The 228,355-nt window shown below is 63.3% G+C and carries 213 protein-coding genes and 2 tRNA genes (2 of these 215 running past the window's edge); 101 read left to right on the top strand and 114 right to left on the bottom strand.

Features of this window, described 5'->3' with window-relative positions:
• The 9 genes from purB to J2D77_RS03310 form a co-directional block, all read left to right on the top strand.
• Positions 1-47, top strand: partial view of an adenylosuccinate lyase gene (purB, locus tag J2D77_RS03350; RefSeq protein WP_207844838.1) — the 3' end only. 1,303 nt of this gene lie to the left of the window's left edge; 47 of the gene's 1,350 nt are visible here — the last part of the coding sequence; its start codon lies beyond the left edge, outside the window; the stop codon is at positions 45-47.
• Positions 48-202: 155 nt separating this feature from the next.
• Positions 203-970 (top strand): phosphoribosylaminoimidazolesuccinocarboxamide synthase, encoded by a 768-nt coding sequence (gene purC, locus J2D77_RS03345; protein ID WP_207844837.1) that lies wholly within the window; start codon positions 203-205, stop codon positions 968-970.
• A gap of 29 nt (positions 971-999) precedes the next feature.
• A complete protein-coding gene (gene purS / locus J2D77_RS03340) occupies positions 1,000-1,242 on the top strand; it encodes a phosphoribosylformylglycinamidine synthase subunit PurS (protein WP_207844836.1) in 243 nt (80 codons plus the stop codon).
• A complete protein-coding gene (locus J2D77_RS03335) occupies positions 1,239-1,610 on the top strand; it encodes a Rap1a/Tai family immunity protein (protein ID WP_207844835.1) in 372 nt (123 codons plus the stop codon). The genes purS and J2D77_RS03335 overlap by 4 nt, the downstream gene beginning before the upstream one ends.
• The gene (purQ, locus tag J2D77_RS03330) at positions 1,607-2,308 is read left to right on the top strand and encodes a phosphoribosylformylglycinamidine synthase subunit PurQ (RefSeq protein ID WP_207844834.1); all 702 of its coding nucleotides are present in this window, start codon (positions 1,607-1,609) and stop codon (positions 2,306-2,308) included. Before J2D77_RS03335 ends, purQ begins: the two co-directional genes overlap by 4 nt.
• A complete protein-coding gene (gene purL, locus J2D77_RS03325) occupies positions 2,305-4,509 on the top strand; it encodes a phosphoribosylformylglycinamidine synthase subunit PurL (RefSeq protein ID WP_207844833.1) in 2,205 nt (734 codons plus the stop codon). The genes purQ and purL overlap by 4 nt, the downstream gene beginning before the upstream one ends.
• A 29-nt stretch (positions 4,510-4,538) precedes the next feature.
• Positions 4,539-4,769 carry a BolA family protein gene (locus J2D77_RS03320; RefSeq protein ID WP_207844832.1) on the top strand — a complete coding sequence of 77 codons (231 nt, stop codon included), beginning with the start codon at positions 4,539-4,541 and terminating at the stop codon, positions 4,767-4,769.
• Positions 4,770-4,831: 62 nt separating this feature from the next.
• Positions 4,832-5,170, top strand: a complete 339-nt coding sequence (grxD, locus tag J2D77_RS03315) for a Grx4 family monothiol glutaredoxin (protein WP_207844831.1) — start codon at positions 4,832-4,834, stop codon at positions 5,168-5,170.
• Positions 5,171-5,244: 74 nt separating this feature from the next.
• Positions 5,245-5,568: a hypothetical protein gene (locus tag J2D77_RS03310; protein WP_207844830.1), complete on the top strand. Its 324-nt coding sequence runs from the start codon at positions 5,245-5,247 to the stop codon at positions 5,566-5,568.
• A 26-nt stretch (positions 5,569-5,594) separates the two neighbouring features.
• On the opposite strand, the gene J2D77_RS03305 is transcribed toward J2D77_RS03310, so the two are convergent.
• Positions 5,595-6,059, bottom strand: a complete 465-nt coding sequence (locus J2D77_RS03305; RefSeq protein WP_230975423.1) for a YraN family protein — start codon at positions 6,057-6,059, stop codon at positions 5,595-5,597.
• On the opposite strand from J2D77_RS03305, the gene cls reads away from it, so the two are divergent.
• Complete coding sequence (cls, locus tag J2D77_RS03300) at positions 6,058-7,485, top strand: cardiolipin synthase (protein WP_207844829.1); 1,428 nt, start codon at positions 6,058-6,060, stop codon at positions 7,483-7,485. The genes J2D77_RS03305 and cls overlap by 2 nt on opposite strands.
• A gap of 9 nt (positions 7,486-7,494) precedes the next feature.
• Here cls and J2D77_RS03295 read toward each other — a convergent pair whose 3' ends face one another.
• Both J2D77_RS03295 and J2D77_RS03290 read right to left on the bottom strand, forming a co-directional pair.
• The gene (locus J2D77_RS03295; RefSeq protein ID WP_207844828.1) at positions 7,495-8,175 is read right to left on the bottom strand and encodes an endonuclease/exonuclease/phosphatase family protein; all 681 of its coding nucleotides are present in this window, start codon (positions 8,173-8,175) and stop codon (positions 7,495-7,497) included.
• Positions 8,172-9,263, bottom strand: a complete 1,092-nt coding sequence (locus J2D77_RS03290; protein ID WP_207844827.1) for an AI-2E family transporter — start codon at positions 9,261-9,263, stop codon at positions 8,172-8,174. Before J2D77_RS03290 ends, J2D77_RS03295 begins: the two co-directional genes overlap by 4 nt.
• Before the next feature lie 194 nt (positions 9,264-9,457).
• Between J2D77_RS03290 and J2D77_RS03285 the strand changes: the two genes are divergently transcribed.
• Together J2D77_RS03285 and metC are read left to right on the top strand one after the other, a co-directional pair.
• The gene (locus J2D77_RS03285; protein WP_207844826.1) at positions 9,458-10,306 is read left to right on the top strand and encodes a sulfurtransferase; all 849 of its coding nucleotides are present in this window, start codon (positions 9,458-9,460) and stop codon (positions 10,304-10,306) included.
• Positions 10,303-11,514, top strand: coding sequence for a cystathionine beta-lyase (gene metC / locus J2D77_RS03280; protein WP_207844825.1), 1,212 nt, complete (start codon positions 10,303-10,305; stop codon positions 11,512-11,514). Before J2D77_RS03285 ends, metC begins: the two co-directional genes overlap by 4 nt.
• Positions 11,515-11,736: 222 nt before the next feature.
• Here metC and J2D77_RS03275 read toward each other — a convergent pair whose 3' ends face one another.
• From J2D77_RS03275 to J2D77_RS03260, 4 genes are all read right to left on the bottom strand, one after another.
• Positions 11,737-13,251 (bottom strand): YifB family Mg chelatase-like AAA ATPase, encoded by a 1,515-nt coding sequence (locus J2D77_RS03275; RefSeq protein WP_207844824.1) that lies wholly within the window; start codon positions 13,249-13,251, stop codon positions 11,737-11,739.
• 4 nt (positions 13,252-13,255) lie between these two features.
• Positions 13,256-14,515: a phosphoglycerate dehydrogenase gene (serA, locus tag J2D77_RS03270; protein ID WP_207844823.1), complete on the bottom strand. Its 1,260-nt coding sequence runs from the start codon at positions 14,513-14,515 to the stop codon at positions 13,256-13,258.
• Between the two features lie 98 nt (positions 14,516-14,613).
• Positions 14,614-15,411, bottom strand: a complete 798-nt coding sequence (locus J2D77_RS03265) for an inositol monophosphatase family protein (RefSeq protein WP_207844822.1) — start codon at positions 15,409-15,411, stop codon at positions 14,614-14,616.
• A gap of 49 nt (positions 15,412-15,460) precedes the next feature.
• Positions 15,461-15,958 (bottom strand): c-type cytochrome, encoded by a 498-nt coding sequence (locus tag J2D77_RS03260; RefSeq protein ID WP_207844821.1) that lies wholly within the window; start codon positions 15,956-15,958, stop codon positions 15,461-15,463.
• 109 nt (positions 15,959-16,067) lie between these two features.
• On the opposite strand from J2D77_RS03260, the gene J2D77_RS03255 reads away from it, so the two are divergent.
• The 4 genes from J2D77_RS03255 to smpB are packed head-to-tail and all read left to right on the top strand — an operon-like array spanning position 16,068 to position 19,114.
• Complete coding sequence (locus J2D77_RS03255) at positions 16,068-16,811, top strand: 3-deoxy-manno-octulosonate cytidylyltransferase (protein ID WP_207844820.1); 744 nt, start codon at positions 16,068-16,070, stop codon at positions 16,809-16,811.
• Complete coding sequence (locus J2D77_RS03250; RefSeq protein ID WP_207844819.1) at positions 16,808-17,704, top strand: prephenate dehydratase; 897 nt, start codon at positions 16,808-16,810, stop codon at positions 17,702-17,704. The genes J2D77_RS03255 and J2D77_RS03250 overlap by 4 nt, the downstream gene beginning before the upstream one ends.
• A 10-nt stretch (positions 17,705-17,714) precedes the next feature.
• Positions 17,715-18,605, top strand: a complete 891-nt coding sequence (gene dapA, locus J2D77_RS03245) for a 4-hydroxy-tetrahydrodipicolinate synthase (RefSeq protein WP_207844818.1) — start codon at positions 17,715-17,717, stop codon at positions 18,603-18,605.
• A gap of 2 nt (positions 18,606-18,607) precedes the next feature.
• The gene (smpB, locus tag J2D77_RS03240) at positions 18,608-19,114 is read left to right on the top strand and encodes an SsrA-binding protein SmpB (protein WP_207844817.1); all 507 of its coding nucleotides are present in this window, start codon (positions 18,608-18,610) and stop codon (positions 19,112-19,114) included.
• Between the two features lie 101 nt (positions 19,115-19,215).
• On the opposite strand, the gene J2D77_RS17480 is transcribed toward smpB, so the two are convergent.
• On the bottom strand, positions 19,216-19,899 hold the full coding sequence (locus tag J2D77_RS17480; RefSeq protein ID WP_207844816.1) for a cold-shock protein: 684 nt from the start codon (positions 19,897-19,899) through the stop codon (positions 19,216-19,218).
• 433 nt (positions 19,900-20,332) lie between these two features.
• Between J2D77_RS17480 and J2D77_RS03230 the strand changes: the two genes are divergently transcribed.
• The 10 genes from J2D77_RS03230 (at position 20,333) to mltG (ending at position 29,531) form a co-directional block, all read left to right on the top strand.
• The gene (locus J2D77_RS03230; RefSeq protein ID WP_207845016.1) at positions 20,333-21,340 is read left to right on the top strand and encodes a lipid A deacylase LpxR family protein; all 1,008 of its coding nucleotides are present in this window, start codon (positions 20,333-20,335) and stop codon (positions 21,338-21,340) included.
• A 209-nt stretch (positions 21,341-21,549) separates the two neighbouring features.
• A complete protein-coding gene (locus J2D77_RS03225; protein ID WP_207844815.1) occupies positions 21,550-21,906 on the top strand; it encodes a hypothetical protein in 357 nt (118 codons plus the stop codon).
• 200 nt (positions 21,907-22,106) lie between these two features.
• Positions 22,107-22,859: a glycine betaine ABC transporter substrate-binding protein gene (locus J2D77_RS03220; RefSeq protein ID WP_230975422.1), complete on the top strand. Its 753-nt coding sequence runs from the start codon at positions 22,107-22,109 to the stop codon at positions 22,857-22,859.
• A gap of 13 nt (positions 22,860-22,872) precedes the next feature.
• On the top strand, positions 22,873-24,132 hold the full coding sequence (locus J2D77_RS03215; RefSeq protein WP_230975421.1) for a class I SAM-dependent methyltransferase: 1,260 nt from the start codon (positions 22,873-22,875) through the stop codon (positions 24,130-24,132).
• Complete coding sequence (locus J2D77_RS03210) at positions 24,129-24,740, top strand: YdcF family protein (protein WP_207844813.1); 612 nt, start codon at positions 24,129-24,131, stop codon at positions 24,738-24,740. The genes J2D77_RS03215 and J2D77_RS03210 overlap by 4 nt, the downstream gene beginning before the upstream one ends.
• A 162-nt stretch (positions 24,741-24,902) precedes the next feature.
• Positions 24,903-25,847: an ACP S-malonyltransferase gene (gene fabD, locus J2D77_RS03205; RefSeq protein ID WP_207844812.1), complete on the top strand. Its 945-nt coding sequence runs from the start codon at positions 24,903-24,905 to the stop codon at positions 25,845-25,847.
• Between the two features lie 22 nt (positions 25,848-25,869).
• Complete coding sequence (fabG, locus tag J2D77_RS03200) at positions 25,870-26,613, top strand: 3-oxoacyl-[acyl-carrier-protein] reductase (protein ID WP_207844811.1); 744 nt, start codon at positions 25,870-25,872, stop codon at positions 26,611-26,613.
• A 288-nt stretch (positions 26,614-26,901) separates the two neighbouring features.
• Positions 26,902-27,141 (top strand): acyl carrier protein, encoded by a 240-nt coding sequence (locus tag J2D77_RS03195; RefSeq protein WP_025825175.1) that lies wholly within the window; start codon positions 26,902-26,904, stop codon positions 27,139-27,141.
• 58 nt (positions 27,142-27,199) lie between these two features.
• Positions 27,200-28,510, top strand: a complete 1,311-nt coding sequence (gene fabF, locus J2D77_RS03190) for a beta-ketoacyl-ACP synthase II (protein WP_207844810.1) — start codon at positions 27,200-27,202, stop codon at positions 28,508-28,510.
• Complete coding sequence (mltG, locus tag J2D77_RS03185; RefSeq protein WP_207844809.1) at positions 28,500-29,531, top strand: endolytic transglycosylase MltG; 1,032 nt, start codon at positions 28,500-28,502, stop codon at positions 29,529-29,531. Before fabF ends, mltG begins: the two co-directional genes overlap by 11 nt.
• Before the next feature lie 209 nt (positions 29,532-29,740).
• On the opposite strand, the gene J2D77_RS03180 is transcribed toward mltG, so the two are convergent.
• The 15 genes from J2D77_RS03180 to J2D77_RS03110 form a co-directional block, all read right to left on the bottom strand.
• On the bottom strand, positions 29,741-30,592 hold the full coding sequence (locus J2D77_RS03180) for a lipid-binding SYLF domain-containing protein (RefSeq protein WP_207844808.1): 852 nt from the start codon (positions 30,590-30,592) through the stop codon (positions 29,741-29,743).
• A gap of 108 nt (positions 30,593-30,700) precedes the next feature.
• Positions 30,701-31,498: an inositol monophosphatase family protein gene (locus tag J2D77_RS03175; protein ID WP_207844807.1), complete on the bottom strand. Its 798-nt coding sequence runs from the start codon at positions 31,496-31,498 to the stop codon at positions 30,701-30,703.
• Between the two features lie 246 nt (positions 31,499-31,744).
• Positions 31,745-32,656, bottom strand: coding sequence for a lysophospholipid acyltransferase family protein (locus J2D77_RS03170; RefSeq protein ID WP_230975420.1), 912 nt, complete (start codon positions 32,654-32,656; stop codon positions 31,745-31,747).
• Complete coding sequence (gene lpxK, locus J2D77_RS03165; protein ID WP_207844806.1) at positions 32,653-33,681, bottom strand: tetraacyldisaccharide 4'-kinase; 1,029 nt, start codon at positions 33,679-33,681, stop codon at positions 32,653-32,655. The genes J2D77_RS03170 and lpxK overlap by 4 nt, the downstream gene beginning before the upstream one ends.
• On the bottom strand, positions 33,675-35,693 hold the full coding sequence (locus J2D77_RS03160) for a glycosyltransferase N-terminal domain-containing protein (protein WP_207844805.1): 2,019 nt from the start codon (positions 35,691-35,693) through the stop codon (positions 33,675-33,677). Before J2D77_RS03160 ends, lpxK begins: the two co-directional genes overlap by 7 nt.
• A 12-nt stretch (positions 35,694-35,705) precedes the next feature.
• Positions 35,706-36,197 carry a DUF934 domain-containing protein gene (locus J2D77_RS03155; RefSeq protein WP_207844804.1) on the bottom strand — a complete coding sequence of 164 codons (492 nt, stop codon included), beginning with the start codon at positions 36,195-36,197 and terminating at the stop codon, positions 35,706-35,708.
• The gene (locus J2D77_RS03150; RefSeq protein WP_207844803.1) at positions 36,184-37,890 is read right to left on the bottom strand and encodes a nitrite/sulfite reductase; all 1,707 of its coding nucleotides are present in this window, start codon (positions 37,888-37,890) and stop codon (positions 36,184-36,186) included. The genes J2D77_RS03155 and J2D77_RS03150 overlap by 14 nt, the downstream gene beginning before the upstream one ends.
• Positions 37,891-37,916: 26 nt before the next feature.
• A complete protein-coding gene (locus J2D77_RS03145; protein ID WP_207845013.1) occupies positions 37,917-38,276 on the bottom strand; it encodes a DUF2849 domain-containing protein in 360 nt (119 codons plus the stop codon).
• Between the two features lie 84 nt (positions 38,277-38,360).
• Positions 38,361-39,425 carry a sulfate/molybdate ABC transporter ATP-binding protein gene (locus J2D77_RS03140; RefSeq protein ID WP_207845012.1) on the bottom strand — a complete coding sequence of 355 codons (1,065 nt, stop codon included), beginning with the start codon at positions 39,423-39,425 and terminating at the stop codon, positions 38,361-38,363.
• Positions 39,422-40,225, bottom strand: coding sequence for a sulfate ABC transporter permease (locus J2D77_RS03135; RefSeq protein ID WP_207844802.1), 804 nt, complete (start codon positions 40,223-40,225; stop codon positions 39,422-39,424). The genes J2D77_RS03140 and J2D77_RS03135 overlap by 4 nt, the downstream gene beginning before the upstream one ends.
• Positions 40,222-41,073, bottom strand: a complete 852-nt coding sequence (gene cysT, locus J2D77_RS03130) for a sulfate ABC transporter permease subunit CysT (RefSeq protein ID WP_207844801.1) — start codon at positions 41,071-41,073, stop codon at positions 40,222-40,224. Before cysT ends, J2D77_RS03135 begins: the two co-directional genes overlap by 4 nt.
• A 119-nt stretch (positions 41,074-41,192) precedes the next feature.
• Positions 41,193-43,073, bottom strand: a complete 1,881-nt coding sequence (cysC, locus tag J2D77_RS03125; protein WP_207844800.1) for an adenylyl-sulfate kinase — start codon at positions 43,071-43,073, stop codon at positions 41,193-41,195.
• 26 nt (positions 43,074-43,099) lie between these two features.
• On the bottom strand, positions 43,100-43,894 hold the full coding sequence (cysD, locus tag J2D77_RS03120; protein WP_207844799.1) for a sulfate adenylyltransferase subunit CysD: 795 nt from the start codon (positions 43,892-43,894) through the stop codon (positions 43,100-43,102).
• A 72-nt stretch (positions 43,895-43,966) separates the two neighbouring features.
• Complete coding sequence (locus J2D77_RS03115; protein ID WP_230975418.1) at positions 43,967-44,674, bottom strand: phosphoadenylyl-sulfate reductase; 708 nt, start codon at positions 44,672-44,674, stop codon at positions 43,967-43,969.
• A gap of 513 nt (positions 44,675-45,187) precedes the next feature.
• On the bottom strand, positions 45,188-45,493 hold the full coding sequence (locus J2D77_RS03110; protein ID WP_207844798.1) for a putative hemolysin: 306 nt from the start codon (positions 45,491-45,493) through the stop codon (positions 45,188-45,190).
• Positions 45,494-45,749: 256 nt separating this feature from the next.
• Between J2D77_RS03110 and bioB the strand changes: the two genes are divergently transcribed.
• Genes bioB through J2D77_RS03090 form a run of 4 tightly spaced genes read left to right on the top strand, consistent with a single transcriptional unit; the run spans position 45,750 to position 48,736 of the window.
• A complete protein-coding gene (gene bioB, locus J2D77_RS03105; RefSeq protein WP_207844797.1) occupies positions 45,750-46,745 on the top strand; it encodes a biotin synthase BioB in 996 nt (331 codons plus the stop codon).
• Between the two features lie 20 nt (positions 46,746-46,765).
• Positions 46,766-47,476, top strand: a complete 711-nt coding sequence (gene queE / locus J2D77_RS03100; protein ID WP_207844796.1) for a 7-carboxy-7-deazaguanine synthase — start codon at positions 46,766-46,768, stop codon at positions 47,474-47,476.
• Positions 47,477-47,478: 2 nt separating this feature from the next.
• Positions 47,479-48,210 (top strand): 7-cyano-7-deazaguanine synthase QueC, encoded by a 732-nt coding sequence (queC, locus tag J2D77_RS03095; protein ID WP_207844795.1) that lies wholly within the window; start codon positions 47,479-47,481, stop codon positions 48,208-48,210.
• A complete protein-coding gene (locus J2D77_RS03090) occupies positions 48,203-48,736 on the top strand; it encodes a 6-pyruvoyl trahydropterin synthase family protein (RefSeq protein WP_207844794.1) in 534 nt (177 codons plus the stop codon). The genes queC and J2D77_RS03090 overlap by 8 nt, the downstream gene beginning before the upstream one ends.
• A 78-nt stretch (positions 48,737-48,814) precedes the next feature.
• Here the strand turns inward: J2D77_RS03090 and J2D77_RS03085 are convergent, their stop codons facing one another.
• A complete protein-coding gene (locus tag J2D77_RS03085) occupies positions 48,815-50,344 on the bottom strand; it encodes a malate:quinone oxidoreductase (RefSeq protein ID WP_207845010.1) in 1,530 nt (509 codons plus the stop codon).
• A 270-nt stretch (positions 50,345-50,614) separates the two neighbouring features.
• Between J2D77_RS03085 and J2D77_RS03080 the strand changes: the two genes are divergently transcribed.
• Positions 50,615-51,049 carry an OsmC family protein gene (locus tag J2D77_RS03080; protein WP_207844793.1) on the top strand — a complete coding sequence of 145 codons (435 nt, stop codon included), beginning with the start codon at positions 50,615-50,617 and terminating at the stop codon, positions 51,047-51,049.
• 3 nt (positions 51,050-51,052) lie between these two features.
• Here the strand turns inward: J2D77_RS03080 and aroC are convergent, their stop codons facing one another.
• Both aroC and fabI read right to left on the bottom strand, forming a co-directional pair.
• Positions 51,053-52,129 (bottom strand): chorismate synthase, encoded by a 1,077-nt coding sequence (aroC, locus tag J2D77_RS03075; protein WP_207844792.1) that lies wholly within the window; start codon positions 52,127-52,129, stop codon positions 51,053-51,055.
• Between the two features lie 8 nt (positions 52,130-52,137).
• Positions 52,138-52,977 carry an enoyl-ACP reductase FabI gene (gene fabI, locus J2D77_RS03070; RefSeq protein ID WP_207844791.1) on the bottom strand — a complete coding sequence of 280 codons (840 nt, stop codon included), beginning with the start codon at positions 52,975-52,977 and terminating at the stop codon, positions 52,138-52,140.
• Positions 52,978-53,159: 182 nt separating this feature from the next.
• On the opposite strand from fabI, the gene pdxH reads away from it, so the two are divergent.
• Positions 53,160-53,798, top strand: a complete 639-nt coding sequence (pdxH, locus tag J2D77_RS03065) for a pyridoxamine 5'-phosphate oxidase (RefSeq protein WP_207844790.1) — start codon at positions 53,160-53,162, stop codon at positions 53,796-53,798.
• A 78-nt stretch (positions 53,799-53,876) separates the two neighbouring features.
• A complete protein-coding gene (locus J2D77_RS03060; RefSeq protein ID WP_207844789.1) occupies positions 53,877-54,755 on the top strand; it encodes a universal stress protein in 879 nt (292 codons plus the stop codon).
• Positions 54,756-54,951: 196 nt separating this feature from the next.
• On the opposite strand, the gene J2D77_RS03055 is transcribed toward J2D77_RS03060, so the two are convergent.
• The 8 genes from J2D77_RS03055 to J2D77_RS03020 are packed head-to-tail and all read right to left on the bottom strand — an operon-like array spanning position 54,952 to position 62,822.
• The gene (locus J2D77_RS03055; RefSeq protein ID WP_207844788.1) at positions 54,952-55,755 is read right to left on the bottom strand and encodes an MBL fold metallo-hydrolase; all 804 of its coding nucleotides are present in this window, start codon (positions 55,753-55,755) and stop codon (positions 54,952-54,954) included.
• 34 nt (positions 55,756-55,789) lie between these two features.
• The gene (locus tag J2D77_RS03050; RefSeq protein ID WP_207844787.1) at positions 55,790-56,596 is read right to left on the bottom strand and encodes a TatD family hydrolase; all 807 of its coding nucleotides are present in this window, start codon (positions 56,594-56,596) and stop codon (positions 55,790-55,792) included.
• Positions 56,593-58,131, bottom strand: coding sequence for a methionine--tRNA ligase (gene metG / locus J2D77_RS03045; protein ID WP_207844786.1), 1,539 nt, complete (start codon positions 58,129-58,131; stop codon positions 56,593-56,595). The genes J2D77_RS03050 and metG overlap by 4 nt, the downstream gene beginning before the upstream one ends.
• Positions 58,128-59,087 carry a DNA polymerase III subunit delta' gene (locus tag J2D77_RS03040; protein ID WP_207844785.1) on the bottom strand — a complete coding sequence of 320 codons (960 nt, stop codon included), beginning with the start codon at positions 59,085-59,087 and terminating at the stop codon, positions 58,128-58,130. Before J2D77_RS03040 ends, metG begins: the two co-directional genes overlap by 4 nt.
• Positions 59,080-59,706: a dTMP kinase gene (gene tmk, locus J2D77_RS03035; protein WP_207844784.1), complete on the bottom strand. Its 627-nt coding sequence runs from the start codon at positions 59,704-59,706 to the stop codon at positions 59,080-59,082. Before tmk ends, J2D77_RS03040 begins: the two co-directional genes overlap by 8 nt.
• A gap of 15 nt (positions 59,707-59,721) precedes the next feature.
• A complete protein-coding gene (locus J2D77_RS03030; RefSeq protein WP_207844783.1) occupies positions 59,722-60,948 on the bottom strand; it encodes a D-alanyl-D-alanine carboxypeptidase family protein in 1,227 nt (408 codons plus the stop codon).
• Between the two features lie 9 nt (positions 60,949-60,957).
• Positions 60,958-61,815, bottom strand: a complete 858-nt coding sequence (locus tag J2D77_RS03025) for a septal ring lytic transglycosylase RlpA family protein (RefSeq protein ID WP_207844782.1) — start codon at positions 61,813-61,815, stop codon at positions 60,958-60,960.
• Positions 61,812-62,822 (bottom strand): lytic murein transglycosylase, encoded by a 1,011-nt coding sequence (locus tag J2D77_RS03020; protein ID WP_207844781.1) that lies wholly within the window; start codon positions 62,820-62,822, stop codon positions 61,812-61,814. The genes J2D77_RS03025 and J2D77_RS03020 overlap by 4 nt, the downstream gene beginning before the upstream one ends.
• 226 nt (positions 62,823-63,048) lie before the next feature.
• Between J2D77_RS03020 and J2D77_RS03015 the strand changes: the two genes are divergently transcribed.
• Positions 63,049-63,615 carry a DedA family protein gene (locus J2D77_RS03015; protein WP_207844780.1) on the top strand — a complete coding sequence of 189 codons (567 nt, stop codon included), beginning with the start codon at positions 63,049-63,051 and terminating at the stop codon, positions 63,613-63,615.
• Positions 63,612-64,715 (top strand): ATP-grasp domain-containing protein, encoded by a 1,104-nt coding sequence (locus tag J2D77_RS03010; RefSeq protein WP_230975417.1) that lies wholly within the window; start codon positions 63,612-63,614, stop codon positions 64,713-64,715. The genes J2D77_RS03015 and J2D77_RS03010 overlap by 4 nt, the downstream gene beginning before the upstream one ends.
• Here J2D77_RS03010 and J2D77_RS03005 read toward each other — a convergent pair.
• Complete coding sequence (locus J2D77_RS03005; protein ID WP_207844779.1) at positions 64,697-66,259, bottom strand: APC family permease; 1,563 nt, start codon at positions 66,257-66,259, stop codon at positions 64,697-64,699. The genes J2D77_RS03010 and J2D77_RS03005 overlap by 19 nt on opposite strands.
• A gap of 19 nt (positions 66,260-66,278) precedes the next feature.
• Positions 66,279-67,127, bottom strand: a complete 849-nt coding sequence (locus J2D77_RS03000) for an undecaprenyl-diphosphate phosphatase (protein ID WP_207844778.1) — start codon at positions 67,125-67,127, stop codon at positions 66,279-66,281.
• Positions 67,128-67,252: 125 nt separating this feature from the next.
• Between J2D77_RS03000 and J2D77_RS02995 the strand changes: the two genes are divergently transcribed.
• From J2D77_RS02995 to J2D77_RS17420, 3 genes are all read left to right on the top strand, one after another.
• On the top strand, positions 67,253-67,711 hold the full coding sequence (locus J2D77_RS02995; RefSeq protein ID WP_207844777.1) for an MlaD family protein: 459 nt from the start codon (positions 67,253-67,255) through the stop codon (positions 67,709-67,711).
• A gap of 98 nt (positions 67,712-67,809) precedes the next feature.
• Positions 67,810-67,884 (top strand) — tRNA-Met (locus J2D77_RS02990).
• A gap of 181 nt (positions 67,885-68,065) precedes the next feature.
• The gene (locus J2D77_RS17420) at positions 68,066-68,191 is read left to right on the top strand and encodes a hypothetical protein (RefSeq protein ID WP_269142509.1); all 126 of its coding nucleotides are present in this window, start codon (positions 68,066-68,068) and stop codon (positions 68,189-68,191) included.
• Between the two features lie 163 nt (positions 68,192-68,354).
• Here the strand turns inward: J2D77_RS17420 and J2D77_RS02985 are convergent, their stop codons facing one another.
• Positions 68,355-68,789 (bottom strand): DUF4167 domain-containing protein, encoded by a 435-nt coding sequence (locus J2D77_RS02985; protein WP_207844776.1) that lies wholly within the window; start codon positions 68,787-68,789, stop codon positions 68,355-68,357.
• 267 nt (positions 68,790-69,056) lie between these two features.
• Positions 69,057-69,935 carry a peptide chain release factor N(5)-glutamine methyltransferase gene (gene prmC, locus J2D77_RS02980; RefSeq protein WP_207844775.1) on the bottom strand — a complete coding sequence of 293 codons (879 nt, stop codon included), beginning with the start codon at positions 69,933-69,935 and terminating at the stop codon, positions 69,057-69,059.
• Between the two features lie 93 nt (positions 69,936-70,028).
• Between prmC and J2D77_RS02975 the strand changes: the two genes are divergently transcribed.
• On the top strand, positions 70,029-70,475 hold the full coding sequence (locus J2D77_RS02975; protein ID WP_207845008.1) for a hypothetical protein: 447 nt from the start codon (positions 70,029-70,031) through the stop codon (positions 70,473-70,475).
• A gap of 6 nt (positions 70,476-70,481) precedes the next feature.
• On the opposite strand, the gene prfA is transcribed toward J2D77_RS02975, so the two are convergent.
• The 6 genes from prfA to J2D77_RS02945 all read right to left on the bottom strand — a co-directional run bounded on the left by prfA (position 70,482) and on the right by J2D77_RS02945 (position 77,834).
• The gene (prfA, locus tag J2D77_RS02970) at positions 70,482-71,540 is read right to left on the bottom strand and encodes a peptide chain release factor 1 (RefSeq protein ID WP_207844774.1); all 1,059 of its coding nucleotides are present in this window, start codon (positions 71,538-71,540) and stop codon (positions 70,482-70,484) included.
• A complete protein-coding gene (gene hisS, locus J2D77_RS02965) occupies positions 71,537-72,787 on the bottom strand; it encodes a histidine--tRNA ligase (RefSeq protein WP_207844773.1) in 1,251 nt (416 codons plus the stop codon). The genes prfA and hisS overlap by 4 nt, the downstream gene beginning before the upstream one ends.
• Before the next feature lie 137 nt (positions 72,788-72,924).
• Positions 72,925-74,085, bottom strand: a complete 1,161-nt coding sequence (ispG, locus tag J2D77_RS02960; RefSeq protein ID WP_207844772.1) for a flavodoxin-dependent (E)-4-hydroxy-3-methylbut-2-enyl-diphosphate synthase — start codon at positions 74,083-74,085, stop codon at positions 72,925-72,927.
• A gap of 132 nt (positions 74,086-74,217) precedes the next feature.
• Entirely contained in the window at positions 74,218-75,516 is a 1,299-nt protein-coding gene (locus J2D77_RS02955) for a helix-turn-helix domain-containing protein (RefSeq protein WP_207844771.1), read from the bottom strand.
• Positions 75,509-76,588 (bottom strand): NAD(P)H-dependent flavin oxidoreductase, encoded by a 1,080-nt coding sequence (locus J2D77_RS02950; protein WP_207844770.1) that lies wholly within the window; start codon positions 76,586-76,588, stop codon positions 75,509-75,511. Before J2D77_RS02950 ends, J2D77_RS02955 begins: the two co-directional genes overlap by 8 nt.
• Positions 76,581-77,834 (bottom strand): aspartate kinase, encoded by a 1,254-nt coding sequence (locus J2D77_RS02945; protein ID WP_207844769.1) that lies wholly within the window; start codon positions 77,832-77,834, stop codon positions 76,581-76,583. Before J2D77_RS02945 ends, J2D77_RS02950 begins: the two co-directional genes overlap by 8 nt.
• A gap of 178 nt (positions 77,835-78,012) precedes the next feature.
• Between J2D77_RS02945 and ubiG the strand changes: the two genes are divergently transcribed.
• Positions 78,013-78,792: a bifunctional 2-polyprenyl-6-hydroxyphenol methylase/3-demethylubiquinol 3-O-methyltransferase UbiG gene (ubiG, locus tag J2D77_RS02940; RefSeq protein ID WP_207844768.1), complete on the top strand. Its 780-nt coding sequence runs from the start codon at positions 78,013-78,015 to the stop codon at positions 78,790-78,792.
• Between the two features lie 57 nt (positions 78,793-78,849).
• Here ubiG and J2D77_RS02935 read toward each other — a convergent pair whose 3' ends face one another.
• From J2D77_RS02935 to J2D77_RS02915, 5 genes are all read right to left on the bottom strand, one after another.
• Complete coding sequence (locus tag J2D77_RS02935) at positions 78,850-80,184, bottom strand: lactonase family protein (RefSeq protein WP_207844767.1); 1,335 nt, start codon at positions 80,182-80,184, stop codon at positions 78,850-78,852.
• Between the two features lie 63 nt (positions 80,185-80,247).
• Entirely contained in the window at positions 80,248-80,676 is a 429-nt protein-coding gene (locus J2D77_RS02930; RefSeq protein ID WP_331000061.1) for a DUF2147 domain-containing protein, read from the bottom strand.
• 192 nt (positions 80,677-80,868) lie between these two features.
• Positions 80,869-81,408: a DUF1178 family protein gene (locus J2D77_RS02925; RefSeq protein ID WP_207844765.1), complete on the bottom strand. Its 540-nt coding sequence runs from the start codon at positions 81,406-81,408 to the stop codon at positions 80,869-80,871.
• Positions 81,409-81,450: 42 nt separating this feature from the next.
• Positions 81,451-81,711 carry a glutaredoxin 3 gene (grxC, locus tag J2D77_RS02920; RefSeq protein ID WP_207844764.1) on the bottom strand — a complete coding sequence of 87 codons (261 nt, stop codon included), beginning with the start codon at positions 81,709-81,711 and terminating at the stop codon, positions 81,451-81,453.
• 59 nt (positions 81,712-81,770) lie between these two features.
• Entirely contained in the window at positions 81,771-82,559 is a 789-nt protein-coding gene (locus J2D77_RS02915) for a ComF family protein (protein ID WP_207844763.1), read from the bottom strand.
• Between the two features lie 69 nt (positions 82,560-82,628).
• On the opposite strand from J2D77_RS02915, the gene J2D77_RS02910 reads away from it, so the two are divergent.
• Complete coding sequence (locus J2D77_RS02910) at positions 82,629-83,486, top strand: class I SAM-dependent methyltransferase (protein ID WP_207844762.1); 858 nt, start codon at positions 82,629-82,631, stop codon at positions 83,484-83,486.
• A gap of 83 nt (positions 83,487-83,569) precedes the next feature.
• Here J2D77_RS02910 and moaA read toward each other — a convergent pair whose 3' ends face one another.
• The 4 genes from moaA to J2D77_RS02890 all read right to left on the bottom strand — a co-directional run bounded on the left by moaA (position 83,570) and on the right by J2D77_RS02890 (position 87,523).
• Positions 83,570-84,607, bottom strand: a complete 1,038-nt coding sequence (gene moaA / locus J2D77_RS02905) for a GTP 3',8-cyclase MoaA (RefSeq protein WP_207844761.1) — start codon at positions 84,605-84,607, stop codon at positions 83,570-83,572.
• 204 nt (positions 84,608-84,811) lie between these two features.
• Positions 84,812-86,221, bottom strand: a complete 1,410-nt coding sequence (gene pgmG / locus J2D77_RS02900; RefSeq protein WP_207844760.1) for a phosphoglucomutase/phosphomannomutase PgmG — start codon at positions 86,219-86,221, stop codon at positions 84,812-84,814.
• Positions 86,221-87,105 carry a UTP--glucose-1-phosphate uridylyltransferase GalU gene (gene galU / locus J2D77_RS02895; RefSeq protein WP_207844759.1) on the bottom strand — a complete coding sequence of 295 codons (885 nt, stop codon included), beginning with the start codon at positions 87,103-87,105 and terminating at the stop codon, positions 86,221-86,223. Before galU ends, pgmG begins: the two co-directional genes overlap by 1 nt.
• Before the next feature lie 332 nt (positions 87,106-87,437).
• Positions 87,438-87,523: transfer RNA gene (locus tag J2D77_RS02890), tRNA-Leu, on the bottom strand.
• A 72-nt stretch (positions 87,524-87,595) separates the two neighbouring features.
• Between J2D77_RS02890 and lipB the strand changes: the two genes are divergently transcribed.
• Positions 87,596-88,306: a lipoyl(octanoyl) transferase LipB gene (lipB, locus tag J2D77_RS02885; protein WP_207844758.1), complete on the top strand. Its 711-nt coding sequence runs from the start codon at positions 87,596-87,598 to the stop codon at positions 88,304-88,306.
• Here lipB and J2D77_RS02880 read toward each other — a convergent pair.
• Entirely contained in the window at positions 88,293-88,877 is a 585-nt protein-coding gene (locus J2D77_RS02880; RefSeq protein WP_331000048.1) for a LolA family protein, read from the bottom strand. The genes lipB and J2D77_RS02880 overlap by 14 nt on opposite strands.
• A complete protein-coding gene (locus tag J2D77_RS02875) occupies positions 88,874-89,212 on the bottom strand; it encodes a BolA family protein (RefSeq protein WP_207844757.1) in 339 nt (112 codons plus the stop codon). Before J2D77_RS02875 ends, J2D77_RS02880 begins: the two co-directional genes overlap by 4 nt.
• Before the next feature lie 51 nt (positions 89,213-89,263).
• Here J2D77_RS02875 and J2D77_RS02870 point away from each other — a divergent pair, with 51 nt between their 5' ends.
• The 3 genes from J2D77_RS02870 (at position 89,264) to J2D77_RS02860 (ending at position 92,908) form a co-directional block, all read left to right on the top strand.
• Positions 89,264-89,872, top strand: a complete 609-nt coding sequence (locus J2D77_RS02870) for a J domain-containing protein (protein WP_207844756.1) — start codon at positions 89,264-89,266, stop codon at positions 89,870-89,872.
• 72 nt (positions 89,873-89,944) lie between these two features.
• Positions 89,945-90,952, top strand: coding sequence for an AAA family ATPase (locus J2D77_RS02865; protein WP_207844755.1), 1,008 nt, complete (start codon positions 89,945-89,947; stop codon positions 90,950-90,952).
• Positions 90,953-90,979: 27 nt separating this feature from the next.
• Positions 90,980-92,908, top strand: coding sequence for a cobaltochelatase CobT-related protein (locus J2D77_RS02860; RefSeq protein ID WP_207844754.1), 1,929 nt, complete (start codon positions 90,980-90,982; stop codon positions 92,906-92,908).
• A gap of 144 nt (positions 92,909-93,052) precedes the next feature.
• Here the strand turns inward: J2D77_RS02860 and J2D77_RS02855 are convergent, their stop codons facing one another.
• Complete coding sequence (locus tag J2D77_RS02855) at positions 93,053-94,522, bottom strand: pyridoxal phosphate-dependent decarboxylase family protein (protein WP_207844753.1); 1,470 nt, start codon at positions 94,520-94,522, stop codon at positions 93,053-93,055.
• Positions 94,523-94,561: 39 nt separating this feature from the next.
• A complete protein-coding gene (locus J2D77_RS02850; protein ID WP_207844752.1) occupies positions 94,562-95,542 on the bottom strand; it encodes a bile acid:sodium symporter family protein in 981 nt (326 codons plus the stop codon).
• A gap of 63 nt (positions 95,543-95,605) precedes the next feature.
• Between J2D77_RS02850 and J2D77_RS02845 the strand changes: the two genes are divergently transcribed.
• Entirely contained in the window at positions 95,606-96,535 is a 930-nt protein-coding gene (locus J2D77_RS02845; RefSeq protein ID WP_207844751.1) for a hypothetical protein, read from the top strand.
• Between the two features lie 214 nt (positions 96,536-96,749).
• On the opposite strand, the gene mfd is transcribed toward J2D77_RS02845, so the two are convergent.
• On the bottom strand, positions 96,750-100,217 hold the full coding sequence (gene mfd / locus J2D77_RS02840; RefSeq protein WP_207844750.1) for a transcription-repair coupling factor: 3,468 nt from the start codon (positions 100,215-100,217) through the stop codon (positions 96,750-96,752).
• Between the two features lie 88 nt (positions 100,218-100,305).
• Positions 100,306-100,626 (bottom strand): FAD assembly factor SdhE, encoded by a 321-nt coding sequence (locus tag J2D77_RS02835; RefSeq protein ID WP_207844749.1) that lies wholly within the window; start codon positions 100,624-100,626, stop codon positions 100,306-100,308.
• 68 nt (positions 100,627-100,694) lie between these two features.
• On the opposite strand from J2D77_RS02835, the gene recG reads away from it, so the two are divergent.
• The gene (gene recG / locus J2D77_RS02830; protein ID WP_207844748.1) at positions 100,695-102,905 is read left to right on the top strand and encodes an ATP-dependent DNA helicase RecG; all 2,211 of its coding nucleotides are present in this window, start codon (positions 100,695-100,697) and stop codon (positions 102,903-102,905) included.
• Positions 102,906-102,959: 54 nt separating this feature from the next.
• On the opposite strand, the gene J2D77_RS02825 is transcribed toward recG, so the two are convergent.
• The 5 genes from J2D77_RS02825 to J2D77_RS02805 all read right to left on the bottom strand — a co-directional run bounded on the left by J2D77_RS02825 (position 102,960) and on the right by J2D77_RS02805 (position 106,225).
• The gene (locus J2D77_RS02825) at positions 102,960-103,616 is read right to left on the bottom strand and encodes a thiamine phosphate synthase (RefSeq protein WP_207844747.1); all 657 of its coding nucleotides are present in this window, start codon (positions 103,614-103,616) and stop codon (positions 102,960-102,962) included.
• A complete protein-coding gene (locus J2D77_RS02820; protein WP_207844746.1) occupies positions 103,613-104,389 on the bottom strand; it encodes a thiazole synthase in 777 nt (258 codons plus the stop codon). Before J2D77_RS02820 ends, J2D77_RS02825 begins: the two co-directional genes overlap by 4 nt.
• A gap of 3 nt (positions 104,390-104,392) precedes the next feature.
• Positions 104,393-104,590 (bottom strand): sulfur carrier protein ThiS, encoded by a 198-nt coding sequence (gene thiS, locus J2D77_RS02815; protein WP_207844745.1) that lies wholly within the window; start codon positions 104,588-104,590, stop codon positions 104,393-104,395.
• 13 nt (positions 104,591-104,603) lie between these two features.
• Complete coding sequence (thiO, locus tag J2D77_RS02810) at positions 104,604-105,575, bottom strand: glycine oxidase ThiO (RefSeq protein WP_207844744.1); 972 nt, start codon at positions 105,573-105,575, stop codon at positions 104,604-104,606.
• A gap of 173 nt (positions 105,576-105,748) precedes the next feature.
• Positions 105,749-106,225 (bottom strand): DUF3429 domain-containing protein, encoded by a 477-nt coding sequence (locus J2D77_RS02805; protein WP_207844743.1) that lies wholly within the window; start codon positions 106,223-106,225, stop codon positions 105,749-105,751.
• A gap of 179 nt (positions 106,226-106,404) precedes the next feature.
• Here J2D77_RS02805 and eno point away from each other — a divergent pair, with 179 nt between their 5' ends.
• Together eno and J2D77_RS02795 are read left to right on the top strand one after the other, a co-directional pair.
• On the top strand, positions 106,405-107,685 hold the full coding sequence (gene eno / locus J2D77_RS02800; RefSeq protein ID WP_207844742.1) for a phosphopyruvate hydratase: 1,281 nt from the start codon (positions 106,405-106,407) through the stop codon (positions 107,683-107,685).
• Between the two features lie 168 nt (positions 107,686-107,853).
• The gene (locus J2D77_RS02795) at positions 107,854-108,183 is read left to right on the top strand and encodes an FtsB family cell division protein (protein ID WP_207844741.1); all 330 of its coding nucleotides are present in this window, start codon (positions 107,854-107,856) and stop codon (positions 108,181-108,183) included.
• 304 nt (positions 108,184-108,487) lie between these two features.
• Here J2D77_RS02795 and rpmG read toward each other — a convergent pair whose 3' ends face one another.
• The gene (gene rpmG / locus J2D77_RS02790) at positions 108,488-108,655 is read right to left on the bottom strand and encodes a 50S ribosomal protein L33 (RefSeq protein WP_003623017.1); all 168 of its coding nucleotides are present in this window, start codon (positions 108,653-108,655) and stop codon (positions 108,488-108,490) included.
• A 68-nt stretch (positions 108,656-108,723) separates the two neighbouring features.
• Between rpmG and J2D77_RS02785 the strand changes: the two genes are divergently transcribed.
• Entirely contained in the window at positions 108,724-109,998 is a 1,275-nt protein-coding gene (locus J2D77_RS02785; protein ID WP_207844740.1) for a molybdopterin molybdotransferase MoeA, read from the top strand.
• Between the two features lie 101 nt (positions 109,999-110,099).
• On the top strand, positions 110,100-110,753 hold the full coding sequence (gene lexA / locus J2D77_RS02780; protein WP_207844739.1) for a transcriptional repressor LexA: 654 nt from the start codon (positions 110,100-110,102) through the stop codon (positions 110,751-110,753).
• A 111-nt stretch (positions 110,754-110,864) separates the two neighbouring features.
• Here the strand turns inward: lexA and bioD are convergent, their stop codons facing one another.
• From bioD to J2D77_RS02765, 3 genes are read right to left on the bottom strand one after another with little or no spacing between them, the layout of a single operon-like run.
• Complete coding sequence (bioD, locus tag J2D77_RS02775) at positions 110,865-112,343, bottom strand: dethiobiotin synthase (protein ID WP_207844738.1); 1,479 nt, start codon at positions 112,341-112,343, stop codon at positions 110,865-110,867.
• Entirely contained in the window at positions 112,340-113,026 is a 687-nt protein-coding gene (locus J2D77_RS02770; protein ID WP_230975415.1) for an alpha/beta fold hydrolase, read from the bottom strand. Before J2D77_RS02770 ends, bioD begins: the two co-directional genes overlap by 4 nt.
• Positions 113,026-114,207: an aminotransferase class I/II-fold pyridoxal phosphate-dependent enzyme gene (locus tag J2D77_RS02765; RefSeq protein ID WP_207844737.1), complete on the bottom strand. Its 1,182-nt coding sequence runs from the start codon at positions 114,205-114,207 to the stop codon at positions 113,026-113,028. Before J2D77_RS02765 ends, J2D77_RS02770 begins: the two co-directional genes overlap by 1 nt.
• 127 nt (positions 114,208-114,334) lie before the next feature.
• Here J2D77_RS02765 and J2D77_RS02760 point away from each other — a divergent pair, with 127 nt between their 5' ends.
• Entirely contained in the window at positions 114,335-115,603 is a 1,269-nt protein-coding gene (locus J2D77_RS02760; RefSeq protein WP_207844736.1) for an adenosylmethionine--8-amino-7-oxononanoate transaminase, read from the top strand.
• A 63-nt stretch (positions 115,604-115,666) separates the two neighbouring features.
• Here J2D77_RS02760 and J2D77_RS02755 read toward each other — a convergent pair whose 3' ends face one another.
• The 6 genes from J2D77_RS02755 to J2D77_RS02730 all read right to left on the bottom strand — a co-directional run bounded on the left by J2D77_RS02755 (position 115,667) and on the right by J2D77_RS02730 (position 121,211).
• Positions 115,667-116,167, bottom strand: a complete 501-nt coding sequence (locus tag J2D77_RS02755) for a molybdenum cofactor biosynthesis protein MoaE (RefSeq protein ID WP_207845005.1) — start codon at positions 116,165-116,167, stop codon at positions 115,667-115,669.
• A 50-nt stretch (positions 116,168-116,217) separates the two neighbouring features.
• Positions 116,218-116,544 (bottom strand): molybdopterin converting factor subunit 1, encoded by a 327-nt coding sequence (gene moaD, locus J2D77_RS02750; RefSeq protein ID WP_331000163.1) that lies wholly within the window; start codon positions 116,542-116,544, stop codon positions 116,218-116,220.
• Positions 116,545-116,593: 49 nt separating this feature from the next.
• Positions 116,594-117,112 carry a hypothetical protein gene (locus tag J2D77_RS02745; RefSeq protein WP_207844735.1) on the bottom strand — a complete coding sequence of 173 codons (519 nt, stop codon included), beginning with the start codon at positions 117,110-117,112 and terminating at the stop codon, positions 116,594-116,596.
• Positions 117,113-117,234: 122 nt separating this feature from the next.
• Positions 117,235-117,804: a CDP-diacylglycerol--glycerol-3-phosphate 3-phosphatidyltransferase gene (gene pgsA, locus J2D77_RS02740; RefSeq protein ID WP_207844734.1), complete on the bottom strand. Its 570-nt coding sequence runs from the start codon at positions 117,802-117,804 to the stop codon at positions 117,235-117,237.
• Between the two features lie 130 nt (positions 117,805-117,934).
• Positions 117,935-119,848: an excinuclease ABC subunit UvrC gene (gene uvrC, locus J2D77_RS02735; protein WP_207844733.1), complete on the bottom strand. Its 1,914-nt coding sequence runs from the start codon at positions 119,846-119,848 to the stop codon at positions 117,935-117,937.
• A gap of 277 nt (positions 119,849-120,125) precedes the next feature.
• A complete protein-coding gene (locus J2D77_RS02730; protein ID WP_207844732.1) occupies positions 120,126-121,211 on the bottom strand; it encodes a dipeptidase in 1,086 nt (361 codons plus the stop codon).
• 132 nt (positions 121,212-121,343) lie between these two features.
• Here J2D77_RS02730 and J2D77_RS02725 point away from each other — a divergent pair, with 132 nt between their 5' ends.
• Entirely contained in the window at positions 121,344-122,153 is an 810-nt protein-coding gene (locus J2D77_RS02725; protein ID WP_207844731.1) for an exodeoxyribonuclease III, read from the top strand.
• Positions 122,154-122,179: 26 nt separating this feature from the next.
• Here J2D77_RS02725 and J2D77_RS02720 read toward each other — a convergent pair whose 3' ends face one another.
• Together J2D77_RS02720 and J2D77_RS02715 are read right to left on the bottom strand one after the other, a co-directional pair.
• The gene (locus J2D77_RS02720) at positions 122,180-126,397 is read right to left on the bottom strand and encodes a translocation/assembly module TamB domain-containing protein (RefSeq protein ID WP_230975414.1); all 4,218 of its coding nucleotides are present in this window, start codon (positions 126,395-126,397) and stop codon (positions 122,180-122,182) included.
• Positions 126,397-128,304, bottom strand: a complete 1,908-nt coding sequence (locus J2D77_RS02715) for an autotransporter assembly complex protein TamA (protein WP_230975484.1) — start codon at positions 128,302-128,304, stop codon at positions 126,397-126,399. The genes J2D77_RS02720 and J2D77_RS02715 overlap by 1 nt, the downstream gene beginning before the upstream one ends.
• A gap of 549 nt (positions 128,305-128,853) precedes the next feature.
• On the opposite strand from J2D77_RS02715, the gene J2D77_RS02710 reads away from it, so the two are divergent.
• The 8 genes from J2D77_RS02710 to J2D77_RS02675 all read left to right on the top strand — a co-directional run bounded on the left by J2D77_RS02710 (position 128,854) and on the right by J2D77_RS02675 (position 140,174).
• Positions 128,854-129,873, top strand: coding sequence for a lysophospholipid acyltransferase family protein (locus J2D77_RS02710; RefSeq protein ID WP_407927074.1), 1,020 nt, complete (start codon positions 128,854-128,856; stop codon positions 129,871-129,873).
• 182 nt (positions 129,874-130,055) lie between these two features.
• The gene (gene miaB / locus J2D77_RS02705; RefSeq protein WP_207844728.1) at positions 130,056-131,477 is read left to right on the top strand and encodes a tRNA (N6-isopentenyl adenosine(37)-C2)-methylthiotransferase MiaB; all 1,422 of its coding nucleotides are present in this window, start codon (positions 130,056-130,058) and stop codon (positions 131,475-131,477) included.
• On the top strand, positions 131,474-132,559 hold the full coding sequence (locus J2D77_RS02700) for a PhoH family protein (RefSeq protein ID WP_230975413.1): 1,086 nt from the start codon (positions 131,474-131,476) through the stop codon (positions 132,557-132,559). The genes miaB and J2D77_RS02700 overlap by 4 nt, the downstream gene beginning before the upstream one ends.
• Complete coding sequence (gene ybeY, locus J2D77_RS02695; RefSeq protein ID WP_207844727.1) at positions 132,543-133,082, top strand: rRNA maturation RNase YbeY; 540 nt, start codon at positions 132,543-132,545, stop codon at positions 133,080-133,082. The genes J2D77_RS02700 and ybeY overlap by 17 nt, the downstream gene beginning before the upstream one ends.
• On the top strand, positions 133,079-134,020 hold the full coding sequence (locus J2D77_RS02690) for a hemolysin family protein (RefSeq protein WP_207844726.1): 942 nt from the start codon (positions 133,079-133,081) through the stop codon (positions 134,018-134,020). Before ybeY ends, J2D77_RS02690 begins: the two co-directional genes overlap by 4 nt.
• A gap of 186 nt (positions 134,021-134,206) precedes the next feature.
• On the top strand, positions 134,207-134,827 hold the full coding sequence (locus J2D77_RS02685) for a thioredoxin domain-containing protein (protein ID WP_207844725.1): 621 nt from the start codon (positions 134,207-134,209) through the stop codon (positions 134,825-134,827).
• A gap of 42 nt (positions 134,828-134,869) precedes the next feature.
• Positions 134,870-139,417: an AAA family ATPase gene (locus J2D77_RS02680; protein ID WP_207844724.1), complete on the top strand. Its 4,548-nt coding sequence runs from the start codon at positions 134,870-134,872 to the stop codon at positions 139,415-139,417.
• On the top strand, positions 139,404-140,174 hold the full coding sequence (locus J2D77_RS02675) for a PI-PLC domain-containing protein (protein WP_207844723.1): 771 nt from the start codon (positions 139,404-139,406) through the stop codon (positions 140,172-140,174). Before J2D77_RS02680 ends, J2D77_RS02675 begins: the two co-directional genes overlap by 14 nt.
• 456 nt (positions 140,175-140,630) lie before the next feature.
• Here the strand turns inward: J2D77_RS02675 and J2D77_RS02670 are convergent, their stop codons facing one another.
• On the bottom strand, positions 140,631-142,148 hold the full coding sequence (locus tag J2D77_RS02670; protein ID WP_207844722.1) for a succinate CoA transferase: 1,518 nt from the start codon (positions 142,146-142,148) through the stop codon (positions 140,631-140,633).
• Positions 142,149-142,448: 300 nt separating this feature from the next.
• On the opposite strand from J2D77_RS02670, the gene J2D77_RS02665 reads away from it, so the two are divergent.
• From J2D77_RS02665 to J2D77_RS02650, 4 genes are all read left to right on the top strand, one after another.
• Positions 142,449-143,192, top strand: coding sequence for a metallophosphoesterase (locus tag J2D77_RS02665; RefSeq protein WP_207844721.1), 744 nt, complete (start codon positions 142,449-142,451; stop codon positions 143,190-143,192).
• Between the two features lie 65 nt (positions 143,193-143,257).
• Positions 143,258-143,578, top strand: coding sequence for a chorismate mutase (locus J2D77_RS02660; RefSeq protein ID WP_207844720.1), 321 nt, complete (start codon positions 143,258-143,260; stop codon positions 143,576-143,578).
• Between the two features lie 5 nt (positions 143,579-143,583).
• Positions 143,584-144,111 carry a SixA phosphatase family protein gene (locus J2D77_RS02655; RefSeq protein WP_207844719.1) on the top strand — a complete coding sequence of 176 codons (528 nt, stop codon included), beginning with the start codon at positions 143,584-143,586 and terminating at the stop codon, positions 144,109-144,111.
• Positions 144,112-144,272: 161 nt separating this feature from the next.
• Positions 144,273-145,583 (top strand): citrate synthase, encoded by a 1,311-nt coding sequence (locus J2D77_RS02650; protein WP_207844718.1) that lies wholly within the window; start codon positions 144,273-144,275, stop codon positions 145,581-145,583.
• A 266-nt stretch (positions 145,584-145,849) separates the two neighbouring features.
• Here the strand turns inward: J2D77_RS02650 and J2D77_RS02645 are convergent, their stop codons facing one another.
• Positions 145,850-146,086, bottom strand: coding sequence for a hypothetical protein (locus J2D77_RS02645; protein ID WP_207844717.1), 237 nt, complete (start codon positions 146,084-146,086; stop codon positions 145,850-145,852).
• A 251-nt stretch (positions 146,087-146,337) separates the two neighbouring features.
• Here J2D77_RS02645 and J2D77_RS02640 point away from each other — a divergent pair, with 251 nt between their 5' ends.
• Positions 146,338-147,090 carry an orotate phosphoribosyltransferase gene (locus J2D77_RS02640; protein ID WP_207844716.1) on the top strand — a complete coding sequence of 251 codons (753 nt, stop codon included), beginning with the start codon at positions 146,338-146,340 and terminating at the stop codon, positions 147,088-147,090.
• 9 nt (positions 147,091-147,099) lie between these two features.
• Entirely contained in the window at positions 147,100-147,975 is an 876-nt protein-coding gene (locus J2D77_RS02635) for an aspartate/glutamate racemase family protein (RefSeq protein WP_207844715.1), read from the top strand.
• On the opposite strand, the gene J2D77_RS02630 is transcribed toward J2D77_RS02635, so the two are convergent.
• Positions 147,951-149,021 carry a polyprenyl synthetase family protein gene (locus J2D77_RS02630; protein ID WP_207844714.1) on the bottom strand — a complete coding sequence of 357 codons (1,071 nt, stop codon included), beginning with the start codon at positions 149,019-149,021 and terminating at the stop codon, positions 147,951-147,953. The genes J2D77_RS02635 and J2D77_RS02630 overlap by 25 nt on opposite strands.
• 101 nt (positions 149,022-149,122) lie before the next feature.
• Here J2D77_RS02630 and J2D77_RS02625 point away from each other — a divergent pair, with 101 nt between their 5' ends.
• On the top strand, positions 149,123-149,878 hold the full coding sequence (locus J2D77_RS02625; RefSeq protein WP_207844713.1) for a tRNA1(Val) (adenine(37)-N6)-methyltransferase: 756 nt from the start codon (positions 149,123-149,125) through the stop codon (positions 149,876-149,878).
• 49 nt (positions 149,879-149,927) lie between these two features.
• On the opposite strand, the gene J2D77_RS02620 is transcribed toward J2D77_RS02625, so the two are convergent.
• The 3 genes from J2D77_RS02620 to J2D77_RS02610 form a co-directional block, all read right to left on the bottom strand.
• A complete protein-coding gene (locus tag J2D77_RS02620) occupies positions 149,928-150,944 on the bottom strand; it encodes a ribonucleotide-diphosphate reductase subunit beta (protein ID WP_207844712.1) in 1,017 nt (338 codons plus the stop codon).
• A gap of 109 nt (positions 150,945-151,053) precedes the next feature.
• Complete coding sequence (locus J2D77_RS02615) at positions 151,054-152,976, bottom strand: ribonucleoside-diphosphate reductase subunit alpha (protein ID WP_207844711.1); 1,923 nt, start codon at positions 152,974-152,976, stop codon at positions 151,054-151,056.
• Between the two features lie 216 nt (positions 152,977-153,192).
• Positions 153,193-154,173, bottom strand: coding sequence for a Gfo/Idh/MocA family protein (locus tag J2D77_RS02610; protein ID WP_207844710.1), 981 nt, complete (start codon positions 154,171-154,173; stop codon positions 153,193-153,195).
• A gap of 321 nt (positions 154,174-154,494) precedes the next feature.
• On the opposite strand from J2D77_RS02610, the gene secD reads away from it, so the two are divergent.
• Both secD and secF read left to right on the top strand, forming a co-directional pair.
• Positions 154,495-156,054: a protein translocase subunit SecD gene (gene secD, locus J2D77_RS02605; protein WP_207844709.1), complete on the top strand. Its 1,560-nt coding sequence runs from the start codon at positions 154,495-154,497 to the stop codon at positions 156,052-156,054.
• Positions 156,055-156,066: 12 nt separating this feature from the next.
• Entirely contained in the window at positions 156,067-157,023 is a 957-nt protein-coding gene (gene secF / locus J2D77_RS02600; protein WP_207844708.1) for a protein translocase subunit SecF, read from the top strand.
• A 189-nt stretch (positions 157,024-157,212) separates the two neighbouring features.
• On the opposite strand, the gene J2D77_RS02595 is transcribed toward secF, so the two are convergent.
• Positions 157,213-157,614, bottom strand: coding sequence for a hypothetical protein (locus J2D77_RS02595; protein ID WP_207844707.1), 402 nt, complete (start codon positions 157,612-157,614; stop codon positions 157,213-157,215).
• Positions 157,615-157,743: 129 nt separating this feature from the next.
• Positions 157,744-158,232, bottom strand: coding sequence for a large-conductance mechanosensitive channel protein MscL (gene mscL / locus J2D77_RS02590; protein WP_207844706.1), 489 nt, complete (start codon positions 158,230-158,232; stop codon positions 157,744-157,746).
• A gap of 326 nt (positions 158,233-158,558) precedes the next feature.
• Between mscL and rpmE the strand changes: the two genes are divergently transcribed.
• The 3 genes from rpmE (at position 158,559) to J2D77_RS02575 (ending at position 160,270) form a co-directional block, all read left to right on the top strand.
• Complete coding sequence (rpmE, locus tag J2D77_RS02585; protein ID WP_207844705.1) at positions 158,559-158,789, top strand: 50S ribosomal protein L31; 231 nt, start codon at positions 158,559-158,561, stop codon at positions 158,787-158,789.
• 183 nt (positions 158,790-158,972) lie between these two features.
• Positions 158,973-159,485 carry an Hsp20 family protein gene (locus J2D77_RS02580; RefSeq protein ID WP_207844704.1) on the top strand — a complete coding sequence of 171 codons (513 nt, stop codon included), beginning with the start codon at positions 158,973-158,975 and terminating at the stop codon, positions 159,483-159,485.
• A gap of 194 nt (positions 159,486-159,679) precedes the next feature.
• Positions 159,680-160,270 carry a DUF1013 domain-containing protein gene (locus J2D77_RS02575; protein ID WP_207844703.1) on the top strand — a complete coding sequence of 197 codons (591 nt, stop codon included), beginning with the start codon at positions 159,680-159,682 and terminating at the stop codon, positions 160,268-160,270.
• Between the two features lie 59 nt (positions 160,271-160,329).
• Here J2D77_RS02575 and J2D77_RS02570 read toward each other — a convergent pair whose 3' ends face one another.
• A complete protein-coding gene (locus J2D77_RS02570) occupies positions 160,330-160,494 on the bottom strand; it encodes a YdcH family protein (RefSeq protein WP_207844702.1) in 165 nt (54 codons plus the stop codon).
• A 236-nt stretch (positions 160,495-160,730) separates the two neighbouring features.
• Between J2D77_RS02570 and J2D77_RS02565 the strand changes: the two genes are divergently transcribed.
• The 3 genes from J2D77_RS02565 to J2D77_RS02555 all read left to right on the top strand — a co-directional run bounded on the left by J2D77_RS02565 (position 160,731) and on the right by J2D77_RS02555 (position 162,732).
• Complete coding sequence (locus J2D77_RS02565) at positions 160,731-160,937, top strand: YdcH family protein (RefSeq protein ID WP_207844701.1); 207 nt, start codon at positions 160,731-160,733, stop codon at positions 160,935-160,937.
• 116 nt (positions 160,938-161,053) lie between these two features.
• Positions 161,054-161,557 carry a 5-(carboxyamino)imidazole ribonucleotide mutase gene (gene purE / locus J2D77_RS02560; protein WP_207845001.1) on the top strand — a complete coding sequence of 168 codons (504 nt, stop codon included), beginning with the start codon at positions 161,054-161,056 and terminating at the stop codon, positions 161,555-161,557.
• On the top strand, positions 161,554-162,732 hold the full coding sequence (locus J2D77_RS02555; RefSeq protein ID WP_207844700.1) for a 5-(carboxyamino)imidazole ribonucleotide synthase: 1,179 nt from the start codon (positions 161,554-161,556) through the stop codon (positions 162,730-162,732). The genes purE and J2D77_RS02555 overlap by 4 nt, the downstream gene beginning before the upstream one ends.
• 192 nt (positions 162,733-162,924) lie before the next feature.
• On the opposite strand, the gene J2D77_RS02550 is transcribed toward J2D77_RS02555, so the two are convergent.
• Both J2D77_RS02550 and J2D77_RS02545 read right to left on the bottom strand, forming a co-directional pair.
• Complete coding sequence (locus J2D77_RS02550) at positions 162,925-163,806, bottom strand: JAB domain-containing protein (protein ID WP_331000046.1); 882 nt, start codon at positions 163,804-163,806, stop codon at positions 162,925-162,927.
• Positions 163,803-164,576, bottom strand: a complete 774-nt coding sequence (locus J2D77_RS02545) for a JAB domain-containing protein (protein WP_220556009.1) — start codon at positions 164,574-164,576, stop codon at positions 163,803-163,805. Before J2D77_RS02545 ends, J2D77_RS02550 begins: the two co-directional genes overlap by 4 nt.
• Before the next feature lie 91 nt (positions 164,577-164,667).
• Between J2D77_RS02545 and J2D77_RS02540 the strand changes: the two genes are divergently transcribed.
• The 4 genes from J2D77_RS02540 to J2D77_RS02525 all read left to right on the top strand — a co-directional run bounded on the left by J2D77_RS02540 (position 164,668) and on the right by J2D77_RS02525 (position 170,756).
• On the top strand, positions 164,668-166,851 hold the full coding sequence (locus J2D77_RS02540) for an ATP-dependent helicase (RefSeq protein WP_230975478.1): 2,184 nt from the start codon (positions 164,668-164,670) through the stop codon (positions 166,849-166,851).
• A complete protein-coding gene (locus tag J2D77_RS02535; RefSeq protein ID WP_207844697.1) occupies positions 166,851-167,762 on the top strand; it encodes a 50S ribosomal protein L11 methyltransferase in 912 nt (303 codons plus the stop codon). The genes J2D77_RS02540 and J2D77_RS02535 overlap by 1 nt, the downstream gene beginning before the upstream one ends.
• A gap of 60 nt (positions 167,763-167,822) precedes the next feature.
• A complete protein-coding gene (locus tag J2D77_RS02530; RefSeq protein ID WP_207844696.1) occupies positions 167,823-169,628 on the top strand; it encodes an aminopeptidase P family protein in 1,806 nt (601 codons plus the stop codon).
• Between the two features lie 96 nt (positions 169,629-169,724).
• Positions 169,725-170,756, top strand: coding sequence for an isocitrate/isopropylmalate dehydrogenase family protein (locus tag J2D77_RS02525; RefSeq protein WP_207844695.1), 1,032 nt, complete (start codon positions 169,725-169,727; stop codon positions 170,754-170,756).
• 463 nt (positions 170,757-171,219) lie between these two features.
• On the opposite strand, the gene J2D77_RS02520 is transcribed toward J2D77_RS02525, so the two are convergent.
• From J2D77_RS02520 to rpsD, 9 genes are all read right to left on the bottom strand, one after another.
• The gene (locus J2D77_RS02520; RefSeq protein ID WP_207844694.1) at positions 171,220-172,638 is read right to left on the bottom strand and encodes a glucosyltransferase domain-containing protein; all 1,419 of its coding nucleotides are present in this window, start codon (positions 172,636-172,638) and stop codon (positions 171,220-171,222) included.
• A 93-nt stretch (positions 172,639-172,731) separates the two neighbouring features.
• Positions 172,732-173,136, bottom strand: a complete 405-nt coding sequence (locus J2D77_RS02515; RefSeq protein ID WP_207844693.1) for a GtrA family protein — start codon at positions 173,134-173,136, stop codon at positions 172,732-172,734.
• A gap of 323 nt (positions 173,137-173,459) precedes the next feature.
• A complete protein-coding gene (locus J2D77_RS02510; protein WP_207844692.1) occupies positions 173,460-174,737 on the bottom strand; it encodes an NAD(P)/FAD-dependent oxidoreductase in 1,278 nt (425 codons plus the stop codon).
• Positions 174,738-174,740: 3 nt separating this feature from the next.
• The gene (locus J2D77_RS02505) at positions 174,741-175,685 is read right to left on the bottom strand and encodes an NAD-dependent epimerase/dehydratase family protein (RefSeq protein WP_207844691.1); all 945 of its coding nucleotides are present in this window, start codon (positions 175,683-175,685) and stop codon (positions 174,741-174,743) included.
• A gap of 15 nt (positions 175,686-175,700) precedes the next feature.
• Positions 175,701-176,450, bottom strand: coding sequence for an SDR family NAD(P)-dependent oxidoreductase (locus J2D77_RS02500; RefSeq protein ID WP_207844690.1), 750 nt, complete (start codon positions 176,448-176,450; stop codon positions 175,701-175,703).
• Complete coding sequence (locus J2D77_RS02495) at positions 176,450-177,772, bottom strand: FAD-binding oxidoreductase (protein ID WP_207844689.1); 1,323 nt, start codon at positions 177,770-177,772, stop codon at positions 176,450-176,452. The genes J2D77_RS02500 and J2D77_RS02495 overlap by 1 nt, the downstream gene beginning before the upstream one ends.
• The gene (locus J2D77_RS02490; RefSeq protein ID WP_207844688.1) at positions 177,769-179,235 is read right to left on the bottom strand and encodes a UbiA family prenyltransferase; all 1,467 of its coding nucleotides are present in this window, start codon (positions 179,233-179,235) and stop codon (positions 177,769-177,771) included. Before J2D77_RS02490 ends, J2D77_RS02495 begins: the two co-directional genes overlap by 4 nt.
• 518 nt (positions 179,236-179,753) lie before the next feature.
• On the bottom strand, positions 179,754-181,310 hold the full coding sequence (locus J2D77_RS02485; protein WP_207844687.1) for a peptide chain release factor 3: 1,557 nt from the start codon (positions 181,308-181,310) through the stop codon (positions 179,754-179,756).
• Between the two features lie 143 nt (positions 181,311-181,453).
• Positions 181,454-182,071, bottom strand: a complete 618-nt coding sequence (rpsD, locus tag J2D77_RS02480; protein WP_207844686.1) for a 30S ribosomal protein S4 — start codon at positions 182,069-182,071, stop codon at positions 181,454-181,456.
• Between the two features lie 355 nt (positions 182,072-182,426).
• Between rpsD and J2D77_RS02475 the strand changes: the two genes are divergently transcribed.
• On the top strand, positions 182,427-182,975 hold the full coding sequence (locus J2D77_RS02475) for an HdeD family acid-resistance protein (RefSeq protein WP_207844685.1): 549 nt from the start codon (positions 182,427-182,429) through the stop codon (positions 182,973-182,975).
• Positions 182,976-183,117: 142 nt separating this feature from the next.
• On the opposite strand, the gene J2D77_RS02470 is transcribed toward J2D77_RS02475, so the two are convergent.
• Positions 183,118-185,733 (bottom strand): cation:proton antiporter, encoded by a 2,616-nt coding sequence (locus J2D77_RS02470; protein WP_207844684.1) that lies wholly within the window; start codon positions 185,731-185,733, stop codon positions 183,118-183,120.
• Between the two features lie 338 nt (positions 185,734-186,071).
• On the opposite strand from J2D77_RS02470, the gene fumC reads away from it, so the two are divergent.
• From fumC to J2D77_RS02450, 4 genes are read left to right on the top strand one after another with little or no spacing between them, the layout of a single operon-like run.
• Entirely contained in the window at positions 186,072-187,526 is a 1,455-nt protein-coding gene (gene fumC / locus J2D77_RS02465) for a class II fumarate hydratase (protein WP_207844683.1), read from the top strand.
• A gap of 45 nt (positions 187,527-187,571) precedes the next feature.
• Positions 187,572-187,820 carry a hypothetical protein gene (locus tag J2D77_RS02460; protein ID WP_207844682.1) on the top strand — a complete coding sequence of 83 codons (249 nt, stop codon included), beginning with the start codon at positions 187,572-187,574 and terminating at the stop codon, positions 187,818-187,820.
• On the top strand, positions 187,807-188,019 hold the full coding sequence (locus tag J2D77_RS02455) for a hypothetical protein (protein WP_207844681.1): 213 nt from the start codon (positions 187,807-187,809) through the stop codon (positions 188,017-188,019). Before J2D77_RS02460 ends, J2D77_RS02455 begins: the two co-directional genes overlap by 14 nt.
• Positions 188,020-188,056: 37 nt before the next feature.
• On the top strand, positions 188,057-189,814 hold the full coding sequence (locus J2D77_RS02450; RefSeq protein ID WP_207844680.1) for an ABC transporter substrate-binding protein: 1,758 nt from the start codon (positions 188,057-188,059) through the stop codon (positions 189,812-189,814).
• Between the two features lie 74 nt (positions 189,815-189,888).
• Here J2D77_RS02450 and pstS read toward each other — a convergent pair whose 3' ends face one another.
• The 5 genes from pstS to rpmI form a co-directional block, all read right to left on the bottom strand.
• A complete protein-coding gene (pstS, locus tag J2D77_RS02445; protein WP_230975411.1) occupies positions 189,889-190,962 on the bottom strand; it encodes a phosphate ABC transporter substrate-binding protein PstS in 1,074 nt (357 codons plus the stop codon).
• Between the two features lie 153 nt (positions 190,963-191,115).
• The gene (pheT, locus tag J2D77_RS02440) at positions 191,116-193,575 is read right to left on the bottom strand and encodes a phenylalanine--tRNA ligase subunit beta (protein WP_207844679.1); all 2,460 of its coding nucleotides are present in this window, start codon (positions 193,573-193,575) and stop codon (positions 191,116-191,118) included.
• Positions 193,576-193,578: 3 nt separating this feature from the next.
• On the bottom strand, positions 193,579-194,649 hold the full coding sequence (pheS, locus tag J2D77_RS02435; RefSeq protein WP_207844678.1) for a phenylalanine--tRNA ligase subunit alpha: 1,071 nt from the start codon (positions 194,647-194,649) through the stop codon (positions 193,579-193,581).
• Between the two features lie 285 nt (positions 194,650-194,934).
• Complete coding sequence (rplT, locus tag J2D77_RS02430; RefSeq protein ID WP_207844677.1) at positions 194,935-195,294, bottom strand: 50S ribosomal protein L20; 360 nt, start codon at positions 195,292-195,294, stop codon at positions 194,935-194,937.
• A 14-nt stretch (positions 195,295-195,308) separates the two neighbouring features.
• Positions 195,309-195,512 carry a 50S ribosomal protein L35 gene (gene rpmI, locus J2D77_RS02425; protein ID WP_207844676.1) on the bottom strand — a complete coding sequence of 68 codons (204 nt, stop codon included), beginning with the start codon at positions 195,510-195,512 and terminating at the stop codon, positions 195,309-195,311.
• Between the two features lie 659 nt (positions 195,513-196,171).
• Here rpmI and J2D77_RS02420 point away from each other — a divergent pair.
• From J2D77_RS02420 to J2D77_RS02410, 3 genes are read left to right on the top strand one after another with little or no spacing between them, the layout of a single operon-like run.
• Positions 196,172-197,500: a c-type cytochrome gene (locus J2D77_RS02420; RefSeq protein WP_207844675.1), complete on the top strand. Its 1,329-nt coding sequence runs from the start codon at positions 196,172-196,174 to the stop codon at positions 197,498-197,500.
• A 20-nt stretch (positions 197,501-197,520) separates the two neighbouring features.
• Positions 197,521-197,994, top strand: coding sequence for a (2Fe-2S)-binding protein (locus J2D77_RS02415; RefSeq protein ID WP_207844674.1), 474 nt, complete (start codon positions 197,521-197,523; stop codon positions 197,992-197,994).
• Complete coding sequence (locus J2D77_RS02410) at positions 197,987-200,320, top strand: xanthine dehydrogenase family protein molybdopterin-binding subunit (RefSeq protein WP_207844673.1); 2,334 nt, start codon at positions 197,987-197,989, stop codon at positions 200,318-200,320. Before J2D77_RS02415 ends, J2D77_RS02410 begins: the two co-directional genes overlap by 8 nt.
• A 217-nt stretch (positions 200,321-200,537) precedes the next feature.
• Here J2D77_RS02410 and J2D77_RS02405 read toward each other — a convergent pair whose 3' ends face one another.
• Genes J2D77_RS02405 through J2D77_RS02385 form a run of 5 tightly spaced genes read right to left on the bottom strand, consistent with a single transcriptional unit; the run spans position 200,538 to position 206,713 of the window.
• A complete protein-coding gene (locus J2D77_RS02405) occupies positions 200,538-200,975 on the bottom strand; it encodes a SufE family protein (protein ID WP_207844672.1) in 438 nt (145 codons plus the stop codon).
• Entirely contained in the window at positions 200,975-202,288 is a 1,314-nt protein-coding gene (hslU, locus tag J2D77_RS02400) for an ATP-dependent protease ATPase subunit HslU (RefSeq protein WP_207844671.1), read from the bottom strand. The genes J2D77_RS02405 and hslU overlap by 1 nt, the downstream gene beginning before the upstream one ends.
• Positions 202,288-202,881, bottom strand: coding sequence for an ATP-dependent protease subunit HslV (gene hslV / locus J2D77_RS02395; protein ID WP_207844670.1), 594 nt, complete (start codon positions 202,879-202,881; stop codon positions 202,288-202,290). The genes hslU and hslV overlap by 1 nt, the downstream gene beginning before the upstream one ends.
• Positions 202,882-202,929: 48 nt before the next feature.
• Entirely contained in the window at positions 202,930-204,924 is a 1,995-nt protein-coding gene (locus J2D77_RS02390) for a response regulator (RefSeq protein ID WP_207844669.1), read from the bottom strand.
• Positions 204,908-206,713, bottom strand: coding sequence for an ATP-binding protein (locus J2D77_RS02385; RefSeq protein WP_331000162.1), 1,806 nt, complete (start codon positions 206,711-206,713; stop codon positions 204,908-204,910). The genes J2D77_RS02390 and J2D77_RS02385 overlap by 17 nt, the downstream gene beginning before the upstream one ends.
• A gap of 320 nt (positions 206,714-207,033) precedes the next feature.
• On the opposite strand from J2D77_RS02385, the gene J2D77_RS02380 reads away from it, so the two are divergent.
• Complete coding sequence (locus J2D77_RS02380; RefSeq protein ID WP_407927065.1) at positions 207,034-207,438, top strand: hypothetical protein; 405 nt, start codon at positions 207,034-207,036, stop codon at positions 207,436-207,438.
• Between the two features lie 60 nt (positions 207,439-207,498).
• Here the strand turns inward: J2D77_RS02380 and J2D77_RS02375 are convergent, their stop codons facing one another.
• Positions 207,499-208,869 carry a zinc-ribbon domain-containing protein gene (locus tag J2D77_RS02375; RefSeq protein WP_207844667.1) on the bottom strand — a complete coding sequence of 457 codons (1,371 nt, stop codon included), beginning with the start codon at positions 208,867-208,869 and terminating at the stop codon, positions 207,499-207,501.
• A 333-nt stretch (positions 208,870-209,202) separates the two neighbouring features.
• On the opposite strand from J2D77_RS02375, the gene J2D77_RS02370 reads away from it, so the two are divergent.
• The 3 genes from J2D77_RS02370 to J2D77_RS02360 are packed head-to-tail and all read left to right on the top strand — an operon-like array spanning position 209,203 to position 211,573.
• Complete coding sequence (locus J2D77_RS02370) at positions 209,203-209,886, top strand: cell division ATP-binding protein FtsE (protein WP_207844666.1); 684 nt, start codon at positions 209,203-209,205, stop codon at positions 209,884-209,886.
• Complete coding sequence (locus J2D77_RS02365) at positions 209,883-210,986, top strand: cell division protein FtsX (RefSeq protein ID WP_207844665.1); 1,104 nt, start codon at positions 209,883-209,885, stop codon at positions 210,984-210,986. Before J2D77_RS02370 ends, J2D77_RS02365 begins: the two co-directional genes overlap by 4 nt.
• A 38-nt stretch (positions 210,987-211,024) precedes the next feature.
• Positions 211,025-211,573: a YdcF family protein gene (locus J2D77_RS02360; protein WP_331000060.1), complete on the top strand. Its 549-nt coding sequence runs from the start codon at positions 211,025-211,027 to the stop codon at positions 211,571-211,573.
• A gap of 10 nt (positions 211,574-211,583) precedes the next feature.
• On the opposite strand, the gene fghA is transcribed toward J2D77_RS02360, so the two are convergent.
• Entirely contained in the window at positions 211,584-212,450 is an 867-nt protein-coding gene (gene fghA / locus J2D77_RS02355) for an S-formylglutathione hydrolase (protein WP_207844663.1), read from the bottom strand.
• Between the two features lie 150 nt (positions 212,451-212,600).
• On the opposite strand from fghA, the gene J2D77_RS02350 reads away from it, so the two are divergent.
• From J2D77_RS02350 to J2D77_RS02340, 3 genes are all read left to right on the top strand, one after another.
• Positions 212,601-213,476, top strand: a complete 876-nt coding sequence (locus tag J2D77_RS02350) for a bestrophin family protein (RefSeq protein WP_207844662.1) — start codon at positions 212,601-212,603, stop codon at positions 213,474-213,476.
• A gap of 94 nt (positions 213,477-213,570) precedes the next feature.
• Positions 213,571-214,161 (top strand): CarD family transcriptional regulator, encoded by a 591-nt coding sequence (locus J2D77_RS02345; protein ID WP_207844661.1) that lies wholly within the window; start codon positions 213,571-213,573, stop codon positions 214,159-214,161.
• Between the two features lie 223 nt (positions 214,162-214,384).
• Positions 214,385-216,001, top strand: coding sequence for a tetratricopeptide repeat protein (locus tag J2D77_RS02340; RefSeq protein ID WP_331000161.1), 1,617 nt, complete (start codon positions 214,385-214,387; stop codon positions 215,999-216,001).
• A 108-nt stretch (positions 216,002-216,109) separates the two neighbouring features.
• Here the strand turns inward: J2D77_RS02340 and J2D77_RS02335 are convergent, their stop codons facing one another.
• A complete protein-coding gene (locus J2D77_RS02335) occupies positions 216,110-217,597 on the bottom strand; it encodes a penicillin-binding protein activator (protein ID WP_407927073.1) in 1,488 nt (495 codons plus the stop codon).
• Between J2D77_RS02335 and rsmI the strand changes: the two genes are divergently transcribed.
• Positions 217,585-218,556: a 16S rRNA (cytidine(1402)-2'-O)-methyltransferase gene (rsmI, locus tag J2D77_RS02330; RefSeq protein ID WP_207844658.1), complete on the top strand. Its 972-nt coding sequence runs from the start codon at positions 217,585-217,587 to the stop codon at positions 218,554-218,556. The genes J2D77_RS02335 and rsmI overlap by 13 nt on opposite strands.
• A gap of 102 nt (positions 218,557-218,658) precedes the next feature.
• On the opposite strand, the gene J2D77_RS02325 is transcribed toward rsmI, so the two are convergent.
• The gene (locus tag J2D77_RS02325; protein ID WP_207844997.1) at positions 218,659-219,858 is read right to left on the bottom strand and encodes a BaiN/RdsA family NAD(P)/FAD-dependent oxidoreductase; all 1,200 of its coding nucleotides are present in this window, start codon (positions 219,856-219,858) and stop codon (positions 218,659-218,661) included.
• Positions 219,859-219,868: 10 nt separating this feature from the next.
• Positions 219,869-220,537, bottom strand: a complete 669-nt coding sequence (locus J2D77_RS02320) for a glutathione S-transferase family protein (RefSeq protein WP_331000045.1) — start codon at positions 220,535-220,537, stop codon at positions 219,869-219,871.
• A 218-nt stretch (positions 220,538-220,755) separates the two neighbouring features.
• Between J2D77_RS02320 and minC the strand changes: the two genes are divergently transcribed.
• The 3 genes from minC (at position 220,756) to minE (ending at position 222,664) form a co-directional block, all read left to right on the top strand.
• Positions 220,756-221,424: a septum site-determining protein MinC gene (gene minC, locus J2D77_RS02315; protein WP_220556014.1), complete on the top strand. Its 669-nt coding sequence runs from the start codon at positions 220,756-220,758 to the stop codon at positions 221,422-221,424.
• Between the two features lie 143 nt (positions 221,425-221,567).
• On the top strand, positions 221,568-222,383 hold the full coding sequence (minD, locus tag J2D77_RS02310; protein WP_207844655.1) for a septum site-determining protein MinD: 816 nt from the start codon (positions 221,568-221,570) through the stop codon (positions 222,381-222,383).
• Complete coding sequence (minE, locus tag J2D77_RS02305) at positions 222,380-222,664, top strand: cell division topological specificity factor MinE (protein WP_207844654.1); 285 nt, start codon at positions 222,380-222,382, stop codon at positions 222,662-222,664. The genes minD and minE overlap by 4 nt, the downstream gene beginning before the upstream one ends.
• A gap of 308 nt (positions 222,665-222,972) precedes the next feature.
• On the opposite strand, the gene J2D77_RS02300 is transcribed toward minE, so the two are convergent.
• The gene (locus J2D77_RS02300) at positions 222,973-223,662 is read right to left on the bottom strand and encodes a GntR family transcriptional regulator (RefSeq protein WP_207844653.1); all 690 of its coding nucleotides are present in this window, start codon (positions 223,660-223,662) and stop codon (positions 222,973-222,975) included.
• Positions 223,662-225,485 (bottom strand): ABC transporter ATP-binding protein, encoded by a 1,824-nt coding sequence (locus tag J2D77_RS02295; RefSeq protein WP_331000059.1) that lies wholly within the window; start codon positions 225,483-225,485, stop codon positions 223,662-223,664. The genes J2D77_RS02300 and J2D77_RS02295 overlap by 1 nt, the downstream gene beginning before the upstream one ends.
• A gap of 657 nt (positions 225,486-226,142) precedes the next feature.
• Here J2D77_RS02295 and J2D77_RS02290 point away from each other — a divergent pair.
• Together J2D77_RS02290 and lptF are read left to right on the top strand one after the other, a co-directional pair.
• Positions 226,143-227,813, top strand: coding sequence for a porin family protein (locus J2D77_RS02290; RefSeq protein ID WP_207844651.1), 1,671 nt, complete (start codon positions 226,143-226,145; stop codon positions 227,811-227,813).
• Positions 227,814-227,894: 81 nt separating this feature from the next.
• On the top strand, positions 227,895-228,355 hold the 5' portion of the coding sequence (gene lptF, locus J2D77_RS02285) for an LPS export ABC transporter permease LptF (protein WP_207844650.1). It continues 688 nt past the right edge of the window; the window shows 461 of its 1,149 coding nt (coding positions 1-461); its start codon is at positions 227,895-227,897; its stop codon lies off the right edge, out of view.

The following is a 228,355-nucleotide window of genomic DNA, read 5'->3' as shown; positions in this document are numbered from 1 at the left end:
ACACCCAGTACGAAAAGATCTTCGGCGAAGCAGGCCCGCGCGACTGAGCGGATGCGGGCTTTCATAGCCGGCTGTATCGCCCCTGGCGGAAGCCTGCTATGAAGTGGCAGATCATCGTGGCCCGCCAGCATGTCGGGGTGGGCCCCTTTCTTCAGACCGGCCAGCCTGACTGGCTCACTTATTTCGACAGGTAAGGATCATCATGGCCCGTCGTCGCCAGCTTTACGAAGGTAAGGCAAAAATCCTCTTTGAAGGCCCCGAACCCGGCACGCTCGTGCAATACTTCAAGGACGACGCCACAGCGGGCAACGGTGCCAAAAGCGGCATTATCACGGGCAAGGGCGTGCTGAACAACCGTATCAGCGAACACCTGATGCTGCGCCTGCAGGAAATCGGCATTCCCACGCATTTCATCCGCCGCATCAACATGCGCGAGCAACTGGTGAAAGAGGTGGAAATCATCCCGCTGGAAGTGGTGGTGCGTAATATCGCCGCAGGCAGCATTTCCAAGCGCTTCGGCATTCCCGAAGGCCAGCGCCTGCCGCGCCCGATCGTCGAATTCTATTACAAGAACGACGAACTGGGTGACCCCCTGGTGTCCGAGGACCATATCATCGCCTTCGGCTGGGCCTGCCCCCACGACATGGAAGACATCACGGGCCTTGCCATGCGCGTGAACGATTTTCTGTGCGGTCTTTTCAGCGGTATCGGCATCCAGCTTGTAGACTTCAAACTGGAATTCGGCCGCTGCTGGGAAGGCGAGGAAATGCGCATTGTCCTGGCGGACGAGATTTCGCCCGACAATTGCCGCCTGTGGGACACGCAGACCAACGAAAAGCTGGACAAGGACCGCTTCCGCCGGGACCTGGGCAACGTGAAGGAAGCGTATCAGGAAGTGGCGCGCCGCATGGGCATCCTGCCCGAGAACGGCGCTGGCGGTGACATGAAAGGCCCGGAAACGGTGCAGTAAATGCCGCGTGCGGCAACGGGAGCTTGAGAATGAAGGTACGTGTAACCGTCATGCTGAAGGACGGCGTTCTGGACCCGCAGGGCAAGGCCATCGGTCATGCACTGCAAACGCTGGGTTTTGACGGCGTGCATGACGTGCGGGTCGGCAAGGTGATAGAACTGGACCTGCACGGCGCCGGGGAAGAAGAGACCCACAAGAAGGCCGAGGACATGGCCCGCAACCTGCTGGCCAATCTGGTTATCGAAGACTATTCGATCGAGGTGGTGTCATGAAGCGGCTTTTCCTGCTGGGTCTTGCGAGCCTACTGGCCGCGCCAACGCTGGCCCATGCGCAGCGTATTTCCCCCATGAAGGCCGGCACGTTCGGCCAGATCTGCACCCAGAAGGCCAAGGTCGGCGTGTGCGACGCCTATCTGAGCGGCATGATCGACGCGGGAACCCTGTCCAAGATCAACGACACCAACCTTGGCGACGCCAACGCCCCGGCCGGGTTCTGCGTTCCGGCGGCCGAGACGACCCCCGCCATCCGCGGCAAGGTTGTAAGCTGGCTGAAACAGCATTCCGATACGCTGGGCAAGCCCGTGGGGGAAAGCGTGTTCCTGGCCCTGCATGACGCCTATCCGTGTGGCGCGAAAAAATGAAAGCAGCAATTGTCGTATTCCCCGGCACCAACCGGGAGCGTGACATGGCCATCGCGCTCAAGCGCGTGACGGGGCATGCCCCGCGCATGGTGTGGCACCATGAAACGGACCTGACCGGCGTGGACCTGGTGGTACTGCCCGGCGGGTTCAGCTATGGCGATTACCTGCGCTGCGGCGCCATGGCGGCCCATTCCCCCATCATGCCCGCCGTGCGCGCGCATGCCGACAAGGGCGGTCATATTCTGGGTGTGTGCAACGGTTTCCAGATCCTGACGGAAACCGGGTTGCTGCCCGGTGCGCTGCTGCGCAACGCCAATCTGCGCTTTCTCTCCCAGGACTGCCACCTGCGGGTGGAGGCGGAGGCCACGCCTTTCACGCATCGGTGGAAGAAGGGGGATGTCTTCCGCGCCCCCCTGGCCCATGGAGACGGCAATTACACGGCTGACCCCGCCACACTGGAAGCGCTGGAAGGCGAGGGGCGTATCGCCTTCCGCTACGCTGACGCGAAAGGACGGGTTCAGGCTGACGATACAGGCTGCAACCCCAATGGCAGCGTGAACAGCATTGCTGGCATTGTCAGCAAGAACAATCGCATTTGCGGCATGATGCCCCACCCCGAGGATCTGGTCGATCCGCTGATGGGGGGAGAGGACGGTCTGCCGCTGTTTGAAGGTCTGGTGGAGGCTCTGGTCCGGTGAATAAGCCTGTAACCGTCGATTTGTCCCTCGCCCGTGAATTCGGCCTGACAGCCGAAGAATACGGGCGGGTTCTCTCCATCATGGGCCGCACACCCAGCCTGACGGAACTGGGCGTGTTTTCCGTCATGTGGTCGGAACACTGCTCCTACAAATCCTCGCGCAAGTGGCTGCGCGGCCTGCCGACAACCGCACCCTGGGTCATTCACGGCCCGGGCGAAAACGCGGGCGTTGTCGATATCGGGGAAGGGTATGCCGCCATCTTCAAGATGGAAAGCCATAACCACCCGTCGTTTATCGAACCGTATCAGGGTGCGGCCACCGGTGTTGGCGGCATCCTGCGTGACGTGTTCACGATGGGTGCCCGGCCCATCGCCAACCTGAACGCGCTGCGTTTCGGCAGCCCCGAAAACCCCAATACGCGCCGGATCGTCGATGGCGTGGTACGTGGTATCGGCGGTTACGGTAACTGCGTGGGCGTGCCCACCGTAGGCGGGGAAATCAACTTCCACCCCGCCTATGACGGCAATCCGCTGGTCAACGCCATGACCGTGGGCCTTGCCCGCAAGGACCGCATTTTCCTGTCTGCCGCGGCGGGTATCGGCAATCCGGTCATTTATGTCGGCTCCCGCACAGGGCGCGACGGCATTCATGGGGCCACCATGTCCTCCGCCGAGTTCGACGAGGATGCGCTATCGAAGCGGCCGACCGTGCAGGTCGGGGACCCGTTCATTGAAAAACTGCTGATCGAGGCATGTCTTGAACTGATGGAGACAGACGCCATTGTCGCCATCCAGGACATGGGGGCGGCCGGGCTGACATCTTCCTCCGTCGAAATGGCTGGCAAGGGCGGTGTTGGTATCGACCTGGACCTGGATGCGGTACCCCAGCGTGAGCCCAACATGACGGCTTACGAGATGATGCTGTCCGAAAGCCAGGAACGCATGCTGATGGTGCTGCGCCCCGACCGGACGGAGCTTGCGCGCAAGATCTTCGAAAAATGGGAACTGGATTTCGCCATTATCGGGCATCTGACCGAAACGGGCCATATCGTGGTGCGCCACAAGGGGCAGGTGGAAGCCGATATCCCGCTGGCCCCGCTGGCCGACCAGGCCCCCGTTTACGATCGCCCGGCCCAGAAACCTTCCATCCCCGCTCCGCTGGGGGCCGTGCATGCGCCGCTCTCGCTCGATGCGATGCTGCTTGAACTTGTGGCCTCGCCCGATCTGTGCTCGCGCGCCTGGGTATGGAACCAGTATGACAGCACGGTCGGTGGGCAGACAGTCCGCCGCCCCGGTGCGGCCGATGCCGCCATTGTCAAGATCGAGGACAGCACGCTTGGCCTGGCGCTGACGACCGACTGCACGCCACGCTACTGCCAGGCAGACCCTCGCACGGGTGGCGCGCAGGCTGTGGCGGAAGCGTGGCGCAACATTACGGCAACCGGGGCGCGCCCCCTGGCCGTGACGGACAACCTGAACTTCGGCAACCCCGAAAAGCCCGAGATCATGGGGCAGTTCGTCGCTGCGATCGAAGGCATGGCAGAAGCCTGCACGATGCTGGACTTCCCGGTCGTGAGCGGCAATGTCTCGCTCTACAATGAAACGCGTGCCCCGGACGGTTCCGTGCGCGCCATTCTGCCCACCCCGGCCATTGGCGGGCTGGGCGTGTTCGAGGATGTGCGCAAGGCCGTGGGCCTGGGCATGCAGGCGGACAAGGATGTGGTGCTGCTGGGCGCGACACGGGGCGAACTGGGCCAGTCCGTCTGGCTGCGTGAAATCCTGGGTCGGGAGGAAGGCGCACCACCCCCGGTCGACTTGGCGGTGGAAAGGCGCAATGGCGATTTCGTGCGCGGGGAAATTCTGGCTGGCGCGATTACCGCATGCCACGACGTTGCCGATGGCGGGATTCTGGTCGCCGCCGCCGAAATGGTCATGGCAAGCGGAATCGGCTGCGAACTGGAAAGCCCGGACTCGGGCATGCGGCCTGAAGCCTTCTGGTTCGGTGAGGACCAGGCGCGCTATCTGGCCTGCGTGGATGACGGCGCCGCCCTGTGCGCACGCGCGGCCAAGGCTGGTGTTCCTGCCCGAATAATCGCCCGCTCAGGCGGAAATGATTTGATACTGCCCAATGGCGTTACCATATCTGCGGCACGGATGAACGTGGCTCATGGCACGTTTTTTCCTGCATTGATGGACGCATAAGCTCAATCCAGCAAAAAGGGACTGCATTCATGGCCATGTCTGCCACAGAACTTGAAACTTATATCCGGCAGGCGTTTCCTGATGCGCAGGTCAAGATTGACGATCTGGCAGGGGATGGGGATCATTATTCCTGCACGGTTGTCAGCGAGGCTTTTCGTGGCCTTTCGCGGGTCAGGCAGCACCAGCTCGTCTACGATGCCCTTCAGGGGCATATGGGCGGCAAGCTGCATGCCCTGGCCCTTCGCACCTCCTCGCCCTGATACGCGGCCCCTTTTCCATACAGAGCCCCGGCAGAGCCTTTGCCGAACAAGGACCAGAACCGATGACAGACGCAGCCAAACAGAAAATCCAGCAGGATATCGACACCAACCCGGTCATGCTGTTCATGAAAGGTGACGCTGATTTTCCGCAATGCGGATTTTCAGCCCGCGTGGTGCAGGTTCTCCAGCACCTTGGCGTTCCGTTCAAGACCGAAAACGTGCTGGCCGACCCCGCCCTGCGCCAGGGGATCAAGGAATTTTCCAACTGGCCGACCATTCCCCAGCTTTACGTCAAGGGTGAGTTCGTGGGCGGCTGCGATATCGTGATGGAAATGTTCCAGACCGGCGAATTGCAGAAGCTTTTTCAGGACAATGATATCACCTGCAACGCCCCGGCCTGATTTTAGGGTTGTCAGCACCCTGACTGCCTGTATAGTTTGATACAGGCAGTCAGATCAGGGCAGGGTTACAGGTAATGCGGCAAGTCTTTTTTGTTCGGGGTGCTCTCGTACTGGGCACGTTATGCGCAACCCTTGTCGTATCGCAGCCTCAAGCTCATGCTGAACGGGTCATTTCCGACCTTGAAGCCACCAAGCTCACTTTCGCTTCGCTGACGGCGGCACCGCGCCCGCGCCCTGTCGTTCGCCACGTGGCCGCAAGCAGCCACACTGCACGGCAGCATGTTGTGCTTGCAAGCGCGCACACAACCCGTTCGAGCAACATGGTGCATTTCGTCAGCTACCATGCCCCCAGCCATCCGCTCCATGCCAAGAAGTCAGTGCACCATCACCGCACCTGAGCGGTCATTCCGTTCGACCGACCGCGTTAAAACTGCCTGATGATATCTTCCAGCCACTCCGTGCGCCCCTGATCGTCCTGAATAATCAGGTCGAAGCGTAGTTCCTGATAGCGCCAGTGTGGATTTTGTTGCAAAACGCATTCCGCCGCCCGAAAAAGCCGTTGCGATTGCGCGCTCGACAGGCTGAACGCCGCATCCTGCAATGACCGGCGCTTCTTGACTTCGACAAAACAGATCGCCGTGGCCTTGCGGGCCACAATGTCAATTTCGCCACGCCTTGTCCGCACCCGGCGCAGCAGAATGGTCCACCCCGCCTTGGCCAGCAGCGTGCAGGCGTTCTCTTCGGCGGCAAAACCGTCTTGATAAGCCGCGCGCCCCCGCGTTGTCTTGATAGTCGTGGTGCGCGACAGCGATGCTTTTGCCTGTCCCGCGGCCTGATTGTGCATTAAAGTTGGCACTTCACCAATTTTCGGGGGTCTTTTATCCATCATGTTGCCTGACCTCCATTTAACGCCTGTGCTTCTGTTTCTCACGATACTGCGTTTTATTCTGGTCTCAAGCGTTGTTCTTCACATTTTGTTGACAAAACGGAACACCGCCTCGGCTATCGGGTGGATGGGCATTTGCGTGATGATGCCCATTCTGGGCACGGTTCTCTACCTCATGTTCGGTATCAACCGCGTGACACGGCTGGCGAAGAAGCTGGTCAGCAGGCGCGCCACCGGGCGGCAGGAAATTTCAAAACTCTCCTCCTGGCACCATGACCTGGACGGGCAGTTTGCCCCTCTAGCGCGCATGGTCGGCAGGCTGACGGCTCGCCCGCTGGTTTCGGGCAACAGCATCACCATCCTGCACGATGGTGACGGCACCTATCCCCATATGCTGGACGCCATAGAAAGCGCACAAAAAAGTGTGCTGCTCTGCTCCTATATCTTCCGCCACGATACGATCGGTGAAGCCTTCGTTCAGAAACTGGCCCAGGCGCACCGGCGCGGGGTTGCGGTGCGCGTGCTGGTGGATGGGATCGGCAGCGGGTATTTTCTCTCGCCCCTGTACCACAGGCTCCAGCATGAAGGCGTGCCGTGCGGGCGCTTCATGCATTCGGTGTGGCCATGGCGCATGCCGTTCATCAATTTGCGCAATCACCGGAAAATTCTGGTGGTGGATGGCCGCATAGGCTTCCTGGGCGGGCTGAATATCGGCGATGAAAACATGGTGTCGCGCCATCCGCTGCACCCGGTTTCGGACACCCATTTCAAGGTGGAAGGCCCGGTAGTGCGCCAACTAGCCGAAGCCGCCGCATGGGACTGGTATTTCACCACCCACGAAACGCTGAGCGACGACCTGTTTTGCCATGAATACAAGGGCACGGGAGACTCCCTGGCCCGGATCGTGACTGCGGGCCCCGATACGGATCTGGAGAAAATCGAATACACGACCCTCCAGTCCGTGACATTGGCGCGCAACAATATCCGGATCATGACGCCCTATTTCCTGCCGGGTGCGCGTTTTTTAACCGAACTGGGGCTGGCCGCACTGCGCGGGGTGCAGGTCGATCTTGTCATTCCCCTGCGCAGCAACCACCGCGTGCTGGACTGGGCCTGCGCCGCCAATATCGCCCCGCTGCTGGATGCGGGGGCCCGCGTATGGCTGGCGGACCCGCCGTTCAATCATTCGAAGCTGATGGTCGTGGACAAGACATGGTCCTTTGTCGGCAGTTCCAACCTCGATATCCGCAGTCTGCGCCTGAATTTCGAAATCAATATGGAAACATACGACCCCGCAATCGCCCAGAGCCTGGACGATTTCATCTCGCGCCATAAAAACCACCGGCTGACCCATTACGACCTGGATAAGCGCAACAAGCTGGTACAGATACGCGATTCCTTCGCCCGCCTGTTCATGCCTTACCTGTAGCAGCCCCGTTTATGACGGAACGCCACCAAGGGTTACGGCTATGGGCTGATGATCGGAGGCAAAAACGGGCAGTACCCGCGCTTCGTGGCAGGTCATGCCTTCGACAAGGCAGCGATCGATCCTGATCGGCACCAGGTCCGCCATGCGGTGCGTGGGGGCCCGCGGCCCCACATCCTTGAAACCCGGCAACATGGCGGGGCCGACAAGGTTGAAATCCCCCAGAATGGCACAGGGCGAAGACATCAGGGCCGCAATACGCCGGAGTTGCCGCCGGTTGAGCATCTGCCCGTGCGAAAGATGCACATTGGCCAGCGAAAATTCATTGTAGTCGATGATCTGCGCATGGCGTTTGACAATCACCCCCGAAGGAATGGTGCAGGCGCGGGGTGTTCGCGCGAAGGGCAGGGTGCTCCAGCAGGCAAGGCCATGAATACGGCCGGGCAGGGGACACCGCGCATAATGACCACCCACCATATGCGGAAGAAGGTCGATTTCCGCCGTGGCTTCCTGCATCAGCAGGATATCGGGCTGTTCCGTATCGATCAGGGCGGCAACGTCCTGCACGCTCGCCCCCACCTTGCGCAGCAGGTTCCAACTGATGATCTTGAGCCCGGAGCTTTCGGCATGCGCGCCGTCCCGTATCCGTCTGCGACGCGCGAAATGAACAAGACCAGCCAGCCGACGCCTCATGGCGTGATATTCCTTTTATCATCAGCGGAAAGCACGCCCCCCGAAGGATGGGCTGCAAATTCCATGGTCAGCGAAAAGCCCACGGCCAGCAGGATGGGGCCCAGAAAGATCCCCACGCCGCCAAATGCCAGCAGGCCGCCAATAACGCCCAGAACCGTCAGCAGATAAGGCAGCTTGGAGCCCCGGACGATAAAGAGCGGACGAATGAGGTGATCGGCCCCGGATACGAAGACAAGGCCGTAAAGCAGCAGCAGCGTCCCCTTGACGGGATGCTGGGCCACAAAAAGCCAGATTGCGGCGGGAATCCACACCAGGGGCGCCCCCACGGGAAATACCGCCAGAAAGGCGGCAAGCACGCCCAGCATGACCGGTTCGCCCACGCCGGTCAGGCATAGCCCCACACCGGTCAGGATACCCTGGATTATGGCCGTGCCCAGAATACCGTAGACAGTCCCCCGCACTGTGCTGCCGATAATATAGAGATGCCGCCCGGCCTGCGGCCCCGCAATGCGCAGGACCACCGCCTGCAGCGTGTCCCACAGGGTGGGGCCGCTGACCCAGAAAAAGAAGGCGATGAACAACGCCATGACAAGGTGTAACGCCCCGTTGGCCACCTGCATCAGCACACCCAGCAGCGAATGCACGATACTGCCCGCATAGGGTTCAAGCTCCGCCGCGGCGGAACCGATATCCCGACTCCACAACATCCAGCGATGGTTGATCTTGGCACCGAAAACCGGAAGGGAGGTAAGCCATTGCGGCAGGGGCGGCAGCCGGTCGACCTGTTCAAACAGGTCGATCAGCCTTGCGGCCCATCTGGGGCCGGAGGACAGGCAGGCCGATGCCAGGAAAGCCAGGGGCAACACCACGCAGACCGCGCAAAGTGTGGTCATGGCCAGGCTTGCGGCATTGGCCCCCATACGCCTGCGCAAATGCAGGAAAAGCGGCCATGTTGCGTAAGTCAGAACACCGGCCCACAAAAAAGCCGAGGTAAAGGGGGCAAGAACGACAACGCAGCCATACGCTACCCCACCGAGGAGCAGCAACCGCAGGGCACGTTCCGCTGTCACGGTCTGATCATTCGCCATCGTGACAGTAAACCACGGAACGCGGTTTTTGTCTGTTCCCTAAATGCGCGCGCGCCATGTTGCAAAAGGCTGCATGGCACCCTGCACCTAGGACATGAGCAGGCCTATGCCCCACAAGAAAGGGCGTGCACATAATTCCCGCGGCGATATGATGGGTGCAACAAAAACCTGCAAAACCCGAACCAGGCTGAACGATGTCTCCCCTTATTTCTGTGGACAATTTTCTGGCACTCTGCGGACAGTCAAAACCCTTCCTGCTGGATGCAAGCGCCCTCCTGCCCGGCGAGACATCGAGCCCGGCCGAACTCTTTGCCCAAGGCCATATCATCGGCAGCCAGTATTTCGATATCGAGCTGTTCTCGGACCCGCAAAGCCTTTTGCCCCACACAGTGCCATCTGCCGGGCGTTTTGCCAGCCTGATGGGGCAGATGGGCATTTCAGACAAGGACTGCATCGTGTTCTACGATCAGGGCAACGTGGCCTCGGCCTGCCGGGCATGGTGGCTTGCAACGCTGTTCGGCCATGCCAACGCCCATATCCTGCATGGCGGCCTGCCCGAATGGCGGGCACGGAACCTGCCCGTGACCAATGCGCCAACCCCTGCCTTCGCCCCCGTATCCTACCTTTCGCACACGACCTATAAACGCGTGGTGGGGCTGGGGGACATGCAGGCTATCGTCGCCAGCGCAAGTCGGCCCATTCTGGACGCCCGCAGCGAGGCCCGCTTTTACGGGCAGGCGCCCGAACCCCGGCCGGGCGTGGCATCGGGCCATATGCCCGGCGCGCGCAACCTGCCTTACAAAAACGTGCTGGATACTAACGGCCTGTTCCTGCCTGCCGAGAAATTAAAAGCCATTTTCCAGGACCTGGGTGTGAGCGAACCCGATAGCGCCGTCACCACCTGCGGATCGGGCATGACCGCGGCGGTCCTGACCGTCGCGCTCCAGGCGGCAGGCCTGGGGGCGGGAGCGCTCTATGACGGGTCTTGGGCGGAATGGGGCAGCACGCCGGGCGTTCCCGTCACCACGGAGCGCGCGCCATGACGGATCCGCGCAAAGTGGCCGAAGGCTGGCAGCGGCTGGGCACGGTCCTGTCGAGTGCAGGACGCCCCGCCCCGTCCGAGGATGGCGTTTTCGTCAACATGCCCGCCACGCGTGGTTCCACCGTGCTGTTCCCGACCCTGGACGCCATGAACCGCAAGGGCCACCAACGGTACGACCATACCAGCGGCTATGGGGCGATGGGCTCCCCCATCCAGCACGAACTGGAAAAGGTGATCGCCACGGTGGAAGGCGGGACGGACTGCCAGCTTGTCGGCTCGGGGCTTGCGGCCTGCACGCTCCCGCTTCTGGCGTTTCTGGGGGCAGGCGATCACTGCCTGTTTTCCGACAATGTCTACGGCCCCACCCGCCGCTTTGCCGAGACCATGCTCAAGCGCTTCGGGGTCGAGATTTCCTACTTCCCGCCCATGGCCGACCGCGCAACCCTGGCCAGCTTCATGCGCCCCAATACCAAGGTGGTCTTTGCCGAAAGCCCAGGCAGCCATACGTTCGAGGTACAGGACGTTCCCATGCTGGCCGATGTCGCGCATGAGCATGGGGCCAGGCTGTTTTTGGACAATACCTGGGGTTTTGGCATTTTCGCCCCGTTCCGCCACGGGGTGGATGTTTCCATCCAGGCGCTGACAAAATACCCAGCAGGCCATTCCGACGTTATTGCGGGGGCCGTTACGGTCGCGGAAGCGCAGAGCTGGCACCTGCTGCGCGATGCCGCCATTCAGACCGGCCAGGTATGCGGGCCGGACGAATGCTGGCTGACCTTGCGCGGCCTGCGCACCATGGGGGTGCGGCTGGCGCAGCAGGCCCGTTCGGCCTTGCTTATTGCCCAGTGGCTGAAAGACCAGCCCCAGGTCATGCGCGTACTCCACCCGGCCCTGCCAGACTGCCCGGGCCATGCCCTGTGGCAGCGTGATTTCAGCGGAGCAGGCTGCCTGTTCGGCGTGGTGCTCAAACCCGGCTACACCCAGCAGGCGATGGAAACCATGATCGAAAGCCTGCACCATTTCGGCATCGGCGCATCCTGGGGCGGGTATGAAAGCCTTGTCCTGCCCAGTACGGGTTCCATCGCCCGCAGCTTTCCCGCGCCAGTCGGGCAGGGACCGGGTTTGCGCCTGCAAATCGGCCTGGAAAACACCGATGACCTGATCGCCGACCTGAAACAGGCACTCGCAAACCTGCCGGACGCCGCCTGATACGCGGTTTGCAAGGCCTGTTCCTACGGGTTGAAGGTGTCCTTCGGGCCCGAAGATAGGGCCGAACGCCTGCGCATCTGCGTGAACAGGGAATGATAAAAGTTTTTTGGCATCGCCTTTTTCAAAAAGGCGATATTCCCTGAAGCTTTTTGAAAAAAGCTTCACCAAAAAACTTTCAGGAGTTTGCAGACTATTTCGTAGGCCGGGCTTTGAAATACTCTTTTACTGGCCGCCCCCGCGTACGCGAAAAGTCGTGGCTTCGGCAATATGTTCGGGCTGGATTTCGGCACATCCCGCAAGGTCCGCAATGGTGCGTGCGACCCGGATCAGGCGGGTGTAGCCACGGGCGGAAAAACGAAACCGCGTGGCTACCGCCTGCGCCATGTCCTGCGCGGGATCGGATAGGCGCAAGACATCCAACGCAGCCTCGGCATTTTTATGCGCACCCTGGCGTTCGGCCTGCATCCTGCGCGCGGCTTCCACCCGCAATGCGACCGTTGCCGTATTTTCTCCCGCCGGGGCGGCCATATAAGACAAGGGTTCGTAAGGCTGCATGGACACATGCAGATCGATGCGGTCCAATAGGGGACCTGACAGGCGCGCCATGTAATCTTCCCCGCAGCGGGGGGCTTTGCGGCATTCGCGCGAGGCATCGCCCAGATAACCGCAACGGCACGGGTTCATGGCGGCGATCAACTGGAAACGGGCAGGGTAGGCCACATGGGCGGCTGCGCGCGCAATACTGATGCGCCCGGTTTCAAGCGGCTGGCGCAGGGATTCCAGAGCCGCGCGCGAAAATTCCGGCAGCTCGTCCAGGAACAGCACGCCGCAATCCGCCAGGCTGATTTCCCCCGGCCTGGCGCGCGAGCCACCCCCCACCAAAGCGGGCAGGCTGGCTGAATGATGGGGATCGCGATAAGGCGGGCGGCGCAGGGGGCGGCCGTCCTTGAGCAATCCGGCCGCACTGTAGATACGCGAGACTTCCAGGCTTTCCCGCGCAGTCAGGTCCGGCAGCAAACCCACCAGCCGGGCGGAGAGCATGGACTTGCCAGCCCCCGGTGGCCCCGACAGCAGGAGCGAATGCCCCCCGGCGGCTGCGATTTCCAGCGCCCGACGCCCGGTCTCCATGCCTTTGACATCGGCCAGGTCGGGCTCTGGCCGGTCGGGTGAGGGGGGCTGCGTGGAAAAAACAGGCGGTGTGAGCACCTGCAGGCCGCTGAAATGGTTGATAAGGGCCAGTAGATCCGGTGCGGCGAGAATGGATATATCACCCCCGCACAACGCTTCCTCCCCCTGGGGGGCGGGGCAGATCAGCCCCAGATCCATCGCGGCGGCTTCCAGGGCGGCTGAAAGCACGCCGGAGACCGGGTTGATGCGCCCGTCGAGCGAGAGTTCGCCCAATGCCGCGAAACGGCTGAGTTCCTCCCCCGGCACAACCCCCATGGCTGCCAGCAAGGCAAGGGCGATGGGCAGGTCGAAATGCGACCCTTCCTTGGGCAGGTCGGCGGGGACAAGATTGACCAGAATGCGACGCACCGGCAAAGCAAGGCCGATGGAAGTCAGTGCCGCGCGCACACGTTCACGCGCTTCGGCTACCGCCTTGTCGGGAAGGCCCACGACCAGAAAGGCCGGCAGGCCGGATGAAACCTGGACCTCCACCCAGACGGGGCGCGCCTCGATCCCCGAAAAGGCAAAACTGCGAACGCGGAAATTCATCATTCCCGCGTTCACGGTCATTGGCTTACTTGCCCTTGTAGATCAGGCGTGCACGCACCGTGCCGTCGAGTTCACGCAGGGCGGTCAGCAGGCGGTCGTCCAGTTCCGTATTGCCGCCGGTATCGGCCTCGATCACCACGTAGCCGATTTCCCCATCGGTCTGGAGGAACTGCGCCGTCACGTTGCAGGCTTCACGCAGGAAGATCTCGTTCAGCTTCATCATCATGCCCGGCACATTGTGGTGGACATGCATGAAACGCGTGCCGCGCGGGCTTTGGGGCAACTGCACGCCGGGGAAGTTCACCGCCCCCAGGGTCGAACCCACGTCGGAATATTCAACCAGCTTGCGCGCGACCTCAACACCGATCCGCTCCTGCGCTTCGGCCGTGGAGCCGCCGATATGCGGGGTAAGGATGACATTGTCCAGGCCCATGATCGGCGTGGACAGCTTGTCACCCGGGCCCTTGGGTTCCTTGGGGAACACGTCTATGGCAGCCCCCAGCAGGTGCCCGCTTTTGACAGATTCGGCCAGCGCGTCCAGATCCACCACATTGCCACGGGCATTGTTGATCAGGAAGGAGCCGGGCTTCATGGCCTTGATCTGCGCAGCACCCATGAGGTTGGCGGTGGTGGGAAGCTGGGGCACATGCAGGCTGACCACGTCGCTCTGGCCCAGCAGATCTTCGAGCGTGTCGATCGGGGTGGCGTTGCCGTGGCCCAGCTTGTCCACCACATCGTAGTAGATCACGCGCATGCCGAAGGCTTCCGCCAGCACGGACAACTGCGAACCGATGGAGCCATAGCCCACGATACCCAGCGTCTTGCCGCGCACTTCCCAGCTATTGGCGGCCGACTTGTTCCATATGCCCTGGTTGCATTCCACCGAACGGGGGAAAATCCGGCGCATGAGCATGACGATCTCGCCCATGACCAGTTCGGCGACCGAACGCGTATTGCTGTAAGGCGCGTTGAAAACCGGAATACCCTCCAGCCGGGCGGTGTCCAGATCGACCTGGTTGGTCCCGATGCAGAAACAGCCGATGGCCATCAGACGATCTGCCGCGTCGATCACCTCTTTTGTCAACTGCGTTCTGGAACGGATGCCGACAATATGCACGCCTTCAAGGGCTTCGCGCAGGGCGGCCCCCTCCAGCGCGCCTTTCTGCCGCACGACATTTTCGTATCCCGAGGCTTTCAAAAGAGCGACAGCACTGTCGTGAATGCCCTCCAGCAGAAGAATACGGATCTTGTCCTTGGAAAGAGACAGGTGCGTGCTCATGCTCATATGGAATGACCGTCCTTGTTGTGCCGAAGTGCTGCCCTATCGCAAAACAGCCCAAATGAACAGAGCGCTCTTGCATGGCGGGGGTCGAACACCTGCTTTCAACGCCCTTTGGCGCTCAGGACCCTGACTGCCTCCCGGTGCAGGGCAGGGGAGCCCGCGGCCAGGACTGTCCGGTCTCCATCCACTTTCAAGGATGCGCCATCCCAGGCACTTATGACCCCGCCCGCACCTTCGATAATGGGCACCAGTGCTGCCCAGTCCCACGGGTTCATGTCACATTCGGCTATCAGGTCGATCTGCCCTATGGCCAGAAGGCCATAGGCATAGCAGTCTCCCCCCCAGGTCATGCGCCGGGCCGCCGCCTTGAGTGCTTGCCACCCGTCATGGGGGGCACGTTCCAGCATTTCGGGCGATGTGCAGGACAGTTCCGCATCCCCCAAGGCGACGGACTGCCTTGTACCGACAGCTCCCCCCAACGTGGATGAAAACCGCGTGGGCTGGCCCGCCACACCCAGCCAGCGCTCGCCCAGAACCGGCTGGTCGAGCAGGCCCAGAACCGGCCTGCCGTCCTTGAGCAGGGCGATCAGCGTGCCAAAGAGCGGGCGGCCGGTCACGAAGGCACGCGTGCCGTCAATCGGGTCCAGCAGCCATTGATAACGCGCACCAGGGTTTTCGGGGCCGAATTCCTCGCCGAATATGCCGTGATCGGGCAGCCGCTCGGCCAGGATGGCGCGCATCACCCGTTCGGCACTGCGGTCGGCCACCGTGACGGGGCTTGCATCCGTCTTGCTTTCAACCGCCACCGCGCGGCGGAACCACGGCCGCACCACACAGGACGCGGTATCGGCCATCATGGTGGCGACTTCTGCAAAAACTTCGTGTTCGCTCTGGCTCATCCGGCAGTGCTTCCAAGAACTGGGTTCGTGCGACCCGCGCTGGGGCGGGTCAGGGTTGCGGTGTCTCCCGCAGGGTCTGCAAAAAGGCTATGATATCCGCCCTTTGCCCGGCATCCGCAATACCGGGGAAGGACATGCGCGTGCCCGGTGCAAAACGATCGGGCGCGCTCAGCCAGTCCGACAGGGCCTGCGCGGTCCAGGTCGTTCCGGCATGGCGCTTCAGCGCCGGGGAATACGCATAATCCGGAGCTGACGCCACGGGACGGCCGAACACCCCGTAAAGGAGGGGGCCAACGCTATCGCCCATGCCGGGCCTGAGCGCATGGCAGCCGCCGCAGACCTGCTCCACCACGGTTTCGCCCCGGCTGGCATCAGCCTGGGCGAGCAGTTGCTGGATGGGGGCGGCATGTGACCCCGATACGCTAAAAGCCGGGCGAGGGGGGGCCGTATCGGGCAGCAGGGCCCAGGCAACACCGTAGCACCCCGCCAAAACCGCCACGCTGAGCACGATCGCAACACCCAGCCTGTTCAGGTCCATGCCGTTCATGCCCAGCGCACCTCTTTCGCCCCGTTGCGTTTGCGGGGCAGCTTTCCTAGACTGCCGCGCGCTTTTCACCCCAATGGCTATAGGCCGCGCTGTATTCCGGAGCAAGCTGATGGTGTCGCCTCTCGTTGTCATACCTGCCCGGCTTGCCTCCACCCGCCTGCCCGGCAAGCCCCTGGCCGATATCGCGGGCCTGCCCATGATCGTGCATGTGCTCAATGCCGCCCTGGCCGCTGCCATCGGCCCGGTGGTGGTGGCCGCGGCCGATCAGGCGATCTGCGATGCCGTGACGCGGGCAGGGGGCATGGCGGTGCTGACCGACCCCGACCTGCCATCCGGTTCGGACCGTGTCTGGCAGGCGGCATGCCGGATCGACCCTGCCGGCACGCATGACCTGATCGTCAACCTCCAGGGTGACCTGCCGACTTTTCGCCCGCAGGACCTGCGTGCGGTGGTCGATATCATGCGGGAGGACAGGTTCGATATCGGCACGCTGGTCGCCCCCGTGACGTCCGAGGCAGAAAAAAACGCGGCCTCCGTCGTCAAGGTCGCGTGTGATTTTTCTGGCGCGCAGGCCCACGCACCGGCACTTTATTTTTCCCGCCAGAGCATTCCGTGGGGCGATGGCCCGCTCTGGCACCATGTAGGCGTTTACGGGTGGCGCAGGGCAGCCCTTGCGCAATTTGTCGGCATGGCGCCATCTGGGCTTGAAAAACGCGAGAACCTCGAACAGTTAAGAGCGCTGGAATCTGGTATGCGTATCGGATGCACCCGCATACAGGCAGCCCCGTTCGGCGTCGATACGCCCGACGACCTGGAACGGGCGCGCAGCATACTCGGAGCAGCGAATAGATGACACAACAGGTTATAGCCTTTCAGGGCACGCCGGGCGCCTATTCGGATCTGGCCTGCCGCGACGCCTGCCCGGGATGGAAAACCCTGCCGTGCCGGAGCTTTGCCGAAGCGATCGATGCCGTGCATGACGGTCGGGCGGACCTGGCCATGCTGGCATGCGAGAACAGCCTGGCCGGGCGCGTGCCCGATATCCACACATTGCTGCCCGCGGCGGGCCTGCATATCGTGGGGGAACACTTCCAGCGCGTGGAACACTGCCTGCTGGTGGTACCCGGCACGCGCATGGACCAGGTCAAGCGCGTGCATACCCACCCCGTCGCCATGGAGCAGATTCGCAAGCTCATCGCCACGTATCACCTGACCCCCGTGACGGAATTCGATACGGCGGGTGCGGCCGAACTGGTCGCCCTGTGGAACATGCCCGAGGAAGCGGCCGTGGCATCCTCCCTCGCGGCCGAACTGTACGGGCTGGAAATCCTCAAGCGCAATGTGGAGGATGCCAGCCATAATACGACGCGCTTCTATATTGCCTCCCGCACGCCCCAGCGCCCCCCGGCCGAAAGCCCGCATGTGATGACGACGCTGATCTTCAGCGTGGGCAATGTGCCGGGCTCGCTCTACAAGGTGCTGGGCGGTTTCGCCACGAACGGCGTGAACATGACGCGGCTTGAAAGCTACATGTCCGGCGAGACCTTTGCCGCCACCCGCTTCCTGATGGATGTGGAAGGCCACCCCGAGGACAAGCGGCTTGGCAAGGCCCTGGCCGAACTTGAATTTTTTGCCGAAAGTGCCAAAATTCTAGGTGTTTACAAACAATCGCCCTTTCGCCACCACATGCCTCACAAAGGGCAGGACACGCAGCGTTCCACGCCAGCGAACGCCATATCAGGATAAGCCACTGCCCATGTCTGACACTTTTTTTTCCGGCTCCATTACCGCCCTCATTACCCCCATGAACCGCGATGGCAGCCTGGATTACGCAGCATTTGAAAAATTCGTCGACTGGCAGATCGCCCAGGGCACGTCCGCCCTGTGCGCGGTGGGCACCACGGGCGAAAGCCCGACGCTAAGCCACGCCGAACACCACGGCGTTGTCGAACGCACGATCAAGGTCGCGGGCGGGCGCGTGCCGGTTATTGCCGGGGCCGGTTCGAACAGCACGGCCGAAGCGACCGACCTGGCCCTGCATGCCCAAAAAGCAGGGGCGGCAGCCGTGCTGGTGGTGGCGCCCTATTACAACAAGCCGACGCAGGAAGGGCTTTACCGCCATTTCATGGCGATTGCCGATGCGATCACCATTCCGGTCATTCTCTATAACATTCCCGGCCGCTCGGTGGTGGATATCAGTGTTGAAACCATGGCCCGCCTAGCGCGGCATGGGAACATCACAGGGGTAAAGGACGCCACGGCCAACCTGCTGCGACCCCTGCAAGTGCGCCAGGCGGTGGAAAAGCCCTTCAACCAGCTATCGGGCGAAGATGGCACCGCCGTCGCGTTCCTGGCCTCGGGCGGGGATGGCTGTATCAGCGTCACATCCAACGTCGCCCCGGCCTTGTGTGCGGCTGTGCAAAAAGCGTGGAAGGAAGGGCGCGTGGCCGATGCCATGGCCCTGCAGGACCGGCTTTTGCCCCTGCACGATGCCCTGTTCTGCGAAAGCAGCCCCGGCCCGGTCAAATACGCCGCCAGCCTGCTGGGCCTGACGGGTGAGACCTGCCGCCTGCCGCTGGCCCCCATGAGCGAACCCGCGCGTGAGAAAGTGCGCGCAGCGCTGGTCGCTGTCGGGCTGCTTGACTGATTATGGCACAAAAACCGGGTAAATCCGCCAAAAGTCCAATGATTTCGCACGGCATGGTGGCGCAGAATCGCAAGGCGCGATTCAACTATGCCATTCAGGAAACGGTCGAGGCCGGGCTGGTGCTCAAGGGGCCCGAGGTCAAAAGCCTGCGACTGGGGCGCGCTACCATCAGCGAAGCCTTCGCGGGAGAGCGCGATGGCGAGTTATGGCTTTTCAACAGCTATATCCCCGAATATCAGGGCGGCGTTCTTTCCCGCTTTGATTCGCGCGCCCCGCGTAAACTGCTGATGCACCGTAAACAGGTCAGCAAATACATGGGGGCGATCGCCAAGCAGGGGGCAACGCTTGTGCCGCTGGATATTCATTTCAACGATCGTGGCGTGGCCAAGGTCACTCTGGGCCTGGGTGTCGGCAAGAAAAACATCGACAAGCGGCAGACCGTGGCCGACCGCGACTGGCAGCGCGACAAAGCCCGCCTGATCCGCAACAAGGGGAAGGGGGACTACTGAACGGCTCTTTCCCCTGCCGCCATCAGCAAGACCACAAGATATTGGATAAAAAAAAGCCCCGGACCGAGCCGGGGCTTTTTCTTTCTAGATAGACCGACCGATCAGGACGATGTCACTTCAGCCGCTTCCGGACCTTTCTGGCCCTGCACGACCTTGACATTCACACCCTGGCCTTCGCTCAGGCTGTTCAGGCCGGAACGCTCCAGTGCGGATGCGTGGATGAAGATGTCCTTGCCGCCACCTTCAGGCGTGATGAAGCCAAAGCCCTTGACCGCGTTGTACCACTTGACGGTACCACGGGTATCTTCCGCGCTGCTCAGATCGGGGGCAGGGCGTGCGGGGCGCGCACCAAAACCGGGACGACCGCCGGGGGCAGCACTACGCGGGCGTTCGGGCTGGGCAGTGCTTTCATCGACGGAGATGACTTCGGCAACCTGGCGCCCCTTCGGACCCTGACCGATACGCACAACCAGGGTCGCACCCGGGTTCACACCCTGGACACCAGCCTGGGACAGCGCATTGGCGTGCAGGAAGACGTCGCCCGAACCATCAGCCAGTTCAACGAAGCCGAAGCCCTTTTCGCTGTTGAACCACTTGACGGTCGCACCAACTTCCGGACCGGAAGCCACGACCTGCGGACCGCCGGCCGATGGCCGACGCGGAGCGAAGCCCCCACGATCCCCGAAGGAGGGACGTTCGCCAAAGGAAGGCATCGGCATGTAATCGTCATCAAATCCGCCGCGGCGAGGTGATCTGGGGCTGCGGTCGGTCCTGTTACTTTTCAACGGTCTTGATCCTGGAGTGCGGAGAAGGCAGACGCTTCTCGGAATATTGAAAAATGGGCAGATCGCCGGAACAGGTTGACAGGTTCACCTGACTTGAACAAAAACCCACCGATCCCAGTCCTGGAATACTGCGATATACCCGCTGTTTTCGTAGCACAGCAAGCAGCGGGCCGCTACAGAAAAGCACGTAATCGCACATGGGTTCACCTATCTTTTCCGATCCTCACATTTTTGTGACTATCCGTGCACGCCCATCTCCCATGACATCGCACCCATTCAGCCCCATCCGGGGAAACGGGGTTCCGCGCCGTGGCGCAATCCTTTACAAAGATGCCCAATGCAAGACTGCCTGTCCTGAAGGCCATAGGAGAAGCCCGTGTCTGCCGACACCAAACCATTGCCCTGCGTCAGACGCATTACCCTGGCTTCCCTTATGCTGGCCGGTGGCGCCCTGCTTGCCCCCCACAGGGCCAATGCCACCCCCGCCGCGGATAACCAGGGCACATGGACCATCCAGGGTGAAAACGACGCGGCTTCCACGCTCAAGGGCACGTCGGACCAGTATTACACCAGTGGCGAGCGCATAAACTGGACATCGGGCACCGATACGCTGCCCACGCCGATTGCGGCCATCAGCAAGGCGATCTGGGGTGCGGGCGTGCAGCGAATCAGCATTGGCGTGCAGCAGTTGATCTTCACGCCGCGCAATACGCAGGTTTCAAGCCCGTGGGGTCCGGGGCAGCAGCAGAGCAGCCAGTTGCGCGACCGCCCTTACGCCAGCCTGCTTCTGGGGTCGGTCAACCTGATTACCGATACGGACACTACCCGCAGCGTGTTCGGGATCGAATTCGGGGTGATGGGTTCGGCAGGGCTGGGGCAGAAAGTGCAGAACGGCTTTCATAACCTGATCGGCGACACGCCCAACCAGGGCTGGTCCCACCAGTTGCAGAACCAGCCCATCTTCCAGGTGCAGGGCGGGCGAATCTGGCGCATGCCGCTGGGCCAGATCGGCGGGGTCGAATTCGATACGCTGCCTTCGGGCTCCGCCGCCATCGGCGATTACCAGATTTACGGCCGAATCGGTGACATGATCCGCATAGGGCAGGGGCTGAATGCCGATTTCGGCATTCCCACGATCCAGGCAGCCGGAACGGACGGGACCGACGCCTACAAGGCGCAGCGGCCGTTCGCGTGGTACGTGTTCGGCGGGGTGGAGGGCGAGGCCGTCGCCTACGATGCCTCGCTCGAAGGCAACACCATGCGGTCGAACTCCCTGCACGTCATCAAGAAATGGGATGTGGGTGAAATTCACGCGGGCCTGGCCTTCATGTTCTGCGGGCTGCGCGTTTCCTACAGCCAGGTCTGGCAGACGCAGCAGTTCAACGGGGCAAAATCGGGCCTGTTCAACTATGGCTCCGTCATGGTTTCCGCTAAATTCTGATCTTTAATGCCTACAAAATAGGCATAAGCATAAAAACTGGTCACAAATTAGCATATTTGCGCCCTATTTTGTGGTTTTTGCGTCACTACCCTTAAGAGGTGCTTTATTTTGAGGCGTTGCTCCCCTGTTTGGAGTGGCGCGAGGCCTGCCCCCTCTCTAAGCTTTAAACCAGAGAGATCGATTGAGGTTTCGAGGGGAACGCAGAACTTATGTTGTACGATTCTGAAACATCGGGTGCCTGCAACATTATTCCATTCCAGATGGAAATTCTCTCCCGCCATCGCGACTACCTGTCTCGGTGGGTCGAGGCGGGCATGCCGATGGGCGTAAGCGACGCGGATATTTTCCCCGCCGAGCAGAAGCAGGCTGGCGTATCTTCTGGCTATGTCCTGGTCTGGGTGCGTGAAACGCCCGACCCCGCCTACAAGGTGTATTCCCGCGGCAATCGCTGGGTGGTCATGGATGCGATCCGTGACACAGCATTGGGCAATTTCAACTCGTTCTCCGACGCCCTGCACATGATCCGCCCGGTTCTGCCCCGCGAACAGAATATCGTGGCTGCCTGAGGCTTCATTTTTCCCACCTTGTGGCCTCTCTCTTTTTGAACCGCCTTTGCCAGGTTCCTGGGAAGGCGGTTTTTTATTCAGTGCCCTGCACCCCATGCCAGGATGCCGGTATCTTCAATTAAGGGATTGCCTAGAGCGTTTCTCCTGCTGCAAGGACAGGGCAGACTTCTTCCGCCTGACCCGACCGCGCAAAGGACCGCATGATGAACACCCTTACCCTCGCCTATCCAGACTCTACCGTTCACGAGGCGACAGCGGCGGCCATCATCCGTGTTCTCGAAGCCAATGATGTCGAGCCCGAAATTGTCACCGGCCCCAAGGACGCGCTTGCAGCCCTTTTGCGCAAGAACGAAATCGACCTTTACGTGGCGGCCTGGCTCCCGGATGAGGATGCCGACCTGCTGACCCCGGGCGTCACCCCGCTGGGCGATCTGTTCCAGCCCGGCGCGTGCTGCTGCATTTCGGCCGAAGACACGCCCTTGTCCTCGATTGCCGACGTTGTTCGGGCCGGGCCGGAACTCTCCCGCACCATCGTGACGCCGCAATCGCTTGAAGCGGCCATGCAGAAGGTTCTTGAAACCTACGGCCTTGCGGCGGCGGGCTTTACGCTCAAGGTCCTGCCGGATGAGGAAGCCCTGGCCGAACTCAACGCCGCCCTCACACGCAAGGATCTGGTGCTGATGCCGCTGATCCAGCCGTGTTTTCTGTTTCATCAGGGCGGATTTCGCATCCTCTCTGACCCGCAAGGGGCGTTCGGGCCGGAACAGCATGCCCGCATGCTGCTGCGCCCTGGGCTGGAAACGGAGCTTGAGCAGGATCTTCTCGACGAACTGGACGAGTTGATGCTGAGCGTGAAGATCATCAGCGCCATGGATTACGCCATGCGTGTGGATGGCATGACCGCCGATGAAGCCGCCGAAGCCTGGCAGCGCGGCAGGCTTATTCCCCGCTGAGGGACGGCTGTTCATGGAAGAGCATGACCGCGCGGATAACCGCGATACAAGCCTTGCCGCCCAGTATGAGGCCTATCCCTATCCCGAACGCGACCCGCAGGACGAGACACGGCGCCTGCTGATCGGCAGCCCCAGTCATTTGCGCGAAATCGACTACTGGATTTTCGGCGCGCAAAGACCTGCCAGCCAGTCTTTGCGCGCCCTTGTGGCGGGTTGCGGCACGGGTGATGGCGCGATCATGCTGGCGACCCATCTTGCCCGTGCGCAGCGTCCGGGCGAGGTGATCTGCCTTGACCGCTCGAAAGCGGCACTGGACATCGCCCGGGCCCGCGCGCAAGCCCGGCAGTTATCCAACATCCACTTCGTGCAGGGTTCGCTGACAGCGCTTGCAACCCTCGATCTGGGGCTTTTCGACTATATTGACTGCTGCGGCGTGCTGCACCATCTGCCCGACCCGCTGGCGACACTTACCGAACTGACCCGATCTCTCGCACCGGGTGGGGGCATGGGGTTGATGGTCTATGCGCCTTACGGGCGCACCGGTGTCTATATGGTGCAGGACGCGCTGGCCAGGCTTGCCCCCATTGACCAACCGCCCGAAGCGCGGCTGGATATTGCGCGACGCGTCATGCGGACATTGCCCGCCACGGCATGGCTGAGACAGAACGGCAATTTCGGGGATCATCTCTCGGGCGGGGATGCGGGATTGTACGACCTGCTGCTCAACCCGCGCGACCGCAGCTATACGATTGCGGCTTTCCTGGAGCTTATGGACAAGGCCGGGCTGGAATCCACCTGCCTGATGGAACCCGCGCGGTATGACCCGGCTCTGTTCCTGCCCGATCCCCGTCTGCGCAGCCGCGTGGCGGAGCTTCCTGCCCAGGTTCAGGCGAGCATAGCAGAGGAACTGGCGGGCAATATGGCAACCCATGTCGCCTATGCCGTGCGCAAGGGATGCAAGCCAGCCCGCCCTGACCCGATGGATTTCAACGCCGTGCCGGTCATGCGCGAAATACCCGGCGCCGAACTGGCCCGGCAGATGCGCCCTGACAACACGCTGGCTTTTTCCTTTGGCACGCTGGTGGTTCCCATCGTATTGCCGCCGCAGGCGCGGGGCATTCTGCCGCTGATCGATGGTGAACGGAATGTGGGGCAACTGGCCGAAATTCTGGCCACCCGCGGGGTGGGGGAGACCAAGTTCCGTCAGGTCTGGCATGAAAGCTTTGACATGCTCGAACGCCTGAACCGTGTTCTACTGCGCCCACCGCCATGACCCCAGCCGCAGGAAACCCGCCCGCGCCACAAGACCCGCTTGACCCTGGCCGTCCTGCCCGGGCCGAACCGGCGCAAAGCGGGCCTGCGCCAGGTCCCGTCCGGCCCATCATCATTTTTGGCGCGGCCTTGCGCCCTGACGGCACGCCTACACAGGGCTTGCGCAATCGGGTTGGCAGTGCGGTGGCCATTGGCCGCACCCTGGACAACGCGCTTTACATACCAACCGGCGGCGTGCCCCGCGCAGGCGTGACCGAGGCCGAGGTCATGCAAAAGCTGCTGCGCCAGGCGGGCGTTCCCGACCGCGCCATTCTGCCTGAACCCACGGCGGGGGATACGCTGGCCTCGGTCAAGATATGCTGCGCGTTGCTCAACGCCTTTGCGCCGCCCCCGGCTGGGCCGATCCTTGTCGCGACAAGCCCGTTTCACCAGCCGCGCTGCCTGCTGCTCATGCGGCTGGCAGGCTGGCCGGCAAGGGCCGTGCCATTCACGGCCTCGGCCCAAACCCGGACCAGCGTCACAAAACGCCTGTGGCGCGTGCTGCATGAACTGGTCGCAACCCCGTGGGATGCGCTGCTTATCCTGGCATGGCGTATTGTGCAGCGCTAAGACGCACCTTATTCTTCCGCCCACTTTTATAGACCCCAGACCACAGGCCCTGTCGGCCGAATGTCCCATGCCTGCCGGGCAGGGTATCTTTCAGCCGCAGCATATCGTCCCGGGCAACTGCCGGACCTGTCGCGTGGGTCACATTGGAAACAGTGAGACATTATGACCGTTTACGCTTTTGTTTTTCCCGGCCAGGGCAGCCAGTCCGTGGGCATGGGGCAGGACCTTGCCCAGGCTTTTCCCGCAGCACGCGCCGTTTTTGAAGAGGTGGACGAAGCCCTGGGGGAACATCTTTCAAAAATCATTTTTGAAGGCCCCATGGATACGTTGACCAGCACGGAAAACGCCCAGCCCGCCCTTATGGCCATGTCCATGGCCGTGCTGGCCGTGCTCGAACAGGATGGCGGGCTGGATCTGGCCAGCAAGGCCACGTTGCTCGCTGGTCATTCCCTGGGCGAATACACCGCCCTTGCCGCAGGGCGCGCACTGGGAATCGCCCAGGCAGCCAAGCTGCTGCGCCTGCGCGGCCAGGCCATGCAAAAGGCCGTTCCGGCGGGGGAAGGCGGCATGGCCGCACTGATCGGCGCCACCCTGGCCCAGGCGGAAGAAATCTGCCAGCAGGTCGGGAAGACGGGACGGGTCGAGATCGCCAATGACAATGGCGGCGGCCAGATCGTGCTGTCAGGGGCCATGGCCGGAATCGACGCAGCCATCGCCCTGGCCAAGGAAATGAAAATCAAGCGCGCGGTCAAACTGCCGGTTTCTGCACCTTTTCATTCCTCGCTGATGAAACCCGCCGAAGATGTGATGGCAGAAGCCCTGGCCGATGCCGATATCGCCGCCCCCATCGTGCCGGTCATCGCCAACGTGACGGCCGCGCGCGAGACCGATGCGGATACGATTCGGCGCAACCTCGTGCAGCAGGTGACCGGCCGCGTGCGCTGGCATGAAAGTGTCAGCGCCATGGTGGGCATGGGGATTGATACCTTTGTGGAAATCGGGGCAGGCAAGGTGCTGTCCGGCCTGGTCCGGCGGATCGACCCCGAAGTATCCGCCCTTTCGATCGGCACCCCCGCCGACATCGATGCCTTTTTGAAATCTCTTTAAAAAACAGCAGGTTCAGCAAAATATGTTCAGACTCGAAGGAAAAACGGCCCTGGTCACGGGGGCATCGGGCGGTATCGGCAGCGCCATAGCCCAGGTGCTGCACGCCCAGGGTGCCAAGGTTGTCCTGTCCGGCACGCGGGAATCGGTTATCGCGCAGCAGGCCGAAGCACTGGGGCAGGGCAGGGCGTTTTCTGTCGCCGCCAACCTGGGCGAGCCCAGCGCTGCGGAGTCCCTGCTGGCCAGGGCGGAGGAAGAAGCGGGCAGCCCGGTGGACATCCTGGTCAACAATGCCGGGCTGACGCGCGACATGCTGGCCCTGCGCATGAAGGACGAAGACTGGAGCCAGGTGCTGGACGTGGACCTGGCGGCCCCTTTCCGCCTGTGCCGGGCTGCGCTCAAGGGCATGCTGCGCCGCCGTGCGGGCCGTATCGTCAACATTGCCTCCATCATCGCGGCAACCGGCAATGCGGGGCAGGCCAATTACGCCGCCGCCAAGGCGGGCATGATCGGCATGAGCAAGTCCCTTGCCCAGGAAGCGGGGTCACGCGGGGTGACTGTCAATGTGGTCGCACCCGGCTTTATCGTCACCCCCATGACGGACGTGCTTCCCGACGCGCAGAAGGAAAAACTGCTGGGCAGCATTCCGCTGGGCCGCCTTGGCAAGCCCGAGGATATCGCCTCGGCCGTTCTCTACCTGGCGTCCGACGAAGCCGCCTGGGTGACCGGTGCGACATTGCACGTCAATGGCGGCATGGCCATGATCTGAACCCGCATCGTCAGAAGCGGCTTGCACCCCCATAAGGGGAGGTGCAAAACATTTCGAGATGTGGCAGACAGACAACGCAAGCTCCATCACGCCGGGCCGACCCAGGATATATCTGTCGGGTTTACCTTGGCGAGACGAAGGAAAACGTGCTAAGCGCCCGCAACTCCTGCTGCGTTGCAGAAAACGGGGAACAGGGTTTCCCTGTTTCTGCAACAGGTGGGACTGTGGCGGATCAAGCACCTGAACACCCTGCCGCGGCGCGGTCAGGCATATGGGATACAAGGACAGATGAGCGAAATCGCTGATAAGGTTAAGAAGATCGTGGTCGAGCATCTCGGCGTCGAGGAAAGCAAGGTCACACCCGAAGCGTCGTTCATTGACGACCTGGGCGCTGACAGCCTTGATACCGTCGAGCTGGTGATGGCGTTTGAAGAAGCCTTCAATGTCGAAATCCCTGAAGACGCGGCGGAAAAAATCACCACGGTGAAAGACGCCATCGATTATATCGAGAAGCAGAAAGCCGCCTGAACACAGGTTTCTGCGGATAGTAATGGAAGGTCCCTCGGAATACTGGGGGACCAATGGCGTGTCGAACAGGGAGCGGGCTGGTTTGTTGCTGTCGGCCGGAGCGAATTCGGGACGGAGACGCGTTGTCGTCACCGGCATGGGCATCGTCGGGCCTCTCGGCCTGGGTGTTGAGAACGTGTGGTCACGTCTGATTGCGGGAGAAAGCGGGATTGGCAAAATCACGCAGTTCGACCCAAGCGACCTGCCCGCGCATGTAGCTGGTGAAGTGCCGGAAGGCCCCACCGCAGAGGGAAAACTGACTCTTTCAGAGTGGGTACCCGTCAAAGACCAGCGCAAGATGGACCGCTTCATCCATATGGGGCTGGTCGCCGCCACCGAGGCGGTCGAGGATTCCGGCTGGAAACCTCAGACCGAGGAAGATAAATGCCGAACCGGTGTCATGATCGGGTCGGGCATTGGCGGGCTGCAGACCATCTACGATGCGTCCATCACGGTGCATGAAGGGCGGGCACGGCGACTTTCTCCGTTCTTTATCCCGTCCGCCCTGATCAATCTGGTGTCAGGGCATGTTTCCATCAAATACGGTTTCCAGGGCCCCAACCACTCGGTGGTGACAGCCTGCGCGACCGGTGTGCACGCCATTGGCGATGCCGCGCGCATCATCATGTTCGGCGATGCCGATGTCATGGTGGCAGGCGGGGCGGAAGCCACCGTGTGTCCGCTGGGCATTGCGGGCTTCTGCTCGGCCAGAGCACTCTCGACCGGGTTCAATGACAACCCGCAGGCCGCGTCCCGCCCCTGGGACAAGGACCGTGACGGTTTTGTCATGGGTGAGGGTGCCGGTGTTGTCGTGCTTGAGGAATACGAGCACGCCAAGGCCCGTGGCGCCAAGATCTATGGCGAAATCATCGGCTACGGCATGTCGGGCGACGCCTATCACATCACCGCTCCAGCGGAAGGCCATTATGGCGCCTACCGTGCCATGCGCGCGGCGCTGCAAAGTGCGGGCCTGACACCGGCGGATATCAACTATGTCAACGCCCATGGCACATCCACCATGGCCGATGACCTGGAACTGGAAGCGGTCGAACGTCTTTTTGGCGACGATGCGAGCAAGCTGGCCATGTCGTCCACCAAGTCCGCCACGGGGCATCTACTCGGTGCGGCCGGTGCGGTCGAGGCCATTTTCTCGATCCTTGCCATTCGGGACAATGTGGCCCCGCCCACGCTCAACCTGGACAGCCCGTCGCGCGAAAGCGTGATCGATCGTGTGGCGCATACGGCGCAGCAGCGCCAGATCGACGTCGCACTTTCCAACAGCTTCGGTTTTGGCGGCACCAATGCCAGCCTGATCGTGCGTGGCGTCTAAACGTCAAAGCCGGACGCCACGGCCGCCAGCCAAGCAGGGGAAATTCTTTCTTCTTAAATGGCTGGCGGGCCTGTTCAGCCTGTGCCTGCTTGGCCTTGCTGCCATCAGCGCACTGGCCTGGCACGATTATACCCGGCCCGGGCCACTGGCTGCGGGCCAGGATATCGTGATCCATCGCGGCGGTTACGCTGCAACCCTTGCCACATTGCAGGATACGGGTGTTCTGCCCACCGGTGCGTGGACAGGCAGGCTTTTTCAGCTTTCCATCGCCCTGACGCGTGGGGAAGGGCAGATCCATGCTGCCGAACTCCATTTCCCGGCCCAGGTTTCCATGCGCGAAACCCTGTGGATCTTGCGGCATGGCAAACCGGTGCTGCACCGTCTGACCATCCCCGAGGGGCTGAGTGCCTTTGACATCACGGCCCTTATCCAGAGCGCACCTTTTCTGACAGCCGCGGTCTCTTCCCCCGCGGAAGGAAGCGTGCTGCCCGAAACCTACACCTATCTACGCGACGAACCGCGGCCCGAATTGCTGGCGCGCATGCAGTCCAACATGGCCCATACCCTGGTCAGCATCTGGCGCGAACGCGATTCCAGCCTGCCCCTGCAAGGCCCGGAGGACCTGCTGGTTCTGGCATCGCTGGTGGAAAAGGAAACAGCCGTGCCCGCCGAACGCCCACTGGTGGCGCGGGTGCTACTGAACCGGCTGCAAAAGGGAATGAAGCTCCAGACAGATCCGACTGTCATTTACGCCCTGACCCAGGGCAGGCCGCTGGGTCGCACCCTGACGCATGCGGACCTGCAAACACCCAGCCCGTATAATACCTACATGAATACCGGCCTGCCGCCCGGGCCGATCTGCTCGCCCGGACTGGCCGCGCTGGAGGCCGCAGCCCACCCGGCCCAGAGTGACGCGCTGTATTTTGTCGCCAATGGCACTGGCGGGCATAATTTTGCCGCCACACTGAGCGAGCACAACAGGAATGTCTCGCTGTTCCGGACCCAGCATTCCGGCCAGTAACTGCTGGCGTTATGCCGCTATGGCAGTCACCCACAACGCTCTGGCGCGAATTTCAGCATGAGAAACGGAAATTTCGGGCCGGGTCAGGCAGACAGGCATGAAACCCTGACAGTGGGCATCGGGGCCAGCCAGGCTGAAAAACCCCGACGCAATACCTGCCAGCCCCTGTCGCTATACCCTATGTCCAAGATACCCTGTGTCCAAGTTTTTCAGCGACTTACCGGACCCAGATTTTCCTGCTGGATGCCGCCACTCGGCGCGGTAGCGCCCACGCCATCCCCCGTGGCGTCCCCGGGATAGGCGGTGTGGGGGGTTGTCTGGGGGGCGTAGCGCGGTACGCTCTGCTGCGTGGTGGCCGGGGCCGCCTTGGCGTAACGCATCAGCACCCGGCGCAGCGGATCGGCATCGGGGTTGTTCACGCGCATGCTCACGACAATATCTTCAGGCCCGACGGACTGCTTGTAATAATCGCGGTTGACGTCGCTATTGACCGTAAGCTTGCTTCCCCCCAGCGAAACGCCGGCAAACACCCCCTGCGATTTCTGGGCGATGAGAATATCCGTATTCCGGGCTCCCGCCGTGCCGCTGGCCGTGGCCGAACTCATATTGGCGAAAGACGCGCCGGCATTGGAATCGAACTGGAACTGGCTGTCCAGCAGGGCCTGCAAGCCGCGATCGGTCATGACGAAAAAGATGATCTGCGAACTCTGCACCCCAAACTGTATGCCCATGGAGGCGGAACTCAGCTTGTAAAAAGCGGGATCGGACCACGAACCGCGGGCATCGCGCGCAAGCAGCACGCAATCGCCGTGCGAGCCGCCAAAGCCGATCGATACCCGAAACATCGACGGGCACACCATGACCGCCCGCGCGCTGGAGAGATTACCCGTAAGGTTGCTCTGCTGGCTGCTGGTGCTGAAAATGTCTTCGACACTCAGTGTGGCCTTGTCGACAATGGACTGCGCGCTGTCCGCCGCATAGGCGCACACCGGGGCCTCGGCACTCAGTGCTGCTGTCACCACCAGGGCGGAAACAGCGGACAGACGAAGAATGGAATGCATGGCCGGTTTTTCTCCACGGTAAGCTGGCAGGGCCGTTTAGCCTGGGTAAGAAAGCATGGTTTTATGGCGGCACAAAGGCCATTGGGCCCTGCGCGCACCTCGGGCAATTCAGGTCAGGGCAATACCCACCGCGCGCGACAGGGTGGGGGCGATATGCGGATTGGCCGCCAGAATGGTGGCACCTCCCGTCAGCCCGCCATCGCGCAGAAACGGCGATACACAGGCCCCCGCTTCAGCCAGGAGGGGAAGGGCGGCTGCGACATCCCACAGGTTGATGACGATTTCAACATACCCGTCCAGCCGACCGCTGGCGACATCCGCCAGAGCAAGGGCACCGCATCCGCCTGAGCGCGGCATGGCCCCCAGTTCCATGATGGCGTCCATCTTTTCCATGAAAACGGGTTTGGGAACACGCCCGCTCCACCCCATTTCGATCATCGCACGGGTGGGGTCCGCGATGGGGGATGCATGAATGGGCTTGCCGTTCAAGAACGCGCCAACACCGCGCAGGGCAGTATAGACCTCGCCCAGGGCCGGGGCCTCGATCACGCCACCTATGGGTTCATCACCATCGAGCAGGCCGAGCGAGACACACCAGCGGCTGCGCCCCCGCGCATAGTTGGACGTGCCATCGATCGGGTCCACAACCCAGCGCAGGCTGCCTGTGCGCGTCATGCCGCCTTCCTCGCCCTGGAATCCGTCATCGGGGAACATTGCCTGCATCCGGCTGGCAATGAACGTCTCCACCGCGCCATCCGTTTCCGTCAGCCAGTCCTGGGCGGATTTAAGCTGCGCCTGCGGCCCACCCGGCGGCGGTCGCATGGCCATGGCCATGCGTGCGGCGTCATGCACAACGGCTTTGGCCGCTTCCAGGCGACATTCAAGGGCGGGGCTGGATTTAGACATGCAACACGGGCTCCGGTTCTGCTCTGATCGGGCCCATCATAGACGCAAAATACCCCGACAGGCGATGCCACGACCGAGCAATTCGGGCCCAAGACGCGCTGACCACACAGATTGATGCAATACCCGAAGGAACGATAAAGACCGCGCCTTAACCCAATCGCGCCACCCAGTGGTTTTGTCCCGTATCTCTGCCCCGAACCCCGCGGCACCCGTCCCGCAGCATGGGCGGTCCATGGCCACGCTGTTTCAGCGATAAAACTCTTTTGGCCAGCGGCGGTGCAGCCACAGCCAGCTTTGCGGATACTGCCTGATCCAGCCTTCCAGCCGGTCATTGACCATCTGCACGAGGGCCTGCGTATCCTGCTGGCGGTCGCCCGTATCGGGCAGGCTGAGCGGGGGTTCCACCACGACCCGCAGCCGCGCGGGCCCAAGCCGCACCACATAGCCCGGAATAACAGGGCAGCGGTAGCGCAGCGCCATGGCGGCAAGGGCAGGGGCCGTCATGGCGGGCATGCCGAAGAACGACGCCTCGATCCCGTCATTCATCTTCTGGTCCACCAGCATGCCCAGCCGCCCACCCCGCGCGACATAGGCCAGGGCTTCGCGCGCGCCGCGTGCTCCCTTGGCGAACAGGGGCATTGGCTCATCCCCCATGGCCCGATCGCGCAGGGAGCGGATCATGGTGTCGATCAGCGGGTTGGCCGCCGCCCGGTAGAAGGATGCAAAAGGCACGCCATGCCGCGCGACGGCAGGGGGCAGCATTTCCCAGTTTCCGATATGGCCGGACATGAACAGCACGGAACCGCCGCGTTCGGCCTGGGCGTGCAGGTATTCGGCCCCCACCACCTCGAACCCCGGGCCCGAGGGCGTATTTTCGCGCAGGCTGGCAATATGGGGCAATTCGCCAATGGTGCGGCCAAGATTTTCCCACACCCCGCGCATGATCCGCTGCCGCGCGGCCGCGTCCAGTTCGGGCATGGCCAGCGTCAGGTTACGGATGGCCACGCGCGATACGGGCAGGAGCGGCCCGACCATGCGACAGACCCACCCCGCCAGGGACGATGCATGATCCGGCCGCAGGCTGCCCAGAAGGCGGAGCAGCAGCCAGGCCAGTGCCGCCTCCATTCTCTGCGCGACTTGGCGCAACGTGCCGTTCATGGACTTTTGGCCGCCATGGTCGCGGGAGCATGTGCGGTGAAACGTTCGAACAGTGTGGAGATGATCCATTCCGCGTCGGCCGGATGTTCCCACACCAGATCGACGCCAATTTCCACGACATGACACCTGAAGGCGGGCGGCAGGCGCACCGCGTCCTTGGGGGTGGTGACCAGGCAGGCTTGCTCTGCCCGGGCGATGTTCGAGAGATGGCGCATATCCCGGCTCTTATAAAAATAATGATCGGGATAGGCGAGTGCGCGCGCAAGACGAATGCCTGCGGCCCGTACTCCTTCAAAAAATTTTTCGGGCCTGCCCAGGCCGGCAAAGGCGACACAGGCCCGGCCGTGCAGGGCCGCGACATCGGCTGACTGCACCAGCCCGGCCCTGAAAACCGGAAGGCCGTATTCCGCAAGCCCGGCGCAGACCCCCGTTCGATCCGGCCCGATCACCAGCACGGCACTGGCGCGGGCAAATGCTTCTGCCGGGCGTTCGCGCAGGGGGCCTGCGGGCAGGACATGGCCGTTCGCAAGCCCCACCGATCCATCGACCACCAGCAGGGAAAATGTCTTGTTCAGCCCGGGGTTTTGAAAACCGTCATCCATCAGCAGGCAATCCGCCCCCGCCGCCACCGCGGCCCGCGCGGTCTGCACGCGATCAGCCCCCACCCATACAGGACAGATGCCGGCCAGCAGGACAGGTTCATCCCCCACGTCGCGCGCGGTATGGCGTGCGGGATCGACCCGGGTGCCGGGGGCGGCCCGCCCGCCATAGCCGCGTGTCAGCACATGGGGGTGCTTACCCTGGCGGATCAGCCGTGTTGCAAGATCCATGATGACCGTGGTCTTGCCCGTGCCACCCGTGGTCAGATTGCCGCAGCACAGCACCGGCACGGGGACGCTCCACCCTTGCCGCCGCTGGCGATGGCGGGCGAGGTACGCCACCACCCCCTCAAACGGGGAAAGCAGCCACGGCCATAACCGTGCCTTAGGGTCGGACCAGAACGCGGGGGGACGACGTTTTAACATAATGCGAGAATCTGCTCGGCCAGCCGGTCGGGCAAATCCTGGTCCGCCGTGGCAAGCGCGTAGGCAGTATCGGCCAGGCGCTCGCATTCGGCAGGCTGCGTCAATACGCTCCGCAGCCAGTCCGCCAGGGCCTGCGCCCCGTCCACCACGCATAGGCCGGGAGCCAGCCGGGCAAAGGCTTCTTCAAAATTCCCTGTCAGCGGGCCGGTGGCGATTGCGCAATGCAGGCGCGCGGGCTCGTACGGGTTATGCCCGCCCCCCTTGCAGCCGGGCAGGCTGTTGCCGATGAAAACGCAAGGGGCGAGACGGAAGAACAGCCCCAACTCGCCCAGCGTATCGCAGACCCATACCGCATCCCCGGGCCCCGGCACCTGGCCCAATGCACGGCGTGGAGCCTGCCCCGCCATTGCCGCGACCACTGCCCCGCGTTCGGGGTGGCGGGGGACGATGATCGTCAGCAGGTCAGGGCTGTCGCGCCGGGCCAGTTCGGCAGCACGGATAATCTGTTCTTCTTCCCCTGCGTGGGTGGATGCCGCCAGAAAGACGGGCCGCGCGCCAATTACGCCGCGCACGCGCTGCAATTGCGCATCGTCCACCGGCAGGGGATAGGCGGCGGCTTTCAGATCCCCGCAGGGAAGCTGCTTTTTCGCCCCCAGCACGCGCAGGCGTTCACCGTCCTGCCCGGACCGGGCACAGACCCAGGCAAAGCGTTCGAGCATCCTGCGGGCCACCTTGGGCATGCGCCGCCACTGCGCGAACGTGCGGTCGGATACGCGGCCATTGACCAGCACCACCGGAATCAGACCTGCGTGGCATAGGCCGAGCATGTTGGGCCACAACTCGCTTTCTGCGAACACGACGACCTGGGGTTTCCAATGTGCGAGAAAACGCCGCCCCCAGCGGGGCACGTCCAGCGGCATGAACTGATGGGCCACGCGCGGATGGCGCAGGCGCTGCTCCAGCATGGCGGCAGCCGTGACCGTGCCGGTCGTAACCAGGACAGCCAGGTCCGGCGCCCTGTTCAGGCAGGCATGGACAAGCGGGAGAATGGTGACCAGTTCGCCCACGCTGGCGGCGTGAAACCACGCGACATCCCCGTGCGGCCGAGCCAGCGAGGGGAAACCCATTTTCTCACGCACCCGCTCTGCCCGTTCCTTGCCGCGTGTCTGCCGCCAGCGCAGAAAAAACGGCAACACAGGCGCCAGAACTGTCGCCATACCGTGCCACAGACCCGACGGGCGCACGTCAAGCGGTTTGACGAAACAGGTCTCCCGCATGAATCCCTGGGTTAAGGCCCGGGTTTGCGGTGCATCCGGCCGGGCGCAAATCGCCATGACCTGTTCCAGCGCGTCTTCAAGTTCGTGTATCTGCCCGGCGGTGCTGCGGGTATCCTGCTTGCCGTGCCCAAAAAACAGGGGCGCCCCGCATATCAGCACCCCACGCCCGAAGGGCAGGGGCACCACCATCCTGTCCCACGACCTGGTACGCAGGCAAACGCTGGCCGCCCCAATGGGAATGACCGGCTTGCCCGCCAGCCGCGCAAGGGCCAGCACCCCTTGCTGCGCCTTGCGGCGGGGGCCGCGCGGGCCGTCCGGGGTGATGACCATATGGTCGCCCCGTTGCAGGCTTGCGCGCATCTGGCGCAGCGCGGCGGCACCGCCCTTGTTCTTGCCCCTGGTATCGGAAGACCCGGCAATGGAGGAAATCCGCCACGGTGCGATCAGATCGGCGATCAGCCGCCCATCGGCGTTCCGGCTTATCAGCACCCGCAGCCTGAGTTCGGGGTTCTGCGGTTCCGCCCACCACCACAGAACGGAGGTCAGGGGCAGCACCTCGTGCCATAGTGCGATAATGGCGGTCCGCCCGTCCTCCCTTTTCACGTAAGGCAGGGCGTCAGGATCGATCAGGAAGGTCCAGCGCGTGGTCCTAAGCGCGAAGCCCAGATAGCCACGCAGAACCCCCAGTGCGCAGGACCGCAGCCCGGAGCGCACAAGAGCGGACACGTCACGCATGGGGCTCACCCGTCAGGCGGACAGCCATCTCCGAAAACCCAGCCCCTGTGGCCGCTCGTCCAGGAGCGAGGGCTGATAGGCAATGGTGAAGCGTGTATGCGCGTCCTGCCACACGGCGGGATCGCTCCCTTCGGGAATGACGACCTGGTCGGCGCCACAGCGCAGCAGGAATTCGTACTGGTCGGGCAGGAAATGCCCATCCACCCGCACGACCCCCTTGTAATGCAGGTGTTCACGCAATGCCCGCGCCTGGGTGAACGGCCTGCCATCGCGGAAAATGGGAAAGGTCAGGCAGACAAGATCGAGCCGGGGCAGGGCGGTGGCCAGGTCCTCGACCCGATCGCCCACGGACAGGACCACGCCAAGGCGCCCGCCATCGTTACGCCCCAGCCCTTCCGCCAGGCGGGACAGCGGTACCAGCACGTCGCCGTCGGGCAAGGGCTGCTCGTCCTGTGCGACCTGCCAGCTATCCTCGATAATGCGGCCTTTCTCAAACAGGGGCATAAGCGGCGTCCTTAAATGGCGCCGTACCCAGACGGCGGCAGGTCTCTATGAAGCGTTCCCCCGGGGTGCGCCGGGCCAGATAGGTCTCGATAATACGGGCGATCGCGTCAACCGTTTCATCCTCGGACATGGCCGCACCCAGGATCTGCCCGATCGAGGCATCTTCCCCCGCATTGCCGCCCAGCGTGATCTGGAAGGCTTCCTCGCCGCGCTTGTCCACGCCGAGAATGCCGATATGGCCCGCATGGTGGTGCCCGCAGGCATTGATGCAGCCCGAGATATTGAGCCGCAGGGAGCCGATTTCGCGTTGCAGGGCAATGCTGGCGAACCGTGCGCTGAGCTTCTGGGCAATGGGAATGGAACGGGCATTGGCCAGCGAGCAGTAATCCAGCCCCGGGCAGGCGATGATATCGGTCACCATGCCGATATTGGCTGTACCCAGCCCGGCATCGGAAAGGGACTGCCACAGTTCGAACAGGTCGGCCTCGCGCACATGGGCCAGCACCACATTCTGGATATGGGTCACGCGCAGTTCGCCAAAACTGTAGCGATCGGCCAGATCGGCCAGCAGGTCCATCTGTTCGGATGTCACATCGCCCGGAATGCCGCCCGAAGGCTTGCACGACACGGTCACGCTGCAATAGCCCGGCATTTTGTGCGGATGCGTGTTCGCACTGATCCAGGCCGCGAAATCCGCATCTGCCATCTGGTGGCGGGCAATATCCCCGGCCACGCTTTCGACCGTATCGGGGGATATGGTCTCAAACGCCGGGGCGCCGAAACGTGCGCGTATGGCCTCGACCAGTTCGGGCGGCAGGTGATAGCGGCTGCGGTCCATGGCGGCGAATTCCGCATTCACCTTGTCGAGGAACGCATCGCGCCCCAAAGCCTGCACCAAAATCTTGATCCGCGCCTTGTAGATGTTATCGCGCCGGCCGTATTCGTTATAAACCCGCAGGATGGCTTCGAGATAGGCGATCAGGTCTTCCTCGGGCAGATCCTTGCGCAGGCTGACGCCGATAACCGGCGTCCGTCCCAGGCCGCCGCCGACAAAGACCTCGAACACTGCGCGGCCGTTCTCTCCCATGCGCGCCAGAAGCCCGATATCGTGAAAACGCGCGGCCACGCGGTCCTGTTCGCTGCCGGAAATGGCGATCTTGAACTTGCGCGGCAGGAACGTAAATTCCGGGTGCAGGGTGGACCACTGGCGCAGGATTTCGGCATGCACGCGCGGGTCCAGCACCTCGTCCCGCGCGGCTCCGGCAAACTGGTCGGAGGTCACGTTGCGAATGCAGTTGCCGCTGGTCTGGATGGCGTGCATTTCCGCATCAGCCAGAATATCCAGAATGGCGGGGGTATCTTCCAGCCTGATCCAGTTGAACTGGATGTTCTGCCGCGTAGTGAAATGCCCATAATCACGGTCATAGGTGCGGGCAATATGGGCGAGCGTGCGCATCTGCGGTGCGCTGATAACCCCATAGGGTACGGCAATGCGCAGCATATAGGCGTGCAGTTGCAGGTACAGCCCGTTCATCAGCCGCAGGGGCTTGAATTCATCCTCGCTCAATTCGCCGGACAGGCGGCGGCGCACCTGGTCGCGGAACTGCTCGACCCGCTGTTTCAGGAATGTGTGGTCAACCGTGTCATAGGTGTAGCGCCCGACCGAAAGAGCAGGCTGGGGGGAATGGGGCATTGTTCTGTCTGTCCTGCCTGACGGGTTCAGGCGTCTGCGGTTCTGATGGCAGCACCCGGCGCGGGCGGCTGCCACGAAGGCGTGAATTCTGAATGAACGCTGGGGCCGAACGCCCGGATCTGTTCACGCGTCGTCACCGGTTCGGGGCCCGATGACCCGGGCTCCACCTGCACGCCGTAAATACCGACCACCTGGTCGCGCGCCGCACAGGCGTTCTGCCGAGCAAGCACATCGACCATATCGGCATTGGGGAAAGTCTGCGCCCCTTTGATGGCAAGGCCCCATGTGCCGTTGGGTTCAAGCCATACGATCCGCCCGTCGAGCAGGCGGTTTGCGGTCACGACACTGAGCCCTTCAGCATCCCGGCGATTGTTCCTGCGATCCACACTCATACCTTTCCGTCGCGTTCCCGAGCAGGGGAAATACAAACAACACGCGATGTTAGCAACATACCACGAATAAGAAACGTATCATAGACAGGCCCGACCATCGCGGAACAGCCGCGCACGGCTGATATCGAGTGCCCTACCTTCCAGCGCAAGACCATCACGCTCCTGCGCCACAAAGAACGGCACACTGCGCGCACCCACCTGCACGGCATAATGCCTGTAGCCCCCGCGCACACCACGCGGCACAGCGCGGACAGGCGCAGGCCCGCTGTCTGTTGCCTGCGGCACCAGCCCGATCTCGTAAGGGCGGATCATGGCCGTGGCGGGGCCATCCGCCAGATGGGCGGGCACGGAAAAGGGCTGGATGGCCTCGTCCTGGGCGTACATCATCCCGCCTTGCACATGGCCGGGAAAGGATACGGCCTCGCCCAGGAATTCCATGACGAAATCCGTCGCGGGATTGCAGTCCAGTTCCTGGGGGGAGGCATCCTGGACGATACGACCGTTCTGCATGACCACGATCCGGTCCGCGACTTCCAGCGCTTCTTCCTGATCATGGGTGACCAGGATCGTGGTCAGGCCCAGCCTGTCATGCAGGTCGCGCAGCCAGGTGCGGATGGAACGCCTGACAATGGGGTCCAGCGCGCCAAAAGGCTCGTCCAGCAGCAGGACACCGGGCCCCGTGGCCAAGGCGCGGGCCAGTGCCACACGCTGCCTCTGCCCACCCGAAAGCCGCGACGGATAGGCCTGGCCCAAGGTTGGGATCTGCATCAGGTCCAGAAGTTCGGCCACCCGTGCCGCGACCTGGGCACGCGGCGGGCGCGTGGCGGCGGGCAGGACATCAAGCCCGAAGGCAATGTTGCGCGCCACACTCATATGCGGAAACAGCGCATAGTTCTGGAACACAAAGCCGATCTTGCCCGCCCGGGCCTGCACGCCCGTCATGACATGGCCATCCAGGCTGACCGTACCGGCGCGGTAAGGGTCAAGCCCCGCAATGGCGCGCAAGAGGGTGGTCTTGCCCGCACCCGAAGGCCCGACCAGGGCCACGAACATGCCATCGGGCACATGCAGCGAAACATTGTCGAGCAGGGGGGCCTGCGCGCCGGGCACGGTGCGGAGCAGGGCATTGACCTCGACACTCATATAGTCTTCTCCCGCCACCGCGCGAACCATGCGGGGGCTGCACGCAGCAGCACCGCCGCCATGGCCAGAACACCAAGCAATGCCGCCATGGTGAACGCCGCCACGGACTGGTAGCCGTTATACAGATTTTCGATATGCAGGGGCATGGTCTCCGTCTCACCCGGGATATGGCCCGACACCACGGAAACCGCCCCGAATTCCCCCAGGGCGCGCGCCGTTGTCAGCAAGACACCCGATAGCAGCGCCCCGCGCACGCCGGGCAGCGCCACGTACCACAGAACCTGCCAGAACCTGGCCCCGGCCAGGAAAGCGGCTTCTTCCGCATCGCGGCCCTGCAGTTCCATGACCGGCAGCACCGTACGCACCACATAGGGCAGGGTGACGAACAGCGTCGCAAGCACGATACCGGGCACGGCAAAGGCGATATGGATATTCATGCGTTCGAGTGCGGGCCCGAACCAGCCTTGCGCGCCGAACAGCAAAAGCCACACCAGGCCGGATACGACGGGCGACATGCTCAGCGGCAGTTCAAGCAGCGCAAGCAGCGCCTGACGCCCGAAAAAACGGAAACGCGCCAAAAGCCACGCTGCCAGAATACCGAAAAGCGTATTCACGGCCACGGTTATCAGCGTGACTTTCAAGGTCAGCCAGATCGCGGCCTGCGCATCCGGATCGGCCAGTGTCGCGACCGATGCGCCAATACCGTCGCGCAGGGCCTCGCTCAGCACCATTACGGGCGGGGTGACCAGAACGACCAGAATGAACAGCCAGCTTGCACCCCATAAAACGTAACGGGTCATGCAGGCTCGCTCCACAGGGCAAGTTTCCTGCGCATGCTCCCCACCAGAAGCAGCACCAGCAGGGAGATGACCAGCAGAATAAGGGCAACCGCCGTCGCCCCGGCGTAATCGAATTCCTGCAGGCGCACCACAATCAGCAAGGGAGCGATTTCACTGCGGAAAGGCTGGTTCCCTGCAATGAAGATAACCGACCCGTACTCCCCCACGCCACGCGCGAAGGCCAGGCCAAACCCTGTGACCACGGCAGGCAGAAGGGGCGGGACGAGCACCCGGGTCACCACCTGCCAGGGCCTGGCACCCAGCAGCACGGCGGCTTCTTCCAGATCGTGGGGCAGGTTGCGCAGCACCGGCTCCACCGCGCGCACCACAAAAGGCAGGCCGACAAACATCAGCGCCACGACAATACCCGCGCGGGTATAGGACACCGTAATCCCCAGCCGGGACAAAGGGGCCCCCAGCCAGCCATTGGGCCCGTAAAGCGTTGCCAGCGTAATGCCCGAAACCGCCGTGGGCAGGGCCAGGGGCAGGTCTATCAGCGCATCGGCCAGCCAGCGCCCGGGCAACTGCCCGCGTGCCAGCGCCCAGGCCAGCATCAGCCCGAAAGGCACGTTGCAGGCGGCAGCGATCGCGGCGGAGGAAAAACTGGTCCACAACGCAGCGAACATGCGGCTGTCATGCAGGGCCGCGACCATGGCCCCGACCCCGTCCTGCCATGGCCGGGCAAGCAGGGCGCAAAGGGGGAACGCCACCAGAAAGCCCGCCCAGACAAGTGTGGCGCCCAGCGTCAGGCGAAAACCCGGCAGGCTGGTGCCGGTCTTGCGCATGAAGGCAAAAAACGAATGTTTCATGGTACGGCGTTCAGTTCCTGCCTTCCCGCATGGGCGGGAGGCAGCCAGCAGGCCAGCCGCCCCCCAAGGATGCCACGGTATCAGGCCATGGCACCCTTTTTCCAGTCAGATGAAAACAATCAGGACTGAAGGCGGCGTCCACCCGGCAGCCGTACCGCACCTTCCACGAAGGAGACCAGTTCATTGGCCACGGTATCGGCACTTCCTTGGCTGGTGCGCAGGTGCAGGGCAGGGTGCTCGGGCGCCTCGTACGGTGCATCGATCCCCGTGAAGCCGCTGATCTTGCCGGCGCGGGCGGCGGCGTAAAGCCCCTTGGGGTCACGCTGTTCGCAGGTTTGCAGATCGGCATCCACAAAGACTTCGGCAAAGCCTTCGCCAATGATCTTTCCTGCCAGTTCGCGGTCCGAACGGAGCGGGGAAATCAGGGCGACCACCACCACATGCCCCGCATCGCGCAGGATCCGCGCGACCTCGGCCGCACGGCGCACGTTTTCGGTGCGATCGGCCTCGCTAAAGCCCAGGTCCTTGCACAGGCCGGTACGCAATGTGTCCCCGTCCAGCACGGTTACGTCCACACCGGCTGCGAACAGGCGCGATTCCGCCGCCCGGGCCAGCGTGCTCTTGCCCGCACCCGAAAGCCCGGTCAGCCAGAAGACTGCACCCCTGTGCCCCTTGGCGCGCTCACGATCCTGCACCGTCACCGCACTGGCACTGGGGTGGATCACCTTCTCACCCGCGGCAATTCCCGCAGGGCCGATCAGGGGGGCGCCGCCGACAATACGCTGCTGGCGGTCCACCAGCACGCCACGACCATCCGTGGTGCCGGGCGTGAACGGGTCGAACTGGATGGTTTCGGCCGCCGACAGAACGACTTCGGCAAAGCCTTCGGGCGGCACCTCGTCACCGGGGTTTTCCGTCAGGTCGTCCAGGTTCAGGACAGAATCGATCGCCGTCACCGTCACGGCATGTTCAGCCGTTGCCAGCCGCAGGCGGAAGCTTTCGCCCACGCGCAGGGGTTCCTGCCGCAGCCAGAACAGGCGGGCGCGAATGCGCGATGCCTCGACCGGGCGTGCGTCGGGGTGGTGGAGCAGGTCGCCCCGGTCGGGAATGACGTCGGGTTCGAGGGTCAGGGCAACAGACTGCCCGGCATGGGCCGATACATGCGGTGCCGTGTGCCAGCTTTCTATGGAGGCAATGCGCGCGGGTGTCTTTTGCGTGCCGATCACCACCGTATCGCCCACGCGCACACGCCCGCGTTCGATCCGGCCCGCGACATAACGCTTGTCTTCAAACCGGTAGACATCCTGCACCGGTAGGCGCAGCGCCAGTTCCACGCGGGAATCCGGAGTGGGCACCCGGGCCAGGGCCTCGGTCAGGGTCGGGCCCTTGTACCACGGTGTGTTAGGCGAACGGCTGGCGATATTGTCCCCATCGCGCGCCGAAGCGGGCACAAACACCGCGGCCGTAAGGTCCAGGCGCGTCAGCAGGTCCGTTACGTCCCGTTCGACCGCTTCCACCTTGGCCTGGTCGAAGGCCAGCAGGTCCACCTTGTTGAGCAGCACGATAACGTGGCGGATACCGATCAGGTGCAGCAGCATGGCATGGCGGCGCGTCTGCTCACGCGCACCTTCGGCGGCATCCACCACCAGCACCGCGGCTTCGGCATCCGCCGCACCCGTAATCATGTTGCGCAGGAACTGCCTGTGTCCGGGCGCATCCACAATCACATATTCACGCTGGCCAAGCCGGAACGGAATACGCGTGGAATCCACCGTAACACCCTGGTCGCGCTCGATCTGGAGGGAGTCGAGCAGGAAGCTCCACTCGATCTTCAGGCCGCGCTTCTTGGAGGATTCGATAATCTGGGCGACCTTGCCGTCCTGCAGGTTATCCGTATCGTGCAGGAGCCGCCCGATCAGGGTCGATTTGCCATGGTCGACATGCCCGACGATCACGATCGGGGTTGCCGCATCCAGGCTGGAAAAACTTTTTTCGGTCATATCAGTCTGTTCCGGTCCGCACTCAATCAGAGATAACCCGCCACGCGCAGGCGTTCGAAAGCATCTTCGGACTCATGGTCCATGGCCCGCCCGGCGCGTTCAGAGGTCTTGGTGGTTTCCAGTTCCTCGATCACTTCGGCCAGGGTCGCTGCATTGCTTTCCACAGGGGAGGTAATGTCCGCATCGCCCAAGGACCGGTAGCGCTTGCCGTTCCTGGCAAAATACAGGTCGACCAGCGGAATGCCCTCGCGCTCGATATAGCGCCAGATGTCAATTTCCCGCCACGCCAGCAGCGGATGCACGCGGATATGCATGCCCTCCTCATGCGGGGTGGCGTACTGGTCCCAGAATTCGGGGGGCTGGTTGCGGATATCCCATTTATGGCTGGCCCCGCGCGGGCTGAACACGCGTTCCTTCGCGCGCGTTCCCTGTTCGTCACGCCGAATACCCGCGATCACGCCCTGGAGCTTGTGCTTCTCGATCATGGCGGCAAGCCCCGCCGTCTTGCGCGCGGCAGACCGGGCGGCCGGTGGCAGGGAAGGGTCCATTTCCTCAACCGGCGGGCAGTCGCCCAGCAGCAGATCGAGATCCCATTTCTTGCTGTATTCGTCCCGAAACTTGTACATTTCGGGGAACTTCTTGCCTGTATCCACATGCATGACGGGGAAGGGAACACGACCCAGAAACGCCTTCTTGGCCAGCCAGACCATGACGTTCGAATCCTTGCCCAATGACCACAGCATGGCCAGCGGCTTGAGCTTGCGATAGGCTTCCCTCAGAATGAAGACGCTCTGAGCTTCCAGTTGATCGAGATGATCCATATTTTCGTAAACCCCGTTTTTCGGGCACCCGTATTCAGGTAGAAGTGAGACAAGTCGCGGCAGCAAGAAAACTCAACCGCCGAGGTGAATACCGCATTCGGTCTTGTTCAGACCGGCCCAGCGCCCGGCCCGGGCGTCCTGCGCGCCATGAACCGGCTGTGTGCAGGGCGCACAGCCAATGGACAGATATCCCTCAGCCACCAGCGGATGAGGAGGTAGGCCCCGGCGCGCCATTTCCGCCGTGATGTCCTGGGCAGTCCAGAAGGCCAGGGGATTGAGACGGATTTGATCGCGCTCTCCCTTTTCCTGCCGATGTTCCACCACGTTCAACTGCGCACGGGTGGAAGCCTGGCCGCGCTTGCGCCCGGTCACCAACGCCATATAGGGCAGGGAGGCCACCCGCAGCGGCTCCACCTTGCGCAGGCCACAGCACGCATCCGGATCAAACGCCCATAATTCGCCCGTGGGATCACGCTCGGCTACCTTGCGCGCATCGGGGGCGATGTCGATGACATTGCGCAGGCCCAGATCCTGCGCGAGATCGTGCCGATAGGCCAGGGTTTCGGGGAAATGCCGGCCCGTATCAAGGAACAGCACCGGCATTTCCGGGTCGGCCTGGGCCACCATGGACAGCAGCAAGGCCGATTCGGCCCCGAAGGACGACAGAACGCCCACACGATCACCCAGCAGGTCGTGCGCCTTGCGCAGCAGCGTGACAGGATTGTCCTGCACGGGCTCCAACTGCGCAATCAGTTCTGTGATATCGGGGCTTTTAATCAACGCGAAACACCAAAAACAAACGTTGGAAACAGATTGACTGGGTGCATACAGGGATAATTTACACAAAACAACACATAATTTTGCATATATCACCGTATTTCATGATAAATTAACTGTACAACTTCGTGTTGAATGTCGTCCTTTCCGTCCCATAAACGGGGGAGGATTGCCGCCCCGACAGGCCCGCCTTTTCCAGACAGCCTGCAAGGTTCCTGTTACACATGGCCCCGCCACACAGCCCAGGCAAGGGCAGCCTGGGTCGCAGCCGGCATGCAGCCTGTCTTTAACAGCATTCTAACGGCTCACGATGCGTGCTGACATTCCGCATCCCGCATCGGGCCATGCGGGCCCATCGCCGCAGGCTGCCCAGCCTTCTATGACCGGCATGCAATTTTGTTGGCATAATATATCTTATGCAATTTATGGCCACGCGTCATTCTGGCCATTCCAGATCGCGTGGGTAACACGACGGCACCCTGCAAGAGAGCCGCCGTATCGCCCCATCGCCCTGCTTCAGCGCTCCGGCTTGGCCGTATCAGCGTCGGCTGGTTGCGGATGATCCTTGCGGAACAGCGCCCATTCCTCGGTCACGCTGCCATCGGGCAGATGACAATAGCCCACCTGCCCCTGCTCCGTGTGTTCCATGGAAAGCGTGCCCCCCTTCTTCACACAATATAAAGAAGCCGGGTTGGGAATGCGCAACGGCCTGACACTGCGATATGACTGCCCGCCCTCACCCTCATGATGCTGGCAGCCGCCCAGTATTCCCGTCATGGCGGTGGCAAGCACGGCCGTGGCGATAGTCTTGCGGTTTTTCATACCCGATCCTTTCATGCATTTCTGCGAAAGAGACGCTGTCTGCAAAATTCCGCGCCCGCAGGCGACCGGCGCGGAATATCTCTCTTTCCATTCATGCTCTTACTATTCGGTCACTTCGCCCTGTTTGCATACCGATATTTCCAACATTTCTGCCGCCGTTCCGTCCGCCAAGATTTTCATCGTGAAAACTGGTCTTGGCAGCGGATACCCGCTATGTTCTCGTTCCTTTTCAGCTTTATCTGGTCCGGTACATACTATGCCCGATGGTTCGTCCTCCCTCTCCCCTTCCACCCGGCTTGCGGGCACCCGGCATGACTGGACGGTGGATGAAATACGCGCCCTGCTGAACCTGCCTTTTCCGGAACTGATGTTCCAGGCACAGACAGTCCACCGCGCCACGTTCGATCCGACCGAAATCCAGATTTCCACCCTGCTCTCCATCAAGACCGGTGGCTGCCCCGAAGACTGCGCCTACTGCCCCCAGAGCGCGCTGCATGAAGACAGCGTGAAGGCCGAAAAACTGATGGCGGTGGAGCAGGTCCTGGCCGAAGCCCGCAAGGCCAAGGCGGCGGGTGCGGGCCGTTTCTGCATGGGGGCCGCATGGCGCAGCCCCAAGGAACGCGACCTGGACACCGTTTGCGCCATGATCGAAGGGGTGAAAGAACTGGGGCTCGAAACCTGCGTGACCCTTGGCATGCTTGATGACATGCAGGCCAAGCGCCTGAAAAATGCGGGCCTCGATTACTACAACCACAACCTCGATACCTCGCCCGATTATTACGGGGAAATCATTACCACCCGTACCTATCAGGACCGGCTGGACACGCTGGGTTCCGTGCGGGATGCGGGGATCAGCGTCTGCTGCGGCGGCATTGTCGGCATGGGCGAAAGCGAAACCGACCGCGCAGGCCTGATCGCAGCGCTTGCCACCCTGCCCGTGCACCCCGAAAGCGTGCCGATCAACCTGCTGGTCCGTGTCGAAGGCACGCCCCTGGCAAAGGCGGATGAGGTCGAAGCACTGGACTTCGTGCGCATGATCGCCGCCGCCCGCATTACCATGCCCAAAAGCCGCGTGCGCCTTGCCGCGGGGCGTGAGAACATGACGGACGAAACCCAGAGCCTGTGCTTTCTGGCCGGGGCAAATTCCATTTTCTACGGCGAACGCCTGCTGACCACACCCAACCCGCAGGCCCAGCGTGACCGTGCCCTGCTTGACCGGCTGGGCATGCACACGACGGGAATTGGCCTGTAAGCCTTGGCGGTACCTGCCGGATGACCTATTCCGTCAAGGAAATTTTCCTGACCCTGCAAGGCGAAGGCGGACAGGCCGGGCGGGTTGCGGTGTTCTGCCGCTTTACGGGCTGCAACCTGTGGTCCGGCCGTGAAGTGGATCGGGCCAATGCCACATGCCAGTTCTGCGACACGGATTTCGTGGGAACGGACGGGCCGGGCGGCGGCCGGTTCGACACGGCGGCGGACCTTGCCCAGGCGATCGACACCCTGTGGCCCAGCAACGACACCCCCGCCCCGCACGGCCAGGATGCAACTGCAGGCGTGCCGGACGGGGCTGCCCATATGCAGGCTCCGCTCGCGCAGGGCAGGAAGCTGGTCGTCTTTACGGGTGGCGAGCCCCTGCTCCAGCTTGATGACGCGTTGATAGAGGCCATGCATCAGCGGGGTTTTTCCATCGCGGTGGAAAGTAACGGCACCCTGCCAGCTCCCCCGGGCGTGGACTGGCTGTGCATCAGCCCCAAGGCCGGGGCCCCTCTGGTCCAGACAAGCGGGACGGAACTCAAGCTGGTTTTTCCCCAGCCGGGCCTTTCGCCTTCAGCCCTCGCCATGCTTGATTTCGAGCAGTTCTGGCTTCAACCTATGGACGGGCCCGACCAGGCCGCCAATCTGGCGGCGGCCATACGGTACTGTCTTGCACACCCGCAATGGGGCCTGTCCCTGCAGACCCATAAACTGACCGGAATTCCCTGAGCATGTCCTACCCCGTGCGCGATCAAAACGAGGCAGCCCTTGTCCTGTTCTCGGGCGGGCAGGATTCAGCCACCTGCCTGGCTTGGGCGCTTGCCCGGTTCGGCCGGGTGGAGACACTGGGTTTCGATTACGGCCAACGCCATGCCATTGAACTGACCTGCCGCAGCACCCTGCGCGACGGGCTGGCCGCACTCAGCCCGGCCTGGCGTGAACGCATGGGGCCTGACCATACCCTCCCGCTTGAAGCGCTGGGCGCGGTCTCGGACACGGCACTAACCCGTAACGCCGAAATCACCCTGCTGGAAAACGGCCTGCCCAACACTTTCGTGCCCGGTCGCAACCTGCTGTTCCTGACCTTTGCCGCAGCCCTGGCCGCGCGGCGCGATATCCGCCATATCGTGACGGGTGTTTGCGAGACGGATTATTCCGGCTACCCCGATTGCCGGGACGATACCATCAAGGCGCTACAGGTCGCACTCAATCTGGGCATGCAAAGCCGCTATGTCCTGCATACGCCGCTGATGTGGCTCAGCAAGGCGGAAACCTGGCACCTGGCGGAAGACCTGGGTGGGGCGGCCCTTGTCGAACTTATCAACCATGACAGCCATAGCTGCTATATGGGTGATCGTGGCACGCTCCATTCCTGGGGCTATGGCTGCGGCACCTGCCCCGCCTGCCAGTTACGCAGCACAGGGTGGGAGACCTATCTGGCAGAGAAAGCCGAACATGCCTGACCTTGTTTTTACCCGTCGTTTTTCCATGGGCCACAGGCTGATCCATGGTGCCAGCGAAAGCTGCGCCCTGCCCCATGGCCATAATGAATTCGTCACGGTCAGGCTGGCACCGTGCACCCCGGCCCGGCTTGATGGCAGGGGCAACATGCCCGTCTCGTTCCAGAAGGCCAAAAGCACCTGGCACCGCTTTATCGACGAACGCATCGACCACGCCCTGCAACTGGCCGAGGACGATCCTTTGCTGGGATGGTTCCAAACCCATGAACCCGCGCGCGCGGCCCGCATTGTAGTCACCCCGGGTGATCCCACAACCGAACTCATGACCTGCCTGCTCATGGCCAAGGTCAACGCCTTTCTTAAAGCCGAAGGGGGCGCATTGCGCTGCACCGAACTCAGCCTGGAGGAGACACCGACCAATACCGTCAGCTTCAGCGGCGATCCGGCCGAGTTCATTCCCCTTGGCAGGCCCCCTGCCGAATGCTGGTGGAACCGGGCGGATATGAGCATTGCCGATCCCGCTGGCTGAGTATTTTCATCCCGCCATAAAAAAGGCACCCGGGCCTTGCACCCGGGTGCCATACCGCATTGAAAAGGCGGAAGAGACTTAGCGGTTAAGCCCCAGAACGGTGGAGGTCTTCTCGAACACCTGCTTGCACAGGTCGGGATTGTTCGAAAGCTTCTGGCCGTAGGACGGCACCATCTGCTTCAGTTTCGCGCTCCATTCCGGCAGCTTGCTGGCAAAGCATTTCTTCAGCACCGTCAGCATGATGGGGGCCGCGGTAGAAGCACCCGGTGAAGCACCCAGCAGGGCCGAGACGGTGCCGTCTTCGCTGGCAATGACTTCCGTGCCGAATTGCAGCACGCCGCCCTTGACCGGATCTTTCTTGATGATCTGGACACGCTGTCCGGCCACCACCAGTTCCCAGTCCTTGCTTTGCGCATCGGGAATAAAGTCCTGCAAGGCCTTGATGCGGTCGTTTTCGGACTGCAACACCTGCTCGATCAGGTATTTGGTCAGCGGCCAGTTATCGCGGCCAACCGCCAGCATCGCACCGATATTGCCGCGCCTGACCGAACGGGGCAGATCCATCAGCGATCCCTGCTTGAGAAAGCGCGTGGAGAACCCGGCATAGGGGCCGAAAAGCAGCGCGGGCTTGCCGTCGATCATGCGGGTGTCGAGATGGGGCACCGACATGGGCGGTGCGCCGACCGAGGCCTTGCCGTAAACCTTGGCATGATGGCGGGCGATCAGGTCCTCGTTCTTGCAACGCAGGAACTGGCCGCTGACCGGGAAGCCGCCAACCCCCTCCGCTTCGGGAATGCCGGTTTTCTGCAACAGCGGCAATGCACCGCCACCCGCGCCGATAAAGACGAACCGCGCCATGACCAGGCGTTCGGTGTTCTGGCGCAGGTCGCGCACCTTGATTTCCCAACGGCCATCGGCTGCGCGGCGCAGGTTGGTCACGTCATGTTCGGTATGCAGGGTGCAGCCCTGGCTGCCCGCAAGGTAGCCGAACAAAAGCCGTGTCAGCGCGCCGAAATTGACATCCGTGCCCATCAGGCTGCGGGTCACGGCAAGCTGCTGGCCCGCGGGCCGGTCCTGCATGATCAGCGGCGCCCACTGGGCGATCTGGCCAGGATCTTCCGAATATTCCATGCCCGCGAACAGCGGATGACGCGACAGGGCCTCGTGCCGGCGGCGCAGGAAGGAGACGTTGGCCTCCCCCCACACAAAGCTCATATGCGGAACGGCCGTCAGGAAGTCACGCGCGGTGGGAATAATGTTGTTTTCAACCAGATAGGACCAGAACTGCCGCGATATCTGGAACTGCTCGTTCACGTCGACAGCCTTGTTGATCTCCACGCTGCCATCGGCTTTCTGCGGCGTGTAGTTCAACTCGCACAGGGCGGAATGCCCGGTACCGGCATTGTTCCAGGCATTGGAACTTTCCAGGGCGACGGTGTTGAGCCGTTCGTAAATGCTGATGCTCCAGTCAGGCTGAAGCTGGCGCAGGAATGTACCCAGCGTCGCACTCATTACGCCGCCACCGATCAGGACGACATCGACGGAAGATGCTGTATCGGTCGAGTTGGAACTCATCATGGTCTCCGCATTATCAGCCGCGCCCGCCATTGCGGCTACGATGAAGGCCGGGCTGTCTCTTTGCCGCAAGACCCTCCATTTTCCGTGCCATCTGGAAAACAGGCGGGGCATTGCTAGCCGGATTAGTGCAGGCAGTATAGGCTTATATGACGATCCCGCCTTCTCACCTCTGCGAGATTACCGCAAACAACCTGAACCCCGAGGGCGGTCAGAACGTTTTATGAAGCCGCAAACCCGGCTGTAATCCCCGTATCCGGGGCCGGGTACCGGTATTCGAACAGACAGGGTGGAAACAACCTTATGAGCAGCATTATCAAACACGGCACCGCACATTGGGAGGGTTCTCTCAAGGAAGGGCATGGTGTTATCAGCACCCAGAGCGGCGCGCTGAACGAGCAGCCTTATGGCTTCAACACCCGCTTCGAAGGAAAAGCCGGCAGCAACCCCGAGGAACTGCTGGGTGCCGCCCATGCCGCGTGTTTTTCCATGGCGCTTTCCGCCATATTGGGGGAAGCGGGACTGACCGCGCAGGCTATCGATACCGATGCGGCGGTCCAGCTTACCAAGGCCGATTCCGGCTTTGAAATCAGCCAGATCGACCTGACCCTGAAAGCCCGCGTGCCCGGTGCCACGAACGAGCAGTTTCAGGCGCTGGCCATAAAAGCCAAGGAAGGCTGCCCGGTCTCCAAGCTGTTCCGCGCCACCATTACGCTCAACGCAACGCTGGAAGGCTGAAAATCAGCCCTGGCCGACCTGCCCGCGGTGGCGTAGCAGATGGTCGGCCAGCACGCAGGCCACCATGGCCTCGCCCACCGGCACGGCCCTGATCCCCACGCACGGATCGTGCCGCCCCTTGGTGATAACCTGCTTTTCAGCCCCCTCCCGCGTGATGGAGGGCACGGGTGTCAGCATGGAACTGGTGGGCTTGACCGCAAACCGCGCCACCACCGGCTGGCCGCTGGAAATACCGCCCAGAATACCCCCCGCATGGTTGGAGCCGAAAACACGCTGGCCGTCCTTCATGAACAGAGCATCGGCATTTTCGGGCCCGGTCAGGCTGGCTGCGGCAAAACCGTCCCCGATCTCCACACCCTTGACGGCGTTGATGCTCATCAGCCCGGCAGCCAGGTCGGCGTCGAGCTTGCCGTAAATCGGCGCGCCCAGCCCCGGCGGCACGCCTTCGGCCACGACTTCGATCACCGCGCCGATGGACGAACCGGCCTTGCGGATGTCGTGCAGATAGCGCTCCCAGTCTTCCACAACGCCCGGATCGGGGGCGAAGAACGGATTGCGCTCGACCTCTGCCCAGTCCCAGCGGGTGCGGTCGATATCGTGCGGGCCAAGCTGCACCAGCGCTGCGCGAATACGTACGCCCTCACCCAGCACCTTGCGTGCCACTGCCCCCGCGGCCACACGGCAGGCCGTCTCGCGCGCGGATGACCGGCCGCCCCCGCGATAATCGCGAATGCCGTATTTGAGGTCGTAGGTCAGGTCCGCGTGGCCGGGGCGATAGGTGCTGGCGATATCGCCATAATCGCGCGAACGCTGGTCGGTATTTTCGATCAGCAGCGAAATGGGCGTGCCCGTTGTCTGCCCTTCGAACACGCCGGACAGGATACGCACCTGATCCGCTTCCTGTCGCTGGGTGGTAAAAGCCGACTGGCCCGGCCTGCGACGGTCGAGAAAAGGCTGGATATCGGCTTCACTCAGGGGAATGCGCGGCGGGCAGCCATCAATCACGCAGCCAATGGCCGGGCCATGGCTTTCCCCCCAGGTGGTGATGCGAAACAGGTGGCCGAACGTATTGTACGACACGATATGCCTCAGTCCCCGGCGACGGAAATATCGGGGGCGGTGGGGTTTTTCATGCCAACCATGTGGTAGCCGCAATCGACATGGTGCACTTCGCCCGTAACCCCCGAAGACAGGTCGGAGAGCATGTAAAGCCCTGCCCCACCCACTTCTTCGAGTGTGACATTGCGTTCCAGCGGGGCATTATACTGGTTCCAGCGCAGGATATAGCGGAAGTCGCCAATGCCGCTGGCGGCCAGCGTCTTGATCGGCCCGGCGGAAATGGCGTTCACCCGCACCCCGTCGCGCCCCAGATCGGCCGCCATGTAGCGCACCGAGGATTCAAGGGCGGCCTTGGCAACGCCCATGACATTGTAATGCGGCATGACGCGCTCTGCCCCCAGATAGCTCAGGGTCAGCAGGGAGCCACCATTTTTCATCAGCCTTGCCGCACGCTGGGCGACCGCCGTGAACGAATAGCACGAAATATCCAGCGCGGTCAGAAACGCCTCACGCGGGGTATCCACATAGCGCCCGCGCAGGTACTGCTTGTCGGCCCAGCCAATGGCGTGCACCACGAAATCCAGCGTGCCCCATTCGCGTTCAAGCGTCGCGAAGGTTTCGTCAATCGCTGCGTCATCCGTTACGTCGCAGGGCAGGACAAGCTTTGCCCCCACGCTCTCGGCCAGAGGCTGCACGCGCTTGCCCAGCGCTTCACCCTGGTACGTAAAGGCCAGTTCACCGCCCTGTGCCGCCACGGCCGAGGCAATGCCCCATGCGATGGATCTGTCATTGGCAACGCCCATCACCAGGCCCTTCTTGCCTTTCATCAAAGTACCCGTAGGGAGTGATGCGGTGCTGGGAGATGACATGCAGAAACCTCGACTATTCTCTCTGGCAGGAAGCGTGTTGTAGCGGTTGGTCGCACACCAGGGCGGCCGAAACAAGCCCAAAGGCGATTACCATACTTCAAACGCATCGGTAGCAGGAGTATGGAAGTTATGGAAAACGCGGCAAAACTGGTTTGCCCGTGCAGTATGGTGGGTTCGGAGCAATGACGGAATCAAGCAGCTCGGTCTCGGCGCAGGCGCCGCAGGATATTCCCTTGATCGACCTGGGCGCCGATCCGTTCACGCTGTTCGAAACCTGGATGCGTGAGGCTGAAAAAACCGAAATCAACGACCCCAACGCCATGGTGCTTTCCACAGCCACCCCCGACGGGCGTCCGTCCAGCCGGATTGTCCTGCTCAAGGGCATGGACCGTCGCGGTTTCGTCTTCTACACCAACGCCCATAGCCGCAAGGGCAACGAACTGGCGCGCAACCCCCATGTGGCCCTGCTGTTCCACTGGAAAAGCCTGCGGCGGCAAATCCGAATCGAAGGGGCCGTATCCCCCGTGACCGCGGCCGAGGCCGACGCCTATTTCGCGAGTCGAAGCCGCATCTCCCGCCTGGGCGCCATTGCCTCGGACCAGTCGCGCCCCCTGGCCGACCGCGCGATTTTCGAATCCCGCCTGCACGAGGCCGAAGCCCGCTACCCCGACGGACCCATTCCCCGCCCGGAAAACTGGACCGGCTACCGCGTCAAACCCGAATATTTCGAATTCTGGAACGAACGCCCCTACCGCCTGCACGACCGCGCCGTATGGAGTGCGCATGAAGGCGCATGGAACGTTACGCGTCTCTATCCGTAAATAAAAAGAACTGCCGGGGTGGGTGGCATCCTTCCGCCCCAAGCCCCGGCCCCCATAGTGCGCAACCAGGAGAACACCATGAAAGATGTCCGTAAGATCCTGCTTCCCATGCCCAGTATTTCCAATGGGGAAGCGGCGCTGACCCGGGGCTACAACTTTGCCCTGCGTTTTGGCGCCCATCTTGCGGTACTGCATGTCCGCCCCGACGGGCGCGACATTGCCCCCCTTGCGGGGGAAGGACTGTCGGGTGCGATGGTGGAAGACCTGATGCGCACGGCCGAGCATGAAAGCGCCCGCCACGCCCATGACGTGCGCGCATTGTTCGACAAGTTCGTGGCCGAACACCCCGATCTGGTGCTCGTATCGGGGCACGATCCCATTCCCATGACCGGGCCGAGCGTCAGCTTCAAGGTCGTGCGCGGGACCGAAGCCGACATTATCCCTTCCCAGGCGCGTCTTTCGGATTTCACCCTGGTCCCGCACCCGGACTCGGGGGAGGAAATTTCCTCGTCCGAGACACTGCATGCCGTGCTGTTCGACAGCGGCCGCCCCGTTGTCATGGCGTCCCGCACGCCGCCCAAGGGGCTTATCAAGCGTGTGTGCATTGGCTGGAACGGCACGGCCGAATCCTCCGCCGCGCTGCATGGCGCCCTGGCCTGGGCCGCGACCGCCGAGGCCGTGCGTGTGCTGCATTGCGACGATTACCAGCGCCGTGGCCCCAGCGCGAAAGAGGTGCTGGAATACCTGGCCATTCACGGCATCAAGGCCGATGCGGTGGAATTCCCGCCCGTGGACCGGGATGTCGGCAAGGGATTGCTGGCGGCGTGCAAGGATTTTGATGCCGATATGCTGGCCATGGGGGCCTATTCGCATTCCCGCCTGCGCCAGCTTATTCTGGGCGGTGTTACGCGCCATGTGCTCGAACATGCCGATATCGCGGTGCTGATGAGCCGCTAGGCAGCGGCCCTCACCCACCCATCTGCCGTTAATGCCCGCGCAGATGGGTGGCCTTGCACTTAAAGTGCGATTTCGAAACAGCCTGTTGGAAAAAGCTTAGAATTTCCGGCTCTCACCTTTTTTCAAAAAAGCGGCGCTTCCTGAAGCTTTTTGAAAAAAGCTTCCCCAAAAACTTTTGGATTTTTCAGGCCATTTTTCAGGCGGCGGGTGGGTCGGGCAGGTCCAGGGTCAGCCCGTCCCAGGCGGGCTCCACACCTTCGGGCAGGTTGGCCTGCATCCATGCCCAGTCCATGTCAGGGCCCATATGGGTCAGGATCACGCGGCGGGGCTGAATACGGTCACGCCATTCCAGCACACGCTCCAGCCAGGCATGCGCGCTGTGCGGCTGGCGCTGGAAGCAGTCCACCACCCAGGTATCGACCCCTTCAAGGTGCCCGAATGCGATTTCGGGCAGTTCCACCACATCCGTGCTGTAAGCAAAGTCGCCACAGCGTATGCCGGTTGAACCGATCCGCCCATGCGCCTGTTCGAAAAGCAGGAACTCATAGCCGTTTATCGCCACTTTCTGCCCGAAAGGCAGCGGATGGGCGACCAGCACGGCACGGAAAAATCCCGGCGGTGTCCAGGGTTTGAAGATATAGGCGAAACGGCCCTTGATCTCGTCCAGGACCTCCGCCGCGCCATAGGCGGTCAGGGGCCGATCGATCGCACGGTTGACGCCCCTGATCTCGTCAATCCCGGCAATATGGTCGGCATGGGCATGGGTATAGATAACAGCCTGGAATTTTGAAATGCCCTGGGCCAGCAGTTGCGCACGCAGATCGGGCCCCGTATCGACAAGCACCCCTGCCCCGTCTTCCATCTGGATCAGGATTGAAGAGCGCGTGCGCATATTCCGGCTTTCCTTCGGGTCACAGGCCCCCCATTCCCCGTGCCCGTCATGCCCACCCAGCATGGGCACGCCAGCCGAGCCACCACAGCCCAGAATGGTCACTTTCATGCCGGAGCACGCCTTGTCGGTACGGGTGACATCATCAGGCTGCCTTGCGGAAAAGCCGCTGGAAATTGGCGGTTGTCAGGGCAATGAAATCCGCCAGTTCCAGCCCGCGCTCCTGCGCCAGACGTGCCGCGGTATAGGCCACGAACGCAGGCTGGTTGCGCTTGCCGCGCTTGGGAACCGGGGCCAGATAAGGCGAGTCCGTTTCCACCACGATACGCTCGGCCGGTATGTCCCGCGCAACGGTGCGAATTTCCTCGCATTTGGGGAAGGTCGCAATACCCGAGAAACTGATATAGCCGCCCAGGTCCAGCACGCGCCGGGCCAGTTCGGGGCCGGATGCAAAACAGTGCAACAGGATGGGGAACGGGGCCTGGGCGTATTCCTCCTCCAGAATGGTGGCGACATCCTCGTCCGCCTGGCGCGCGTGGATGATGACCGGCACATCCAGCATGCGTGCGGCACGAATATGTTGGCGAAAACTCTCCTGCTGGATGGGCCGCACCTCTTCCGCCCCGTGGAAGTAATCCAGCCCCGTCTCGCCAATCCCTATGACCCGGGGCGCGTCGGCCACCGCCGCGATCTGCTCGGAGGTCGGCACGGGGTCTTCCCCCACATGATCGGGATGGGTGCCGACCGTGCACCACACCCGCAGGCCTGGCGTATCAAGCTGCGCCAGTTCCTTTTGTTGCGCGGCCCGGGCAAGACGCGTGCCGATCGTCACCATGCCGACAAGCCCCGCGTCACGGGCACTTTCCAGCAGGGCTGGCATTTCCTCGTCCGAAAAATGATCGAGATGGCAATGGGTATCGATCAGCCCCGACAGTGATCCTGCTGCGTTCATTCCGCCTCGGCCTCCACATAACGTGGGAACAGCCCCTGCGGCGGCGGCAACGCCCGCCCGCCCGGCAAAGGCTGTTCCAGCGCCGCGAAATTCCGCTCGTCCGCCGCGACCCCAAGCTGGTCGAGCATACGCCCCATGGTGCCGGGCATGAAAGGCTGCAACATGGTGGCAATGCCGCGCATGGCATCCAGCAGCACCCGCAATACATGGGCCATGCGTTCGGGGTCGGTCTTGCGCAGGGCCCATGGCGCCTGATGGTCGATATAGGCGTTGCAGGCGCGAATGGTCTTCCACACCTCTTCCAGCGCGTCGGTCAGGGCGCAGCGTTCAAGCTGGGCACTCAGCAGTTCGGGCAGCAGGGCAACCTGGGCAAGCAGCTTGCTGTCTTCCTCCGTGGCGGGGCCCCGCTCGGGCACGATACCGCCGCAGTTGCGCGCCACCAGCGACAGTGTCCGCTGGGCAAGGTTGCCCAGGTCGTTCGCCAGTTCGATATTGTTGCGCGCGATCAGGGCCTTGCGCGACAGGTCGCTATCCCCCCCGAACGGGACTTCGCGCAGCATGAAAAAGCGCACCGCATCCAGCCCGAATTCCTGCACCAGGGCGCGCGGGTCCACCACGTTGCCCAGCGACTTGCTCATTTTCTGGCCTTCGATGGTCCACCAGCCATTGGCGAAAACCTTTTTTGGCAACTCGATCCCCGCCGCCATCAGGAAGGCAGGCCAGTAGACGGCATGGAAACGGGCGATATCCTTGCCGACCAGGTGCAGGTTGGCGGGCCAGAATGCCATGCGCGGGGCCTGTTCGTCCGGAAAGCCCAGGGCGCTGAGGTAATTGGCCAGCGCATCGAACCAGACATACATGACATGCTTGTCATCGCCCGGCACGGGAATGCCCCAGCTAAAGCTGGTCCGGCTGACGGACAGGTCGCGCAGCCCCGATTTGACAAAGCTGATGATTTCATTGCGCGTGCCATAGGGGCCCAGAAATTCCGGGTGCTGCTCATACAGGGCCAGAAGGCGATCCTGGAAGGCGGAAAGCCTGAAGAAGTAGGACGGCTCCTTCACCCATTCCACGGGAGCACCCGTGGGGGCCAGCTTCTGGCCATTGGGGCCATCCACCAGTTCGTCCTCGTTGTAGAAGCATTCATCGCGCAGGGCGTACCAGCCTTCATAGGCGTCGAGGTAGATGGCGTCGTTCCGGGCCACCCTTGTCCACAGGGCCTGGGTTGCCGCGATATGGCGCGGTTCGGTCGTGCGGATGAAATCGTCGTAGGAAATGTCCATCGCATCGGCCATGGCGCGGAAATCGGCCGCGACCTTGTCCACAAAGGCCTTGGGGGCGACACCTGCCGCGACAGCCGCCTGCTCCACCTTCTGGCCGTGTTCGTCCGTGCCGGTCAGGAAAAAAACCTCATCCCCCGCCAGCCGGTGAAAGCGCGCCATCACGTCTGCCGCGACCGACGTGTAGGCGTGGCCGATATGCGGCGCGCCGTTCACGTAATAGATGGGAGTAGTAACATAAAAACGACGGGTCATGCTTGGCTCGCAATCGTCATGGCTTCAAGAAGGGCTTGCTGTTTGTCCAGATTGAAACGCTCGCTTTGCGCATGCAACCGGCCTACGGCCTCCCATGCTTGCGCCAGGGTGTTGGCGCGGGCGTCTCCCTCCAGCGCGGCTGTGCGGGCCGCATCCTGAAGCCGATCCGACAACAGGGTAAAAAACAGTCCGAAACCATAATCCTTGCGCAGCGTGGTTTCGGCAATCTCATATCCGCGCAGGGCACTTACACCATCAAACACCGCTGCGACACAACCTGCTATTTCACCCCCCTTGTCGGCCAGCAGTGCAAGCGCGCGACCCGGGGCACCCTGGGCGGCTTCGGCCACGCGCTCCAGTTCATGCGTGGATACATGCGGGGCGGACTGGTGCAAAAGGGCCACCAGGTCGGCCGGGGCCAGGGGGCCCAGTTCAAGACGGCGGCACCGGCTGCGGATGGTGGGCAGCAGGCGGCCGGGCATGGCGCAGGTCAGCAGCAGGACGGTGGCGGGCGGGGGCTCCTCCAGAATTTTGAGAATGGCGTTGGCGGCACTGCGGTTCATCCATTCCGCGCCATCGACAATCACCACACGCCAGCCGCCTTCCGCCGCCGTGCGGTGCAAAAAGGCGTTCACGGGCCGGACATCATCCGCCACGATCTCCCCCCGGTAGCGCTGGCGTTTTTCATCGAACCCGCGTTCGACCACCAGAAGGTCGGCATGGGTCGCAGCCGATATACGCCGGCCCGCGGGGCTTTGGGCTTCTTCCCCACCCAGCAGGATACGGGCAAGGAAAAACGCAAAAGTGGCCTTGCCAATACCGGCTGGGCCGGTAATCAGCCACGCATGGGGCAATCGCCCGCTGGCCAGGGCCTGGCGGAACATATCCACGGCTGCCTTGTGCCCGCGCAACGCCAGTGACGCCTGGCGGGGGTCTGTAACCTCTGCCTCAGCCATGCGACAGGACGGCTAGAATCTCTTTCATGATCAGGCTGTTCACGCCCTCCACCCCGATCTGCGCCGTGCCGATGCGCCGCACCCGTTGGGGATCATGCGTGGCAATGGCCTGAAAACCCGCAATAACCCGGGCGTGGAAAGCCTCATCCGCCTGTTCGTACCGGTCTGTCGGGGCCTTGCGCACGGCAAGGCGCTGCCGTGCGACCTCACGCGGGGCTTCGAGCAGGAATGTCCTGTCCGGCCGCAGGCCCAACTGCGCATCAAGCACATGGATCAGTTCAAGAACGGCCGCATCACCATCGGCCCGGCCATAACCCTGATACGCCAGGGTTGAATCCGTGAACCGGTCGCAAAGCACAATCTGCCCCGCCGCCAGAGCCGGGCGGATCACCTGCTCGACATGATCGAACCGGGCCGCGAAATGCGCCAGGATTTCGGCCCGCAGGCTCAGCGGCGCATCCCCGAACAGCAGCAGGTTGCGCAACGCCTCGGCCCCGGGGGAGCCCCCCGGTTCACGCGTGGCCAGCACGTCATGCCCGTGCGAGCGCAGGGCATCGGCAAGCAGGCGCAACTGCGTGGACTTGCCGACCCCCTCCCCCCCTTCAAGCGTTATGAACACTCAGTACCCCGTTTCTTACAAATGCAGGCGGCGGGCAGCGCGCGCCACCAGGCCCAGAGCAGGCACGGCCTGGCCCGCCACGACCGGAATGACCGCCTGCCTGCCACCCGGCAGGGATACCGTAAGCTGGCCTACTTCCTGCCCCTGCCTGACCGGGGCCAGAAGGGGCGCGTTATAATCGAGCGCGATATGGGTGCTGTTACGCCAGCCATGCGGGAGCAGCAGCTTCAGATCCTGCGCGGCAAGCAGGGGCACGGTCTGTGCCGCGCCCATCCACACGGGGGCCTGATCGACCACATCGCCCTTGCTGACGATCTGCGCGGTTTCGAAATTGGCCAGCGCCCAGCCCATCAGCCGCTCGCCTTCATTGGCGCGCGCGCCCGAACTGGGCAGGCCGTTCAGCGCAACGATCACACGCCGCCCATCCCGTTCGGAGGAGGCGCACAGCCCGTACCCGCCCGCTTCGGTATGGCCGGTCTTGAGCCCGTCCGCCAGGCCCTTGACCACCAGGCTGTTGCGATTTTCCTGCCTGATCTTGTTGAAGAAAAACTCTTTCTCGGAAAAAAAGTGATAATATTCGGGAAAGTCATGAATAAGACGCAGCGCCAGATAGGCCACATCCCGCGCGGACATGTAGTGGTTGGCATCCGGCCAGCCGGTCGCATTCATGAAGTGAGAATTGCGCAGGCCCAGCTTGGTGGCGGTATCGTTCATCAGGGCCACGAACTGGTCTTCCGACCCGGCAATGCCTTCCGCCAGGACAATGCAGGCATCGTTCCCCGACTGGATGACCATGCCCTGGATCAGGTCCTGCACCGCCACGCCCTGGCCGAGTGGGACAAACATTTTCGAGCCCTGCATGCGCCAGGCCTTCTCGCTGACCGGCAGCGCCTGATCGAGCTTGAGGCGGCCGGCACGCAGCATGCCGAAGGTGACATAGGCCGTCATCATCTTGGTCAGGGAAGATGGCGGCATACGCTCGTCGGCATTCTTCTCAAGCAGGGTGGCACCGCTGCCGTAATCGAGAATGCAGGCCCAGCGGGCCATGGTGTCGAGCGGGCCCACCAGCGTCATGGCCGGGCTGTCGGCCACCCCGCCTGCCTGCTGCCCGGTGGCGGGCGGCGTGGCGCTGTCCTTGGCATGCCTGGCCCCGGCATGGTGAGGGCGTGCGGCGGCGTTCAGCGCGAAGCCGCCAGAAAAAAGGGCTGCGCCCCCTGCGAGCAAAAACCGTCGAGTCTGCAACTTTTTTCCCTATTCGACGACGAGGTGAGATCCGGTTAAACCAGTGGCCAGCGCGCGTTTCAAAGCCGCATCCGCCTCCTGTATAGTCACAAAGGGGCCGAAGCGGACAGCCCACAACATGCCTTGCCCGACCATGGCGGGGCGCAGCACGCCACCCTGGCGCGCCGCCTGGACCATGGCCGCGTAGCGCGAGGTGAAATCCATTGTCTCCACCCAGAACGTGCCCGGCCCCGGCTGGCCCTGGCGCACGACTGCGGGCAGGTCAGGCAGGACAGGGGCTGCGCGCGGCGCGCCATCGGCGGGGGGCGGGCCGCTATCGGTCCCGACCACACTTACCCCCTGCGCGCCGCCAAGGTCTGTCTGCGTCACCCGTTCCAGCGGGGCGGCACTGATCTGGAGCATGGGCCCGCCCGGCAGTGTTTCGGCCAGTTGGCGGCTGGCTGCCTCGTCTTCCACCACGCGAACCTGGGCTGGCCCGCGGCCCATGGCCAGCAGATCGGCCGCACGGGCGGAAAGGGCGATCATGCGCCCGGCCTCGGCCGGCCCCCGGTCGTTCAGGCGGATCGTGACCTCACGCCCGTTTTCAAGGTTGATGACCCTTACGACGGAAGGCAGTTGCAGGCTCTGGTGGCTGCCAGTCATGGTGGTGCTGTCGCGCACCTCTCCATCGGCGGTCAGTTCACCGTCCTTGCCGGTCTGCCGGACCGCAACGCCCGTACCCTGCCACGAAAATTCCTCACGCGGGTAGAACCAGCGGCCATCCGCCTGCCAGGGTGCGCCCACCACGTAATGGGGATCGGGCCTGGCGCGTTGGCCATGCGAACAGGCTGCCAGCGCCAGGCAGCCGAGAAAAACCGCTTTCTTCACGTTATTGCATCACCCAGAAGGCCCACGCCCAGCGCATAGAAATCCGAAGGGTTGTACCGGCGGATGACGTTGAAATTATGGTAGACGATAAACGCCTCGCCCCCGGGGCCGTCCGGCCTGATAACAGCGCCTTCGGGCGCAGACCCCACAAAACTGCCCGCACGCGGCCTGACCCCCTGCTCCGTCCACCACGCCATCGGCCTGACCGCCGCACGCCCCAGAAGAGCCTGGTCCATCGTGTCGGGCACCATGACCTCTTCACCCCAGGGCTGGCCGTCCTGCCAATCGCACCTGGCAAGATAGTTTGCAATAGAGGCGAAGACATCGCCTTCATTATGCCAGATATCGCCCCGCCCGCCGGCGGGAAAGCTGGCGGCGTAGCGTTCGTACGCACTGGGCATGAACTGCGGCTGCCCCATGGCCCCGGCATAGCTGCCCAGCATGCCTTCAGGGGTTGTGGCCCCTTCGCCCAGAATATGCAGGGCCTTGAGCAGTTCGGCCCGGAAGAAGGTGGCCCTGCGGCCGTCATAGGCCAGTGTCGCCAGCGCATCGATGACGGAATAAGTGCCCATGCGCGTGCCATAGGCTGATTCCAGCCCCCATATTCCCGCAATGGCCCCTTTGCTGACCCCGTAATGGCTGCTGACCTGCCCCAGCAGGTCCGCGCGCTGCGCCGTTGCATCCAACCCGTCCGACAGTTTCTTTTCCGTCAGGACACGATCCTTGTATTGCGCCCATGTCAGGGTGAATTCCGGCTGGTGGCGATCGGCTTGCAGAACCTTGGCGTTGGGGCGTGGGCTCAGGGCAAGCGCGCGCGCAACCAGCGTGGCCGAAAGCCCCTGCGCCACGGCCTGGCGCCGCACCCCGGCCAGAAAAGCCGCGTATCCTCCATCGGCCTTGGGGTGTGGCGATAATGGCCGCGCCACCGCTGTGGTACCCCCCGGGACCACCCCCGCAGAAGTTCCCAGGGCGGCCACGCCACAAGCAAGCAAAGTCCTTCGCAGCATCGGCTTTGATCCGTTCCGGCTATTTGGCGCAAGACTACCGCGCAACACGTCCCTTGTCAGGATATCTCGCGCATTTTTCACGCAGTGGAGCCGTGCCCGCAGGCACAGTGTCGCGCCCGGGCCACAACTTGACATCCGCCGGACAAAAGCGCCTGTTACTGCTCGTCCCACCGGCCGGTACGCCTGTGCCTGTACCCGCTTGCCTTGACGGGAGAACAGATTTTCCTTGCTGGACCATCTTCTGGAACTGAGCGCTGCCAGCCCGCTGCTTCAGGTTGCGATTGTCATTTTAGCCACGTTCGTGCTCGAAGACGCCGCAACCGTTATCACCGCCATTCAGGTCCGGCTGCACACCATTACTCCCCTCACGGCTCTTCTGGCGCTGTATGCAGGCATTATCCTGGGCGATATCGGGTTGTACGGGCTGGGCCGCCTGGCCGCGTGCTGGCCACCCGCACGCCGCTGGGTCACGCTGAGCGAGCGGCGCGCGCCGCATGACTGGCTGGCGCGTCGCCTGTTCTGGGTGGTTTTTATCAGCCGCTTCGTTCCCGGCACGCGCCTGCCGCTTTATACGACCTGCGGGTTCCTCAATGCCGGGTTGCCTGTATTCACCCTGGCCACCGCCCTGGCGACGCTGATCTGGACGACTGCGTTATTCACCCTGTCCCTGCGTGTGGGCGATTTCCTGCTCCAGCATCTGGGGGCATGGCGCTGGGTGGGCATAGGCGGCTTCGTTCTTGTCATCAGTCTTATGGGGCATGTCTTCGCCCGCATCCAGAAGCGCAAAGCATGAACACCCGAACAGACCCTGTGGAGGGCACCACCACCGTGACCGAGCCGGACAAGAAGCCCAACCCGCTTTCCCTGTTCGAGTTCTGGCCCGGCTGGATTTTCTATACACCCGTCGTGATCTACTGGATCCTTCTGGGCCTGCGGTACCGCGATGTCACGGTGCCGACGGCGGCCAATCCGCGTATTGTCACCGGCGGGCTGTGCGGGGAAAGCAAAAGCAGCATACTGGACATGGCCGGTCCCTATGCCGCCGGCTGGATCGCACCCTATACCACCTTCGTTACGGGCATGAACGACCTGCCCCGCGCCCTTGACGCCATTGCAGCCAGGGGACTGACCCTGCCCGTCGTGGTCAAGCCCGATATCGGCTGCAATGGCACGGGCGTGAAACTGGTGCGCTCCGAACAGGATCTTGCAACGGCCCTTGCCGCATTCCCCCGCGCGACCGAACTGGTCATCCAGAAACTGATACGCTGGCCGCATGAGGCCGGGGTGTTCTATATCCGCCACCCGGACAAAACGCAGGGGGAGATTTCCTCCCTCACCTACAAGGAGATTCCGACCCTGGTGGGCGATGGGCGCCACACCGTGCTTGAACTGCTCCAGCGCGACAGCCGCACAAGCAAGGTGCTGCATCTGTATGCCCCACGCCTGAAATCGCGCCTTGATACCGTGCTGCCCCAGGGTGAGCAGCTCGACCTTGTTTTTGCGGGCAATCATTGCAAGGGGGCGATCTTTCGCAACGGGGCTGCGGATATCACGCCCGAATTATGCGCGCGGATGGATACCATCATGCGCGATATTCCCGATTTCCATTTCGGGCGGGTGGATATCAAGTTCCGCTCGAAAGACAGCCTGCGCCGGGGCGAGGATTTTGAAATTATCGAAATCAACGGCGTCGGTTCGGAAGCCACCCATATCTGGGATGCCCGCACAACCCTGCTGGAAGCCTATCGCGCGCAGTTCCACCATTATGGCGAAGCCTTTCGCATAGGGGCGAAGAAAAAGGCGGCGGGATGGAAACCAACCCCGCTTTGGCGTGGCATTCGCCTGTGGCGGCGCCAGAAGCGGCTCCTGGCCTCCTACCCCCTGAACGACTGACCCTTGCCCGATTGAACCGCCAGCCCCTGCTGCGGGCAAGCCGTGGCCTCCTGCCCGATCCGCGAATGCGCGCGGCCATAAAAGCGATATGCGGCCCAGCCGCACAGGGCGTATCCGATCAAAAGCAGCAACGGCAGCGGATCGCCCGCCAGCAGGGCCAGAACCATGTCCGCGCATAAGGGGGCGACCATGACCAGGCAGAAGCCTATCCCCAGCAGCGGAACGTAACCGATCCAGATTCCGCGGATATGAAAGCCGCCCAGCGGCACGCAGAACAGGCGGGGTGCCTCGGGTGCGGCATTGCGCAGCCAGATCACGGTCAGGCAGACGATCCCGAATGCGGACGCAGTTCCCAGGCTGACCAGATCGCTGATGATATCGATCGGCAGCACCGCCGTGGCAGCGGCCGCGAGCAGCCCCAGCAGAAGACTGCCCAGCCATGGTGTCTGGAAACGACCATGCAGGCGCGAAAAGACCGAAAACAGCAGGCCATCCTCGGCCATGGCGAAAAAGATACGGCTCTGGGCGTAAAGCAGCCCCAACAGGACGGAGCACAGCCCGATCACCGCCCCAAGCTTGACGCATAGCGCAAGCCAGGGCTCGTTCATGGCGTTCACGGCAATGGCGAGCGGGTCCGCCACGTCAAGGGAACGCCATGGCACGACACCAATCAACACTGCTGCGACAACCATGTACACGAGCGTGCATATGACCAGGGCCGCCACAATGCCCAAGGGCACATCCCGCCGCGGGTGACGCGCCTCGGCCGAGGCGGTGGAGACGGCCTCGAACCCGACATAGGCAAAGAAAATGATCGACGCCGCCCGGAAGATACCGGGAATGCCGTAATGGAACCCCCCTTCATGCGGGGGAATGAACGGCACCCAGTAGGCAGGGTGAACGTGCCGGATGCCAAAGGCCACGAACAGCACAAGTACGCCGACCTTGAGCAAGACCACGCAGGCATTGATCCTGAACGATTCCCGCACCCCCACGACCAACAGCAGGCTGACCGCCATGATCGCCCCTGCCGCGGGCAGATCGAAGCGCCAGCCCGCCACGACCTGCCGCCCGGCCCCATTGGTCATAATCTGCAACGTGGTGGATGACAGAGCTTTTGGCACATGCAGCCCGAAATCATGCGCCAGGCTGACTGCATAACCCGAAAAACCGGCTGCCACACCCGCACAGGACACGCCGTATTCCAGCAGAAGCAGCCAGCCCACCGCCCATGCCCAGCCTTCCCCCATGCTGACATAGGCGTAGGTATAGGCCGAACCGGACACCGGCATGACAGAGGCCAGTTCCGCATAGGACAGCGCCGTGAACAGGCAGGCAATCCCCGCCACGATAAACGACAGCAGAATGGAAGGCCCCGCATAATCGGCCGCCGCCGTGCCGGTCATGACGTAAATGCCCGCACCGATCGTGGAGCCCACGCCGAGCACGGTCAAGTGCAGCGGCCCCAGCGTTCTTTTCAGCCGCTGGGTGCTGTTTTCGTGCTCCAGCCTTTCGAGCGTCTTGCAGCGCTTTGGCGCAGGCATGGCGTGGCCCGCTTTCCTGTCAGATCGCGAAATGCAGGAAACACCAGGCCGCAGCCCCCGCCCCCATGCAGTACACCGCAAACGGGGTCATGGCCCAGTTATCGTGGTCACGGAAATAGCGCATGAGAAAGGCCGTGCTGACCAGCGCCGTAATCGCGGACACCACGGCCGCGATCAGCGCGATGTGCATCTGACCCGGCTGTAGCGGAATATGGCGCATCTTGAACGCCTCGCGCACGGTGGCCGCCAGAATGACAGGCTGGGCCATGAGAAAGGAAAAACGCGCTGCTGCGTCATGGTGCAGGCCGCGCAGCAGGCCACCGCATATGGTCGCCCCCGAGCGCGAAAGACCGGGAAAAAAAGCCAGGCACTGGAACAGGCCGATCACCACCGCATCGCGCGAGGTCAGCGCGGCGATGCAGCGCACCTCCCGATCGGGGACGGACCCCCGCAGTTTTTCGCTTAGCAGCAGAAGCAGGCCGTTCAGAAACAGGAAGCCAGCCGCCGAGGAAGCAGAGCCGAATACGGAGCGCAGCAGATGCTCGAACAGGCCGCCCACCACCACGGCGGGAATCGTGGCAACGGCAAGCAGCCAGAAAATATGAAAGCTCTCCAACTGGATGCGCTGGCCTTCAAAACCCAGCACGCCCCGGATCAGGGCGGCCCAGTCCTTGGAAAAATAAATCAGCAGGGCGACCGACGTGCCCAGGTGCAGCATGACCAGGAACGGCAGGAACGTCGCGTCATGCGGGTCATAAGCCCAATGCAGCACGGAGGGCAGGATAACCGCATGCCCCAGACTGCTGACCGGAAAAAGTTCCGTCGCTCCCTGAAGAATTGCCATGATAAGAGCTTGAAAAAAAGACATGTCCGGTCACGATCCACACTAGCAGGCTACCCTGCTGTTCTTGCACCAAGCACCCATGTGCTACAAGGTTTTCCGTTGTTTCCCACATGGGGGACAAGACCCACAGACAAGGAAACCGGCAGGTCATGGGCAAGCAAGGCCAGATAGGCGCAAGTATCTTCAGCATGCTGGTTCTGTTCGGCACGGCTGTTTTCATGCTGTACGCCTATAAAACCCAGAAAACGCCAGGAACTGCCAGCTACGAACTGTCGGCGCGCTTTGTCTCTGCCACGGGTCTGGCACGCGGGGCGGATGTCGATATGGCGGGCGTGCGCGTCGGCCGTGTTTCCTCCGTGACCCTGGATACGCAGACCCAGATGGCCATTGTCCGCTTCCGGGTCGATACGGCGTTGCGCCTGCCCCGCGACAGCCTGCTGAGCATCGGCAGCGCCACGCTGTCATCGGACAGCGCGCTGATGATCGAGCCGGGCAGTGCGACCGAATTCGCAGCCCCCGGCACCCTGCTGACGCACACCACGGAACCCACAAGCCTTGAACAGCAGGTCAGCAACTACATTTTTGGCGTAAGCACACTCGAGCAATAGGCGGAAAAACAAACGGCGGCGCAAAAAATTTCCCGCCATCGTCACCCACGACTTGACGCATGATGTGGGACACGGTAGATCAGCGCCACCAACACGATGGCGGCGTAGCTCAGTGGTAGAGCAGGGGAATCATAATCCCTTGGTCGGAGGTTCAAATCCTTCCGCCGCTACCATGGTTTTTCCTTTATATTCCGTGACTTTCCGAACGATCATCTCTGTGGTCCAAGGATTTGGCAGTCACTTGATTCCTCCCTTTCCCGCAACGCTAGTCACTCCCGTCTCCTCCTGCCTCTGGTCGAGAGCACGGTATGAGAGCTTGGCGATCGCGTTCAGGGTGCGTGTTTTCTGATTAGCATGGCGCACGCACTTCGACCGGTGCTGCCACGCTACCCCATCTATAGTGGATATGACTTCCTGTTCTGGGCGGCCGAACAGCGTCAAAAGCCGATCCAGGTCATCATTGCATGTCTTTTCGGGTGAAATGTGCGGCGCTTGCCGCGGGGCCTTGTCTCAAGGCCTTTAAAAGCCGCTTGTCAGCAGGAATATCCCCTGCCCGGCATCGCCTCTTGCTTTCCCGCCCAAGCGGGCATGAGCGGACGCCATCCCCGGCCCACGACAATGGGCGGGGGATAGAGTCAGATTTTCAGCCTTCGGAGAGTTCGGGCTGCGGTTCGGTAGAAAGATCAGTCTCTTCCGGGCCTTCATCCACATCCGGCTGGCTTTCGCCTTCTTCCACCGCGTGGGACTGGGCGCGGGGCTGGCGCGTGCTCTGGCGTTCCGCACGTTCCTGCTGGCTTTGCTGGGCAGCCTGAGCCATGGCGTTCATGATACGGAAATAATGCTCCGCATGCTGGAAATAGGCCTCGGCCGCGACCCGGTCACCGCTGCCCGTGGCATCACGCCCAAGCTGAAGATATTTTTCAAAAAGCTGCTGGGCCGTGCCTCTGACACGTACATCAGGGCCATGACTATCAAAAACATGATTCCGGTTCATGGGAATCTGGCCGTTCAGTTGCCTGGACGCTCCATTGCTCCCGCCGGAACGATGATGTCTGGTCCGCATCCGTTTTACGTTCATGGGTTTACCACAGTGCTTTCCTGTTCATGGCACTTAGCATGAGGAAACAGTCCGATAGAAAAGGCATGTTCCTGAATGAAGGCCGAATTGTTTTTGGGAGGGGCTTTTAAACGGCAACGGTATGCGCATTGCCAGACGAAAGGCCCTTACCGCTTGTCTGGCAGGGAGGAGAATATGAATTCCCCGGCTGCTGCAAAATCAAGCAGCACTACCATACCAACCACAGCGTGCAATGCCAACCGCTTTTTTCCATCTCTCACAAACACATCATGCATCAGCAGCACGCAGGACAACCGCACGGGGTATTCCGCCCAGATCGGGCTGCACCGCCACCACATTCAGCCCGGCCTGCCGCGCCAGATCCCGCAAGGCCGTCTCCTGCCCTATCCCGATCTCGAACACGCCAATGCCGCCGGGGGCGAGCAGCGATGGCAGGCATTGGCACAGCACCCGATAGGCATCCAGCCCGTCTGCCCCGCCATCCAGTGCGGCAACGGGTTCGTGCTCGCGCACCTCTGGCATGAGGGTGTCCAGATCCTGTGTCGGGATATAAGGCGGATTGCTTACAACCACATCGAAGCGGGCATGACCGGCCAGGGCCTGTGTCCATTCCCCCGCCAGCATGGCCGCCCTGCCCGCCAGCCCCGAACGCTCCGCATTGCTGCGCGCGAGCGCTGCCGCCTTTGGGTTGATGTCGATACCTATCCCCCAGGCTGCGGGGTATTCGGCCAGAACGGCCAGTAGAAGACACCCGCTCCCCGTCCCCAGGTCCAATACCGACAGGGCGCGGGTCTGGTCTGGGCAGTGTTCCAGCACACATTCGACCAGGGTTTCCGTATCGGCCCGGGGCACGAGGGAGGCACCCGACACCGCCAGGTCCAGGCTCCAGAACCCCTTGCTTCCCGTGATATAGGCAAAGGGCTCGTGCCGGGCGCGGCGTTCCAGCCAGGACAGGAAAAGAGATGCGGGAACGCTCTCACGCGCGGAACGGGCAAGCATCTGCTCGGCACTCAGCCCCAAGGCGTGCTGGAGCAGCAGCCGGGCCTCGCGCCGGGGGCTTTCCACGCCTGCCTCCTCCAGTCGGCGCGTGCCTGCTTGCAGGAGCCGCTCTATTGACTGGTGGTTTTGAGTATTGTCTGCTGTCACGCTGTCGATCCTCAAGTCGTGGCCTGGCGTGTCGTTCTCATGCGTTTTTTCTATCAAGCTGCCTGTTTTACCCGCGTTACCCTGTTCCGTACCATGCCGCGCATTGCCGTCGCATTACCCGGCCTTGCCCTGGCGGCCCTGCTTGCCTTCCCCGCCCTGGCGGGAGACTTCTCGGTTACGGACGGCAAGGCCGACAGCGAGGTTTCCGAGGTGTCACGCATCTATCTTGACGGCAAGCTGGTCGCCACCTTCCGCCTGGACGACCAGCGGCGCGAAAGGACAGTTCATATCCCCACGCAGGAGGGGCAGAGCCAGCACACCTACACCTTATGTGGGGAAATTACGGTCCGCACGGAGGAAGGCAAGGTGGAGACGCATGAAATCAGCAGTGACGGAACCTTGCGCAACCCCGATGGGCATCACTTTTTCGCCCTCGGATCATCCGGCTTTACGGATTTCTTCCTGATCGACCCGACAGCGCCCGACAGCGCCACCCATTCCCCCGGCCGGTCAGACGTGTGCGCGGCCCCCATCAGTTAAAAACCGCTAGAGCCCTTCCGCCGCCAGAAGCATGGCCTGTTCTTCCTGGGTCAGCGCGTCCACGAATTCGTCGAGTTCACCCAGCATGACACGGTCGATCTTGTAGAGTGTGAGGTTGATCCGGTGATCCGTCACGCGGCCCTGGGGGAAGTTATAGGTCCTGATCCGTTCGGACCGATCGCCTGTTCCCACCTGCGAACGACGATCCGCCGCGCGGGAGGCATGGGCCTGCTCACGCTCACGCTCATAAAGCCGCGCGCGCAGGATTTTCATGGCCTTGGCACGGTTCTTGTGCTGGCTTTTTTCCTCCTGCATGGACACGACAATGCCCGTGGGCAAATGCGTGATCCGCACGGCACTTTCCGTCTTGTTCACATGCTGCCCGCCAGCGCCCGAGGCCCGGAACACATCGATACGCAGTTCCGTCTCGTTCACGGTAACGTCCACCTCCTCCGCTTCGGGCAGCACGGCCACGGTCACGGTGGAGGTATGGATGCGGCCCTGGCTTTCCGTGGCGGGCACGCGCTGCACCCGGTGCACGCCGGATTCATATTTCAGCCGGGCAAAAACGCCCTTGCCGTTGATTTCGGCAATACCGCCGCGCAGGCCGCCCAGTTCGCTTTCGTCATAATCCATGACCGTAAAGCGCCAGCCTTTCAGCTCGGCATAGCGACGATACAGATCGAACAGTTCGGCCGCGAACAAGGCGGCTTCATCCCCCCCGGCGGCGGGCCTTATTTCCAGAATGGCGCTGCGTTCATCCGCCACGTCCTTGGGCAGCAGGGCCAGCCGCACATCCCTTTGCAGGTGCGGCAGGCGTTCGTGCAGTTCTTCCAGTTCGGCGCTGGCCAGTTCCTTCATTTCCGGATCGGCCAGAAGCTGCTCGGCCTGGATCACGGCCTGCTCGGCCGCGCGCAGGTCGTTGATCCGACGCACAAGGTCGTCGAGTTCGGCATACTCGCGCGACGCCTGGGTAAAGGCCTCGCCACTCAAACCGCCGGATAACTGTGCCTCAAGCTCCAGGGCCCGGCTGACAATACGGTCCAGCCGTTCATCCAGGTTCATGACGCAAAAATGCTCCGTGCCTCTGAACACAAGGCATCGCGCGAGACTTCGCGTTCTTCACCGCTTTCCATGACCTTCACACGGAACACGCCACGGACCAGTTCTTCCTCACCCAGGAACAGCACGTGACTGGCATTCTGCTTGCCGGCCCGTTCCATGCGCTTGCGCAGGGAGCCCTTGTAGCCGATCTCGGTGCGGATACCCTGCGCGCGCAGGGCCTGCAGAATCTGGCACACCGCCGCCTCGTCCGGGGAACCCACAGGAACGATCACGACGGAACGGGGTGCGGGTGCCACGTCCTCAAGCAGCATGGCCAGCCGCTCCACCCCGGCTGCCCAGCCTATGGCGGGAATATCCGGCCCACCCATCTGCTTGACCAGCCCGTCATACCGCCCGCCAGCCAGCACGGTGCCCTGTGAACCCAGGCGGTTGGTCACGAATTCGAACGTGGTGTGGTTATAGTAATCGAGCCCGCGGACAATGCTGGGGTTGATCGTGTAGGCAATGCCGAACATGTCCAGCTTCTGGCGCAGTTCGTCCCAGAAGGCGCGCGCCTCCGGCGTGAGGAATTCGGCCATCATGGGGGCATCGGCCACAAGGGCGCGATCAGCAGCGTCCTTGCTGTCGAGAATGCGCAGCGGGTTTTTTTCAAGCCGGGCCAGACTGTCTTCTGACAGGGTGCCTTTATGGGCCGAAAAATAATCCACCAGCGCCTGCCGCCAGGCCGTGCGGCTTTGTGTGTCACCCAGCGTGTTCAGTTCCAGCGTCACGTAATCGGCAATGCCCAGCGCCTTGAGCACGGCATGCCCCAGGGCAATGGCTTCGGCATCGGCCAGAGGTTCGGCAGCCCCGATCAGTTCTGCCCCGATCTGGTGGAACTGGCGGTAACGCCCTTTCTGCGGGCGTTCGTGGCGGAACATGGGGCCTGCGTAAAACACCTTTTGCGGCAAAGACTGCGTAAGCGCATTCGTGACCAGCGCGCGGCAGACGGCCGCTGTCCCTTCCGGCCGCAGGGTCAGGCTTTCGCCATCGCGGTCGGAGAAGGAATACATTTCCTTGGACACCACGTCCGAGGTATCGCCCAGGGAGCGGGAGAAAACGCGCGTATCCTCGAAAATGGGGGTCGACCATTCATCAAAGCCATAGAACCCGGCAATCTCGCGCGCGGTGCCGACGACATGCGCATGGCGCCGCTGCTCCTCACCGATAAGATCGTGCGTTCCTCTTACAGGCTGAATGGTGCTCACGGTATGTTCTGTTCCCGACTGGACGCCCGCCCCGGCAACAGGGGCTGGCCGACCTTGTTTTTCTTTATGATATCAGGGTGATATCGGGCGCGCGCCAATGGCGCGGCCAGACCGCGCCACCAGCACACCGCCGGATGTCATTTGGCGGAGGCCATGTCCGGCAGTTCGGACTTCTCGCCTTCCTGCTTGGCCTTGGCTTCTTCCGCCTGGATGGCGGCCACGCGCTGCTCGACCAGTTCCACGACATGTTCGATCATGTCGCCACCAGGGATGGTGTGGTCCTGCTTGCCGGCGGAATAGACCATGTGGCGTCCCGAACCACCGCCTGTCACACCCAGATCGGTCATCAGCGCCTCACCCGGGCCGTTCACCACGCAGCCGATAATGGACAGCGTCAGCGGGGTCTTGATATGCGCCAGCCGGTCTTCGAGCGTCTGCACGGTTTCCACCACGTTGAAGCCCTGCCGCGCGCAGGACGGGCAGGAAATGATCTTCACGCCGCGATGGCGCAAGCCCAGGGATTTGAGAATATCCCAGCCCACCAGCACTTCCTCTTCCGGTGCTGCGGACAGGGAGACACGCATCGTATCGCCCACACCGGCCCAGAGCAGGTTACCCAGCCCGATTGAGGACTTGACCGTGCCCGCCCGCTTGCTGCCCGCTTCGGTAATGCCGATATGCAGCGGGTAATCGCAGGCTTCGGACAGTTGCTGGTAGGCGGCGACGGCCATGAACACGTCCGATGCCTTCACGCTGATCTTGAATTCGCGGAAATCGTGATCTTCGAGAATCTTGGCGTGTTCCAGAGCACTTTCCACCAGCGCTTCGGGGTTGGGCTCGCCGTATTTTTCCAGGAGATGCTTCTCAAGCGAACCGGCATTCACGCCGATACGGATGGAACAGCCATAATCCTTGGCGGCGTTCACCACCTCACGCACACGCTCCGGGCTGCCGATATTGCCCGGGTTGATCCGCAGGCAGGCCGCCCCGGCCTTTGCCGCCTCGATCGCGCGCTTGTAGTGGAAGTGAATGTCCGCCACGATCGGCACGTTCACTTCACGGACGATTTCCGCCAGTGCCGCCGTGCTTTCCTCGTCCGGGCAGGACACGCGCACGATATCGACCCCGGCCAGTTCGGCCCGGCGAATCTGCTCGATCGTCGCTTGGGCATCGCTGGTCAGCGTATTGGTCATTGTCTGAACGGAAATCGGTGCATCCCCACCGACGGCGACCTTGCCGACATGGATTTTCCGAGATTTCCGACGCTCAATATGCTGGTAAGGCCGGTAGCCGCTCATCTTACATCCTTTTGTCGAGACGACAGTTGGCGGGCACAACCGTGTTCGGCGCCACGGCTTGCACGCGAGGTTTGGTGTTGTCCTGCCAAAAACGGAGCCAGTTGGCTACACATAAAGCATGGAAAGAGCCATTCAGCGCGCGTCGGTTCCCTGGAGCTGACGTGCGTTCAGGTCATCGGCGCTGGGTTCATCCGCGCTGGATGACGCCTGCGGCGGCATTGACGGCGCATGCGTTGCAGCAGGCGGAACAACAGGAGCCACGACTGCGGCCGGTGCGTCGCGCACGCCCTGTACCGCAGGATTATCATTAGCCGAAACCGGGCCTGCCGCCAATGCGGGCTGCACAGCACTACCAACCGATACGGCAGCCGGTGTCGCCAGGGATCCATCGCGCACGGCCTGCGCACTCAGCAAAAGATGCCTGCGTACCGCACCGTTCCGCCCCAGTGCCGGGGTGGTCACGCCACCCGCGCTCACCACGATACCGCCCGCATTGCCAACAGTCAGGCTATAGGGACCACCCGCCGCGGGCACCGTCCATTCCTCATCGGGTTGCAGCACATGGTCATAAACCGTCTTGCCCTGCGTATCCTTGACCTGCACCCAGCTTGCCGCCTGCGCCTTCACGACAATCTGATCATCCGGCACGGCCTGCGCCACGGGTGGCACCACCTGCCCGGTCGCGGGCGGAACAGGAGCAGCCGGTGTCGCGCCGGGGGCTGGGGGCAACGGGTCAGCAGCACCCTGGCCCTGCATGGGGGGTGGGTCCTGCAGCACTGCGGCATTACCGGCATTGGCCACCGTTGCCGTATTCCCCGCCTGGCCCTGCTCCACCGCCTGGGCCGCCGCATCCGCGACGGAAGGGGCAAGGGGCTGGGGCATGCGGGTCGCGTGTTCCGGCAGAAGGGACGCCACCTGGGGGGATGGCGTGTTGCGCGTGGCCTCACCCTGCATCAGGCTGGCCACGGGCGGCACGTGTTCCGGCAGGGGGGAGCTACGCCCCACAAAGCAATACCACCCGACATAACTTGCCAGCACGACCACAAGACCCAGCGAAATGGAAACAGCAGGTGGCAGGCGGCGGTCGGGCACGGGATCGGGGAAATCGAGTACGGGCTTGTGCACGACCGTCCGGGTTTCCTGCCGGTAGCGGTTGATCAGAATGGCGGGATCGAAGCCGAGGGCCTGCCCATAGGTGCGCAGGAAACCCAGCGCATAGACCTCGGCTGGCAGCACTTCGGGCAGCCCGGCTTCCAGCGCATTCAGATAAACGTCACGAATCCGCAGCCAGCCCGATACCTCTTCGAGCGACCAGCCCAGTTGCTCACGGCGCTCACGCAACGCCCGGCCGACGCCCAGAGCTGCGACGTCGGGTAAGACATGGGACGGGTTTTCCTGTCCCTGCTCGGCACCGTGGGCGTGTTCAGCCATCAGCATCCATACGTCGTTGTTGTCTGACCAGAGCTACCACGGCCTGGTCAATCAGGTCAGCAATAATCTGCGCAACCGGCTGCACGGCCGTGACCATGCCAACGGACTGCCCCGCCATGACCGAACCATGTTCGATATCGCCATCGATGACCGCGCGCCGCAAGGCCCCGGCCCAGAAATGTTCGATCTCGAGCTGCGCTGCCTCACGCGTCAGGTCTCCGCCCTGGAAGCGGCGGATGACATCGGCCTGGTGGGCCAGGAATTTCCGCCCGCCCTCATTCGCAAGCCCCCTTACCGGAATGACCGGAAAGCGCTCATCCAACTGGGCGGATGTCACCGCATCGCGGGCTGCGGCGCGCACAAAGGCCTTCTTGAACTTTTCATGCGCGATGCTTTCCTGGGCTGCGGCAAACCGCGTGCCAAGCTGCCCACCCGCGGCCCCCTGCTCCAGGTAGGAGACAAGCGCATCCCCCCGGCCCAGACCGCCCGCGACGAACACCGGAACGTCACGGATATGGGGCAGGATTTCCTGCGCCAGAACCGTCAGCGAAACCGGGCCGACATGCCCGCCCGCTTCCGCACCTTCGATCACCAGCGCGTCCACACCCATGCGGACCAGCCGCTTGGCCAGCACCAGCGCGGGCGAGAAGGCGACAACCTTCGCGCCACCGTCCTTGATCGCCTTGATGGCAGCCCCGGGCGGAATGCCCCCCGCCAGCACGATATGCCCCACCCCGGCTTCGAGACAGACCCTGATCAGGTCGTCGAGCATGGGGTGCATGGTAATGAGGTTCACGCCAAAAGGCTTGTCGGTCATTTCACGCGTGGCTGCGATTTCCTCGGCCAGGCGGTCGGGCTCCATGGCCCCGCAGGCAATGACGCCGAACCCGCCCGCATTGGAAATGGCGGAAACCAGATGCCGCTCGCTCAGCCACGACATCGCCCCGCCCAGGATGGCGTAAGGCGTGCCCAGAAATTCGGTGCCGCGGGCCCACAGCCGGTTCAGCCGGTTGCGCGCGCGCGTCCATTCCACATCCGTGGGTGGGCGTTCGGCCAGAAGGGCTTCAGACATTGTCCAGGCCGTAGGCTGTGTGCAGCGCACGCACGGCAAGTTCCGCATATTCGGCTGCAACCAGGACCGAGACCTTGATCTCGCTGGTGGAAATGGCCTGGATGTTGATCGAACGCTCATACAGGGTGCGGAACATGGTGCTGGCCACACCCGCATGCGAGCGCATGCCCGTGCCCACCACGCTGACCTTGACGATATCGGGGTCGGTCAGCAGTTCCTCGTACTGCACGGCGTCACGGACGGATTCCAGCACGCTGATGGCGCGCGGCAGGTCGGTCTTGCCGGTGGTGAAGGTGATGTTCGTGGTGCCGTCGGCCCCGGTGGCCTGCACGATCATGTCCACGTTCACGTTGCTTTCGCTCAGCGGGCCGAAAATAGCCGCGGCAATGCCGGGACGGTCGGGAATACGCCGCACCGACACCTTGGCTTCATCACGGGAATAGGCAATGCCGGTGACCAGTTTCTTTTCCACGATTTCGTCCTCATCCACCACCAGGGATCCGGGAAGCTGGCCTTCCATGACCGCCGGACCATCTTCAAAACTCGACAGCACCTGCACGCGCACACCCTGGCGCATGGCCAGGGCCACGCTGCGGGTCTGCAACACCTTGGCCCCCACAGACGCGAGTTCCAGCATTTCCTCGTAGGTAATCTTATCGAGCTTTTGCGCCTTGGAGACAATCCTGGGATCTGTCGTGTAGATCCCGTCCACGTCGGTATAGATATCGCACCGATCGGCCTTGATCGCGGCCGCAAGCGCCACGGCCGATGTATCGGACCCGCCGCGCCCAAGGGTGGAGACCCGCCCGTCGGGCGCCACGCCCTGGAACCCCGCGACAACGGGCACGACACCTTCGGCCATGCAGCCCAGCAGGTGTTCGCCGTCGATCGTGTCCAGGCTGGCCTTGCCATGCGCCGAATCGGTGCGGATCGGCACCTGCCACCCCGCGAAGGAGCGCGCGGGCACGCCAAGGCTCTGCAAGGCAATGGCCAGCAGCCCGCTTGTCACCTGCTCGCCGGTGGCGACGATCGAATCGTATTCCTTGGGGTCATGCAGGGGGGACAACGCCTGGCAATAGCCGACCAGCCTGTTGGTCTCGCCCGCCATGGCCGACACCACCACAAGCACGTCGCACCCGGCGTCCTTCTGCTTTTTGACACGCTGGGCCACGGCGCGAATACGATCGAGATCCCCCACGGACGTGCCACCGAACTTCATGACAACCCGGGGTGCGGAACCGGACATAGCTTTTATCTCCACCTGAGCAGGTCGCAAAAAAACCTGCCCCTCACGCGCTCTCCTGCTATCAGCGATGACAGAAAAGACGCGCGCGGACAGTTGCGCAGCTTCACAAGGCGCGTCACATACCCTTCTCGGCCCCCTTTCGTCCAGCGGGGAGACCAGCAGGAAAGGAATTTGTTGTATGTTTGCATCCACTCCCCAGGCAGACCCGCAGAAAGATCCCCAGCCCGCTGGCTCCGTTTGCGCCGAGGAAATCGCCCGTTTCAGCGCCCTGGCGGACCAATGGTGGAACCCCACGGGCCCCATGCAGCCCTTGCATGCCATGAACGGGCTGCGGATCGACTGGGCCTGCCGCCATCTGCCCCTGCGCGGCAGGACATCACGCCGCGCAAGGGTGCTCGATATCGGCTGCGGAGCAGGTCTTGCGAGCGAGGCGCTGGCCAAGGCAGGCTATGACGTGCTGGGGCTGGATGCATCCGCCGACGGCATTGCCGCCGCCCGCCGCCACGTGGAAGCCCACCCTTTGCCCCCAGGCTCCGGCCCGCTGGACTACAGGGTCGGCAGTGCGGAAGAACTGGTGGCAGAACACCAGCGCTTCGATGCGGTGGTAGCCTTAGAAATTATAGAGCATGTCACTGACCCTGAAGCATTTTTTGAAATGCTGGCGCAGTTGGTGGAACCCACTGGCGTGGTGATTGTCTCGACTCTGAACCGCACGCTGCGTTCATTGGCCGTGGGCAAGATCGGCGCGGAATATGTCATGCGCCTGCTGCCCATCGGCACGCATGAATGGCGCAAGTTCATCCGCCCTGCGGAACTGGCCCATTATGCCCGCGCCGCCGGGCTGCGCATGGACGCCATGACAGGCATGGCCCCCACCAGCCTGCTGCCGCTGAGCAGCCCGTGGAAAGAAACCCGTGACCTTAGCGTGAACTATATAGCAGCGTTCCGAAAATACTGATTCTAAAGCTTTTTCATTCGCACCACAGGCGCTGGTGTTCGGCCAGCAGCCGGGACTTCACGCCTGTGCGGGCAAGGTCAGGAATTCAAAGCAGGTGGGGCTGCCCACGGGCGTGAAGTCCCATGTGAAGTTGATCTTGCCGGTCAGGCTATCGACCTTGAAGGACGTGATGGAATCACTCCGCTGGTTCGCGACATACAGGTAGCGGCCCGTCGGGTCGAATTTCAGCGCACGCCCGTAATCGGCATGGGTCCAGATTTCATCCACCAGGGTCAGTGTCCCATCCGCTGCGATCTGGAAGACCGCGAGCGAGTCCCCCAGCCGGTTGGACACGTATAAAAACCGCGCATCGGGTGACAGCAGAATGCCTGCGGCCAGCGTGCTGCCATGGAAATGCGCTGTCAGGCTGCTGACCGTCTGCTTAGGGGTAATAAGCCCCGTCTGCGGATCGAAATCGGCCACGACCACCTTGGAATCCTGTTCACACAAGATAAACAGCCTGCGGCCGTCCTCGCTGAACTGGAAATGGCGCGGGGCGGAGCCGGGTGTCATGGGAACGAACGGCACCTTGGCAGGGCTGAGGCGACCGCTTTGCATATCCAGCCGCCAGACATAGACACGGTCCAGCCCGGCATCGGCCACCAATACGAACCGGCCGGACGGGTCGGCATGGATCATATGCGGATGGGCGGCCGAATGATCGCTGATCGCAAAATTGCCCGGCGGGTTATCCGCCGCCCGATCGGGCATGCGCGGGCCGGAATTATGGATGAGCGTTGTCATCTCACCCAGCGAGCCATCGGGTTTGACCCTCAGCAGCGCGAACGTGCCGCCGGTATAGTTCGCGACCATCACATAGCGCCCGGAAGGATGCACGCTCAGATGCGCGGGATCGGCACCGCCCGAAGCAACCGTGTTGAGCTTGGTCAGCACAGCACTGCCCTGGTCGATCGAGAAAGCCGTAACGGAACCGCTATGCTGGTCGTTATAATCGTTGATCTCGTTCACCGCGTAGAGAAACCGCCCGTCGGGCGACAATGCGATGAAGGACGGACTTGCGACATCGGCATAGGTCGCGACATGGGTCAGCGCACCGGTGTCGGGGTTCATTTCAAACAGGCCCAGCCCATCCGCATTGCCACCCGGCGGCCCATGCTGCGTATAGCCGCCGACATAGCAGAAGATCCGTTTGGGGGCGGATTTCACGGCACCATCGGGGGGTGCCGAGCCGGCGGGAGAAGCGCCGCCCTGTGCTGCCGGGGCCTGTGCCGGTTGTGCCTGAGCCTGGGATGGCGCTTGCGCACGGGCCTGGCCACACGCCACGCTGCCGGACAAAACCCCGGCTGCAAGGCTGCCCTGCCAAAAGGTTCGCCGCGAAATTCGTCCCGCCATCCGGGCACCTCCTTCCTTCAAGTCCGGGGATTTCCCGCAGGAGATTTCCCTCAGTATCCCCTTTCAGGGCATTTTACACATTGGCCCCATCGGCGGTCCCGTGTAACGGGTCCAGGTCTGGGTTTCGCCAAAAATGGGCAGGCCGAGATAGCCGCGCAGCTTCAGCACATCCGGGCGGGGGGACCATATCTGCGCATCGTAGACATGCCCTGTATCGGGGTCGAGAATCTGCCCCCCCAACCGCCCCTGGTTGTCATCCAGGGGGGTAAAATCCGTCAGCATGGTAATTCCGCATTCGGACTTGCCGTCATGCCCGTGCGGCACGTCCGTGCCATCGTAGCGCAAGCCCACAAGACGGCCGCAGACGGTCTGCCCGCATTGCTCAATCCTGAAAACACCGTCGTGATCCTGGCTGAGCCAATAGCCCATCAGCGCCCCGGAGGATGCGGCATACAGCGTCCGGGGAGCCGCAATACCCAGGAACAGCCCCATGGCCAGCGCGGACGCCACACGCCCCCAGACCTTGCGGTTCCAGACTGCCCGGCCCGTATCCCTGTGCCTTTTCATGCCTTTTTCCTCCGTCGGGCCAGGAAGAGTAACCACGCCGCACCCGCTATCTGCACCGGCAGGGACATTCCGCCCCTGCGGTAATACCTCATAGGGCGTGGCCTGTATCCCGACCCATCAATTCTCGGTCTTGCCTATCCAGGGAATGGTATGAAACTCCACCCCCTCGTCTTCCAGTGTTTCGCGCTGGGGCTGGGTCATGTCCCCGTAAATACCGCGTTCGGGGGCATCGCCCTTGTGGATGCGCAACGCCTCCTCGGCAAAGCGTTCACCCACATTCTCGCAATTTTCTTCTATGGCGCGGCGCATCTGCCGCATGGCGCTGACCACGACATCGGGCAGGCCCGCAGGCGACTGCCTGCGTGCGACCGGCCCGCCGGGCCCGCCCATACCTGATGCGCCAGCCGGTTCAGCGTCAGGTGCATCGGGCGGGCCACCGGGCAGTTCCCTGCCCTGCTCGCCAGCCTGCTCTGCAACCGCGCGCGCGCGTCCACTGCTGACAATGGCCGGGGCCATGGGCGCCTGTTCCACCTTCGACGTGCCACAATCCGGGCAGGACAGCAGGCCCGCGCGTTGCAGCCGCGCGAATGTGGCACTGTCCCTGTACCATCCTTCAAACCCGTGATCGCCCGCACAACGCAACTGGTAACAGATCATTCCGCCCTACTTTCGCATGGACATGACCGCCTGGGCGGCCTGTCAGCCAAGGCCAAGCAGGGCGTCGAGCTTGCCCGAACGCTCCAGCGCCATCAGGTCATCGCACCCGCCCAAGGCGTTACCGCCGACGAAAATCTGCGGCACGGTAGTGCGCCCACCCGAACGGCTTGTGGACGCAGCCCGTTCGGGCGTGCCGCGCGGCGCATTGATTTCCTTGAAAGGCACGCCCTTACGTTCCAGCAATGCCACAGCACGCATGCAATAGGGGCATCCGGGCTGGGTATAAATTTCGATATCGGGCATGAGCAGACCTTCTGTCGTTTTTTCAGGCGCCCGGCCAGACCGGCACGCCCCCCGCCCTGTCAGGCACGGGTTTTGTTCATGTCTGACAACTCTATATCAACATCTGCGCGCGCAGGCACCACTCCGGCGACAAGAACATGCACGTTTTGCACCCCGGCCTCGCGCAGGGCCCGTGCGCAGGCCGATGCCGTGGCCCCGCTTGTCAGCATGTCATCCACCAGCACGACCTGCCGCCCTGCCAGAAGGTCGCGTCGGCTGGCGCGCACGCCCACCGCCTGGCTGACCTCCTTCTGCCGCGCGGCGCGGGAAAAACGCGCGAGCCGTGCCGTGGGTCGCCTGCGCACCAGGGCGTCGGGCATGTGATCCAGCCCGCTCAACCGCGCAACCACCCGCGCCAGAAGTGCTGCCTGGTTGTAGCGCCGGGCCAGCAGCCGCCACCGATGCACGGGCACAGGCACCAGAAGGCTGCCGGGCTGGAGAATATCCGCACCCACCGCAACCATGCGCGCGCCCAGATAGGCCGCGTTATCCAGCCGGTCGGCGTATTTGAGCTGCAGGATCAGCTCCCGCGTGCCTCCACCATACACAAAGGCCGCGCGGGCCTGCCCCCATACCGGGTGGTGGCGTTCGCATGCCTTGCATAGCCCCTGCGGCCCAAGCAGGGCGGCCGAGGCCTGCGGGGCGGCACAAGCCTTGCAGAAAGGCTGGCTGACGGGTTGCAGGCGGCCGAAGCATTGCGTGCAGACCAGCCCCGCCTGCGCCACGTCTGTCCCGCATAGCAGGCAGGAGGGTGGGTATAGCATGTCCAATGCCGCCCGCCCCATCCTGCCCATGATCGTCCCGCGCATTCTGGGCTCCCGCTCCCGTTACCGGCCGCCCGGCTTGGCAAAACACGCGCGAACGCGCACATCTGGCCTATGAGCACGCCGCTGATTTTCGACCCCCGCGCCGTAAGGCTGCACCGGGACCGGGCCGCCCGCCGCCAGGGCGATGTGGCCCCTATCCTGCAAGCCGCCACCGATAGTCTGATAGACCGGCTTGACGACATGGCAAGGCCTTTTGCCACAGCGCTCGATATCGGGGGCAGAGGCCTGGTGTGCCAGGCCCTGGCGCAGCGGGGCATTTCCGCCGTCGCCCTTGATGTATCGCCAGCCCAGGCGGCCCTGTCGGGCGGACCCGCCATCTGCGCGGATCTTGAGAGCCTGCCTTTTGCCGCCCGGAGCTTCGACCTGGTCACGGCCTGCCTGTCCCTGCATTGGGTGAACGACCTGCCCGGGCTTTTCGCCCAGATCAGGCACGTGCTGCGGCCCGATGGATTGTTTCTGGCGTCCGTGCCCATCCTGCCCACACTGGGCCCGTTGCGCAAAGCGCTGGAAGCCGCCGAACTGGCTGTAAGCGATGGGGTATCGCCCCGCGTGTCACCCCTGCCTACCCAGCAAAGCTGCGCGCAGCTCATGCAGCGTGCGGGCTTTGCCCTGCCTGTGGTGGATAGTGAGGTGCTGGACCTGCGTTACCGCACGCTTTGGGCCCTTATGGCGGATTTACGCGCGGCGGGTGAAACCAACGCCCTGGCCCTGCGCCCGCGTACCATGGCGCCGCGCATGCTTTTCCCCGCGGCCGCCGCCATGCTGGAAGAAACGGGGGAAGACAGCTTCGCCATGCCGCTGCACATGGCCGTGCTGTCCGGCTGGGCACCTGCCCCCACGCAACCCAAGCCGCTCGCACCCGGACAGTTCCAACACAATCTGGGAGAGTATTTCGCCACCGACCAATAGCCTCTGAACCCTTTGGTCGGGCCCTTCAGCCTGCACGATCAGCCGCGCCCGCCATCGCAAGCGTGGAATCGGTCACGGCAAATTCAGCCGCCGGTGACGCTCATATGGCGTTCGGGGCCCATGACCTGCCCGGATGCGCGTTCGAGCAGGAAGTCGTGCCGCGCGGGCTTGCGGGCAATGGCTGCGGCAATCACCTCTTCCAGGTCGTGATTGGTGGCCCCGCCGCGCAGGAGCGCGCGCAGATCCGCCCCGTCTTCATGGCCCAGGCAGGTATAAAGCCTGCCCGTGCAGGACAGGCGGACCCTGTTGCAGGTTGAACAGAAATTATGGCTCAGCGGCGTGATAAACCCCAGTCGCTGCCCGGTCTGCCTGACCCTTACGTACCGGGCCGGGCCATTGGCACCTGCCGCAACGCCCCCTACGGCAACGGGAATGGGGTCCAGCGTCCAGCGCTTTTCCAGCCCCGCCCGGACATCGGACAGCGGCAGGTAGCTGGCCTGCCTTTCCACCCCGGTATCGCCCATGGGCATGGTCTCGATCAGGCAAAGATCGGCCCCGACCTGCCCGCACCAGTTCAGCAGGTCATCGAATTCATCATCGTTCACCCCGGCCATGGCCACGGTGTTGATCCTCACAGCAAGGCCTGCCTGCCGCGCGGCACGAATACCCTCCAGCGTGGTTGCCAGGGTTCCGCGGCGGGTAATCCGCGCAAAGCGCGCCGCATCCAGGGAATCGAGGCTGACATTGATCCGCCGCACCCCGGCCCGTGCCAGCAGGGACGCATAGGCCGCCAGGCGGCTGCCATTGGTTGTCAGGGTCAGTTCGTGCAGGCGGCCCTTGTCCTCGGGCTGGTGCAGCAACGTGCCCAGCTCGGTCAGGAACAGGCCGATATCCTTGCGCACAAGCGGTTCACCCCCCGTTATGCGCAGGTGGCGCACACCGTGGGTCACGAAGACACGGCTCAGCCGCAGCAGTTCCTCGAAATCCAGCACCTCGGCCCGGGGCAGGAACGTCATGGTTTCGGACATGCAATAGGTGCAACGCATGTCGCACCGATCCGTCACCGATAAACGAAGGTAGGAGATCCGCCGACCGGCAGGGTCCATTAAAGAGGACAACATAGGTCCACTATATCAGAAACCCGTCCCGCTTTGAAACACAAATCCCAGCACGCCCCCCATGTGAGCAGCGCAGGGAAATGTGGAGCGGATTATAACACGCAAAAGGCGGTCTGGTTCTTCCAGGCCGCCTTGCAGGCGAGCATCACGCCTGCAACGGGCCAGTAGCAGGCCCCTGTCGGGGCGCAACCGCCGACCGAGGCTGGGTTAATGTCCCGCGTTGTTGCCCGAGAAATCCGGCCGTTCCAGGCCTGATTGTTCAAGCTGGCTGACAATAGCGTCCTTCAAGCGCTCCAGCCCTGCGGCGTCGCGCCCTTCGGCACGGGCCACCAGCACGGCCTGCGTGTTGGATGCACGCAGCAACCACCAGCCATCGGGGGTGTTCACGCGCACACCGTCGATTTCCGAAACATCGGCCCCGGCTTTGCGCAGTCGTTCCGCCACGTCCTCGATCACCTTGAACTTGCGATGATCGTCACAGTCAAAGCGCACTTCCGGGGTGGAAATGGTGCCCGGCAACGCTTCGCGGAAAGCGGAAAGCGGCTTGCCCATCCGCGCGATAATGCCCAGGGCGCGCACACCGGCATAAAGCGCGTCATCAAAGCCGTACCATTTATCGGCAAAGAAGATATGGCCCGACATTTCGCCCGCCAGGGGCGACCCCGTTTCCGCCATCTTGGACTTGATGAGCGAATGCCCCGTGCGCCACATCAGCGGCTTGCCGCCGGCGCGCGCGACTTCATCGAACAGGACCTGGCTTGCCTTGACATCGGCGATGATGGTCGCACCCGGGTGGGTTTTCAGCACATCGCGGGCGAGCATGATCAGCGTCTGGTCACCCCACAGGATTTCACCCTTGTCGTCCACCAGGCCGATCCGATCGGCATCCCCATCGAAGGCAATGCCGAGATCGGCCTTGTTATCCCGCACCGCGGAAATCAGTTGCTCAAGGTTCTTGGCCACCGTGGGGTCCGGGTGATGGGCGGGGAATGTGCCATCGATGGTCGCGTTGAGCACGATATGCTCGCCCGGCAGGACGGCGACGAGCTTTTCCAGGATTTCACCGGCCGAGCTGTTCCCGTTGTCCCAGACGATCTTGAGCTTGCGATCGCCCCCGTCATAATCCGTCACCAGCCGGCGGACGTACTCGTCGCGCAGGTCGATATTACGCACGCTGCCTTTTTCGGCAGGCACGACATCGCCTTTTTGCGCGTGCTCGCCCAGCGCGCGAATTTGCGCGCCGTAGAAAGGCTTGCCCGCCATCATCATCTTGAAGCCGTTATAGTCGGGCGGATTATGGCTGCCCGTGACCATGATGGCGCCATCCGCCTTGAGCGTGGCCGACGCGTAATACAGCATGGGCGTGGGCCCGCGCCCGACGCGCGTGACCTCCAGCCCGCATGCGCTCAAGCCTTCGACCAGGGCCTGTTCCAGCGTGGGGGAGGACAGGCGCCCGTCATAGCCGACAACGACCGTCTTGCCGCCGTTGCGCCGCACCATGCTGCCGAATGTCCGCCCGATGGCGAAGGCATCTTCCGCATTGAGCGTCTTGCCGACAATCCCGCGAATATCATATTCGCGCAGGCTTGTCGGGTCGAAGGTATGGGTGAAGGACATCAGACTTCTTCCGCATAACGCTTGAGGAATTCCCGCACGCCATCGGCCAGTTCGGGACGTTCCAGGGCGAAGGCGATCTGCGCTTCCAAAAAGCCGAGCTTGTTGCCGCAATCGTGGCGCGTACCTTCGTAGCGCAGGCCATGGAAAGGCGCTTCACCGATGGTCTTGGCCATGGCGTCGGTCAACTGCACCTCACCCCCCGCACCTTTTTCCAGCTTGGCCAGATGCTTCATGACATGGGGTGTAAGAATATAGCGCCCGATAATGGACAGGTTGGACGGCGCGTTTTCAGGCTGCGGCTTTTCCACAAGGCCCTTGACCTCGACCAGGCGACCGTCATCCTTGCCGATATCGAGAATACCGTAGCGGTTGGTATGGTCGCGCGGCACTTCCGTCACCGCGACCACGCTGCCGCCGGTCTCGTAATAGGCGTCGGCAAGCTGCTTGAGGCAGCCCGACTTGGACTGGACGATATCGTCCGGCAGGAGAATGGCGAACGGATCGTCGCCAATAAAGGAACGCGCGCACCAGATCGCATGGCCCAGGCCCAGCGGTTCCTGCTGGCGCACCGCGATCAGCGATCCGGCCTCGATCGAGCTGGGAGCAAGCGCTTCCAGGCAGTCGATCTTGTTGCGTTCCTTCAGCGTGCTTTGAAGTTCGTAGGCGATATCGAAATAATCGATCAGCGAGTCCTTGCCACGGCCCGTGATCAGGCAGAATTCCTCGATCCCGGCGGCGCGCGCCTCGTCGATGGCATATTGAATGAGCGGCTTGTCAACGACCGGCAGCATTTCCTTGGGCATGGCTTTTGTCGCCGGGAGGAACCGGGTTCCCAGACCTGCAACCGGCAGAACTGCTTTACGTAAACGCTTGGGTTTAGACACGAATGCAACACCTTAAAATATAGTTGAACATCGACCGTCTCAACCGGCCCGCACGGCCGAACCCGCGCAATACGATTGACGATACTTAATCATGGCAGGCCGCGCCAGACGTCACGACGCGAAGGCCTTTTCCCCCGGCAGGCCTGCTTTATCGACATATAGCGAAGTAGCCGACCTTTTCCAAAAACCGGAAAAGAACGGCGTGATTATGACCAAGCCGGGACCAAAAGCGGACAAAACCCCGCCATGCACGCATGATGGACATGCGCGTGCGTGCCCCAAAGGGGGCTGCACCCGCTTGTTCACGCATTTAGAATGACTTTTGGAAAAATTGGTGCGGTCGAGAAGACTCGAACTTCCACGGGGTTTCCCCCACAAGCACCTCAAGCTTGCGCGTCTACCATTCCGCCACGACCGCACGTGACAACCGGCACCGAAAAGGCGATACCGTGAGGTGAGATGCGTATAACCGAACCATAAACAGGCGGCAATGACCAAAGAACAAATTTTATGGGAAATCAGCAAAAACCAGGCTCCCTACCCGCTTGCCCTGGACCGCATGGAACGGATTTCCCGCGATATCCGCAGCGACAACGCGGCCGAGCGGGTCTGGTTGCTTGAACACCCGCCCCTGTTCACCTCCGGCACATCCGCAAAGCCCGAGGACCTGTTCAACCCCCATCACTACCCCACCTACCATGCCGGGCGCGGCGGGCAGTGGACCTATCACGGCCCGGGCCAGCGGACCGCCTATGTCATGCTCGACCTTGCCCGCGCGCACGCGCAGGTACCCCCGCGCGACCTGCGCGCCTACGTCCACGCCCTGGAAAGCTGGGTGATTACGGCGCTGGCGCATTTCGGCCTGAAGGGGGAGGTGCGCGAGGGCCGCGTGGGCGTATGGGTCACGGACCCCGCGACCGGGCGGGAGGAAAAGATCGCGGCCATAGGGGTGCGGGTGTCGCGCTGGGTCAGTTGGCATGGTGTTGCCATCAACCTCTGCCCCGATATGGCGGATTTCGACGGGATCGTGCCCTGCGGCATCCGCGACTTTGGTGTGACCAGCTTTCGCAAGCTGGGGCTGACCACCACGCTGGAGGAACTGGACGCAGCCCTGATGACAGCGTGGGAAAAGGTTTTCGGCAGCGTGCCTTCCCCCCTGCGGGAGGTCGAACTGAGCGAGGCCGCCCTTACACAGGGGTGAGCGTGATCAGCGTGACCTGTCGGCGTTCATCGACAATATGAACCTCGTACAAGGTCAGGCTGGTGCCGGAATCGCGAAAGCGCAAGGTCACCAGCCCCTGGGACGGGTTATCCGTTCGCGTGAGCGAAAGCTGGAGGAACCCGCCACCCTGGTGCAGATCCGTGACCGTAACGGGGCCTGACAGGCGCACCGGGTCGTCAAGCAGGAGGCCAAGCGGGTTATGCGCCAGGCCGATCCGGGTTTCCGAGCCGGACTGGCTATCCGTGAAAACGGCATGGTGCCCGCTGGCCCGCAGTTCCATGGCATGCGGGGCCGTGTACTGCATGTCCAGCGCGCCGGGGCGATAGGTCAGCACCCCGCCACCATGCGCCCCGTCAGGCCAGACCTGGGTAAAGGGCTCCTCCGCCAGGTTGACATGGCGCAGATAGGCCTCGACCCGGGCGACCTGGGGCGCCACCCCGGGGCCCGGCGCGCCCCCCTGGGACGTAGCGCACGCGGCCAGCGCCAGGGGGGCCAGTGCTGCGGGCATCAGCGCCATAAGCCTGCGGCGCGTCAGGGGGTGGGTATTCACGCGCCGTGTCCTTCCTCATCCGGGGTGCGCAGGGTCAGGGCCAGGGCATGCAGGCCGCTGGCGAACTCATCTGCTAGAATATCGTGCACCATGCGTGACCGAGTCACGCGGTTTACGCCTGCAAAAGCATCCGAAACCATATAAACACGGAAATGCGTCTCCGTGGCACCGGCCTCGGGGCCGCGCGTCATGGCCACATGGTGGGCATGACGGCTGCTTTCGTCCTGTATGTCCAGACGCAGCGGCTTGAACCGGGCCTCCAGCGTGCGGCGCACCCGCAAAGCGCGCTCCGGGCCCTGGGTGGCGGCGGCGGCAGATTCTGAAAGACTGGTCATATGCACGTTAACCCCTTGCGACCGACACGTTTGCGACGCAAATAACATTGAATGATGAAGCGAAGGAACACCCGTCCCCGCGCGTTTGACCCCGACCCCAACGCGCCGCAGTGCTGCTGCGACATGCCGGACTGCGCAAGCCCGGCAGGGTATCGCGCGCCGCGTTCGCGCGATGCGCTGAACCAGTACTACTGGTTCTGCCTGGAGCATGTGCGCGACTATAATGCACGGTGGGACTACTATAAAGGCATGTCCACAGCACAGATCGAAGCCCAGCTACGGGCCGATACGCGCTGGGACCGGCCAAGCTGGGCCTTTGGCCAGAGCGCTTCCTCCCGCCGGGCGGCCCCCCAGGATGACGATATCCTGGACCCGCTGGATATTCTGGGCCAGCATCGTCAGGCGCGGGCCGAACGCGCGCGTGCGCAGGCGGCCCCGCGCACGCCTTCCGCCCTGCGCGAACCCCTGGCCATTCTGGGCCTGCCCTGGCCGGTTTCGCTCGAAGAAGCCAAGACCCAGTACCGCGCCCTTGCCCGCAAGAACCACCCCGATACCAACAACGGCAGCCGGGCGGCGGAAGAACGGCTCAAGCAGATCAATGTCGCCTTCACCATCGTCAAGACGCATCTCTTGACGGAAAACCTCGAAAAAACAGGCTGATCATGTATCCTCGCCCCGCTCTTCGCACAGCGGGCCAGCCTCCCGCCCCACCATACGACCAGACGGACCATCATGACGGATATCCTTTCCTCCACATCCACCAGTGACCTGCCCCCCATTTCGGCCATTTCGGTACCGGACCGGGAGGTTTCGGTGCGTGATGTGTTCGGAATCGAGTCCGACATGACCGTGCCCGCCTTTTCCATCCGCACGGACCATGTGCCCGAAATCGATCCGGCCTATCTGTTCGACCGCGAAACCACGCTGGCCATCCTGGCGGGCTTTTCGTTCAATCGGCGCGTCATGGTCCAGGGCTTTCACGGCACGGGCAAATCCTCGCATGTCGAACAGATCGCGGCCCGGCTGAACTGGCCGTGCATCCGCATCAACCTGGACAGCCATGTCTCGCGCATCGACCTGATCGGCAAGGACGCCATCGTGGTCCAGGACGGCCAGCAGGTGACCGAATTCCAGGAAGGCCTGCTGCCGTGGTGCCTGCAACGCCCGTGTGCCCTGGTTTTTGACGAATACGATGCCGGCCGCCCCGACGTAATGTTCGTGATCCAGCGCGTCCTGGAAGTGGAAGGCAAGCTGACCCTGCTGGACCAGAACCGCGTTATCACCCCCAACCCGTGGTTCCGGCTGTTCGCCACCGCCAACACCGTGGGGCTGGGCGATACGACCGGCCTGTACCACGGCACGCAGCAGATCAACCAGGGGCAGATGGACCGCTGGAACATCGTGACATCGCTCAACTACCTGCCCCATCAGCAGGAGGTGGGCATTGTCTGCTCGCGCCTGGGTATTGCGGCCGACGACAAGGCCGAACGCGCGAAGATCGACAACATGGTGGCCCTGGCGGCCCTGACCCGCGCCGGCTTCATGGCCGGGGACCTGTCTACTGTCATGTCGCCCCGCTCGGTCATTGCCTGGGCGGAAAACGAACGCATTTTCAAGGACATGGCCTTTGCCTTCCGCGTGACCTTCCTGAACAAATGCGACGAGGCCGAACGCGGCATGGTGGCCGAGTACTACCAGCGCTGCTTCAACAGCAGCCCCCTGCCCGGCCGTGGCGGCTGAGGGGCAGATAGATAAAGCACAGACCCCATGGCCGAGCACACAAAGGGGCCGGCAGGCCCATCCTCCCGCCTGACGCGCGAAGCGGCCGAAAAGCAGGCCGACGCCTTTAAACAGGCCACGGCCGCCACGCTGCGGGCCATGGGCGGCCAGCGTGAGGCGGATTTGTCCTTCCATAGCGGGAACATGCCGCTTGCGCCCTTGAGCCTGGGCGAGAAAATCCGCCTGCCCAACCCGTCCATGGCCCTGGACGAGGCTGAAAAGCAGCGCCTGCGTGGCACGGCCGATGCCCAGGCCTTGCGCCTGAAACACCACGACTTCGCGCTGCATGCCGCCCGCCAACCCGCCGATACGCTCGCGCGTGAGGTATATGACGCGCTGGAACAGGCCCGCATAGAAGCCGTGGGCGCACGCCACATGAAAGGCGTGGCGGCAAACCTGCGCCACCGCCTGGAACGGGAGGTGCATGCCTACGGCCTGGAACGCATGACCGACCCCAGCCAGCTTTCGCCCGTGGTGGGGCTTGAACTTCTCGCGCGTGAGAAACTGACGGGCGAGCCCATGCCCGAGGCCGCCCGCGCGATCGTCAGCCAGTGGAAGGCCACCCTGCCCCCGCAGGCGCTGGACGCGCTGGACGCACTGGCCCACGACCAGGACAGCCAGCGCGCCTATTCGCGCGCGACACGCAAGCTGCTGGCCGCCTGTTCCCTGACGGAGGAAGAAGCGGTTTCCGAGGATGAGGAAACGCAGGACGAGTCCGGCACGGACACGACCGATTCGCCCGATGACGACGCGAACCAGCCCCCACCCGACGAACAGGACGAGACCACCGCGCAGGAACCCGACCTGTCGGATGCCGTCACCCAGCCGCAACTGCTGGCCGGCGGGGGCGAAAGCTCCGACGACATCGCCGAGGAAGAGCAGGAATCCGGATCGGCAGAAGGCACGGGCGATGCCGCGGGACCGGGTGGCCGTTCGGAGATCGAACCCGGTGAGACCGGCAAGGGCTACCACCCCTATACGACCCGTTTCGATGAGGAAATTCCCGCCGAGGAACTGTGCGACCCGGAAGAACTCAACCGCCTGCGCCATCAGCTAGACCTGCAACTGGCGACCCTGCACGGCATTGTCTCGCGCCTGGCCAACCGGCTGCAACGCCGGCTGATGGCCCAGCAGACCCGTTCGTGGTCCTTCGATCTGGAAGAGGGCATCCTGGATGCGGGCAGGCTGTCGCGTATCGTGGCCAATCCGGGGCTTTCGCTGTCCTACAAGCGCGAACGCGATACGGAATTCCGCGATACGGTCGTGACCTTGCTGGTCGACAATTCCGGCTCCATGCGGGGGCGGCCCATTTCGGTCGCGGCCGCCTGCGGGGATATCCTGGCCCGCACGCTGGAGCGCTGCGGCGTGAAGGTGGAAATCCTGGGCTTTACCACCCGGGCCTGGAAAGGCGGGCAAAGCCGCGAGATGTGGTTGCAGAACCACAAGCCCCCCAACCCCGGGCGGCTGAACGATCTGCGCCATATCATCTACAAGGCGGCGGATACGCCCTGGCGGCGGGCGCGCGCCAATATGGGCCTGATGCTGCGTGAAGGGCTTTTGAAGGAAAACATCGACGGGGAAGCCCTGCTCTGGGCGTGGCAGCGGCTGAAGGCCCGGCCGGAATCGCGCAAGATCCTGATGGTGATTTCAGACGGCGCACCGGTGGATGACAGCACGCTTTCGGTCAACCCCGCCTCCTACCTGGAAGACCACCTGCGCGAGGTCATTCACATGATCGAAAACCGCAGTGCGGTGGAACTGACGGCAATCGGGATCGGGCACGATGTCACCCGCTATTACCAGCGTGCGGTCACCATTACGGATGCGGAAGAACTGGGCGGCACCATGCTGCAATCGCTCTCCGCCCTGTTCGCGGAAAAACGCGGCCTGCACAGGGGCCGCCGCACCCCCCGCTGAAGGAACGGGCTCAAGGAGCATCTTTGCAGGTCGCACCCTGCATGACGGGCGCACCATAACGCTGCGACATATATGCGGGCGGTGTGTTGGCCATCTGGCTGACCGGGGCCGGATAGTACCGCTCAGCCCCCTTCCCCGGCGGTTTTAGCCCACGGGGGTGGGGGAACACGCCTGGGGTGCAACACCCAGCCGGAGTTGAGCCAAGTCCAGCAGGGCATCGAGCATGATGTCGGCATCCTGCTCGGTCGTGCGGTGGTTTACCATGGCCGCACGGATTGCAAGCTGCCCGTTGATGCGCGTGGTCGAGGGTGCGGCAATGCCGCTTTCATGCAGATCCTTCACCAGTTCGGCGTTCAGCCGGTCCAGATCCTGCCCATCGGCCACGACCAGGCGAAAACAGACAATATTCAGCGTAACGGGGGCCAGCAGTTCCAGGCAGGGCGTGCGGCTGACACGTGCGGCCAGATGCCGGGCCACCGCACAGGAACGGGCGACGACCTCACCCAGCCGGTGGGTGCCGAAGCCTTCGAGCGCGAACCACACCTTGAGTGCCCTGAACCCACGGGACAGGTCCGGGCCAAGGTCGCAGAACCACGGGGCGTGAGCCGCAAGGCCCCTGTCCTCGCGCGCCAGGTAATCCAGCGCCTGCGCGAAGGCGGCGGCCTGGGCTCCCGGATCGCGCACCAGCACGCAGCCCGCGTCATAGGGCACCTGCGCCCATTTATGAAAATCGAAGGCCAGGCTGTCGGCCCGCTCCATTCCCTGCACCAAAGGCGCGTGCTGGGCGGACAGGCGGGCCAGGGCACCGAATGCGCCATCGACATGGAACCAGAGCTTTTCGGCTTGGGCCAGATCGGCAAGCTCGTTTAACGGGTCCACGCTGCCGGTATCCACCGTGCCGGCGGTGCCGATCACCATGAAGGGCTCGAACCCGGCTGCACGGTCCTCCGCCAGCATGTGGCCCAGGGCGGCAAGGTCCATGCGGTGGTCGCGGCCGGTGGGCACGCGCCGCAGGGCCTGCATGCCCAGCCCCGCCATATCGAAAGCCCGCGCCACGCAGCCATGGGCGGTCCGGGCGGCGTAACCCACCAGCCTGCGCCCACCCACACCGGCCTGGCGTAATGCGGCACCACCCGCCACGGCGCGGCTGGCCGTGAGAATGGCGATGAAATTGGCCATGGACGAACCTGTCACCAGCAGCCCCGTCGTCGTATCTGGGAAGCCGAACATTTCCGCCGCCCAGCGAATGACCATGCGTTCGACATCGACCGGCGCATGGTTGCGCCCGCCCAGATTCGCATTAAGCCCCGCTGCCAGCATATCCGCCAGCATGCCCTGGGCCGTGCCGCCGCCATGCACCCACCCCATGAAACGCGGATGCCTGTTGCCCACGGAATAAGGCTGCACGGCCTCCACAAAGCGGGCATGCAATTCGCCCAGATCCCGCCCTTCCACCGGCAGGGGGGCGGTGGCAAAGCCCGCGCGCAACGCGGGTGGCATGGGCTGCCAGACCGGCCCCGCCGCCACGTCGCGAATGTTGTCGATCATTGCGTCAAGCATCCTGTGGCCCTGGGCGCGCAGGTCTTCCCAATCTTGGGGATCAAGGCCAGCCACGAATATTCCTTCCGTCGTGTTGCATGCTATCGCGGGGTCTCAGACCGCCTGCTCGGCCAGCTTGTTTTCCTCACGCGTCTGGCGGGCAAAGCGGCGGGCGAGCATGGCGCAGACAAAAAGCTGGATCTGGTGATACATCATCAGCGGCAGCACGATAATGCCGACAGTGGCGGGCGGGAACAGCACATTGGCCATGGGCACGCCCGATGCCAGCGTTTTCTTGGAACCGCAGAACACGATCGCGATTTCGTCCTTCAGGGGCACGCCTACCGCGCGCGAACCCAGGATGGTGATGATAAGGACCGTAGCCAGCAACGCCGTGTCGGCCAGGGCGATCATGCCCAGTTCGGCCGGCGGCAGCTTGTGCCATAGCCCCTGCATGACCGCATCACTGAAGGCGGTATACACCACCACAAGAACGGACCCCCGGTCCGAAAAGGACAGAAGCGTCTTGTTGCGGTGCGCCCAGTCCCCCAGCCAGGGCTGCACAAGCTGGCCCAGCACGAAGGGCAGCAGAAGCTGGTAGACGATATCGAGCGGGTTGCCGCCCACCGCACCATGCTGGCGCAGTACAAGCCCCACCAGAACGGGCGTTATGAAAATACCCAGCACGTTGGACGCCGTCGCCGCGCAGACCGCCGCAGGCACGTTCCCCCCCGCGATGGACGTAAACGCAATGGACGACTGCACGGTGGAGGGCAGGCAGCACAGGAACAGGATTCCCAGCCACACATCGGGCAGCAGCAGGCCGGGGAACATGGCGTGGGCCGCCAGCCCGATCACGGGAAACAGCACGAAGGTGCAGCACAGGATGATGATATGCAGCCGCCATGCCACCAGCCCTTCCACCACCGCCGCACGCGACAGCCTGGCCCCCTGAAGGAAGAACATGAGCGAAATCAGCCCGATGGACAGCCAGTGGAAAACCGGCACCGCCGCACCGTGGCAGGGTATGATTGTCGCCAGCAGGATGGTGCATACCAACCCGACCAGGAAAGGGTCCATTTTCAAAAACCGCACTGGCTTTGATCCTCCACGATCAGGCTTGCTTGCGGTGTCTACTTACGGCACTCTCCGCCTGAAATGAAGCATAACTCTTTTTTATACTTCCTTGTTCGCGGTGTCGTGAGCCTGGGCGCCATTGCGGGTGCCGGGTCATCGGCCCTTGCGGCCGCGCCTTCGGGCTGCGCCCTTATTCGCCACGCCGCCATGCAGGACACGCCGCAGGGCGTCACCTATGACGGTTTTTCCATCAGCACGCCTGATGGCGGCACAAGGCTGAACGCGGCGCATTATGTTTTTCGCGGCCAGGGCGCCAGTGCGGACAGCCTCCATGACCAGGCGGAAGCCGCGGCATTGCTGCTGGTATCGGCAATGTCAGGACTGCACAACGGTGCGTGTTCGAACTGGCTTGCGGCACAGGGTCGCCAGGTCGCAGCCACACTCAAGGCGGGCAAGGGCTACGACCTGACATGGCAGAACGCCACGGTCGTTCACGGCACCGCACAGGTGGGCCTGGGCAGCGTGCGCTACCAGATGCAGCCCGCCACCCCCCAGCAGATCAGCTCCGTTTCCCTGTCCATGAACGGGGTAAGCTTCCACAACGTCGCCAATCAGGGCCTACTGCCATCGGCCGCCCGGGCGGTCTTTTCCCTGCCTGCGAATGAACTGCCCGCTTTGATGGACGCCATTGGCGGGCGGAGTACGGCAAGCCCGGCCGTGCATGCCACCATTTCCAGCCTGGAAGCCAGCCAGGGTGCGATCAGGCTGCAAGGCCATGGCCAGGCGACCCTGACCGGCAATGTGGGCAACACATCGGCTTCTGGCCATCTGGAAATCGCCAATCTGGAATCCCTCATCGAGAAGGCCCGGTCTGAAAAGCAGATCAAGCTGGCCGCGGCCCTTGTGGTCGCACGCCTTGTCAGCCACCGCTCGGGCGAACAGAACACCTGGGATACCACGTGGGAAGGCGGCGTGCTGACGGTCAACGGCTTTCCTCTGCCGCTGCGCTAATCCCGCGCGGACCATTCCCGCCCGAAGCCCGCATAAACCGGCTTTGCGTGACAGATGGCTTTCAAGCAGCGGCCCTCTCCCTCGTGCCGGTGGTCCCCTGGAGCCCAGCCACTAACACGCCGGATGGGCCGACGCCAATCCTGCGCCCGTCCTCCTGAGCCCTAGGCCCCACGCCCTGACCGGCCTGCAAGTCACGGCGTGGGGGCGGCCATTTTCAGGCGGGTATTTTCTCGCACAAGGCGGCCAGATCCTTCAGAACCTTGCTGGCCAGGCCCACGCGCTGCACGTTGGTCAGTTCGCGCACGCAGGCCAGCTTGTGGTCGGGCCGCAGACGGACGGCGCCGTCCTTCCACTTGCCCATCCACTGCACCAGCCCGGCCGGATTGCCAAAGCTGTTATGGCGGAACTGGATCACCATGCCCTTGGGGCCGGCCTCCACTTTCTCGACCCCGGCCTTTCTGCATAATCTTTTAATATCAACGATATCGAGAAGGTTTTTAACTTCTTCTGGTATCGCGCCGAAACGGTCGATCAGTTCCGCTTCCATCGCTTCGGTTTCCGCATCCGACGAAAGGCCGCTGATACGCCGGTACAGCCCCAGCCGCACGGGCAGGTCGGGCACATAGGTATCGGGGATAAGCACCGGCAGGCCCATGACGATGGTGGGCGTCCAGTCCCGGTCGTCATGCGCCTTGCGGCCTTTTTCCGAACGCAGGTCGGCCACCGCGTCTTCGAGCATCTGCTGGTAGAGTTCTATTCCCACCTCACGCACATGGCCCGACTGCTGGTCGCCCAGCAGGTTGCCCGCGCCACGTAGGTCCAGATCGTGCGAGGCAAGCGTGAAGCCCGCCCCCAGCGTATCGAGCGTCTGCATCACCTCAAGCCGCTTCTGGGCAGAGACGGACAGCGCATGCGTCTGCGGCCACGTCAGGTAGGCGTAGCCGCGCTGCTTGCCCCGGCCCACGCGCCCACGCAACTGGTAAAGCTGGCCCAGCCCGAACATGTCGGCCCGGTGGATGATGAGCGTGTTCACCGCAGGCATGTCCAGCCCGCTTTCGACAATATTGGTCGAGAGCAGGATATCGTATTTCCCGTCCGAGAACTCGGTCATCACGCGCTCAAGCTCGGTGGGGGAAAGCCGCCCATGCGCCTGGATAAGGCGGGCGTCGGGCACGATGGCGCTCAGCCGTTCGGCCAGGCGGTCCAGATCCTCGATCCGGGGTGCGACACAGAAAATCTGCCCACCGCGAAAACGCTCGCGCTGGATCGCCTCGCGGATCACCACGCTGTCGAACGGCATGATGAACGTGCGCACGGCCAAGCGGTCGGTCGGCGGGGTGGCGATCAGGCTCATTTCCCGCACGCCGGAAAGGGAAAGCTGCAAGGTGCGCGGCAGCGGTGTTGCCGAAAGGGTCAGCACATGCACATCTTCACGCAGGGCCTTGAGCTTTTCCTTGTGCGCCACCCCGAAATGCTGTTCCTCGTCGATAATCAGCAGGTCGAGTGCAGCGAACTTGATGGTCTTGGCCAGCAGGGCGTGCGTGCCGATCACGATATTCACGCTGCCGTCGGCCAGGCCCTGGCGGATAGCCGTCGCCTCCTTGCCCGTGACCATGCGCGACAGTTGCGCCACCTTGACGGGAAAGCCCTCGAACCGGGCGACGAAGGTCCGGTAGTGCTGGCGTGCAAGCAGCGTGGTGGGCACCACCACCGCCACCTGCCCGCCCGACATGGCGGCCACGAATGCGGCGCGCAGGGCGACCTCGGTCTTGCCGAAACCCACATCGCCGCAGACCAGCCGGTCCATGGGGCGGCCGGAGGCCATGTCTTCAAGCACGTCGGAAATCGCACGGGCCTGATCGTCGGTTTCGATGAACGGGAAACGCGCGCAGAATTCGTCCCACATGCCTTCGGGCGGGGTCAGTTCGGGGGCTTCCTTCAGGGCGCGGGCCGCGGCGGTGCGGATCAGCTCACCCGCCATGTCGCGGATGCGCTTCTTCATCTGCGCCTTGCGGTTCTGCCAGGCCACACCACCCAGCTTGTCCAACGCCACGCCCGACTGGTCGGACCCGAACCGGCTGAGCAGTTCTATGTTCTCGACCGGCAGATAGAGTTTTTCATCGCCATCATAAAGCAGGCGCAGGCAGTCATGCGGGGCCACGCCGACACTGAGCGTTTCCAGCCCGTCATACCGCCCAATACCGTAATCCTGGTGCACCACCAGATCGCCCGCCGACAGTTCGCTGGCTTCGGCGATCAGTTCGTCGGCCCGGCGCTTGCGGCGGGGCGGGCGGCCGATCCGTTCGCCCAGCAGATCCTGTTCGGAAACAAAGGCCAGGTCATCGGCCACGAAGCCGCGTTCCAGTTCGAAGGCCAGCAGGCCGACCGGCCCTGCCTTGGCCTTGCGCGCACTTGCCCAGGTCTCGAACGTTTCGGTCGCCACCCCATGTTCGCGCAGCAGCACGCCAATGCGCTCGCGCGAACCACGGCTCCATGCCGCGACGTAAGCCCTGCGCCCGACCTGCGCCCATTCGCGCACCTGATCGCCCAGCAGGGTAAAGACCTGTTCACGCTGAGCACCGGGCACGATCTTGGCGAACATCTTGCCCGGCCGCCCGCCGACATCGACCCCGCCTGCCCCGTCTGGCTGCGCATAGGGGCTGAACGCCACCACCGGCAGGCGCGCCAGCGAGGCATCCCACCCCTTCTGGTCCAGGTATAGAAGATGCGGCGGCAACGCGCGGTAGGGCACTTCCCCTTCACGCGCGGGCTGGCGGCGGGCCTGATAATGATCGGCGATCATGTCCAGCCGTGCGGCCAGCCCTTCGGCCACCTGATGTTCGAGCGAGACAGCGGCCCCCGGCAGATAGTCGAACAGCGTTTCCATCTGTTCGTGGAACAGCGGTAGCCAGTGTTCCAGCCCGGGATAGCGCCGCCCGTCCGATACGTTCTCGTAAAGCGGGTCAGACGCGGCACCGGGGCCGAACACATCGCGCCAGCCGGTGCGAAAGCGCGAGATGGCGGCAGAATCGAGCGAAAATTCCGAGACCGGGCACAGCACCAGGCTATCGCGCCTGTCGGTGGAACGTTGGGAGCCCGGGTCGAAGGCGCGGATGTTTTCCACCTCGTCACCGAACAGGTCCAGCCGCAGGGGTTCGATGGCTCCGGCCGGGTACAGGTCGAAAATACCCCCGCGCGTGGCGAACTCCCCTGCCTCCATCACCGTGTCGGTCCGCGTGTAGCCATTGGCGATCAGCAGGTCGATCAGGAACGCCTGATCCAGGCTTTCACCCGTGCGCAGGGTCAGGGACTGGCCTTCGAACGTCTTGCGCGGGGCCACGCGCTGCACCGCCGCGTTCACGGTGGTCAGCACCAGGCGCGGGCCCCTGGTGGGTTCGAGCAGGCGGGTCAGGGTCGCGACACGTTCGGCCACAATGGTCGGATTGGGGGAGACACGGTCGTAAGGCAGGCAGTCCCATGCGGGAAAACGCAGCACTTCGATATCGGCTGCGACAAAGGCCAGCATGTCGGCAAGGCGTGTCATGGCGCCGTCGCTGCGGGCAATATGCAGGACCGGGCCCTTGTGCTCGGCGGCGCGACGGGCCAGCAAAAGCGCGTCATACCCCTCGGGCACGCCCCAGATGGTGGCTATTTGGCTGTTCGCACCCGTGTTTGCTGTCATCTGGCCTTGCATCTCTTGCTCTGTTGTATCCCGCACCGGCCTGCTGCCCCATCCTGCCGGATGCCTGGGCTGGCGTGGCCGGCCGGGGCTATTTGCCGCATCGGGTCCGGCAGGCATCCACCATGCGGCGCAGCATCGGAGTGACTTTTTCCTCGGGCAATGGCAGGCGGCCGAACAGCCAGTCCGTCAGGTCGGGATCGGGCATTTCAAGAATGGCCTCCATATCCGCCAGTTCGTCGGCATTCAAGCTGTCGGCCTGTTCATCGACAAACTGGCCGATCAGGATATCGGTCTCGAACGTGCCCCGGTGGTTGGCGCGAAACCGCAGGCGGCGCCTGCGGGCCGACAGGTCGTCCGGCGTGGCGGCAGCAGGCTTCCCGGATGAGTGTTGTGTAAAATTGTCTTGCATGGCTGTGCTGTCCTATACCCTTGCTGTTCCTGTGTGTCAGCCGCCAAAAAGAGGCCCGTGTACCCCCAGTGTCCAGCCCCCTTTCCTTCACATCCTCTTTCGTGCCGGCACAAGAGGGCATTTGCGATGTCCCCTCTGTTCTCGCACCCGTGCTGGCACCGCTGACCAGCCTGCCCGGCGTCAGCACCGCGCGGGCACGCCTGCTGGGCCGTATCGCACAGGGCAACCGGGTGGCGGACCTTTTGTTCTGCCTGCCTGAATCCGTTACCGATCGCAGGGCGCGCCCGACAATAGCGCAGATCAGGCCCGGCATGCTGGCAACGCTGACCGGCACGGTGCTGGACATTCGCCCCCCTGCCCCCCGCACGCGCCAGCCCTGGCGCGTGAGCATGACTGACCAGACAGGTATTCTCGAAATCGCGTTTTTCTCCCCCTGGCAGGCCAGGCAGGTCGTTCTGGGTGAGGCTATTGCCGTCTCAGGCAAGGTGGAGGCCTTTCACGACCGCCCGGTCATGACCACGCCAGACTACCTGCTACCCGCCCATGCCATGGCGCGTATTCCCCTGCTGGACCCCATATGGCCGCTGACAGCCGGGCTGTTCGGGGGCCAGGTGCGTCAGGCCATGACGGCCGCGCTCGATCGCCTGCCCCCCGCCCTGCCCGAATGGCACGACCCCACCCTTATACGCCACAAGGACTGGCCCGATTTCGCCACGGCCCTTACATGGCTGCACAGGCCCGACCAGATTCCCGGCAGTGCCCAGGGCGAAGACTGGCAGACCCTGCGCGCCCGTGCGCAGGCCCGGCTTGCCTGTGACGAATTACTGGCCGACCAGCTTGCCATCCGCATTGCCCAGAACGCGTCCCGTGCGCGGCCCGGCCGGTCTTTCCTGGGTGATGGGCACCTTCAGCGCCAGGCTTTGGCGACATTCGGCCACGCCCTGACGCCGGGCCAGAAACATGTGCTGCGCGAAATCGAGGCAGATATGGCCCAGCCCCTGCGCATGAGCCGCCTTGTGCAGGGCGACGTGGGGGCCGGCAAGACCCTTGTGGCCCTGCTGGCCATGCTCCGCGCGGTAGAAGCCGGTGCGCAGGCCGCCATCATGGCGCCGACGGAAATTCTGGCCCGCCAGCACGCAGCCACGTTCGAGCGCCTGTCCCCCGTGCCGGTGGCGTTCCTGTGCAGTTCCGTCAAGGGCCGTGCCCGCAAGCAGGCCCTGGCCGCCATGGCGGACGGCACGGCGAAGCTGGTTGTGGGTACGCATGCCCTTGTGCAGGAAAGCGTGCACTTTGCGGATCTGGGTCTGGCGGTGGTGGACGAACAACACCGCTTTGGCGTGGACCAGCGCCTGGCGCTGGTGGAAAAGGGGCATGAGGCGGACATGCTGGTCATGACCGCGACCCCCATTCCGCGCACCCTGCTGCTGACCCGCTTTGGCGACATGCAGATCAGCAGGCTGGAAGGCAAACCCGCCGGGCGCAAACCCGTGCGCACATCCGTGCACAGCCTTGGCGCGATGGACGATATACTCGAAGGCGTGGGCCGCGCCCTGAACAATGGCGCGCAGATATTCTGGGTCTGCCCCCTGGTATCAGAAAGCGAAAGCCTGGACATTGCCGCAGCCGAGGCCCGGCAGGCCGCCCTGGCGGCACGCTTCGGCGCGGCACTGGCTGGGAGCGGGACGGATGGGACGAGCGGTGCGCCCGCGCCCGCAATCGGCTTGGCCCACGGGCGGCAGGATACGAATGTGCGCGAACAGGCCCTGCAGGACTTCGCCACCGGCAAGACCCGCATTCTGGTGGCCACCACCGTGATCGAAGTGGGGGTGGACGTGCCCAGTGCGACGGTCATGGTCATTGAACATGCCGAACGCTTCGGGCTGGCGCAGCTCCACCAGCTTCGCGGCCGGGTGGGGCGTGGGCGCGATGCGTCCTACTGCCTGCTTCTGCATGACGAGGAGCTGGGCCACACCGCCAGGCGCCGCCTGTCCTGCCTGCGCGAAACCGAGGATGGTTTTGTAATCGCGGATGAGGATTTTCGCCTGCGCGGCGGGGGAGAAGCGACAGGCCGCCGCCAGTCCGGCCTGCCGGAATATCGCATGGCGTCCGACACACTGGTCGATCAGTTGCTGGACACAGCCCATAACGAGGCCACGGCCCTCCTGCCCGACACCACCAACCCCACAGATGGAGCGCCCACGGTCCTGCCCGCCCCGGTCAGCGCGGTGTTGAGCCTGTTCGGCAAGGCGGATGCCGCGCGCATTTTCAACAGCGGCTGAGCGGCGGGGCAGCCGGATAATCGCCTTGCCGGGCCTTCTGTAACAGGGCTGCCTTCAGCTACGGGTGGTTGCGGCCAGCCATGCTTTTACCTGGCCTTCGGGGTCGGGATGGCGGATAAAATCCGACACGGCGGCAACGCAATCCGCCCCTGCCGCGATACAGGCCCCCGCGCGCGCAAGTGTAATGCCGCCAATGGCCACCAGCGGCATGGGGCCGATCATTTCGCGCCATTCCGTCAGCCGTTCCGTGCCCTGGGGGCCGAAGGCCATTTTTTTCAGCTTGGTTTCCCATATGGGGCCAAGGGCCACGTAATCGGGCTTGCAGGCCAGGGCGCGCGCCAGTTCCTCATGACAATGGGTGGAAACGCCCAGCCGCAGCCCACCCTTGTGAATGGCGGGCAGATCGGCCGTATCCAGATCCTCCTGCCCCAGATGGATGTAGTCGATCCCTTCATCCAGCGCGATCTGCCAGTAATCGTTCAGCACCAGGCACACGCCAAGTTCCTTCGCACTGGCATGCGCGCTGCGTATTTCGGCCAGCAGGGCGGCGGCGGGCAGGTCTTTCAGCCGCAACTGGATAAAGCGCGCCCCGGCACGGCCCAGCCGTTCCACCCAGGCGGCGGAATCCACCACGGGGTTGATCGGCTGGGGAATGGCGCGGGCCAGGGCCTCGGCCGAAGCATGGGGGGCGGTTGAAAGAGGCGAATTCATCCGAGCAATGCCTTTCCTGCAAGCGGGGTGGACGGGGCTGCCATATCCCGCTCTTCCATAGGGTCGGCGGTTCGGGCCAGGGCTCCGGCCTCCACCGCCAGGCGGAAGGCCCGCGCCATAAGGGCGGGGTCCCCCGCCTTGGCCACGGCGGTGTTGATCAGCACCGCGTCATACCCAAGTTCAAGGGCCTGCGCCGCGTGGGAAGGCACGCCGATCCCCGCATCCACCACCAGCGGCACACCGGGAAAATGCGCGCGCAGGGCCCGCAGGCCAAAGACATTGTTCAGCCCCCGCCCCGACCCGATGGGCGCGCCCCAGGGCATCAGCACCTCGCAGCCCGCAGCCATCAGCCGTTCGGCCACCACAAGGTCTTCCGTCGTGTAGGGGAAGACCTTGAACCCGTCTTCGGCCAGGATGCGTGCTGCCTCGACCAGGCCGAACACATCAGGCTGGAGGGTATCCTGTTCCCCGATCACCTCAAGCTTGATCCAGTCCGTGCCGAAGACCTCACGCGCCATATGGGCGGTGGTCACGGCTTCCTTCACCGTGTGGCACCCTGCGGTGTTGGGCAATACGGGCACGCCCAGTTCCTGGATCAGCGACCAGAACGCCTGGCCCGCGCGCGCGCGGGCCCCTTCGCGCCTGAGCGAGACCGTCACCACCCCCGGCTGCGCCGCCAGGACTGCGGCGCGCAGGATATCGGGGGATGGATATTGCGCGGTGCCCAGCATCAAAGGTGAAGACAGGGTCGTGCCGTAAAATTCCGCGCTCATGGGTTATCCCCCCTGCATGGGGGCGACAATTTCCACCCGCATGCCTTCGATAATGGGTGTTCGCTCACGCTGGGGGGCGGGCACGAACACCCCGTCCAGCGCGGTTGCGATACGCGCCCCGCTATAGCCCAGTTCATCGATCAGGGCCGCCAGCGTGCGGGCCGACACCTCGTGCGTCTCGTCATTGACCACAAGTTTCATCGGTCGTTGCTCCTTAACCCTGGGCGCCAAAAATCAGGTCGGCCGCTTCCCGCGCGCGGGCGGGAGAAAGCAGGAAGCCGTGCCTGTACATGCCGTTGATGAAAACATGCCGCCCATCCCTGCGCACGCGGGGCATGTTGTCGGGGTAGGACGGGCGCAGGCCCACGCCCATTTCCAGAATTTCCGCCTCGGCAAAGCCGGGATGCAGTGTCCAGGCGGCGTTGAGCAGTTCCATCATGGAGCGCACGGTCATGCCACCGGCATCTTCGCTTTCCACCATGGTCGCCCCCACCATGAACACATGATCGGCACGGGGGACGATATAGACCGGAATACGCGGGTGCAGCATGCGCACGGGGCGGTGCAGCACCACGTCGGGGCAGCGCAGCAGCAGCATTTCACCCCGCACGCCGCGCAGGCCTTCCAGCGTGTTGCGGGCGTTCAGGCCGGTGCAATCCACCACCCAGTCGAACGCGTTATCGTCGGGCGGGGCGTCATCCATGTTCGCATGCCCACCCAGATGGCGCAGCCTGTCGCCCAGTGCTTCCAGCGCACGGCGCGGGTCTACATGCCCTTCATCCGCAAAAAACAGGCCTTTCTGGAAACGCCCGGCCAGATCCGGCTCCAGTTCGGCAATTTCAGCCCCCCCCACCTGCGTGAAATGCGACGTGCGCCGCCCGAAGCGTGCTATTTCGCCCACGTCACGTGCGGGGGCCAGCACCAGACTGCCCTCACGCGTGACATCGGGCACATGGGCTGCCCACCAGTCCACCGAATCGACCGACTGGGCCGTGACCTCCGCCGGTGCGGACTCTGCCTCGCACCAGGGGGCAAGCATGCCACCCGCCATCCAGGACGCACCGGCCCCGACCCGGCCCGCGCGATCGACCAGGGTCACGTCCCCGCCCCGTTCGGCCAGGGTGACGGCGGCGGTCATTCCCGCAACCCCTGCCCCTTTTACCAGAATACGTGGTTTAGCGTTCATAAGCCTGATCTCTGTCCCAGTTGTATCGTCTCGACAAGACCGCACCCCGCAGGCAGGCTGTTATACCACATCCGCCCCGGCGCACAGCATGGCCCATGCCCGGCCAAAGCCAGACCCGGCCTGCCCCGTGATTGAGCCGTTGCGAACAAGGCGTGCGTGGAATGCGGCTTTAATCAGAACGCGCGCACCAGCAGCACCATGACCAGGCAGCATTCCGTCACGGCGGTCACGATCCAGCGCACGCCCATATAACCTGCGGGCAGCCAGCCCCTGCGCCAGGCATTGCGTTCGCACACCGCCATGAGTGCGAACGCCACCACCAGCAGGGCGATACCGGCCAGCGGCACCCAGGCATAGGCCATGCAGGCCGCGGCCCAGCCGACCAGGGCGGGCACCACACCCAGGGCCAGGCGCAGGTTATCCACCTCGTCCGCCCCGGCTGTCATGATCAGGCGATCGGTCTGCAAGGCCTGCCCCCAGTGCACGGCACCCATGAAGGAAAGGGAAACCGCGCCATAGGTGACAAGCATCATCAGAAGATTGGGCACGGGCACGCCAGAGTCGAAAAAGACAATGCCCGCGCTGCACGCCACGAAGGGAACAACACCCGCCAGCATGAGAACCACGGCCAGAAAGGGAAGTTTCTTCATTGCTTGGGATCCTGCTCCGTGAATATCGTGTTTTCGCCATCGCGGTGTTGACAGCAAAGCCCAACAGGAGGCCACTAGCAACCGCACGGAATAGCGATTCCGGTCTGCTCCGTCAGAAACCAAGAATAAGGCGGTTGGGGCATCCCCCGAACCCGTAAGCCATCAGGAACGGAAATACCATGAGTGCCATTGTCGACATCATCGCGCGTGAAATTCTGGACAGCCGGGGCAACCCCACGGTGGAGGTCGACGTCGAACTGGCGTCCGGCGCCAAGGGCCGCGCGGCTGTTCCATCCGGTGCCTCGACCGGCGCGCATGAAGCCGTGGAACTGCGTGACAAGGACCCCAAGCGCTATGGCGGCAAAGGGGTGCTCATGGCTGTGGAGAATATCGAAACCGAAATTCTGCCCACCCTGCAGGGCGCTGAATCCTCGGACCAGATCGATATCGACAACGCCATGATCGATCTCGATGGTACCCCCAACAAAAGCCGCCTGGGTGCGAACGCCATTCTGGGCGTGTCCCTGGCCGTGGCCAAGGCGACGGCCGCGGAACTGGAAATGCCGCTCTACCGCTATATTGGCGGCCCGTTCGCGCATATCCTGCCGGTGCCGATGATGAATATCGTCAATGGCGGCCAGCATGCCGACAACCCGATCGACATTCAGGAATTCATGATCCAGCCGGTGGGCGCGCCCACGGTGGCTGACGCCATTCGCTGGGGTTCTGAAATTTTCAGCCAGCTCAAGAAGGCGCTTAGCGCTGCTGGCCACAACACCAACGTGGGGGATGAAGGCGGGTTCGCCCCAAGCCTGAAATCCGCCGATGATGCGCTGGGCTTCATCACCCGCGCGGTGGAAGCCGCCGGCTACCGCCCCGGGCAGGACGTGACCTTCGCGCTGGATTGCGCCAGCACGGAATTCTACCGCGATGGCCGCTACGTCATGGAAGGGGAAGGCAAGAGCCTGGATTCCGCTGGCATGGCCGCCTACCTGGCCGATCTTGTGGGCCGTTACCCGATTGTCTCCATCGAAGACGGCATGGCCGAGGACGACTGGGAAGGCTGGGCCCTGCTGACCCAGACCCTGGGCCAGAAGGTGCAGCTTGTGGGGGACGACCTGTTCGTGACCAACCCCGAGCGCCTGCGCCGTGGTATCAAGGACAAGATCGCCAACTCCCTGCTGGTCAAGGTCAACCAGATCGGCACGCTGACCGAAACCCTTCAGGCGGTCGACATGGCCCACCGCGCCGGTTACACCGCCGTGATGAGCCACCGTTCGGGCGAGACGGAAGATTCCACTATTGCCGACCTGGCCGTGGCCACGAATTGCGGGCAGATCAAGACCGGCTCGCTTTCGCGTTCGGACCGTACGGCGAAATACAACCAGCTTATCCGCATCGAGCAGGAACTGGTCACCGCCGCGCAATATGCGGGCTATTCCATCCTGAAAACGGCCTGAAAACGGCCCGGACACCGCACAGACCAGCACCCCGAAACCCTATAACCGCCTGTAAAACGGCGGGACAATGGTTCGGGGTACGAAATCACTTGTACGTGCATGGCGTTATGGATTAAAACGACTAATGCGTTATAGAGTGGATGGTTCTTTACCGTAGGCGAACCCGAAGTGCAGATTGGTCGTATCATCCGTCGAGTTATCCGGGCTGTTGTCCCACCCATGGTGTTCCTGGGGATTACCGGCTATTTCGGCTGGAACGCCACACAGGGTGAACACGGCATGCACGCCTATCACGAGCAGCTTGGGCTTCTGGCCCAGGCGCAACAGGCCCACCAGGACGCGCTGAGCGAACAGGCGATCTGGCGTAGGCGCGTGAACGGGCTGAAGGAACAATCGCTCGACGCCGATATCCTGGATGAACGCGCACGCGCCATGCTGAACATGGCCGACAAGAACGATATCGTCATTCCCTATGACAGGCGCGCCCCGCTCTTTTAAGCCGCCGGCACTTTCCCCGCGCTCTCCCCCCCGGCAGTATGCCGTCCCGCTGGTGGGCTCTGTGTGCACCTCCCCGCCACTGCTATGAGACTGCCTCAGACAGCCCTCAAACAACGATGCTCGGCATGCGGGGTTTTCGAGGCTGAACGGCCGGATTGAAAATTTTGCAGCGCGCAACCGTGAGCAAGCAAAACACCACGCTCTATGCCAGCGCGGCTGTATCTCCATCCCTGCGCGCAACAAAAAACGGCGCCTTGCGGCGCCGTTCCGATCCGGGCGTCAACCGCCCCGATAAAGACCGATCTTATTTGATCTTGGCTTCGCGGAACACGACGTGCTTGCGCGCCACGGGATCGTACTTCTTCAGTTCCATCTTGCCCGTATGCGCGCGGGCGTTCTTCTTGGTCACATAGAAGTATCCGGTGTCCGCCGTAGAAACGAGACGGATCTTGATAACGTTGGTCTTGGCCATGGCTTCCTCAGCAGGACAGGATTGCGGAACCGGGCATGCGGCTCCGGCGGTGTTCAGTTGGGCGCAAAATGCGCATACAAAAGAAAAAGGTCAAGCTTTCTTGCATCAAAGCAGCACCACGGACACCAAAAGGGGACCATTTTATGCTCGATGTGGCAACCGCACGCGCCCGAATCCTTGAAAACATACCGTTCTGCGGGCAGGAAACCACACCGCTCACCCAGGCCTGCGGCCGCGTTCTGGCCCAGGACCTGCCAGCGCGGCGCGCCAATCCGCCGGTTGGTGTCTCCGCCATGGATGGCTACGCCGCCCGTGCGGCAGACACCAACCCCGGCGCCGTGCTGCGCGTGGTGGGCGAGGCCCCGGCCGGTCATCCGTCAGGGCAGACAGTGCAGACTGGCGAATGTGTGCGCATTTTCACCGGCAGCCAGATCCCCGATGGGGCGGATACCATCATCATCCAGGAAAATGTGGTGCGCGAGGGGGACCGGATAACGCTTTCGCAGCCGGGCAAGCCGGGCCAGTTCATTCGTGCGCGCGGGCAGGATTTCGACCGGGGCGACGTGCTGGTTCGGGCCGGGCGCAGACTCGGGGCGCGCGATATCGGGCTGGCGGCAGCGGGTGGGCATGTGTGGCTGCCAACCGCACGCCGCCCCCGCGTGGGCGTTCTGGCCACGGGTGACGAAATTACCCTGCCGGGTGACCCCATTGCCGAAGACGGCGTGTTCAATTCCGCCGCCTTCATGGTCAGCGCCTTTCTGGATCAGGCAGGGGCCGAGGCCATTATGCTGCCCGTTGCACGTGACAACACCGCAAGCCTTGCGCAGAGCCTTGCCCACGCCCGGCAGATGGACATGCTGGTGACAATCGGCGGGGCCAGTGTGGGCACCTACGACCTGGTGCGCAGCGCGCTGGACGAGGTGGGGCTTGCGCTGGATTTCTGGAAAATTGCCATGCGCCCGGGCAAGCCGCTGCTTTCGGGGCGGCTGGGCAATACGCCGGTCATTGGCCTGCCGGGCAACCCGGTGGCGGCCTTTGTCTGTTCGGTCGTGTTCGTCGTACCCGCCATCCAGGCCATGATGGGCATGCATGTTTCCCCCCAGCCCCAGACGGAGGCCGCCATTCTGGCCAGCGCCGTGCGCGAGAACGACGAACGCCAGGATTTCCTGCGCGCCACCCTGTGCGAAGACCCCCAAGGCGGGCTGCCAAGGGTCACCCCCTTTGCCCGGCAGGATTCGGCACAGCTTAATATTCTGGCGCAAAGTCAGGCACTTGTGCTGCGCCCGCCCCACGCCCCCGCACAGGATGCAGGCACGATGTGCCACATGATACGGCTGGGGTGAAAACATACGACCCTGCGCGAAAGCATTGACAAAAAACGAGAACTTACATAGAACAAAATCTGGTTTTCCAGAATGTTCAATCGTCTCGCCGGGGTGCGACAATGCTGACTCGCAAACAGCACAAGCTGCTTCTTTTCATTGACACGCACCTTAAGCAGACGGGGTTTTCGCCTTCTTTTGATGAAATGCGCGAAGCCATGGGCCTGCGCTCGAAATCGGGCATTCACCGGCTGATTTCCGGGCTGGAAGAACGCGGTTTCCTGCGCAGGCACCACCACCGCGCCCGCGCGCTGGAAGTGCTGCAACTGCCCGAATCCGTCGAGGACCTGCCCCCCAACGTGATCAGGGGCAGCTTCACCCGCCCCAGGACGGAACTGGTCAGGGTACCGCTTTACGGCCGCATTGCCGCGGGCCTGCCGATCGAAGCCCTGGCCGACCCCGTCGCGAACCTGACGGTGCCGACCGAAATGCTCGGCAATGGGGATTACTACGCGCTTGAGGTCAGCGGCGATTCCATGACCGATGCCGGTATTCTCAACGGTGACCATGTCATTATCCGCAAATCCGACCAGGCCGAAAACGGGCAGATCGTCGTAGCCCTTATCGACGAGCACGAAGTCACCCTGAAGCGGTTGCGCCGCAAGGGCGGCATGATCGCCCTTGAACCCGCCAACGCCCAGTATGAAACCCGCATCGTGCCCGCCGACCGGCTGCGGATTCAGGGCGTGCTGGCAGGGCTTTTGCGGCAGTACTGAGCGCGCAGGCGGTATTTTCGTGCCCATAGTGTCATGGGCCCGTCTGCCGTCGCATGTGCCGTATTGTCACGCTCGATGCCGACCGAACTCCCACACCGCGAGCGCCCCCATTCACGTGCCTGTTCGCCCGCCGGGCCATGAAGGGGCAAATGTTTCCTCCCATGACGGAAGCCGCGCTGCCAGTTCGGCCAGCGTGCGGGGTGTGACGTCTTCGCACCAGGGGATTTCAGCCAGAATGCGGACCTTGCCCAGGCTCTCGATCGTGCGGCGGTTTTCGGGGTTGGCTGGACCGTTCAGCACCACGCCTGCCACGGCAATGCCCCGCTCGCGCAAGGCCCCCAGGCTGAGCAAAGTATGGTTGAGCGTGCCCAGCCCGCTGCGGGCCACCAGCACCACGGGCAGGCCCCACAGGGCGGCGAGGTCGATCATCATCATCTCATCCGTGGCGGGCACCATCAGCCCCCCTGCCCCTTCCACCACCAGGGGCCGGTGGGGTTCGGCAAGCGGCAGAGCCAGACGGGCCGGGTCGACCTGTTCCGCCTGGGCACGGGCTGCCGCCTGTGGGGAAAGGGGTGCCTGGTAAGCGCCAGCGGGGGGGAAGCAATGCGCACCGGGCACCAGCCGTGCGACCGTGGCCGTATCGCCTTCGTCCTCCGCCAGCCCGCTTTGCAGGGGTTTCCAGTACAGTGCCTGCCAGCGCTGGACCAGGCAGGCCGAAATCAGGGTTTTACCCACCCCCGTATCGGTTCCGGTGACAAAAACCCCCTGGCGCGGTGGGCGGCGAAAACAGCCATAGGCCAGTTCCCAGCTTATGGCCCCGCCCCCCGCATTCAGCCGGTCGGCCGCGCGCCTGATCTGGCCCACGGACAGGCGACCGCCCCCCTCACGCGGGACGGCAGCGCCCGTGGTCTTCAGGTGCCGCAGGAAATCCAGCCCGGTGGGGAAAACCTGCTCGTAGCGCGCAACCCGCCATGCGCCGGAACAGGGATAAGGCGTCCAGCCCGCCACGGTCTTCGCATTCGGGTAAGTCGGAGTAGCCGCCTGCGCCCCTTCGGCAGCACATGCCGCGCGCCATTGGGCAAATGTGCCCCCCAGCAGGGTGGATACGCCAAGCAAGCCGCCCGGTGCCAGCAAGACTGCCAGTTTTTGCAGCACCTCGGCCGGGTTTTCCAGCCATTGCAGCACCATGTTGCCGCAAATGACATCGAACGGCCCGTCCACATCCGGCCGGGTCGCGTCCATGACGTGGAACATCGCGCGATGACGATCAGGGAGGAAGGCCGCCATCCGGTCGCGGGCGCGGGCAACCATGCGGGGGGAATAATCCGTGGCCACGATCTCGGCCTGGGGCCAGCGGGCATGCAACTGCTCGGTCAGCAGGCCGGTGCCACAGCCGATTTCCAGAATACGTGCGGGACCATGCTCTGCCTCATGCGCAGGCCATGCCCCGGCGGCCAGGGCGTGCGCTATCTCCGCAGCCAGTTCCCCGGCTGAAAGGCGCTGCACCACGGCCGCCGTGTCGTAACGCTCGGCATTGTCGAAGCTGCGCCCGATCAGGGCCGCACGAGGTGTGGAAGGGGTGGGGGTCATGCGCCGGGCTGCTCCATGTGCCGCGCCATCCCGCGTAGAAAACGCGCGCACTCATCGGGGTTCGTCAGGGGTAGCAGGTGTCCGCCCTCCAGCCATTCGATAGTGGTCTCAGGCGGGAGGGAGGCCGCAAGCATGGCCGGTGGCACGACCTTGTCCTGCCGCCCGCCCAGCACGCCTATGCCTTCCGCCATGCTGGCCAGGCGCTTGCGCGCATCTGCCTGCATGAGCATATCCAGCCCCACGCGCAGGTGGTCGGTATTCACCGGGCAATCCGTGGGCAGTGCCGTTGCCCCGCAAGTGGTGCGAAACGCATTCACGACGTCCCTTGCATCGGTCTGGAGCCCCTTGAGCATGCGGGCCAGAATACGGGGGGCCGTGCCCTGCGCAAAGTCCGCGCGGGCGGCGAAACAGCCAAACGCATTTATGCCCACAAACCTGCTGCCCGCTGGCCATCCGTCCTGGCTGGCCAGCCAGAGAAAGCCCAGCGAATGCCCCACAGCCAGCACCGGGCACCCGTCCTGCCTGATCCGCTCAAGGGCTTCATCCGCGTGGGGCCGCACAGCGTCCAGAAAGCCCAGATCCGGCGTCATCACCCCGTTCCAGCCCAGCCTGTCCAGCACAGGTACCCAGACATCCGGCCCGAATCCCCAGCCATGCAGGAAAAGCGCGCGCATGGGCTGCATCAACCCATTGCCTTGCGGGCGGCCACGATGGCGGCGGCCAGTGCGTCTACCTGCGCGCGGGTATGGTGGGCGTGCAGGACAACGCGCAGGCGGCAGCTACCGGGCGGGACTGTGGGCGGGCGAATGGCGACGGCCAGAAAACCCGCCTGTTCCACAGCGCGCGCAAGGGCCAGCGTTTCTGTCTCCCCCCCGATCAGCACGGGCACGATCTGGGTGGTGGATGGGCCTACGTCCAGCCCGGCACGGCGCATATGCGCGCGAAATGCCTCCGCCAGGCTGGCGGTATGGGCGCGGGCTGCATCCATGCCGGGCAGCAGGTCCAGGCCCGCATCCACAGCGCCCAGAACCAGTGGCGAAGGTGCGGTCGAGAACACAAAGCCCGAAGCCGCGTTTTCAAGCCAGCGACAGACCGGATCGGACGCCGCGACAAAAGCCCCCATGCTGCCCAGCGCCTTGGAAAAAGTGCCAATGACAAGATCGGCCCGCCCGGCCACCAGCCCCTTGCCGCCTTCGCCCAGGATGCCGGTCGCATGCGCTTCGTCCACGCACAGGAACGCGTTGTTGCGGCGGGCCAGGTCGTGCAGGGCCTGCAGGTCCGCCCGGTCCCCATCCATGCTGAAGACACTTTCGGTCAGGATGATGCGCAGCCCTGGCCCCTGCACCTGTTCGAGCAGCGTTTGCAGATGGGCCATGTCATTATGCCGGAACCTGTGCGGCCGCAGCCCGGCCGCAGCACAGCCCTGGTAAAGGCTGGCGTGAATGAGTTTGTCCACCAGCGCAATGGCAGGTGCCCCCGTCTCCTGCACGGACAGGCGCGCAAGAGCCGGCACGACGGAGGCATTGGCCTGCCAGCCAGAGGAAAACAGCCGGGCCGCCTGCATGCCCTTCAGTTCCGCCACGCGCCGTTCCAGCCCGGCAACCAGGGGTGACGTGCCCGTCACCAGCCGCGATGCACCGCTGCCGCTGCCTTCCTCGCGCGCCCAGGTGCCGGCGCGTTCGGCCAGCAGCGGATGTGTGCGCAGGCCCAGATAGTCGTTGGAGGAAAAATCGACCAGCACGGTGCCATCGTCGGCGCGCAGCAGCCCCGGCCCCGCCCCATGCCACGACCGGCAGGACCGTAGACGGCCCTGCCCTGCCAAGCTATCCAGCCCTTTGAGAAAAAGATCATCGAACCGCATCATGACCCGACTTGGTGCCGGAGCCCACGCCCAAGGTCAATCACCCCGGTGCGTCCGCACCACCCTGCCCGCAGCAACGTCCCCTTTCCAACCCCCTTCCGGCCCCTTTAACGCATAGAAGAGAGCAGCCATGACCACCTCCCCCCTGCCCGCATGGTACCAGCAAGGGTGCGGGCATATCTGGCTACCGTACAGCCAGATGCAGACAGCCTCCCCCCCGCTTGCCGCCGTGCGGACACAGGGCAGCCGGATCACGCTGGCTGACGGGCGTGAACTTGTGGATGGGGTCGCCGCGTGGTGGACGGCCTGCCACGGCTATAATCACCCGCATATCCGCGAAGTGGCCACCGCCCAGCTTGCCACCATGCCGCATGTCATGTTCGGCGGCATGGTGCATGAACCGGCCTTGACACTGGCGCAACGCCTGTGCGCCCGGCTGCCCGGGGACCTGGAGCGGGTGTTTTTTTCGGATTCGGGATCTGTCGCCGTCGAAGTCGCCATGAAAATGGCCATTCAGTACCGGCTGAACAAAGGGGAAACGGGGCGGACCCGCATGCTGGCCTTCAAGGGCGGCTATCATGGTGACACGCTGGGCACCATGGCCATATGCGACCCCGAAGAAGGCATGCACCATCTCTATGGCAGCGCGCTGGCACGCCAGGTCATTGCCCCGCTGCCGCAGGACGAGGCCAGCAGCAGGGAATTTCACGCCCTGCTGGAACGCCACGCCCATGAACTGGCCGCCATTCTTGTCGAACCCCTGGTGCAGGGGGCGGGCGGCATGCTGTTCCACGCGCCCGAAGTCCTGCGCATTCTGCGCGCCGCCGCCGACCGCTACGACATCCTGCTGATCGTGGATGAAATTTTTACGGGCTTTGGCCGCACGGGCACGTTTTTCGCCTGTGAACAGGCCGGAATCGTGCCCGATATCGTCGCCCTTTCAAAAGCGCTGACCGGGGGTACCATGGCGCTGGCGGCAACGATCGCACGCAGGCATGTGTTCGAGGCGTTTTTGTCAGACAACCCCGAACACGCGCTGATGCACGGGCCCACCTTCATGGCCAATCCGCTGGCCTGTGCCTGCGCCAATGCCTCGCTCGACCTGTTCGAAAGCCAGCCCCGGCTGCAACAGGTGGCGGCCATCAACGCCGTCCTGACCGAGCAGCTTGAACCCTGCCGCAGCCTGCCAGGCGTGGTGGATGTACGTACCCTGGGCGCCATAGGCGTTGTGGAAATGCAGGCCATCACGGACCCCGAGGCGTTGCGTCAGCGCTTTATTGCCCAGGGCGTGTGGATCCGTCCCTTCCGCAATATCATCTACCTGACCCCCGCCTTCACGATTTCGGAGGCAGAACTGCACAAGCTGACCGGGGCAATCCGCACGGTGCTGGGCGGCTGAACGCCCAAAGGGAAACCTGCCGCAATCGCCCGCCACAAGGGTGGGGCTGGAACCCGGCCCCTTTCAGGCGGGTGGTGGCGTGTCCTGTGACCAGGCACGGGCGGCGTGTTCGTCCTCTTCCCGCGCGGCGACCCAGGATGCGTGACCGTCAGCGAATTCTTCCTTTTTCCAGAACGGTGCGCCGGTCTTGAGCCGGTCTATCAGGAAGGCCGTTGCGTCCAATGCCGCACCGCGATGGGCCGCGCTGGCGCCCACGAACACAATGGCTTCCCCCACCCGCAATGTTCCCACGCGATGGATCAGCGTGCAGCCGAGCAGGCCGAAGCGCTGGACTGCCTCATGCGCCAGGGCGTGAAGGATTTTTTCCGTCATGCCGGGATAATGCTCCAACGTCAGGCTGACCAGGCCGTTGCCGCCGCGCACCTGGCCGAAAAACAGCCCTACCCCGCCTGTCCGATCCGAAAGGGCAGAAAGACGCGCGATCTCGCTGGCGGTATCGAAAGGGGCTTCCTGCACGGCTACGTGGATGCCCGCCCCAAGGCTGTCCAACTCGGGGCTGCCCATCTCCGGGCTGCCCACCTTTGGCACGCCCGCCCCTGGCACGCTCATGGATATCATCCCCCGGTCATGGGCGGAAAAACCGCCACTTCGTCCCCGGGCCGCACGATCTGTTCCAACCCGCCCAATGTCTGGTTGATGGCCACGCGCAGCCGTGGTTCCGCCGCGAACGCACCGGCCACGCGCGGGTCCTGCTGCCCAAGCTGTGCCAGCAGGGCAGTAACGGTCATGCCGCCTGCGGGAAGGGTGGCCACCTGGCTTTCCCGGCCGATCTGCTCGCGCAGGGCGGCGAAATACAGGATAGTTACCGTGCTTGTCATGATCCCGACCTGTTCCGTCTCGCTACCGGGCGGATATGCGCCATAAGGCCGGGTGCCGTCCACTGCCATATCATTCCGCCCCGGCCGGGATGCATGAAGTCAGCCGCGGCACCTAGTGCGGCGCGGCAGTCCGGGCCTGCCCGCGGGTGCTGATCGAACCATCCGGCGCGATAATGGTGACCGTGCCATCGCCATTGGGGATTTCGATCGTGGCGGGGCCTGACTGGCTGCCTGTATCCGTATTCTTGATCGTTTCGTGATAGACGGGATTGGGCAGTGGCAAGGGGCCGCTGCCCATGGGGGCGTTACCGGCTTTTTCCTGCCGGCCGATGCTGATTTCCTGCCCGTCGGACATCTGGGGCTGATTTTCCAGCGGCGCTGTGCCGCGCTGGCGGGCCACATCGGCCAGCGAAGGCAGCGGCGGGGGCGGACCGGGCCAGACATTGCCCGCCTGCGGCAGCACGGGCGGTTCAGCAACGAAAAACCCCCGCACCCGCCGCATGTTCAGGTCGGACCCGCTTGGCGTATTCGGGTTATCACCAGGCAAGGTGACCGTGTCAGACAGGAATTTGCCAAAACCCGAACATCCGCCCACCAACACGCTCAAACCCAGAAGGGCGGCCTTGCGCATACCTCACTCCGCTTGTTCGTGCGTTCACGCTTACGCACACCGGCCGTCACGCAGTGCGGACGGTGCCGCGCCAGTTGGCCCTGACGCCTCGATCAGGGACGCATTACCCGGGCAGGACGCCCCTACAGGTCCACATGGCGCAAACCCGTGGTCAGATAATCCCAGCCGGTAATCAGGGTCAGGACGGCTGCGATCCATAGCAGAACGGCCCCTATCAGGGCCACATGCAGCCAGGGTGCCCCCAAAAGCACCCCCGTGCCATCCCCCGCGAGCAGGAAGCCGATGGCCGTCATCTGAAAACCGGTTTTCCATTTGGCAAGCCGTGTCACCGGCAGCATGGCGTGCCGTTCGGCCAGGTATTCGCGCATGCCCGAAACAAGGATTTCGCGGCAGAGAATGACGATGGCGGGCCACAGGCTCTGGTAAGGCAGGCGCGTGTAACCGGCCAGCACCATAAGGCAGGCCCCCACCAGAAGCTTGTCGGCAATCGAGTCGAACATGCGCCCGAAATCGGAAAGCTGATGGCGCGAACGCGCCAGCTTGCCGTCGAAATAATCCGTAATACCCGCGAGAATGAACAGCAGGCAGGCCGTGGCGTCGGCCAGGGGCGTGCCGCAGGCGGCAAACCCCACCACAATGGGAATTGCCACGATACGCGACAAGGTCAGGACATTTGGCAGGTCTGTCAACATCGTATGCAATGGTAGCGCATTTCCCCGCTGGCTGGAATGGCTAGTCCTATCGCAAACCTGTCAGTTTTTTCTTAATTTCATAATTCCGCTCCATTCCCGCGCCGATGCGCAACCGGGCATGGGTGCATTCTCATTCCGCCGTCCAGTCGGGGTGGAAGTGCCCGTAGATCGCGCGCGCCATTTCGTGGCTTATGCCCGGTGCCGCTTCCAGTTCCCCCAGCCCCGCCTGCTTGACCGCGCGCGCCGAACCGAAGGTGTTGAGCAGCATTTTCTTGCGTGCGGGCCCCACGCCGGGAATGTCGTCCAGTTCGGAGGTGACGAGCGTTTTCGACCGGCCCGCGCGGTGGGTGGTGATGGCGAAACGATGGGCCTCGTCCCGCAGGCGCTGGAGATAGTACAGGACCGGGTCGCGCATATCGAGCTGGAACGGCTCACCCTCGCCCGTGTGGAACCATTCCCGTCCCGCGTCGCGGTCGGGGCCCTTGGCAATGCCCACCAGCTTGACCCCGCTCACCCCCAGATCGTCCAGCACGCCGCGCACCGCCGAATACTGGCCAGCACCACCATCGATCAGCAGCACGTCGGGCCAGTTCGAGGTATCGCCCTCCTCCGCCTCCTTCAGGGCACGGCCGAACCGGCGTTCCAGCACTTCGCGCATCATGGCAAAATCATCGCCCGGGGTGACCGGGCCCTTGATGCGGAACTTGCGGTAGGCCTTGCGGTTGAAGCCTTCGGCCCCGGCAACGATCATCACGCCATACGCATGGGCCCCCTGGATATGGCTGTTATCGTAGACCTCGATCCGTTCGGGCGGGTTGTCGAGCCCCAGCACCTGCGCCACGCCTTCAAGCAGGCGCGCCTGCCCCGCCGTTTCCGCCAGCCGGCGCTTGAGCGCATCGCGCGCATTGGTGACGGCATGGTCCAGCACGTGTTTTTTCTCCCCGCGCTGGGGGTTCAGGATCTCGACCTTGCGGCCTTTGTGCAGGCTCAGCGCTTCTGCCAGCAAAGCCTGTTCGGGCAGGTCGAGATTGACCAGGATCTGCGCAGGAATGGGCTTGTCATCGTAGAACTGCGCGATGAACGCACCCAGGATATCGCCGGGCGCTTCGTCCTGCGTATGGGCGGGGAAAAACGAGCGGCTGCCATTGTTGCGGCCGCCGCGAATGAAGAACACCTGGATACAGACCTGCCCGCCTTCCTGCCAGAACCCCATCACATCCGCATCCTGGAGCGAGGCGGGGTTGATCACGCTGGATTCCTGCATCTGGGCCAGCGCCCTGATCCGGTCGCGCAGGACGGCAGCGCGTTCAAAATCAAGCGCTTCGGCCGCCTCGTTCATTTCACGGCCCAGCGTGTCGCGCAGGGCCGTGTCCTTGCCGGACAGGAAGTCGCGCGCCTGTTCCACCAGATGGGCGTAGGATGCCTGGTCGATCCGGTCCACGCAGGGGCCGGAACAGCGCTTGATCTGGTAGAGCAGGCACGGCCTGCTGCGGCTGTTGAACACCGCATCCGTGCACGAACGCAGCAGAAAGACGCGCTGGATCAGGTTCAGCGTCTGGTTGACCGCCCAGGCCGAGGCAAACGGCCCCCACAGCGAAGCCCCTTTTTCGGCCTTGCCCCGGTGCTTGGCAATCTGGGGAAAGGGATGGCCGTCGGTCAGCATCATCCACGGATAGCTCTTGTCGTCGCGCAGCAGGATGTTGAAGCGCGGCTTCATGCGCTTGATGTAATTGGCCTCAAGCAGCAGGGCCTCGGCCTCGGTATGGGTGGTGACGATCTCCATCGCCACGGTTTCCGACACCATGCGCCGCAGCCGTTCGGGCAGGCGCGCGACCTGCGTGTAGGACGTCACCCGTTTTTTCAGCGAAAGCGCCTTGCCGACGTACAGCACCTCCCCCTTCTGCCCCAGCATGCGGTACACGCCCGGTGAAAGCGGCATGGTTTGCAACGCATGGCGGATCGCATCCACACCCCTGACGGGTGCCGGAAGGGGCTGATCCTGCGTGGTGGGGGCCATGCCCGTTGCAGAATATTCAGTTGTCATCAGGCGCTCTTTTAAGGCTCCGGTTTTCATCCACCGTTTGTGTGGATAACTCTGTGGAACATCTGGGGCGGACTCAGCACAAACCGCAGATTTTCGGTTCTTTCAACGGAATGCTCATTTTTTAAGCATAAGAACTAATGTTCTGATTTAAAAAGATTTTCTTCTAAATCCCCATTCCTCGGGAAAGCCGTTTTTGAACTTTTTGTGAAAAATAGAGGGAGTCAAGAGAGAAGTGGACAAATTTTGCATGTTCTCTTCTCTCTCCCGACGCGCGGTTTCAGCTTTGCGCCACGCGTTCGGCCTGTCCCAGCAGACGCAGGAAATTCCCGCCCCAGAACGCCGCAATTTCGCTTTTGTCATAACCCCGGCGCAAAAGCTCCGCCGTCAGGTTCACGCCCTGTGTCGCATCCTGCCAGTCGGCCAGCGCCCCCCCGCCATCGAAGTCGGAGGAAATGCCCACATGCTCCACCCCGATCCGGCGCACCACATAATCGATATGGTCCACGAAATCGGTAACGCCAGCCGTGCGCTTGCCTTCTTCTGGCTTGGGCTTGAGAAAAGCCGGCATGGCCGTGATCTGGATCACGCCGCCGCTGGCCCCAAGCGCATCCAGTTGCTCATCATCCAGGTTGCGCGGATGATCGCACAGGGCCCGCACGCAGGAATGCGTTGCCACTACCGGCGTTGCCGAAGCCTCCACCGCCGCCAGCATGCTGCTTTTTGCCGCGTGGGAGACATCCACCAGCAGGCCAAGCCTGTTCATTTCGCCCACCGCCTCACGCCCCAGGGCTGACAGGCCGCCATGTCTGTGCGGGCTGTCCCCCAGGCTGGGGCGGTGGATGGCGGCATCCGCCAGGGCGTTGTGCCCGTTATGGGTCAGGGTCACGTAACGGGCCCCCCGGGCACGGAACTGCGCCAGCATGGCCACGTCCTCCCCCATGCCGTAACCGTTCTCCACGGCGGGAATAACCGCGATCGCCCCCGCGGCGTGGGCCGCTTCGATTTCGGCCACCGTGGCGCAGACGCGGGCTTTCACTCCGTTGCGCTCTCCCTGCATGCGGTTGATGGCGTCCAGCATCTCAAGGCATTGCTGCTGGGCCTGGACGTGTCCTTCCGCCGTGGTGGGCCCCTGGCCGATATAGGCCACGAAGCAGCCAGCCGACATGCCGCCACGCTGCATTTTCGGCAGGTCCACATGCCGGCCCGTTGTCAGGGTGAAGGCATCGTCCTGGTCCGGCCAGGGAATATCGATATGGCTGTCGAGCGTGAACAGGCTGCGATGCAGGGCCTGCGCATCCTGCGGCGCTGGGGTGGCCGGTTCAAGGCGGGATTGCGCCACAAAGGCGGGGGTCGAAGATGTCATGCCTGAAAAATGGCCCTGCTGGCTGAAATTGCAAGGAAACGGCCCAAAGCCTGGGTCCATACTGCAAGCATCGTGAATGCCCGCCTTTGTGTTATCCGCGCTTTTTGCTTGCCCTGCAAACCCCGATGCGCCATGCCCGAAGCCATGCGACTTGTGACCTGGAACATCAACTCACTCCGGCTGCGCCTGCCGTTGCTGGAAAAATTGACCACGCACCTCCTGCCCGACGTGGTATGCCTGCAGGAAACCAAGGTTCCCGACCCGCTCTTTCCGGCCGAGGCCCTGCGCGAACTGGGCTATGAGCACCTGCATTACAGGGGCATGAAGGGGTATAATGGCGTTGCCATCCTGTCACGCCATCCGCTTGAGCCCCTGCCCGACATGCCCGACTGGTGCGACAAGGAAGATTGCCGCCATGTCGCGGCCATGGTCCATACCCCGCAAGGCAGCGTGGAAGTGCATGATTTCTACATTCCCGCCGGGGGCGATGAACCCGATCCCGACATCAACCCCAAATTCGCGCACAAGCTCGCCTTCGTGGATGAAATAACCGACTGGTTCAGCGCGCGCAGTTCTGCCCGCACCGTGCTGGTGGGCGATCTCAACATCGCCCCGCTCGAACACGATGTGTGGAGCCACAAGCAACTGCTCAAGATCGTCAGCCACACCCCGCCCGAAACCCAGCGCCTGGGGCGGCTGCTCGACACCGGCTTTGTGGACGCCATGCGCCACTTTGTCCCGCCCGAGGAAAAACTTTACACTTGGTGGTCCTACCGCAACCGCGACTGGCAGAAATCCGACCGGGGCCGCAGGCTCGACCATATCTGGGTGACACCCGACCTGGTGCCCGAACTTTCAGGCATGATGGTCATCCGCGAAGCGCGCGACTGGGCCTCTCCCTCCGATCATGTGCCGGTCATGCTCGACCTGTCCCCGCCCTGAGCGACTGCTTCAAGACGGCCCGGGCATCAGTAACGATACTGCCATAGCAGGCCCACGCTGCTGCCGGGGTCGTTTTCGGGGGTTGTAAAGCCGGTTACGGTGCCGCCCGTGCCCACGGTGGTGTTCAGCTTGAGCTGGCGGGTCAGGTCCACCTGCACCTGGGCCTGCGTACCCGAACCGGACGTGGCCTGCTTGGCCCCGACATACACGCCTTTCATCACGTATTTGCCGGCCTCCACGCTGGTGCCGCCATTCCCCACGCCGGACCCGCCGCTGATGGCCAGCCTGTCCAGATGCAGGGTCTTGCGCAACGTGCCCATGGGGTCGAACGGCGTCAGGCCGGTGAGTGTAGCCACCGCCGTGCCGATCTCGACCATCTGGGTAGAGGACAGGGAGTGGGCATCGGTGCCGAAAATCAGCATCGCCAGAACCTGGTCCTGCGGCAAGGGTGGCAGGGATTCGAAGGTAATGCGCGGCGCACTGGCATAACCACCAACCCGGAGCATGGCCGTCTGGCCATTGACGACGCGATCGGCTTCGAAATCCAGGGTCGGGTCAAGCTGGTGGTCCACACCCGAACCGGTGAAGGCCACCCGCCCCTTGGTGAAGTTGAGCGAAATCCCCGCCAGGTTGAAGTTCCCGCGCTTGAGGTCGAACCCGCCGCTGATCTGCGGGGCCTGTGCGGCGCCCCCAACCAGCAGCCGGCCCGCCATTTCGGCGTCGAGCCCATGCCCGCGCACGAAAAACTTGCCCGGCGATGTCACCCGCAGTTTCAGGCCCACAACAGCGGCATGCGTGCTGGCGGCCCGGGCTTCTTCCTCTTTCTTCTTTTCATCGCCCGGCCTGATGACATCAAGCCTTGCGACCGAGGTCGGCAGCGAGTTGGGGATATTGATATCGACCTGGGTCAGGTCGATCGTGCCCGCGACATCCATGCGGGTGCTGGCCTGGCCGGTTACGGTCACATCCGCATTGAGCAGGGCGGTCAGAAGGTCGCTGGAAACGGGCCGCGCCCCGCGCGCCTGCAAATGCAGGTCCACCGGCAGGCCGGGCGTGAAAACACCGACATATCCGGTTACCCCCACGCTGCCTTCACCCGCCTTGGCGGTCAGGTTCTGGATGACCAGCCGATCGCGTTCGCCCACCACGCGGCCATTGATCTGCGCCAGATGCACCCCTGCGGCAAAATCCTGAAAATCGGCATCGTGCAGGTCGACTGTCCCGGTCACGATCGGGGCCGCCAGCGTACCTGCCACCAGCACGTCCATCTGCGCCTGGCCGGCAGCCTGCCTGGCCTGCACACCCAGCACGCCATTGCCGATGCTCAGGTCAAGATGCCCACCGGCCCGCATGTTCAGCGCACCGCTGCCGCCCAGGGGGGCCGTGCCGTTGACCTGCAGGGCAAGCTTGGGCCCGCCATTGGCCTGGGCCTGTATTTTCGCTGTCGTGCCGTTCAGCGCGGCCGTGGCGTCAAGCGTCAGGGCGGGAACCGATGCGGCGGCTGAAGTCCCGCTCATGCGCAGGCCACGGCCCGTAAGCTGCACAGTGCCCGCCGGGTGGGCCAGCGTGCCCGAAAGCCTGGCCGACGCGGTAACAACACCCTGTGCCGCAAGCCCGGGCACGAACGGGCGTGCCAAAGCAGGCGTGACATTCTGCACATCCGCCGTAACCGCCAGGCTGGGTTTGATATGTCCGCTTACGTCCAGCGTGGCGGGCGCGCTGCCCTGCACGCCAAGCGTGGCGCGCAGGCGGTCCACACCCATTGTATCCCCGAAAGAGAGCAGGGCGGGGGCCAGCAGGCGCAGGGTTTCCTCCTTCGCGGTGGCGGTCAGTTTCTGCACGCGCGCCTGCTTGGCGGGCAGGTCCAGCAGGGCTGCCGCATCCAGCGCCAGCGGGCTGCCGGACCAGTTGGCCGGGCCCACCTGCATGCTTAGCGCCATGGCGTTCTCGGGCCCTTTGGCGCCAAGCCGCGCCTGGCCCTTGACGCCGTAGGCATCCACCCCGCCCAGCCGCAAGGCCAGGTCCGCATCGGGGTGGGCTGCGGGATCGCGCACCGTGCCCGCCAGCGCCAGGCTGCCGATACGCACCGCAGGCAGGGCCACGTTACCGTCAAGCTTGAGGCTGACCACCGGCACGCTGTCGGCCTGCTCCGTACGCACCGAAGCCGCAACCGTCCCGCTGATCGGCTGGCCCAGCAGGGAGCGCAGATCCGCCAGGCGGGCAATGGTCAGGTCCAGCGTGCCCAGCGGCACGATCTCGCCCGCATGCTGGGTCAGGGCGGCATGGCCCTGCACACTGTTCCAGGACAGTTCCGTCAGCGCCAATGCGCGCTCGCCCTGCGCATTCTGGCTGAACGTGGCCGCCAGCTTCAGCGGTTTGCGATCCAGCATGCCGTGCAGGTCCAGCGTGCCCTGCGGAGCGCCGGGCAGGTGCTGGGCCGACGCATCCAGCACCAGTTCCCCCTGCGGCATGGTTGCCGTCCCCGGGCTGCCCTGGGCATGCACATTGGCCGCGAAATCCTGCATCGGCCCCTTAGCCGTTACAGCCAGATCAAGCGGCCCGCGCAGCGACGGCAGAACCCCCGCCAGATCCGGCAGGGCCAGGGAAAGCGAAAGATCCATGTCCCGCCCGGTGCTCAGACGCCCCTGGGTCTTGAGATGCAGGGCACGCCCGTCAACGGTAAGGCTGCTGATATCGATGCGCTGGCCGGCGGCCGTCGCACCCTGGGCTGCCAGCGGCGTGATCGCGGCCGTGGTGGCAAAGCGCCCTTCGGTTCCGATCAGGCCGACCGCCTGGGCCTGCCCGCCGGTTAGCGATACCGTGCCATCGGCCCCCAGTTGCGTGGCCCCTGCCGGATCGGTCGGGCGCTGGAAATGCACCGTCATGGCGCCCTGGCCACGCAGGGCAACGCCCACCGCCTCCCCGACCGGCAGCAGGTCGGGCAGTTTCAGCGCGAGCGTGCCCTGCTGGGGGGCCTGGGTCCGCACCGTGCCGCTCAGCCCCGCAACGGGATGGCTGAGCGTGATATCAAGCGGAGCCCCCTGGGCCTGGGGGGACAGGCGCGCATCAAGCACTAGGGGGGCTGCGGCAAGCAGCGTGGGTGCCTTGCCCGGCAGGCGCAGGCCATCGGCACTCAGCACCAGATGCAGCAGTTCGGCGGCGGGAGCATTCCCGCCCTCCCCGCTGAAATGCGCGTTCAGCGTGCCGATATCGACCCCGGCCGCCGCAAGCTGGGACACGTCCAGATCGGCAGTGCCGCGCGGGGCCGCCATCTGCCCGGCCAGATGGGCGAGCAGATGCACGGATTTCCAATGGATATCGGGTGTCAGGGCCAGTTCAGGCGCGTCCAGCCCGGCATCCAGGCGGGCCAGCCTGTTGGCGGGCAGGTCCAGAACCCCTGCCGCATGGGCCGTGACACTGCCTGCCTTGGCATTGAAGTCCAGGGCAGAGGCGGCAATGGGGCCCTTGATATCCAGCCGCAACGCCAGGGGGGCCAGTTGCGGCATGTTCAGGCGGGATGCCAAAAACCCGTCTGCCCCCTCACCCGCGTCCAGATGCAGGGCCAGCGTGCCCTTGCCCGTTGCCGTCTGCAAGGTGATCTGGCCCGCCTTGTCCAGCCTTTGCACGGCCAGCGCAATATCCGAGCGCGGCAGGGATGGCAGGCTCAGCCCGTTCAGAACCGGGTCGATATTGCTGATCCGCCCGTGGCCCGAGACGGAAAAACTGGCGGCCTGCCCCGCGATGGGGGCCCCCACATTGATCCGCTGCACCGCCAGTTGGCGGATATCCACCCCCAGCCTGAGCGAGGACGACGACCCCTGGCTGGATGCCGGCTTTGCAGGCTGGCTGGATACGGGCAGGCGCGCCATGTCCAGTTCCGCCGCCGTGAAAGCGTTGATCCGCGCCGTGCGCCCAAGCAGGGCCAGGGGGGACCAGTCCAGCCGGATGTCATGCAGGCTCAGCCATACGCCCTGCGTATCCTTTATATCCAGCCGGGCCAGGGCGAACCTGTCGGGAAAACGGCCCGACAACCCCTCGATCACCACCGTGCCGCCGGTCAGTCCTGCGGTCTGGCGCACCAGAAAACGCCGGCCCGGGCCGGTATTGGCCCCCACCAGCAGCCCGGCCAGCGCCAGCCCCACCACGACCGCAAGGGCCGCCACCGCGACAAGCACGAAACGCAGCGCGCGGCGCCACCGCCCGGTGCCGGGCACGGGTTGGGATGTCTGATCGTGTCGCGGCATCAGAACGATTCCCCCAGCCCGATATAAAGATCCCATTTATCGCCGTAGGGCGCGCGGTTAAGCGGCACGGCCACATCGAGCCGCACCGGGCCGATGGGCGTGTAGTACCGCACCCCGCCCCCTGCGCCCACGCGCACGGTCCCGGTCAATGGCACGGAAGAACTGCCCACCTGCCCGGCATCGGCAAACAGGGCCATGCCGAAACTGCGGAACAGTCTTTGGCGATATTCCACCGATGCGGCATCCACCGACGTGCCGCCTATGGCATAGCGCGTATTGCCGTATTGCGGCCCCACGCCCTGCCAGCGAAAGCCACGCACGGTAGCACTCCCACCGGCATACATGCGCTGGTCAGGGGGAATATCCCACGTGCCGGCCCCCTGGATACTGCCTACCGTTGCGCGAAACGCCAGGATACTGCGCCCGGGCCGGCTGATACGCAGGTGATGCAGGTCGAAATAGGTCGAGGCGGAGGCATTCATGATGGCAAAGAACGAGGTGCCCGTTCCCTTGTCGCCCAAGGATACGGAAGGCATGATGTTGATACTGGCGCGCACCCCGTGCAGGGCGGGCTCCACCGGATTGCCGACGCCCGTGTTGTCATATGTGGCGGCCAGGGGTGCGCCGATAATCGTGTAATCGCGCGTCACGCCGAACTGTTCGATTTTTTCCTGTTCGGCCGACAGCCCGAAATTGCCGTTCCAGTTTTTTGCAATCGGGCGTGTGACACCGCCGCGCAGCAGCAACGCGGTCTGGCGGTACGACCAGAAAAGCTGGCGCAGGCCCTCGATACGGGTGCTCAGGTTCTGGTTGCGCTCAAGAAAATCGGGTTTGAAAAAATCCGCATAGACATCGTAGCCCAATCCCTGCTGGGCCGACCCGCCCAGACCGGTGACAAGGGCAGTCAGGCGCAGCCGCTCGGCATTGCCCAGAAGATTGTAATGGGTCCAGTTCGCACCCACACGCGCACCCAGGTCGGTTGAATAGCCCAGCTCCGCCCCCACGGCGCGGCGCTTGCTTTCCTGGAAGGTGAATTTCAGCGGCATGGTGCCCCCCACCGCCGTATCGGACGCATCCTTGACCGTCACATTGGAGAAAACGCCCAGATCCGTCAGGTCCTGGCGGGCGGATTCGATTTTCGACGGCTGGTACAACTGTCCGGTGCTGACCATCAGCCGCCGGCGGATGAACGAGCCGTGCACACGGCGCAACCCGTCCAGGCTGATCGTGCCGATATCGAGCACAGGGCCCGGCGTCACGGGGTATACGATATCCAGCGTACGGGTCTGCGGCCTGAGATAGGCGGTGGGTTTTTCCACCCGGGCCAGGGCATGCCCGCTTTCCTTGAGCGCGTCGAGCAACTGCCCACCCGCCCCCAGCACCGCCTGGGCCACGGCAGGCTGCCCGGGGACAAGGCCGAATGCCTTGGTCTGCGCCGCATTCAGGACAGGGGGCGCGTGGGTTGCCTGATCCACCAGCCGGATCGAGCCGAGGTGGAAAAGCGGGCCTTTTTCAACGGAGATTTCGGCCACGATCTTCTGCCCCGCCGGCACGGCGGCGATCCAGTTGGCCAGGGCTTCCGACTGGCCGTCCATCCTGATGCCGTTCCCGCCGTCGAGCTGGTGCAGGGTAATATGCACGACCCCCGCATAGTAGCCGCAGCTTTCCAGCGCCGTGCGCACGCGCTCGTAATCACTGCGCACGCGCCCGGCCAGCGCGAACGGGCCCACGGCATGGGTTGCCTGAAGGGCCAGCAGATCGGACGAGGCCCCGACAGCCGTGTCCAGATCGGCCTCCCCCGTCTTGATCTGGGTTGCGGTATAGGCCTGCGGATCGGCCGCCCAGCCGCCCTGCGTGGTCACCCCCCACAGCACGACCCCGGCCAGAATACGATTCGTCGCGACCATGACCCGGCCGGACACCACATCGAGAAGAGTTTTTTTCAGTTCGGTCACTGCGCGTCGTCTATCATTTGCCGCATAAACCAGTCTTTACGCCTTCCCGCCCGTGGTGGTGCCAGAGTATTGCGCTGGTTACTACCATACCATGACCAAAATACGGTACAGCGCGAAAAAGCCGATATTCCACACAGGCTGGCGCGTATATCCAGAACCGGCGACACAAGCCGGGGGTGGGATTTTCCGCCACCCGACCCGCCCGTTCCAACGCCCTGCCACCCGCTGTGTCGCAACAGGGTACTGGCATTCCACCCCGAAAAGGGCTGGGCCCGCATGCCCGCCAATACGCCACACGGCGTCTTATTGCGCGGTATGGATTGTCCGCCACCCCCGGTTCGCGGTATGGGGGCACATGTTTGTGTGTTTTTCCCGCGAAGCGACCGGCGGCCTTTGTCTGGCAGACACGCGGCTGGCAGCAACAAGACCATGACCCGCACCAGCCCCGATAGCGGGCAGGACCGGCTTTCGGGCACAGCAGACCCCGAACCCCTGTCCCCCATGCCGTTATCCCCCATGCCCTGGGCGGACGGGTTTTTCCGCCGCATTCAGGCGGCACGCGCGGCGTTCCGGCTTGGCGCGCTGGTCGTGTGGGTGCCGCTTTCCGTGGGGTTCGAAGCGTGCCTGCTGCTCGTGCCCGGCACGGTCAAGATTCGCTGGACGCGCGTGATCTGGGGCGTGCTGTGCAAGATCCTGGGCCTGCGGATCAGGGTGGTGGGGGAACGCACGGGCACGGTCGGCGGCCTGGCCGCGCGCAAGCGGGGGGAACGGCCCGTCATCTACGTGTCCAACCATATGTCATGGCTGGACGTGCCCGTGCTGGGCACGCTGCTGCCATCGGTCTTTGTCGCCAAGGGCGATATCGAGAAATGGCCGGTCATGGGCCTGATCTCGCAGATCGGGCGCACCATTTTCGTCAGCCGCCAGCGCAGCACCACCGGGCGCGAGCGTGACGAGATGATCCGCCGCATGGTGGAAGGGGACAACCTGGTCCTGTTCCCCGAAGGCACATCTTCGGACGGCTCACGCGTGCTGCCGTTCATGTCCGCCTTTTTCGCCATCGCCAAACTGCCCAAACTGAAGGACGAAAACGGCAAAAGCGTACTGCCCATAACCTACGACTCCGGCATGACACCGCTGATCCAGCCTGTCTCCCTTGTGTATGACCAGCTTGAGGGCCTGCCGATCGGGCGGTTCCGGCGGCCGGTCTTTTCATGGTACGGCGACATGGATCTTGGCCCGCACGTATGGGCGCTGCTGCAATGGAAACATTCGCGCGCGACGGTGGTGCTTCATGACCCGCTGGACCCCGACCTGTTCCCCAGCCGCAAGGCGCTGGCCCAGGCCACATGGAAAGCCGTGGCGCAGGGGGCCGCGGAACTGCGCCAGAACCGCACGCCCAGCATCCAGCCCGGCCGCTTCGACCCCGCGACTTTGCCTGTGTCTTTCCTACCGCCCCGGGTGAGAAAAGCGAAAGCCCTACTTGACAGGGTGGCCACGTTTTTTTCTTCATTACGGTAGGCGGTTCAGAACAGGGGAGCCCTTCCCCCACGCTGGGCCACCCAAGGTCATGGAGGTCCAGCCCCTGTCCGGTATCGGCATGTGTTCACCACCCGGTTTCCATCCCGCAATCCGCGCGATTGTGAGAAAAGAAACTTGACCTGCGCCTTTACACACCCGATCTGCTCCTCCTGCCGCACGGAATGGGCCTGCGGCCCAGTGGAGCGCCCGCCATCATGACCACCCCCACCCCTGCACAGACCCAGCCCGCCCGTGGCCTGCACGTTATTACCTGGGGCTGCCAGATGAATGTGTACGACAGTGCGCGGATGGGCGACGTGCTGCGCCCGCTTGGCTACCAGCCGGTGGACGCACCCGACAACGCCGACATGATCATTCTCAACACCTGTCATATCCGCGACCGCGCGGCGGAGAAGGTCTTTTCGGAACTGGGGCGGCTGCGTCTGGTCAAGGAAGCGCGCAAGGCCTGCGGGCAGAACACGATCATTGCCGTGGCGGGCTGCGTGGCCCAGGCCGAAGGGCAGGAAATCCTGGCCCGCGCCCCTTATGTGGATATCGTGCTGGGGCCGCAGACCTATCACCGCCTGCCCGAAATGGTGGCGCGCGCGGCCCGTGCCGGTGGCGCGGTGATCGAGACCGACTTCCCCGCCGAACAGAAATTCGACTTCCTGCCCGATACGCAGGCGCCGCAGACGCCGGGCAATTACACCGCGTTCCTGACCATCCAGGAAGGGTGCGACAAGTTCTGCTCGTTCTGCGTGGTGCCCTATACGCGCGGGGCAGAAAGCAGCCGCAATGTCACCTCCGTCCTGGCGGAAGCACGGCGGATGGCCGCATCGGGCGTGCGCGATATCAGCCTGCTGGGCCAGAACGTGAACGCCTATCACGGCGAAGGCCCTGACGGGACGATCTGGAACCTTGCAAAGCTGGCCTATGCGCTGGCCGAAATTCCCGGCCTGTCGCGTATCCGCTACACGACATCCCACCCGCGCGACATGGACGGCGCGCTGATTGCAGCCCATCGCGACCTGCCCCAGCTCATGCCGTTCCTGCACCTGCCGGTCCAGTCCGGTTCGGACCGGATCCTGCGCGCCATGAACCGGGGCCACACGGCCGACGAATACCGTGATATCGTGCGCAGGCTGCGCGAGGCCCGGCCCGACATGGCCCTGTCATCCGACTTCATTGTCGGCCATCCGGGAGAAACGGACGAGGATTTCGAGGCCACGATGCAGCTCGTGCGCGATATCGGCTTCGCTCTGGCCTATTCCTTCAAATACTCCCCCCGCCCGGGCACGCCCGCCGCAGGTGCTGGCATGCAGGTGCCCGAGGATGTGAAGGACGCGCGGCTGCAAGCCCTCCAGCACCTGCTGCGCACCCAGCAGGACGCGTTCAACGCCACGCTGGTGGGCCGCAGCGTGCCCGTGCTTTTTACATCACGCGGGCGCAAACCCGGCCAGATCACCGGGCGTTCACCATGGTTGCAACCTATCCACGTGACTGGTCCCGAAAGCCTGATCGGCCAGGAACTGTGCGTGCATGTCACTGAACGCCTGACCAACTCCCTGGGAGGCGTTCTGGAAGAAAGGAAGGTCTACGCTTGAACACATCGCGCGCACCTTTTCGGTCGGAACCCGGTGGGCTGCCAGGGTTCCTGACCCTCCAGTTCGAAGACAACACCCTTCTCGCGCGGCTGGTGGGCGACCACGACAAGCATCTGCGCTTTGTGGAAGAAGGGCTGGATGTCGAGGTGGCCCGTCGCGGCAACCGCATTTCCATCCGCGGCGTTCCCGCACTGGCGTCACTGGCGCGCACGGCCCTGAGCGCGCTGTACCAGAAACTGGCGGCGGGCGAGGTTGTAGACATCAGCACCATAGAGGCGGCAATCCGTATGTCCCGAGCGCATGAAGGCAAGAACACCCCCGCCGCCACCGCAGGCCAGCCCGCGCCATCGGTCATGGGGGATACGGACCTGCCCACCATCCGCACCCGCCACGGCACGATCGAACCCCGCTCCCCCGGGCAGGCGGACTACATGAAGGCCCTGGCCCGCAAGGAACTGGTCTTTGGCGTGGGCCCGGCGGGCACGGGCAAGACCTATCTGGCCGTAGCCCAGGCGGTGGCCATGTTGCAGGCGGGATCGATCGACCGGATCATACTCTCCCGCCCGGCGGTGGAAGCGGGCGAACGGCTGGGCTTCCTGCCCGGTGACATGAAAGACAAGATCGACCCGTACCTGCGCCCGCTTTACGATGCGCTGTACGACATGCTGCCCGGCGATCAGGTCATACGGCGCATGGCCGCGGGCGATATCGAAGTCGCCCCCCTTGCCTTCATGCGCGGGCGCACGCTCTCGCACGCCTTCGTGATTCTGGACGAAGCCCAGAACACCACCATCGCGCAGATGAAAATGTTCCTGACCCGGCTTGGCCCGGGCTCGCGCATGGTGGTGACGGGCGACCTGACCCAGATCGACCTGCCCGAAGGCACCACGTCGGGCCTGCGCGATGCCGTCGAAACCCTTGAAAACATCAAGGGTGTCACCATTTCGCGTTTCAATGCGGCGGATGTTGTCCGGCACAGGCTGGTCGCCCGCATTATTGAAGCTTATGATGCGAAAACGACGGCCAGCACGGGAACCCCCCGCAACAGGGGCCGTCAGGAGAACAATGGAACCGCCAAGTAGTACTGGCCACATTCGCAAACAGGATGTGGCAGGCCCGGAAGACAGCCCTCTTTCGGTGACCCTGGTGCCCCAAGGGCAGCCCGACGCCCCCGAAATTCTCGTTCGGGATCGCGGCTGGCGCTGCCACGTGCACGACCCCGAAAAAATAGTGTGGCGCGCCCTGGCCGCCTGCACCGAATATGGCGGCCTGCCCGGCACCGTGGTTCTGGCCACGGACCGGGAGGTGCGCAGGCTGAATGCGCGCCACAGGGGCCGCAACAAACCCACCAACGTGCTGACATTCGATCCGCCGCCCGGCTATGAGGGGGGCGATATCATTCTCGCACTCGAAACCGTGCTGCGCGAAGCGCGCCGCGCCGGCAGGCCCGTGGCAAATCACCTGGCCCATCTGGTCGTTCATGGCAGCCTGCATCTGGCGGGATACGACCACCATCATCCGGGTGAAGCCTGCGAGATGGAAATGCTGGAAGCCCGCCTGCTCAGCCGGCTGGGCGTGCCCAACCCGTGGAAGCCCCACGCATGAGCGGATCAGACACCACATCCCCCGCCGACCGGCCGGAACAGGCCAGCCGCGGGCTGTTTTCCTTCTTCCACCGCCGCAAGCAGCCTGCCGATCTGCGCAGTTCCATCGCAGCCCTGGTGCAGCAGGCGGCGGACGAGGCCAATGTCGCACCGAACGGCGAGCAGCCCGAACTGGACCGCCAGGAACGCGTGCTGATCGCCAACGTGCTGCGCCTGCGCAACATCTCCGCCGACGATGTCATGGTGCCACGGGCCGATATCGTGGCCATGCCGGTTTCCATCAGCCTGGATGAAGCCCTGGCCATGATGCGGCGCGAAAACCATTCGCGCATGCCGGTCTACCGCGACCAGCTTGACGATATTGTGGGCATGATCCACGTCAAGGATCTGATCGCCTATGTGGGCACCAGCGAGGCGTTCAATCTCGAACCCCTGCTGCGCCAGCCCTTGCTGATCGCCCCGCAGGTTCCCGTGCTCGACCTTCTGCTGCAAATGCGCCAGCGCCAGATGCACCTTGCCCTGGTCATTGACGAATATGGCGGCATAGACGGGCTGGTCACCATCGAGGACCTGATCGAAACCATTGTGGGCGATATTTCCGACGAACATGACGAACCCGCGGCAATCCTGATCACTCCGCGTCAGGACGGGTCGTTCGATGTCGATGCCCGCTGCCCGGTCGAGGAATTCGAAAGCCAGATCGGCCCGATTCTGACCGACAGCGAAAAGGAAGCCGAGATCGAGACCATAGGCGGGCTGGTGTTCCGCATGGCAGGGCATGTCCCCACCCGGGGGGAAGTGCTGACCCATGAAAACGGCTTCCTGTTCCGCGTGCTGGATGCGGATGCACGGCATATCCGCCGCGTGCGGGTGCGCCGCCTGAACCCCCAGGCCGAAGACGGCACACCGAACGGGCCCGCACCGAGCCCCACCGCCTGACCCCCACGGCCTGAAAAGTCCCGGGCGGCCAATCCGGCGGCCAAGTATGGGTTGACGCCCGGCTTTTCTGCCGTCATGGCTGTCTTCTTTGCAGGCCGCCCCCAGGGCTCCCCCCACGGGAGCATGCTCGCCGGGCTGGGGGAATGGCCGTGCATCGTGTCAACTTGTCAGGAAGGCTTGGTTTCCATGTCTTTTTCACGCCGTTCGTTCCTTGTTACCGCGGGTGCGGTCCTGACCGCCCAGGCTGTTCAGCGTAGCGCGACGGCGGCCCCGACGGCCGATGCGCGTTTTACCCCGCGCGAAGTCGGCAGCCCGACTGCCAAGATCGTGGTGGAGGAATGGTTCTCCCTTACCTGTGTCCACTGCGCGCATTTTGCTGAAAACACCTATCCGCAGGTCAAGAAGGACCTGATCGATACCGGCAAGATCCGCTACGTGTTCCACGACTTCCCGACCGACCAGTTGGCCACGGTCGCAGCCATGGTGGCCCGCACGCTGCCCATAGACCGGTACGAGGCATTCTGTTCGTCCCTGCTGGCCAGCCAGGACCGCTGGGCCTTCAACCGCGAAGGCAACCCGCATGACGAACTCAAGAACATGGCGGCCTTTGCGGGCATGCCGGGCGATGTCTTTGAAAAAGCCATAGCGGACCAGCAGCTCATGCAGTTTATCCTGAACGAGCAGAACCAGGCCCAGACCCAGTACGGATTCGATTCCACGCCTACTTTCCGCTTCAACGACAAGGTCCAGGTGTCCAGTGCCATTTCCTATGACGAATTCGTCAAGAATCTGGCCAAGGCCGCTTAGGTTTCGGCACGTATCCTGTAACGCCCGAACTGTGTCCCCTGCATGACCGTCCGTTTCGCCCGCCTTCGTATTGCGGGCTTCAAAAGCTTCGCGGACCCCGTAACGGTAGAAATTCTCCCGGGCCTGACAGGCATTGTCGGTCCGAACGGGTGCGGCAAATCCAATGTTGTCGAAGCCCTGCGCTGGGTCATGGGCGAATCCTCCGCCCGGTCCCTGCGCGGCGGCGAAATGGACGACCTGATCTTTGCGGGAACGACCGGGCGCCCTGCCCGATCGCTGGCCGAAGTCACCATTACGCTTGAAGGCACCAAAGGCTTTGGCCCGGCCAACGTCGCCGATCTCGACGAACTCCAGATCAGCCGCAGGGCCGAACGGGGTGCGGGTAGCGACTACCGCATCAACGGCCGGCCGGCCCGCGCGCGCGATGTGCAGACCCTGTTTGCCGACCTGGCCTCCGGCGCGCGGTCCTCGGCCATGGTCAGCCAGGGGCGTGTGGCCATGCTGGTGGGCGCACGGCCTGAAGAACGCCGCACCATTCTGGAAGAGGCCGCTGGCATTACCGGCCTGCATGCCCGCCGGCATGAAGCCGAACTGAAACTGCGCGCGACTGAAACCAACCTGACCCGCGCCGAAGACCGGCGCCTGCAACTGACCGACCGGCTGGGGGCGTTGGCCGAACAGTCGCGCGAGGCCACGCGCTACCGCGAACTGTCGGCCGCCTTGCGTGAAGCGGAAGTCGAACTGCTGGCCCTGCTGCACGCGCGTGCGCGCCTGGCGGTGGAACGCGCACATGCACAGGCCGCGCAGGCCCGCAGCGGGCTGAGCGCCCATGAAGCGGCGGCGGAAGATGCTGTGGTCGCTGAATTCGAGGCGACCAAGGCCCTGCCCGCCCTGCGCGAAAAGGCCGATGCCGCCCGCACGGCACTGGAGCGCTGCCGTATTCTGGCCGAAAGCCTGGCGCGGGAAGAAGAACGCGCCACCACCCAGGCCCAGGACGCGGCAAAACGCCTGGCCCAGCACGAAGCCGACGCCCAGGCCGCACAAACCCGCCTTGCGGATGCACAGACAGCCCTTGAACGGCTGAAGGCCGAGCAGGCCGAGATCGAGGACTCCCTCGCCAATCTGCCCCAGCGCCTGCGCGATGCCGGCGCGCAGCAGGATGCGCTGAGCACCGAGCTGGAGCAGATCGAACGCGCGCTGGCCGACCAGACCCAGACCATCGCCACCGCGCGGGAACGCAAGGACCGCGCGGCCGAAAGCCTGCAAGCCGCCCGCCTGCGGCATGAACGCGCAACCAGCGCCCTGGCGGCGGCTGAGGAGGAACTGGCTACACTTAGCGCGCGCCTGCCAACGCCCGAGGCGATCGAGACCGCGCGGCAGGCGGCCGAGGCCCGGACGCTGGAAGCCGAAACCGCCCGCGCCACGCTGGAAAGTGCCGAGCGCCTGCGTGCCCAGTGCCAGGCCGAACTTACGATTGCCCAGAATACCGCCGAGGCCGCACGCACCGCCCAGAACGAGCAGCGCCAGGCCCTGAACCAGGCCCGCCAGCGCGTGGCGACGCTGACCCAAGAACTCGAACAGGCCGACAAACGCCACGCGCAAGCCCAGGGTGCCCTGGTGGACCAGACCGCCATGCTGGCCCTGCGGGAGGAAGAGGCAAACGCCGCCCAAAACCTGCAACGCCTGACCCAAGCGCTGGACCAGGCGGAACACGAACGCCTGCTGGCCAGCACGGCCTTTGCCGAAGCCAGCCGCACGGCGCAGGAAGCACAGGCCCGCCAGCGCAGCACGGCCGAAGCCCTGCGCGTAGCCCAGGCCGCCCTGCACCGCGCCGAGCAGGAAGAAACCACCCTGGCGGAGGAACTGGCCCAGGCCAGGGCGGAAGCCATGGATGGCGCGGTGCTGGAGCAGGCCCGCGCCGATCGCGTGGCGCAGGAAAATGCCCTGGCCGAAATCGGGCAGGCACTGGAACAGACGCAGGGAACCCTGTCGGCCAGCCGGGTCAGCTTACAGGAGGCCACCGCCCGGCAAAACGCCGTCCAGACGGAACTGACCCGCCTGCAAGCCCAAGCCGAAGGGCTGGACCACGCACTGGGGGCGGAAGACACCGCGGCTGACGATCCGGTCTCGGTCCACATCACGGTGGCGGAAGAGTACGAAACCGCCCTGGCCAGCGCCTTGGCGGACGGGCTGGATGCCCCGGCAAGCGAGAACGCGGCACGCGGCTGGCGCCAACTGGCTACAGGCACTATCCCAACCTGGCCCGAAGGCGTGCTGCCCCTGTCAGCGGTGGTCAGCGCCCCTCCGGCGCTGGACCGGGTTCTGGCGTTTACCGGCCTGCTGCCCGCGCAAGCCGATGGCACAGGCTTGCAGAAGGCGCTTGCCCCCGGGCAGATTCTTGTCTCGCGCAGCGGCGATATCTGGCGGTGGGACGGTTTTTACGCCCATGCGGGTGGGGCAAGCCCGGCCGCCCGCAAGCTGGCCCAGCGCCGCGTGCTGCGCGAAACCCGCGCGCGTATCCAGTCCCTGCAGGACGAAGCCCCGACCTACGAGCACGCACTTGCCCAGGCAACGCAGGCCGTGGGGAATGCCGAACAGCATATCGAAACCCTGCGGAGCCGACGTGATGCAGTAGAAGTGCTGCTGCAACAGGCCCGGGCGCATGAAACCGGGCTTGAGCGCCGCTTTGCCGCATCCCGCGCACGGCTGGACACCACGCTGCCCCAGCATGAAAGAGCCGTGGCGGCCAAGGCCGAAGCCCAGGCGGCGCTGGACCGCGCGACAGAAGCCCTTGCGGCGCTGCCCTCGGTCGATGCGGCGCAGGCCGCGCTGGAGGCGGCGCGCGCGCGCAATACCAGCGCCGAAACCACGCAGCGCGACGCCCATAACCAGCTCAAGCAGGCCCAGGTGGCCATGAGCGGGGTGCGCGAACGGGTCACGCAGGCGGAGCAGCAACACGCTTCCGCCACCACACGACTGGATACGCTGACCCCCGAACGCGAACGCCTGCGCCAGATCCTGGACGCTGAAAAGACTATGGCGGCCGAGCTTGAACAGCGCCTGGCCAGTGCCCAGGCCGCCCAACAGGCCGAACTGGCCTTGCAGGATGCCCAGGCCGCATTATCGGCAGCCCAGACCGCACTTCAGGCGGCGGAGGAAGCCGTGCGGCGCACCCGCCAGGATGCCGAAGCCGCAACCCGCCATAACCAGCAGGTGCAGGACGAAGCGCTGGGCGTGCGCAGCCGCCTGGAAGGCCTGACCCCCCGCCTGCATGACCTGCAGGCCCAACTGGCGGAAAGCGAGACCCTGCTGGCCGAAGCAACGGCCGCGTGGGACAATGCCGCCAGCGCGCTGCCCGCCGATGCGCAGGAACAACTCGACGCCCTGCGCCACAAACGCACGCAATGCAGTGCTGCACTCGACACCGCGCGCGAACACAAGATGGGCTTGCAGGCCCAGTCCACCACCCTGGCCAGCCGCCAGGACACGGTGGCCACCGCCATGGGGGAATGGGCCACCCGGGCGGATACGGCAGCAACGGAAATGCAGGATGCAGGCCTGCGGCTGGAAACCGCGCGCGCCGAACACGACTCCCTCGCCCATATGCCCGCCACGGCCGAGCGCGAAAAGCGCGAAATGCTGCAAGCCCTGGCCGAGGCCGAACAGCAGCATGCGCAGGCCGATGCGGCCCGCAATGCGGGAGAAAGCGCATTGGCCGCCGCCAACGAGCAGCGGCGCAAGGCGGATGGCGAACTGGCCACCGCGCGTGAGGCCGTGCTGAAGGCAGAAAGCAAGAGCGAACAGGCCCGCGCCATTCTGGACCAGCTTCTGGCCGAAAGCCCCGCCCCTGCCCGCCCGCCATCCTCAGACCTGACGGAAGCCGCCGAAAGTAGCCTGCGCCGCAAGATCGGGCGCCTGACGCGTGAGCGCGACGATATGGGCCCCGTCAACCTGCGCGCGGAACTGGAAGCGCAGGAAGCCTCCACCCAGGCGCAGACACTGGCCAGCGAAATGGCCGATCTTGAAGCGGGAATCGCAAGGCTGCGCGGCTCCATCGGCGGGCTGAACAAGGAAGGGCGTGAACGGCTGATGGCCGTGTTCACCCAGGTGGACCAGCATTTCCAGTCGCTGTTTACGCGCATGTTCGGCGGCGGCCGGGCGCATCTGGGGCTGGTGGGCAGCGACGACCCGCTGGAAGCCGGGCTGGAAATCTATGCCCAGCCACCGGGCAAGAAACTGGCGACATTGTCGCTGCTGTCGGGCGGCGAACAGGCGCTGACCGCGTTGTCCTTGATTTTTGCTGTCTTTCGCTGTAATCCTGCGCCTATATGTGTACTTGACGAAGTGGACGCGCCACTGGACGACGCCAATGTCGGCCGGTTCAGCGCGCTGCTCGGTGATATGGTTACAGAAGCAGGCACCCGTTTTCTGGTGGTCACCCATCATCAGCTTACCATGGCCCATATGGACCAGTTGTTTGGCGTAACCATGCAAGAACGCGGTGTAAGCCGCGTCCTGTCGGTGGATCTTGCGCGCGCGGCCTCCATGGTGGGGCAAAAGGACAAGGAAGCACCCAATGTCGCATCCTGATGAAGGAGCTGACATATCAAACCGTACCCATCCTGCCCTTGGCAGGCGCTGCCTTAAAAAAATCGCTCTGGCCGTGACCCTGTGTGTCGTGGCGGGAACTGTGCTGGTGATACAGCACGCCAAGGCCTACGGCATTATGGCGCGCATTCACCACGGGCTGATCGTGTGTACGACCAATACCGGGCCGGACGCCTTCGCGCCGCCTGCCGGTGATGGCCAGCCCAGCATGCTGCGGCTGGAAGTCTCGGCCAAGCCGGACGGGCAGATTATCGTAGGTTCCGATGTGGGTGCACTGGGTGCCAGCACCCTGGCATCGGTTCTCAATTCCGCCTACCGCGCCCATACGTTGCTGATGCTCGATCTGAACCAGACCGACCCCAAGAGTGTGACAGAACTGATCCGCACCGCGCATATGCGTGACCGTGTGATCCTGATCGCCTCCGACCGCAAAAGCCAGGAAGACGCGCTGCGGGCCGATAGAAAGGTGATGATCGCCTTCCCCATCCATTCCGAGCGCGAGGCCTATGCCGCGCACAAGATGGCCGGGCGGCACCCTTATGCCGCGTATCTTTCCCCCACCGCGGCCCCCAGCCTGTTTGCCCTTGCCCACCGCGATGCCGAAGCCATCATTACCGAAAACCCCGTGACATCGCAGGGGCCGGAAACCGACTTCCTGGCCGAACGGCCGGTGGATATCGTGGTGACACAGGACCCGGCCCATATGGCCAACGTGCCGCACCGTAACAGCAACAGTTAAAAAAATCAGCCGAATCCCGGCCAGCCACGGCATGCGGGAGAACGCATGGCGTTTCTTTGCGGTCGTGTTCGGGGTTTTATACCGGTTCTGCCCCCTACCTCGAGCGAGCGCGCCTGAAATGGGCAGACCCGTGCGGGGAAAATCAGTCCAACCCGCCTGCCTTCTCGCCCTTTACCCGTTGTGTCGCGCAATGCGCCGGCACGGTCAGGGCACGCGCTAATTCCACCCCCAATGGATGGTCTGGTGAATGGCGGCACGAATACCCCAAATTGTCAGTAATGAATTTTCCTGCTTCTTCCCGGGCAGGTTTGCTATTTTCATAACCTGTATTTCACCGGGCACCGGCTCTGGCGCGGGGCTATTCGTGCATTGGCCCGGTCACAAAAAAGCCCTGCCCCTGAACCCGAAGGAACAGGAGCAGGGCCGTGGCTTTTAGCTGTTGGCTGAAGCGGCGGATCAGCCAGGCAGCATGGTGCCTGTTTCAACAAAACGCTGGTGCCAGGACAGCGCTTCGGCCAGCAGGTGCGGGGTGTGCTTGCCAAAGGAGTTCTTCAGCGCCCGCTCGAAATAATCCTGCAGCATGGGCTTGTAGTCAGGATGCGCACATTTGGAGATAATGGTCCGGGCCCGGTTGACGGGAGAGAGACCACGCAGATCGGCCAGCCCCTGCTCGGTCACGAAAATCTGCGTGTCCTGCATGATGTGGTCGACATGGGCCGCCATCGGCACAATGGCGGAAATCTTCCCGCCTTTCGCCGTGGAGGGCGAGAGGAAGATGGACAGGTAGGAGCTACGGGCAAAATCGCCCGAACCGCCGATACCGTTCATCATCTTCGAGCCCATGACGCGGGTGGAGTTCACGTTGCCGTAAATATCGGCCTCGATCATGCCGTTCATAGCGATACAGCCAAGCTGGCGGATGATACCCGGCGCGTTGCTGATATCCTGCTGGCGCAGAATGAGCTTGCTGCGGAAGAAATCCATGCGGTTGTTGATTTCTTCGGCCGCTTCGGGGCTGAGCGAGAAGGACGTGGCGGATGCCACACGCATGCGGCCGTTATCGAGCATGGCCAGCATGCCGTCCTGGATGACCTCGCTGAAGCCGACCAGGTTTTCAAATGGCCCTTCGTTCAGCCCGTCCAGCACCGCATTGGCCACGTTGCCCACACCGGACTGCAACGGCAGCAACGAGGGCGGAAGCCGGTTGTGCTTGACTTCCTGTTCGAAGAAATCGAGCAGGTAGCCCGCAATGGCCTTGGCCGTCGCATCGGGGGCGGCGAAGGGAGCGTTACGGTCGCTGTCGTTGCTGCGGACAATGGCTGCGATCTTGGAGGAATCGACCTTCAGCGCGCCATCACCGATACGCTGGTCAGCACGGCTGAGGGGAATGATGTCACGCGTGGGCACGCCGCTGATATTGCCGTGCCAGATATCGTGGGTGCCTTCCAGCCCCGGATGCTGCCATTCATTGACCTCGATAATGACCTTGTCGGCCAGGTCGAGAAAGGTCTGGGAATTGCCGACCGAGGACGTCGGGACAATGCCGCCGTCTTCGGTAATGGCGGTGGCTTCCACCACGGCGACATTGAAGTGGCCGTAATTGCCCTGGGCCGCGCGGCTGGCCACCTGGCCGAGATGGTTATCGAAATAATCCGTCTCGTTCGCGTTGATGCGGTTGCGCATGCCCGCATCGGTATTGAAGGGGGAACGGAACGAAACACCGTTGACCTTGGCCAGTTCGCCATCAAGCTGCGGGCCGGTGGATGCGCCCGTAATCAGGCTGATGCGGTAGTCCTGCCCTTTTTCATGGGCACTTGCCATGCGTTCGGCCAATGCCTTGGGCACGGCCTTGGGATATCCTGCACCTGTAAAACCACTGGTCCCGACAACGTCGCCGTTCCGGATCAGTTCTGCCGCGGCTTCGGCCGGACAGACTTTGCTACGCAGCGCGACGTTCCGAATGCGCTCTGTCATGAGAGGCTTCCTATTTCTTTTTGCCAGACTGTTCCAAATACCGCACAGGCCTTATCCGCTTGGTGATATCCGCGCCATCCCGTGGGCGCTCGAATATTTCCAGGCCGTTGTGCCTGCCCGTCTTTTCCAGGTCCGTTCCCGTTCCTGAACTTCTGCTTAACCTATGCGGAAACATCGGGTTCTGGCGCGTCACATACTTGTGCATGTCCTGGGCCGCCTCCAAAAAAAAGCTGGCGATGGCGTTCCGGTTTGGGCGCGGAAAGCCTACATAAAGGCAAGGACGCAACAGGTAGAGGTGGAATGTCTACACACCGCGGGCATGACGAAAACGTGAAGGAGGCAATGCGGCGCGGACTCCGCATTGTTGGGGACGTGCATGGCGATCTGGACGCATTCCGCCATGCCGTGGCCACGGATCGTTTTATCATCCAGCTTGGCGACCTGGTCGATTACGGACCCGACAGCGCAGGTGCGATGCGGTTGATGCTCAAGGTGATGGAGGAACGGCGCGGCCTGTTCCTGATCGGCAACCACGACCGCAAGCTGGGCCGGGCCCTTCTGGGCAAGAAGCTCCGCTCGTCCCCCCATCTGGACGATACATTGACCCAGCTTGCCCTGCCCGAAAACGCGGATATGCTCGAAGACACGCTGCACGCCCTGGAAGCCGCCCCGGCCTGGCTGGTGATGGGGCGCAGCATTTTCGTGCATGGCGCGTTCGATGCGCGCATGCTCATGGAACCCCCGCCCCCGCCGCTGGAGCGGGTCACGTTCCTGCTATCGCGCGCCCTGTTCGGGGAAACGACAAGCCGCGTGCAGCCTGACGGCTTTCCCGAACGGACACAGAACTGGGTCAACCACATTCCCGCCGGCTATACGGTCTATTGCGGCCACGACCAGCGTTCCACCAATGGCTGCCCGCTCAGCGTGGCCGGACGCGCGGGCGGGCGCGCGGTCTTCATGGATACGGGTGCGGGCAAGGGCGGGCACCTGGCGTGGATGGACCTGCCCTCACCCTTTATGGAAGAAACGCCGACACCGGCGTAGAAAACGCTATAAGAGACGCGCGTTCCTACCGTTCTTGCCACCCCCAACCCAGAGAATCCGATACCGTGACAGAGCAGCCATCCCCCCTGGATACACTTCACGACCTGCGCCGCAGCATCGACAATATCGACGCAGCCCTTGTTGCCATGCTGGCTGAACGATTCCGTTGCACCAAGGCTGTGGGGGCGCTCAAGGCCCGCTACAAGATGCCCCCCGCCGACCCCACGCGCGAAGCCCAGCAGATCGCCCGCCTGCGCACGCTGGCCCAGGACGCCCATCTCGACCCCGATTTTGCCGAGAAGTTCCTCAATTTCATCATCCATGAAGTCATCCGCCATCATGAGGCCATAGCCCGCCAGAACGCGGCCTCCCCCAGCGGCGCATAGCCGTCGTGCCCCGCCGCCTGATTCTGCTGCGTCACGCCCAGGCGGAATCCGCCCCGCCGGGGGATTTCAGTATCGAGGCAGACCTGGCCCGGCCCCTGACCCCGTCGGGCCAGGCCGCGGCCGGGCGGTGCGGGCTATGGCTGCGCGCCCAGGACCTTGCGCCCGATGCGGTCCTGTGCAGCACCGCCCTGCGGACCCGCCAGACCCTGGACGGGGTGATGGCCGCCTTCGAAGGCAGGCCCGCGCACACCCGGTTCAGCGCCGATCTTTACGAAGCGGAACCCGACACCCTGCTTGCGCGTATTCGCCAGACCTCTTCTGCGGTGCAGACGCTGCTTCTGGTCGGGCACAATCCGGGTATCTCCCTGCTGGCCCACCGGCTTGACAGCACCGCCCCCGAACTGGACCAGGGATTCGACCCGGCCTCGATCGCGGTTTTTCTGGTATGGGAGAATACAGCCGCCCCCCACGCGCCGGACTGGCACAACAGCCTGCCCGATGGGGCCGTTTTGCACACATTCACGCGACCCTAGACCATAAAACCGCAGTTTTCCGCCGCTATGGCGGTCGATAACGTGCGCTTTATCAGGATGAACCTTCCGGTTTGGATGCGAATGAGAGACAAGGGGAAACCAGAAGGCCGCAGCCGCCCCTCGCCGCAGCGACCGGGTCCTATATCGTAAAAGGAAACACTATGAGCGTGTCGCAGAACGAAGGTAAGCAGGCCACCGCTACCATTTCGATCGGTGGCAAAACCGCCGAGATGCCGGTTCTTTCTGGCACTCTGGGTCAGGATGTCATTGATATCCGTAAGCTTCCGGCGCAACTTGATGTCTTCACATTCGATCCGGGCTACGGGGAAACCGCATCCTGCACCAGCAAGATCACCTTCATCGACGGTGACAAGGGCGTGCTGCTGCATCGTGGTTATCCCATTTCGCAGCTGGCGGAAAACGCCACCTATGAAGAAGTCATCTACCTGCTGCTGAACGGCGAACTGCCGACTTCCGAGCAGTATGCGAAGTTCACCAGCACGCTGACCAACCATACGCTGCTGCACGAACAGATCCGCAACTTCTTCAACGGCTTCCGGCGTGATGCCCACCCCATGGCCATCCTGTGCGGCACCGTGGGGGCCCTGTCGGCCTTCTACCCCGATGCCAGCGATATTGCCGTTCCGGCAAACCGTGAACTGGCGGCCATGCGCCTGATCGCCAAAATTCCGACCATTGCCGCCTGGGCCTATAAATACACGCAGGGCGAAGCCTTCGTGTATCCGCGCAATGACCTGAATTACGCGGAAAACTTCCTGTCCATGCTGTTCGCCCGCCCGTCGGAGCCGTACAAGGTCAACCCCGTTCTGGCCCGCGCCATGAACCGGATCCTGATCCTGCACGCCGATCACGAGCAGAACGCTTCGACCTCCACCGTGCGCATGGCCGGTTCCACCGGTGCCAATCCGTTTGCCTGTATCGCCGCGGGCATTGCCGCCCTGTGGGGGCCTGCCCATGGCGGCGCCAACGAAGCCGTGCTGAAAATGCTGGCCCATATCGGCAAGAAAGAGAACATTCCGAACTTCATCGCGCAGGTGAAGGACAAGAACAGCGGCGTCAAGCTGATGGGCTTCGGGCATCGTGTCTACAAGAACTTCGACCCGCGTGCGAAGATCATGCAGAAGACCTGCCACGAAGTTCTGTCCGAACTGGGCATCAAGGACGATCCGCTGCTCGACCTGGCTGTGGAACTCGAAAAAATCGCCCTAAGCGACGATTACTTCGTGCAGCGCAAGCTCTACCCGAATGTCGATTTCTATTCGGGCATCATCCTCAAGGCCATGGGCATTCCCACCAGCATGTTCACCGTGCTGTTCGCCCTTGCCCGCACCACCGGCTGGGTCAGCCAGTGGAAGGAAATGATCGAAGAACCCGGTCAGCGCATTTCCCGCCCGCGCCAGCTTTACATGGGTGCGACGGAAAGAGACTTCGTGCCGTTCAGCAAGCGCTAAGCTCTGCATCAACCACAATGTCGGGGGCCGGTTCGTTCATGCGAACCGGCCCTTCGCGTATGGGGAACACCCAAAGCCTGCCCAAAGGCAAGGAGCCCCCTTGCGCGCCATGTTGACGCAAAAACGCGCGCCCCGGGATGGAGCGCGCGTTTCGACTATCAATAGAGGCAATGAGGATAAGGCTGTTTTCGAGGACCGCGCGCCTTCGGGTCTGGAAAGACCTTTCAGGCGCAACTGGCCCGTTCAGCCCTGCAACGCCTGATGCGTCAGCAGTCGCATCCGCGGGTGGGGCCGGAGGCTTCACGCACCACATGATGGTCGATCCATTCGGAGACCAGGCGGCGCGCTTCGCTCAGGGACGCTTCGGGGTGATGAATGCGGTACAGGGTCGTGCAACTGTTGAATGCCGTCACGTCCTCCGTGCCGACCTCACGCAGCTCCTTGTAGGCCGTGATGACGGCCCGCTCGCATTTGCGCGAGATCCGACTTGGTTCTGTAGCCACGGCGTTTATCCTCAACTGATAATTAATCTCAACTCGGACTGATTAGACGCCACATTGCCTGCCTGCGCAAGTCAGAAAAAATGACCAAGCCGTGTATGGACCGATTCCGTGCCCTGATCAGGTATTTTTCACACACAAGCGCAAAAGCAGATGAAGCATGGATTTTCAGCGCCTGTGCGAGTATTCCTCGCACCATCGCACGTCGCTTGGCGGGCAAACATCAACTGTCGTCATCTTCTAAGGAACGCACCATGACCGGACCCGCAGGTCTCTCTTCTCCCACTGGGGAAAACAGTGAATGGGACCGCGACGCGGCTTTGACAACCGCCCGCCTGCTGCTTGAAATCAAGGCCGTCAATTTCCGCCCCGAAGACCCCTACACGCTGACATCGGGCTGGAAGTCCCCCGTCTATATCGACTGCCGCCGCATTATCTTCTTCCCGCGTGCGCGCGCCAAGATCGTGGAACTGGGCGTTGAAAAAATCGGCCGCCATGTCGGCTATGAAAGCCTTGATGCCGTGGTTGGCGGCGAAACGGCGGGCATTCCCTTTGCCGCCTGGATGGCCGATCGCATGCTGCTGCCCATGGCCTATGTCCGCAAGAAGCCCAAGGGGTTCGGCCGCAACGCCCAGATCGAAGGCGATGTGCCCGAAGGCATGCGCACCCTGCTGGTGGAAGACCTGACCACCGATGGCGGGTCCAAGATCCAGTTCGCCAATGCGCTGCGCAAGGCCGGGGCGCTGATCAACCACGCCTTTGTGGTCTTTTACTACGGGGTGTTCCCCGGTGCGCAGAACACGCTGTCGGAAATGAATGTCTCGCTGCATTCCCTGTGCACCTGGTGGGACGTGCTGGAAGCCTGCTCGACCCGGCCCTATTTCTCCGAGGAAGCCGCGGCCGAGGTCCGGCGCTTCCTGGAAGATCCGTGTGGCTGGTCGGCCCGCCATGGCGGTGTCGCAAGCCTGGAAGAAGCCGCAGCCTTCAAGGCCGGTAAAGACAAGTAAGGCGGCACGGTGCTTGTCGGCCCTGCCCTGTCCGGCACCTACCGTATTCTGGCGTTCGATTCCGGAATCGGGGGGCTGGGCATTGTCAGGGCCATACGCGCCCTGGCCCCCGGCCTGGTCGTGGACTACCTGGCCGATACCGCCGTTTTCCCTTACGGTGAGCAGGACGATGCTTTCCTGATCAGCCACATTGTCACCCTGCTACGGAATGCGGTGGACCGGCTGAAACCCCAGGCGGTGATTATCGCGTGCAACACGGCCAGCACCCTGGCCCTGGACGCCCTGCGCAGCGCCTGCCCCGCTACGCCGTTTATCGGCTGCGTGCCCCCCATTCGCTGGGCCGCACGGGTCAGCCAGACGGGGGTGATCGGCCTGCTGGCCACACGGGCCACCACGCGCCGCCCGTATCTTGCGCGCCTGCTTGCCCTGCATGCCCCGGACTGCACGCTTATTACGCACGCGGCCCCAAAGCTTGCGGGCTACGCGGAACGCCTGTTCAGGGGGGAGGATGTTGCCAACCCGCTTCTTGAGGATGAAATCCGCGGCCTGTGGGACCACCCGCAATCCAGCCGGCTGGACACGGTCGGGCTGGGCTGCACGCATTACACATTTGTGCTGGACCGCCTGAAAGCCCTGGCCCCGCCGGGCATAGACTGGCTCGACCCCGCACAGGCCGTGGCCCGACACGCATGCACCGTGCTGCGGGCTGTTCCGGCCTTACAGGCCCCCGCCAGCCCCGGGGGCGCCCACGGGCTCAGGCCGGGGCGCGCCTGGTTCACCGCCCTGCCGGAGAATGCCGGGGCCCTGATCGCGCATCTGCCACCTTTCGGCTTCGAACAGATCCATCTCTGGCCGGATGATCAGTTTTCGCGGCTGGCGGAATAGCTGGCTGTATCGAGCATGAGCGTCTTGAGGGTGCTGGGCTCGAACAGGGACAGGGCCTGGCGTGCCTTGGCGGCGTAATCTTCCGCACGGGCCAGTGTTGTCCTGATGGCATCAGTTGCGGCAATACGGGCCAGAGCAGCGTCGAGATCGCTCTCATCCTGCTGGCTGTCCTCGATCACGCGGCGCCAGAAAATCCGGTCTTCCTCATTCCCGGCCTCGTAGGCGGCCAGCACCGGCAGGGTCACCTTGCCTTCGCGGAAATCATCACCCACTTCCTTGCCCAGCACGGCCTGATCCGCCGCGTAATCAAGCGCATCATCGACAAGCTGGAAGGCCATGCCCAGATTGGCGCCATAGACCCGCAGCGCCTCACGCTGCTGGGGGGAGGCATTGCCGATAACCGCGCCGGACTCGCACGCTGCGGCGAACAGCGCCGCTGTCTTGCCGTAGATGACTTCGAGATACTGCTCGACCGAGGTGGAAAGATCGTTCTGCGTCGTCATCTGCATGACTTCGCCTTCGGCCAGGGTCGCGGATGCGGCGGAGAGAATCGCCATGACATCGAGCGAAGCATCGGCCGTCAGGATCTGGAAGGACCGGGCGAACAGGAAGTCCCCCACCAGAACCGAGGCCTTGTTGCCGAAAATGGTATTCGCGCTTGCAAGCCCACGGCGCAGGTGGCTTTCATCCACCACGTCGTCATGCAAAAGGGTTGCCGTGTGAATGAACTCCACACAGGCGGCAATTTCGACATGCCGCAGGCGGCCGTCCTGGTTGTCGTAGCCACACAGCCGGGCGGCGGCCAGGGTCAGCAACGGGCGTAGCCGCTTGCCCCCTGCGGCCACAAGATGGGCCGCCAGTTGCGGAATAAGGGCTACAGAACTCTGCATGCGCTCGACAATCACCTTGTTACAGGCGTGCATGTCTGCTGCGAGATAATCGGCCAGGCCCTTCAGGCCTGCCTCTCCTGGTTTGCTCACGGAAACTCCAGATCCATCCTGGCTTGTGGTTCTGCCTGATTCTGACAGGCCGACTGCAACACTCAAACGCTATTCCCCCAGCCATGGGATGAGTTGACGTTCCCTTATATGCGAGGCACCAGAAAAACGGTCAAGCGCCAACCAATTCAAGCCTGCCAGATACGAAGATGCATCCTGTGCCCGTACCCCCTCCCCACCAGATCACACGTGGCACGCTGCAACGCGGCCGCCTGTCATACAGCCAGTTCCAGCAAGGCTATCGCACAGGGCTGGAGCCCATACTCATGGCCGCCGCCGTGCCCGCGCGGGCGGGCCAGTCCGTGCTGGAAATCGGCTGTGGTGCGGGAGCGGGCCTGCTATGCTTGGGGCACAGGGTCGCAGGGATAAAAGGCCAAGGCGTGGAAAAGGACCCCGAAACCGCGGCACTGGCCCAGTTGAACCTACGTGCGAACGCCCAGGGCGACATGGACGTGATCACGGCGTCTTTCCCCGAAGACATCACGCCCGCGCAGAAATTTGACCACTGCATGGCCAATCCACCCTGGCATGCCGACAAAAGCTCGGCCTCTCCCGTGCCGCGACGGGACCTGGCGCGCCGTCTGGGGCGGGATGCGCTAAGGCTATGGGTGCAGGGATGCGCGGCCGTTCTCCAGCACAAGGGTACACTGACCCTTGCCCTGCCCTGCGCCCTGCTGGACCAGGCCGTAACGGAACTGACCACGGGCGGGTTCGGTGGGGTAACGCTGTACCCCTTCTGGCCCAAAACCGGGCGGGAGGCGCGTATCATGCTGCTTCAGGCCCGGTTCGGGGTGAAAAGCCCGGCCCGTATCCTGCCGGGGCTTGTCCTGCATGAAGCGGACGGGGCCTTCACCCCCCTGGCCCGCGCCGTTCTGGAAGATGGCGCGGCCCTGCCCGGGCTCTAGCCGCCTGCATCACCCAGGCTCGGGCCCGGCCGGAATCCAGCTTGCCGGATTACTGGAAGACAGACTCTTCAAACGCTTCTTCCCATGTGCCCAGGGTCGAGGCGCGACTGTATTCGGTGGCGCGATTTTCAAAGAAATTCGTATGCTCGACGGCATTGAGCATGTCATCGAGCCACGGCAGCGGGTTGGTCGTGGTGTTGTAGATCGGGTCGAGCCCAAGCTGGGTCAGCCGGCGATCGGCAATGAAATGGATGTAGGTCTTGACCTGTGCCGCATCCAGCCCTTCCACCGCGCCCATTTCAAAGGCCAGGTCGATGAAGGCTTCTTCATGCTCGACAATGGTGCGGCAGATCTCGGTCAGTTCTTCGCGCAGTTCCGCCGTCCAGATATGCGGGTTTTCCTGAATGAACACGCGGAACAGGCGGATGATGGACAGGCAGTGCAGTGTTTCGTCACGCACCGACCAGGACACGATCTGCCCCATGCCCTTGAGCTTGTTGAAGCGCGGAAAGTTCAGCAGGATGGCGAAGGACGCGAAAAGCTGGAGCCCTTCGGTAAAGGCGCCAAAGGCTGCCAGGGTCTTGGCGATTTCATGCTTGCTGTCGACCGAGAAGGTCTGCATGTAATCGTATTTATCCTTCATTTCCTTGTATTTAAGGAATGCGGAATACTCGGCCTCGGGAATACCCAGCGTGTCCAGAAGGTAGCTGTAGGCGGCGATGTGAATGGTCTCGATGTTGGAAAACGCCGAAAGCATCATCAGCACTTCCGTGGGTTTGAACACACGGCTGTAGTGCTTCATGTAGCAGTTGTTCACTTCCACATCCGACTGGGTGAAGAAGCGGAAAATCTGCGTCACCAGATGGCGTTCGCCGTCATTGAGAACCTTGTGCCAGTCCTTGACATCATCGGCCAGGGGCACTTCCTCGGGCAGCCAGTGCAGGCGCTGCTGCGTCAGCCACGCATCATAAGCCCACGGATAGCGGAAGGGCTTGTAAACCGGGTTGGCCGTCAGCAGGTCGAAGCGCTGTTCCTGCGGTTCCTGTCCGGTGGTGTTCTCGTTCATGTCGCCCCCTTTGGGCAGCACCCGCAGGGCCACCAACTTTCTTTTATAAACAATATATTGCGCACCAATCCTGCATTCTTGACTTAACTTGGCGCAACCCTACCCGGCTTTACTGGCAGGCCAGGCATTCCTCATAATTGCTGCTTTGTGCTGCCACAGGGGCCGGGGCCGCCTGGTCCACCTGCATGACATCGGACTTGGCCAGCACGTTGCTGACCGTATCGGCCCGCTGGATGGACAGGCTGCGGCAGTAGTACAGGGACTTCAGCCCTTTTTTCCAGGCCTGGAAATGGATCTGGTGCAGGTCACGCTTATGCACATCGGCAGGCAGGAACAGATTGACCGACTGCGCCTGGCAGACGAATGGCTGCCGGTCCGCAGCATGTTCGACAACCCAGCGCTGGTCCAGTTCGAAGGCGGTCTTATACACGTCCTTTTCCTGCTGGGTCAGGAAATCCAGATGCTGGACACTGCCCTTGCTGGTAGTGATGGATGACCACACATCGGGCGTGTCGTAGCCCTTTTTCTCCAGCAGTTTCTGCAGGTGGCGGTTGCGCACCGTAAAGGAACCGGAGAGGGTTTTCTGCAAGAACACATTGGCCGCGATCGGCTCGATCCCCGGGCTGGCATTGCCCGCGATAATGGAAATGGAGGCGGTGGGCGCGATCGCCATCTTGTTGGAAAACCGCTCCATAATGCCATATTCCGCCGCATCCGGGCAGGGCCCGCGCTGTTCGGCCAGCTTGCGCGACGCGGCATCGGCCTGTTCGCGGATATGCTTGAAAATCTTGCGGTTCCAGACCTTGGCGATCACGCTCTCAAACGGCACATCCTTGCTTTGCAGGAAGGAATGAAAGCCCATAACCCCCAGCCCCACCGAGCGTTCGCGCATGGCGGCGTATTTGGCGCGGTCCATGTCATGAGGCGCGCGATCGATAAAGTCCTGCAAAACGTTATCGAGGAACAGCATGACATCTTCGATGAACTGCGGGTTATCCGACCATTCGTCCCAGGTTTCCAGGTTCAGGGATGACAGGCAGCACACCGCCGTACGCGCCTTGCCGTGATGGTCGACCCCTGTGGGCAGGGTAATTTCCGAACACAGGTTGGAGGTCTTGACCTCCAGCCCCGCCAGCTTGTGGTGTTCGGGCCGCGCGTTGTTCACATGGTCGGAATAGACGATATAGGGCTCGCCCTGCTCCATCCGCGCGGTAAGGATACGAATCCACAGCCCGCGCGCCGAAATCTTGCGGATGACCGCATTGTCCTTGGGGGAAAGCAGCGCCCATTCGTCATCCGCCTCCACCGCGCGCATGAACGCGTCGGAGACAAGAATGCCGTGATGCAGGTTCAGCGCCTTGCGGTTGGGGTCCCCACCCGTGGGGCGGCGGATTTCGATGAATTCCTCGATCTCGGGGTGCCATACCGGCAGGTAGACCGCAGCCGAGCCACGCCGGAGCGAGCCCTGGGAAATGGCCAGGGTCAGGCTGTCCATCACGCGGATGAACGGAATCACCCCCGATGTCTTGCCGTTGCGACCCACGTTCTCACCGATGGAGCGCAGGTTGCCCCAGTACGAACCGATGCCCCCGCCCTTGCTGGCCAGCCACACATTCTCGTTCCACAGATCGACAATGCCCTGCAGGCTGTCATTGGCTTCGTTCAGGAAGCACGAGATCGGCAGGCCGCGCGTGGTGCCGCCATTGGACAGCACCGGCGTTGCAGGCATGAACCAGTGCCGGCTGATATAGTCGTACAGCCGCTGGGCATGGGCGGCGTCAGCCCCGTAATAGGAGGCAACGCGGCCGAAAAGGTCCTGGTAGCTTTCGTCGGGCAGCAGGTAGCGGTTATCGAGCGTGGCCTTGCCGAAGGGTGTCAGCAACGCATCGCGCGTGCGGTCCACCCGCACCTGATGGTGGCCGGGAAGCTGCACCATGTCAGGCAAAGCGCCGTTGCCGAAAAGATCGGGTTCACCTGGTGCCGTCGCCTGGGGGCGAAGGGTGTCATTCTCATGCACGTCGATCAGACTCATGACCAGGCTCTCCGCTGTTTTCTCAGATATTTGGGGGCGTTTGTCCGGCTGGGCCAGAACACCATATATCGTGTTTCTGCTCCATCTTTCCCACCATATCTAGAGAATTTTTCGCAGATCGACCGCAAAAAAGGCTTGCATTCGCAAAACTGGCTCATTTCTCCCGCATTTGGGAGGCCACGACTGGCGTTCGGCCCAACCCGTCAGGCCACCCTGTCAGGCTGGGCGGATAAGGCCTGACAGTTCCATGCGCGCGCGGGACGCGGCAATGCCGCTGGTGACCGCAAGGGCCGCGGCAAGGGCCCGCCTGCCCGCCTGCGCATCCACCACGACCGGTGCCCCATGCAGGCAGGACGCCACGAAGGCCGCATGTTCGGCGAACAGCGAATCCTGTTCCTTCCAGGTCATGTGTTCGCGGCGGAATCCGTCCGTGCCGGGCAGGGGCAGGCCCCGCTCGCGCCCGATCATGGTCAGCTCGCGCTTGACGAAATCGGCGGACAGATACCCTTCCTCCGAAAACAGGCGCATGCGCCGCTCGGTCTTGAGGGAAATGCGGCTGGCCGTAATTGTCGCCACACAGCCGTTTTCGAACCGCACACGCGCATTGGCGATATCCTCATGCGCGGAACTGACTGCCGCCCCCAGGGCGTCCACCTGGGCTATGGGGCTGTCCACCACCGCCAGCACCAGATCCAGGTCGTGGATCATCAGGTCCAGGATCACGGACACATCCGTGCCACGCTGCTTGTAGGGGGCGATGCGCGTGGCCTCGATATAGAGCGGGCGGGTCATGCGCTGCGTAATGGCCGCGTGTTCGGCCGAATAGCGCAGAAGATGCCCCACCTGACAGACAAGCCCGCTTTCCTGCGCCAGGGTGATGAGAAAATCCGCCTGTTCCAGTGTTTCGGCCACCGGCTTTTCCACCAGTACATGCTTGCCCGCGCGCAGGGCCTGGACCGCGAGGTCGAAATGGAATTCGGCCGGGGCCGCCACCACCACGGCATCCGACACCGCAAGCAGCGCGTCGATATCGGGCATGGGGGGGCAACCAGCCTCCCGCGCGACCAGTGCTGCGCGGGCCGGGTCGGGGTCGAACAGGCCGGACAGGACCTCATGCGGTACGTCACGGATTTTCAACGCATGGTAGCGCCCGAAATGCCCTGCCCCGATCACACCCACGCGTAAAACTGTGCTCATGCTTGCCTCGCCCTTACCGTCCTGGCCGACCCGGCCGCAGGCACGGGCATTACCGTTGCCAAGCCGTAGCAGGCTGGCCGGCGAATGCAAGGCAGGCCGCCCCCAGTGCTGATATTCCGCCACCTGCCGCCTGGCACCTGCGACAGGCAGGCGAAAAACGGCTGTAATCCGCCCGGTGGCGCACCAGAAAGGTGATGCAGCCATGCCACGCGGGGGTGGCAAGAACAGACCTTCATGCGCGCGCGATCAGTTGAATGGTTGCATCCCACCAGCGGGGACGGCATGTTCCCGGGCAACAGAACTGCAAGTGATCAGGTAAGAATGTATTACAGCCGCCTTAAACTGGCCTCGGTAATGGGCGTGTGCCTGCTGGGCCTGCTGCTATGCCTGCCCAATGGCATGCGCAAGCCGTTCCCTTCCGTGCCGTGGAGACAGATCCATCTGGGGCTGGACCTGCGCGGCGGCTCCTACCTGCTGATGCAGGTCGACCTGAAAAGCCTGACCCATGACAGGTTGCAGACCCTGTCCGAAACCATGCGCGACGCGCTACTGAAGAACAATCTGGGCTACCAGAACATTACGGTGGATGCCGAACGGGCGGAAATTACCTTCCTGCCGCGCACACCGTCCGAAACCCAGGCCGATATCGCAGCCCTGGCCGACCTGCCGCGCGCGGTCCCCAACGAATTCAGCATCAGCCCGCGTGACGGCGGGGCCATCGCCCTGACCCTGGCGCCCGAGTCCATTCGCGTTCGCGCGCGTGAGGCGGTGACCCAGTCCATTGAAATCGTGCGCCGCCGCATAGACGGCACCGGTGCGGTGGACCCCGAGATCACCCGCCAGGGCGATGACCGGATCGTGGTGGAACTGCCCGGTATCAGCGATCCCGACCGGATCAAGGCGCTGCTGGGCACCACAGCGAAAATGACGTTCCAGCTTGTCGATTCCAACCCGCTGCACACCACCTACCCCCCGCCCGGCGTCAGCCTGCTGCCCATGGCCAACCCGGCCGATGGCGCACCGCTTGCCGTGTTCGATCATGTGGATGTGGATGGTTCGGACCTGACGAACGCGGGGGCTGCGATCGACCAGCAGACGGGCGAATGGGCTGTCAGCTTCTCCTTTGATTCGATCGGCACGCATGCCTTCGCGGGTGTGACGCAGGCCAATGTGGGCAAGCGTTTCGCCATCGTGCTGGACAACAAGGTGATCGAGGCCCCGGTCATCCGCACCCCCATTACGGGCGGGAACGGGCAGATTACCGGCGGGTTCGACGCCCAGCGCGCGACCGACCTTGCCCTGATGCTGCGCGCAGGCGCGCTGCCAGCCCCCCTCAGCGTGGTTGAACAGCGCACCATCGGGCCGTCCCTGGGGGCCGATTCCATTCGTGCGGGGATCATAAGCCTGGCCGCAGGCTTTGTGCTGGTCGTGGTGTTCATGGTGCTGTTCTACGGCCGCTTCGGCTGGTATGCCGATGCCGCCCTGCTGGCCAACCTTGTGCTGATGGTGGCCATCCTGTCCCTGTTCGAGGCGACGCTGACCCTGCCGGGCATGGCCGGGATGCTGCTGACCCTGGGCATGGCGGTGGATGCCAATATCCTGATCAACGAACGCATCCGTGAGGAAGTGGCCCGTGGCCGCACCCCGCTTGCAGCCATGCAGGCCGGGTTCGAACGCGCCACCTCCACCATCGTGGACAGTAACGCCACAGCCCTGCTCGCCCATGTGATGCTGTTTGTCTTCGGCACCGGCCCGGTGCGCGGCTTCGCGCTGACCATCACCATCGGGATCGTGACGACCCTGTTCACGACCCTGCTGCTTTCCCGCATGCTCATGGCCCGCTGGTACGCGCTCACGCGCCCTGCCAGCCTGCCTGTCTGAAACGAGGCGCATATGCTCGGACGTCCTCTCCTGCGCTTTGTTCGCAAGGACACCCATATCAACTTCATGCGCGGCCGTTTCATGGGGCTGATCACCTCGGCCGTGCTATCCGTGGGTTCGCTGATCCTGTTTTTCCATCCCGGGCTGACGCTGGGGCTGGATTTTCGCGGCGGGATCGTGGTGGAAGCCAAGACCCCCGGCCCCGCGGATTTCGCGAAGCTGCGCACAGCGCTGGCGGCGCACGGCATCCGCCATGCGTCGTTCCAGGCCTTCGGCTCGCCCGATGATGTGCTGATCCGCCTGGACACGGGCGAAGGCCAGGATACCCAGGCCGTGGTGGACCAGGTGCGCCATACGGTGGCCGACGCCCTGCCGGGCACGACCATCCTGCGGGCCGACGCGGTCGGGGCATCGGTTTCGGCCGAACTGTTTCGCAACGGCATGCTGGCCCTTGGGCTCAGCCTTGCGATGATCCTGGCCTATATCTGGATCCGCTTCGAATGGGAATTCGCGCTCAGCGCGGTCATTACCCTCGTGCTGGACCTGACCAAGACCATGGGTTTTCTGGTGCTGACAGGGTTCGAGTTCGATCTGGTCATGGTGGCCGCCATCCTGACCATTCTGGGCTATTCCACCAACGACAAGGTGGTGGTGTATGACCGCGTGCGCGAAAACCTGCGCAAATACCGCACCATGCCCCTGATCGACCTGCTCAACCTTTCCATCAACGAGACGCTGAACCGCACGCTGGGCACATCCTCCACCGTTTTCCTGGCCGCCCTGCCCCTGGCACTTTGGGGGGGGGCCACGCTGTCCGGCTTTGCGTGGACCATGCTGTTCGGCATTGTCGTGGGCACGTCCTCCTCCATTTTCATTGCGGCCCCCCTGCTGCTGTTCATGGGGGAAGGCCGCCTCAAACGCGGCGCCAAGCCCGCCAAGACCGGTTCCGCTCCCGCCTCGCAGGGCTGAACGCAGCCGGGCCGGGCAGCGGTCATCCAGACCGCCTGCCCCGCCCGGACGTGGCCTGTCATCGCCAGCCGGGGGACGGCCCCGCCCTGCTCAAACTTCCGATAGTTGCTGCCTGAAACATCGCGCGGGCTGTGGCCCTGTCCGCGCCGGGCTTTGTGCGCCCATGGCCGCTGCCCAAGGCAGGGCCAGTCAGCGCATGGCGCCAGCCTTGGGATCGGGGGCCTGGAGTTGCAGCCCCTTGGCAAGCGGAGAAGACGGGGCTTCGATCACGCCGAGAAAATCCTCGACCCGCTGCCCGGCCTTGCCCAGGTTCTGCGGGTTGGGCTTGTCGCGAAAAAGCAGGATCGCGATCAGCGCGCTCCGATCGGCCTGCACGATATGCAGGTATTCGGCAGGGGTTACCGTCTCGCTCATCAGCCGGCCACGCGCCATGCCGTTCGCCACAAGGTAGGAATACAGGACGGTACGGGGTGTCTGCCGCAGCACAAGGCCCGATGGGCCGGACTGACACCCGGCCACAAGACCGCACGCCGCCATAAGGGCCAGCAGGGATTTCAGGCGTGCCGGGCGGCGAAGGATGGGAGACTTCATTTCGAGAATCCTATCCCATATTCCGCCCTGCGCAAACATGGTGGGCCATCGCCGGGCCCGGCCGTGTTCCCCCTGGGTGAAAAACCCGCCGGGAACACGGCTTTGATCAAAGGTCACCTCAAGGCGTGCTCAGGCCTTGTCGGTGGTCGCACCCTTGTTGGCTGTCGCCAGTTCGTCGCGGATCTGCTCAAGCAGAACCTCGGTCTTGGTGGGTGCGGGCGGCGGGGCCTCGGCCGCGTCCTGGGCTTCCTGGCGGCTATGGAAGCTGCTGAGCACCTTCACCATCCAGAAAATGGCGAATGCCACGATCAGGAACTGCAGCACGGCGTTGAGAAACAGCCCCACATTCAGGGTGACGGCGCCGGCCTTCTGGGCGTCGGCCAGGGTCGCCAGATGCGGGCCCTTGAGGGTGATGAACAGGTTTGAAAAATCGATGCCGCCAATGAGCAGGCCAAGCAGCGGGTTGAAAAGATCCTTCACCAGGCTGTTGACGATCGCCGTGAAGGCCGCACCGATAATGACACCGACGGCAAGGTCAACGACATTGCCGCGCATGATGAATTTACGAAATTCCGTCACCCAGCCCGGGGCATGGAGACGAGAGGCAGGTTTCGCCATCTGGAGTTCCTGTCTGTTGCTATATAAGGAATGAGACGTTGAGCATGCTCTTTCTATCCCCCATAATGCAAAGCCGTCTCAAGCCATGAAAGACGGTGGCGCTCCTTTTTATTGCGCAATGCGCTGTCGGCACCACAGCCCGCGGCCGCGACACGGCACCCTGCGCCGGCTCGGTGGCGATTTCGCCGCCGGTGTGCGGGCCATGGCCGAGCCCCGTCAGGTATGGCTGAAATGAACTATTGATCCCGCCCGCCCGTGCCGTTATATGCACCGCACCAACGCCCGGTCGGTATCGGGCCAGCTTATTGCGATGAAAGACCAGTTTGATGAAGCCCGGCATTCACCCCGATTATCACGAAATCACCGTTATCATGACGGACGGCACGGAATACAAGACGCATTCCTGCTACGGCAAACCCGGCGATACGCTCCGTCTTGACGTTGACACCAAGTCCCACCCGGCGTGGACCGGTGTGCAGCGTATCCTCGATACCGGGGGCCAGGTTGCCAAGTTCAACAAGCGCTTTGCAGGAATCGGCAGCCGCACCAAGGGCTGAACCTTTTCGCCGTTGGTTGTGTTGCAGGCCCCACCCCCTTGAAAAAGGCGGTGGGGCTTTCCACGTTCAGGGTATGCGGATGCCCCGGTTATGGGGGTTCGCACAACCAGACTGCCCAGACGGGTTGCCTTGCGGGGCCCGTCGCGAGGGCAGGACCTTGCTAGAAGAGAAGGTTCCCTGACGATGACATATGATTTTGCACCCCTGTTTCGCACCGCCATCGGTTTCGACCGTCTGGCCCAGGTGATGGATACCGCCGCGCGCAATACGGCCACCCCCAGCTACCCGCCCTACGATATCGCCAAGACCGGCAATGACAGCTATGCGCTGACCATGGCCGTGGCGGGCTTCGGTCCCGAAGATATCGAACTTGTGGTGCAGGACAACACGCTGGTCGTGCAGGGGCGGGTCAACACGCCGCAGAACGAAGGCGAAATCCTGCACCGTGGCATTGCCCGGCGCGCGTTTGAACGCCGTTTCGCCCTGGCCGACCATGTGGAAGTCACGGGGGCGGACATGAACAATGGCCTGCTGCGCATAACCGTGCGCCAGATCATGCCCGAGGCTCTCAAGCCACGGCATATCAGCATCAATACGGCCCGGCCCGAAGCCAGCCGGATCGAACCCCAGCCGGCGGCGGAAAGCACCGCTTCCGTCGCACAGGATACGGCCACACCTGTCGCAACAGCGGCCTGAAAAAACGGGGAAGGGGAAAACTGCGGTTTTCCCCTTCCCTATTGTGCATTTGGCGCTTGACCTGCACAGCCTGCACCCCCCATATCGTGGCACAGATGCGCGTCTGCAGGCACGCAGGCTTCGGGGGCGAGCTTCCTCAGGCCATCGACTTTCGGGTGCCTGCGTGAACGCGGCCCGATGACAGGATGGACGCCATGACAACCCTACCCCTCATGCCCAAAGCGACTGCTGTGTGGCTGATTGAAAAAACGGCCCTCAGCTTCGAGCAGATCGCGGCCTTCTGTGGCATGCACCCGCTTGAGGTCCAGGCCATTGCCGATGGCGAGGTCGCGCAGGGGATCGTAGGCTACGACCCCGTCGCCAACCATCAGCTCACGCTTGAGGAAATCCGCCGGTGCGAGGCAACGCCCACCGCGCGGCTTAAAATCCTGGCATCGGGCAACCCGGTGCGCCGCCGCTCCAAGGGTGCGCGCTATACGCCTGTCGCCAAGCGCCACGACCGGCCCGACGGCATTGCGTTCCTTCTGCGCAACTACCCGCAGTTGAGCGACCAGCAGGTGGTCAAGCTTCTGGGCACGACCAAGGACACCATTGCCAAGGTGCGCGACAAGCAGCACTGGAACACGCCCAACATCAAGCCGCGTGACCCGGTTACCATCGGCCTGTGCAGCCAGACGGACCTGAACGCCGCAGTGGCGGAAGCCAATACAAAGCTTGAACGTGAAGGTGCGGATATTCCCACCCCCTCGCCCGAGGTGATGGGCTTCGGCGCGTCCGAGGACTGAAAAACCGACCCGACAGGAACCCCTGCCCCGCAAGGCAGGGGGCTTGCCCCGGGGCGGTGTCAGGCCGTCATTTTTTCGATTTCTTCCTTGAGGCGCAGCTTTTGCAGCTTGAGGCACATCAGCACACGTTCATCCGGTCTGGGCCTACCCCCTTCGGAGACGATCTGCTGGTCAATCCGGAAATGGCGGTTCTTGAGACTTTCGATCCGTGCAAGACGTGTCATGGGTGCCTCCATTCGGTGTGTGACACCCAACGGTAGCGTACTGGTCCCCCAGAAATTCATGCTAATTTCATAATTCAGCGCAACCCCGTATGCGCTGGGCACATGGAACTTTTTATGTCGCCGGGACTGGCCACCCGCGTCGGCTTGGTGAAAACTGGCAAAATGGCAGGACAACACCCGCCGGGCGGCCCCGAATCCGCTCCTGCCGGACACAACGCCATTGGGAGAGCCACACCATGCTGACAGACCGCGATTCACTGTTGGGCCAGCTTCATGAACTCCGCAGTGAACACCGCGACCTGGACACGGTGATAAGCCGCATGGCATCCGAAGCCAGTTTCATGGACCAGCTCTACCTCCAGCGGCTGAAAAAAAGAAAGCTGCTGCTCAAGGACCGCATAACAAAGCTTGAAAGCATGCTGATACCCGACAATATTGCCTGACCTTCGGATCTCCCTGAATTTTGATGCCCGCCCCCGCGCGGGCCAGACCGACCGGATATACCACCGCCGTGAACACCGCAGCCCCCCAACATTCGCCCGCCACCTTTACGGAAGACATGGCCACCCACCCTGCCCCGCTGGTGGGCGTGATCATGGGCAGCCAGTCCGACTGGGAAACCATGCGCCATGCGAATGCGATCCTGACCGAGCTTGATATCGCCCATGAAGTGCGCATCGTCTCGGCCCACCGCACGCCCGACAGGCTGGCCGAATATGCGCGCACGGCGGCAAAGCGGGGGCTTTGCGTCATTATCGCGGGGGCTGGCGGGGCTGCCCATCTGCCCGGCATGTGTGCGGCATGGACCCGCCTGCCTGTATTGGGCGTGCCTGTGGAATCCCGCGCGCTCAAGGGCATGGACAGCCTTCTGTCCATCGTGCAGATGCCCGGCGGCGTGCCGGTGGGCACGCTGGCCATCGGTTCGGCCGGTGCGAAAAACGCGGCCCTGCTGGCGGCCTCCATTCTTTCCCTCCAGAACCCGGACCTGGCGAACCGGCTTGACGCATGGCGGGCCTTGCAGACAGCCTCCGTCGCCAACGCCCCCACGATCGAAAACCCATGACACAGACGCATAAGGTTCTTCCCCCCAATAGTGTGATCGGCATCGTCGGGGGCGGGCAGTTGGGCCGCATGTCCGCGATGGCGGCGGCAAAGCTGGGCTTTCGGGCCCATATTCTCACCCAGGGGGCCCAGGACCCGGCAGCGCAGGTGGCCCATGCCGTAACCCTTGGCGCCTATGACGATATCCGCGCGCTGGAGGCATTTGCCTGCGCGGTGGATGTCGTCACGTTCGAGTTCGAGAATATCAGCGCCAACGCGCTGGACCAGCTCGCCAGCTATTGCCCCGTCCGGCCGTCGGGGCGCATCCTGCGCATAAGCCAGGACCGCCTTGCGGAAAAAACCTTCCTGACCGACGCAGGCGTGCCGGTCGCCCCGTGGCATGCGGTCACGGACAAAGTTTCCCTTTACGCGGCGGCTGAAAAGCTGGGGCTGCCCCTTATCCTGAAAACCACGCGCAACGGCTATGACGGCAAGGGCCAGAGACGCGTGTATGAACTGGGCGAACTGGAACAGGCCTTCGCGGAACTGGCCCCGCACCCGCTGGTGGCCGAAGCCATGGTGGATTTCGCCTGCGAACTCAGCGTCATGGTCGCGCGTGGGGTGGATGGCACCATCCGCTGTTTCGACACGGTGCAGAACCGCCACTGGCACGGCATTCTGGACCTGACCCTGGCCCCTGCCCCGATCATGGACGATATTGCCGCCACAGCCAGCGCCCTGGCCGCCAAGGTGGCCCGCCAGCTTGGCCTTAAAGGCATCATGGGGGTGGAAATGTTCCTGGGCCGTGACGGGCAGATCATGGTCAATGAAATTGCCCCCCGCCCGCATAATTCGGGCCACTGGACCATGGATGCCTGCCCGCAGGACCAGTTCGACATGCATATCCGCGCCGTGGCGGGCCTGCCTTTGCCCCAGGCCACCCGCCATTCCGATGCGGTGATGAAAAACCTGGTCGGGCCGGAAGACATGGCGCTGTGGCCGCAGATTCTGGCAACCCCCGGGCAGATTCCGCATCTGTATGGCAAGGCGGAAGCGCGCGAAGGCCGCAAGATGGGCCATGTCAACGTTCTGTTCCCCCACGGTGGGCTGCCGGGCGAACATGGCGTGCAGGCCGCCCTGGGGCCCTTGGCCACCAAGACCGCAGCCCCCTACGTCATGGACGAAACCGCGTTCTAGCGCCGCGGCCGTATAGGGGCTGCGGCAAAACCCGCATGGGTGGGTGCTTTCGCCCGCCCATGGGCATGAAATGCCAGATCGGTCGGGGCATTCCGTGGGGTGACTGACGCCTTCCGCCACTGAGCATGAAGGGCAGGATATCCGGACAGCACAGGCCCGGCCCCTTGTGGTCGGGCCAAGCCTGCGAGGCCGTTAGAGAAGCCCCGCCTCCTTCATGCTCAGAATCCGCCCGTCTCCCACAATCACATGGTCCCATACTGTCAGTTCCAGCACGGCGGCTGCCGCCACGATACGCCGTGTCATGGCGATATCGGCATCGGACGGGGTGGGGTTTCCGCTGGGGTGGTTATGCACGAGCACAAGGCCCGCTGCCCCCAGTTCCAGCGCGCGCCGCACCAATTCCCTTGGATAGACCGGCGCGTGGTCCACTGTGCCCTGTCCCGTTACCTCGTCCTTGAGCAGACGCTGCTCGGCATCGAGAAACAGCACCCGGATCTGCTCCACCTTCTTGTGCCCCATTACAGTACCCAGATAGGCGTGCAGTTGCTGGCGGCTGGCAATAAGCGGGCGGTCCCGCAACCGGGCGCGGTGCAGGCGCAGCACGACCTCGCGCACCAGCAGAAGGGCCACCCGCACGGCCTCGGGCTGGGGGGCTGCGACCGCTCCCGCACGTTCGGCGCCGAACAGCACGGCGGGCAGGCTGCCGCAGGTGTCCAGCAACTGGCGGGCCACACGATCGGGCTCGGCCAGGCGCGGCAGGGCGCTGCGCAACAGGCGGACCAGCAGGCCCAGGTCATCTTCCATGGCGGGAGCAAGCCGGGCATCGGCCAGCGCTGGCGTGACCAGCAACGCCCCTTCCGCCCCGAAGCGAAAGAACGATGCATCGGCAAGCTGGTCGCCCCCGGCCCCCGCACCCGCCTGATCGCCTGGCCGGCGCGCACGCCGTTTGGGCGTGGGGGCATTCCCACCCTGGTCCCTCGGCGTGGATTCGTGCGGCCCGGCATACGGGCTCGTGCCACAAGCCGGGGGCTCATCCCCGTCATCAGGGCCGGTCGCGGGGCGGGAGGGGCTCACCGTGGCTGCTCACCAAGGCTGAAATTGCGCCACTGGCCCTGCCCCACCACCATGTGGCCATGCACGTCCACACCCAGCAGGGCCCCCGCCCGACCAAGGGCCGTGGCAAAGGCTCTGTCGCCCGCCATGATGGGGTCCACCGGTTCATCATCGCGCGCCAGATACAGGGTCATGAGACTTGTCGCATGCAGGGCCAGGGCCCGTTGCAAAAGCCGCGACACGGCCTGCTTGACGGCTGGCAGGTCCGGGCGGGGCTGTGCCAGGGCGGGCGGCATGGCCATGTCCTCATCCGCGATCAGGTGGTTGTGGCTGTCCAGGAAAAGCACGTGCATTCCCGTGCACCCGGCCAGGTGCACATCGCAATAGGCCAGCACGCTGTCCCAGTTTTCCAGCACCAGGCGTTCGGGGCGTGCCCCCTGCGCCACGCGCTGGGCAATAGGGCCCAGTGTGGCGAAAAGGCGTACGCAGCCCTGCGGCACACGGGCCTGCTCCAGTGCGTCGGGCCCGGCCTCTACCACGGCGGCAAGGCTGCCGAAGCGGTTGATCAGGCTTTTGGCAAGGGGCTTGGTATCGCGCCGGGGTATGCCCGCGAACAGCAGCATTTCCAGCACCTCGTAATCCGCAAGCCCGCCGGCCCCCGTGTGCAGCACGCGTTCGCGCATGCGCTGCCTGTGCCCCGTGGGCCCCGTGGTCTTGAAGACAGGTGCGCCAGCTTGGGGGATGCTGCGCTCCTGCGCGCCGTCCGGGCTGTGTGGCCGCCTGTTTCGCATTTGTCTGCTCCGCTTGGCCTATCGTGCCTGCTTATTCTATAAAGGAGAGGTGACGACATCCGAACCCCCTTCCCCATCGCTTTTTTCGCCCATGCCCGAAGGCTCGGGCTCCTATCTCGCGCGGCTGAACCCCGAGCAGCGCGCGGCCATAGAAACGACCGACGGCCCGTTGCTGGTGCTGGCCGGGGCCGGTACGGGCAAGACACGGGTGCTGACCACGCGTTTCGCCCATATCCTGCTGACGGGCCGGGCCAAGCCGTGGCAGATCCTGGCCGTGACCTTTACCAACAAGGCCGCGCGCGAAATGCGCGAACGTGTGGGCCTGTTGCTGGGAGCCCCGGCCGACGGACTGTGGCTGGGCACGTTCCATGCCCTGTGCGCGCGCATGCTGCGCCGCCATGCGGAATATGCTGGGCTGACGCAGGGCTTCACCATTCTGGATACGGATGACCAGCTTCGCCTGCTCAAGCAGGTGATGGAGCCGTGGCGGATCGACACCAAACGCTGGCCGCCACCGGGGCTTTTGGGCGTTATCCAGCGCTGGAAGGACCGGGGCCTGACACCTGCGCGCGTAACCCCGGCGGAAGACACGGATTTCGCCAACGGCCATGCCCGCGCCATTTACGAGGCCTATCAGGCGCGCCTGCTCCAGTTGAACGCCTGTGACTTTGGCGACCTGATGCTGCATGTCACGGAAATCCTGCGCACCCAGCCTGATGTGCTGGCGCAGTATCACCGCCTGTTCCGCTATATTCTGGTGGACGAATACCAGGACACCAACACCGTCCAGTATCTGTGGCTGCGGCTTTTGGCCAAACGCCCGGATGGGGCCGCCAATATCTGCTGCGTGGGGGATGACGACCAGTCCATCTATTCCTGGCGCGGAGCGGAGGTGGAAAATATCCTGCGCTTCGAAAAAGACTTTCCCGGCGCGCAGATCGTGCGACTTGAGCGCAACTACCGCTCCACCCGGCATATTCTGGGGGCAGCAGCCGGGCTGATCGCCCACAACGCCGACCGGCTGGGCAAGACCCTGCGTTCAGGCCGGGATGATGCGGAGGGCGATAAGGTATCGGTCACCGGCGTATGGGATTCGGATGCCGAGGCCCGCATCGTGTGCGAAACCGCCGAGAGCCTTCGCGCGCAGGGGCATTCCCTGGCGGAAATGGCCATTCTGGTTCGCGCCGGTTTCCAGACCCGCGCATTCGAGGAACGGCTGGTGCAGACCGGCCTGCCGTACCGGATCGTGGGCGGTATCCGCTTTTACGAACGGGCCGAGGTGCGCGACGCCATTGCCTATATGCGCGCCCTGACCCAGCCGGCCGACGACCTGGCGTTCGAGCGCATCGTCAACGTGCCCAAGCGCGGTGTGGGACCGGCAGCCCTGCAAAAACTGCACGCCGCAGCCCGGGCCGCAGGCGTGTCGCTATCCGTGGCCACGGCGCAGCTTGTGGAGAATGCAACGCTCAAGGGCAAGCTGGGCGAACAGTTGGGCAAGCTGATGACGGCCCTTGCCACCACGCGCGATATCATGGCGCGGGACGGGCATGTGGTGGCCATCGAGCACCTGCTGGAGGAAAGCGGCTATCTGGATATGTGGCGCCAGGACCGCTCGCCCGAAGCCCCGGGCCGGCTGGAGAACCTGAAGGAACTGGTGCGCGCCCTGGCCGATTTCGGCACGCTGGGCGAGTTTTTGGAACATGTGGCCCTGGTCATGGAACATGACGAAAACGCGCAGGAAGCCCGCCTGTCCATCATGACCCTGCATGGGGCCAAGGGGCTGGAATTCGATATCGTGTTCCTGCCCGGGTGGGAGGAAGGCGTGTTTCCATCCCAGCGCACGCTGGATGAAGGCGGGCAGAAGGGGCTGGAGGAAGAACGCCGCCTGGCCTATGTGGGCATTACCCGCGCGCGCAAGCAGGCCCTGATCTTCCATGCCGGCAGCCGCCGTATCTATGCGAACTGGCAGCCTTCCATGCCCAGCCGCTTCCTTGACGAACTGCCCGACGAACACATTACCCGCAATGACGAAGGCGGCATGCGCCACCGCGGCCTGCACAGCACGGACTCCGTCTTTGCCAACGGGCCTGTCATCGCCCGCCGCAGGCGTGACCCGCTGGCCGATGACGCCACCAGCCTGCAACTGGGCGATCATGTGCGCCATGCCCGGTTCGGCGTGGGCATCGTGATCGCGGCCGACCGGCACCATGTGGAAATCGCGTTCGAGAACGCAGGCACCAAACGACTTCTGTCCTCCTTTATCGAGAAACTGTAATGGCCCCACCCGCCCGCCGACACGCCACCAGCCTGGAAACCATTTCCGTCACCATTCCCGAAGCGGCTGTCGAATTTTACGAAAACGCCATTGGCAGTGTCTGCACCACAATCGGTCTTTTCGAAGCCAACCCCGAAGGCACGCTCTGGCGCGTCGAAGGCGTGAAGGATACCGGCCACCGGGAAGATGAACTGGCCGCCGCCCTGCTTTTAGCCGAACTGGCCAGTGGGGAAAGTGCGACGCTTGAGCGCGCACCGACCGAGGCCGAAGGCTGGCTGGCCCGCACGTATGAAGCTTTCCCCGAACAACAGGTGGGCCGTCGCTTTGTGGTGCGCGGCACCCATCTGCCCGACCAGCACGATGCCACCCGCATTGTGCTGACGCTCGATGCCGGGGTGGCCTTCGGGTCGGGCGAACATGGATCCACCCGGGGCTGCCTGCGCGCCCTGGAACTGATCGCCCATCGCAGGCCGCGCCGTATTCTCGACCTGGGGTGCGGCACCGGCATTCTGGCCATGGCCGGGGCGGCCCTGCTGCACCAGCCGGTTCTGGCGGTGGATATCGAACCCTGGTCCGTGCGGGTTGCCGCGCGCAACGCCCAGCGCAACGGGCTTGCCCCCCTGCTGACCTGTCGGCTGGGCAATGGCTGGAACACGCCCGCCATCCGCCGCAAGGCCCCGTTCGACCTGGTGTTCGCCAATATCCTCGCCCGGCCTTTGTGCCTGATGGCCAAGGATCTCGCCCGTAATCTGGTACCCGGGGGCACGGTCATTCTGGCCGGCCTGCTGCGCAGCCAGGTGCGCATGGTCCTTTCCGCCCACAGGCGCCAGGGGCTGGTGCTCGAACATCTACTGACCGAAGGAGACTGGGCAACGCTGGTCCTGCGTCGGCCCGACCGCCCCCGCCCGTAACGGGCAACACCATTCGCCCGCACCTACGCCCCGCGCTTTTCCCACGCAGGAGATTTTCCCATGCCATCAGCGTCCTGTGCCCGGCTTCAGGCCCTGCGTGCCCTTGTGGCGAAGGAGAGGCTGGACGGGTTGATTATTCCCCATAGCGATGAATTCCTGGGGGAATACACACCAGCCTGTGCCGAACGCCTGGCCTGGCTGACCGGCTTTACCGGCAGCGCGGGCAGTGCGGTCGTGCTGGCAAACGAGGCAGCCGTATTTTCAGACGGCCGCTACACCACCCAGTTGGACCAGCAGGTGGATGGCGCGTGCTGGCAACGCCTGCACAGCCTGCGCACGCCACCCGCGACATGGCTGGCAGAAACAGCCGAACCGGGCAGCCGCATCGGGTATGATCCACGGATCATGAGCCAGGCGGACCTTCGCCCCTTTGCCGCGCTGGACGGGGTGACGCTGGTCGCAACCCCTTGCAACCTGATCGACAGCCTATGGACCGACCGCCCCGCCCTGCCCGATGGTCCCGCCTTCATCCACCCGCTGAACCATGCAGGCGAAAGCTCGGCCAGCAAGCGCACGCGGATCGCCCTGACCTTGCGCGAAGCCGGGCAGGACGCCGCCGTGCTGAGCGATAGTGCTTCCATCGCGTGGCTGCTGAATATCCGGGGATCGGATATTCCCTGCACACCGGTGGTACTGGCCTTTGCCATAATCCATGCCGATGCCACGACCGACCTGTTCATTGCCCCGGGCAAGATACCCCCTGCCGTGCGCGACTGGCTGGGGCCGGATATCCGCACCCATGACCCGGCGGAAATGGAACAGGTTCTGGCCAGCCTGAGCGGCAGGACCGTCGGGGTGGACCCGGCGAGCAACGCCGTGTGGTTTGGCCAGTGCCTGGAACGCCACGGCGCGATGGTGCGTGAAACGCCAGATCCCTGCCTGCTGCCCAAGGCCTGCAAGAACGACACGGAACAGGCTGGCATGCGCACTGCCCATCTGCGCGACGGGATAGCGCTCTGCCGCTTCCTGCACTGGCTGGATACGGACGGCCACAACGCGACCGAGCTTGAGGCCGCCAGCCGGCTGGATGCGTTCCGGGCCGAAGGTGCGGGCTATGTCGAGCAGTCCTTTCCCGCCATTTCCGGGGCCGGCCCCAATGGCGCGATCATTCATTACCGTGTGACCGGGCAAAGCGATCGCAGGCTGGAGGATAACGAGGTCTATCTGATCGACAGCGGCGGCCAATACCCCGAAGGCACGACCGATGTCACCCGCACGGTCTGGACCGGGCCGGGCGTGCCGCCCGATGACCTGAAAAAGGTTTTCACCCGCGTGCTCAAGGGCAATATCCGGCTCGGGCAGGCGCGGTTCCCCATCGGCACGGCCGGTTTCGCGCTGGACGCGCTGGCCCGTTACGCCCTGTGGCAGGCCGGGCTGGACTACGATCATGGCACAGGCCACGGGGTGGGCAGTTTCCTGTCCGTGCATGAAGGTCCGGCCCGGATCGCCAAAAGCCCGAATACCGTTGCCCTGCAAAGCGGGATGGTCCTGTCCAACGAGCCGGGTTTCTACAAACCGGGGGCTTATGGCATCCGGCTGGAAACGCTCCTGCTGGTGCGCCCCGTCCACCCCCCTGCGGCACAGGCGGACCATAACGCAGACTCCGGCCGTCAGTTCCTTGAATTCGAGACCCTGACCCTGGCCCCTTTCGACCGGCGGCTGATCGATCTGGCGGTTCTGGGCCCCGAAGATACCACCCTGCTGGATAGCTACCATGCGCGGATATTGCAGCTTATTGGCCCGCATCTGCCGCCTGGGGCCCAAAAATGGCTTGCAGGGGCGTGCCTGCCCCTCAACATGGCGTGAGACACGCGCCCACGCCCCCCAGTCACGTAATTGGGAATCGCAACACGGGGCAAACAGGCGCAGAACAGGCAGCGAAGTGAAAGGGAGCTTCTCAGTATGACAGCAGATAGCAAGACCATTCCCGCCACGCTTATCGCCGGCGATGGCATCGGTCCCGAGATTGTTGAATCGGTCACCGAAATTCTGGATACCGTTTCCGCCCCGTTCGCATGGGACCCGCAGCTGGCCGGCATGGCAGGCGTAGACGCGGTAAACGACCCGCTGCCCAAGCAAACCATTGAAAGCATTCGCCGTACTGGTCTCGCCCTCAAAGGTCCTTTGACCACGCCTGTTGGTGGCGGCTTCAAATCCATTAACGTGACGCTGCGCCAGGAATTTGGCCTGTTCGCGAACCTGCGCCCCACCAAGACCATCGTGCCCGGCGGCAAGTTCGACGATATCGACCTGGTTCTTTTCCGCGAAAACCTGGAAGGGTACTACGCGGCGATGGAGCATTACATTCCCGTGGGTGAAGACCCCAAGGGAATTGCGCTGAGCTCCGGTTTTACCTCGCGCGCCGAATGCCGCCGCATTGTCAAATACGCTTTTGAATATGCGCTCAAGAACAACCGCAAGACGGTGACCATCGTTCACAAGGCGAATATCCTCAAGCTGCTGACGGGCCTGTTCCTTGAAGAAGGCCGCAAGGTTGCCGAGGAATACAAGGGCCGCATCGCGTTCAACGAACGGATCGTGGATGCCTGCGCCATGCAGTTGGTCATCAACCCCTGGCAGTTCGACGTGATTGTCACCACCAACCTGTTCGGTGACATCCTGTCCGACCTGACGGCCGGTCTGGTTGGCGGTCTGGGCATGGCCCCGGGTGCGAATATCGGTGAAAAAGCCGCCGTGTTCGAAGCCGTCCATGGCTCGGCCCCTGACATTGCGGGCAAGGGCATTGCCAACCCGCTGGCCCTGCTGCTGGCAGCGGTGATGATGCTGCGCCATGTCGGCCGTGGCGACCTGGCCGACCGCATCGATTCTGCGATCGACAAGGTCATTACCAAGGGTTCGGTCCGCACCAAGGATCTGGGCGGCAACGCCGGAACCAAGGACCTGACAGCCGCGCTGAAACAGGCTCTGGTCTGATCCCTGCCCGGTTCAAACAAGCCGGACAGAACCAAAGGGGGCCCCATGTGGCCCCCTTTGACGTTTATACGGCACGAAAATTCGGCGCTTTATAATTTTACACCGCTTCCCCGCATTCTATCCTGCCAATCAAACCGAAAAACAGAATGGCTGAGATCGCTGCGAGATGAACCACACCCACCTGAGCGGACCAAGAAGCGCAGGACCACAACTTTGCTGCTGATGCCGCGCCTTTAAAGTCCTTGGCCGAAACCGGGGAAAATGGGAGGTACGGCAAGGTCACCCACGCGAGACGGGGACCATAGACCGAAGATGCCAACCCGCCTCGGGCGTCCGTAACTCTGAATGGCACAGTTACGTGTCACCCGGTCCTGATCGGCGTCGTCACGGGCGTTCTATCGCGCGACAGTGTTGTCCCATATAATTCCGACCGAGCCCCGAAAACCATATTCCTGCACAGACATCAAAAACATAAGTAAAATGCATTATCCCTTCCTTTGTTTATGAATTTCTTTTTTGAATTCATCTCACAAAAATGACTTTCATCGATATGCGCTTCTATTTTCCCCTGGGAGAGAAAATTGAATACTGCTGTCGCGGACCAGGGCGTTTGCAAAAGGCCGGTGCCATAATCGTAAGTAGAATGCGCGATGTAATTGTTTTTTGCATAGTCCGGCTGAATATATAGTATTATTTTATCGGAATAATTTTCATCTTCCGCATAAATGCTTGAGATAATGGAATTAACGCGACTTATATCAAAATAGCTTTGGATAACCCGGTTTGATTCGGCCCACATATCTGTAAAGAAAAAAATCGAAAAGAAGGCACAAAATAAAAATCTGGATGCGTTCGTCATGTTCCTGAAGAGAACGTTCAAATTCTTCACCATAATATACGGCAAGGAAAAGGCGATCGCAGAAATACTGCGGGCCGAGGGCCACCAGCCCTTGATCATCAGATTCAAAGGATTGGCGGCCAGGACAACGGCGGCCACAACAAATAAAGCTGCTCCCATAGTCCGGAAATTCAATATAAAGACCACAAAGGAAAACAGAAAAATCAGCTTTGCACTGTTCAATATCAACGGATAATAACAGCCATGCCCCGCAATAAAAATATCTGCGCTCGCATTGGCATAATTCCACAAATTCCCGGACACGAACCGAAGCCCCTGCTCTCGGGCCGGATACATCTCGAAACCCGGAACATGACATTTTTTCAAAAGAGCATTCACGACACTATATAAAATCGATGCGACTAAAATAGGATATACATCTTTATAAGTAATTTCTTCATTTCCAGAATTGGTTACCTTTATCAAGAAAGCCATCAATGCCAGAATAATGCTAATTTGATAGGACCCAAAAGAGACTAAAAGGCAGACACTGCCCAGAAGAAATTTCCATTTCGATTGGATCTCGACCGAAAATACCTTAAAATATAAGGCCAAAAACAAAAATGACACCGCATAAGATAAATACGCTTCTTTGAATTGATAGACGTCCAAGTTCAAAGGAAAAAACACAAACAATACCGAAAAGCAGACTCTTTCCGTTTCGTCGAATTTTACATAATCCGCAAGAAACTGCAGCAGCAGGACTAACGAGAAAACAAGAAAAGCCGACGATATAACGATATATTCTTCATAGTGAACATGAAAGACACTCAGGAATTTCAAGATCGCCGCAAACGTATAGCGGCCATTGGATGCCTGATCCAGCATGAGAACAGCAAGAGGATCGGAATGGGATTGTATGGCCAGTTCATCAGTCGACAAGGCAATGAAATTAGGAAAAATAACGATTATTATAGAAATGACTGTAAATATAATCGACAGAAAGCCTCTATATTCATTTTTTTTTCCAATCACGCGCTCCATTGCGACTTCCTTATTGTGAGATCCAATCCCATTCCGGCTGAACCACGGCTTGGCCCATGAACGATACGAGAGACAGAATGACAATTTCTACTCTTATTTTTCAGCAAAAGAGACTTTACTTTTGAAAGAAAAATATTTGTGCCCAATGAAACTCGGCACCGCCGGTGACAATACGCCTATAAAATGAGCAATATCTTCGGCATGCCATGTAAAATTGAGGGCCGGAAACACGACGAATGCCAGCCCCATGGTTGTTCCCCATACAATGACCAGGGCGACAAGATTCACAAGCACGAAGCGCCCCAGTTCCGATGCGACCCCGCGATCGGACGGCGAAAACACAAAAAGACGCGCAAGACTATAAGCCGTCAGCATCCCCACCAGATAGGCGAGCACGACAGACCAGCCGAACGGGACAAAGCAGTTGAAGAAATAGCGGCTGCCGATGTTAACGCCAGCCGCGATCCCCCCTGTTACCAGAAACCGAAGAAACATCATGGTAGTACTTCTTCCCGCTTATTCAAACATCTCTTATCGCGCATTCGACAGACTGGGAGTGGAAGTGCAGGTCCGGCATCGATAGGGATGCTTCACCGCCAGTCTTGTCCCAGTCTGGATGAAACAGAATTATTTAAGAGACTGTTCCAAGAAACCGTTGATAAAAAAAAGTAAACATTTTAAGGCGTCGCCTTTTTTAAAAAAGCGACGTTTTGTGAAGCTTTTTTAAAAAAGCTTCACAAAAAACTTTTATAGTCTGACGGGGTATTTCAGATGCAGGCTTTTAAAACGGCTTCCAATATGCTCCTCCCCCAACGGCTTTTTTACAAAGCATCGACCATGATTTTCGCGAAGCGTACGCTTTCGGAAATACCGCGATCTTCTGGGTAATAATAACAGGTGTCAGCCACCTGCAATCCCGCGATCGGGGTCTGGACAGGCGGAATTTTGGCGGAAAAGCCAGGTTCGCAAACCGGCTGGGCATAGGACAGCCTGCCAACATGCGACGCAAGCAGATCCTCCCGCGTCAAGGCGGGATTGACTTCCGTCAGGTAGCCCATGGCTTCCTTGACAAAGAAATCATCCGACTGGGTAAACTTTGGATGCGTCTGCGGCATGTAATAGGGCACATAGACGACTGTATCGGATAAATACCGGAGGTTTGAAAATTCGACAATGCCCGGAATATCAATACGCTGGTCGTTGATATTCAACCAGAAATGGTCCGTAACCGGCTTTTTCAGTTTCAGGAGCACACACACGACGCCAATATTGCGTATGGCGTCATAAGCTTTTTTGGACGCATCGGGCAGGGCCGGCACCATGGCCGAAACAAGAGGTGTTGGCACAGTGGAGATGACACGCTCATAATCACTGGTGTTCTTGTCCGTGCGCACGCCCGTAACACGGCCCCCTGCCGCCACGATTTCGCGCACAGGCTCGCCCAGCCGGATGGTGCCCCCCAGCCTCCTGATCGCTGCCACAAGCGCATCGACCAGGGTCTGCGATCCGCCTTCGATAACACCAAGCTGTTCCTGGAAGAGCGACGCCCGCGACGTTCCGATACGCTTGATGCGCGTCGCCATCCATGCCGCTGAAATATCATTGGCATATTCAAAGAACTTCAGTTCCAGCAGGCGTTTCCACAGAACGTCATAGGTCCGGCGCCCACCCCATTTGATGAACCAGTCCCCCGCATTGACCCGGTCCAGATCATCGAAATGCTTCCGCTTTGTCTGCAAGAATGCCTGAAACCCGTAGCCAAGTTTGCCCCGCAGGGAAAGGAGCGGAAATGTCAGCAGCGCCCACGGGGTACCCCACCGATAATGTCGCCCGGCAATGTAATACCCCATGGATGTATTGCGCCAGCAGAGCTTGTGGCCAATGCCCAGTTCCGCCATCAGGTCGAAGAGCGGTTGGTCCGCCTTGCAGACAAAATGGTAAAAACGTTCGATCGACAGGCCGTCGAAATCGAAATGCGCGGCCATGCCCCCTGCTACCGTATCGCTTTCATACAGGGTCACGTCATGCCCTGCCTTAAGGGCATGATAGGCGGCTGCAAGCCCCATGGCGCCCGCACCGATCACCGCAACTTTGGCCATTTCCTAGAACTCCAGCTTGACGTGCGAATAGACGGGATCCTGGAATGTCTCTTCCAGCGCATCGACAAGCGTATGGGGCTGGACCCCGAATATGCCCGGCCAGTCGATGATGTCGAATTCATCCGGTGTCACCAGCGCTTTTAGCTGCTGGGTTGTGAAAGGCGGGTTTTTGTCTACCAGCGCATAAGCGGCCATCAGCGCATAGAAAACCCCGTACGGTATGCGCACGATCATTGCCTTCGCACGGGATGCTTTCTTCACCGCACGGATCAGGTCGATGTAATAGACCTTTTCCCGCCCTGAAATATTGTAAATCGTGTTCGGGCGCGGGGTATCGGCTGCCGATATGATGATATTGCACAAATCCCCCGCATACAGGGGCTGGCGGATATACTTGCCGCTCCCCGGAATGGGGAAAATCGGAGATTTGTGCATGAAGCGCGCAAGCCAGCCCAGATGCTTGCGGTCGAACCAGCCATACATCAGCGTCGGCCGCAGTACGCAGGCCGGAATACCGCTGTCCAGCACCAGCTTTTCCTGCACCTTCTTGCTCTCGGTATAAAAGTCATGCGCCATGGATTCCACGACCGATGACGAGATATGCACCAGATAGGGCAAACCGGCGCGCTGGGCGGCCGCCAGCACGTTCTTCGTGGCGGTAATATTGTTATCTATGAAAGGCTGCTCGGTCAGCGCGCCAATCTGGGCATGGTTGAGAATAAGCGTGCCACCCGCGTCAAAGGCGTGTTCCCACCCACCGGGCTTGGCCAGATCCGCTTCGATTACCTCGATTTCGGGGTGAAGCTGCCTGAGAATGCGAACATTGGCAGGATGCTTGTCGATGCCGACAATTTCCAGATCCGGCCGTTTTTTCAGCCGGGTGACAAGATTCTGGCCAACCAGACCGGCAGCGCCCGTAATGATGATGCGTTTTGGTGTCTTCGTCATAATCCGCTACTTGTCTTACAGCTTGGTCTTGTGAAAAATCCGGGCCGGCACATTGCACACGATCGTCATGATAAAGCGCCAGAAACCGGGAATATAGACAACCGGCATGGCAGGCTTTTGCGCGATGGCCACAAGTTTTTGTGCGACTGTGGCAGGCTTGGCCCAGAGCAGGCCCTTCCTGTGGATATGCGCGGTCATGGGTGTGTCGACAAAGCCAAGCTTGGCCACCACCGCATGCGCACCCGTAGGGGCCAGGCGATGGGCGATCCCTTCCACCAGCACGGAGAGGCCAGCCTTGGCCGCCCCATAGATATAGTTCGACTGCCGTCCGCGATCGCCCGCGACCGAACTGATCGCCACGAGCACGCCCGCCTTCTGGCGCTCAAGCAGGTTGGCGGCGGCCAGGCACCATTGGGCGGCGCTGGAGAAATTGACATGAATGTTAAGGGCCGCCGCCGCAATATCCCGTTCTTCATGCCGCTGGTTCCCCAACAGGCCGTAAAAGAGGAACACGGCATCGACAGGCCCGTCGATGGCCGCTGCCATGTCATCAAAACTGGCGGTGGCGTCGGTCACCTCCGCCAGATCCATGGCATAGGTCTTGCAGCGCGCAGCCCCCCGTGCCTTCAGGTCCCCGGCGAGCTGTTCAAGCCGTTCGGCATTGCGGGCAACCAGCACGAACTGGGCACCGTCGGCGGCGTAGAGCCGGGCCGTGGCTTCAGCAATGGCTGACAGCGCGCCCAGAATGATGATCTTCTTGCCCATCAATACGATACCCTTCTCCAGAAATCCGAACTGGTTGCCGGATCCTTCAACTCCTGCATGCGCGTCCAGTCGGGGTAGCCGGACTGGAACATGGGGGCAGGCATGCGCCCGTCCTTGGCGGCATATAACCGCCCGCCAGCCTCCGCCACGATCTGGTCGAGCCGGGCCATGAGGTGCAATGTCTCAGCCCCGCGATTGGCAAAGTCAAGGGCGAGCGTCGCCCCTTCCATGGGAAAGGAGAGATAGCCCCCCGCACTCAGCGAACCGAAGGTTTTAAGCACCGCCAGGAACGACCCCGCCCCCGATGCGGCAATGACCCGCACCAGATCTTCGACGACATGCCGGGCCGAGGCCATGGGTATGACGCACTGGTACTGGTAAAGCCCGGTGGCACCATACATCCGGTTCCAGTTGCGAATGGAATCAAGCGGATAGAAGAACGGCGCGTAATGCGTTCGCTGGATATGGGGGCCGCATTGCTGAAGGCGGTTGTACAGCGTGTTGAACAGCCGAATGGTGGTACTGTTCAGCGTACGGGCTGGCAGGTCGAAAGGCATGGCCAGTCCGCCTTTGCCCCGATGCGGCTCCAGTACTCCGTCATGACACCAGTTGGCACGCTGGAAAATGCCCCGCCCCAGCGCATGCCCGCCATTGGCGCAGTCGATCCAGGAGACCGTGTGCTCGAACCCATCGGTGCTTTCCCGCGCGATGGAGAAGAATTCCCCGATATTGCCGTATGGAATCCGCTCGACATCAAGGAAAGCGCTGCCGATGGGTGTCAGGGCGAGTTCGACATCTGCAATGACGCCGGTCAGCCCCAGTCCGCCAATCGTGGCATGGAACAGCGGGTCGCCCGGATACAGGCGCTGGGGGCCGGTATCGGTCCGAAGCAGGGTCAGGCTGCGGACCGAGCAGCCCATGCTGCCGACACGATGATGGTTCTTGCCATGCACGTCATTGGCAACTGCCCCACCAAGGGTGACAAAACGCGTTCCCGGCGTGGTGGGCAGGAACCAGCCACGCGGCACCGTGACCTGCAGGATTTCATCGATCGTCGCCCCTGCCTCGCAACGCAGCACCCCTGTCGTGTCATCGAACGCCATCAGGCGGTCGAGCCCGGTCATGTCGATCAGCAGGTTGCCATTATTGATGACGGAATCCCCGTAAGAACGCCGCATGCCAACAGCCAGCAGAGGCGTCTTTTGTCCCGCATGCACACAGGCGGGCAGTTCATCTAAAAAGCCGGGGATGACGACCTCGTGCGGCACACGCACGACACGCCCCCAGGATGTGTAGTCCAGTCGGGTTCTGGCGCGTGTCATATCAGGGACAGTGCAAAGAAAAGGCCGGTGGCAAGCCCCATCAGGATACTCAGCCGGTCACGAATGGCGAAGGAAACCGGATCGTCATCCAATTCGCCCCGGTGGCTGAGCAGCCATATGCGTGACGACCACATCATGACAAGAATAACCGCCCCCCACAACCATTGCGGATCGCTGTAGAGCGGACGGACATAAATGTCAGACGACACATACAGGCTGAGCACCAGGATCGCGATCAGGTTTGTACCGACCCCCATGGTGAGCGTAAGGGGCGCATCCGTGGTCCGGTAACCCCGCCCCTTGATCTCTGTCCCCGCCCCTGGCTGCGCCGCTGCCTTCGTGATCTCGACATGTCTCTTGGCCATCGACAGGGCGAAGAAGAAGAAGAACGAAAACATGAGCAGCCAATGAGATAACGGCTCCCCCGCCAGATACACCCCGATGACGATACGCAGGGTATACAGGCCGCCCAGGACAAAAATATCGATCATGGGCAGGCGTTTGAAAACAAAGGAATAGGATAACGTGCCTGCGAGATAGACCAGCAGCCAGCCTGCCGCTGGCAGAGACAGCATGGCCATGATGGCAACGCCAAGAACAATGAGCCCGACCGCCACGCAGAACGCTTGGCCCGCATCTATGACGCCCCGGGCGATGGGGCGGAATCTCTTGGTCTGGTGGCCACGGTCGGCCAGAATGTCACTTATGTCATTGATGACATAGGTGCCCGACGCCGCCAGCCCCATGGCGATAAAACCGATCCCCACGGTCAGCAGGGCGTGCAGTTGCATGAAGGCCTGCCCCAGGATAAGCGGCACCACCAGCAGGATGTTTTTGCTCCACTGATGAACCCGCAGCAGCTTCAGCCAGTCCCGCAATCCGACCGGCTGGCGCTTGATTTCACATTCGAGCGGGCAGTCCAGTCGGGAAAAAGCATCGCGTGTCGAACGGCTGACCCCAACCAGGACAGCACTTTCCGCTTTCTTCCATATGACAAGATCAGCCGGGCTATCGCCAGCATAGGAAAAACCACCCGGAAATCGCTGCTCCAGATAGCCCAGCTTGTGCCTGCCCTTCAGATTGATGGGAGGTGAAGATCCCGTGGCGGAATCGAAAATGCCGATATCCCGCGCCACAAGATCTGCGGTTTCCTGGTCTGCCGCCGTTACCAGATGGAGTTCTCGCCCGGCGCGCTTCTGCGCCTGCAGATAGGCGACAAAATGCTGGTTGAACAGAAATATACCCGGATCAATCGCGGCAATACGCAGCACGGCCTGCTTGAAGGCAGCGCGCCCCTGACGAAGAACCGCCAGGGCTTTCAAGGCCTGCCAGGGATGACGGAAGGCAATGATCAGGAACTGTTCGACCAACGTATCCGTTAAAAGCAGCGTCCGATCCAGATCGACCGCCAGTGGAGATCTGGTAAAATCGATCTGATGCTGATCTACCCTAGGCGCTGCCATCGTCCCCCCATAAAATCAAGGAGAGGTTTTTCTACGTTCAGTTTCAGTATCAGTCAAATCAAAATCCTTCCACTCACGGGAGTTACCTCCAGTGTTTATTCAATAATTCAAAATCTTCTTGAACAATCGTAAGAAACCTCGGGGAAGGCCAGAAAAATACGAAATCTGCCGGCCGAACAGAAGAAGCCCCCAGGACGGCGACAAGCACCGCGCCCCCACCGTCGAAAAAGGGGTGAAAAACAAATAATATTTTTAAAGATATTTATTTTAATATTACTAAACGCTTTAATTGAATAAACGAAAAATTACAGAATAATCCCTAATTCCTAACCAATATTATCTTTCCCCATATGACACCCCAAGAAAGCGCAGAATATCCTGCCGGCTGCCGCGCCTTATTTCCGGCTTTCCATGCTATACTGTGTCAGACGCCGGATATCTTCGAACATCGCATTGCATTACAACGCCTGCACCTGCTTTCCCGCCTCATTTTACCGTCATCTCAAGCGCCATCACCCTTATTTGGCGTCCCCTACCCCGATCCCGATCTGCTTGATGTCATGGAACTTGATATCGGGGTTCTGCTCTTCCGTGCGGCGCATCATGAAGCCGGATGTGGCCAGGAACACGGGGTCATCGTCCAGGTCGTCCGCCATGGCGGTACGGTTGGCGGCGGCAAAGGCTTCGATCTTCGCGCGCGGGCCGGTAATCCAGCGGGCCAGTGAATAGGGTGTGGAATCAAAGCCGATCCCCACGCCGTATTCGGCCTGAAGGCGCGCTTGCAGCACATCAAGCTGGAGCGTGCCCACCACGCCCACAATAGGTGGCGCGCCATCCTGCGGGCGGAAGAGCTGCACCACCCCTTCCTCGGCCAGTTGCACCAGCGCCTGCTTCAGCTTCTTGGCCTTCATGGCATCATCAAGCCGGACACGGCGCAGAATTTCGGGGGCGAAATGCGGCACCCCGGTGAACTGGATATCCTCCCCCTCGGTCAGCGTATCGCCAATGCGCAGCGTGCCATGGTTGGGAATACCCACCACATCCCCCGCGAAGGCTTCCTCCGCCAGGTGGCGGTCCTGGGCGAAAAAGAATTGGGGCGTATGCACCGCAAAGTTCTTGCCCGTGCGTGTGTGCTTGAGCTTCATGCCGCGGGTCAGCCTCCCCGAACACACACGGGCAAAGGCGATGCGGTCGCGGTGGTTGGGGTCCATGTTCGCCTGGATCTTGAAGACCAGTGCCGTCATGCCCGGTTCATCCGCGGTGACGGTGCGGCTTTCGGCCGCCTGCGCGCGGGGCGACGGCCCGAACGCCACCAGCGCGTCCAGCAGGTCGGTCACCCCTATTTCCTTGATCGCACTCCCGAAGAACACAGGGGTCAGATGGCCCGCGTCAAACGCCTCACGGTCGAATTCCGGCAGGGCGGCCTGGGCCAGTTCCAGTTCCTCGCGCATCTGCACCAGGCGCGGGTCGTCCTCCGCCAGGGGGGCAAGCGTGTTCAGCTTGCCGTTCAGCAGATCGTAGGTGCCGATAAACGTGGCGGCCCGGCCCACAGGCCATGTGGCGGGGGCGGTATCCAAAGCCAGGGATGAAGCAATTTCATCCAGCAGGGCGAACGGGTCCTGCGCCTCGCGGTCCATCTTGTTGATGAAGGTGACAATGGGAATATCGCGCAGGCGGCAGATTTCGAACAGCTTGCGCGTGCGGTCCTCGATCCCCTTGGCGGCGTCGATCACCATCACCGCGGAATCGACGGCGGTCAGCGTGCGATAGGTATCTTCGGAGAAGTCTTCATGGCCGGGCGTATCAAGCAGGTTGAAGACACAGCCACCGTAATCGAACGTCATGACCGAACTGACCACGGAAATACCACGGTCACGCTCGATCGCCATCCAGTCCGAACGGGTGCGGCGGCGTTCGCCCTTGGCGCGCACATTGCCGGCAAGCTGAATGGCCCCGCCTGCCCGCAGGATGCGCTCCGTCAGGGTCGTCTTACCGGCATCCGGGTGGGAGATGATCGCAAAGGTACGGCGACGGGCAATTTCCTTACCCAGTTCGGAAGCGGCGGTATCAGACATGAAAGACCTGTTCGGAGACTACTGGCAAAAAAGAAACTGGCGGGCAGAACTGGCGGAGCGAATTGGCAGGAATAAAACGGCAAACGCCGGGTGGAGAGCAGCCCCTCCACCCGGCGCAGCACAAATCGAACCAGAGTTCCCGATTAACGGGAGTAGAATTCGACCACCAGGTTCGGTTCCATCTGCACCGGATACGGCACATCGGAAAGCTGCGGGCCACGCATGAACGTGCCCTTCATCTGGCGATGATCGACTTCCATGTATTCCGGCACGTCACGTTCGGCAGACTGCGTTGCGTCCAGCACGATGGCGAGCTGCTTGGACTTTTCACGCACTTCGATCACGTCGCCATCCTTCACCAGGTAGGACGGCACGTTCAGCTTGCGGCCATTGACCAGGATATGGCCGTGGCTGATGAACTGGCGCGCTGCAAACGGGGTGATGGCGAACTTCATGCGGTAGATGACCGCATCCAGCCGGCGTTCGAGCAGGTTGATCAGGTTTTCGGACGTATCGCCCTTGCGACGCACGGCTTCCTGATAATAGCGACGGAACTGCTTTTCCGTGATGTTGCCGTAATAGCCCTTGAGCTTCTGCTTGGCCATCAGCTGCACGGAGAAGTCGGAGGGCTTGCCCTTGCGGCGCTGGCCATGCTGGCCGGGGCCGTATTCACGACGGTTGACCGGGGACTTCGCACGGCCCCACAGGTTCACGCCGAGGCGGCGGTTGATCTTGTACTTGCTCTCAAGGCGCTTGCTCATAAGGCGCTCTTTTCTCTCAACAGGCGGAAAGCCCTGGGCCTTCCGTCGTTACACCGGTAGTCTCCGTCCACCGTGGATCGAAGCGGGCGCACAACGTATTACCAGCAGCACTGCCGCCAGCCGTTCTGTCCTCATTCCCGGCAATGGTGGCAGCGTTTACGGCAAATGCAGCCGGGCTGTCAAGAAAGCCGTTACGGCAGGGACCGTCATGCAGCGCAGCACAGGCGGCGCAATTTTTTCTTTCTCCCTTGCGGGGCCATAGCGACTATAGAGTCATCCATGGCCCCGTGCCCGGACTTTGCCACTGCTTGCCAGATTTTGAACGCCAGATAAACACCACACAAGGAGTACCCCCATGCCATCCGCCAATAAATGGGCCCTGTTCACCACCATTGGGATATTGCTCATCATCCTGGGCTTTGTCGCTGCGATCGACGCCGTGTTCGTCACCCTGGCCAGCACCATTTTCATCGGCGTGCTGTTGATCATGGCCGGGATCATGCAGGGGGTGCATGCCTTTGCCGTACGGGACTGGAGCGGCTTCCTGTTCTCCCTGCTGGGCGGTGTCTTGTACGTGATCGCCGGTGGGGTGCTGATCGAGGAACCCGTATCCGGTTCGGTCGCCCTGACCCTGTTCGCGGCAGTCTGTTTTGTGGTGATCGGGGTGATCCGTTCGGTCATGGCGCTCCAGCACCGCGAACTGGCAGGCTGGGGCATTGTGCTGGGCAGCGGGTTGATCAGCCTGCTTGTGGGCCTGTGCCTGTATTTCACCCTACCCTGGTCGGCCCTGTGGCTGATCGGCACGTTCGTGGCCATTGAACTGATGGCCAGCGGCATTGGCTGGGTACAGTTCGGGCTGGCACTGCGCCGCATGCTGCCTCCCCCATCCCTGCCCCAGGCCTGAGACATAACGGAACAGGACGCATCAGGGTTGGAATATACCAGCCCTGTTTGCGGCAAGCCTTTGGCGGGCGGCAGGTCGCTGGCCCGAATAGCAGCGCAAGCGCCGCTGGTTACGGGCCGCCCCGCACCCGGGCGTGCCGGCCTTACTCCGTTTCCGTCTCGTTATCGGATGGCGTAAAGGCAAGGCGCTTGGGGTCAGTGCTCAGCAGGGCCCGGGCGGCAACGCCCGACTGTTCCTCCGCCGGCATTTTCTGGCGGGGCAGCAGGGATATCGGCCGCTCACCGTTTTCACGCTGGCGCAGATTGGCCTGGATATTGCGCAGCACCACGGGATAATCTTCCACCAGCCGGCGGAAGCGTGAGGCCTTGATCACCATCAGATGGCCGAACTGCACGGCCCTGACCGTGCCAGAGCAGTGCCATTTTTCCATGGCCTCCTGCGCGCCGATCAGGTCGCCCGCGCCAAACTGCACGTCGGCTCCGGCTATATGGGCCTCCGCCAGCCCCGCGCTGATAAAATAGACATAGCGCATTCTTCTGCCCTTGCGGCAGATGACTTCCTGCGGGGCCACAAAACGCAGCGACGTGGTGGTGGCCAAGTCATGCAGTTCCGCCCCGGACAGGCCCTTGAACACCGTTGCCGTCTTGATCCGTTCCTCGATCCCGCTGCGCAGGTCGAAGCTCAGCCGCTTGTTCAGCCGGTGGCGGCGGCGTTCCAGGTCCTTGAGCAGTTCACGGTTCAACTCGTCGCTGATCAGGGATTCCGCCAGCAGCGTATCATATTCCTCCCCTTCCACACGCAGGGTGATCTGGCGGAAAATGCGGTTTTCCAGGGCCTCGGCATAGCCATGGTAATGCAGGCGCAGGGTGGCCAGGGCTTCGTCCAGCAGCTTGCGCTGGCGTGAAAGCACCTCAGCCACGATATCGCCGATACGGCTGCCCAATGTGGGCTCCAGCCGCTCGCGCATGAAGCGGGTCAGCGAGATCGAGACGAAATGCGCCACCATGAGCATCTCGAAGCGTTCGGCCATGCACAGCATCAGCGGCTTGTCTATGCGCAGGTGGTTGTGCACCCATTGCGCCGCCCTGAACCGCAGGGACGGGCTGAGCCTGCGGCGCAATGCGCGCACATAGCCCAGGCGCCCTTCAAGCCGGGCCCCGTCGATTGCGGCCTCCGCCGAACGCAGCAGCGTTTCCATGACCCGGCGCGACAGGCCCTGCATGTAGAACAGGTCCAGCAGCAGGGAGCGTTCCTGGCTGGCGATGGTGATCAGCGCGAGGTTGACGCGTTGCGTGTCCGACAGCGCGCGATCGAACTCGTTGGCGTCCTGCTCCTCCTCCGCCCGGCGCTCTAACTGGTCCAGCACGGGGCGCGTGGCCTCGGCATCGAAGCCGAGATCGTGCCCCAGCGTGCGGGCCCGGTCGCGCACGTTGCCAAGGCCGATCCCCAGCACCTGGTGGCGCATGGCCTCGTCGATGGGGGAAAGCTGGTCGAGCTTGAGGAACAGCACCAGCGAACGCAGTGTCGTTCCGTTGACCAGCAGGGTGATCAGCACGAAGCCGGTGGCGATAATACCGATGAAATGGGCAATGGGGGTGGCGACATGCTCGTTCTCCGTCACCGCCAGCGCCAGGGCAAGCGTTATGGCCCCGCGCAACCCGCCCCAGACCATGGTGATCTTGAAGGGTGTGGGCACGGGGGGCGAAAGCCTTGTCAGGGCAAGCAAAGGCAGCAGGCCGAACACGACCGCGGCACGCGCCACAAGCCCCGCCGCACTGGCGATCAGGATCAGCACCCAGTCCCACCGGGTCATGCCCACCAGCAGGTGCGGCACCAGCATGGAGGCAAGCACGAACACCAGGGATCCCGCCCAGAACACAAGCTGCTGCCAGAGCTGGTTGAGGAACAGCCATGTCTGCGGTCGCACGGTCGACGGGCCGTAGACGGATACCGTCAGCCCCGCCGCCGCCGTGGCCACCACGCCCGACACACCCAGGAATTCGTCTGAAATAATATACACGACGTACGGCAGTGCCACCGTCAGCGTGATTTCGGCCGCCGAACTGCCGATGGCGGACATCATGGCCAGGGTCAGCCGCCCACAGATCACCCCCACCACCAGCGCACCGGCAAAGGAGACGACAAAGGAGATCAGCGCATCACCCGGATGGATGGCGCGGTGCAGCGTGACCGAGGGCAGCAGGATGGAGAAAATGGAAATGGCCGCCGCATCGTTCAGCAGTGCCTCCCCTTCCACCAGGCGGGTCAGGCGCGTGGCCGCCCCGATATCGCGGAAAATGCCCGCCACGGCCGATGGGTCGGTGGTTGCGACAATGGAGCCCAGCAGCAGGCAGACCACAAGCGGCATATGTGCAAAGGGCATCAGCGCAAAGCCGATCAGCGCGGTGGAGAGCGCCACCGCCACCACGGCCAGCAGCAGCACGGTGGCCGTTTCATGTGCCAGGCGGCGCACATCGATGGCCAGCGCCCCCTGAAAGACCAGGGCGGGCAGGAAGATCAGCAGAAAGGCTTCGCTGTTGATGGGGAAATCGAGCAGCGTTTCGGCAATGCCGCTCAGGGCGGAGGCATAGGAACTGCGCAGCGCGAAATCGGCCAGCGAGCCGATGATAATGCCCACAACGGCCAGCAGCACGGTTTCGGACAGTTCGATCTTGCGGGCAAGAGGCTGCACGGCGCTCACAACCACAAGGAGCAGCGCAATGACAAGCAGTATCGCAGCCAAACCCGTTACCGCCATGCCAATCACTCCCCTACGTGCGTCTTCTTGTTTTTGCAGCCTGGCCACGACCCGGACCGTGCGGTATTAACGCCCGGGTGCGGCAAAGGCATGGCAAGCGAACGCCTTTCTTCTCTCTTTAGCAGAGCGTCGCCAACACTACCACTTTTGCACGACACCTGCCGTGCCATGCGTGCAGCGCACGGCACCCGGTGGCGCACCCCTGTGCGGATCGCCCGAACGTGACTGCGTTATCCGGCGGACGTGACTGCCAAATTCCCTCCCGCGTGCCCATGTTGGCAGCACACCATCTGTCAGCCCGCCCCATACCGCCCGCTGGCACTGAGGAGGATTCAAGGATGACCGAGACCACAGCCCCGCATATCCACCCCTGCCCCATCGGCATTGCAGCCACGGGCACGCGGCCCGAACGGGATTCGATGGGGGTGATCGACGTGCCCGCCGATCGCTACTGGGGAGCACAGACACAGCGCAGCCTGGTGCATTTTTCCATCGGCACCGACCGCATGCCGCTTCCACTTTACCACGCCTACGGGATCGTCAAGAAAGCGGCGGCGCTGGTCAATGCGCGCGAAGGCCGCATGCCGCAATGGAAAGCCGACCTGATCGCGCAGGTGGCGGACGATGTCACCGCGGGCAAGCTGGACGAGCACTTTCCCCTTTCGGTCTGGCAGACGGGCTCGGGCACGCAGACCAACATGAATGTCAACGAGGTGATCGCCAACCGCGCCATCCAGCTTGCCGGGGGCGTTATCGGGTCGCAAACCCCCGTTCACCCCAATGATGACGTGAACATGGGCCAGTCGAGCAATGACTCCTTCCCCACCGCCATGCATGTCGTCACCCTGCTTGAAATCGAGGACCGGCTGATCCCCCGCGTCAAGGAACTGATCGCGGCCCTGAACACCAAGGCGGAGGCATGGAAAAGCGTGGTCAAGATCGGCCGCACGCATTTGCAGGACGCCGTTCCCCTGACAGTGGGTCAGGAATGGTCGGGCTGGGTGCATATGCTCCAGGACGCGCTGCATGTGCTCGAAGTCGCGCGTGAAGGCCTGTTCGAACTGGCGGCGGGCGGCACCGCCGTGGGTACGGGGCTGAACGCGCCGCCGGGCTTCAGCAAGGCCATAGCGGACAAGATCGCCGAACTGACCGGCCGCCCCTTCGTGACGGCGCCCAACAAGTTCGCGGCCCTGGCGGGGCTTGACGCCATGGCCCGCGCATCATCAGGGTTGCGGGCGCTGGCCGTCGTGCTGCTGAAAATCGCCAATGACACGCGCTGGCTGGCATCCGGCCCCCGCTGCGGGCTGGGGGAACTGCTCCTGCCCGAGAACGAGCCCGGTTCCTCCATCATGCCCGGCAAGGTCAACCCCACCCAGTGCGAAGCCATGGTCATGATCGCGACCCAGGTCCTGGGCCATGACAACACCGTTGCCTTCGCGGCAAGCCAGGGCCAGCTGGACCTGAACGTGATGCGCCCGGTCATTCTGGCCAACTGCCTGCACAGTATCCGCATCCTGGCAGACGGGTGCCATAATTTCCGGATCTTCTCGGTCGAAGGCACGCAGTTGAACGAGGCGCGTATCCAGCGCTACGTGAACGGTTCGGTCATGCTGGTCACGGCGCTGAGCCCTGTCATAGGCTATGACAAGGCCGCCAGTATCGCCCATATCGCCATGGAACATGACCTCAGCCTGAAGGAGGCGGCCCTGAAGTCGGGCTATGTGGATGCGCAGACATTCGACAGGCTCATCAACCCGCTCGACATGGTCGGCCACGGTGTTGGGGGAGCGTAAGGAACGCTCTTCTCGGCGGGGCGTATTGCGGTTATGATGTCAGCCATGAAAAACATGTTCCGTTTTCAGCCCAGGGCACTGGTCCTTCTTGCGCTGGCCGCCGGTCTTGCGGCCTGCGCGGATGATGAGCACCAGCGTTATTACCATGCGCATAACCACCATGGTAAGATCGCGCCAACCTGGTACCATCCGCCCACCACGCCGGAACAGGGCAAGCACCCCTATGCGCGCCCGACCACCAGCACGGTGAACGGCATCAATACTGGCGGATCGGACCCCAATGCCGGATACTGACAAGCTGATCCGCATCGCTATCATGGTGGGTGCCGCCATGGTGGGCATTATCATGCTGTGCACGATGTATCAGAGTTTCAGCGCGCTCATGCTCGGCCAGGTGCCGCCGCAGCTTCAGTCGACATCTCCTGCTCCGGCTACGGACCAGAACGTCAACCAGCCCCCCGCGACGGCCCCTGACCGTCATGCCCCGAACTGAACGGCCTACACCCCACGACAAGGCCGCGGCTATCTGCATGACGCCATCCGCGCGGGCTGCCCGGCGGGCATGGTACCGCCCGCTTGCTGCCTGCGTGCTCCTGCTTGCCGGCCTGACCACGCGCCCGCTCTGTGCACAGCCAGCGCCACCCGCCCAGACCCGGACCGCCAGCCCCCAACCAGGCCCCCCCGGCCCGGTCAACCCGCATCGGGGCGGCACGCTCAGGCTGGTGGCCTCCACATCCGGGGGCACGCTTGATCCGCAGATCAACTACACCGGCGAATATATCAACCTGTTCGTCAGCGTGTATGACGGGCTCCTGACCTTTCGCAAGGCCATGGGCCAGGCAGGCACCGAAATTGTGCCAGACCTGGCGCAAAGCATTCCCACCTCGCCCGATGGGGGGCTGACATACACGTTCACCCTGCGCCCGGGGCTGCGTTTTTCCAACGGGCAGCCAGTGGGCGTGGAAGATGTCGTGGCGTCCTTCAGGCGGATTTTCCGCGTGGGCTCCCCCACGGCGGGGGCGTTCTACGGGGCGATCGCCGGGGCGGATGAATGCCTGCGCGCACCCGCCACCTGCACGCTGGACAAGGGTCTTGCCGCCGACCCCGCCAACCGCACCATCACCTTCCATCTGGTGCGGCCCGATACCGAATTCATGCACAAGCTGGCCTTTACCCACGCCGTGATCCTGCCCGCCAGCAGCCCCGACCACGATACGGGCAATACCCCCCTGCCCGGCACCGGCCCCTACAGGATCGACAGCTACGACCCCAACACCCATCTGGAACTGAGCCGCAATCCGTATTTCCGTGTCTGGAACCCCGACGCGCAGCCCGAAGCCCTGCCGGACCAAATCCATTACACCTTCGGCATTCCCGATGAAGCGGCTGTGACGGCAGTGGAAAACGGCCAGTACGACTGGATGGCCGACCCCGTGCCGCTGGACCGGCTGGGGGAGCTTGGCAGCCGCTACACCGCCCAGACGCATGTCATGCGCCACCCCGCCTTCTACTACCTGGCGATGAACATGCATGAAGCACCCTTCACGTCGCTGGCGGCACGCCAGGCGGTCAATTACGCGCTCAACCGCAAGGCGCTGGTTATCCTGTTCGGGGGGCCGGGCATTGCCCGTCCGTTATGCGACATGGTGCCATCGTCTCTGGCGCTGGCCGGGGCCCAGTGTTTCTACACAAAGGGCGCGTCCCCCACCCAGCCAGCCGATCAGTGGCGCGCCCCCGACCTGGAGACCGCACGCCGCCTTGTGCGCGAAAGTGGCACGCTGGGCCAGAAAGTCACGCTAATCACGGGCAATACCAGCACCGAAATGGCCATGGGCAACTGGGTGCGTGACATGCTGGACGCCATCGGCTACCGCGCCGTGCTGCGACCGCTGAACACCGGGCTGGCTTTTTCCTATATCCAGAATACCGACAACCATATGCAGATCGCCCTGACAAGCTGGGCGGCCGATTATCTGTCCCCTTCGAATTTTCTGGATGCGCTGCTGGGGTGCGAGAATTTCCACCCGCATTCCGACAGTTCCATCAACATGCCGGGTTTTTGCAACGCCCAGGTCCAGGCCCTGATGGACCGCGCCAAGACCGATACGTCGCTCACCCCCGCCCAACGCGATGCCCTGTGGCAGCAGGCCAACATGCAGGTCATGGCGCTTTCGCCCATCGCACCGGCTTTTGAAACCGATGCGGTGATCCTGACATCTCCGCGCGTGGGAAATTTCTTCTACACCCCGGTCAACCGGCTACTGTTCTCGCAGGTCTGGCTGCACTGAGGGTTATCCACAGAATCTGTGGATGAAATGCAGGACAACTCAAGGACGAACGCGGGACAAAGCGGGAGGAATGCCTACTCCCCGCCCAGCTTCTGGAGCACGCTATCGCGCACGGTGGCCGGCAGCGGCACGTAATCGAGTGCGCGGGACACGCCATCACCCTGCGTCATTCCCCAACGGAAGAACTGGCGTGCAGCCTGCCCCTTGTTGGCGGCACTCGCCTGGGCCGGCAGCAGCACATAGGTGGTGGTGACAATAGGCCAGCTTTCCGCCCCATCCGTGTCGCACAGGGATGCGGTCATGTCCGTGGGGTCCCAGTGCGCGGCTTCGGCCGCCCGCACGAAGCTGGTGACGGTGGGTGCGACAAACATGCCCGCCCGGTTGCGCAACTGGACCATGGCCAGATGGTTCCGAACGGCATAGGCATATTCCACATAGCCGATGCTGCCCGCGGTATTGGCGACATAAGCGGCAATGCCGTCATTACCGCGCGCACCCGCACCGCCCGGCCAGGCAACCGATGTGCCCTGCCCCACCGCATCGTGCCATTGGGGGGAAACCCGGCTGAGATAATCGGTAAAAACATAGGTGGTGCCCGACCCATCGGCCCGGTGCAGCGGGGCAATGGGCATGTCAGGCAGGGCCAAGCCGGGATTGACCTGGGCTATGCGCGGGTCGTTCCACTGGGTGATGGTGCCTGCGAAAATATCGGCCAGGATGGGCCCCGTCAGCCTGAGCGCACTGCCCGAAACGCCGGGCACGTTGGCCGTAATCACCACCCCGCCGATTGCGGTGGGAAACTGGACAAGCCTGCCCGCCACCAGCCGGTCATGCGCCATGGGGGCGTCGGATGCGCCAAAATCCACCGTGCCGGCCAGAACCTGGTTCTGCCCCGCCCCCGAGCCAATGCTCTGGTAATTGACATGCACGCCGATCTTGCCCGCCGCCTGGGCCGACCAGCCCTCGTAAAGCGGGGCGGCAAAGCTGGAGCCCGCCCCGGTCACGTCCACCCCGGATGTATCGTCATCGGCCCGGCCCAAACCCGGCAACGCCACGGCCAGAGTGCATAACACCGTCGCAAGCCAGGCTTTTGCCCGTCCTCCCCCGGTGGTGCGATGCGTGTGCTCCATCATCGTGCTCCCTTTCATGGCGTGGCCTTGCGGGGTGGCGCGCCCGGACGCGCCACCCGATTTGGGGTGCCTGAACCGGGGCACCCCGGGCGGATGCCACGCCCGGCTATCTTGCGAACGGCCGCGACCGGGCATTCCCGACCGGCCATTCCCGACCGGGAATGCCCGTTCCTAGCGCAGAACCGCACCCGTCGCCTTGCTGACAGCCGCCACGATCCGTTCGGATACGGCTTCAAGCTCCGCATCGGTCAGGCTTCGCTCCATGGGCTGGAGCGTTACTTCCACCCCGATGGAACGCTGCCCCTGCGGGACATGCGGCCCCTTGTAGACATCGAACAGGCTTACAGCACTGACCAGTTGCCTGTCCGCCCCGCGCACGGCGCGCAGCACGTTTTCACCCGGAACGTCGTCACCCACCACAAACGCGAAATCGCGCCGCACCGGCTGGAAGGCCGAAAGCTGCGGTGCTGCCTTCTTGCGGCGCTTGGGTTCGGGCACCGCATCGAGCAGCACCTCGAACGCCACCACGGGCGTATCGATACCCTGGGCCTGCAACAGGGAGGGATGTAGTTCGCCAAAGCGCGCCACCACAAGCTTGGGCCCCTGCCGCAGCACGCCCGAACGGCCCGGGTGGTACCAGCCAGGGGCATCGGCCGTGGTGGTGATGGCATCGAGGTTCACACCCAAAGCGCGCAGCAGTTCCAGCGCATCGGCCTTGGCCGCCCAGAGAGAGACCGGTTCGCTGGCAAGCCCAGGGTAACGCTGCGTATGGCCCGCGCGCACGCCTGCGGCAATGGCCTGCTGGCCGTCTTCGGCAAAGGCCGGGCCGATTTCGAACAGCCCGATATCCGCCCAGCCGCGCGCGCTGTTGGTCTTGACCGCTTCCGTCAGGTTGACCAGCGGCGTGGGCCGCATCTGGTCCAGGTCCGAGGCAATGGGGTTGAGCAGGCGCAGGCTTTCGGGCGCACCGCCAAAAACCCGCGCTGCCTCGTTCGAGACGAAGGAAAAGCCCACGGTCTCCGTCAGTCCGCGCGTGGCCAGCATGCGCCGGGCCAGTTCCGTACGGGCCAGGCGCGGGGTCAACGCCGCCCCCGGCACCGCGCTGAACGGCGGCAGGGTAGCGGCGGGCACGGCGTCCAGCCCTTTCAGCCGCAGGACTTCCTCCACCAGATCGCTTTCGGCCTCTATGGCCGCGACCCCTTCGGCCGCCACACGGGCAATGTCGGGCGGGACATCCGTCCCCTGCGACAGGATGGGGGATTGCGCAACATCGTTGCGCCAGGACGGCACGTCCACCACCACGCTCAGATCGTCGCGCGAACGCACCTCGAACCCCAGTTTTTCGAGCAGGGCGACACTTTCATCAGCCGGCACAGCCAGCCCGCCCAGGCTTTGAAGCCGCGAAAACCGCAGGGATGCCGTGCGCTGCCATGCCGGTTGCTCACCAGCCGAGACGACCTCGCTCGCCTCCCCACCGCACAGATCGACGATCATGCGGGTGGCCGCTTCCAATGCAGCAACCGGCAGGGCCGGGTCCACGCCGCGTTCGAACCGGTAGCTGGAATCGGAAAACAGGCCCAGCCTGCGCCCGCTCAGCGCAACCTTGACGGGATCAAACAGCGCGCATTCGACGAACACATCCGTCGTGGCATCATCGGCCCCCGTGGCTTCCCCACCCATGATACCCGCCACGGACTGCACGCCCGCCTGGTCGGCAATCACGCAATCCTCGGACGTAACCGTGTAGTTCTTGCCGTCCAGGGCGAGAAAGCTTTCCTTGCCGCCGTGGCAGACGGTCAGACGCGACCCCGCAATCTTGTTCGCATCGAACACATGCAGGGGGCGGCCAAGATCGAAGCAGAAATAGTTGGTGATATCCACCAGGGCCGAGATCGGACGCAGCCCGATGCTTTCCAGCTTGCGCCGCAGCCATTCCGGGCTGGGGCCGTTACGCACGCCCCGGATTGTCCGCCCCAGAATCCACGGGCACGCTTCGGGGTAGGTAATGGCCCATTCGATGGGGGAGGCGAACGTGCCTTCCACCGTTTCGGCCAGCCACGGGCGCAACGTGCCCAGACCGGCAGCGGCCAGGTCCCGCGCGATCCCGCGCACGCCCAGCGCATCGCCCCGGTTGGGGGTAATGGCGATATCGATCACCACATCGTCCAGCCCCGCGAAATCGGCATAGGATTCGCCGGGCAGCGTGTCGTCGGGCAATTCGGCAATGCCGTTGCTTTCCTCGCCAATGCCCAGTTCACGCAGGGAGCACAGCATGCCCCCGCTCTTCTCGCCCCGGATCGCACCCGCCTTGATGGTGATATCCAGCCCGGGCACATAGGTACCGGGGGGTGCGAAAATAACGGCAATTCCCGCGCGCGCATTGGGTGCGCCGCAGACCACCTGCACGTTCTCGAAACCCGGCCCGGCATCGACCGTGCACACCCGCAACCGGTCGGCATTGGGGTGCTGCACGGCCTGCGTAATACGCGCGGTCAGGAATGGCTGAAGGGCCGCACCCCGGTTTTCGACACTTTCGACCTCAAGCCCGATCTGGTTGAGGGCGGCACAGATTTCGGCCAGCGTCGCCTGGGTATCCAGGTGGTCATACAGCCAGGATAGCGTGAATTTCATTGCTTACACCCCCTCGTGCAGCAGCGCGGGCGCAAGCGGGTCGGCCCCGTAATGCCGCAGCCAGCGGATATCGCTTTCGTAAAAGGAACGCAGGTCCGGAATGCCGTTCTTGAGCATGGCCAGGCGTTCGATCCCCATGCCGAAGGCAAAGCCCTGCCACACGCGCGGGTCCAGCCCGCAATTGGCCAGCACGCGCGCATGCACCATGCCCGCCCCCAGCACTTCCAGCCAGTCTTCGCCGCCACCGATATCCCCGGTCTTGCGCGACCAGCCGATATCCACCTCCAGCGAGGGTTCGGTGAACGGGAAGTAGGACGAACGGAAACGCACAGGCAGGTCGGGCTTGCCGAAAAAGGCGCGCAGGAATTCGATCAGGCAGCCCTTGAGATGGCCCAGCGTGATGTCATGCCCCACGACCAGCCCTTCGCATTGGTGGAACATGGGGGAATGGGTGGCGTCGTGATCCGCCCGGTAGGTGCGCCCCGGTGCAATAATGCGCAAAGGCGGCTTCTGGCCCAGCATGGTGCGAATCTGCACGCCCGATGTCTGGGTGCGCAGCACGCGGGTCACGTCCAGCCCCGGCTGGGGCGGCAGGTAGAACGTGTCGTGGTCCGTGCGCGCGGGGTGGTGGGCGGGCGTGTTCAGGGCAGAGAAGTTATGCCAGTCGGTCTCGATATCCGGGCCTTGCGCCACCCCGAAGCCCATGGCCCCGAAAATGGCGGTCATTTCCTCGATCGTGCGGCTGATGGGGTGCAGGTAGCCCTGCACCGTGGCGGGCGGCGGCAGGCTGACATCGACCCGTTCGGCCACAAGGCGGGCCTGCAGGGCGGCGGCTTCAAGCTCGCGCCCACGGGTTTCCACCGCCTGGGTCAGGGTGTCGCGCAGGCGGTTCAGGGCCACGCCGCGCGCCTTGCGTTCATCGGGGGGCATCTTGCCCAGCGCCTTGAGCAGCCCCGTCAGCCGGCCGGACTTGCCCAGCGTTGCGACACGCACGGCGTCCCAGGCCCGCAGGTCCGTGGCGCCAGCCAGTTCGGACACAACGTCCTGCCTAAGAACTTCAAGATCGTCGCTCATGACACCTCACGCGGGAGAAAATGCTAAAAGGCGGATACAATTTCCCGCCAGCGGAGAAAAGCCCTTGCTGCACGAAAACGACCGGACAGGGCTTCGTGCGGCATATGACGCTCAGCACGCCATACACCCAAAGCCGCACCGCGGACAAATGCCCGTGACAACATGCGGGCGGCCAGCGGGGGCCTGGCGGGCGGGACATGCCCCGCAAAGATGGGGGCCATCATGCAAAAAGGCCGCCCGGAACCGGACGGCCTTTTTTTCAAACCGGGTCAGTCAGACCGCAGTTCAGGCAGCCAGGGCAGCCTGGGCCTGCTTGACGATTTCGGCGAAGGTTGCTGCGTCATCATAAGCGATGGCTGCCAGAACCTTGCGGTCGATCTCGATCCCGGCCTTGTCCAGACCGTTGATGAAACGGCTGTAGGTCAGGCCATGTTCGCGGACTGCGGCGTTGATACGCTGGATCCACAGGGCGCGGAAATCGCGCTTCTTGTTGCGACGGTCGCGATAGGCGTAGCGAAGTGCCTTTTCGACGCGCTCAAGGGCGATACGGTAGTTGGTGGACGACCGGCCGCGATAGCCCTTGGCCAGATCCAGAACTTTTTTGTGGCGGGCGTGGGTGGTTACGCCGCGTTTGACACGTGCCATATTTCAGATGCTCCTTACGCCAGCCCGTAGGGGGCCCACTGTTTTACCGTACGGCCGTCCTGCGGCGTCAGAGCCTGCGTACCGCGTGCGGTGCGCTTCATCTTCTGCGTACGCTTGATCAGGCCGTGACGCTTGCCGCACGGGCCGGAGAGCACCTTGCCGGTCGCGGTGATCTTGAACCGCTTCTTGACCGACGACTTGGTCTTCATCTTGGGCATTTCATAACTCCTGCATAACGCTTTACAATGAGCGCGCCTGCTGCGTTGGCAACAGACACGCTTGTGCACGGCCAGGCATGCCCCACAGGCCTGGACGCGTGCGCGAATGCGCTCCCTTAAAAGAAACCACGGGCACATGCAAGCCCTTCGCGCATGCAAGCCGCCCCCCGGACGCGCCAGGCCACCTGCCCCCCACGCGCATATGGCACCCTGTGCCAAGTAACCTTGAGAGTATAATACTGCAAATTCGTCTATATCCGGTCGTATATAGTTAGACCTCAACCCTTCAATTCTTTGATACAACATTGTCGGGCTAATAAATCTTATTCGTGTTTTCGTGGCAATAAGCTATAATCTATGCGTTTATTTATAACGCAAAGCCGGATAAAACGGGATCAATTCTGAGAGGCTGCATCAAACGTCGGTAGCGGGGGCCTGGCAGGGTATTTCGGGATCTGAACAGGCGGTAGCGACACCGCCATGCGGCACGGGGCCAGACCCGTGCCATTTGCCCTGAAACACCAGCCGACCGCGTGGATCCATCTGCGATGCAGGCTTCGAAAAGTCTGATCAAACACTGTTTTTCGTGACGCAGGCCTTTAATTGCATGGCTGCCCGCCATGAAAGACAGGCTGCACGGGAACGGGATTGGGGGTCGAGTGATCAAACGTATTCTAGCAGGAGTAGCGGCAGTCGGGGCCCTGGGCGGTCTGGGCTTCCTGTACTATGCCTGGTATCCATCCATAGCCCCCGTGCCCCGCCCGGCGGCCAGCAGTTTTTCCGCCGCGCAGATCGAGCGCGGCCGCATTGTCGCGGCCGAAGGGTACTGCGCGGAATGCCATACCCGCACGGATATGGGCGGGGGCCCGGAACTGGCGGGTGACTATAAAATGGATACCCCGTTCGGGGCCATTTATTCCTCCAACATCACGCCGGACGAAAAAACGGGTATCGGCAACTGGTCGGAAGCCGCATTCCACCGCGCCATGCATCTGGGCGTCTCGCGCGAGGGCGAACACCTTATTCCCGCCTTCCCGTTCGATCATTTCACCAAGATGACGGATCAGGATATTTCCGATCTGTACGCCTACATCATGACCCGGCCCGCCGTGTCCATGGCCCAGCGCCCCAACGAACTGCCCTTCCCGCTCAGCCTGCGCATTCTTCAGGCGGGGTGGAAGCTGCTGTATTTCTGGCCCGGCGTGTACAAGCCCGACCCCAGGCATGACGCGCTGTGGAACCGTGGCGCCTATCTGGCCGAAGGCAACGCCCATTGCGGCGCGTGCCATACGCCGCGCGACTTCATGGGCGCGGAAAAGAGAAGCTCCGACTATGAAGGTGCGGTGGTGGACAACTGGATCGCCCCGCCCCTGAACGAGCACAACCCCACCCCCACCACCTGGACGGAAGACGAACTGTTCCAGTACCTGCGCTTTGGCGTAGCCCCGCTGCACGGCCCGGCCGGTGGCCCCATGTCGCCCGTGCCGCACCGCTTCTTAAGCACGGTGCCCGAGGAAGACGTGCATGCCATTGCCCATTACTTCGCGGACCTGGACCATGCCAGCGAACGCCAGGGCCATGACAAGGCCGCGCTGGCCCTGGCCATGGAACAGTCAAAAGCCGGGCTGATCGGCCCCAACACCGATCCGGACGCCAAGCTGTACCAAGGGGCCTGTGCGGCCTGCCACTACAACGCCGCCCCCACGCCCGTTCTGGGCCGCCCCGACCTCGCGCTGAACAACGCGCTGTGGCTGGACGAGCCCACGAACCTTTACCAGGTGATCCTGCACGGGCTCACCGCCGAGGAAGGCCAGTCCGGTATAGCCATGCCAAGTTTCTACAATGCCCTTTCCGATCAGGATATGGCCCGTATCGCCGCTTACCTGCGCCGCACGCGCACGACGCTGCCGCCATGGACCGACCTGGAGAAAAAGGCGGCGGCCGTGCGCAAGACCGTCCAGCACGTTCCTGTCAATTCCTCCCACTAAGACGGACCGCGGAGCAAGAGATGACCAAGTTCAAACTCAACGGCCGTGACGTTGTCGTCGATGTGCCAGAAGATACCCCCCTGCTGTGGGCCCTGCGGGATGACCTGGACCAGACGGGCACCAAGTTCGGCTGCGGTGTCGGCCAGTGCGGTGCGTGCACGGTGCTGGTGGGCGGGCGGGCCACGCGGTCGTGCATCACGCCGCTCAGCTCCATCGAAGGGGCGGAAGTCACCACGATCGAAGGGCTGGACCCGCAGGGCAGGCACCCCGTGCAGGAAGCCTGGAAGGAAATCCAGGTTCCGCAATGCGGGTACTGCCAGTCTGGCCAGATCATGCAGGCCGTCAGCCTGCTCAAGGATTATCCGGACCCCACGGATGAACAGATCGACGGTGTCATGGGCGGCAGCCTGTGCCGTTGCATGACCTATGTGCGCATTCGCAAGGCCATCAAGAAAGCAGCAGCCGCCCTGCGGGAGGAGACATCTCATGGGTAAGCTCGAACGCATGGCCGCACGCATGGATCGCGCGGCGGGGCTTGGCCCCACACGCCGTGGTTTTCTGCTGACTGCCGCAGGCACGTCCTTCCTGTTCGGCTTCGCCCGCCCGGGCCAGGCGGCTCAGGTTTTCCCCAGGATGGCGGACGACCAGCCCGCCGGGGGCGTGTTCGAGCCCACGATCTGGTGCTCCATCGCCCCGGACGGGTGGGTGAACGTCAATGTCATCCGCGCGGAAATGGGCCAGCATGTCGGCACGGCGCTGGCCCGGATCATCGCCGATGAAATGGAAGCCGACTGGGACAAGGTCCGCATCACCTATGTGGACACGGACCCCAAATGGGGCCTGATGGTTACCGGCGGGTCGTGGTCCGTCTGGATGACATGGGACCAGTTCCGCCAGGCGGGTGCTGCCGCGCGCACCGTCATGGTGGAAGAAGGGGCGAAACTGCTGGGTGTGGCCCCCACTGCCTGTATCGCGCGCAATGGCAGCGTGATCGCGGGCAGCCGGTCCATCACGTACGGCGATATCGTCAGCCGCGCGCATCCCGACCGGCGCTTCACGCCCGAGGAAATGGCCAAGCTGCCGCTTAAGCCCGCTGCCGAACATCGGCTGATCGGGCGGGAGGTCAAGGCGCTGGATATTCCGGCCAAGACCGATGGCACCGCCATTTACGGGATCGACGCCAAGCTTGAAGGCATGGTCTATGCCCGCCCCAAGCTGCCGCCCACGCGCTATGGCTCCAAGGTCGTCTCGGTCGATGAGACCGAGGCCAAAAAGATCAAGGGCTATATCCGCTATGTCGTGCTGCACGACCCTTCGGGCACGGTGCCGGGCTGGGTGGCGGTGCTGGCGTCGTCCTACCCTGCCGCCATCCGCGCGACCGATGCGCTGAAGGTCACCTGGACCGCGGGCAAGACCGCCAACGTGACCGAGCAGGATATCATCGAACACGGTCGCAAGCAGATTGCCGACAAGAATGGCGGTTCACGCGTGTTCAACGACGCGGGCGTGGACAAGGCGCTTGCGGGGGCGGCCAAGGTGTTCGAGCAGACCTATACCTGCTCGTCCGTGCTGCATTACCAGCTTGAACCCATGAACGCGCTGGCCCGCCTGCATGACGGCCTGTGGGAAGTGCATTGTGGCAACCAGTGGCAGTCTTTGTTCCTGCCGGTTATCGCCAAGGCGCTCGAAGTGCCCGAATCAAAGGTGGTCATGCGCAGCTACCTGCTGGGCGGGGGCTTCGGCCGGCGGCTGAACGGCGATTACGCCGTGCCCGCAGCCCTGATTTCCAAGGCCATTGGCGGCAAGCCGGTCAAGCTGGTCTTTACCCGTTCGGATGACGCGCAGTTCGATTCCATCCGCTCGCCCTCCATCCAGACCGTACGCGCGGGCCTGACCAAGGACGGGAGCATCGATGGCTGGGAACACCATGCCTCCGCCGGGTGGCCCACACGGGTCATGGCCGAGCCGTTCATGTCCAAGGGTGATGACGGCAAGGCGTACGACCAGTTCGCCATTGCCGGGGCGGATCACTGGTATTCGGTCGGCCCCATGCTGGTGCGCGCACTGGACAACGACCTGGCGGACGATACCTTCCGCCCCGGCTGGCTGCGTTCGGTCAGTTCCGGCTGGACGCCCTGGGCGCATGAAAGCTTCATGGATGAAGTCGCCCACGCCACCGGCAAGGACCCGGTCGCCCTGCGACTGTCCCTGCTGGACAGCAAGGGCCGCAATGCCGGCAGCGCACCGGATTCCGTTGGCGGCGCAAGCCGCCAGGCCACCGTGCTCAAGCGCCTGGTGGAAAAATGCGGCTACGGCAAGACGGACCTGCCCAAGGATACGGCCATTGGCATTGCCACCACCTTCGGCCAGGAACGCGGCATGCCGACCTGGACAGCAGGTGCCGCCCGCGTGCGGGTGGACCGCAGGACCGGTGTGGTCACCTGCGAAAAAATCTGGCTGGTGCTGGATGCGGGCACGATCATCGACCCCGATGGCGCCACCGCCCAGACCGAAGGGGGCGCGCTGTGGGGGTTGAGCATGGCGCTGTTCGAAGGGACCGAAATCGAGAACGGCAATGTGCGTGACCGGAACCTGAACACCTACACCCCACTGCGCATTGCCGACGTGCCGGAAATGGAGATCGAATTCCTGCCCAGCACGGAAAAACCCATGGGGCTGGGTGAACCGGGTGTGACAACCATTGCCCCGGCCATTGGCAACGCCATTTTCAATGCCGTGGGCGTGCGCCTGCGCCACCTGCCCATTCGCCCGGCGGATGTGCTCAAGGCGTTGCAGGCCAAGGGTGGCGCGACCAGCTAAACCCGGCCCGACATGGACCATGAACAGCAAAGGGCGGCCCGGTTTGATCGGGCCGCCCTTTCTTTGTGCTGCATTATGAGGGCCTGGGCCCTATGCGTTGCATAAAATTCCTAAAAGTTTTCGGGTGTCGCCTTTTTTCAAAAAGGCCACGTTCCCTGAAGCTCTTTGAAAAAAGCTTCACCAAAAACTTTTATCTTTTTATGGGGTTTTTCTGGTTTCAGGCCGCCATGGCGGCGGATCGAATGGCCCGCGCCATGGCCTCCACCCCGTTGCCGCGATTGGTGGACAGCGCCTGCACCAACCCCAGTTCACGCAGGAAGCTGGGGTCCGTCGCCTCGATTTCCGCCCGGGTCCGGCCGGAATAGACCCGCAGCAGCAACGCCACCAACCCGCTGACAATGGCCGCATCGGACAGACCCGCGAAATAAAGCCGGTCGCCTTCCTCCTTTTCCTCCAGCCACACCTGGCTCTGGCAGCCGGGCACGCGGTGGGCGTCGTTACACCATTGCGGCGGAAAAGGCGGCAGCTTGCGGCCCATTTCTATGATGTACTGATACCGCTCCATCCAGTCGTCAAAAACGTCCAGTTCGTCGCGAATGGCCTCGATCGCCTCCTCGGCAGTGGCTTCGGAGGGGGTAACAAACGGTGCTTCCATCAGAGAATAAACCTGCTCAAATCTCCCTTGTGGGCCAAGGGGGCGACCTTATCATGGACCATGGCGGCGGTAATCTCCACCCGCTCGCCCTTGCGATCGCTTGCCGTGAAGGACACATCCTCCAGCAGTTTTTCAAGAACCGTGGCCAGCCTGCGCGCGCCGATATTTTCCACGCGTTCGTTCACGTCAGCCGCCAGTTCCGCCAGCGCGTCCACGGCACCATCGGTGAATTCCAGCGTCACATCCTCGGTCCCCAGCAGGGCCACATACTGCTTGAGCAGCGAATGTTCGGGATCGGTCAGGATCCGGCGCAGATCCTCCCTTGTCAGCGGCTGAAGCTCCACGCGAATGGGCAGGCGCCCCTGCAATTCGGGCAAAAGGTCTGACGGTTTGGCCAGATGGAACGCGCCCGAGGCGATGAAGAGGATATGATCGGTCTTGACCGGCCCGTATTTGGTGGAAACCGTCGTGCCCTCGATCAGGGGCAACAGGTCACGCTGCACGCCTTCGCGCGAGACATCGCCCCCCTTCACCCCGCCTTCGGACGAACGCGCGCAGACCTTGTCGATCTCATCAAGGAAGACAATGCCGTTATCCTGCGCGATCGCCACCGCGTCACGCGTCAGGGCCTCGTTATCGAGCAGTCTTTCCGTTTCCTCGCGCTGGAGCAGTTCGCGGGCCGCGGCCACTGTCAGCTTGCGCTGCCGGGGGCTGCGGCTCATGAACGACTTCATCATCTCCCCGAAATTGATGACCTGCCCGGGCACCACACCGGGCATTTCACCGCCACCCGGCGCAGGGGCCTCGGCCACCGCAATGTCTATTTCCTTGTCCTCAAGCTGCCCGCTGCGCAGCATGGTGCGGAAACGGCTTTTCGTATCCGCGGAGGATGCTTCCCCCACCAGGGCGGTAATGATCCGCTCTTCCGCGGCGGTGGCGGCCTGTTCTTCCACCCCCTTGCGGCGGGCGTTCTTGAGCATGACAATCGCGGCATCCACCAGGTCGCGCACGATGCTGTCCACGTCGCGGCCGACATAGCCCACTTCCGTGAACTTGGTGGCCTCCACCTTCAGGAACGGGGCCTGGGCCAGTTTGGCCAGCCTGCGCGCGATCTCGGTCTTGCCGCAGCCCGTCGGCCCGATCATGAGAATGTTCTTGGGCACGACCTCCTCACGCAGGCCTTCGGGCAGTTGCGCACGGCGCCACCGGTTGCGCAGGGCAATGGCCACCGCACGCTTGGCATCCGCCTGACCGACGATAAAGCGGTCCAGTTCCGCCGTGATCTCACGCGGGGAAAAATTGGCGGCGTCCATCAGGCATCTCCCGCACTGCTTGAGGTTTCCAGCTTTTCCACCCTGACGGAATGGTTGGTGTAGACGCAGATATCACCCGCGATCTTCATGGAACGGCGGACAATGTCTTCCGCATCCAGCCCTTCGACCGTCAGCAGCGCGCGGGCGGCGGACAGGGCGTAGTTCCCGCCCGAACCGATGGCGATCACGCCGTCCTCGGGTTCGAGCACGTCGCCATTGCCTGTCAGCGTATAGGAATGCTCGGCATCGGCCACCGCCATCATGGCTTCCAGACGCCGCAGGTAGCGATCTGTCCGCCAGTCTTTGGCCAGTTCCACGCAGGCCCGTTCAAGCTGGTTGGGGTAGCGTTCCAGCTTGGCTTCAAGCCGTTCAAGCAGGGTGAACGCATCGGCCGTGGCCCCTGCGAACCCGGCCAGAATGCTGCCCGACGGGCCAATGCGCCTGACCTTGCGGGCATTGCCCTTGATAACGGTCGCACCCAGCGTGACCTGGCCATCACCAGCCATGGCGACCTGAGCCCCCCGCCGAACGCACAGAATGGTGGTTCCGTGCCAGCCAACAGGGTCATGAGGAGAAGTATGTGTGTTTTGCATGATGACAAAAAGATAGGCGTTCCTGCCGCCAGCACAAGAGGGGAACACCTATGCGGCCAGCATCGCCCTCACATCGCCCAGCAGGGCGTCACGCGTGTAGGGTTTGTGCAGGATGGAAACGCCGTCGGGCAGCAGGCCGTAATCCGCGTAGCCGGTCACGAACAGCACCGGCAGTTCGGGGCGCAGGCCGTGGATATGCCGCGCGGCTTCGCCCCCGTTCATGCCGGGCATCATCACATCCATCACCACAAGGGCGATATCGGCCCGGGCCCTGACCACATCCAGCGCCTCTGCCCCGCTGGCGGATTCCACCACCTCATACCCCGCGCGCTTGAGGAATCCTGCCGTGACAGCGCGCACGCCCGGCTCGTCATCCACCACCAGAATGGCCTCACCTGCGCCGTTTTCAGGCAGGACACGGGCCACCTGGCGCACCTTGTGGACCGGTTTGGGCGGAATGGCATCGGCCAGCGCCTGGTCCATGGCGGGCAGCCACATCTCCACCGAGGTGCCGCCCCCGGGCACGCTTTCCACGCGCACCTCGCCCCCGCAATGGCTGATGAAACCATAGATCATGGACAGGCCCAGCCCGGATCCCTGCCCGACATCCTTGGTGGTAAAGAACGGGTCGAAAATACGGGCCTGCATTTCCTCGGTCATGCCCACGCCCCGATCCAGCACCTGCACCACCACCCAGGCTTCCGCATGGGCCTTGCCCACATGGCGGCCCAGCAGGCGCGGGGCCAGGCGCACGATAACGCTTGTGCTGCCCCCTTCGGGCTGGGCGTCCAGCGCGTTGATGCACTGGCTGAACACCGCCAGTTGCAGTTGCACGGCATCGGTCCAGACCGGGGGCAAAGGCTCCTTGGGCAGGACGAAATGCACGCTGCTCAAGCGGCTGTTGCCTTCGGGTATGGCCGTGTCCAGTGCCCCGCGCACTTCGGTGGGCACCTTGCCCTGGCGCATGAAGCTTTGCAGGTTGTCCATTGCTTCGACCACGTCCACACGCTGGCAGGCCAGATGCCGCGGGCGGCTGAAATCCAGCAGCTTGCCTGTCAGTACAGCGCCCCGGCGGGCCGCTTCCATGGCGTTGTGGTACAGGCGCGCCACCGTGGGTTCACGCGGGGGTTCGAGATCCTGCACCAGTTCGAGCGAACCCTGGATAGCGGTGAGCAGGTTATTGAAATCATGCGCGATCCCGCCCGCCAGCGTGCCGATGGCCTGCATTTTCTGCGCCTGGCGCAAGCGCTGTTCCAGGCTGAGCAGTTCCGTCACGTCACGGTCGATCAGGATCGAATAATCGGACAAGGCAGGCAGGTGCACGGGTTCGTTGCGCAGGCTGTAAAGCCGTACGCGGGTCAGGTCATGCCAGCGTGTCTGCCCGTCTTCACCCGGAAGCTGGAGCACCTGCTGGTCCCGCCCGGAAGCAGCCAGATCGGCCTGCGCCTGGGTGAGGCTTTCCAGCCTTGCGCCATCGACCAGGTCTTCCTCCCGTCGGCCCAGGCAGTCGGCCACAGACAGGCCGAACTGCCGGGCCATCTGCTGGTTCAGCCGGATAAAGCAGCCGTCCTGGTCCTTGAAAGCCAGACCGAAGGGCAGGTTTTCAAGCAGGCCGCGCAGCAGCAGCCGTTCCCGGGCCAGTTCGTTTTCAAGCCGGTAGCGCTCGGCCGCCTGCCCGACCATGGACAGCAGGGTTTCGTCATCCCACGGCTTGTAGGCGAAAAAGGAAATCTGCCCGCGATTGAGGGCGGCCTCGATCGCGGAAATATCGGCATACCCCGTCAGCAGGATAGCCCCTGCCCCGCTCAGCTCACGCGCATGGGCGAAAAAGACGTCCCCCGTCATGCCCGGCATGCGCTGGTCCGAAATCATGACCGCCACATCGGGGTTGGCGCGCAGCAGGGCCAGCCCTTCCTCCCCCGAGGATGCGGTCAGAACGTTGTAGCTGTCCTCCAGCAGGTCAGCCAGGGCGACCAGAATTTCCGGCTCGTCATCCACGACAAGCACGACGGGACGCTCCACGGCTTCAGGCAACGTGCTCACCGCGCCTCTCCTCTGCTGCTCGATACGGCACTCGAATAGTAAAGCAGGCCCCACCGAGGGCCTCCGACCGTGTTATAACAATACTCCCCCCGTGCGCCTGCACAACTCCATAAGCGGTCGCAAGCCCCAGACCAGTGCCTGAACCCACGGGTTTGGTGGTAAAAAATGGTTCAAAAACACGTTCCTGCAAGTCCGGCGGCACGCCCGGACCGGAATCGCTGACCCGTACCACGTAATCCATCCCGTCCTCGCCCTCGCGCCGGGCGAGCATGGACTGGATAAGAATCCGGTTCCGCCCCGGCGCGCCCTTTTTGCCCGCGGCGGCGGCACGTTCGCGTTTTTCCTCGATCGCATCCGCCGCGTTGCTGACAATGTTCATGACGACCTGATTGACAAGAGCCGCCTGGCATACCAGTTCGGGCGGGGCGGCCAGATCGCATGTCACGTCTATTTCCTGACCGAGCTTGGGGGCCAGCAGGGTCAGCACCATGGCCATGGTTTCGGGCACGTCCAGCCTGCGGAACTCTCCTTCCTCCAGTCGGGAAAAACGCCGCAGGCTGGCTACAAGTTCACGCAGGCGCGAAAGTCCCACCAGCGAGGAGGCGAGCCGTTCCGAACCTTTGGAAAGCGCCATTTCAGCGGCTGCCGTATCGGCCTCGCGCACGGCCTGAAGGGCCTGTTCCATGCTACGCTTGACCGTATTTTCATGCGCAAGCACGAAAGCCAGCGGGTTGTTGAATTCATGCGCGATGCCCGCCGCCAGTTCCCCCAGCGATGCCATCTTGGCGGACTGGACAAGCTTGGCCTGCGCATCGATCAGCTTGCGGTTGGCGGCGGCCAGATCCTCGTTCACGCGGCGCAGTGCATCCGCCAGCGCCATGCGGGCACGCGCACTTTCTATATGCGCTTCCTCGCGCCGGACCTCGTCCTGCAGGCTTTTGCGCCGGACAAGGGTTGCAATACGCGCCACCAGAAGATCGGGGCTGATATCGGTATCGACCAGATCGTCTATCCCCGCCTCGAACACCAGCCGCACTTTCGCGGTGGACAACTGCCCGCGCTCCACCATGCCCAATATGCGTGTGCACTGGCGGGTGCGCCGCCGGAAGGCCGCAATGGTGCGCACCAAAGCCAGGCCATCGAACGCCGGGCAGGCCAGGTCGACCACAATGCAGTCCGCCGGCGCGCAGCCGGTATTGCCGCCGGTCAGTTCCAGCCGTTCGGGGTCGTCCACCAGGGTGGATTCCTGGCCGTTGCGGCGCAGCATTTCCACCAGGGCAGGCGCTGCGGTAGCCAATGCTCCCCCCGTTGCGCCCGCAGGTGTTCCGGGGCCACCAAGCTCCGGGGTTTCACCGGGCCAGGTCCATAATGCCCCCCCCACCGCCGTCACGACGGAGACCATGGGCTGGCGGAAAACCACCCCTTCGCGTTCTGCTGAATCGGCCCCGTATTCGCGCAGCAGGGTGCGGATACGAAACAGCAGGAAGGCGGGGTCGTCATTGACGCAGAAACAGACATCCGCCCCGCGTTCGAGCAGTTCGCGTTCTAGACCCTTCTGACCGCTCTGCACCAGCACCACCACGGGAATGCCCCGTGTCGCGGCATTCAGCCGCAGGTGCTGGCAAAGCTGCACGGCGGTCATGTCCGGCAGCCGTTCGGGGACCAGCAGCAGATCGGGCAGTTCTTCGTCGAAGCCAGCGAACACCGAGCGACCGTCGGCACTGGAACGCAGCTTGAGCCCCGTCTGGGCCAGCACCTCGCCCAGCCGCTTTTCCAGCGCTGCGTCCACGCCGGCGAACATTACATTACAGGAGTGAAAATCCATGACATCCCGAATACCGCCACAACGGGCTGGCTGCCTTTCGCAAAAAAGAGTCTCACCTTCCACCATAGCCACGCGCACCATCAGCCGTCTGCTCTCGACTGCGTGATCGCACCCCGATACCCCCTATGCGCGGAACACACACGAAGTGCCGGGTGTGGCACGGGCGCGCCAAGCGCTGTATAACGACTGCGACGACGACAGGACCAGCCGGGCCTGACGGGCAGAGTGCCTGCCCCGCCCCCGGCATGGTCGCATGCGACACCACCCGAAGGAAATACAGGCCTATGGACCAGCGCTCCCCCCTTTCCGCCCCAAGGCCCACGGCCATGTCATCGGGGGCATGGCACCTGACGGGCCTGAGGCTTGTGCGCACGGCCATATGGATGGTGTGCCATTTCGCGTTCTATTTCATCCAGCAGGTGGCGGAACTGTTCGCCCCCCTGCTGCTGATCGGCGGGGTGGCGTGGTCGGCCCTGCCCGCCCTGATCGCAACGCTGTCGCGCTCCGCCGCCTCCGCCGACCCCCAGGCGCGCGACGTGATCGCCAATGCGGCGGCGGTTATTCCGCAACAACTCGTTCTGGCGGGTCATGTGCTCACACCCGGCGGGCTGATCTGGTACGGCGTAGAACTGATGGCGCTGGCCGCCGCCGGGGCCACATTGGCAGCCCTTGCCGCCCGTAACCTCTGACCCCAACCGACACGCCCCGCGCCCTCACGCGCGGGCAGAGGCCACTGGTGGTGGTGCCGATCAACCCGGCAGGTGCAGGCGCGCGGCCGCCGGCCACATATGCACCACCCCGGCCCACCAATGGCAGACCATGAACAGCGTTACCGCACTGAGCACGAAACTGGCCGCCCATGCGCCCCACCAGAAGCGGCTGCTCGTGACAAGCTGGCGTATGTCCATGCGGGCGGCATAACCCGCCTTGCCGGCCGCAGGTTCGTCGAACGGCCACGGCCCTTCATCCGCAACCTCACCCAGGCTTTCCTCCCCGCCATGAGCATCCGCATGGCCGCCGGACAAGAACACCCCGTCCGTGGCGTCGTGATCCTCAAAATGCGCCTTAGCGGGGGTGACGACCGGCTGATAGGCGACCTCCCGCGCAGAGGGCACGAACCGTTCCGCCCTGCCCCCCACAGCCGGGTCGGGCTTTGCGACCTCGACCGGTTCAGGCGTTGAACGTATCTCCTCACGCCCGTCCTCTGCCCGGAGCCCTTCAGACTCGGGCCGGGCCGGGGTGGAGGCAGGTGGCGTAGACGGCCCGACCGGGCCAAGGCCGGGGCGCACAGATGGTACCGGCATTTCCGCTACGGTGGGAGCCACCGGCTCGGCAACCGGTGCCTGCCGGACCACGGGCTGGACCGGCGCAACAGGCTGGGGAACCTCCGGGGTGCCTTCGGGGGGTGCCTCGGGGGGTGCCTCGGGGGGTGCCTCGGGGGGTGCCTCGGGGGGCGAGGCAGGCTGTTCCTGCGCGCCATTGTCAAGCGCGGAAACGCCTGGCCGGGTGGAATCGGGCAACGGCGGCACGGCATCGGCGGCAGCGCTTTCCGGCACTGCCGGTGCGGGGGGCGTTATCTCGGCGGCGGGAACCGACGGGGCCGGTTCGGGCGCGGCCGGCTCGGTTGCGGGCGGCTCAATGGCAGCCGGTTCGGATGCAGGTTGCTCAAGGGCAGCCGTCTCATCAGAAACCGCTGGCTCGGGCGCAGGTGGTTCTGCAACAGGCGACTCAGCGGCGGCGGCTTCCGGGGCGGGTGGTTCAGGCGTGAGTGGCTCGGTAACCGCCGGTTCGGGTGTGGCGGGCTCTGCGGGCGGCTCGGGCTCGGTCGCTGGCAGTGGCGGAGCTGTATCCTGCGCCGTCGCCATCCGTGCGGGAGACTCCGTGGGCTTTTCCTCTGGCGCGGGGTCTGCGTCAGGCGCTGGCGGGGCGGGCGGCGTTTCGGCCGCAGGGGCCACCGGGGTCGCTGCGGATGCGGGCTCGGGCGAAGGCGCGACATCGCCATCGGGCGCGCCGATCCGCCATTTGACCCCGCAGGCCGAGCATTTGAGCACATGCCGCTTGGCAAGAAGAGCCTGGGGCACCTGATAGACCGCACCGCAGGAAGGACAGACAATCTTCATAGCTACTCTCTTGGCACGGCTTTTCGCCCGCGTCGACATGGCCAGGGCCCGGGCCGCACAAGGCCACGACATGGCGGTGCCACAATACGGCGAAGCCCTGCGTATAGAAACCTGCTTTCATGCCTTTTAGCACAGCGACCCACCCTGGGGTTCCATGGCGGGGCCATGGGGCCGGTTCCACACCGCGCCAGCGGGCCCCACTGTGCGCTGTCGTAACCTCGCTGCCGGGTCAGGGTGCTACAGGCAATCGACAGGGCTGCGCACTCTCCGCTAAGCTTGGGCCATGCGCCACACGCCTGTTCCCGATACCCTGCTGCATTCAGGCCCAGGCCGATGATCCGCCTGGACCATGTCTCATGGCGGCGGGGCAGGAAGGACCACGCCCCGGTTCTTTCGCACCTTTCCTTCAATGTGCCGCAAGGGGGGTTCCGCTGGCTTCTGGGGCCGTCTGGCGCGGGCAAGAGCAGCCTGCTGCGCCTGCTGCATGTCGAAACCCTGCCCTCGGCCGGGCGGATGGAGATTCTGGGCCAGGCTGTAGGCGAGCAGACGAAACGCGCCGCCCTTGTCAGGCTGCGGCAAAGAATCGGCATGGTCCATCAGGACTACCGGCTCATGCCCGACCTGTCGTTGGCCGATAACGTCGCCCTGCCGCTCAGGCTGCAAAAACGCGGGGAAGACGAAATCCAGACCGAGGTGGAGGCCATTTTAAAATGGGTGGGGCTGGGCGCGCGCATGGGTGTGTCGGCCGCCCATCTGTCGGGCGGGGAGCAGCAACGCACGGCCATTGCACGCGCCATCATCCATCGGCCCGGGCTGATCCTGGCCGACGAACCCACGAACGCGCTGGAAGAAAGCCAGGCCCACCGGCTTTTGGACATGTTCGCGCAGTTGAGCGCCATGGGCACCACCGTCATTGTCGCCACCCACAACGAAACGCTGATCCGCCGGCTGGCGCGGCCCGCTTTGGTGCTGGAAGCGGGCAAGCTGGTGGCCGATGAAGGACACCCCCCCGCGTGACAGCCCTGTTCTCAAAGCGGCGCGACGGCCTTTCCCTTTCCGAGGCGCTGCCCGATCGCAGCCTGTTCGTGCTTGTCGCCATGATGGGCTTTCTGGCGGCGCTGACCCTGGCCGGGGCCAGCGGGGCGCAGGCCCTGGCCGCGCGCTGGGCGGCGGGGGCCGCACAACTGGTGACAATCCAGGTGCCCGATCCCGACCAGCCTGCATCGCCGCCCGGCGGCGCAAGCCTGCCCGCGCCCGGGCCGCAAGCCCAGGGGAATGGCCCTGCGGCAGACCAGGGGACAGATCAGGCCGCCCCGCCGCCCACCGTCGCAGCACCCAATGCCGGTGGCCTGCCCGCGACCCTACCGCCCGAAGCGTCCACCGGGCCGGGTGCGCCAAGCCGGGCACAGGCCGTTCTCGCCCAACTGGCCGGCCTGCCGCCGGGCACGGAAGTCCATCGGCTGAGTGCTGAGGAAATCAGCCGCCTTCTCGCCCCCTGGCTTGGCGCGTCCGACCGGTCTGCCCTGCCCCTGCCCGCCGTTATCCGCGTGACCCTGCCCCAGGGGGCTTACCTGCCGCCCACGCTGGAACAGAACCTGGCCGCCAAGGTGCCGGGCGTGATCGTGGAACAGAACGCCCTGTGGAGCGAACGCCTGCACAGCCTGGCCAACAGCCTGCTGACCTGTGCGGGACTGGCCCTGCTGACCGTGGGCGGTATTGCAGCCCTCATAACCGGTCAGGCGGCCCATACCGGCCTTGCCACCCGGCGCGACATTATCGCCACTTTGCACAGCCTTGGGGCACCTGACGGATATATTGCCGGGCGCTTTGCCCGCAGGACGGCCTCGCTCGCATTCGGCGGCGGGCTTGTGGGGGCGTTGCTGGCCTGCCCGCCTTTGCTTTTTCTGCTTCGCATGGCCGCCCCCTTCGGCAGCATGACCCCCACCGTGGACAGCCCGGATCTGACGACAGCCCCGGCCCAGGCGATCATGGCCAGCTTCGATCTGGTGCCGCAGGGGTTGCTGGGGGGGCTTGCGGCATTGCCCGTGGCTGCAGCGCTGATCTGCTGGCTGACAACGCAGGTCATGGTCCGGCTATGGCTGCGTCGCCTGCCATAAAGCGCGGCGCGCGCCGCAAAAGGACCGTCCTTGGGCGCATGGCGCGGGCGGCCGCCCTGCTGGCCTGCGGGTTGCTGGCGGGGCTGGGCTGGTTCGCGTGGGATGCGCTCAAACCCGCGGGGCCACTGCCCCAGGCCGATGGCATTGTGGCACTGACCGGGGGCACGGGCCGGATCGAGACATCGCTGCGCCTGCTGGAACAGAACCGGGCAAGGCTGCTGCTGATTTCAGGCGTGGATGTGCAGACATCACTGCACGCGCTGCTGCCTGCCTCTGCCCCGCAGGATCTGGCGGCACGGGTAACACTGGGCTACCAGGCGCGCTCCACCATAGAAAACGCTGCGGAAACCGCGACCTGGGTGGTCGACAACCATATCGGCAGCCTGATCGTGGTCACGGCGGGCTATCACATGCGCCGGGCCATGCTGGAATTGGGCCGCACCCTGCCGGATGTGGCCCTTTACCCCTGCCCGGTCACCCCACCCGCCATGCAGCACCCGTTCCGGCCCACGCCGCTGCGCATTCTGGCAATGGAATATGTCAAATGGCTGGGGGCGCTGGCGGGGGCTGCACGCCCCGCCAGCTAGATATGGGTTCTTACCCCACCTTCCCCAGGATGGCCGCATGGTGGCGCAGGTGGTCGACCGCGAAGCTCTGCACGAACCAGTAGGAATGATCGTATTGGGCATGGCGCCGCAGGGTAAGGGGCTGCCCGGCCGCTGCCGCCGCTTTTTCCAGATGCCAGGGCTGGAGTTCGCGTTCGAGGAACTGATCGGCATCCCCCTGGTCCACCAGAATGGTCGAGGGATGGCGAAAACCGTCTTCAAGCAGGCAGACCGTGTCGTATTTGCGCCAGGTGGCGCGGTCCAGCCCCAGATAGGCCGAAAACGCCTTTTCGCCCCAGGGTACGGCGGACGGATGGACGATCGGCGCGAAGGCGGAAACGGATTTCCAGAAGGCGGGCGCACGCAGGGCGTGAACGAGCGCGCCGTGCCCCCCCATGGAATGCCCCGTAATCCCGCGCTTTTCCCCGTCCAGCGGGAACGCCGCCTCGACCAGAGCGGGCAGTTCGCGGGTTATGTAGCTTTCCATCCGGTAGTGCTTGCGCCACGGTTCCTGTGTCGCATCCAGGTAGAAGCCCGCACCCGTGCCCATGTCCCAATCGGTGTCCTCGCCCGGCACGCCGGCACCGCGGGGCGACGTATCGGGCGCGACAAGGGCAAGCCCCAGCCGCGCGGCCTCGGCCAGCACGGCGGACTTGATCAGGAATGTCTCATCCGTGCAGGTCAGCCCGGCCAGCACGTACACGACCGGCACCTTCTCCCCCGCCAGGGCGGCGGGCGGCAGGAACAGGCCGAACCGGGCCGCAAGCCCCAGTGTCGTGGAAGGATGTTCATAAAACCGGACAGCGCCGCCGTGGCAGAGATGTTCTTCTCTCAGCTTCAATTCAGATTGTTCGTCCATACTCACGCGATCCTTCAACCTTTCGCCATGAAAGGGCCCTACAGTGCAGCGTGGGCCACAAAACTTGTCACGACACAAAACCATATCCCTTGTGTCATGTTAGAACGTACAGGGGCAATACGGGTCTGACAGAACTGGAGAATTTCTAATATGATTGTTGACCAGCGTGTGGGTCTACGCACGATCGCCTATGAAGTACGTGGCATTATCCTGCTTATGGCGACCTGGGATCTGGTCGTCGTCATTCTCTACCAGGTTTTTCATCAGGAATGGATGGAGCAGCCCAGCCTGCCGGTGTCGCTGATCGGTTCCGCCCTGGCCCTGTTCATGGGCTTTCGTTCCAACAGCGCCTATGCCCGCTGGTGGGAAGCCCGGACCCTTTGGGGGGCCATTACCAACAACTGCCGGTCCTTCGGGCGGCAGGCAGGCACCCTGCTGGGGGACAGGCATGACCTGATGTACGCCATTGCCGCCTACCCGCATGCGCTGCGCATGGCCCTGGGCAAGGACGACGCCACCGCCGACATAGCCCGCCTGCTGCCCCCGCCCATGCTGGAGGCCATCGCAGGCTACCGCAACAAGCCCAACGCCATTCTCTACCAGATCGGGCTGGGGGTGGCGGCGGAGGTCAGCAAGAAGAACATAGACGGGGCCGTGCACGGGCAGATCGACCGCATCCTGTCCGATATCGCCAATGCGCAGGGCGGGCTTGAACGTATCCGCAACACGCCCCTGCCCATACAGTTTTCGGTCTTGCCCCGGGTTCTGGTCAATATCTTCTGTATCGTCCTGCCGCTCTCCATGGTCCAGACGCTGGAATGGATCACCCCGCTGGGTTCATCCCTTGTGGGCTGCCTGTTCCTGGTGCTGGATAAAAGTGCCAAAGACCTGCAGGAACCGTTTGCGGGCACGCCGCATGCCCTGCCCATGGCCACCATGGCGCGCGGTATCGAAATTGACGTGATCCAGCCCACGGGCGACAGGACACGCCCGGCCCTTGGCCCCATCAGGGGCATTGAAATATGACCGGCAGGGCCCGGGCGCGCATGACAGAGAGATGTCCGGGCCCACGATAAACGACCCCAAGACAAACCGCCGATTTTATGGTATGGTCATACCCATGAACACGTTCAGAACACCTCCAAAAGGTGGCGTAACCGACGCCATGGCACGTACTGCCGCCGCCGCCACCGCAGCCCAGGCAAAAACCAAGGTCAAGGATGAAGACCCTTTCCAGGAAGGGGACGCCATCGTGTATGCCGCACACGGGGTCGGCCGTGTGGACCGGATCGGGATCGACGAGATCGCGGGGACCAAGCTCGAGGTCATCCAGATCTCGTTCCCCGGCAACCAGATGACCCTGCGCATTCCCCTGAACAAGGCCCGCAAGGCCGGGCTGCGCAAGATCGTCTCGCGCGAGATCGTGGACAAGGCCATGGCCATCATCAAGGGCAAGCCGCATGTCAGCAAGGGCATGTGGGCACGCCGTGCCGTGGCCTACCAGGAAAAGATCAATTCCGGGGATCTGGTGCAGATTGCCGAAGTGCTGCGTGACCTGCGCCGCAATGTCGACAGTCTTGACGGCAGTTTCAGCGAACGCAAGCTGTTCGAAGCGGCACAGGAACGCTTTGTGGCCGAGGTCGCGGTGCTGGAAAAGAAAGAGCCGACCGAAGTGCTGGAATCCCTGACAGCAGCGATGAAAGCCGCCTAACAGGCCCCATGCTTCGGCTTTTCGGCCCGGTGGCGTTATCCGGCGGTTGCGGCCAACGGATTTCGCCAGTGGTTTCCCAGGGGCCCAAGGGGTTTCCCCAGGGTTTTTCCCGCATATGAACCCGGCGTGCCCCCAGGGCATTGCCGGGTTTTTCTTAATCTCTATGTCGTAGGGTGGTTGCCGCCTATCGTGAACAGCATGTGATCCAGCCATGAAAGCCGCAGTGTCCTTGCCCCCCTCGCCCGATCCCTCGACCCTTCAGCACGCCCTGGCCCAGATCAAGGCGGGGCATTTCACGCAGGTGCTGCCTGTTCTCGAACCTTATGCGGCGGGGCGTAACGATCAGGCGAAAATCCTGTACGCGTTCTGCCTGGCGGGCACGGGGCGGCACGCGCAGGCGGCCACCCTGCTGTGCGAAGTCGCAACCCGCAACCCCACCAGCCTGCACCCCGTGCAGGACCTGAGCGAAGTCATGGCCGCGCTGGACCGCAGGGTGGAAGCTACGGCCACCTGCCGTGCGGCCCTTGAACGCACCCCGCACGATGCGCGCATTCATGAAACCCTGGGCAGCCTTCTGGTGCAGCAGGGCCAACTGGACGACGCGGTCGAAATACTGGGCCAGGCCAGCGCCCTGCGCCCGAACAGCACGCTGGCGCGCAACCTGCTGGCCATGGCGCTGACCGAACGCGGCAACATGGATGACGCCCTTGCCCACTTGCATGAAACCGCCCGCGACCATCCGCGCCATGCCGGAACATTATCCAATATCGGCACGATCCTGACCGGCATGGGCCAGCTGGAAGACGCGCTCGATCATTTCCGCCGCGCCATCACCCTGCGCCCTGAAGATGCGCAGATCAGGCTGAACCATTCCGTAGCCCTGCTCAAGGCCGGGCTGTACGCCCATGGCTGGCAGGAACATGAATGGCGCTTCAACCTGCCCGGCCATACCACCCTGCCGCCTGCAAGGCTCATGCCCACGCTGGGGGCCAATACCGATATTCGCGGCCGCCGCGTGCTGATCACGCAGGAGGAAGGGCTGGGCGATACGCTCATGTACTTGCGCTATATCAAGCCCCTGTCGGACAGGGGGGCCATAACGCATTTATGGGTGCCCCAAACCCTGGCCGATCTGTGCCGCCGGGTGGTGGGCGTTCATACGGTGCAGGTAGGCGGTGCCGTGCCCGATTATGACTGGCATTGCCCCTTTATCAGCCTGCCGCGCGTCTTTGCCGCAACGCCGGATGCCTGGGGCACGCCGCCCCCTTACCTGCGCGCCGACAGCCTGAAAATACGCGAACTGGCCCGCTTCCTGCCCGATAACGGGCGGCTTAACGTGGGGCTTGTCTGGGGGGGCGATCCGCGCCCGACCATGATCGCGCCCAATGTGGTGGATCGCAGGCGCTCGCTCAACCTGCGTGAACTCGCCCCGCTCAGCCATGTGGCGGGCATCAACCTCATCAGCCTGCAAAAGGGGCATTACGCGCAGCAGATGATGGACCCGCCCGAAGACATGGTCCTGTATGACCCGACGGACGAACTCCACACCATGGATGACACGGCAGCCCTGATCATGTCGCTCGATGTCGTGGTCAGCGTGGATACATCCGTCGTGCATCTGGCCGGCGCCTTGGGCAAGCCCGTGCTGATGATGGACCGTTACGATAACTGCTGGCGCTGGCTCCAGGGCCGAACCGACACACCGTGGTATCCGACCCTGCATATCATCCGCCAGTCCACCCCCCGCCGCTGGACCGACGTGATCGAACGCGTCGCCCATACGCTGGGAGTCATGGCTGAAAAACGCAGCCCGAAGGCGGGCGGACCGTCTCAGCCCTGAGCGGGCGGGCCTGACGCGGCCCGTCCGCCACCGGTGGGTGAGCCCCGCCGTATCGGGCCCAGGAAGACCTGCTCAACCGCGCCCGGTCGCGCTTATGGGCGTCGCCTTTCAGCCCGAGGTCGCACTGCCCGGCGCGGGCATGCTCAGCATGCGGGCTTCAGCCCCGTTGCCCAGTACTTCGAACACCCCCAAGGCGCGGCGCACGCGCCCGTCGGGCAGCAGGGTAAAGGTGCCATCGACACCGGGAAAGCCGGTGGGCCGTGTCAGCACATCACGCGCGAACACGCCCGAACTGCCCTGGGCCGCAGCGCGCACGGCACTTGCCGCATCGAAGGACAGATCGGCCAGCGGGCGCGGGGCGTGCTGGTGCTGCGCCATGAAACGCGACACAAAGCCCTGGCGCCACGCCGGATCGGGGGCGGCGTACCATGCCCCGCGGATAGAGCCCAGCTTGGTGGCGAAGGCGGACCACAGCCCCGGCCCCATGATCCGCACGGCAGGCAGGCTGACCTGCGCGGTGTTCAGTTCCGTAATCACGGTCTTGAGGTTCAGCCCCGTATCGCCCAGCAGCAGCGCATCGAACGGCGGGTTGCCCAGCGTCACGTTGGTCTCCGCCGGGGCGGCGGACGACGGGGTGGGCGGCTGTTGCGGGCCGTTGGCGTTCAGGGCGACGGCAAGGTCAGGCGGCAGGGTAGCCGCCCGATTGGCGCTGCCCGTCAGGGGCACGGCGGGCGCGACAGGGGTGGGAGCCGCCGGGGCCTGCGTGGTCTGGCGGGCGGCGGCCAGGCGCGCATCATAGGCGGAAAGCTGGCGCATGGCATCGGCTATGCTGGCCGGTGTGCCCCCGTGGTAGACAATGGCGGGCTCACCCAGCCCCTGGTCACGGCAGGCGGCCTGCAAGCCATTGCCCAAGGCCTTGCCCAGCGGGGTATTGGGCAGCAGGGCCGCAAAATGCTGCCGCCCGTCATGGCGGGCCTGTTCCACAAGCCGCTGCACCTGGTCCTCGGGCGTGATACCCATGACCCATACACCCGGGCGGGCCTGCGCCACGTCGCTGGTAAAGGCCAGAACCGGCACGCCAGCCCCTACCCCAGCGGGGGCGGCCAGAACCGTATCGCCACTGGTCAGTGGCCCCAGCAGCACGCCATCCCCTGCCTGCACGGCGGCGGTGGCCGCAGCCGCAGCCCCGCCCGCAGCCGCCGTATCGTGCAGGTCGACCTGGATGGCGGTATTATCGGCCAGGGCAAGCTGCGCGCCCGCCAGCAATTCGCGGCCCAGAGCGGCGTTGGGCCCGCTCATCGGCAACAGCACCCCGACCTTGTGGCTGGCCGTTACCGCCGTTACGGGCGGGGCCGCAGCACCGGGCGCACCCGGGGTTGTGGACTGTTCGGCACAGGCGGCAAGGAGGCCGCAGGCCAGGCCAAGGCTTGCGAATTTTCCCACAGCCGTGCCCCCCGGCAAGGTCCGGAAGATGGGTTCGCACCGGCCCACCGCGCCCTTTGGGGCCGTGCCGGCCACACCGGGCTTGCGCAGTGTGGCGTTTACCGCCAGAGCTTGGGGGAAAAGCCCTGACAGGAGCGAGTATGCACGCGTCATCATCCAGATCGTCCTCTAGCAGCACTCGGCCTGATGCGCAGCACGACCAGACCGCTCCCCTCAATAGCGAAGGAGAGGGGCGAAGTCATGTGCCTTCTTCCCCCGGGCTGACACTGGTGGCGACACCCATCGGCAATCTGGGGGACTTCAGCCCGCGCGGCGCCCTGGCACTGGCCCAGGCCGACCTTGTCCTGTGCGAAGACACCCGGACCACGGCACGCCTGCTGAGCGAGCGTGGCATTTCCGTGCGAACCGAAGCCTTGCACGAACACAACGAACGCCAGCGCGTACCCGCCCTGATAGAACGCCTGAAAGCCGGGGCGCGCATTGCGCTGGTATCGGATGCGGGCATGCCCCTGATGTCGGACCCCGGCTATAGGCTGGTGCGCGCCGCCATCGATGCCGACCTGCCCATAACGGTGGTACCCGGGCCCAATGCGGCACTGGCCGCCCTTGTCCTGTCGGGCCTGCCGCCCCACCCCTATCTGTTCGTGGGCTTTCCGCCCCCCCGTTCGGCGGCCCGCAAGGAAGCCTTTGCCCAACTGCACGCCGCCGAACGCGCGGGGCTGAACGCCACGCTGATCTGGCATGAAGCCCCCCACCGCCTGGCCGAAACGCTGGCGGACATGGCCACCGTATTCGGCGCGGACCGCCCGGCCGTGGTTGCCCGCGAACTGACCAAGCGTTTCGAGGAAGTCCGCCGGGGCACGGCGGGTGAACTGGCCGCATTCTACAGCGAAAGCCCGCCGCGCGGTGAAATTACACTTCTGCTCGGCCCCGCCCCGCAGGACGAGAATGCCGCCGACGACCTGGATACGACCTTGCGCAGTCTGCTGCGCACGCATTCGGTCAAGGATGCGGCAGCCCTGGCGGCGGCGGCCATCGGCCTGCCCAAACGCACGGTCTACGCCCGCGCGCTGGAACTGGCGGCGGAAGGAGAAAACAGCGCCACTCCGTAACGGTCGGGCACGGCGTGGGGGCGGAAGCCGGGCCAAGATACGCGCCGTGCCACGGCATCAGGCGTTAACGCCCGGCCCTGAACGACGCCGGATGCACGCGGCCTATACAGCGGCCCCTATGCTTTCGCCCGCGGCGAAACCGCTGGCCCAGGCCCAATGGAAATTGTAGCCACCCAGCCAGCCGGTGACATCCGCCGCCTCCCCCACCACATACAGGCCCGGCACGTCGCGCGCCTCCATCGTGCGCGATGACAGCGCGCGTGTGTCCACACCGCCGCGCGTGACCTCGGCCTTGGCAAAGCCTTCGGTGCCGGTGGGGTGCAGCGCCATGTGGTGGACCTGTGCCGCCATGGCCCGGATATCCCTGTCCGCCCATTCGGCCAGCACGCGTTGGGGCGCGTAAAGTTCGGCCAGGCTCTGGGCAAGGCGTTGGGGCAGCCAGCGCGCCAAAGCCCCTGCCCCGCGCGCCTTGGAGCCGCTTTTTTTCAGCCTGCCCAGGTGTTCTGCCAGGTCCTGACCGGGCAGTAGGTCCAGCATGACCGCAAGTCCCGCCCGCCAGGAAGACGAAATCTGCAACAAGGCCGGCCCGGAAAGACCCCGATGGGTAAACAGCACGCTTTCTTCGAACGCCACCTTGCCGCACGACACCCGTGCCGGCACGGAAAGCCCCGCAAGCGTTTTCACCCATGCCTCATCCGCCTGGCCGAACACCAGGGGCACAAGGGCCGGTTCGGGGGTGATGACCGGCAGGCCGAACTGTCGCGCCACATCGTAGCTGAACCCGCTCGCCCCCAGCTTGGGAATGGACAGCCCACCCGTGGCCAGCACCAGGGCACGTGCCACAAACACCCCGGCGGAAGTCTGGACATTAAAAACATCCGAGCGGGTAACGGCCCCCACCCGCACATCCGTCATGATCCGCACACCCGCCGCCCGGCATTCGGCCAGGAGCATATGCACGATGTCGCGCGCGGAATGGTCGCAGAAAAGCTGGCCCAGTTTCTTTTCATGCCAGGGGATCTGGTGGCGGGCCATCATCTGTATGAAATGCTCGGGCCGGTAGCGGCTGAGTGCGGATTTCACGAAATGGCGGTTGGCGGAATAAAAACATTCCGCCCGCATGTCCGTGTTGGTAAAGTTGCAGCGCCCACCGCCCGAAATCAGGATCTTGCGCCCGACCTCCGGCCCGTGTTCGAGCACGAGCACATCCAGCCCCCTGCGCCCGGCAGTCAGGGCGGCCATAAGGCCGGCAGCCCCGCCGCCCACGATGATGACATCTGGCGTGGCCCGCCCGGCTTGCATGGTCAAGGGGTCAGAAATCCAGGTTGGTATAAAAGTCGGGCGGGGTAATGCCGGAAACACGATCGGCCAGCAGGGGGCGGAAGCTGGGGCGGGATTTCATTCGCGCGTACCAGTCCCGCAGGGCGGGAACGCGGGCCCAGTCGATATCGCCAATGAAGTCGAGGCAGGACAGATGGGCCGCCGCCGTGAAATCGGCCAGGGAAAGAAAGCCCCCGCCCAGCCAGTTCCGGTTTTCGGCCAGTTCGTTGATGTATTTCATCAGCGGGCGCATGGAGGCATAGGCTTCACGCAGGGCGCCGCCATCGGGATTGCCGCGCCCGCTCAGGCGCTTGAGCGCGCGTTCGTCGATAAAGCGGCCCGACACTTCGCGCGCGAACAGCGTGTCGAACCATTCGGCCACGCGGCGCACCTCCACCCGTTCGGCCAGCGTGCGGCCCAGCAGTGGCGTGTCGGAATACGCTTCTTCCAGATATTCGCAGATGACGTGTACGGAAGGCACCACAAGCCCGTTGTCTTCCACCAGTACGGGAACATCCCCCGCCGGGTTCAGGGACAGCAGTTCGGGGCGCCGTTCCCATGGGCGTTCGATAATCGGTTCGAACGGGAGGCGTTTTTCCCCCAGCACCAGGCGCACGGTGCGGCTGGCCGGAGAAAGCGGAAAATGAAGAAGGGTACGCATAACCTTCATTTATGACAATGCCGAAGGCCACGCCAGAGGGAAAACCGGCAATGGGGGTATCACATTGCCTAAAAACCCTTGCCTTCGGCCACCCGATGCGTAACAGACACAAGACTATCGCGCAGCGCCCCGGCCACCCGCCGCGCGCCGCAGCCGTCCGTTGATCCCAGAGCGAGCGTTCCGTGTCCGCCACACCCAACCACCTTCCGCGTATCCGCATGTCGGGGCGTTCCTTTCTCGCACTGACCCTGACCCCTGAAGCCCCGCTGGCCGACTGGCTGGCCGCCCTGGACCAGCAGATCGCCCGTTCGGTCGGGTTTTTCGCGGGCAAGCCGGTCATTATCGACCTGGCCCTGATGCAGGCAGAAACACCGGACCTGGCCGGGCTCATGCCCGCGCTGAAGGAACGCGGCATACGCGTGCTGGGGCTTGAAGGGGGCGATCGCACCTGGGCCGCCGCAGCCAAGTGGGACTGGCCCGAAAGCCCGGTAAGCGGGCGAACCCCCGCCCCCACCGCCGAACCCGCCACCCCGGACACGCAACCCGCCCCGCCCGTGTCCACGCCGCTGGTGCTGGAAGAAAGCGTGCGTTCAGGCCAGCATATCGTCTGGCCGGAAGGCGATATCGTCATCATGGGCTCGGTCGCATCGGGTGCGGAAGTTTCTGCCGGCGGGTCCGTGCATGTTTACGGGGCCCTGCGGGGCCGGGCGATCGCGGGCATTGGCGGGCACGCCCAGGCGCGGATCTATACCCAGAAACTGGCGGCGGAACTGGTCGCCATAGACGGGTTTTACGCCACGGCCGAAGAAATGGACCCCGCCTGCGCCGAAAAGCCGACCCAGGTATTCCTGTCGGGGGAAACCCTTGTTTTCAAAACCCTGCCATAAAAGGTACCGTGTTGCGAAAACAAACGGACAGGACAAAGATTCGAAGTTACATTTTGCAATGCAGCAGGTAATGTCGTGACAGTGCCCGAGACCACGGATCGGCCACGACAGTACGGGCTCAGACAACAAGAAAAGGAAGACTGATGGCAAAGGTTCTGGTCGTCACGTCAGGTAAAGGGGGCGTCGGCAAGACCACGACCACCGCAGCCCTTGGGGCCGCCTTGGCCAAGGCGGGCCAAAATGTGGTTCTGGTGGATTTTGACGTAGGCCTTCGCAATCTCGACCTGATCATGGGCGCTGAGCGCCGCGTGGTGTTCGACCTGATCAATGTCATCCAGGGCGATGCGAATCTTGCCCAGGCCCTGATCAAGGACAAGCGGATCGAGACACTCTCGCTCCTGCCCGCATCGCAGACCCGCGACAAGGACGCGCTGACGGCCGAAGGGGTCGCCAAGGTCATAGCCGAGCTTAGCACCAAGTTCGACTGGGTGATCTGCGACAGCCCCGCCGGGATCGAGCGCGGCGCGCAGATGGCCATGCACCATGCCGACATGGCGGTGATCGTCACCAACCCCGAAGTGTCATCCGTGCGCGATAGCGACCGCATTATCGGCATGCTGGACAGCACGACCGACAAGGCCAAGAAGGGCGAGAAAATGGAGAAATTTCTCCTGCTCACCCGCTATGACCCGCAGCGCGCCGCACGCGGCGACATGCTGGCGACCGATGACGTGCTGGAAATTCTGTCCATCCCGCTGCTGGGGATCGTGCCCGAAAGCCAGGACGTGCTCAAGGCATCCAACCTGGGCGCCCCGGTCACCATTGCCGAGCCAGAAAGCTCTGCCGCGCGCGCCTATGCCGAAGCGGCGCGCCGCCTGATGGGCGAGGATGTGAAAGTGACTGTTCCCGTGGAACGCAAGGGCCTGCTCGACTGGCTGTTCAGACGGAGAGTCGCATGAGCTTTCTCTCCAGCTTCCTGAAAAAACGCTCCACCGCCCCCGTTGCGCGCGATCGGCTGCAAATTCTGCTCGCCCATGAACGCATGGGGGGTGAAGGCCAGGACGACCTGCTGGCCAAACTGCACCGCGAGATCATGGAAGTGATCAAGCGCCATGTCTCCGTCGATCAGGACAAGGTCCAGATCAAGATGGATCGCGGCGCGCAATGCTCGGTGCTGGAAATCGACGTGGAAGTTCCCGGCCTTACGGACCGCAAGCCCGCCCCCGGCAACAACGGCTGAAACGGCGCGTTCGCGCATAAGCGGGACCATCGGCCTAGATCGCGGGCAGCAGGCACGACGCCTGTGACCGTTCGTGCCGACAAGGCACGAACGCGATGGGCTGCCGGAACCCTATGCGCGCATGACGGACAGCGCGACGCCTGTTCGCCCGGAGCACCCCGAACATGAAAATGGCCTGAAAAATCGGGCGGGCCACGCACCCCGGGGCGGGCGCGAACGCCGGGCGGCCACCGGGCGGTCTGGCCCCGCCCTTCCTGAACATCATGAACAGATAGTGTGGCGGGCGATAGCGGCCCGCCCGCGCCGTTTCAGCGCCGGAGCAAGGGCTCCAGCCATTCGCGCGCCTGCACGAAGTCCTGCCGCAGGGCGGTCACAGCGGCCTCCTCATCCCGGTTCAGGAAGGCTTCAAGGATCTTGAGGTGCGGATGGTTGGGATCGGCCGGACTGACGGTGGGCAGGCTGCTGGTTGCGGCATAGACAGGCCCCATGCGCACCCACAGCCCCTTGATCAGCCCCACTGTCAGGGGACGTTTTGAAAAACTGGCGGCCGTGCTGTGAAAGACCACATTCGCCACCGCCGCCGCATGCGGGTCGCGCGCATCGAACGCCGCAATGAAGGCCTTGTGCCGGTCAGCAAGGATTTCGACCTGTTCGGGCGTGATATGGGTGACGAGTTCGCGCGTCACACGTTCTTCCAGATCCCCGCGCACGGCATGAATTTCCAGAAACGTCTCGCGCGTGGTCAGCGGCACGCAGGCTGTGTTGCGCTCGTCCAGTTCAAGCGCCTGTTCGGACACGAGACGCAGCAGGGCTTCACGCACGGGGGTCGGGCTCAACCCCAGGATGGCGGCCACGGGGCGCAGCACCAGTCGCTCCCCCCCCTGATAATGGCAGTATATCAAATGGTCCCTGATCTGCTGGTAGGCATAGGCCGCCAACGCGCCGCGTCCTTCTGGCCTGGCTTGCTCCTGAATGTCCGTAATCGTGGTGAATGTCATTATGTGTGCGCCATCTGTCTGTTCAGAAATTGACTGTAAAGTCCGTTGCGACGCTCAAGGAGGGTCGGCGGACCGTCTTCAACAATCCTGCCGTCCTGCATGACGAGGATTCGATCGAAATTCCGCAAGGTGGAGAGCCGGTGGGCGACCGCAATGACCGTGCGCCCGACCATCAGCCTGTCGAGTGCGCGCTGAACGTGTTCCTCGCTCTCGGTGTCCAGCGCACTTGTCGCCTCGTCCAGGATCAGGATGGGGGCGTTGCGCAAGAAGGCCCGCGCGATGGCTATACGCTGCCTTTGCCCGCCCGAAAGCTTGACCCCGCGATCCCCCACCAGGGTGGAAAACCCTTCGGACAGGGCCTCGATAAACCCGCTGCACCCGGCGGCGGCCGCAGCCGCGTACACCTCGTCATCGGTGGCTTCCGGCCGGCCGTAGCGGATGTTCTCCATCACGGTGCGATGCAGCAGGGAGACATCCTGCGGCACGACGGACAGGCAGGCACGCAGCGCATCGTCCGACAGGTCGCGGATATCCTGCCCGTCGAGCAGGATCGCGCCGGACTGCACGAACCGCATGCGCTGGAGCAGAGCCAGCACCGTGCTTTTGCCCGACCCCGAACGCCCGACAAGCCCCACCCGCGTGCCCGGGGCGATATGCAGGTCGAAATGCGAAAGAACCGGCGCACTGCCGGGGTAGGAGAAGCTGACATCGTTGAACCTGATGTCGCCCAGCACCGGCCCCTTGAGTGTTACGGCATTGTCGGTATCGGGCATGTCATAGGGCACCAGCAGGGAGGACAGTACCTCTGACAAGCGCGCGTTGTGCTGGATGGTTTCCACCAGGGAAAGGGCAAGGTCGCGCGTGCCGTGCAGCACCGCGAAACCCAGGGTGATGATCATGACCACCTGCCCTACCGTCGCTTGCTGCCACTGCCACAGAAGCACCGCCCAGATCAGCAGCCCCGCCGTCATCACCGCTGTCAGGGCGGCGTGGATCATCCGCAGCTTTTCCATATAGCGCAGGGATTTCAGGCGCTCGTGCATTTCCTTGCGGGTCAGGGCGTTAAAGCGGGCGCGCTCACGGTTGCGCATGCCAAAAGCCCGCACAAGCCCGATATTGCCCATGACATCGAGCGTTTCGCCCTCCAGCCCGGCGGCGGCGGCGGCATAATGCCCATGCAGGCCGCGCCCGCGTACGGCCAGGCGGAACAGCACGAAGCACAGCACGGCGGCGATGGCGACCGTCACCCCGCCCATCAGGGTGCTGACCGAAAGCATGAGGCACACCGAAAACAGCACATTCAGCGCGGGTGGCAGCACGTTCCAGGCAAGCATGTTCTCCATGGTGAAGCTGACACTGCCCGCCGTCGCGATCCGGGTGGCGAGCGAGGTGGGCATGCGCTCGGCAAAATAGGCGGGGGAATGCCCGGTCAGGAAGCGGAACAGGTCCTGGCGGATATCGCCCGTGACGGCCACGAAGGTCCGGGCCGCGAACCAGCCCGCGATCCGCCAGCTGATATTGTCCAGCGCGATCAGGCCGATCAGCCCGCCCACGGCTTCCCATATGGCGGGGTTGCGCATGCCGGGCGACTGCGCCGTCAGCAGGTCAACCAGATGCCGGATACCGTAGGACGACAGAACGATACTGCCGATAGCCATGCACACCGCGCCAAAGACCATGACATGGCCCAGCAGGCGGTGGCGCATATACCGCAGCAGGAACAGGATGGGTCGGCCCGCATAACGGGGCAATTCGGAATCCGGCACCGTAACGGAGGCGGGCGTGATGGAAGCATCCAGCGCAACGCCATCCCCTGCGGGCAGGGTCGCCCCCGGGGCCAGGCCCGTAATCGGGCGGGGCACGCTTTTGGGATCGTCCGTTCCGTTTCCTGCCACCCGCCTTCCCCATTCCATATATCTATATCGCGCCGGATATACCGACGCGGGATCCAGTCATTCTATCACTTTGCGCGGGGTTTGGCACATGGTGCATGGCGCCAGTCAGTGACTCCGGTCACCCAGTGCCGCGCCGCCTGAAAACACAGCGCGGGCATCGCTCCCCGCAAGTGCATTTTACCACATCACAATAAATACTTTGTGATATATCTCTTTCCGGCGGGCCAGTATTGCATAACGCACCGCCGCGCAAGATGTTGCATAGCGCTGTCTTAAAAACCAGCCGATGAGTGCTTGCTATAACAATCATTCGTGCCGTCGGTTCCGCGTAACGAATTAAAATAATATAATAATTCATTGAATCTAAAATATTATTTCAAATCCATTTTTTTCTCCTATTCTTCCCCTCGGGCGCATTTTCCCGTATGGAACGGCCGGTTTTTTCCACCCCGAACCCGATAACGTCTTGTTATTACTAGCGGGAGCATCAGCCCACGGGCATCATGGTGCGCAAAGCAACACATTGACGACGCAACGCCTTGTCTTTCAAAGAGCAATTTCAACCCGTCGGGAGCATCGGATTCAATGGCATCGAAAAAAGCGGCGCTGCTTGTCACCTTCATCACAGCATCCGTGAGCGGCCTGCCGATGGTCTCCCCCACAGCATGGGCCGATGACTATTCCGATCTGCTGGACGTATTGCGCGCCAAGGGCAGCCTGACCCAGCACGAATACGACACCCTGCTGGCCAAGCATCTGCACCACGGGGCAGCGGCAACCCCCGACAGCGGCGCCACGCGCCATGCGGGCCGCCCCGTGCATGTTGCCTCGGCAAGCCACGGCGCGCAGTACGGCACCGTGGCGGACGGGCACGGCGTAAGCAGCGGTTACGAGCCGGGGATCCGGTTCGATCCGGGCAGTTCCGAAATCGATGCCACCAGCCGGGCGGAAAATGCCGCATCCCGCGCGCAGCTTAGCGCCCAGCAGGCCCAGGCCGCCCTGGCCTCCCTGAACACGTCCGATATCGTGCGGGTGGACAAATACGTGGCCGGCAAGGGGATTACCTTCAAGGCCGGGCCGATCAACATCAATCTCTCGGGCTTCATCAACGGCTTTTACACCTATAACAGCCCTGCCGGCGGCAGGCCGGTGGCCGGTGGTGTGTCGAGCGGGTCCAGCGGGTTCGATTCCTCCGCCGTGCGCAACGGCCTTCTGCCCGCCGGGTTCATTCTCAAGATGAGCACCCGCCAGCAGGGGATCGATATTTCGGCCGTCATGGGCATGTATCCGGGCATCAACAATGCCAAGAACGGCGCGTTCAACGCCAATACCGGCGGCAGCCCGGTGGGCCTGGGCACCGCGGGTATCGATTTTCGACAGGTTTACGTGACATTCGGCAATTCCGATATCGGCACGTTCAAGGTCGGACGCGACCTGGCATTTTTCGGCGGCGATGCGATCCTGAACGATGCGACACTGCTCAGCGTCGGTGCCACGGGCAGCAACTCCGCCCCGGGCAATACCTCGCTGGGCCGTATTGGCGTGGGCTATGTCTATGCGGACTGGATTCCGCAGATTTCCTATACCTCGCCCAAGATCGCCGGGGTTCAGGGCGCGGTCGGCATTTTCCAGCCGCTGGACGAATTCAACTACGCCGATGCAACCAACAGCGTGGTCAGCCACTATTCCGCGACATCCACGCAGCATTCCTCCCCCATGGTGCAGGGCAAGGTCACGTATGATGCGACCTTCGGCAAGGTGCAGGCCCGGATCTGGGCCAGCTTCCTGATCCAGCACCAGCAGGCATTGCAGGGGGCGGAGATCAACGCCGCCATGCGCCGCGGGGCGATGGTGGAAGCGGGCGATATCGGCGCCAAGCTTACCTACGGTCCGTTCGAAGGCGTTGCCTATTACTACCGTGGCAGCGGGCTGGGCACCACCGCCCTGTTCTTTGACGGGGTGGCCGCCAACGGCCGCAAGCGCGCATCCGAAGGGTATTACGTGCAGGCCGCCTACCATGCCACCAAGCGCCTGAAACTGGTGGGCAGCTATGGTGTCAGCAATCTCTACCAGGCCCCGGGAGAAGCCAGCACCATGCTGGTCAGGCGCAACCAGTCCATTATCGGGGCTGCCTACTACCAGTTGACGGACTGGCTGAACCTGGTGGGCGAATACGCCAATACGTCATCCGCCGCACATGGCCCCAACACGCAAAGCGACAATACCGCGTCGTGCGGGGTGATCCTGCTGTTCTGAGCACCCGCCTTCCCCCTTGCCCGAAGACACCGCGCAAGGGGGACTATTGTTTCGCGCAGGGGTAAGGTAGATAACAGCGAGATGACTGTTCATTTGCCCATGACCTGGCTGCAACGGCGTGTCCGCACGTTGGACCGTTACATATTTCACCAGTTGCTGATCGCACTGCTGGCCACGACTGGCGGGCTGGCGGCGCTGATCTGGCTTATGCAGTCCTTGCGGTTTGTCTCCCTTGTCGTGGACCGGGGCCTGTCGTTCCGGGTGTTCCTGGAACTGACAAGCCTGCTCATTCCCTCCTTCGTGGCGGTTATCCTGCCGATCACCACCTTTGTCGTCAGCCTGTTCGTTTACCAGCGGCTGGCGGGGGACCGGGAACTGACCGTCATGCAGGCCGTCGGGCTTTCCCCCATCGCACTGGCCCGGCCCGGGCTGGTCTGCGCGGGGCTGGCCACGATCGCCGCCTTCATCCTCAATTTGTGGATTGTTCCCACCTCGTACCATGCGTTCAAGCAATATGAATACGAGATACGGAACAAAATGGC

This window comes from Acetobacter garciniae, from assembly GCF_017377735.1.
GTDB lineage: Bacteria > Pseudomonadota > Alphaproteobacteria > Acetobacterales > Acetobacteraceae > Acetobacter > Acetobacter garciniae.
Note: the sequence above shows the minus strand (reverse complement) of the source record. Positions and strands in the feature narration are given on the sequence as shown.

Excerpts from the sequence above, each read along its gene's own strand:
- queC (WP_207844795.1), top strand. The coding sequence starts at position 47,479 with ATGTCCTACCCCGTGCGCGATCAAAACGAGGCAGCCCTTGTCCTGTTC.
- J2D77_RS02595 (WP_207844707.1), bottom strand. The coding sequence starts at position 157,614 with ATGAAGTCTCCCATCCTTCGCCGCCCGGCACGCCTGAAATCCCTGCTG.
- pgsA (WP_207844734.1), bottom strand. The coding sequence starts at position 117,804 with ATGTTGACAGACCTGCCAAATGTCCTGACCTTGTCGCGTATCGTGGCA.
- J2D77_RS02530 (WP_207844696.1), top strand. The coding sequence starts at position 167,823 with ATGCCATCAGCGTCCTGTGCCCGGCTTCAGGCCCTGCGTGCCCTTGTG.
- J2D77_RS03000 (WP_207844778.1), bottom strand. The coding sequence starts at position 67,127 with ATGTCTTTTTTTCAAGCTCTTATCATGGCAATTCTTCAGGGAGCGACG.
- J2D77_RS02710 (WP_407927074.1), top strand. The coding sequence starts at position 128,854 with ATGCCGTTATCCCCCATGCCCTGGGCGGACGGGTTTTTCCGCCGCATT.
- J2D77_RS03110 (WP_207844798.1), bottom strand. The coding sequence starts at position 45,493 with ATGAAAAACCGCAAGACTATCGCCACGGCCGTGCTTGCCACCGCCATG.
- J2D77_RS02825 (WP_207844747.1), bottom strand. The coding sequence starts at position 103,616 with ATGAATTCGCCTCTTTCAACCGCCCCCCATGCTTCGGCCGAGGCCCTG.
- fabG (WP_207844811.1), top strand. The coding sequence starts at position 25,870 with ATGTTCAGACTCGAAGGAAAAACGGCCCTGGTCACGGGGGCATCGGGC.
- J2D77_RS02665 (WP_207844721.1), top strand. The coding sequence starts at position 142,449 with ATGTCTACACACCGCGGGCATGACGAAAACGTGAAGGAGGCAATGCGG.
- J2D77_RS03230 (WP_207845016.1), top strand. The coding sequence starts at position 20,333 with ATGCTGGCCGGTGGCGCCCTGCTTGCCCCCCACAGGGCCAATGCCACC.
- J2D77_RS02360 (WP_331000060.1), top strand. The coding sequence starts at position 211,025 with ATGGCGCGGGCGGCCGCCCTGCTGGCCTGCGGGTTGCTGGCGGGGCTG.
- J2D77_RS02925 (WP_207844765.1), bottom strand. The coding sequence starts at position 81,408 with ATGATCTGTTACCAGTTGCGTTGTGCGGGCGATCACGGGTTTGAAGGA.
- J2D77_RS02520 (WP_207844694.1), bottom strand. The coding sequence starts at position 172,638 with ATGGAGCGCGTGATTGGAAAAAAAAATGAATATAGAGGCTTTCTGTCG.
- J2D77_RS03260 (WP_207844821.1), bottom strand. The coding sequence starts at position 15,958 with ATGAACGGCATGGACCTGAACAGGCTGGGTGTTGCGATCGTGCTCAGC.
- J2D77_RS02410 (WP_207844673.1), top strand. The coding sequence starts at position 197,987 with ATGGGTAAGCTCGAACGCATGGCCGCACGCATGGATCGCGCGGCGGGG.
- dapA (WP_207844818.1), top strand. The coding sequence starts at position 17,715 with ATGTCTGACACTTTTTTTTCCGGCTCCATTACCGCCCTCATTACCCCC.
- J2D77_RS03285 (WP_207844826.1), top strand. The coding sequence starts at position 9,458 with ATGTCTCCCCTTATTTCTGTGGACAATTTTCTGGCACTCTGCGGACAG.
- lpxK (WP_207844806.1), bottom strand. The coding sequence starts at position 33,681 with ATGTTAAAACGTCGTCCCCCCGCGTTCTGGTCCGACCCTAAGGCACGG.
- J2D77_RS03080 (WP_207844793.1), top strand. The coding sequence starts at position 50,615 with ATGAGCAGCATTATCAAACACGGCACCGCACATTGGGAGGGTTCTCTC.
- J2D77_RS03310 (WP_207844830.1), top strand. The coding sequence starts at position 5,245 with ATGCGGCAAGTCTTTTTTGTTCGGGGTGCTCTCGTACTGGGCACGTTA.
- pheT (WP_207844679.1), bottom strand. The coding sequence starts at position 193,575 with ATGAAATTCACGCTATCCTGGCTGTATGACCACCTGGATACCCAGGCG.
- J2D77_RS03195 (WP_025825175.1), top strand. The coding sequence starts at position 26,902 with ATGAGCGAAATCGCTGATAAGGTTAAGAAGATCGTGGTCGAGCATCTC.
- J2D77_RS03140 (WP_207845012.1), bottom strand. The coding sequence starts at position 39,425 with ATGAGTGTCGAGGTCAATGCCCTGCTCCGCACCGTGCCCGGCGCGCAG.
- J2D77_RS02720 (WP_230975414.1), bottom strand. The coding sequence starts at position 126,397 with ATGCCGCGACACGATCAGACATCCCAACCCGTGCCCGGCACCGGGCGG.
- J2D77_RS02935 (WP_207844767.1), bottom strand. The coding sequence starts at position 80,184 with ATGGCGGGACGAATTTCGCGGCGAACCTTTTGGCAGGGCAGCCTTGCA.
- purS (WP_207844836.1), top strand. The coding sequence starts at position 1,000 with ATGAAGGTACGTGTAACCGTCATGCTGAAGGACGGCGTTCTGGACCCG.
- J2D77_RS03225 (WP_207844815.1), top strand. The coding sequence starts at position 21,550 with ATGTTGTACGATTCTGAAACATCGGGTGCCTGCAACATTATTCCATTC.
- J2D77_RS02785 (WP_207844740.1), top strand. The coding sequence starts at position 108,724 with ATGCGCATACAAAAGAAAAAGGTCAAGCTTTCTTGCATCAAAGCAGCA.
- J2D77_RS02460 (WP_207844682.1), top strand. The coding sequence starts at position 187,572 with ATGAAAAACATGTTCCGTTTTCAGCCCAGGGCACTGGTCCTTCTTGCG.
- J2D77_RS02765 (WP_207844737.1), bottom strand. The coding sequence starts at position 114,207 with ATGATGCGGTTCGATGATCTTTTTCTCAAAGGGCTGGATAGCTTGGCA.
- J2D77_RS02755 (WP_207845005.1), bottom strand. The coding sequence starts at position 116,167 with ATGGGCAGCCCCGAGTTGGACAGCCTTGGGGCGGGCATCCACGTAGCC.
- J2D77_RS02335 (WP_407927073.1), bottom strand. The coding sequence starts at position 217,597 with ATGACGCGTGCATACTCGCTCCTGTCAGGGCTTTTCCCCCAAGCTCTG.
- J2D77_RS02515 (WP_207844693.1), bottom strand. The coding sequence starts at position 173,136 with ATGATGTTTCTTCGGTTTCTGGTAACAGGGGGGATCGCGGCTGGCGTT.
- J2D77_RS03290 (WP_207844827.1), bottom strand. The coding sequence starts at position 9,263 with ATGGCGAATGATCAGACCGTGACAGCGGAACGTGCCCTGCGGTTGCTG.
- fabD (WP_207844812.1), top strand. The coding sequence starts at position 24,903 with ATGACCGTTTACGCTTTTGTTTTTCCCGGCCAGGGCAGCCAGTCCGTG.
- miaB (WP_207844728.1), top strand. The coding sequence starts at position 130,056 with ATGGGCCTGCGGCCCAGTGGAGCGCCCGCCATCATGACCACCCCCACC.
- J2D77_RS02805 (WP_207844743.1), bottom strand. The coding sequence starts at position 106,225 with ATGAAGAAACTTCCCTTTCTGGCCGTGGTTCTCATGCTGGCGGGTGTT.
- metG (WP_207844786.1), bottom strand. The coding sequence starts at position 58,131 with ATGACCCGTCGTTTTTATGTTACTACTCCCATCTATTACGTGAACGGC.
- J2D77_RS02640 (WP_207844716.1), top strand. The coding sequence starts at position 146,338 with ATGACCGGACCCGCAGGTCTCTCTTCTCCCACTGGGGAAAACAGTGAA.
- cls (WP_207844829.1), top strand. The coding sequence starts at position 6,058 with ATGTTGCCTGACCTCCATTTAACGCCTGTGCTTCTGTTTCTCACGATA.
- J2D77_RS02545 (WP_220556009.1), bottom strand. The coding sequence starts at position 164,576 with ATGCGAAACAGGCGGCCACACAGCCCGGACGGCGCGCAGGAGCGCAGC.
- J2D77_RS02470 (WP_207844684.1), bottom strand. The coding sequence starts at position 185,733 with ATGGCGGTAACGGGTTTGGCTGCGATACTGCTTGTCATTGCGCTGCTC.
- J2D77_RS02985 (WP_207844776.1), bottom strand. The coding sequence starts at position 68,789 with ATGAACGTAAAACGGATGCGGACCAGACATCATCGTTCCGGCGGGAGC.
- cysC (WP_207844800.1), bottom strand. The coding sequence starts at position 43,073 with ATGACCGAAAAAAGTTTTTCCAGCCTGGATGCGGCAACCCCGATCGTG.
- J2D77_RS02485 (WP_207844687.1), bottom strand. The coding sequence starts at position 181,310 with ATGTCTGATACCGCCGCTTCCGAACTGGGTAAGGAAATTGCCCGTCGC.
- J2D77_RS02995 (WP_207844777.1), top strand. The coding sequence starts at position 67,253 with ATGGGCAAGCAAGGCCAGATAGGCGCAAGTATCTTCAGCATGCTGGTT.
- lexA (WP_207844739.1), top strand. The coding sequence starts at position 110,100 with ATGCTGACTCGCAAACAGCACAAGCTGCTTCTTTTCATTGACACGCAC.
- J2D77_RS03320 (WP_207844832.1), top strand. The coding sequence starts at position 4,539 with ATGGCCATGTCTGCCACAGAACTTGAAACTTATATCCGGCAGGCGTTT.
- smpB (WP_207844817.1), top strand. The coding sequence starts at position 18,608 with ATGGCACAAAAACCGGGTAAATCCGCCAAAAGTCCAATGATTTCGCAC.
- J2D77_RS02555 (WP_207844700.1), top strand. The coding sequence starts at position 161,554 with ATGACACAGACGCATAAGGTTCTTCCCCCCAATAGTGTGATCGGCATC.
- J2D77_RS02915 (WP_207844763.1), bottom strand. The coding sequence starts at position 82,559 with ATGCGCGGGACGATCATGGGCAGGATGGGGCGGGCGGCATTGGACATG.
- J2D77_RS02455 (WP_207844681.1), top strand. The coding sequence starts at position 187,807 with ATGCCGGATACTGACAAGCTGATCCGCATCGCTATCATGGTGGGTGCC.
- J2D77_RS03090 (WP_207844794.1), top strand. The coding sequence starts at position 48,203 with ATGCCTGACCTTGTTTTTACCCGTCGTTTTTCCATGGGCCACAGGCTG.
- J2D77_RS02320 (WP_331000045.1), bottom strand. The coding sequence starts at position 220,537 with ATGCGTACCCTTCTTCATTTTCCGCTTTCTCCGGCCAGCCGCACCGTG.
- J2D77_RS02950 (WP_207844770.1), bottom strand. The coding sequence starts at position 76,588 with ATGTCTGAAGCCCTTCTGGCCGAACGCCCACCCACGGATGTGGAATGG.
- J2D77_RS03220 (WP_230975422.1), top strand. The coding sequence starts at position 22,107 with ATGATGAACACCCTTACCCTCGCCTATCCAGACTCTACCGTTCACGAG.
- J2D77_RS02610 (WP_207844710.1), bottom strand. The coding sequence starts at position 154,173 with ATGAGCACAGTTTTACGCGTGGGTGTGATCGGGGCAGGGCATTTCGGG.
- thiS (WP_207844745.1), bottom strand. The coding sequence starts at position 104,590 with ATGAAACTTGTGGTCAATGACGAGACGCACGAGGTGTCGGCCCGCACG.
- J2D77_RS02300 (WP_207844653.1), bottom strand. The coding sequence starts at position 223,662 with ATGACATTCACCACGATTACGGACATTCAGGAGCAAGCCAGGCCAGAA.
- J2D77_RS03040 (WP_207844785.1), bottom strand. The coding sequence starts at position 59,087 with ATGGCTGAGGCAGAGGTTACAGACCCCCGCCAGGCGTCACTGGCGTTG.
- J2D77_RS03210 (WP_207844813.1), top strand. The coding sequence starts at position 24,129 with ATGACCCCAGCCGCAGGAAACCCGCCCGCGCCACAAGACCCGCTTGAC.
- J2D77_RS03170 (WP_230975420.1), bottom strand. The coding sequence starts at position 32,656 with ATGAACGGCACGTTGCGCCAAGTCGCGCAGAGAATGGAGGCGGCACTG.
- J2D77_RS02575 (WP_207844703.1), top strand. The coding sequence starts at position 159,680 with ATGACAACCCTACCCCTCATGCCCAAAGCGACTGCTGTGTGGCTGATT.
- J2D77_RS02500 (WP_207844690.1), bottom strand. The coding sequence starts at position 176,450 with ATGGGCAAGAAGATCATCATTCTGGGCGCGCTGTCAGCCATTGCTGAA.
- rpsD (WP_207844686.1), bottom strand. The coding sequence starts at position 182,071 with ATGAGCAAGCGCCTTGAGAGCAAGTACAAGATCAACCGCCGCCTCGGC.
- J2D77_RS02290 (WP_207844651.1), top strand. The coding sequence starts at position 226,143 with ATGGCATCGAAAAAAGCGGCGCTGCTTGTCACCTTCATCACAGCATCC.
- queE (WP_207844796.1), top strand. The coding sequence starts at position 46,766 with ATGACCTATTCCGTCAAGGAAATTTTCCTGACCCTGCAAGGCGAAGGC.
- J2D77_RS03175 (WP_207844807.1), bottom strand. The coding sequence starts at position 31,498 with ATGTCTAAATCCAGCCCCGCCCTTGAATGTCGCCTGGAAGCGGCCAAA.
- moaA (WP_207844761.1), bottom strand. The coding sequence starts at position 84,607 with ATGTTGTCCTCTTTAATGGACCCTGCCGGTCGGCGGATCTCCTACCTT.
- J2D77_RS02380 (WP_407927065.1), top strand. The coding sequence starts at position 207,034 with ATGGACCAGCGCTCCCCCCTTTCCGCCCCAAGGCCCACGGCCATGTCA.
- J2D77_RS03250 (WP_207844819.1), top strand. The coding sequence starts at position 16,808 with ATGACACAACAGGTTATAGCCTTTCAGGGCACGCCGGGCGCCTATTCG.
- J2D77_RS02375 (WP_207844667.1), bottom strand. The coding sequence starts at position 208,869 with ATGAAGATTGTCTGTCCTTCCTGCGGTGCGGTCTATCAGGTGCCCCAG.
- J2D77_RS02675 (WP_207844723.1), top strand. The coding sequence starts at position 139,404 with ATGTCGCATCCTGATGAAGGAGCTGACATATCAAACCGTACCCATCCT.
- J2D77_RS02770 (WP_230975415.1), bottom strand. The coding sequence starts at position 113,026 with ATGCAGCCCATGCGCGCGCTTTTCCTGCATGGCTGGGGATTCGGGCCG.
- J2D77_RS03055 (WP_207844788.1), bottom strand. The coding sequence starts at position 55,755 with ATGAAAGTGACCATTCTGGGCTGTGGTGGCTCGGCTGGCGTGCCCATG.
- J2D77_RS02760 (WP_207844736.1), top strand. The coding sequence starts at position 114,335 with ATGACCACCTCCCCCCTGCCCGCATGGTACCAGCAAGGGTGCGGGCAT.
- J2D77_RS02510 (WP_207844692.1), bottom strand. The coding sequence starts at position 174,737 with ATGGCCAAAGTTGCGGTGATCGGTGCGGGCGCCATGGGGCTTGCAGCC.
- J2D77_RS17420 (WP_269142509.1), top strand. The coding sequence starts at position 68,066 with ATGGCGCACGCACTTCGACCGGTGCTGCCACGCTACCCCATCTATAGT.
- metC (WP_207844825.1), top strand. The coding sequence starts at position 10,303 with ATGACGGATCCGCGCAAAGTGGCCGAAGGCTGGCAGCGGCTGGGCACG.
- J2D77_RS02875 (WP_207844757.1), bottom strand. The coding sequence starts at position 89,212 with ATGACCAGTCTTTCAGAATCTGCCGCCGCCGCCACCCAGGGCCCGGAG.
- ybeY (WP_207844727.1), top strand. The coding sequence starts at position 132,543 with ATGGAACCGCCAAGTAGTACTGGCCACATTCGCAAACAGGATGTGGCA.
- J2D77_RS02930 (WP_331000061.1), bottom strand. The coding sequence starts at position 80,676 with ATGGGGCTGTTCCTGGGTATTGCGGCTCCCCGGACGCTGTATGCCGCA.
- grxC (WP_207844764.1), bottom strand. The coding sequence starts at position 81,711 with ATGCCCGATATCGAAATTTATACCCAGCCCGGATGCCCCTATTGCATG.
- J2D77_RS03020 (WP_207844781.1), bottom strand. The coding sequence starts at position 62,822 with ATGCTGCGAAGGACTTTGCTTGCTTGTGGCGTGGCCGCCCTGGGAACT.
- thiO (WP_207844744.1), bottom strand. The coding sequence starts at position 105,575 with ATGAACGCTAAACCACGTATTCTGGTAAAAGGGGCAGGGGTTGCGGGA.
- rpmG (WP_003623017.1), bottom strand. The coding sequence starts at position 108,655 with ATGGCCAAGACCAACGTTATCAAGATCCGTCTCGTTTCTACGGCGGAC.
- J2D77_RS02955 (WP_207844771.1), bottom strand. The coding sequence starts at position 75,516 with ATGGCTGAACACGCCCACGGTGCCGAGCAGGGACAGGAAAACCCGTCC.
- J2D77_RS02725 (WP_207844731.1), top strand. The coding sequence starts at position 121,344 with ATGCCCGAAGCCATGCGACTTGTGACCTGGAACATCAACTCACTCCGG.
- J2D77_RS02845 (WP_207844751.1), top strand. The coding sequence starts at position 95,606 with ATGAAGCATAACTCTTTTTTATACTTCCTTGTTCGCGGTGTCGTGAGC.
- J2D77_RS02975 (WP_207845008.1), top strand. The coding sequence starts at position 70,029 with ATGCCGCGCATTGCCGTCGCATTACCCGGCCTTGCCCTGGCGGCCCTG.
- J2D77_RS03275 (WP_207844824.1), bottom strand. The coding sequence starts at position 13,251 with ATGACCGTGAACGCGGGAATGATGAATTTCCGCGTTCGCAGTTTTGCC.
- J2D77_RS03010 (WP_230975417.1), top strand. The coding sequence starts at position 63,612 with ATGAACACCCGAACAGACCCTGTGGAGGGCACCACCACCGTGACCGAG.
- pgmG (WP_207844760.1), bottom strand. The coding sequence starts at position 86,221 with ATGTCCTTCACCCATACCTTCGACCCGACAAGCCTGCGCGAATATGAT.
- J2D77_RS02625 (WP_207844713.1), top strand. The coding sequence starts at position 149,123 with ATGCATCCTGTGCCCGTACCCCCTCCCCACCAGATCACACGTGGCACG.
- hslU (WP_207844671.1), bottom strand. The coding sequence starts at position 202,288 with ATGGACGCCGCCAATTTTTCCCCGCGTGAGATCACGGCGGAACTGGAC.
- J2D77_RS02860 (WP_207844754.1), top strand. The coding sequence starts at position 90,980 with ATGGCCGAGCACACAAAGGGGCCGGCAGGCCCATCCTCCCGCCTGACG.
- J2D77_RS02730 (WP_207844732.1), bottom strand. The coding sequence starts at position 121,211 with ATGACATCTTCGACCCCCGCCTTTGTGGCGCAATCCCGCCTTGAACCG.
- pheS (WP_207844678.1), bottom strand. The coding sequence starts at position 194,649 with ATGAGCGACGATCTTGAAGTTCTTAGGCAGGACGTTGTGTCCGAACTG.
- J2D77_RS03255 (WP_207844820.1), top strand. The coding sequence starts at position 16,068 with ATGGTGTCGCCTCTCGTTGTCATACCTGCCCGGCTTGCCTCCACCCGC.
- J2D77_RS03265 (WP_207844822.1), bottom strand. The coding sequence starts at position 15,411 with ATGAGCCAGAGCGAACACGAAGTTTTTGCAGAAGTCGCCACCATGATG.
- minD (WP_207844655.1), top strand. The coding sequence starts at position 221,568 with ATGGCAAAGGTTCTGGTCGTCACGTCAGGTAAAGGGGGCGTCGGCAAG.
- J2D77_RS02345 (WP_207844661.1), top strand. The coding sequence starts at position 213,571 with ATGAACACGTTCAGAACACCTCCAAAAGGTGGCGTAACCGACGCCATG.
- minE (WP_207844654.1), top strand. The coding sequence starts at position 222,380 with ATGAGCTTTCTCTCCAGCTTCCTGAAAAAACGCTCCACCGCCCCCGTT.
- J2D77_RS03135 (WP_207844802.1), bottom strand. The coding sequence starts at position 40,225 with ATGACCCGTTACGTTTTATGGGGTGCAAGCTGGCTGTTCATTCTGGTC.
- lipB (WP_207844758.1), top strand. The coding sequence starts at position 87,596 with ATGACCAAAGAACAAATTTTATGGGAAATCAGCAAAAACCAGGCTCCC.
- J2D77_RS02865 (WP_207844755.1), top strand. The coding sequence starts at position 89,945 with ATGACGGATATCCTTTCCTCCACATCCACCAGTGACCTGCCCCCCATT.
- serA (WP_207844823.1), bottom strand. The coding sequence starts at position 14,515 with ATGAGCATGAGCACGCACCTGTCTCTTTCCAAGGACAAGATCCGTATT.
- J2D77_RS02690 (WP_207844726.1), top strand. The coding sequence starts at position 133,079 with ATGAGCGGATCAGACACCACATCCCCCGCCGACCGGCCGGAACAGGCC.
- J2D77_RS02325 (WP_207844997.1), bottom strand. The coding sequence starts at position 219,858 with ATGCAAGCCGGGCGGGCCACGCCAGATGTCATCATCGTGGGCGGCGGG.
- J2D77_RS02490 (WP_207844688.1), bottom strand. The coding sequence starts at position 179,235 with ATGGCAGCGCCTAGGGTAGATCAGCATCAGATCGATTTTACCAGATCT.
- J2D77_RS02715 (WP_230975484.1), bottom strand. The coding sequence starts at position 128,304 with ATGGTCGCGACGAATCGTATTCTGGCCGGGGTCGTGCTGTGGGGGGTG.
- J2D77_RS02495 (WP_207844689.1), bottom strand. The coding sequence starts at position 177,772 with ATGACACGCGCCAGAACCCGACTGGACTACACATCCTGGGGGCGTGTC.
- J2D77_RS02540 (WP_230975478.1), top strand. The coding sequence starts at position 164,668 with ATGCCCGAAGGCTCGGGCTCCTATCTCGCGCGGCTGAACCCCGAGCAG.
- J2D77_RS02870 (WP_207844756.1), top strand. The coding sequence starts at position 89,264 with ATGATGAAGCGAAGGAACACCCGTCCCCGCGCGTTTGACCCCGACCCC.
- J2D77_RS02570 (WP_207844702.1), bottom strand. The coding sequence starts at position 160,494 with ATGACACGTCTTGCACGGATCGAAAGTCTCAAGAACCGCCATTTCCGG.
- J2D77_RS03215 (WP_230975421.1), top strand. The coding sequence starts at position 22,873 with ATGGAAGAGCATGACCGCGCGGATAACCGCGATACAAGCCTTGCCGCC.
- fghA (WP_207844663.1), bottom strand. The coding sequence starts at position 212,450 with ATGGACGAACAATCTGAATTGAAGCTGAGAGAAGAACATCTCTGCCAC.
- prfA (WP_207844774.1), bottom strand. The coding sequence starts at position 71,540 with ATGAACCTGGATGAACGGCTGGACCGTATTGTCAGCCGGGCCCTGGAG.
- uvrC (WP_207844733.1), bottom strand. The coding sequence starts at position 119,848 with ATGACAACTGAATATTCTGCAACGGGCATGGCCCCCACCACGCAGGAT.
- J2D77_RS03085 (WP_207845010.1), bottom strand. The coding sequence starts at position 50,344 with ATGGCGGGCGCGGCTGATAATGCGGAGACCATGATGAGTTCCAACTCG.
- bioB (WP_207844797.1), top strand. The coding sequence starts at position 45,750 with ATGCCCGATGGTTCGTCCTCCCTCTCCCCTTCCACCCGGCTTGCGGGC.
- mscL (WP_207844706.1), bottom strand. The coding sequence starts at position 158,232 with ATGGCGAAACCTGCCTCTCGTCTCCATGCCCCGGGCTGGGTGACGGAA.
- J2D77_RS03150 (WP_207844803.1), bottom strand. The coding sequence starts at position 37,890 with ATGCCCCATTCCCCCCAGCCTGCTCTTTCGGTCGGGCGCTACACCTAT.
- J2D77_RS02580 (WP_207844704.1), top strand. The coding sequence starts at position 158,973 with ATGACATATGATTTTGCACCCCTGTTTCGCACCGCCATCGGTTTCGAC.
- pstS (WP_230975411.1), bottom strand. The coding sequence starts at position 190,962 with ATGAAAGGGAGCACGATGATGGAGCACACGCATCGCACCACCGGGGGA.
- J2D77_RS03160 (WP_207844805.1), bottom strand. The coding sequence starts at position 35,693 with ATGCGTGACGTGTCCGCTCTTGTGCGCTCCGGGCTGCGGTCCTGCGCA.
- eno (WP_207844742.1), top strand. The coding sequence starts at position 106,405 with ATGAGTGCCATTGTCGACATCATCGCGCGTGAAATTCTGGACAGCCGG.
- purC (WP_207844837.1), top strand. The coding sequence starts at position 203 with ATGGCCCGTCGTCGCCAGCTTTACGAAGGTAAGGCAAAAATCCTCTTT.
- J2D77_RS02685 (WP_207844725.1), top strand. The coding sequence starts at position 134,207 with ATGTCTTTTTCACGCCGTTCGTTCCTTGTTACCGCGGGTGCGGTCCTG.
- ispG (WP_207844772.1), bottom strand. The coding sequence starts at position 74,085 with ATGAGCGGCTACCGGCCTTACCAGCATATTGAGCGTCGGAAATCTCGG.
- cysD (WP_207844799.1), bottom strand. The coding sequence starts at position 43,894 with ATGGATCATCTCGATCAACTGGAAGCTCAGAGCGTCTTCATTCTGAGG.
- J2D77_RS02525 (WP_207844695.1), top strand. The coding sequence starts at position 169,725 with ATGACAGCAGATAGCAAGACCATTCCCGCCACGCTTATCGCCGGCGAT.
- J2D77_RS02835 (WP_207844749.1), bottom strand. The coding sequence starts at position 100,626 with ATGCAAGACAATTTTACACAACACTCATCCGGGAAGCCTGCTGCCGCC.
- minC (WP_220556014.1), top strand. The coding sequence starts at position 220,756 with ATGTCGGGGCGTTCCTTTCTCGCACTGACCCTGACCCCTGAAGCCCCG.
- J2D77_RS02650 (WP_207844718.1), top strand. The coding sequence starts at position 144,273 with ATGAGCGTGTCGCAGAACGAAGGTAAGCAGGCCACCGCTACCATTTCG.
- purQ (WP_207844834.1), top strand. The coding sequence starts at position 1,607 with ATGAAAGCAGCAATTGTCGTATTCCCCGGCACCAACCGGGAGCGTGAC.
- J2D77_RS03295 (WP_207844828.1), bottom strand. The coding sequence starts at position 8,175 with ATGAGGCGTCGGCTGGCTGGTCTTGTTCATTTCGCGCGTCGCAGACGG.
- bioD (WP_207844738.1), bottom strand. The coding sequence starts at position 112,343 with ATGACCCCCACCCCTTCCACACCTCGTGCGGCCCTGATCGGGCGCAGC.
- J2D77_RS02370 (WP_207844666.1), top strand. The coding sequence starts at position 209,203 with ATGATCCGCCTGGACCATGTCTCATGGCGGCGGGGCAGGAAGGACCAC.
- J2D77_RS02620 (WP_207844712.1), bottom strand. The coding sequence starts at position 150,944 with ATGAACGAGAACACCACCGGACAGGAACCGCAGGAACAGCGCTTCGAC.
- J2D77_RS02450 (WP_207844680.1), top strand. The coding sequence starts at position 188,057 with ATGACGCCATCCGCGCGGGCTGCCCGGCGGGCATGGTACCGCCCGCTT.
- J2D77_RS02475 (WP_207844685.1), top strand. The coding sequence starts at position 182,427 with ATGCCATCCGCCAATAAATGGGCCCTGTTCACCACCATTGGGATATTG.
- fumC (WP_207844683.1), top strand. The coding sequence starts at position 186,072 with ATGACCGAGACCACAGCCCCGCATATCCACCCCTGCCCCATCGGCATT.
- cysT (WP_207844801.1), bottom strand. The coding sequence starts at position 41,073 with ATGAAACATTCGTTTTTTGCCTTCATGCGCAAGACCGGCACCAGCCTG.
- J2D77_RS02565 (WP_207844701.1), top strand. The coding sequence starts at position 160,731 with ATGCTGACAGACCGCGATTCACTGTTGGGCCAGCTTCATGAACTCCGC.
- J2D77_RS03005 (WP_207844779.1), bottom strand. The coding sequence starts at position 66,259 with ATGCCTGCGCCAAAGCGCTGCAAGACGCTCGAAAGGCTGGAGCACGAA.
- rpmE (WP_207844705.1), top strand. The coding sequence starts at position 158,559 with ATGAAGCCCGGCATTCACCCCGATTATCACGAAATCACCGTTATCATG.
- rsmI (WP_207844658.1), top strand. The coding sequence starts at position 217,585 with ATGCACGCGTCATCATCCAGATCGTCCTCTAGCAGCACTCGGCCTGAT.
- J2D77_RS02405 (WP_207844672.1), bottom strand. The coding sequence starts at position 200,975 with ATGGAAGCACCGTTTGTTACCCCCTCCGAAGCCACTGCCGAGGAGGCG.
- J2D77_RS02745 (WP_207844735.1), bottom strand. The coding sequence starts at position 117,112 with ATGCGCAAGGCCGCCCTTCTGGGTTTGAGCGTGTTGGTGGGCGGATGT.
- J2D77_RS03335 (WP_207844835.1), top strand. The coding sequence starts at position 1,239 with ATGAAGCGGCTTTTCCTGCTGGGTCTTGCGAGCCTACTGGCCGCGCCA.
- pdxH (WP_207844790.1), top strand. The coding sequence starts at position 53,160 with ATGACGGAATCAAGCAGCTCGGTCTCGGCGCAGGCGCCGCAGGATATT.
- J2D77_RS03060 (WP_207844789.1), top strand. The coding sequence starts at position 53,877 with ATGAAAGATGTCCGTAAGATCCTGCTTCCCATGCCCAGTATTTCCAAT.
- J2D77_RS03050 (WP_207844787.1), bottom strand. The coding sequence starts at position 56,596 with ATGAACGCAGCAGGATCACTGTCGGGGCTGATCGATACCCATTGCCAT.
- secD (WP_207844709.1), top strand. The coding sequence starts at position 154,495 with ATGTATTACAGCCGCCTTAAACTGGCCTCGGTAATGGGCGTGTGCCTG.
- grxD (WP_207844831.1), top strand. The coding sequence starts at position 4,832 with ATGACAGACGCAGCCAAACAGAAAATCCAGCAGGATATCGACACCAAC.
- hslV (WP_207844670.1), bottom strand. The coding sequence starts at position 202,881 with ATGCAAAACACACATACTTCTCCTCATGACCCTGTTGGCTGGCACGGA.
- J2D77_RS02910 (WP_207844762.1), top strand. The coding sequence starts at position 82,629 with ATGAGCACGCCGCTGATTTTCGACCCCCGCGCCGTAAGGCTGCACCGG.
- J2D77_RS02350 (WP_207844662.1), top strand. The coding sequence starts at position 212,601 with ATGATTGTTGACCAGCGTGTGGGTCTACGCACGATCGCCTATGAAGTA.
- rplT (WP_207844677.1), bottom strand. The coding sequence starts at position 195,294 with ATGGCACGTGTCAAACGCGGCGTAACCACCCACGCCCGCCACAAAAAA.
- J2D77_RS03180 (WP_207844808.1), bottom strand. The coding sequence starts at position 30,592 with ATGCATTCCATTCTTCGTCTGTCCGCTGTTTCCGCCCTGGTGGTGACA.
- fabI (WP_207844791.1), bottom strand. The coding sequence starts at position 52,977 with ATGTCATCTCCCAGCACCGCATCACTCCCTACGGGTACTTTGATGAAA.
- J2D77_RS03305 (WP_230975423.1), bottom strand. The coding sequence starts at position 6,059 with ATGATGGATAAAAGACCCCCGAAAATTGGTGAAGTGCCAACTTTAATG.
- mfd (WP_207844750.1), bottom strand. The coding sequence starts at position 100,217 with ATGACAGCAAACACGGGTGCGAACAGCCAAATAGCCACCATCTGGGGC.
- J2D77_RS02680 (WP_207844724.1), top strand. The coding sequence starts at position 134,870 with ATGACCGTCCGTTTCGCCCGCCTTCGTATTGCGGGCTTCAAAAGCTTC.
- J2D77_RS02415 (WP_207844674.1), top strand. The coding sequence starts at position 197,521 with ATGACCAAGTTCAAACTCAACGGCCGTGACGTTGTCGTCGATGTGCCA.
- J2D77_RS03155 (WP_207844804.1), bottom strand. The coding sequence starts at position 36,197 with ATGCCCCTGTTTGAGAAAGGCCGCATTATCGAGGATAGCTGGCAGGTC.
- purE (WP_207845001.1), top strand. The coding sequence starts at position 161,054 with ATGGCCACCCACCCTGCCCCGCTGGTGGGCGTGATCATGGGCAGCCAG.
- J2D77_RS02945 (WP_207844769.1), bottom strand. The coding sequence starts at position 77,834 with ATGTCCGGTTCCGCACCCCGGGTTGTCATGAAGTTCGGTGGCACGTCC.
- ubiG (WP_207844768.1), top strand. The coding sequence starts at position 78,013 with ATGTTTGCATCCACTCCCCAGGCAGACCCGCAGAAAGATCCCCAGCCC.
- rpmI (WP_207844676.1), bottom strand. The coding sequence starts at position 195,512 with ATGCCCAAGATGAAGACCAAGTCGTCGGTCAAGAAGCGGTTCAAGATC.
- J2D77_RS02505 (WP_207844691.1), bottom strand. The coding sequence starts at position 175,685 with ATGACGAAGACACCAAAACGCATCATCATTACGGGCGCTGCCGGTCTG.
- J2D77_RS02615 (WP_207844711.1), bottom strand. The coding sequence starts at position 152,976 with ATGAGTCTGATCGACGTGCATGAGAATGACACCCTTCGCCCCCAGGCG.
- J2D77_RS02820 (WP_207844746.1), bottom strand. The coding sequence starts at position 104,389 with ATGAGCGCGGAATTTTACGGCACGACCCTGTCTTCACCTTTGATGCTG.
- secF (WP_207844708.1), top strand. The coding sequence starts at position 156,067 with ATGCTCGGACGTCCTCTCCTGCGCTTTGTTCGCAAGGACACCCATATC.
- J2D77_RS02535 (WP_207844697.1), top strand. The coding sequence starts at position 166,851 with ATGGCCCCACCCGCCCGCCGACACGCCACCAGCCTGGAAACCATTTCC.
- J2D77_RS02670 (WP_207844722.1), bottom strand. The coding sequence starts at position 142,148 with ATGACAGAGCGCATTCGGAACGTCGCGCTGCGTAGCAAAGTCTGTCCG.